At 63.2% G+C, this 161,621-nt stretch carries 124 protein-coding genes, 3 tRNA genes and 2 pseudogenes; 58 read left to right on the top strand and 71 right to left on the bottom strand.

Annotated elements, in window-relative coordinates; translation table 11 throughout:
- On the bottom strand, positions 1–318 hold a 318-nt coding region (locus KF708_15245), incomplete at its 3' end, for a helix-turn-helix domain-containing protein (protein MBX3414041.1).
- A 111-nt stretch (positions 319–429) separates the two neighbouring features.
- Between KF708_15245 and KF708_15240 the strand changes: the two genes are divergently transcribed.
- From KF708_15240 to KF708_15225, 4 genes and pseudogenes are all read left to right on the top strand, one after another.
- Positions 430–795, top strand: a complete 366-nt coding sequence (locus KF708_15240) for a hypothetical protein (GenBank protein MBX3414040.1) — start codon at positions 430–432, stop codon at positions 793–795.
- 909 nt (positions 796–1,704) lie between these two features.
- A tRNA-Phe gene (locus KF708_15235) sits at positions 1,705–1,795 on the top strand.
- A gap of 346 nt (positions 1,796–2,141) precedes the next feature.
- Positions 2,142–2,234, top strand: a tRNA-Pro gene (locus KF708_15230).
- A 120-nt stretch (positions 2,235–2,354) separates the two neighbouring features.
- Positions 2,355–2,441 (top strand): annotated as a pseudogene (locus KF708_15225) (HNH endonuclease).
- Between the two features lie 44 nt (positions 2,442–2,485).
- Here KF708_15225 and KF708_15220 read toward each other — a convergent pair.
- The 6 genes from KF708_15220 to KF708_15195 all read right to left on the bottom strand — a co-directional run bounded on the left by KF708_15220 (position 2,486) and on the right by KF708_15195 (position 7,039).
- On the bottom strand, positions 2,486–3,010 hold the full coding sequence (locus KF708_15220) for a VOC family protein (GenBank protein ID MBX3414039.1): 525 nt from the start codon (positions 3,008–3,010) through the stop codon (positions 2,486–2,488).
- 576 nt (positions 3,011–3,586) lie between these two features.
- Positions 3,587–4,456: a class I SAM-dependent methyltransferase gene (locus tag KF708_15215; protein ID MBX3414038.1), complete on the bottom strand. Its 870-nt coding sequence runs from the start codon at positions 4,454–4,456 to the stop codon at positions 3,587–3,589.
- Positions 4,440–4,562, bottom strand: a complete 123-nt coding sequence (locus tag KF708_15210) for a hypothetical protein (GenBank protein MBX3414037.1) — start codon at positions 4,560–4,562, stop codon at positions 4,440–4,442. Before KF708_15210 ends, KF708_15215 begins: the two co-directional genes overlap by 17 nt.
- A gap of 737 nt (positions 4,563–5,299) precedes the next feature.
- Complete coding sequence (locus tag KF708_15205) at positions 5,300–5,638, bottom strand: type II toxin-antitoxin system VapC family toxin (protein MBX3414036.1); 339 nt, start codon at positions 5,636–5,638, stop codon at positions 5,300–5,302.
- A 113-nt stretch (positions 5,639–5,751) separates the two neighbouring features.
- Positions 5,752–6,003 carry a type II toxin-antitoxin system prevent-host-death family antitoxin gene (locus KF708_15200; protein MBX3414035.1) on the bottom strand — a complete coding sequence of 84 codons (252 nt, stop codon included), beginning with the start codon at positions 6,001–6,003 and terminating at the stop codon, positions 5,752–5,754.
- A 46-nt stretch (positions 6,004–6,049) separates the two neighbouring features.
- Positions 6,050–7,039, bottom strand: coding sequence for a hypothetical protein (locus KF708_15195; protein ID MBX3414034.1), 990 nt, complete (start codon positions 7,037–7,039; stop codon positions 6,050–6,052).
- A 72-nt stretch (positions 7,040–7,111) separates the two neighbouring features.
- Between KF708_15195 and KF708_15190 the strand changes: the two genes are divergently transcribed.
- Positions 7,112–7,429 (top strand): hypothetical protein, encoded by a 318-nt coding sequence (locus tag KF708_15190; protein ID MBX3414033.1) that lies wholly within the window; start codon positions 7,112–7,114, stop codon positions 7,427–7,429.
- Here the strand turns inward: KF708_15190 and KF708_15185 are convergent.
- Positions 7,413–8,468 (bottom strand): protein kinase, encoded by a 1,056-nt coding sequence (locus KF708_15185; protein ID MBX3414032.1) that lies wholly within the window; start codon positions 8,466–8,468, stop codon positions 7,413–7,415. The two genes, KF708_15190 and KF708_15185, sit on opposite strands and share 17 nt — an antisense overlap.
- Before the next feature lie 227 nt (positions 8,469–8,695).
- Here KF708_15185 and KF708_15180 point away from each other — a divergent pair, with 227 nt between their 5' ends.
- The gene (locus KF708_15180; GenBank protein ID MBX3414031.1) at positions 8,696–8,938 is read left to right on the top strand and encodes a helix-turn-helix domain-containing protein; all 243 of its coding nucleotides are present in this window, start codon (positions 8,696–8,698) and stop codon (positions 8,936–8,938) included.
- Positions 8,939–9,053: 115 nt separating this feature from the next.
- Positions 9,054–9,299, top strand: a complete 246-nt coding sequence (locus tag KF708_15175) for a helix-turn-helix domain-containing protein (GenBank protein ID MBX3414030.1) — start codon at positions 9,054–9,056, stop codon at positions 9,297–9,299.
- 83 nt (positions 9,300–9,382) lie between these two features.
- Here the strand turns inward: KF708_15175 and KF708_15170 are convergent, their stop codons facing one another.
- Together KF708_15170 and KF708_15165 are read right to left on the bottom strand one after the other, a co-directional pair.
- Positions 9,383–10,462, bottom strand: coding sequence for a tyrosine-type recombinase/integrase (locus KF708_15170; protein MBX3414029.1), 1,080 nt, complete (start codon positions 10,460–10,462; stop codon positions 9,383–9,385).
- 167 nt (positions 10,463–10,629) lie between these two features.
- A tRNA-Arg gene (locus tag KF708_15165) sits at positions 10,630–10,703 on the bottom strand.
- 534 nt (positions 10,704–11,237) lie between these two features.
- Between KF708_15165 and KF708_15160 the strand changes: the two genes are divergently transcribed.
- Together KF708_15160 and KF708_15155 are read left to right on the top strand one after the other, a co-directional pair.
- Positions 11,238–12,098, top strand: coding sequence for a cytochrome c3 family protein (locus KF708_15160; GenBank protein ID MBX3414028.1), 861 nt, complete (start codon positions 11,238–11,240; stop codon positions 12,096–12,098).
- Positions 12,099–12,150: 52 nt separating this feature from the next.
- Positions 12,151–13,359 (top strand): DUF362 domain-containing protein, encoded by a 1,209-nt coding sequence (locus KF708_15155; protein MBX3414027.1) that lies wholly within the window; start codon positions 12,151–12,153, stop codon positions 13,357–13,359.
- Between the two features lie 91 nt (positions 13,360–13,450).
- Here KF708_15155 and hemL read toward each other — a convergent pair whose 3' ends face one another.
- The 5 genes from hemL to KF708_15130 form a co-directional block, all read right to left on the bottom strand.
- Entirely contained in the window at positions 13,451–14,737 is a 1,287-nt protein-coding gene (gene hemL, locus KF708_15150) for a glutamate-1-semialdehyde 2,1-aminomutase (GenBank protein ID MBX3414026.1), read from the bottom strand.
- A gap of 27 nt (positions 14,738–14,764) precedes the next feature.
- A complete protein-coding gene (gene hemB / locus KF708_15145; protein MBX3414025.1) occupies positions 14,765–15,736 on the bottom strand; it encodes a porphobilinogen synthase in 972 nt (323 codons plus the stop codon).
- A gap of 56 nt (positions 15,737–15,792) precedes the next feature.
- Positions 15,793–19,350 (bottom strand): pre-peptidase C-terminal domain-containing protein, encoded by a 3,558-nt coding sequence (locus KF708_15140; protein MBX3414024.1) that lies wholly within the window; start codon positions 19,348–19,350, stop codon positions 15,793–15,795.
- Between the two features lie 96 nt (positions 19,351–19,446).
- Positions 19,447–21,819, bottom strand: coding sequence for a DUF1549 domain-containing protein (locus KF708_15135; GenBank protein MBX3414023.1), 2,373 nt, complete (start codon positions 21,817–21,819; stop codon positions 19,447–19,449).
- Positions 21,820–22,160: 341 nt separating this feature from the next.
- A complete protein-coding gene (locus KF708_15130; protein MBX3414022.1) occupies positions 22,161–24,053 on the bottom strand; it encodes a protein kinase in 1,893 nt (630 codons plus the stop codon).
- A 221-nt stretch (positions 24,054–24,274) separates the two neighbouring features.
- Here KF708_15130 and KF708_15125 point away from each other — a divergent pair, with 221 nt between their 5' ends.
- The 7 genes from KF708_15125 (at position 24,275) to KF708_15095 (ending at position 35,850) form a co-directional block, all read left to right on the top strand.
- On the top strand, positions 24,275–25,801 hold the full coding sequence (locus KF708_15125; GenBank protein ID MBX3414021.1) for an MmgE/PrpD family protein: 1,527 nt from the start codon (positions 24,275–24,277) through the stop codon (positions 25,799–25,801).
- A 27-nt stretch (positions 25,802–25,828) separates the two neighbouring features.
- The gene (truB, locus tag KF708_15120; protein MBX3414020.1) at positions 25,829–26,710 is read left to right on the top strand and encodes a tRNA pseudouridine(55) synthase TruB; all 882 of its coding nucleotides are present in this window, start codon (positions 25,829–25,831) and stop codon (positions 26,708–26,710) included.
- A 566-nt stretch (positions 26,711–27,276) separates the two neighbouring features.
- The gene (locus KF708_15115; protein ID MBX3414019.1) at positions 27,277–30,228 is read left to right on the top strand and encodes a DNA translocase FtsK; all 2,952 of its coding nucleotides are present in this window, start codon (positions 27,277–27,279) and stop codon (positions 30,226–30,228) included.
- 214 nt (positions 30,229–30,442) lie between these two features.
- The gene (locus tag KF708_15110) at positions 30,443–31,867 is read left to right on the top strand and encodes a hypothetical protein (protein MBX3414018.1); all 1,425 of its coding nucleotides are present in this window, start codon (positions 30,443–30,445) and stop codon (positions 31,865–31,867) included.
- Positions 31,851–32,018 carry a hypothetical protein gene (locus tag KF708_15105; GenBank protein MBX3414017.1) on the top strand — a complete coding sequence of 56 codons (168 nt, stop codon included), beginning with the start codon at positions 31,851–31,853 and terminating at the stop codon, positions 32,016–32,018. Before KF708_15110 ends, KF708_15105 begins: the two co-directional genes overlap by 17 nt.
- Before the next feature lie 328 nt (positions 32,019–32,346).
- On the top strand, positions 32,347–33,990 hold the full coding sequence (locus KF708_15100) for a carboxylesterase family protein (GenBank protein ID MBX3414016.1): 1,644 nt from the start codon (positions 32,347–32,349) through the stop codon (positions 33,988–33,990).
- Between the two features lie 756 nt (positions 33,991–34,746).
- A complete protein-coding gene (locus KF708_15095; protein ID MBX3414015.1) occupies positions 34,747–35,850 on the top strand; it encodes an AAA family ATPase in 1,104 nt (367 codons plus the stop codon).
- Positions 35,851–36,301: 451 nt separating this feature from the next.
- Here KF708_15095 and KF708_15090 read toward each other — a convergent pair whose 3' ends face one another.
- The 4 genes from KF708_15090 to KF708_15075 all read right to left on the bottom strand — a co-directional run bounded on the left by KF708_15090 (position 36,302) and on the right by KF708_15075 (position 44,015).
- Complete coding sequence (locus tag KF708_15090; GenBank protein ID MBX3414014.1) at positions 36,302–37,822, bottom strand: Gfo/Idh/MocA family oxidoreductase; 1,521 nt, start codon at positions 37,820–37,822, stop codon at positions 36,302–36,304.
- A gap of 292 nt (positions 37,823–38,114) precedes the next feature.
- The gene (locus KF708_15085; GenBank protein MBX3414013.1) at positions 38,115–38,948 is read right to left on the bottom strand and encodes an aldo/keto reductase; all 834 of its coding nucleotides are present in this window, start codon (positions 38,946–38,948) and stop codon (positions 38,115–38,117) included.
- Between the two features lie 73 nt (positions 38,949–39,021).
- Entirely contained in the window at positions 39,022–40,476 is a 1,455-nt protein-coding gene (locus KF708_15080) for a DUF1501 domain-containing protein (GenBank protein ID MBX3414012.1), read from the bottom strand.
- A complete protein-coding gene (locus tag KF708_15075) occupies positions 40,473–44,015 on the bottom strand; it encodes a PSD1 domain-containing protein (protein ID MBX3414011.1) in 3,543 nt (1,180 codons plus the stop codon). The genes KF708_15080 and KF708_15075 overlap by 4 nt, the downstream gene beginning before the upstream one ends.
- 538 nt (positions 44,016–44,553) lie before the next feature.
- Here KF708_15075 and KF708_15070 point away from each other — a divergent pair.
- Positions 44,554–45,591, top strand: coding sequence for an exo-alpha-sialidase (locus KF708_15070; protein MBX3414010.1), 1,038 nt, complete (start codon positions 44,554–44,556; stop codon positions 45,589–45,591).
- A gap of 115 nt (positions 45,592–45,706) precedes the next feature.
- On the opposite strand, the gene KF708_15065 is transcribed toward KF708_15070, so the two are convergent.
- The 4 genes from KF708_15065 to KF708_15050 are packed head-to-tail and all read right to left on the bottom strand — an operon-like array spanning position 45,707 to position 49,348.
- Positions 45,707–46,573, bottom strand: a complete 867-nt coding sequence (locus KF708_15065; GenBank protein ID MBX3414009.1) for an ABC transporter permease subunit — start codon at positions 46,571–46,573, stop codon at positions 45,707–45,709.
- Positions 46,573–47,487, bottom strand: a complete 915-nt coding sequence (locus tag KF708_15060) for an ABC transporter ATP-binding protein (protein MBX3414008.1) — start codon at positions 47,485–47,487, stop codon at positions 46,573–46,575. Before KF708_15060 ends, KF708_15065 begins: the two co-directional genes overlap by 1 nt.
- Before the next feature lie 16 nt (positions 47,488–47,503).
- Entirely contained in the window at positions 47,504–48,388 is an 885-nt protein-coding gene (locus tag KF708_15055; GenBank protein ID MBX3414007.1) for a hypothetical protein, read from the bottom strand.
- A 9-nt stretch (positions 48,389–48,397) separates the two neighbouring features.
- Positions 48,398–49,348, bottom strand: a complete 951-nt coding sequence (locus tag KF708_15050) for an ABC transporter ATP-binding protein (GenBank protein MBX3414006.1) — start codon at positions 49,346–49,348, stop codon at positions 48,398–48,400.
- Between the two features lie 407 nt (positions 49,349–49,755).
- On the opposite strand from KF708_15050, the gene KF708_15045 reads away from it, so the two are divergent.
- Entirely contained in the window at positions 49,756–51,294 is a 1,539-nt protein-coding gene (locus KF708_15045) for a caspase family protein (GenBank protein MBX3414005.1), read from the top strand.
- 13 nt (positions 51,295–51,307) lie between these two features.
- Here KF708_15045 and KF708_15040 read toward each other — a convergent pair whose 3' ends face one another.
- Positions 51,308–51,976 carry an endonuclease III domain-containing protein gene (locus KF708_15040; GenBank protein ID MBX3414004.1) on the bottom strand — a complete coding sequence of 223 codons (669 nt, stop codon included), beginning with the start codon at positions 51,974–51,976 and terminating at the stop codon, positions 51,308–51,310.
- 216 nt (positions 51,977–52,192) lie between these two features.
- Here KF708_15040 and KF708_15035 point away from each other — a divergent pair, with 216 nt between their 5' ends.
- Complete coding sequence (locus KF708_15035; protein ID MBX3414003.1) at positions 52,193–52,732, top strand: DUF2617 family protein; 540 nt, start codon at positions 52,193–52,195, stop codon at positions 52,730–52,732.
- A gap of 39 nt (positions 52,733–52,771) precedes the next feature.
- Here the strand turns inward: KF708_15035 and KF708_15030 are convergent, their stop codons facing one another.
- From KF708_15030 to KF708_14990, 9 genes are all read right to left on the bottom strand, one after another.
- Complete coding sequence (locus KF708_15030; GenBank protein ID MBX3414002.1) at positions 52,772–53,572, bottom strand: alpha/beta fold hydrolase; 801 nt, start codon at positions 53,570–53,572, stop codon at positions 52,772–52,774.
- A 35-nt stretch (positions 53,573–53,607) separates the two neighbouring features.
- Positions 53,608–54,120 carry a DUF2752 domain-containing protein gene (locus tag KF708_15025; protein MBX3414001.1) on the bottom strand — a complete coding sequence of 171 codons (513 nt, stop codon included), beginning with the start codon at positions 54,118–54,120 and terminating at the stop codon, positions 53,608–53,610.
- A 44-nt stretch (positions 54,121–54,164) separates the two neighbouring features.
- Positions 54,165–56,018 carry a tetratricopeptide repeat protein gene (locus tag KF708_15020; protein MBX3414000.1) on the bottom strand — a complete coding sequence of 618 codons (1,854 nt, stop codon included), beginning with the start codon at positions 56,016–56,018 and terminating at the stop codon, positions 54,165–54,167.
- 113 nt (positions 56,019–56,131) lie between these two features.
- Positions 56,132–57,160, bottom strand: coding sequence for a glycosyltransferase family 2 protein (locus KF708_15015; protein MBX3413999.1), 1,029 nt, complete (start codon positions 57,158–57,160; stop codon positions 56,132–56,134).
- Positions 57,161–57,331: 171 nt separating this feature from the next.
- Positions 57,332–57,988, bottom strand: coding sequence for a TlpA family protein disulfide reductase (locus tag KF708_15010; protein ID MBX3413998.1), 657 nt, complete (start codon positions 57,986–57,988; stop codon positions 57,332–57,334).
- A 118-nt stretch (positions 57,989–58,106) separates the two neighbouring features.
- Positions 58,107–58,718, bottom strand: a complete 612-nt coding sequence (locus KF708_15005) for a thioredoxin family protein (protein MBX3413997.1) — start codon at positions 58,716–58,718, stop codon at positions 58,107–58,109.
- Between the two features lie 398 nt (positions 58,719–59,116).
- Entirely contained in the window at positions 59,117–62,287 is a 3,171-nt protein-coding gene (locus tag KF708_15000) for a choice-of-anchor D domain-containing protein (protein MBX3413996.1), read from the bottom strand.
- Positions 62,288–62,648: 361 nt separating this feature from the next.
- The gene (locus tag KF708_14995; GenBank protein MBX3413995.1) at positions 62,649–65,813 is read right to left on the bottom strand and encodes a penicillin acylase family protein; all 3,165 of its coding nucleotides are present in this window, start codon (positions 65,811–65,813) and stop codon (positions 62,649–62,651) included.
- Positions 65,814–65,933: 120 nt separating this feature from the next.
- Positions 65,934–66,902 (bottom strand): isochorismatase family protein, encoded by a 969-nt coding sequence (locus KF708_14990; GenBank protein MBX3413994.1) that lies wholly within the window; start codon positions 66,900–66,902, stop codon positions 65,934–65,936.
- 421 nt (positions 66,903–67,323) lie between these two features.
- Between KF708_14990 and KF708_14985 the strand changes: the two genes are divergently transcribed.
- Positions 67,324–68,202: an endonuclease/exonuclease/phosphatase family protein gene (locus KF708_14985; GenBank protein ID MBX3413993.1), complete on the top strand. Its 879-nt coding sequence runs from the start codon at positions 67,324–67,326 to the stop codon at positions 68,200–68,202.
- A gap of 89 nt (positions 68,203–68,291) precedes the next feature.
- On the opposite strand, the gene KF708_14980 is transcribed toward KF708_14985, so the two are convergent.
- Positions 68,292–68,867 carry a tRNA-(ms[2]io[6]A)-hydroxylase gene (locus KF708_14980; protein ID MBX3413992.1) on the bottom strand — a complete coding sequence of 192 codons (576 nt, stop codon included), beginning with the start codon at positions 68,865–68,867 and terminating at the stop codon, positions 68,292–68,294.
- 384 nt (positions 68,868–69,251) lie between these two features.
- Here KF708_14980 and KF708_14975 point away from each other — a divergent pair, with 384 nt between their 5' ends.
- The 5 genes from KF708_14975 to KF708_14955 all read left to right on the top strand — a co-directional run bounded on the left by KF708_14975 (position 69,252) and on the right by KF708_14955 (position 74,297).
- Positions 69,252–70,430: a fatty acid desaturase gene (locus KF708_14975; GenBank protein ID MBX3413991.1), complete on the top strand. Its 1,179-nt coding sequence runs from the start codon at positions 69,252–69,254 to the stop codon at positions 70,428–70,430.
- A 284-nt stretch (positions 70,431–70,714) separates the two neighbouring features.
- Positions 70,715–71,107: a nuclear transport factor 2 family protein gene (locus KF708_14970; GenBank protein ID MBX3413990.1), complete on the top strand. Its 393-nt coding sequence runs from the start codon at positions 70,715–70,717 to the stop codon at positions 71,105–71,107.
- Positions 71,108–71,225: 118 nt separating this feature from the next.
- Entirely contained in the window at positions 71,226–71,633 is a 408-nt protein-coding gene (locus tag KF708_14965) for a hypothetical protein (GenBank protein MBX3413989.1), read from the top strand.
- A gap of 199 nt (positions 71,634–71,832) precedes the next feature.
- Positions 71,833–72,687: a hypothetical protein gene (locus tag KF708_14960; GenBank protein ID MBX3413988.1), complete on the top strand. Its 855-nt coding sequence runs from the start codon at positions 71,833–71,835 to the stop codon at positions 72,685–72,687.
- 20 nt (positions 72,688–72,707) lie between these two features.
- Positions 72,708–74,297: a multicopper oxidase family protein gene (locus KF708_14955; protein MBX3413987.1), complete on the top strand. Its 1,590-nt coding sequence runs from the start codon at positions 72,708–72,710 to the stop codon at positions 74,295–74,297.
- 40 nt (positions 74,298–74,337) lie between these two features.
- On the opposite strand, the gene KF708_14950 is transcribed toward KF708_14955, so the two are convergent.
- The 8 genes from KF708_14950 to KF708_14915 form a co-directional block, all read right to left on the bottom strand.
- Positions 74,338–75,903 (bottom strand): MFS transporter, encoded by a 1,566-nt coding sequence (locus KF708_14950; protein ID MBX3413986.1) that lies wholly within the window; start codon positions 75,901–75,903, stop codon positions 74,338–74,340.
- On the bottom strand, positions 75,900–77,240 hold the full coding sequence (locus KF708_14945) for a biotin/lipoyl-binding protein (GenBank protein MBX3413985.1): 1,341 nt from the start codon (positions 77,238–77,240) through the stop codon (positions 75,900–75,902). Before KF708_14945 ends, KF708_14950 begins: the two co-directional genes overlap by 4 nt.
- Positions 77,237–78,898 (bottom strand): TolC family protein, encoded by a 1,662-nt coding sequence (locus tag KF708_14940; protein ID MBX3413984.1) that lies wholly within the window; start codon positions 78,896–78,898, stop codon positions 77,237–77,239. Before KF708_14940 ends, KF708_14945 begins: the two co-directional genes overlap by 4 nt.
- Before the next feature lie 406 nt (positions 78,899–79,304).
- Entirely contained in the window at positions 79,305–80,309 is a 1,005-nt protein-coding gene (locus KF708_14935; protein ID MBX3413983.1) for a trypsin-like peptidase domain-containing protein, read from the bottom strand.
- A gap of 195 nt (positions 80,310–80,504) precedes the next feature.
- Positions 80,505–80,951, bottom strand: coding sequence for a DoxX family membrane protein (locus KF708_14930; GenBank protein MBX3413982.1), 447 nt, complete (start codon positions 80,949–80,951; stop codon positions 80,505–80,507).
- Position 80,952: 1 nt separating this feature from the next.
- Entirely contained in the window at positions 80,953–81,720 is a 768-nt protein-coding gene (locus KF708_14925; GenBank protein MBX3413981.1) for a hypothetical protein, read from the bottom strand.
- Positions 81,721–81,797: 77 nt separating this feature from the next.
- Positions 81,798–82,793, bottom strand: a complete 996-nt coding sequence (locus tag KF708_14920; protein MBX3413980.1) for a hypothetical protein — start codon at positions 82,791–82,793, stop codon at positions 81,798–81,800.
- A gap of 112 nt (positions 82,794–82,905) precedes the next feature.
- On the bottom strand, positions 82,906–83,385 hold the full coding sequence (locus KF708_14915) for an SRPBCC family protein (GenBank protein MBX3413979.1): 480 nt from the start codon (positions 83,383–83,385) through the stop codon (positions 82,906–82,908).
- A 155-nt stretch (positions 83,386–83,540) separates the two neighbouring features.
- Between KF708_14915 and KF708_14910 the strand changes: the two genes are divergently transcribed.
- Positions 83,541–85,007, top strand: coding sequence for a PQQ-like beta-propeller repeat protein (locus KF708_14910; GenBank protein ID MBX3413978.1), 1,467 nt, complete (start codon positions 83,541–83,543; stop codon positions 85,005–85,007).
- Positions 85,008–85,245: 238 nt separating this feature from the next.
- Positions 85,246–86,418, top strand: a complete 1,173-nt coding sequence (locus tag KF708_14905; protein ID MBX3413977.1) for a hypothetical protein — start codon at positions 85,246–85,248, stop codon at positions 86,416–86,418.
- Between the two features lie 195 nt (positions 86,419–86,613).
- Here KF708_14905 and KF708_14900 read toward each other — a convergent pair whose 3' ends face one another.
- From KF708_14900 to KF708_14875, 6 genes and pseudogenes are all read right to left on the bottom strand, one after another.
- A complete protein-coding gene (locus tag KF708_14900; GenBank protein ID MBX3413976.1) occupies positions 86,614–87,312 on the bottom strand; it encodes a PRC-barrel domain-containing protein in 699 nt (232 codons plus the stop codon).
- A gap of 183 nt (positions 87,313–87,495) precedes the next feature.
- Positions 87,496–89,379, bottom strand: coding sequence for an MBL fold metallo-hydrolase (locus KF708_14895; GenBank protein MBX3413975.1), 1,884 nt, complete (start codon positions 89,377–89,379; stop codon positions 87,496–87,498).
- Positions 89,380–89,844: 465 nt separating this feature from the next.
- A complete protein-coding gene (locus tag KF708_14890) occupies positions 89,845–91,245 on the bottom strand; it encodes a cytochrome P450 (protein MBX3413974.1) in 1,401 nt (466 codons plus the stop codon).
- A gap of 828 nt (positions 91,246–92,073) precedes the next feature.
- Positions 92,074–92,157 (bottom strand): annotated as a pseudogene (locus KF708_14885) (sulfur globule protein CV1).
- A gap of 636 nt (positions 92,158–92,793) precedes the next feature.
- Entirely contained in the window at positions 92,794–93,252 is a 459-nt protein-coding gene (locus KF708_14880) for a hypothetical protein (protein ID MBX3413973.1), read from the bottom strand.
- 52 nt (positions 93,253–93,304) lie between these two features.
- Positions 93,305–93,700, bottom strand: coding sequence for a hypothetical protein (locus KF708_14875; protein ID MBX3413972.1), 396 nt, complete (start codon positions 93,698–93,700; stop codon positions 93,305–93,307).
- Positions 93,701–94,192: 492 nt separating this feature from the next.
- On the opposite strand from KF708_14875, the gene KF708_14870 reads away from it, so the two are divergent.
- The 3 genes from KF708_14870 (at position 94,193) to KF708_14860 (ending at position 97,596) form a co-directional block, all read left to right on the top strand.
- A complete protein-coding gene (locus KF708_14870) occupies positions 94,193–94,546 on the top strand; it encodes a DUF883 family protein (protein ID MBX3413971.1) in 354 nt (117 codons plus the stop codon).
- Between the two features lie 473 nt (positions 94,547–95,019).
- Entirely contained in the window at positions 95,020–95,391 is a 372-nt protein-coding gene (locus tag KF708_14865) for a hypothetical protein (GenBank protein MBX3413970.1), read from the top strand.
- 594 nt (positions 95,392–95,985) lie between these two features.
- A complete protein-coding gene (locus KF708_14860; protein ID MBX3413969.1) occupies positions 95,986–97,596 on the top strand; it encodes a response regulator in 1,611 nt (536 codons plus the stop codon).
- Positions 97,597–97,980: 384 nt separating this feature from the next.
- Here KF708_14860 and KF708_14855 read toward each other — a convergent pair whose 3' ends face one another.
- Together KF708_14855 and KF708_14850 are read right to left on the bottom strand one after the other, a co-directional pair.
- Complete coding sequence (locus KF708_14855; GenBank protein ID MBX3413968.1) at positions 97,981–98,493, bottom strand: ferritin-like domain-containing protein; 513 nt, start codon at positions 98,491–98,493, stop codon at positions 97,981–97,983.
- 129 nt (positions 98,494–98,622) lie between these two features.
- A complete protein-coding gene (locus KF708_14850) occupies positions 98,623–98,871 on the bottom strand; it encodes a hypothetical protein (GenBank protein MBX3413967.1) in 249 nt (82 codons plus the stop codon).
- Between the two features lie 351 nt (positions 98,872–99,222).
- On the opposite strand from KF708_14850, the gene KF708_14845 reads away from it, so the two are divergent.
- Together KF708_14845 and KF708_14840 are read left to right on the top strand one after the other, a co-directional pair.
- Entirely contained in the window at positions 99,223–101,118 is a 1,896-nt protein-coding gene (locus KF708_14845) for an AI-2E family transporter (GenBank protein MBX3413966.1), read from the top strand.
- A 117-nt stretch (positions 101,119–101,235) separates the two neighbouring features.
- The gene (locus tag KF708_14840; GenBank protein MBX3413965.1) at positions 101,236–101,439 is read left to right on the top strand and encodes a CsbD family protein; all 204 of its coding nucleotides are present in this window, start codon (positions 101,236–101,238) and stop codon (positions 101,437–101,439) included.
- A gap of 89 nt (positions 101,440–101,528) precedes the next feature.
- Here KF708_14840 and KF708_14835 read toward each other — a convergent pair whose 3' ends face one another.
- The gene (locus KF708_14835) at positions 101,529–101,888 is read right to left on the bottom strand and encodes a hypothetical protein (GenBank protein ID MBX3413964.1); all 360 of its coding nucleotides are present in this window, start codon (positions 101,886–101,888) and stop codon (positions 101,529–101,531) included.
- Between the two features lie 373 nt (positions 101,889–102,261).
- On the opposite strand from KF708_14835, the gene KF708_14830 reads away from it, so the two are divergent.
- From KF708_14830 to KF708_14810, 5 genes are all read left to right on the top strand, one after another.
- Complete coding sequence (locus tag KF708_14830; protein MBX3413963.1) at positions 102,262–102,906, top strand: hypothetical protein; 645 nt, start codon at positions 102,262–102,264, stop codon at positions 102,904–102,906.
- A 123-nt stretch (positions 102,907–103,029) separates the two neighbouring features.
- Positions 103,030–103,260, top strand: coding sequence for a hypothetical protein (locus tag KF708_14825; protein MBX3413962.1), 231 nt, complete (start codon positions 103,030–103,032; stop codon positions 103,258–103,260).
- A 74-nt stretch (positions 103,261–103,334) separates the two neighbouring features.
- Entirely contained in the window at positions 103,335–104,126 is a 792-nt protein-coding gene (locus KF708_14820; GenBank protein ID MBX3413961.1) for a hypothetical protein, read from the top strand.
- A gap of 396 nt (positions 104,127–104,522) precedes the next feature.
- Positions 104,523–107,975, top strand: a complete 3,453-nt coding sequence (locus tag KF708_14815) for an MASE1 domain-containing protein (GenBank protein ID MBX3413960.1) — start codon at positions 104,523–104,525, stop codon at positions 107,973–107,975.
- A gap of 221 nt (positions 107,976–108,196) precedes the next feature.
- Positions 108,197–109,918 carry an HAD family phosphatase gene (locus tag KF708_14810; protein ID MBX3413959.1) on the top strand — a complete coding sequence of 574 codons (1,722 nt, stop codon included), beginning with the start codon at positions 108,197–108,199 and terminating at the stop codon, positions 109,916–109,918.
- A 60-nt stretch (positions 109,919–109,978) separates the two neighbouring features.
- On the opposite strand, the gene KF708_14805 is transcribed toward KF708_14810, so the two are convergent.
- Entirely contained in the window at positions 109,979–111,535 is a 1,557-nt protein-coding gene (locus KF708_14805; protein ID MBX3413958.1) for an FAD-dependent oxidoreductase, read from the bottom strand.
- 229 nt (positions 111,536–111,764) lie between these two features.
- Entirely contained in the window at positions 111,765–112,160 is a 396-nt protein-coding gene (locus tag KF708_14800; protein ID MBX3413957.1) for a response regulator, read from the bottom strand.
- Between the two features lie 612 nt (positions 112,161–112,772).
- Here KF708_14800 and KF708_14795 point away from each other — a divergent pair.
- The 3 genes from KF708_14795 (at position 112,773) to KF708_14785 (ending at position 115,126) form a co-directional block, all read left to right on the top strand.
- Positions 112,773–114,269, top strand: coding sequence for a sigma-54-dependent Fis family transcriptional regulator (locus tag KF708_14795; GenBank protein MBX3413956.1), 1,497 nt, complete (start codon positions 112,773–112,775; stop codon positions 114,267–114,269).
- 37 nt (positions 114,270–114,306) lie between these two features.
- The gene (locus tag KF708_14790; protein ID MBX3413955.1) at positions 114,307–114,705 is read left to right on the top strand and encodes an Hpt domain-containing protein; all 399 of its coding nucleotides are present in this window, start codon (positions 114,307–114,309) and stop codon (positions 114,703–114,705) included.
- Positions 114,706–114,973: 268 nt separating this feature from the next.
- The gene (locus KF708_14785; GenBank protein MBX3413954.1) at positions 114,974–115,126 is read left to right on the top strand and encodes a DUF3309 domain-containing protein; all 153 of its coding nucleotides are present in this window, start codon (positions 114,974–114,976) and stop codon (positions 115,124–115,126) included.
- Between the two features lie 205 nt (positions 115,127–115,331).
- Here the strand turns inward: KF708_14785 and KF708_14780 are convergent, their stop codons facing one another.
- Together KF708_14780 and KF708_14775 are read right to left on the bottom strand one after the other, a co-directional pair.
- Positions 115,332–115,502 (bottom strand): DUF1328 domain-containing protein, encoded by a 171-nt coding sequence (locus KF708_14780; GenBank protein ID MBX3413953.1) that lies wholly within the window; start codon positions 115,500–115,502, stop codon positions 115,332–115,334.
- Positions 115,503–115,699: 197 nt separating this feature from the next.
- A complete protein-coding gene (locus KF708_14775) occupies positions 115,700–116,176 on the bottom strand; it encodes a hypothetical protein (protein ID MBX3413952.1) in 477 nt (158 codons plus the stop codon).
- A gap of 714 nt (positions 116,177–116,890) precedes the next feature.
- Between KF708_14775 and KF708_14770 the strand changes: the two genes are divergently transcribed.
- Positions 116,891–117,106, top strand: coding sequence for a hypothetical protein (locus KF708_14770; protein ID MBX3413951.1), 216 nt, complete (start codon positions 116,891–116,893; stop codon positions 117,104–117,106).
- A gap of 58 nt (positions 117,107–117,164) precedes the next feature.
- Complete coding sequence (locus tag KF708_14765) at positions 117,165–118,211, top strand: ROK family protein (protein MBX3413950.1); 1,047 nt, start codon at positions 117,165–117,167, stop codon at positions 118,209–118,211.
- Positions 118,212–118,376: 165 nt separating this feature from the next.
- Here the strand turns inward: KF708_14765 and KF708_14760 are convergent, their stop codons facing one another.
- Both KF708_14760 and KF708_14755 read right to left on the bottom strand, forming a co-directional pair.
- The gene (locus tag KF708_14760; GenBank protein ID MBX3413949.1) at positions 118,377–118,871 is read right to left on the bottom strand and encodes a GNAT family N-acetyltransferase; all 495 of its coding nucleotides are present in this window, start codon (positions 118,869–118,871) and stop codon (positions 118,377–118,379) included.
- A 13-nt stretch (positions 118,872–118,884) separates the two neighbouring features.
- Positions 118,885–119,535 (bottom strand): hypothetical protein, encoded by a 651-nt coding sequence (locus tag KF708_14755; GenBank protein ID MBX3413948.1) that lies wholly within the window; start codon positions 119,533–119,535, stop codon positions 118,885–118,887.
- 456 nt (positions 119,536–119,991) lie between these two features.
- On the opposite strand from KF708_14755, the gene KF708_14750 reads away from it, so the two are divergent.
- Both KF708_14750 and KF708_14745 read left to right on the top strand, forming a co-directional pair.
- On the top strand, positions 119,992–120,651 hold the full coding sequence (locus KF708_14750) for a carbonic anhydrase (protein MBX3413947.1): 660 nt from the start codon (positions 119,992–119,994) through the stop codon (positions 120,649–120,651).
- Positions 120,652–120,813: 162 nt separating this feature from the next.
- A complete protein-coding gene (locus KF708_14745; GenBank protein MBX3413946.1) occupies positions 120,814–122,280 on the top strand; it encodes an NADH:flavin oxidoreductase in 1,467 nt (488 codons plus the stop codon).
- Between the two features lie 19 nt (positions 122,281–122,299).
- Here the strand turns inward: KF708_14745 and KF708_14740 are convergent, their stop codons facing one another.
- On the bottom strand, positions 122,300–123,262 hold the full coding sequence (locus tag KF708_14740) for a fumarylacetoacetate hydrolase family protein (protein MBX3413945.1): 963 nt from the start codon (positions 123,260–123,262) through the stop codon (positions 122,300–122,302).
- 378 nt (positions 123,263–123,640) lie between these two features.
- On the opposite strand from KF708_14740, the gene KF708_14735 reads away from it, so the two are divergent.
- A complete protein-coding gene (locus tag KF708_14735) occupies positions 123,641–124,669 on the top strand; it encodes a methyltransferase (protein ID MBX3413944.1) in 1,029 nt (342 codons plus the stop codon).
- A gap of 94 nt (positions 124,670–124,763) precedes the next feature.
- Here KF708_14735 and KF708_14730 read toward each other — a convergent pair whose 3' ends face one another.
- Positions 124,764–125,975, bottom strand: a complete 1,212-nt coding sequence (locus KF708_14730) for a hypothetical protein (GenBank protein ID MBX3413943.1) — start codon at positions 125,973–125,975, stop codon at positions 124,764–124,766.
- 452 nt (positions 125,976–126,427) lie between these two features.
- On the opposite strand from KF708_14730, the gene KF708_14725 reads away from it, so the two are divergent.
- Complete coding sequence (locus KF708_14725) at positions 126,428–126,937, top strand: hypothetical protein (GenBank protein ID MBX3413942.1); 510 nt, start codon at positions 126,428–126,430, stop codon at positions 126,935–126,937.
- Between the two features lie 252 nt (positions 126,938–127,189).
- Positions 127,190–127,864 (top strand): DUF1080 domain-containing protein, encoded by a 675-nt coding sequence (locus KF708_14720; GenBank protein ID MBX3413941.1) that lies wholly within the window; start codon positions 127,190–127,192, stop codon positions 127,862–127,864.
- Positions 127,865–127,876: 12 nt separating this feature from the next.
- On the opposite strand, the gene KF708_14715 is transcribed toward KF708_14720, so the two are convergent.
- The 4 genes from KF708_14715 to KF708_14700 are packed head-to-tail and all read right to left on the bottom strand — an operon-like array spanning position 127,877 to position 131,980.
- Positions 127,877–129,382 carry a hypothetical protein gene (locus KF708_14715; protein ID MBX3413940.1) on the bottom strand — a complete coding sequence of 502 codons (1,506 nt, stop codon included), beginning with the start codon at positions 129,380–129,382 and terminating at the stop codon, positions 127,877–127,879.
- Positions 129,383–129,411: 29 nt separating this feature from the next.
- Positions 129,412–130,395: an MCE family protein gene (locus tag KF708_14710; GenBank protein MBX3413939.1), complete on the bottom strand. Its 984-nt coding sequence runs from the start codon at positions 130,393–130,395 to the stop codon at positions 129,412–129,414.
- A complete protein-coding gene (locus tag KF708_14705; GenBank protein ID MBX3413938.1) occupies positions 130,392–131,093 on the bottom strand; it encodes a hypothetical protein in 702 nt (233 codons plus the stop codon). Before KF708_14705 ends, KF708_14710 begins: the two co-directional genes overlap by 4 nt.
- Positions 131,093–131,980, bottom strand: a complete 888-nt coding sequence (locus KF708_14700) for an ABC transporter permease (GenBank protein ID MBX3413937.1) — start codon at positions 131,978–131,980, stop codon at positions 131,093–131,095. Before KF708_14700 ends, KF708_14705 begins: the two co-directional genes overlap by 1 nt.
- Positions 131,981–132,380: 400 nt before the next feature.
- Between KF708_14700 and KF708_14695 the strand changes: the two genes are divergently transcribed.
- The 3 genes from KF708_14695 to KF708_14685 all read left to right on the top strand — a co-directional run bounded on the left by KF708_14695 (position 132,381) and on the right by KF708_14685 (position 137,989).
- Complete coding sequence (locus tag KF708_14695; protein MBX3413936.1) at positions 132,381–133,505, top strand: mandelate racemase/muconate lactonizing enzyme family protein; 1,125 nt, start codon at positions 132,381–132,383, stop codon at positions 133,503–133,505.
- Positions 133,506–133,971: 466 nt separating this feature from the next.
- Entirely contained in the window at positions 133,972–136,533 is a 2,562-nt protein-coding gene (locus tag KF708_14690) for a PSD1 domain-containing protein (protein ID MBX3413935.1), read from the top strand.
- Positions 136,534–136,582: 49 nt separating this feature from the next.
- Positions 136,583–137,989 (top strand): DUF1501 domain-containing protein, encoded by a 1,407-nt coding sequence (locus KF708_14685; protein ID MBX3413934.1) that lies wholly within the window; start codon positions 136,583–136,585, stop codon positions 137,987–137,989.
- A 9-nt stretch (positions 137,990–137,998) separates the two neighbouring features.
- On the opposite strand, the gene KF708_14680 is transcribed toward KF708_14685, so the two are convergent.
- Positions 137,999–138,526, bottom strand: coding sequence for a hypothetical protein (locus KF708_14680; protein ID MBX3413933.1), 528 nt, complete (start codon positions 138,524–138,526; stop codon positions 137,999–138,001).
- Between the two features lie 182 nt (positions 138,527–138,708).
- Positions 138,709–139,719: a Gfo/Idh/MocA family oxidoreductase gene (locus tag KF708_14675; GenBank protein MBX3413932.1), complete on the bottom strand. Its 1,011-nt coding sequence runs from the start codon at positions 139,717–139,719 to the stop codon at positions 138,709–138,711.
- Between the two features lie 583 nt (positions 139,720–140,302).
- Between KF708_14675 and KF708_14670 the strand changes: the two genes are divergently transcribed.
- Positions 140,303–140,764 (top strand): thioredoxin family protein, encoded by a 462-nt coding sequence (locus KF708_14670; protein MBX3413931.1) that lies wholly within the window; start codon positions 140,303–140,305, stop codon positions 140,762–140,764.
- A 329-nt stretch (positions 140,765–141,093) separates the two neighbouring features.
- Here the strand turns inward: KF708_14670 and KF708_14665 are convergent, their stop codons facing one another.
- Positions 141,094–141,873, bottom strand: a complete 780-nt coding sequence (locus tag KF708_14665) for a methyltransferase domain-containing protein (GenBank protein ID MBX3413930.1) — start codon at positions 141,871–141,873, stop codon at positions 141,094–141,096.
- A gap of 306 nt (positions 141,874–142,179) precedes the next feature.
- On the opposite strand from KF708_14665, the gene KF708_14660 reads away from it, so the two are divergent.
- From KF708_14660 to KF708_14645, 4 genes are all read left to right on the top strand, one after another.
- On the top strand, positions 142,180–143,979 hold the full coding sequence (locus KF708_14660; GenBank protein MBX3413929.1) for a glycosyltransferase family 39 protein: 1,800 nt from the start codon (positions 142,180–142,182) through the stop codon (positions 143,977–143,979).
- 705 nt (positions 143,980–144,684) lie between these two features.
- Entirely contained in the window at positions 144,685–145,023 is a 339-nt protein-coding gene (locus tag KF708_14655) for a (2Fe-2S) ferredoxin domain-containing protein (GenBank protein ID MBX3413928.1), read from the top strand.
- 61 nt (positions 145,024–145,084) lie between these two features.
- Complete coding sequence (locus KF708_14650) at positions 145,085–145,438, top strand: hypothetical protein (GenBank protein ID MBX3413927.1); 354 nt, start codon at positions 145,085–145,087, stop codon at positions 145,436–145,438.
- 44 nt (positions 145,439–145,482) lie between these two features.
- Positions 145,483–147,087, top strand: a complete 1,605-nt coding sequence (locus KF708_14645) for an SLC13/DASS family transporter (protein MBX3413926.1) — start codon at positions 145,483–145,485, stop codon at positions 147,085–147,087.
- A gap of 18 nt (positions 147,088–147,105) precedes the next feature.
- On the opposite strand, the gene leuS is transcribed toward KF708_14645, so the two are convergent.
- Positions 147,106–149,967, bottom strand: a complete 2,862-nt coding sequence (leuS, locus tag KF708_14640) for a leucine--tRNA ligase (GenBank protein ID MBX3413925.1) — start codon at positions 149,965–149,967, stop codon at positions 147,106–147,108.
- Positions 149,968–150,175: 208 nt separating this feature from the next.
- Positions 150,176–151,222 (bottom strand): ketoacyl-ACP synthase III, encoded by a 1,047-nt coding sequence (locus tag KF708_14635; protein MBX3413924.1) that lies wholly within the window; start codon positions 151,220–151,222, stop codon positions 150,176–150,178.
- A gap of 353 nt (positions 151,223–151,575) precedes the next feature.
- On the opposite strand from KF708_14635, the gene KF708_14630 reads away from it, so the two are divergent.
- A complete protein-coding gene (locus KF708_14630; GenBank protein MBX3413923.1) occupies positions 151,576–152,427 on the top strand; it encodes a hypothetical protein in 852 nt (283 codons plus the stop codon).
- Between the two features lie 253 nt (positions 152,428–152,680).
- Positions 152,681–154,198, top strand: a complete 1,518-nt coding sequence (locus KF708_14625; protein ID MBX3413922.1) for an undecaprenyl/decaprenyl-phosphate alpha-N-acetylglucosaminyl 1-phosphate transferase — start codon at positions 152,681–152,683, stop codon at positions 154,196–154,198.
- Between the two features lie 20 nt (positions 154,199–154,218).
- Here KF708_14625 and KF708_14620 read toward each other — a convergent pair whose 3' ends face one another.
- The gene (locus tag KF708_14620; protein MBX3413921.1) at positions 154,219–157,008 is read right to left on the bottom strand and encodes a S8 family serine peptidase; all 2,790 of its coding nucleotides are present in this window, start codon (positions 157,006–157,008) and stop codon (positions 154,219–154,221) included.
- A 797-nt stretch (positions 157,009–157,805) separates the two neighbouring features.
- Between KF708_14620 and KF708_14615 the strand changes: the two genes are divergently transcribed.
- Positions 157,806–159,320: an oligosaccharide flippase family protein gene (locus KF708_14615; GenBank protein ID MBX3413920.1), complete on the top strand. Its 1,515-nt coding sequence runs from the start codon at positions 157,806–157,808 to the stop codon at positions 159,318–159,320.
- 8 nt (positions 159,321–159,328) lie between these two features.
- Here the strand turns inward: KF708_14615 and rfbA are convergent, their stop codons facing one another.
- Complete coding sequence (rfbA, locus tag KF708_14610; protein ID MBX3413919.1) at positions 159,329–160,234, bottom strand: glucose-1-phosphate thymidylyltransferase RfbA; 906 nt, start codon at positions 160,232–160,234, stop codon at positions 159,329–159,331.
- Positions 160,235–160,288: 54 nt separating this feature from the next.
- Positions 160,289–161,359 (bottom strand): dTDP-glucose 4,6-dehydratase, encoded by a 1,071-nt coding sequence (rfbB, locus tag KF708_14605; GenBank protein ID MBX3413918.1) that lies wholly within the window; start codon positions 161,357–161,359, stop codon positions 160,289–160,291.
- Between the last annotated feature and the right edge of the window lie 262 nt (positions 161,360–161,621).

Raw genomic sequence — 161,621 nt, 5'->3', positions numbered from 1 at the left:
AAGCCGCATCGCGATCACGCGCGCCTCTTGCTTGCCACTCAGAATTTTCTCGGTAGGTGGCTTCGCTCGCGGTTTGCCGTGCAGTGTTTGCTCGAAGCCCTCCGTCACGAATCGTTCACGCAGCTTCTCGACCGTGCGAGTGCGACTGTCGAAGGCCGCGGCAATCTGTTCGTCGGTCCAGGCCGGGCCGCCTACGTCGGCCTTCAACAACATCTGCGCCCGTCGAACCTTTTGGCTCGAACCATTAAGATGCTTGACAACTTCGCCCAGCGTTCGGCGTTCCTTCGCCGTCAGCCGCACAATATACTTCTTGTTCATGGGACACCTCCGTGTTGCCGGAAGTCTCCCAAGTTTCCCGATCTCCGCCAACCCGAACTTCTAGCCGTGACAAAGCACTAGTTACTGCCTTTGGTCAGACCGTAGGCAATCGTGTCGCGGTGGCGATGCGCCCCTCCCCGCTATTCGGCCTCCGTTAGTGCATGGTTCACTCGCCGAGGGTTTCGCCCACGCGGATTCACGAGCAATTCGCCGCCTCTCCCTAAGCACGGCACCATAAATTTGGAGGCGGTCACCGACGTTCCCAAGCCTTACAAGGTGTTTTGGCAAGTTGTAAACACTGGTGCGGAGGCACGAGCTGCGAATCAGCTGCGCGGCGACTTTTACGACAGCGATAAGAGCGGTAGACAGCGAGAAGAGGAGACGACCTATGCGGGGATGCACTGGGTTGAGTGCTTCGTCATCAAGGACGAAATCTGCGTTGCCCGCAGTGGAGAGTTTGTAGTCAACATCGCTTGACGTACAAGGCCAAGTGCCGAACGAGGCGATTCTGAGAGTAATTCGATGTAAACTGACTCACTCGCAAGTAACCGTCGTTCACAGTCCAAACGCTATCGGCAACGCAGGACCGCCTGCCTCGATGTGGATCCCAATTTTGGCAAACGGGCGCGACTTGAGCGCACAACATGGTTTGGACCGACACCCCGACGCAGCTAAAGTATTGATCAAGTTTGACTACGAGTCCGTCCGCAAAGTCAAGATTGAAGAGGCGCTTTGTTGACGATTGTCGAGGCATGCAAATTCGTCGTTAGGCCGTAGGCATTCGTAGCAATCGTCAGCATTCGCCCTCCACCGCCAAAATCGTTGCTCGCGTTCGTGAGGGGGCTGCGTGGGGCTTTCTCGCCGGATAAGGGGCCAATGTCATCGGCAAAGCCACAGGGGGTTCGGCCAACTCGCGCGACGCTGGTTGCCTCGTAGAATCACAATAGCTGTCCCCCTGCGTGAAAAGTCGCTCCCGCCCAGACGAATCTGGCCAATTGGCTGAAAAAAAGTCGATCTCCCCCTGAACCAAAAGTCAGCGGCTGGCGTCTAATCAGGACGGACGGCGGCGGACTCGCCGAACAAACCGAGACCTTGAAACCGCGACCCATGCGGAACTGGTAGTACCTTCCATGATCTTCTTACGACTGAGTTCGATCCAAGAACGCATAGGTGCGGGTTATTCCGCGCTGGCGGGTTCCACGTGCGCCCAGGGTCATTCCGGGCGACGAGGCAGCTTGCTCGCGGGGAATATGCCCACACTCAGACTGCGCTTGTGACACTCGGCCGCTACTACGCGATCCCCTCCAAGGCCTGGTGTCCGAGCGACATCGGGCCTTTTTTTGTTGGCTGATCGGGACACAAACGCAAACGCCAACAAGCATCGCTGGGTCGGTAGCTGAGACGCGGGCACCGACCGAAGGTAGGTCGGCGGTGGCCTGAAAAGCCGCAGACGAGGATTCGAGCGCCTCCCGACCCACTGCGCTCAGCGTGCGCGCTGACAAAAACACACATGGCTCGTTCGTCTATCGGCCTGAGGATACCGCCCTTTCAAGGCGGAGAGATGGGTTCGACTCCCAAGCGATACCGCCGGTTGTTGATCAAGGATCCATCGAAGGCCCACTTGCGGTGGTCGGTCGTGCGGCAGAACCCGGAGGCTTATGTGAGTGGCACCGTGCGTCACCCGGATCACAAAACGATCCGGTTGGACGATTGGCATCGCGTGTTCACAAACACGGAGAACCGGGCGCCTGCCATGCGGCACCTGGTGTTTATCGATTGATCGAGCGGGCCGTCGCTCACGTTGGGCGGCGGCCCGCAATATGGCGTCCGTGGTGTAGCGGTTTCTGCACGTCTGGCTCGGGCACCAACCGAAGGTTGGTCGCCAGAAGGTGACGGTTCAACTCCGTTCGGACACCCTGGTGCGGCAAAGCCGCACAGAGCAGGAGAGAAGAGACAGTAGAAAGTAGGACAACAGCAGTTCTCCTGCGGTCTACTCTCTACTTTCAACTCTCCGGAATTCAAAGAGGAACGAATCGATGGTAGCGAAGACGCTTGAGCGCCCGACGCTGGTGCTCAACCGCAACTGGCAGCCGGTGAACGTGGCCACCGTGGCCCGGGCGCTGGTGCTGGGTGCAAAGCAAAGGAGGCAATTACGTTAGGGTTTCTGTCAAGCGGTTGGTGCCTGTGGTCTTGACTGAGCTTCCCCAAGCAAGGCATTAAGGTCGAGTGACCGTGTGAACATCTCCAGACTTCCGTCCCCGCTTCTCGGCCATGTCTCTTGCGGGCGGTCCCAATAGAGTTCCACCCCGTTGCCATCCGGGTCGCGCAGGTACAGGGCCTCGCTCACTCCATGGTCGCTCGCTCCGTCCAGTGGAATCCCCGCGGCCAGCAATCGGCGAAGTGCATCGGCCAGCGCGGCCCGAGTCGGGTACAAGATCGCGAAGTGATAAAGCCCTGTCGTGCCGGCGGGAGGCGATGAGCCGCCAAGGCTCTCCCAGGTATTTAGCCCGATGTGGTGGTGGTATCCGCCCGCCGACAGAAATGCAGCTTGCTCACCGTAGCGTTGCGTGAGCTCAAAGCCGAGCACGCCATGGTAGAAGCCGATCGCCCGTTCCAGGTCCGCGACCTTGAGATGCACGTGCCCAATTCGCACCTGCGGGTGAATCCGATTGGAATCAGCGATCGTCATCATTGCGGGCCTCCTATCTGATCACGTCGAAAGTCATTACCGCCTGTCGGGCGAACCTACTCCAGCAGCGCTAAGAGATCATTCAAGCTCTCCGCCATCTTGGAGCATCTTCTCCCGTTCACTCGCCATCGGATCACCTGCGTCTAACTTCGCAGCCACGCCCACGAGCCTCATGCGGCCGAGGTCAGAGGCCCACCCTACGCCGGATCTCGGCCGCGATCACTTCGGAGGCAGGGGTGATATCGACCTGAAGGGTTCCCTCCAGGACCTCCAGCGCCTCGAACTGGTTCTGGAGCAGTTTTGGGTTCATGAAGTGCCCTTTGCGTTCCGCCAGACGGCAGCTGATCAGCTCCTCCGAGCCGTGCAAGAAGACATAGTGGACGCATTCGAGGTCGTGCCGTTCCAGATACTGCCGGCATTCGCAATCGGGTGATAGTCGTCTCCCTCGACGAAGTCCCAGCCCACCTTAGTGGCCAGCACTTGCCGACGGTCGTTTTTCCCGTGCCTGAAACGCCCATCAATACGAGGACCATGATTGCGAATCCTGTCAGAAACCGCTTTGCTCGGCCAACTTACTACTTACGCGAATGCAACTGCGATGTGCGTGGACATCGAAAAAGTCAACTTGTCCCCATCGCGGTAACGTTGCGAGACAGCTTCCGTTTCACCGGTGACCGCTTCCACAAGTGCGGAACGCGCCGCGGTATCCAATTGTGCAAACACCGGTATCGACGTCGCCGCCCCCAGCACCGTGAGTTGCACAAAACGCGCTGGCGACGGAAGGTGAATATTGAGCGACCGGGGAGTAACTTCCATTCGCTGAAAGCCTGCATCGCTCAGGAGCGCACGCAGCTCCTCGGCATCCCCCAAGGAAAAGGACAAAGCCACTTCAGAGGTAGCCGAACCCAGGTGCCGTGTCGTCGCTTCAAACAGCGCTTCGTAAACGGGATGACGCTGGAGGGCCTGCCACACACTCAGGACGACACGCCCACCATTGGTCAGTACCCGCCGCATCTCTCGTAAGGACGCGGCGCGGTCAGAAAAAAACTGCAATCCTTGCTGGCACAGCACGAGATCGAACGCGCCATCCGGCAGGGCGAGGGCGATTGCATTCCCTTCCCGCCACTCAATCGTCGCACCTACAGGTGCGGGGAGCGCACTCGCGACGGCCAGCATTTCCGGACTAATATCGAGCGCGACCACCTTCCCTCCCGCTCCAACCAGGGGCGCGACGTGCCGCGCCACGCTGCCTGTGCCGCACGCTACGTCCAGCGCATGCTCGCCAGGCCGCGGAGCGGCGTATTCGAGCAGCACGCGTGTCCAAGGATCAGAGATTGCGGGGCCAAGATACCTCTCATACGTTTCGGCTGCATTCGGACTCTGCTGATGACTCATGGGGTTCTTCTCTTTGACGATACCCGTCCTCATGTCTTTAAAGGCGAAGAACATACGTAGCGGCCGCATAGTCGTGATGCGAATGGCCGCGTTGTAGACCGACGAACTTCTTTCGGCAATGTTCGCTGCAAAAGTAGAACGTCTGCCCGTCGCGCTCGATAAAGGCCTCCTTGGATTTGAATTAGGGTCAGTCCTCATGGGGGCTGGCCAGCCATGGAGTTTAACCTTTTCCCGGCGGTGAGGGCCCCGTTGCCCGCCATTTCCCGAGACGCGGCCGGTGCTGATTCAATGTAAAGTAACTGCTCTACGGCCTTTGGCACTACGGGAAGGCGGGGTCGCACAAACTACTGTCCGTGGTATCGAGGGTGAACAAATCCCAAGTATTGCCGCCCGCAGGATGTGCGAGGAACGTTAGCATCGGCTGCCAAAGGACTGACTCAGAACAAAGTCGCGCTGTTACGGTCATTTCGCTTTGATCGTGCGAAGGACGGGCGTTGGTTAGCAGTGTTTACCCGCGGCATGCGCCCCCAGGCATCGTTTCCGCTACAGCTTGCACCGTCACCCCTGGACGAGCGATCGTGGTATCTGGTCGATCAACTGGTTGAGCTCACCGGAGCCAAGGGCGATTTGATTTGGTGGACCCGGTGCGTGCGACGCATGGGCCCGGGGCCAGTCGAGAGGGCGCTGGGACAGTATCGCGAGGCCCGGCAATCGCAACATGTCCGCAATCCAGCCGGTCTGATGACGAAGATTCTCAAGGATATCGCTGGGGAAATCGGCATCGCGCTAAAGAACGAAACTTGAGCTTGGCGGTCAGAATAGGCCGATGGCCAGGGGCGCAGGAGCAGCGTTTGAGGCGCGTTTCTGATCCGATCAGACGTGAGAGTAGAGCCGGGCTTAAGGCGTGTGATGTTTGATACCAAGCGCTTTCGCGGCCGCCTGAAGTTTGCCGTCGAGTGTGGCCAGCGGCAGCCCCTCGCATAGCGCCAATTCGAGGTAGGCCGCATCATAAGCCGAGAGTTGATGGTCGCGGGCGATGGCCATGACACCGGACCAGGCCGCCGTGACCGTTTGGTCTTCGAGCGTGATGGGAAGGCTTGCCAGGCGGGCCAAGAAGGCAGACGCCTGAGGCGCGGTGCTTCGGCCACGCCGCTCTCCTACGAGCAGTGTATTGGCCACTTCCAGCGCCCAGAGTGCCGGAACCATCGCAGCGGACTTGATGAGGCTGGCAGCCACGGCGTCGGCGTAGTCGCTCGACTCGTCGGCAAAGAATCAGGCAAAGACGACGGAGCAGTCGAGCACAAACCGCGAGGCCGGCGCCGCCGGCTTGGATCGCTTCGTCTTTGCCATTAGTATCGTCGCCCCTCTTCGATGAGCTGCCGCACCGACACGCCGCGGCCCAATTTCGGTCCCTGCTGGTCACGCTGGGCCAGCATGGCGCGCACCACGGCGGCCACATCCGTCTCCTGTTCCACCTCGGGCGGCACCAGCATGGCCACCGGCTTCCCCCGGCGGGTGATGACGATGCGATCCCCTTTGGCGACCCGCTCCAAGAGCTGCGTGAGGTGCGTTTTGGCTTCGAATGTTCCCACTTCGATCATTGGCGGTACCCTAAAACAAACCAGTTTACTTAACTAGTTTATCATGCTAGGAGACAAGGAGCAAGGGAAACTCTCCCGCGCAAGTCTCACGTCCCCGCCGCAGGTGAGGGGCGGGGGACGCTCGCCTCGCTTGTCCGCGGATGGATATCAGCGTGCAAGCGTCGGCGGGAAATAGGAAGCGGCCCCTTCCAGCTGATCCAGAGCCGGGAAGGGGCCCGGTAGAAACCGCAAGCCGGAGAGAGCCGGCAGCATGGAGGCACAACATGTCACACAACACATACAACGGATGGACAAATCGCGAACCTTCGTAGGTGCTACCAAAGATCACAATCCCGAACGGAGACTCGCCCCCCACCGACTGGGAGAGCAGTCGACAGTAGGCGGCGACGCGCGCTGCATGCTGAGGTTTGGGCAGTGGCGACCGGTCGCCCGCGGGGGTGAGCGCTTTGACGACGGGGATTCGTAGCGACCCTCGCGACAGCACGCGCCAGGGACGCCCCGCCAACTGTAGGGACTCGTCTTCCAACACCAACTCGTGGGCTTCGGATTCATAGCCGGCCCGTAAAAGTTCCCACCAATTGACCTTCTGCATTTGGTCGCTGTCGCGAACGGGCTCCCGCGCCTGCGCCGCGAGGGCCGCGCGACGCCGAGCTGCCAGCAGCAGCACGTTCGACAATCTCTGCGAGAACAGCACCGCTTGACGCAACAAGAGTAGAGCGATTGGCAGCAAGATCAACCGATACCCGCCCCACCACAGCAGACCGCCACCAATGATTGCTGCCAGCACTTGGAGGCCAAGTCGGCGAAAGCTGCGTAGCTGGTGATCGAGCGCCTCCTCAATGAGCGCCAGGCTGTAGTCCGGCAGGTAATCGAGGTTGAAACGTGGGGGCGGTAGATCCACTTCGTCCATCTGCTGATTCGCGTAGGCAATGGCTCCTGCGCGAGGGCAAAAGACGAACTCCGACAAGGTGTGGACCGTCAACCAGCCTCGTCGATCACCGAATCCGGGATACACCGGTGTCTCCAGACGATTCACAGAGACGGCTCCTGTTGTTAGTCCGCCTTCCCTTGAATGGTGCGTGAGAACCATTTCAAGTGGAGGCCTCGAATGGGACGAACACTGTTTGTCATCACGCCGCACATTGTGGCTACCGCGCGCGAATACCTGAATTTATCGAAGGCTGGTCAACTGACCGGCATTCACGTGGCCGAATGTTTTCCGGTGTCACCGGAGAGCATCCTCTCGATCTGGGATAACGCCCATTTTGAACTCATGCGGCGCGGCGACCACCGCGAATTTGAACTCACCTCGGTCACGGTCTTCAAGAACGGGCAGGCCGCCGCTCAGTATCACAAGCAAAGTGATCCTGGCAGCGACCTGCCGTTGTTCGCCGACCTCGATGATCCGCCTACTTCCACCCCTTGATCGCCGCGAGGACCGGTGCGATTTCACGGGGCCGCTCGCTCTTCGGCGCCCGCACGCAGGCCAGAATCACGTCACGTACCCCCGCGGGCACACGCACCTCTTTCAGCAGTTCTTCCTCACTCCCCGATTTCGGAAGTTGGCGGCCGAGCGCATGCACGGCAATCCGTCCCCAACTGTAGAGATCCGCGCGTTCGTCGATATCGCGCCCGGCGACCACTTCGGCTGCCCGATAGGGGTCTGGTTGCCAATAGCGGTTGGCGACCGTGCGGTTCGCGTCCAATAACTTGGCCAGCTCAAAGTCGGTCAACACGGGGGTCGCATCTTGCTCCCGCAGCAGAATGAACTGTGGCGACAATTCGCGACGGACGATGGACTGTCGATGCAGGGCAGCCAAGCCTTCGGCGATGCCCCGCAGCACACCGGGGACCAGTTTGGGAGCCAGCGTCCCCTCAGCCAGCGCGTGTTCCAGCGTCACTCCCTCGATCCATTGATCGATGACCCACCAGTTGCCGTCGGTCCGGTCAGGCAACGCCGTGAGGTTCACGGCAATGTTGGGATGCTGACCGATCCGCCCGCACACCTCTGGATGACGCGTGAGTTGATCGCGATACGTCTGGCGGTCTTGATCCGACAGTTGACCGAGGTCGTAGAGTTTTCCGCGGCCGAAACGCTCCGTCAGGTGGAGATGCGTCAGGCGATGAAGCCGCCATTGCAGCGTATTGGATGCAGTCTCCCACGGACCAATGATCTGCGTGACTTCCCAATCCCCCACGAGGCGGCCGCGGCCTTGGGCGCGGGCCTCACCATTCGTATCGAGCTCTTCTGGCGCGAGCAACTCCGTCGGATCCGCAATGTCAAAGAATTTGGCGATGCGAGCGACAGTCCCCATCATCACCCCGCTGCCGCGCATGACGCGCTGCAGTGTGCGGCGTGAAATCTTTAGCGCCTTGGCCAGCCCCTGCTCCGTCAGCCCTTTTTGCAGACGCAAACGCCGGAGCTTAGCGAGGTCCAGCCGATACAAGCGTTGCCCAGTCTTCATCAGAATCGCCCTTTCTGCACAAGGCGCCGGAAACGTCCGGCAAAGGTACCTCGTGGCGATCGGTCAACTCGCGTCCAATGGCGATTGATCACGCCGATCGACCACTCATGGTACTGAATGTCACCACTTGGCACGTGCCGCGGGATGCACTTTTGTGGCTACTTTGTGTCCACCCGCCGGCGGAGTTCAGGCTTTCGCGCCTCGCTCGCGGCACCTGGGAATTACCGATGACCGCCCCAAAACGCCCCACGACGGCGACTGGCAAGCCGGTTGCGGATGATCTGCCGCGCTTGATCACGGCCGACGAATTGGCCGCCATCTTGGGCATGTCCAAGCGGTCCGTCTGGCGATTGGTTGCGAACGGGGAGATCCCCGAACCGCTGCGAGTTGGCGGCAGCACACGTTGGCCACTCGACGAGATCGAAGCCTGGTTGGACGCCGGCTGTCCACCGTGCGAAGAGGCTGAGTAAGCGATGCGGTTCTGTAGTCGCAGACGGCGCACATCGGTAGGTCGGCTCAACCGACCGAGTATCCCAGAATGGACCTGGATACTTCGGGCTCTTTCTTCACCCGGCAGCACCTCCGATGTCAGCCGACATGAACCGCGAGCTCCTCACCATGAAGCAGGTCGCCGAGCAACTTGGTTGCTCGATGACGAACGTCTACACGCTCGTTAGTCGCGGCCTGCTCCCTGTCATTCGCGTTGGTCAATCCAAAGGCTATCGAGTCGACCGGCACGATCTCGCCGCCTTCCTGGACGAACGCAGGATGCAATACGAGACCGTGCCGCGACCCGTCCGACGTCCGCAACTCAAGCACATCAAGCTCTAGCCGGCGGCGCGCCGGGCCTGGTCGAGAAGGAATTTGGGATTGTGGGCCAGATGCTGATAGACCCTGGCCAGCGTCGAAGGATCTCAATGGCCCATCAAGATGGCCACGGTCAACGCATCCAGTCCCCGTTCCAGGGCGTGCGTGGCCCAGGAATGTCGCAGCGTGTAGAGCGAGCACTTGGGGGCCAGTGTGCAAGCAAACCGATAGCGCAGCTTCCGCCGTGCCTCCAATTCGAGTTCGCGGTCCGACTTCTGCACGACCTCACCCCGTTCGATTCGCTCGCGGGCCAACGACTTCGTGAACTCTCGCACCTCTTTATTGCTGAACTGGACATCCTGCGTTTTCAACAGCCGCAGGCCCATCTTGATCTGCAACCGCACGAAGGCGCAGTTGACCGATTCGGTGGTCCAAGGGTTGCCTCGCGAATTGCGAAACAGCTTTCCCTCGGGATAGAGCAACACCAGGCGCCGCGTAATCTCCAAGGCCCGGTCGGTGAGGTAGACAATCCGCGGGATGTTGCCTTTGGACTCCGCTTGCGGGAACACCCAGCGGCTGTTCGCCAGATCGACGTGCCGCGCTTCGACGCGCAACGATTCTTGCGGCCGGCAGCCCGACTCCCAGGTGGTGATCAGCAGGTCTCGCAGTTCCCGCACCGGGATCAGGCTGATCAATTCCTCAAACTGCTCCTGCGAGATAACGGTGTCCCGTTTGCCGGCCCGCGGCTGCTCCATATGCATGATGGGGCTGCGGTCGACATACCCTTGTTGCTCGGCCCAGCGCATGGCCCGCTTGATGCTGCGGCAGTAGTTGCGCCGCGTGCCCGAAGAAACGCCCTCTTCCCCATCGATCCAGAGTTGGACGTGGAACGGCCGCAGCTGTGCGGTGGTGAGCTTGGGGTAGGTCTCGGCAAAGGACTGCAACCGCTCGCGATACCACTCGTACGTGACGGGGGAGCGGTGCTTCGAGCACCAATCCAAAAAGGCATCGATCAACGCCACCACCGAATCGCTGCGCACCGCCCGCTTCTGAGGGCGTGCCATCAGCTCATGGAATGTGGTGAGGGCCGCTTTCTTGTCGGGCCCCAGATCGTGCCGCTTGCCGTCGATGGTGACGAACCACCTGCGGCGGGCCTTCCAAAACCAAGGTCGAGACGCGCGAGCCATGAGAAAACCTCCAAGCTTGAGACGGTAGGAAACCATCCCGCGCAAGCCTGCAGGTTTGCGTCGCGTCACCGAGCGGTTGCCGCCGCTCGGTGACGTCTCTTTCTCACCTTGCCCAGATTCTGTATCAGAATTCTGTACCTGGACAGGTCACGTTGTCGTAAGTCTAGTATCCCCGAGAGGATTCGAACCTCTAACCTTCGGCTCCGGAGGCCGACGCTCTATCCAATTGAGCTACGGGGACGTGATACGCGCTACTTTTCCCGCGGATGCGGGGGAATCTGCGGCCGTCGGTGGTCCCAAGCGGGCCGCAGGGCCCGAAACCCTAAAGATACCGCACTGTCGCCGTCTGTCTACGACCGGAAAACCGCGGTCGCCGCCGCCTTTTCTTGACGCGTGCGCGGCGCGTCACTAGTCTGGCGCTGTCGTAAACGTGCCTGACAGCAGCGGATGCGCTCAGCCGAGGTGCTCGCTCCGCTCGCCGAGGCAGGCATCGCTACGATGTCCGTGGGGGACACTGTTCGTCGGGCCAGGTTCGGCGTTTCGTCGCTCGAACCGAGAATTGCCAGTGGCGTTGGATCGCGTCGCCTGGTGGTTCGGGAAGCAACCTTACGATCCCAATCGTTTCTGTGTCCCCAGCAAGCTTGACCCCGCAATCGTACACAGGGGCGCTGCTTGCCACGCGATGCTCCAATCCCGGTGGGTTCTCCCGGGACCGCGACCATCGATGTGACCAGATCGAGCCAGCACGTCTTGCCAGCCTGGAAGTAGCTCCTTGATGAGTCTCGCGTCACGATTGTTCCCGATGGTCACGCGTCCGGCAAACCTGCTTCCGCTGCTGGCGCTAGTGTGCGGCCTGGCGTGGGCCGATTTTGCGTTGCGCGCCGCCGACCCAACCAAAGACAAAGGGAAGCCATCGCCCCCGTCCAGCGATGATGCCGCAGAGCTGACGTTGCCCGATTTCTGGCCCGAGGGGCACCCGCTCCCCCAGGTCAAATCAAACTGCGTGAAGTGCCACTTGAACGCCGGTCGCGAGTTGACGGTCCCGCTCGTACACTTTGCCCACAGCGTGCATGACCTGAACCAGATGTCGTGCCACGACTGCCACGGCGGCAACACGGTGGATGACGCGAAAGCGCACGAGGAGGATTTCGGCTTTATCGGCACGAAGTTGAGCGCTCACATCGCGCGTTGCGCGGAGTGCCACGAAGAGCAGGCCGACGTGCTGGCCGCCGGGCCTCATCATTGGGACTGGTCGAAGCGGATCAACATCGACTATCCCATGTGCTTCGACTGCCACGGCAATCACGACGTGGGTAACGCCGCGGCCGATTTCAAGCTGAAGGAAATCTGTCTCGACTGCCACGAGAATCTTGACCAGGATTATCCCCACGTTGCCTCGTTCGTGACGCAGAACGACGAACTGGCCGAAACGCTGGCGCAGGTCCGCGAGAAGCACGCACAGGCCGACGAGTTGTTGCCGGAAAAGTTCGCCGACGAGGTGGGCTCGCTACGCGAGGCCACGATGCGCGTGTTGCACGCGGCGCGCGAGTTGACGGCCGACGAGGCCCAGCAGTTGGGCGAACGAGCGGCCCAGACCCGCGAACGACTCGAAACCTGGCTCAAAAAGTCCAAGTAGTGTTGATGTTCGGTTCCGAAACCACGGCAGCTCCAACCTGGTGAGGCACGCCATGCACCCGAATCATTGCCCCAAGCGTCGTCGATTCCTGCAACAGGCGGGGGCACTTTCGCTCTCGGCCGGCGTGGGGGGCACTATTTTGCAGCGCGGCCGCCTGTGGGGAGATGAGCCGGCGGCCAAGCCCAAGCCCGTGCCCGCCGCCGACGTGGGAATCGCGCGTGGCTCGAACATGGAAGACGCGGTGCGTGCCGCCGTTCAATTGGCAGGGGGCATGGACTTCATCCAAGAAGGCCAGACCGTTCTGATCAAGCCGAACGTGACAGGGGCCGCCAAGAACCCCACCACCACGAGCCCCGAGGTGCTTTACGCGGTAATCAAGCTCGTGGCCGAACGAGGTCCCAAGCGGATCATCGTCGCCGACCGCAGCTTTTCGCCCTTGTTCGTGCGCGATCCCGAAATGGCCCTGACCGCGCCCAAGACGGTCGACGTGATGAAGCGCGCCGGACATCTCGACGCGGTGAATCAGGCGATCTCCGACGTGAAAGCGCCGGTCGTGGCCGTGGGGCTGGAAGATGCCGCCCAAGAGTTCGAGCTGCTCGGCCTGCCGAAGAATACCCCCCACTGGCGCAAGGTGCAGCCCGCGCTGGCCACGCACTGGCCGAACGGTTTCGAGTTGGCTGAACTGCTCTTTGCCGTCGACCATGTGATCAACGTGCCGGTCATCAAGACCCACTTCCAGGCCTGGTTCACCATGTCGATGAAAGCCTTCGTCGGCATGAGCCACCACCGCTCGCGCCGCGAGTTCCACGCCAGCCTGCACGGCGAAGGGAACAACGACCTGTTCGATCAGAAGAAGTCGGGCCGCCGGCGCCGACGCGGCGATGCCGGTCGCAAGGAAGAAATCGAAGAAGTGCAGCCCTTCGTCAATCGCATTTCGGAATTGAACCTGGGCATTCGCCCAGCGCTCAACATCCTCGACGGCACCCAGAGCTACGTCTTTGGCGGTCCGTCGCACGGTGACTCGGTCGAGCCGAAGCTGGTGGTCGCCAGCCGCGACCGCGTGGCGGCCGACGCCACCGGCGTGGCGGTGCTCAAGCGTTACGGCACCGAGGCCCGCTTGCAGAACCATTCGGTCTGGACCAATCCCTTCATCCGCCACGCCATCGAAATCGGGCTGGGCATCGACGGGCTCGACAAGCTGAACCTCAAGCACGCCGGCATGGACGACGACATCGAGCAATTCCGCGAGATGCTGGCATAGGCAGAGAAGCCAATCCGGCACAGCGAAACTACAGTAGAAAAGTGGCACAGGCCGCCAGCCTGTGCGGGCAAGCCGGACGGCTCACGGGGACCTAAGCCAGCGAAACCAACACTTCACTGGCCGCCTTTACGGTCGCGTCGATATCGGCCTCGCTGTGCGCCGTCGAGACGAACAGCGCTTCGAATTGACTGCAGGGCATGTAGACCCCCCGGTCGATCAGCCCCCAGAAGTAACGGGCAAACTTCTGGCGGTCGCTGCGGTCGGCCACGTCCCAATCGGTCACGCGATCGGGATTGAAGAAGAGGGTCATCATGCTGCCGACGCGCGCCAGCGTGTGGGGCAGGCCGGCTTGCTTCGCCGCAGCAACCAGCCCCGCGGCCAGCCCCGCGGAAAGCGTTTCCAATCGATCGTAGGGACGCTCGTCGCGCAAGATCTTGAGCGTGGCGATGCCGGCTGCCGTGGCCAACGGGTTACCGCTGAGCGTGCCGGCCTGGAAGACGCGACCGGCGGGGAGCACGTGGTCCATGATCTCGGCACGGCCGCCATAGGCGCCGACGGGCAATCCCCCTCCCACGATCTTGCCGAGCGTCGTGATGTCGGCCTCGATGCCGTACCGTTCTTGCGCACCGCCGTACGCCAAGCGGAAACCGGTCATCACTTCATCGAGAATGAGCAGGGCGCCCGCGCGACGGGTTTCTTCACGCAGGGCGGTCAGGAACTCGGGCGAGGGCTCGACGAGCCCCATGTTGCCCACTACCGGCTCGACGATCACCGCGGCCACGCGATCCTGGTGCTTCGTCAGCAGATCGGCGAGGCCCTGCGCGTCGTTGTAACGGGCCACGATCGTATCAGCCGCCGTGCCACGCGTCACACCGGGCGAATCGGGCACGCCGAGCGTCGCCGCCGAGCTGCCCGCCGCCACCAGCAGACTATCGACGTGGCCGTGGTAGTTGCCGGCGAATTTAATGATGGCGTCGCGCCCGGTGATGCCGCGCGCAAGGCGAATGGCACTCAATGTCGCTTCCGTGCCGGAGCTGACCAGGCGCACGCGATCGATCGATTTGAAGGCGCCGGCGATCAACTCGGCGAGTTCCGATTCGGCCTCGGTCGGCGCGCCGTAGCTGGTCCCACGATCGACCGCCGCGTGCAAGGCGGCAACCACGGCCGGATGCGCGTGGCCGAGAATCATCGGGCCCCACGAGCCGATGTAGTCGATGTAGCGGTTGCCATCGAGGTCATGCAGATAGGCCCCCGCGGCGTGATCGATGAACAGCGGAGCGCCGCCGACGGCCCCAAAGGCACGGGCCGGACTGTTGACTCCGCCGGGAATGAGAGACTTGGCGTGGGCGAAGGCCCGCTCGCTTCTTTCGCGTGACATGCAGCGTCTCGTGCGGCGGGCTGTGCCTTAGGCACCAAGCCAGCGCGCGACGTCCGGGGCCCAATAGGTGAGGATAATGCCGGCTCCCGCGCGTTTGACGGCGGTGAGCATTTCGAGCGCGACGGCTCGTTCGTCGAGCCAGCCACGTTCGGCGGCGGCCTTCACCATACTGTATTCGCCCGACACGTTGTAGGCCGCCAGGGGAACGCCGGGAAACGTTTCGCGCACACGGCGGATGATGTCGAGATAGGCCAGCGCCGGCTTGACCATGACGAGATCGGCCCCTTCGGCCAGGTCGAGCGCCACCTCGCGCAGGGCCTGCTCGGCGGCGGCCGCCGGATCCATCTGGTAACCGCGCCGGTCACCGAACTGCGGAGCACTTTCGGCCGCGTCACGGAAGGGGCCGTAGAAGGCGCTCGCATACTTGGCGGCGTAGCTCATGATCGGCAGATGCGTGTAGCCGGCGCCGTCGAGCGCCTGCCGAATCGCGCCCACCATGCCATCCATCATGCCGCTGGGAGCGACCAGATCGGCTCCCGCCCGAGCATGGCTCACGACCTGCCTGGCCAGCAACTCGAGCGTGGCATCGTTGTCGACGTCCATGCGCCCCGTCTTCTCGTTGATGATGCCGCAGTGTCCGTGATCGGTGTACTCGCAGCAGCAGACGTCGGTGATGACGAGCAGGTCGGGAGCGGCCTCTTTCGCCGCCTGGATGGCGCGCTGGATGATGCCCGCATCGGCAAAGGCGTCACTGCCGAGCGAATCTTTTTCGCTAGGAATGCCGAAGAGAATGATCCCGCCCAGCCCCAGCTTCGCGGCTTGCCGCGCTGCGACGGCCAACTCCGCGAGCGACAACTGCGACTGACCGGGCATCGAGGCAATGGGACGTCGGGCCTCGCTACCGGTGTGTACGAACAGCGGCAAAATCAGGTCCGTGGGCGAGAGGGTCGTCTCGCGCACCAGCGCACGCAGCGCAGAATGCTGCCGCAGGCGGCGCATCCGCGTGCCGGGAAAACCAGGAGCAAGTTCGCGAGGGTCGGACATCGAAGGATGGTCTATTTCTCGGCAGTCGCGTCGGCCTGGGCAACGGTGGCCGGCCGGCGTACGTGCAGCGTGATGGCAGGAGACGAGACACCACCGCCGTCGAGGGCAAGGGCGTGGAACGGGCGATCCGACTCCCCCACCCAGGGCCGCGCGGTGAGGGAAATCTGTCGCTCGCTCTGACCTTCGGGAATCAACACGCCGTTGAGACCGATGTTGTCCACGTACACGCCATGCGGCAGGTTGTTCACATTGAACTTTACGGCGCCGTCGAAGCCGTGCCGCTCGATTTTCAGCGTCGCGGTGACGTTCGACCCGGGGGCGATCGTCACCTCCGCCGGTTCGAGCACGACGCGCAATTTCTCCAGCGAAACCAACTTGAGCAGCCCGAGGCCCGTCAATTGCTTGACGACGGGGGAGCCGCCGATTTCCGCCGTGGCGGTGATCTGCGTCTTTTTCGCCACTTCTTCGGAAGGACTTTTCGCGTCGGCATCAGCCCAGACGACGGTGTGCGCCTCGAGATGTCCCGGCTCGATCACGATCGGCGTCGAGCAGTGGAACCCGGGAGGCAATCCTTCGATGTCGATGCGGATCGGGCCATCGAAGCCATCTGCCCGATCGGCCGTGAAGGTCACGCTCTTGCCGCAGCCGGCATTCACCGTCAGCTCGTTGCTCGACACGGCGACGCTGAAGTCGGGGCGCGGCTCGCGGATCGTGAGACGGTAGGCAAAGCGATCGCCGTTGCCGCCGCGGACGTCGCGCACGCGGACGAGATACTGCCCGTCGGCCGGCGCCGTGAACGTAAGCCGGCTGTCGCGGCCGAGCTTGCGCAGTCCGTCGTCATCGTTCGAGTAGTGCAGCGTGAAGACGGGCAGGCCATTGGGGACCAACGCCGTACCGGGCGCATGGGGAGAGACGATGTAGCACGCTTCGTGGACCGCGTGCGCCGTGGAGCTCGTATCGAAGTAGGCAATGCGCTGGCCACGACTGGTGTAGAAGTTGAAGCCCGAGTCGGGCCCCTGCGGCAGACGGAAGATCTTGCAGACCTCGCCGTCGAGGTACATCAACTCGTTGAGCTCCATCTCTTCCCAGTTATGCACTCGCACGTCGGCGATCTTCGAATCGATGCTGCGGAAGTCGATGTACGAATCGCGCGTCGCCTGCAACAACAGACGGGGCAGGGGCTGCCCCACGGCGTCGAGCACTTCGATCGCGGTATCGATCGGCGAGCCACGACCATCGCCATCGGTTTCGACGATCCAGGTCTGCCCGGCACGCGACTCGAACCGGAACAGATCGGCGTCGCTGGTTGGCGTGTCCGACCAGATGCGGCCACCCACGGTACAGGGGACATTCACTATCGTCGCCGTGTCTGGCTCGTCGTTCGGTTCGCTCTCGACCGATTCGGGCAACATTCCCACCAACACCTTGAGACCGCGACGGGCGCGATACTGTTGCGGGTCGAGGGGCACGCTGATTTCACCGTCGGCCTGGGCCGGCAGCGTCACGCGAGCCTCGGCCGGCAGGTTGTAGCCCGCGAGCTGCGCGGAGGACTCCTGGTTCGCCGCCACGCTGAGCGGAAAGACCCCGGTTACGTACGGAAAGGCGCCCACCGAGAGGCGATAGACATGCTCCTCCGAACCCGACTGCAGCAGGTCGGAAATGCGCACCGTGTACCGGCCGGCGACCGGCGGATCGAAGGCCACCAGTGGATCGCTCTCGCCGTCGAAGTCGTTGTTGCTGGCCACGACACGACCGGCGGCGTCGAACAACGTGAGGACGATGTTCGCCTTCGTCTTCAACGCGCGAGCATCGACGGCCAGCACCACGGTCTTGCCCGGCTCGGCCGCGAAGCTGAAATGATCGACGTCCCCTTGCGAGCCAAGCTTGCCCCACAGCGTGATGGGCAACGCAACTTCGGTGGCTTGAGCGAGCTCGCTGTTCGGCTCGGACTCGACCTGTTGCGCCAGGTCGTCGACTTCGAGCCGGAGCGACTTGCTCTGGCCGCCGGCGGTGATGGCGCGCACGTCGTACGTGCCACGCGAGAGCTCGGCCGAGGGAGCGATCTCGACGATGACCTCGTCGGGGCTCGAATTCTCGCTGGCAAGGAGCTTGACCTCGAACGCATGCTTGCCGAAGTCGAGCTTCTCGAGTCCCAGCAGGTTCTTGCCCACGAGCCGCACGCGCGTCGCGACGCCGCGCTGGAGGCCGCGCGGTTCGAGCTGGGCGAGCTCCGGCGCCGCGGGCGGAGCGTGCTTGCCGCTGGGGACATCGTAGTAAACGAGTTCGCCATCGAGGCGTCCCACAGCCAGCGTCTTGCCATCGGGCGAGAAGCCGAGTGCCGCCGACCAGTCGGATTGCGGTTCGAGCAAGAGCCGCTCGACGACCGACTCGGCATCCCAGATCTTGACGGTGCGATCTTCGGCGGTCGAGGCGAGCAGCTTACCATCGCGCGAGAAGGCCAGCTTGCCGATGGCTCCCTCGTGCGCGAATCGAGCATAGAGGAGCTTGTTCGTCCCTTCCGCCCGGCTCTCGCTCAGTTCCCACACGCGGATGCGATTGTCGCGGCCGGCGCCGACCAGGCGTTGCCCGTCAGGACTGAACGCGACCGTGTATTGATCTTCGAGCGGTTGGCCAAACGTATCCAGGCGGGCGCCGGTGGCGACCTCCCACAGTTTGACGGTGCGATCGGCGCTCGCGCTGGCCAGAAACTTGCCATCGGCACTGAACGCGAGATCGTACACAGCGCCGTTGTGTCCCGTGATCGTGCGGACTTCTGCCCCCGTGTTCGCCTCCCAGAGGATGATCGCCTGGTCGTAGCCGGCCGTGGCCAGCAGGGCGCCGTCGGGCGTGAGCACCGCACTGTAGAGACTGTCTTTATGCCCGCGCACTTCACGCAAAAGCGAACCGTCGGCCACGTTCCAGAGGCGGGCCTCGCCGAAGAGACCGGGCTCCCCGGCGGCCGAAATCAGCTTGCTACCGTCGGGCGAGAACGACACGGACATCACATTGCCCGCATGCCCCTCGAGACGGCGGACGAGGGCACGATTCTCGGGCGAGTACAAGCGAATCTCTCGAAAGCCGGCGACGGCCAACAGCTTGCCATCGGGAGAGTATGCGACAGCATGGATGGGGTGTCGCGGCGTGACGCGCGGCTCGATGTGCGGGATGACAAGCTTTGTAGGGTCGGGCGCGGCGCCGTCGGGGCCGGGCGCTCCGGCGGCGATCCAGCGCTCGAGCGTGGCAACCTCGTCGGCCGTGGGGGACTCGCTCCCTTCGGGGGGCATGGCCGGTTCCGCCTTGCCCGTCAGCACCAGGATCAACCGGCTGCGCTCGGGCTGTCCCGCCACCAACACGGCGCCATGCTCGCCGCCGGCCAACAGCTTGTCGTACCCGTCGAGGACGAGCTTGCCTTCGGCATCGTCCGCGTTATGGCAGCCGACGCAATACTTGGCGAGGATCGGCGCCACCGCGTTGTGAAAGCTGGGGGCCGCGGCCTCGGGTTGTTCATCGGCAACGGCGACGATGGCGCCATGCAGCGCGATGCTGAACCAGGCCGCGAAGGCGAGCATCCCACCGGCCCGGCGGGCGCGGGCCCGTCGCGAACCGCGGGGCAGGGGAGTGGCAACCGAGCAAGATATCATGACAAGAGCCGCAGCTTCCTGGCCTTAGTGATTGAACAAGAACTCTTTGCTGCTGAGGATCCCCCAGTAGAGATCCTCGATCGCCGCGCGACGCTCTTCGGCGGGCGTGGCGGCGAGCAGGTCGATAATCTGCTGTCGTTCTTCCGGCGCCGGCATACGCGACAAGGCCGACAGGTAGAGATCTTCCACGATCGCCGGATCGCCTGCCCCCGATTCGATCAGCTCGCCGATACGATTCTTCGCCACAACAAGCTTGCGATTGATGGCATCGCCGTTCGACATGTGCAGCACCTGCACCATGCTCGGGTCGGCCACTCGTTCGCACTCGCAGGTAATGACGCGCTCGGGACGGCCGAACGTCTTCAAGAAGTACGAGTCGACGCTCGAGTCGGGAAGCTGCAGCGCCCGCCAGCCCGCGGGATAGCCGGGAAACTCGGTCGGAGCGCCCGTGACCTGACTGAAGGCATCGATCATCACTTCGGCCATCATGCGGCGTGGATAGTAATGGGCGTAATGCTTCGTGTCGGCTTCGTTCCCGGATGTTGGTTCGCTCGCGCGTTGATAGGTGGCCGAGCGGAGTATCTCGCGCATCAGGGCCTTGAGATCGAACTGGTGCTCGACGAGATAGTCGGCCAAGGCCTCGTGCAACTCCGCATTGCTGGCGGGGTTGGTCAGCCGCAGATCGTCGACGTTCTCGACCAGCCCGCGGCCGAGGAAGTTCGCCCAAACGCGGTTCGTAATGGCACGGGCGAAATAGGGATTTCCGGGCGAAGTAACCCAATCGGCGACGACGTCGCGACGATCCGTCGTCCGTTCGAAGGGAATCGCTTCCCCGTCGAGGGGCCGGGGAGGTTGCGGCTTGCCGCGCAGCGGTTGAATCAACTCCCCCGTGGCGGCGGCAAACACGAACTGCTGGCCGGCAGCGGTACCGGTCTTGCGCCGCACGCGCGAGAAGAGATTCGCCATGCCGAAGTATTGGTCGTTCGTCCACTTCTCGAGCGGATGGTTGTGGCAGCGTGCGCAGCCGATGGAGAGCCCCAGGAAGGCGAGCGACGTGTTTTCGGCCAGCTCGAGCGGATCTTCGTGCAAGACGAAGAAGTTCGTGGCGCCGTTCTCCAGCGTGCTGCCGCTCGACGTGAGGAGCGCCGCGACGAGCTTGTCCCAGGGAGTATTGGCCGCCACCTGGTTGCGAATCCAGTTATAGTACGACCACATCGCCGGCGCGGGCAGCTTCTCGGAGTTCACGAGCAGTAGATCGCACCACTTGTAGGTCCAGTAATCGACAAACTCGGGACGCTCGAGCAGCAGATCGATCAGACGCTCGCGTTTGTCCGCCGAGCGATCAGCGACGAAGCGGCGCGTCTCTTCCACCGTGGGGAGCACGCCGATCGTGTCGAGGTACGCGCGGCGGATGAACGTGGCATCGTCCGCCGGCGGCGACGGCGGAAGTCGCAGGCTGCGCAGCTTTGCCAGCACCAGCTCATCGATAAAGTTGTGGAGCGGGGCCTGGGCAAAGATCTCGTCGTTCGCGGTCTGCGCATAGGGCACCGTAATCGTCGCGGCGACGACCTGGCTCAGGTACCAGGCCGTCACGGCCCCCTCGCCATGCCCCATGACGCGCACGAGTCCCTCTTCGTCGACTTCCGCCACCGTCTGATCGGTCGAAGTGAACTTCACCCAACGCGTGACATCTTCGACGTGACCGTCGTCGAAGTGCGCCAGCACGACTAATTGCTGCGTCGCTTGCGGACGAAGCACGGTCGTGGGGGGGAGAATCTCGAGCCGCTCGAGCCGCGGATCGGTCGCCTCGGGCGCTGGCGTGCCCGCGGCGATCCATTCGGCAATGACGCGGTACTCGAGCGAAGTGGTGTCGTAGCGGAATCCTCCCCCGTGCGGGATCGCGCCGCTCGGCTTCGTCAGGATCAAGCTGCGAGCGGGATCGGAAGGAATGATTCTTCGTCCGCGGGCCTGGCGCGTGAGGACTTGAAAATCTCCCTCGGGGTCGTAGCCGCGCAGCGAGATCTTGAAGCCCTTCTTGCCGGCTTGTGCCCCGTGGCAAGCCCCGCTGTTGCAGCCCGCCTTCGACAACACCGACTCGACGTGATTGCGAAAGCTCCAGGTGAAGGGGAGATCCATCGCCGCGACGCGCACCAGCGCGGTGGCGATCTGCTCGCCGAACCTGGCCGTGATCGTGGCCTCGCCATTGCCCACCGGCACAGCAGATCCATCCTCGATCACCACGACCGTCGGATTGCTCGACTCGAACTCGACCCCTTCGGTAATCTGTCCGGCGTCGAGTCCCCCCTCAATACGTTGGACGAGCAGTCGTTGGCGGGCCTCAGGACCGGTGAGCCCGATCTCGGCAGGCAGCAAGCGAATCGCCGCGGTGTCTGCCACCGGTCCATCCGCCATTACGTGTCGTGGCGCGGCAACCGTCCGAAGGAGAGCCAGCAGAACCAAAGGGACGAGGAAGGATCGAACGAAGGTTCTGGGCAGCGAGAGCGTCGCCATGCTTGGTTCCAAGCTCGGGGTCGTGGGTGGCGGGTCGAGCGCGGGTGCTTCCGACGGGCGCATCGATGCGAGACAGGTCGCCGGCGGGGGGCAACAATCGGCGACACGAGCCACTGCCCAAGTCCCGCCGATCACAAGGTTTAGTTATAGCAGGACCACGGCGCAGTTGCCACGAATTTAGCCCGCCATTGCAGCCCCCCTGACCACTGACCACTGACCACTGACCCCTACTCCCCCAACGCACTCCTCGCCTGGGCCACCAGGCTTGTGGCCCAGGGCTTATCGCCGTAGAGATCGACAATGCCCTGGCAGATCGCCCGGGAGAGTTGGGGGTTCGACTCGTTCACTTCCTGGGCATGCGCCAGGCGTTCGCGGATCGAAGCGATCTGTTCCGCCGTCCCTAATTCGGCCTGTCCCTTGAGACGCGCAAGCTGCCGCTTGGCCAGTTCGAGGCATTGGCGAACCGTTTCGTTGTCGGCGTTCTGGTCGCTGTAGACGGCGATGAGCGCCTCGAGCTTGACGATCGCCTTCTGAGGATCGGCCGGCGCGATACGAATGGCATCGATATAGGCCAATTCGATCGGCGAAAGGGTCTCGTTGCGATTGCCGCTGCGCGCGCGTCGGTCGAGCTTGCGTTCGGCCTGTTGCAGATTGATTTGAGTCTGATAGTCGCGCAGCTCTACCGCGCGGGGATCGTGCGAGTAGAGATTCAAGAACTCGCGCACCTCGTCCTCGACATCGAGCAGCGAGTCGGGACCACCATCATTGGCGGCCTCCGAAATACGCAGATAGAGCGAATCGGCCGAGGGGGGCTGCAGGAAATACCAGATGCCCACGGCCAACATGACGAGGGCTGCCACCAACACCCAGGTCTGCGCCGAGATGAGCGCACTGGGTTCATCTTCCTCTCGCTGCGACTCCTCGACTTCGTTCTCCGCCACTGCCGTGAAGCGACTGACGGCATGCGTCTTGCTCGCGGGCCGGGCCTCGGTCAGCCCCGCGGCGCCGGGCGTCAACTCGACGGCGGGCGCCAGCGAAAACGCCTCGACATCTTTCGTGGCGGCCGCCGATGTCGCGGCGAGTTGTGAAGGCCGCGGACGCGCAGGCTCCGGGGCCTGCGTGGCAAAGATCTCCGGCTGCTCGGTGGCGGGCGCCACTTCGGTGGCCGCAAGCGTCTCGGGCAACTCCACCGGCGCCGGCTTGGCCGTCGAGACCGCCGTGGCGACGTCGAAATCACTCGCCTCGTCGGCCATTTCGGCCGAGGGGGCAATGGTCTTTCCCGCCTCTTCGCGCTTTGCGAGCCCGAGCGCCGTGGCCTCGAGCCGCCGCGCGAGAATGGCCGCGTTGGCGATCCGCGTCTCGGGTTCTTTGGCCAGCAACTCCTGGACGATCTGCTCGAGTTCCTTTGGCACGTCGGGGGCGAAGCGACTGACCGGTTCGGGTTGTGCAAAACGCTGCAATTGCAGCATCTCGGGCAACGTGCGAGCCTCGAAAGGCGGCCGGCCGGCGAGCAACGCATAGAGCACGCCCCCCAGGCTGTAGAGATCCGAGCGTGGCGTCACGGGTCGGCCATCGGCCTGCTCGGGAGCCATGTACTCGGCCGTACCAATCACCCCCCCGACCGCGGTCAAGCGCGTGCTGCCAAACAGGCGCGCGATGCCGAAGTCGGAAAGCTTCGTCGTACCGTCGGCCGTGCGCAGGATGTTGGCGGGCTTGATATCGCGATGCACCACGCCTCGATCGTGCGCATGGCGCAGGGCCTTGGCCACGTCGGCGCCGACGGCCGTAACCGTCCGCCAATCGAAGCGTTTGCCGGCCCGGATTTGATCTTCGAGACTCGTCCCGTCGACCAGTTCCATCGCGTAAAAGAGTTGCCCTTCGTTTTCGCCGAAGCCGATCAGTCGCACGATGTTCGGATGGCGCAATTTGCGCAGCGTTTCGATCTCGCTTTCGAAGCGGGCACGAAATCCTTCATCCTGCGCCAGGATGGCCGAAAGAACCTTGACTGCCGCGGCCTGCCCCGATTCTTCGTCGATGGCCGCATAGACCGCCCCCATGCCGCCACGCCCCAATTGCCGGCCAATGCGGTACGGTCCCAGTTTTTCGAATCGCATCGTCACGACAGGGCTCACTTGGCCGCAGGCGCGGCCCAAAGGTAGTGGCCGCTCGCAAACTTCCGATTCTAACCACGAATTCGACCAAACGGGCAGCCCGGCGAGCGATTCTCTCGCCCAGCGGGGTCCTTGTCGCAAAGGCGTTCGGGATTGATAATCTTTGGCTTTCACGGCGCACCCCGCCCCTTGTCTTTTCACCCAGCACCGACGCCGGGAAACCATCACCGATGACCGCTCAATACGTCACCCTTGCTCGCCACGAAAACCAGGCCCTGGGACTCGGTCAGTACGCGCTCGACTTCATGAGCGGCCGACTTGGGGATCCGGACGAGTCGGTCTACCGCATGGTCGAGCGTTTCCACCTCGACAGCATCGCCTGTGCGGTCTCGGCCCTGGCCTGTGGCACGAACGCCCCCGTGGTGCTGCGGCGCGAAGCGCTCGAGTACCTGCCCACCGATGCCAAACAAGGTGTGCCACTGTTGGGCTCGCGCGATCGCGTGATGCCCGAGAAAGCGGTGCTGGCCAACAGTTCGGCGGCGCGCGAATGGGACTCGAACGGCACGAACTTCGGCTATAACCCCCAGCGAGGTCACACGCGTGGCGAGTTCGGGCACAACGACTTCTATCCCGTGGCGGTGGCGGCGGCGCAGCTTGCTGGGCTCGACGGCCAACAGACGCTCCGCGCGATGATCCTGCTCGACGAGATTCGTGGACGTCTGGCGGAAGTTTTCGCCCTGAAGAACTACAAGATCGATCACGTCGTGCATGGCGCGATCGCCTCGGCCGCCACCTATGGCGCCGTGCTTGGCGCGACCGCCCCCCAGATCGAATCGGCGATCGGCCAGGTCGTGGCGCACTATATTCCATTTCGCGCCATCCGCGCCGGCAAGCAACTCTCGGACTCGAAGGGGGCCTCGGCCGCGATCAGCACCGAAATGGCGATCGTCAGCATGCGGCGCGCGATGCGCGGCTTCCAGGGGCCCGCCGACATCTTCCGCAACCCCGAGGCGATCTTCTGCCTGTTTGAAAAGCCCACGGAACCGTACACCGCCCCGTTCGATTTAATCCTGGGGGCGAGCGGCGACGACTTCGCCATCATGGGCATGCACTTCAAGCTAGGGCTGTACGAGCACCAATCGGCCGGCGCCCTCCAGGGGCTGATCGATCTGCTGACCGAGAACCCCAAGATCTTTGCCGACAAGGACCGCCTGCGCGGCATTCGTATCACGACCTATCAGCCGGCGTTCGGCATCATCGGCGACCCGGCCAAGCGCGACCCGCGCACCCGCCAGAGCGCCGATCACTCGATGGTCTACATCATTGCCACGCTGCTGCGCAAGGCGTACGAATCGAAGCGCGCGGGCTGGACGGAATTGATGCTCGAACCGGCCGACTACAACGAAGCCGCGCTGTTCCACCCGCTGACGCGCGAGATCATGGCCAAGATCGAATTCCGCCACGGCGGCCAGGAATACGACGACCGCTATCCGGACGGCATTCCGACGACCATCGACGTCGATCACGCCGATCTGGGCAATGTCTCGAGCGGGTTAGTGATGTATCCCGAGGGGCACGCCCGGAACACGAGCGGCAATCTCGACCGCCTGCTCGAGCACAAGTTCCGCCTGTTGGCGGGGCTGGGAGTCGAGGACGTCGATGCCCTGTATGCCCGCTTCACGAACCTGGCGAAGAAGTCGGCCGGCGAGATCGCCGAACTGTTCGACTTCTCGATCTTGAAGCGCGCCGGCTTCTAGCACCGTGCCGACGAAGGGGAAGCTTGCGTGGAGTACTTCGGCTTCTTGAACATCGACAAGCCGGAGGGGCTGAGCTCGCGCCGTGCGGTCGATCGGGTGAAACGGCTCGTCAAGCCGGCCAAGGTGGGGCACGCCGGCACGCTCGATCCGATCGCGACGGGCGTGCTCGTCGTTGGCGTCGGGCATGCTACGCGGCTGGTCGAGTACGTGCAGCGGATGCCCAAGCGATATGTGGGCACGTTTCTGCTCGGGCGGCGCAGCGAGTCGGACGATATCGAATCGGAAGTCGAAGAGCTCGCCGCGCCGCCGGTGCCAGGCCTGGAGTCCTTGCAGCAGGCGGCGGCGCGATTCATCGGCACGATCGAGCAACGCCCGCCGATTTTTTCGGCCTTGAAGCTCGAGGGGAAGCGAGCCTATGAACTGGCGCGGCGCGGCAAACCGGTGGAGTTGGCCCCGCGACCGATCACCATTTATAAACTCGAGATCGTCGAGTACGAGTATCCCCGGCTGAAGCTCGCGCTCGAATGTAGCGGCGGTACCTACGTGCGCGCCGTGGGACGCGATCTGGCCGAGTCGCTCGGCACGGCGGCGGTGATGTCGGCGCTCGTGCGCACGGCGGTGGGAAACTTTACGCTCGAGCGGGCCATGCGACTCGAGGAACTCGACGAGCGCACGCTCGTCGAGCGAATGGCGCCCCCCGCCGAGGGACTGGCGGGGTTGGGGCGCATCGTGCTCGAAGATCACGAGGTGGCACTCGTCCTCGCCGGGCGCGAGATCGCACGCCCCTGCCTGGTGAAGGAGACGTCGGAGCTAGCGGCGCTCGATCGATCGGGACGATTGGTAGCGGTTTTGCGGCGCATTGATCCGCGACATTTACGAGCCGACCGGGCCTTTCACCCCACGACTTGAATCGCGCGGGTGCCGCTACAACCTGCCCCGTCGTTACAGAGGGATCGACGCGTCGAGCAGGACCTCTGTTCTTCGGCCGTCAAAACCTTCGCCAGGCACTTGTCAGTGCTAGACTTCCGACAGGAGAAGTTTTCGCAACAGCATCCTGCCGATTTTCCGCATCACGCCTTTCTTCCGCCTCGTGCCCACGAGGCAATCCGCGCCCAGGCCCGGACGCTCTGCTGGTGAAGTGTTCGATCGCCGACCGAAACATGGAAAGACTGCGCGGCCGTAGCGGCGCACCACGATCGACGTTGCCATGACGCACTTCGATCGGGCGAGGCGCCGGCGCGGTGGGGTCGGATTCCCTGCTGCGAACGGTCGCGTGCGACCCTACGCAAGGAGCACAACGGATCGAGCGAGACGGGCATGGACGCGCCCCTGGCTTCGCCTTTGGCCGTTCTGCTTGGACGTCAGGTAGCCGATCGAGCATGCGTTGCCGCACATGATGTGCCGACCACGCGTGATTCATCGCCCGCGCTATCCCGACGAACGGGCGAACACGACGCAGACCATTTAGACGCGCAATGCCTCAAGAACGCAGTCGTCAAGTCGACCTGTTTGCGCTCGCGCTGCTGGCGCTGACCATCTTTCTGGCGCTGGCGCTGTTGACCTACGATCCCGCCGATCCGCCGTCGGCGCTGGTCCATCCGCCGCACACCTCGGCCACGAACGCCTGCGGACACGTGGGCGCCTATGTCGCGCATGCGCTCTTCAGTCTGTTCGGGCTGGGCGCCTACTACTTGGTACTGTCGCTGGCCGTGGCCGATGCGACCCTGCTGGCTCGTGGCCAGGTGACCGAGCCGGTCTTGCGCACCATTGGCTGGTTTCTTTCGCTGGTGGGGTTGTCCACGCTGGCCGCCATGGCCCTCGAGGGATTCTCGCCCGGTCCGGTGATCGGCGCGGGAGGCTACCTGGGCGCGACGGGGCGCGGCGTGCTCGAACTGCACGTCGCCACGGTGGGAGCGTATATCCTGATGACCAGCGTGACCCTCGGTGGGTTGCTGCTGTGTACCGACTACGTGCTGCTGCGCATCTCGGGCTGGGTGTTGGGTAAGCCGGCCCAGCAGGTGGGACGCGGTCTCGCCAAGGTAGGACGCGTGCTCACGACCCGTGGCGGACCGAATGTCGCCATAAAGCGTTATGAGGATGACGACGTCGACGAAGAAGACGAGAGCGTCGAAGAAATGACCGTGCGCATCCGCGGCAAGCAGCAGGAGGTCCGCGAGGACGAGGAGGAAGAAGCTGCCCATGTGCCCGTCGCAACGGCCGCCCAGGACGACGCCGAGGAGGAAGAAGAGACCGAAGAAGAAGCCGCTACCGGCGGCCTGAAGAACCGTCTGGCCGACGCTCTGCGCATTCGCGGACCGAAAAAGAACGAGCGCGAGACCGTGATCGAGGAACTCGAGGCGGCCAGTCGCCGCGACGAGGAATTCGACTACGAACTCCCCTCGCTCGATCTGCTGCTCGAATCGGAAGAGTTTTCGTACGAAGAGCAGGAGAAAGAAGTCCGCCGCAAGGCCAAGATTCTGGAAAAGGCCTTTGCCAGCTTCGGCTTCCAGGTCAAGGTCGTCGAGATCGAGACGGGACCGGTGATCGCCCAGTTCGAGGTGGAACTGGAGTCGGGCCTGCGCCTCAGCAAGATCACCAGCCTGGCCGACGATCTGGCAATCGCCCTGCGCGTGCCCAGCGTGCGCGTCGTGGCGCCGATTCCAGGCAAGAACACCGTCGGCATCGAAGTGCCGAACAACGAGCGCCAGATCGTGCGCCTGCGCGAGGTAATGGAAGAGGCGAACGGCAAGGCCGCCAAGATGCGCATCCCGCTCTACCTGGGCAAGGACGTGTCGGGCAAGGCCATGGTGGTCGATCTGGCGACGCTGCCCCACTTGCTCATCGCCGGCCGCACGGGCACGGGCAAGAGCGTCTGCTTGAACTCGATCATCATGTCGATGGTGATGATGCGGCGTCCCGAAGACGTGCGCATGCTGCTCATCGATCCCAAGATGGTGGAACTGAGCTCCTACATGCGGTTGCCCCACCTGATGCACCCGGTAGTCACCGACATGAAGAAGGCCGAGGCGATCCTGGCCTGGGCCGTCGACAAGATGGAAGAGCGCTATGCGCTGCTTGCGCGGGCCGGCGTGCGCCACATCAGCAATTACAACCAGTTGGGCCGCGACGAGATCTACGAGCGTCTGCGCCCCGAGACCGAGGAACAGAAGGCCGAGATCCCCACGCATCTGCCCTACATCGTGATCGTGGCCGACGAAATGGCCGACCTCATGATGACGGCGGCAAAAGAAGTCGAGGCGCACATTATTCGCCTCGCGCAGAAGAGCCGCGCGGTCGGTATCCACCTGGTGCTCGCCACGCAAAAGCCCACCGTGGACGTCATCACGGGCCTCATCAAGTCGAACCTGCCCGCGCGCATTGCCTTCCAGGTGGCCAGCCGCACGGACAGCCGCGTGGTGCTCGACGAGATGGGCGCGGACAAGCTGCTGGGCAACGGCGACATGCTCTTCTTGTGGCCCGGCACGAGCACGCTCTTGCGCGGCCAGGGGGCCTACGTCGGCGACGACGAGATCAATCGAGTCGTCGACTTCGTCGGCACCGCCGAACCGCAGTTCGTACACGAGTTGGTCCATCTGCCGAGCAAAGACGCCGAACAGACAGAAGCCGGCAGCGGCGTTCGCCCCCATCGCGACGACATGTACGAAGCAGCGGTCGATATTATCATCCGCGAAGGGCGGGGCAGCGTCTCGCTGTTGCAGCGCTCGCTGGGCATCGGTTACGGCCGCGCCGCGCGGCTCGTCGACTTCATGGCCGAAGACGGGATCGTCGGCGATTACAACGGGTCGCAGGCGCGCGAAGTGCTCATCACACTCGAGCAGTGGGCCGCCATGTGCGGTGGCGATGGCGCCGCGGCCGGAGCAAGTCCTGGTCCTGCGCGCGCCGCCACGCCCCCCACGAAGCCGATCCCCAAGCTCCTCCCGTCCGTCCCCCGTTCCGGCGATGCGCCTCCCCGCACGAGTGGTGGCGATTCGAGCGGCAGCATGTCGGCCAGCGCGACCACCACCACGACCAAACGGCGCGGCCGCGTGGTGCTGGCGCCGAGCGAGGAGTACGACAGCGAGATCGACGAGGAAGAATCGCTCGAAGCCGAGGAGGAAATCGTCGAAGAGCGGGAGACCGACGAAGCGGACGAAACGCTCGTGGAGCCCCCTTTCGACGTTGACGAGGAAGAAGCCGAGTCGGACGAGCTTGAAGAAGAAGAAGAAGAAGAAGAAGAAGGCGACGAGGACGAAGTCGAAGAGGACGAAGAAGAGTCGGACGAGGAGACTGCCGCGGACGAGGACTGGGATCAGGAAGAACCTGACGAATGGTACGACGAGGCAGAAGCAGAAAACACCGAGGAGGGGGGCGGCCTCGACCGGGCGAATAAACGACCACCCCGGCCCCATTTCCGCCGCCGGGCGTAAATCAGCGGCTCCATCTCGCCCGATGCCACGACGAGCATCATAGCTCCCCTCGCTCCACGTGTTGGTTCTACGGGTCTGATCGTATCGCGATTCTTGTGCCATTCTTTCGCGCTTATGCTTGTAATGCGCCTCGCCGCGATTGATGATGAACCGCGACGTTGACGCGTCGAGCGTGTTTCACGCACCCCGTGCCTTCGACATGAGAGGAACAGCGATGAGTGCGGTCGCGGTTGCCGCTGATCCTGCGCCTCTCACCCACGTCGCCTCGGTCTTGCCGTTGCCGACGACTGCCTTCGAGCGCTACATGCTCACGGATGACCGCGCCAGTCATCCGATGACGTTTACCATTCGCCTGCGGTTTTCGGGCCTGGTGGACCGCAAGGTGTTGGATGGCGCCATCGACCGTGGCGTGCGGCGTCATCCGCTCTTGTGCGCCAATCTCGCGCACGACGAACAGGGCCAGCTCAATTGGATCGCGGCGCACGATCCCCGCCCGTACGTCGATTACGGCGACGCGACAACGCCGCTTCACTTCCCGGGCACGGAACGGATCGACCTGCGGACCAACACGGGACTGCGCATCTGGATCCGTAGTGGCGACGGGCACACCGAGATGCGATTTCAGTTCCATCATTCGTGCTGCGATGGAATCGGCGCCTATGCCGTGGTCGAAGACGTACTTTGCGCCTATCACTTGGCGACGTGTCCCGACGACTGCGAGTCCGGCTTTCACGACACCAGGCCAGAACGGCTGCGCGGGCGAACGAACTTCGGCCTGACGTGGTGGCGGCTCGTGTGGCGACTGCCGCAGGAAATTTGGGGAGCGGTCGCAGGATTGATTCTCTTTCTGATCATCAGGCCACAGCCGCTGGTTGCCCCTGAAGAGCCGACGGAAACCCCAGGCGACAGCCCACCGTTGCTTGACTACCCGGCACACACCTTCGACGTCGAAGAGTCGAACCAACTTCGCGATGTGGCGCGCGCCGCGCACGCCACGATGAATGATCTGCTGATGCGCGATTTGTTCGTCGCCATGCACGACTGGAACGCGCGCCTGGCGCCAGAAACCGAGGGAGCTCTGCTGCGGGTGATGGTGCCGATGAATTTGCGCCTGCCAGCCGACTCCACGATGCCGGCCGCCAATATCGTGGCCATGGTAAACATCGACCGCTGGTACCGCATGTACCGCAACCCGGCGCTACTGCTTCGCAGCATCGTCTGGGAAATGCGTTTCCTGCAGTACTTCCGCTTCGCGCTGGCCTTCATCCGCTGCATCACGTTTTTAGAGCGCATTCCCGGCGGGCTGAACTTCCTCACGCGTGCCAACCGTTGCTACGCCACCAGCGTGCTCAGCAATATGGGGCGCGTGCTGTTCCATGCAAAGCTGCCGTGGGTCGATGGAAAGCTACGGGCTGGCGGCCTGCTGCTGGAAGGAGTCGCTTCGGCGCCGCCTGTCCGCCCGCATGTGGCCACGAGCCTGACTTGCCTCTTCTACGGTGGTCGTCTCACGCTAGTACAGAACTACGACCGCCGCCACTTCACTCCCGAGGCGGCCAGCCAATTGCTGGCGGCCACGGTGCAGCAGCTCCAAGCGACCGCCGCCACGGCAGTTCGCGTGCCGGATGCTGCCGTGGTATGAAGCGACTCTTGCACGCCAGACGAAATTCGCCACCGAGTTCCGCCGCCTGCGCCGCGACGGATCGAAGATCGCCGATTATCAGTCGCTGTACATCCTGGAGAAATCGGCGGGCGAGTGGCGAGTCCGCGCCCGCTCGAGCTTCGCGCCGTGAATACGCCTCGTTGCAGAAATCGGTTGTCAGGACCGCTTGCTTTGTTCCAAGTTGTTGCATCTCATTTCACTACAATGGGGGAACGACCTGGTAACGAGTTGTTCGGCTTGAATCGTCCGACTTGCATCGAGCGCCAGTTTGGCCGATCATATCCTGCTTGCTGCTTTGTGATTTGTCTTGTCGCTGATCTCGCCGAATAACGGCACAACCAGTTACCGCGTCGAGTCATCATCCAAACTTCAGCGAGAACTTTATCGTGCGACGACTAACTTTCGCGCTCTGCTTAATAGCTTCTGCTTCGTTCATCACGCTGAACGTCCCAGGCTGGGTGTCCGCCAAAGATGAGCCCGCGGCTGCGACCAAGGGGAAGAAGCCGGCCGAAATTCGCGACCCGATTGCCGAGCCGCTCAAGCTCGACTCGGGCCCCGTCCGAGGCCTGGCCGTGGGTGAGGACAAGGACGTACACGTCTATCGGGGCATTCCCTACGCCGCGCCGCCGGTGGATGAGTTGCGTTGGAAAGCGCCGCAGCCGGTGCAACCCTGGAGCGAGGTGCGCGAGTGCTTCGAGTATGGGGCCTCGGCGCCGCAGAAAATCACCCCCATGCTGAGCATGTTTCCCGGCATGGCGCTCGCGCCGCCGCTGAGCGAAGACTGTCTGTTCCTCAACGTCTGGGCGCCGGCCAAGAAACCGGAGCAGCCGCTTCCCGTGATGGTCTGGATCCACGGCGGCGGATACACGATGGGCTCCTCCTCGCAACGACTCTACGACGCCGAGGATCTCGCCCGTCGCGGCGATGTGATCGTCGTGAGCATCAACTACCGCCTGGGCCCCCTCGGCTTCCTCGCCCATCCGGAACTGAGCGCCGAATCGGAATACAAAGTCTCGGGCAACTACGGCCTGCTCGACCAGATCGAAGCATTACGCTGGGTACAGCGAAACATCGCGGCCTTCGGCGGCGATCCGAACCGCGTGACGATCTTCGGCGAATCGGCCGGCGGCGGCAGCGTGTTCTCGCTGCTGGCGTCGCCGCTGGCGGAGGGACTGTTTCATCGCGCCATCGCCGAGAGCGGCCCGACGCTCAACTTCACCCACCTGAAGAAGTCGCACTATGGCTTCCAGTCGGCCGAAGAGGCTGGTGTCGAATTCGCCAAGAAGTGCGGCGCCCCCGAGGGAGCAGGGCAGATCGCGGCGCTGCGCAAGATGAATCCCGAGGACCTGGTCAAGGTCAGCCCCGCCCTCGACGACCAGCGCGAGTTCAACATCCGCAGCAACATGTTGCGGATGGCCCCGGTCGTCGATGGCTGGGTCATTCCCGATGATCCGATGCTCCTCTTCGCCGAAGGTCGCCAGAACGACGTGCCGGTCATCGTGGGAGCGAATCGCGATGAAGGGACGATGTTCACGCTGATGTCGAAGTTGCCGTTGGGCATGGAGGCGCTCGAGCAGTCGTTGACATCGAACTTTGGCGCCGTGCTGGGCCCCCAGATTCGCGAGCTCTATCCAGTGGCCGCCACGTCGGAGATTCGCACGGCCGTGGCCGACCTGGTGGGTGATATCGTGTTCGTCGCGCCGGCGCGCTTCGTGGCCCGGAGCGTGGCCAACGACAAGCAGCCGGTCTACCTCTATCACTTCGCGCACCCGGCCGCGGGCCCGACCGGAAAAATGCTCGGCGCGCACCATGGCGCGGAACTCCCCTACGCGCTCGACAACCTGGAGCTCACGCCCGGCCACACGGCGGTCGACAAGGCGATCCGCGACGCGATGGTCGGCTACTGGACGCAGTTCGCCGCCACGGGCAACCCGAATCGCGAAGGCCTGCCCGAGTGGCCCACCTACGATCCGGCCCAGGACAAGTGCCTGCAGATTGCCGAGAAGATCGAGGTGACGACAAACTACCGCAAGCCGAAGCTCGACTTGATCGACCAGTTCATGGACGCCTGGCGTGCCGAAGGGGCGGACGCCGGGAAGTAGCCTTTCTGCTCCCGTTGCAGTTCATCCACCGAATTTATTCATCCACAGATTTCGCAGATTGCTCAGATCTTTGTTCGCGAGGCGGGGCAATAACGGGTCAGCGGGGCAATAACGGGTCAGCGGGGCAATAACGGGGGCAATAACGGGTCAGAACTATTTGTTGCGGGGGTCGGCCGCGGGGGCGAATCGATCAGTGGGAATTAGTGCCGGTTAGTGTTCTTTACGAGTGTTCGACTCGGCAGAGTAGACAAAGCCAAAACCAAGGAACACTGATTTGCACTAATTCTTATTCATCACTCAAAAGGGGGCGGAACTGCTCTGTAGAAAACTCACGTACATCTGAGAATCATGACGTTGAGGGTGAGTGCTCGCAACATGATTTTGCTGCACGCTGCGGACCCGCAACGCGGATTCGAGGAGCCGTTTGAGCATGCTGTGGACGGTTTCGACCTGCCAGCGCTGCGAGTAGCGCGTCCGATGCAGTCGGCCTCGCATTTATCGTCGCCAGTAGTTGCTAGGTGGCTTACTGGTACGTCGACCGATGAGTGCCGGAATCAAGCTGCGCACCCCGCGCGTTTCACGGGCAAAGAGGTGGGTGTGCTCGGCATCGTAGCCCGTGCCATCAAGCGCCGTCAGCGACACTCGCTTCGGCAACCTTCCTTGGAGTTGCGCCAAGCGCACCATGGTAGTGAGCAGCTTCTGCGAGACAGAGCAGTTCTGACCCCTTCCTGATTTCTGATTTTCCAGACGTTCTCCATGATGCCGATCCGTTCACTTCAAGTGCGAGGTTACCGCTCAATCCAACGAGTGCAATTACGGCTTGGGCCAGTGAATGTGCTAGAGGGAGCAAACGGATGCGGCAAATCCAATCTGTACCGTTCGTTGTATCTCCTGGCAGCGGCCGCCGAAGGACGATTTGCTCGCACGCTGGCAAACGAGGGTGGCATGGCAAGTGCGCTTTGGGCCGGCGAACAAATCAAAGGGGTTTCAAAACGAATTACCATTGAAGTCGAATTCGATCAATGGTCGTACCACTTTGCCTGCGGCTTGCCAATGCCTAGTAAGTCGGCATTCCACCTCGATCCGCTGATTCGGAGCGAGGAATTATGGTTCCACGACGGCGATCGCAAGACGAGCGTCTTTCGACGCGAAAATGGCTCTGCACAGCTTCGCGACGAGACGGGGCGCGCCGTAAAGTTTCCTCTTGATTTATCCGATGCCGAATCGATCTTGTCGGAACTTCGAGAGCCGCATCGCTATCCGGAATTATCAGCCCTGCGAAGCGTGCTGCTGGGCTGGCGGTTTTATCACCAATTCCGGACTGACTTTGAATCGCCCTTGCGTCGTCCTCAAATCGGAGTGCAAACGCCTGTCCTGAGTCATGACGGGACGGACCTGGCAGCAGCGCTACAAACAATTCTTGAGATTGGCGAGGGCGACGTTCTTAATGCTGCGGTTTCCGATGCATTTCCCGGCGGCAGCGTCGAAATTGAATCATCTAACGGGGGCATGGAAATTGCCCTTGCAATGCCGGAATTTCGCCGTGCCTTTCGGGGTAGCGAGCTTTCCGATGGAACACTTAAGTATTTGTGCCTCGCTGCGGCTCTTCTGAGCCCCAGGCCTCCGGCTTTGCTCGCGATTAACGAGCCCGATGCCAATTTGCACCCGAAACTTTATGAACCGTTGGCGCGATTGATTTCACAAGCGGGAAGAAATTCGCAAGTCTGGATTACGACCCACTCACGGGCTTTGGCAACTCTGTTGCAGCGTTATGCTGCGGCTCAAGTTATCAGGCTCGAGAAACGGAATGGCGCAACCGTAATTGCAAGCGGCGAACTCGACGATGTCCAGAACGGCTGAGCCAGGGAAGAGGAAAGGGGCAGAACTTTTTTTGCAAGGTCGGCCGCGGGGACGGATCGTGTGGTCGAGGTTCAGCTTCTGGGACACGCGTTCGCCCCATTTCGCCGCTCGCGACGGAAGGCCGGTTCGATCGGCCCCCGCGACTTTCCCCACGCTGTGCAGCGCCGCTTGAACAGAACAGCGCAGCGATCCAAAAAAACGCCTCGCCGATCTTGTGACCGACGAGGCGTTTTTTTGTTTTCGTTCCGTAATTTTGCGAGCGTTTCGCGATTCTTGCTGCGTCAACGGTTGGATTTCGGGTGGCGGTCGGTGTGGTTTCAACACACTGTTGGGGGAGCGGGCAGTGCCACTCGAATCCGTCGGGTTTGTTTCCCCACACACAGGCTGGCAGCCTGTGCCACTTGATTGGCAGCAGGCATGTCGATGTCTGTGATTCGTCGCTCGGGGACTACTAGGTGAAGTATTCGCGGTCGGTGGTGATGCCGGGTTGCGGGATGGGGTATTTGCCTTCAGCGTCGGCTACCAACGGTGCGGCGCCGCCGATGGTTAGTTTGTCGACATCCGGGGCGAACTCGTGGTCGGAGCTCAGGATCTTGTCGTAGGTGATGATCTGGCCCGTGTGGGCGGCCATGCGTCCCATCGACGTGACGAGGCTGGCCTCGGCGCCGCGCTGGGCTTCGTTGTAGGGCGTGTCCGAACGGATCGCCGCCATCAGGTGATCCCACTCCAACTGGTAGGGGCTCGGCTCGGACTGGCCGTAGCGCCACACGATGTCCCCCTTCTTGATGCGCTGATCCTTGTAGATGCGGCAGCGGGCCGGCGCGTGCGACGAGGTCGAAATCACCGCGGCACCCTTGCTGCCGTGGGCGTAGCTGGCGAACTCCTGCGCACAGCCGGTCATCGTGCGTCCCTCGAGGAACATCTTCGAGCCGTCGTCGAACGTGTACTCGACCGCGTAGGTGTCGAAGTTCTGATCGACGTTATCGCCGCGGAAATGGCGTCCGCCCGAGGCCTTCGCCTCGACGGGCCAGGCCTCTTTCATCCAGCACGATTCGTCGATGTTGTGGATCAGGAAGTCGCTGAACGCGCCGCCGCTGGCCCAGAGGAAGGCGTGGAAGTTGCGAATCTGATATTCGAGCTCCGACTGCTCGGCCGGCTTCTGGCCCGCGAAGGCGAAACCGGTGGGACCCAATTGCCGGTAGGCACGCAACAGCACGATGTCGCCGATCTCTCCGTTCTGGATGCGATCGTGGAGCTCTTGTCGCGCGTTGCAGTGGCGGCACATCAGGCCCACGCCGACCTTGAGATTCTTTTCGACCGACTTCTTGGCCAGATCGATCATGCGGCGGGTGGTGGGACCGTCGACCGTGGTCGGCTTTTCCATGAAGACGTGCAGGTTCTTGTCGATGGCGTGGCCGAAGTGAACCCAACGGAAGGCGGGAGGCGTGGCAAAGATCACCACATCGCCCGGGTTCAGGCAGTCCATGGCGCGCTGGTAGCTGTCGAAGCCGATGAAACGGCGATCCTCGGGCACGTCGACCAGGTCGGGCTTCTCCTTGCTCAACTGCTCGTAGCTGTTGCTCAGCCGATCCTGGAAGACGTCGGCCATGGCCACGAGCTTGACGGGACCTTGTTGGGTCGAGAGGGCGTTCATCGCGGCGCCGGTGCCGCGACCGCCGCACCCGACCAGCGCGACCTGGATGGTGTTGTTTTCGGCGGCGTGTACCTTGGGCACCGCGAGGCCGGCCAACGTCGTGACGGCCGCCAACGTGCCGGAGGTCTTCAAAACATCGCGACGCGTGACGCTCGATTCGTGAGCCTTGGTCACTCGAATTCTCCTTGGTACCGATAGGGATGTTTTGTGCCAGGCAAGCCGCGCGCGGAGCGGACGGTGGCACAAGCGCTCGGGTGCGGTCGCGTGCCGAGCGGAGCGTAAGCTCTGGGTATGGTGTCTCCCCCACCAGCTAGGCATTGTCGCCGCTGGGCTGAAAAAGTGCAAGTTTTTGCCGGGGAAAGCTGTGGCGATCGTAAGGATTGCCCGTGTCTGGAGTCTTCGGCAAAGGAACGCTAATGGCCACTAATGAACACTAATAATCCGAAAGGGTTTCGCGTCAATCTGTGTCCAGCTGCGTAATCTGTGGATCACTTCCGTTTCTGACCGAGTGGGGGGGAACGCTAATCGGCACTAATCCACACTAATGACTGATTAGTGGGAATTAGTGCCGATTAGTGTTCTTTAGTTGAAGCGACACGCGAGCCGAGCTTTAGAGCATCTCGAGCGGTTGCGGGCCGGTGGGGGGCGGGAAGAGTTCGTCGAGCTCGGCTTGTTGTTCGGGGGAGAGGGGGAGTTCGAGGGCCGCGAGATTTTCGCGCAGGCGCTCGGGGTGGCTCGTTTTGGGAATGACCATGATGTCGTCGTGCGCGAGGAGCCAGGCGAGTGCTGCTTGCGTCGTGGTGAGTCCGTGTTTGTTGGCGAAGGTGGTGAGCTTTTTGTTCTTCGCGAGACGGCCTTGCTCGATGGGCGAGTAGGCCATCAGCGGCAGGCTATGCTCGCGCTGCCAGGGTAAGAGATCGCCTTCGATGCCGCGGCGTGTGAGATTGTAGAGCACCTGGTTCGTGGCCACCGTGGAGCCGCCGGCCAGCGACCACCACTCCTGCATGTCGGCGAGATCGAAGTTGCTGACGCCGAAGTAGCGAATCTTGCCCGACTGCTGCAGCTTGGTGAAAGCGTCTAACGTTTCGACCAAGGGGACGCTGCCGCGCCAGTGCAGCAGGTAGAGGTCGAGCCGATCGGTGCGCAGGCGTTGCAAACTTCGTTCGCAGGCGGCGATGGCCCCCTGGCGCGTGGCATTGTGAGGATAGACCTTGCTGACGAGAAAGGCCTCGTCGCGGCGATCGGCGATCGCCTCGGCGATGACTTCCTCGGCCCGGCCTTCGCCATACATCTCGGCCGTATCGATCAACGACGCCCCCAGCTCGAGCGCGAGCCGGAGCGTGGCGATTTCCTCGGCACGATCGGAGTCGCGATCGCCGACGCGCCAGGTTCCCAATCCCAAGGCCGGCACGTGCTCGCCGGAGGGAAGCGCCACGGTTTTCATCGCGTCGTACCTCAGAGTTCCATGCGGGGCCCGCTTCACCATCGCCTCGCGATGTGCCCCACCCACCCCAGCATTACGAGAGCAATTCGCGCACCACGCGGCCATGGACATCGGTGAGGCGGAAGTCGCGGCCGGCATGACGATAGGTCAGCCGCTCGTGATCGAGCCCCAATTGATGCAGAATCGTGGCCTGGAGATCGTGAATGTGGACGGGATTTTCGGCCACGTGGAAGCCGAGATCGTCGGTCATGCCATAGGTCATGCCGGGGCGAATGCCACCGCCGGCCAGCCACATCGAATAGGCCTGCGGATGATGATCGCGTCCGAGGCTGCGCCCCAACTGGCGATTGCTCTCGACCATCGGCGTGCGGCCGAATTCGCCTCCCCAGATGATGAGCGTCTCGTCGAGCAGCCCGCGCCGCTTGAGATCGGTCACGAGCGCCGCCGCGGCGCGATCGGTGGCGGCGCAATTGTTCTTGTGATTGCCGATGACGTCGCTGTGGGCGTCCCAGCCTTCGTTGTAGATGTTGATGAACCGCACGCCGCGCTCCACCATGCGCCGCGCCAGCAGGCAGGCCCGGGCGAAGGAGGGCTTGTCGGGATCGGCGCCGTACAACTCGAGCGTTTCGCGTCCTTCGCTCTTGAGATCCATGAGTTCGGGCGCGGACGATTGCAGGCGAAAAGCCATTTCGTAGGCGGCGATCCGCGTCGCAATCTCGGGATCGCCCACCTGCGACAGCCGGCGGCGATTCAACTCGCCCAGCAGATCGAAGGTATCGCGCGACATGCGTTCGTCGAAACCGTCGGGGCTCGACACGTTCAGAATCGGATCGCCCTGGTTGCGGAAGCGCACGCCGTTGTAGGTCGTGGGCAGAAAGCCGCTCGCCCAGTTGGCGCTGCCGCCGCTGATGCCCGAGCCGGTCGACATGACGACAAAGGCGGGCAGATCGCTCGTCTCGGCGCCGAGACCATACAGCACCCACGATCCGAGACTGGGGCGGCCCGGCTGGGCAAAGCCCGTGTTGAAAAAGATCTGTGCCGGAGCGTGATTGAACTGGTCCGTATGGACAGAGCGGACGAGACAGATATCGTCGACGACCTGCGCCAGGTGGGGCAAGGCCTCGGAGATCTCCGTCCCGCACTTGCCCTGTTTGGCAAACTTGAACTGCGGACCAAGGCAGGCCGCATCGGAGCGGATGAAGGCGTAACGCTGGCCGCCGATCACCTCGGGAGGGATGGGCTTACCTTCGTACTCGGCCAACTTCGGCTTGTAATCGAACAGGTCGAGCTGACTGGGGGCGCCCGCCATGAAAAGGTGAATCACCGCCTTCGCCTTGGGGACAAAATGGGGGGGGCGAGGCGCAAAGCCGATGCCGTCCATCGCCGGCGTGGCCGCCATCGCGTGCGAAGCGCCGCCGGTCAGCAGCGACGCGAGCGCCACCTTGCCGAGACCGACGCCGCACTCGCGCAGGAAATAACGCCGCGAAACGTGGGGCACTTGTGATGCGCGGGAAGGAAAGCTGCTCATGGCGTGCTGATCGCTTCGTCCAGGTTCATGACCGCGCGGGCCACCAGGGTCCACGCGGCGCGTTCGATGGTTTCGTCACTCGTCGCTTCTTTCTCGTCGGCGCCGACGATGCGGGCCGCGCTCACTTCGCCCGCCGCCAGGCGCGCTCGCTGATCGGTATAGTAAGCCACCAACAGATCCCGTTCCTCGTTCTGCGGCGGCCGCGTGAGATAGCGGCGGAAGAGCTCTTGCACCCGCTCGCCCGGTGTCGCCTGGTTACGGGCAGCCAGCTCGCGCCCCATGACCTGCGCTGACTCGACAAAGACCACATCGTTCAGCAGAGTCAGGGCCTGCAGGGGCGTATTCGACGACTCGCGGCGAGCGACGCAGGCCTCGCCGCTAGGCCCGTCGAACGTCAGCGACATGGCGAATGGCGCGGTGCGCTTCATGTAGGTATACAGTCCACGCCGGTAGCGATCTTCGCCTTCGCTGGTCTTCCACGCGAGTTGGCCATAGGCGCCTTCCGTCGTGACGCCTGCTGGCTGCGGCGGAAAGACGCTGGGACCAAACATCTTCGGCGAGAGCAGTCCCGCGACGCGCAGCGCCGTATCGCGCAATTGTTCGGCCTCGAGCCGGCGGCGCGGACCGCGCGCCAGCAGACGATTCTCGGGATCGCGAGCAAGAAGCGCGGGCAAGGCGCTCGCATCTTGCCGGTAGGTAGCACTGGTCACCATCAGACGATGGAGCGACTTCATCGACCAGCCACCGCGCACCAGTTCGATGGCGAGCCAATCGAGCAGCTCCGGGTGCGATGGCGGATCTCCTTGATGGCCGAAATCCTCGGTCGTGCGAACGAGCCCACGGCCAAAGAGCGCCGCCCATTGGCGATTCACCGTGACGCGCGCCGTGAGGGGATTGTCGGGGCCGACCAGCCACCGCGCCAACGACAAGCGATCGTGCGGTACATCGGCTGGTAGGGGCTCGAAGATGGCCGGCAACTCGGCCGATACGAGCTCGGTCGGTTGTTGGTATTCGCCACGATGGTGCAAATGGGTCGGACGTGGCTCGTCGGCCGGGCGCTCCGACATTACCAGTGTCGTCGCGTAAACGGGCAGTTGCTGGCGCAGGCGGTCGATCTCCCGTCGCGCAAGGGCCAATTCCGGCGCGGTGGCCGCGAATTCGGCCAGCAGACCGGCACGTGCTTCCGGGGTGCGCTCCGACTCCGGCTCGAGCAACGCCGCCTCGAGCGCCGCCGGCAGCGGATTCGCCTCGACCGGGCGCGAATCATCGGTGACCGAGATACGGAACCTGCCGATGCCAGCCGAATAATACTTCTCGCACAAGAGACTCACGTCGAGGGCCTTCGCCCCTTCGAGCGGTTGCGCCAACGTGAAAACCGCCGCCTGGGCGCGCCCTTGGCCGCCGTTGATCGACCAGCCACTCTGCTGATCGCCGTCGATGGCGGCCGCCGCGTTGAAACTGCCCGACGCGAACGTTTGCGTGGCACTGGCAATTTTCACCGGACTGCCGTCAGCCGTAATGCTGAACTCACTCAAGAAGAAGTCGCCGAACGGGCCTTCGTAATAGACGCGGCCCGGGCCGTTCTTCGGCAGACGCTCGTCCGTCAGTGTCTCGAGTCGCACGGCGGTGACGCGCGGCGGTAGGTCGACGAACGCCAGACGGTACATGTCGCTCTTGGTTTGATCGCCACTCGAGAAGACCGAATCATCCTCTTGCACGGTAAGCCGCGGCAGATTCGACGTCGCTTCGATCGGACGCAGCGTAGTCCAGCGCACCGCACGAGCCGATTGCGCGGCAAGCCAGGCCTGATACTTGGCCTCACGATGCTGGATGCGCCGCTCGGCCAACGTGGGGCCGTCTGGCTGATACTTGCCCACGCTGACGCGCAACCGCCCGATCAGGTGCTGCCCCCCGTAAAGTTGATCGAGTCGCAACGTCCAACGCGTGGGAGCATCCTCGGCCGGCAGCGGCTCGTCGAGCATCAAGCGGGCCGTCCGTGCGACATGCCAATCGCCGGGACCATCGATCGCCCAACCCGTCTTGCCATCGCCGTCGAGCATCTTCTCCGCCGGAAAGCCCCCCTGTGCGAAATCGACTTCGGCCCAAACAAGCGGGATCGATCGAGTAGCGCCGTTTTCTCCTTCGCTCGGCACGTTCAGGGCCACCTCGGAGAGGACGAAATTGCCGTTCTCGGCACGGCCGGGCCCACGATGCGGCAGGCTGTCGTCCGGCAAAACCTCGATCCGCAGCGCTGCCACCCGATCCAGCGGCGTCTCGAACGAGAGGGTGTAGACATCCTCGGCCGGGAGCTTGCCCGAGAATCGCATCGAACTGTCGTCGAGCAATTCGGCCGTGGCGCCGGACTTCGTCTTCATTTCGGTTGGGCGAACGTACGACCATTCGACCTCGCCCGCCGGTGGAAAGCGCTCGGGCAGGCTGGCCGTGAGCGTAGCGATCTCCCGTTCGATCTCGCGTCGTCGCGCGGCCTGTGCCTCGGTCGGCACATCGAGTTCCGGTTCGTAGGCGTTGTCGAGGAACGCCATCAGCCGGTAGTAATCCTTGTGCGTGATCGGATCGAACTTATGCGTGTGGCATTGCGCGCAACCGGTGGTGAGCCCCAACCAGACCGTACCGGTGGTCGCGACTCGATCGACCATCGCATGGAAACGAAACTCGAGCGGATCAATGCCCCCTTCCTCATTCAACATCGTGTTGCGATGAAAGCCGGTGGCGATGCGTTGCTCGAGAGTCGCATCGGGGAGCATGTCGCCGGCAAGCTGCTCGATGGTGAACTGGTCGAAGGGCATGTCGGCATTGAGCGCCTTGATGACCCAATCGCGATAAGGCCAGATCGAACGGGGCCGGTCCTTCTCGTAGCCGTTCGTATCGGCATAGCGCGCCAGGTCGAGCCAGAGTCGCGCCCAGCGTTCGCCGTAGTGGGGCGACGCCAGCAGGCGATCGACGAGCTTCTCGTAGGCGTCGGGGGACGAATCGAACACGAATGCGTCCGCCTCCTCGACCGTCGGAGGAAGTCCGATGAGATCGAGATACGCTCGTCGCACCAGCGTGTAACGGTCGGCCTCGGGCGAGGGCCTCAGCCCCTCGGCCTCGAGTCGTGCGAGCACGAACAGGTCGATGGGATTGCGTGGCCAGTTGGCGAGCTTGACCTGAGGGAGCGAGGGCTCGACCGGCGGCACGAAGGCCCAATGCGTCCGATAGATGGCCCCCTCGGCAATCCAGCGGCGCAAGACTTCCTTTTTCTCGTCCGACAGCGCCTTGTTCGCCGCGGGAGGGGGCATGAGCTCGCTGGCATCGTCCGAGACGATACGTCGGATCAGCTCACTCTCGTCGGGTGAACCGGGCACGATGGCCGGCTGACCCGAGGCGGTATCTTGGCCCGTGGCAGATTGACGCTCGTCGAGCCGCAGTCCCGATTCGCGCGTCGCGTCGTCGGGACCATGGCACTTGAAGCAATGGTTCGCCAGAATCGGCCGGACATCGCGGTTGTCGTCGAGCTCGGCCGCGCAAAGGGGCAACATGCCATGCATTCCCATCGCGGCAACGGCGACGAGCGCACACCACGTGTGCCGCAAATCGTGCGCAGTGAACGGCCATCGGCGAACATCACAATGCATGCACAACTCCTCGCAGGCCGAGATTCTGCTCGGGGGATATCGCGCCCCCTCGGCAGCCAGTCGGTGGGGCAACTTGGGCAGGAACCCTCAGTTTAACCACCCCTGCGGGGCCTGCCGAGTATTTGACCCACGGGCACCAGTCTCGACACTCTCGACGCCACGCGAGAAGGGAGAGATTTCTCGGCATTTTCGGCCAGCGAGTTGCAACTTCAGGTTGGCTCAGCTCGCGCCAGCCAGTACGATCGGATCGATGTAGCATCAGCGGGCGTCAAGAGGCCGAACGGGGCCGATTTCGCCCCCAAGTTGCCCGCGCTCCGGCGTGTTTGTCTCGTAGAATTTGAGCGAAAACCTCTCCACGAGCGGGAGCCGTGATATGCCAGGCAAGACGAGAAGACGAGTCACGGATGGGCGTCTGGGTGGACTAAGAGTCGTTTTGTTGTTGATGCTCGCCGTTCTGCTGGTAGCAGGGGGTACGAGCGTCGCGAACGAGATCGCGCCGAAGAGCCAGCCCGACGTCACGCTCTATCAGGGAAGCTATCCCGGTTGGCCCTGGATTGCGCGCACCCCCGCCGGCAAGCTGGTGGCCACTTTCCGTGAGGGAAACGAACACGGTTACTCCCCCAATGGACGCGTGCTGGTCGTCGAAAGTACCGACGAAGGAAAAACCTGGACGGCCCCCAAGGTGGTCGCCGACCAGAAAGACGTCGACGACCGCAACGCGGCCATCCTCGCGTTGTCGGACGACGACTGGTTGGTTTCTTACAACACCTACACGGCCGACCTCGTGTCGCGGCCTGTTATCGTCCGCACGCTGGACGGCGGCCGCACCTGGTCGGCGCCGCAAATGGTGGCCGATATCGATGCCCGCACGCGCAGCGCGGCGATCAAACTCTCGAGCGGCGAGTTGCTGCTGCCGATCTATCGCGCGCAGGGAAATGGTTCCCTCTGTGCGCGCTCGGAAGACAATGGCAAGACCTGGCAGATCGTGCCCTTGGCCGATTCCGACGGCTACGTCGGCGACGAGTGGAGCCTGGCCGAGGTCTCGCCAGGCCGGGTCGTCGGCATTCACCGCAACAATCATTCGACGCGCGACGGCTTCTTGTGGCGTACCGAGAGCGCGGACGCGGGCAAGACTTGGTCCTCTGCCGAACGCACGAACGTGCAATGCCAGCGCCATCCCGCGCCGGCCCAATTGTTCGTCGTCGATGGCAAGCCCATCTTGGCCTATGCCGACCGCCGTATGGTTTCGCTGTCGCTCGTCACGACGGATGATCCCAAACTGTTGAACTGGGATCTCGACCGACGCCTGACCGCCGTGCAGTACCTGCCTGACGGTTCCCCGATCAGCGATGCGGGCTATCCGTCCGTCGTCTCGCTCGGCAAGAACAAGCTCATGCTCATCGACTACGAGATCACCGAAGAGGAGCATCTCGTGACGGGCTATTTCGTCGAGCTGCCGCAGGACTGGCTGGGTCAATAGCCCCCTGTGCCTAGCAGGCCCGGCTCGTAGATCGCCAGCACGTCGCCGCGCGTCACCGCACGCGGATCAACGCGCCAGGTGCGTTTGATCGCCAACGCCTGTTCGGCGCGGGCGATCAAGTCAGATCGTGGTACTCGCGCCTCTGGAAGATCGCCAGCGCCAGCGCGAGGCTGCCCACGGCGATCCAGATCAGCGCATTCGCGCCGGTCGTTACCGAAACCGGTTCGAACCATTGCGGGTCGGGCAGATCGACCCCTTCTTCCAACCCCAGGTTGAACATGATCGAGCGGCCGTAGAAGTTCACGGCCAGACGCTTGATGATGCCCGGCATATTGCCCAGGAAGAATTCCATGAACAGCGCGTAGGTCAGCGCCGCGATCGTCGAATGGCGAAACGTGACGGCAAAGAGATGGAACAAGCTGATGTAGGCGATCGTCATAAAAAAGATCGCCGGCAGATACAGCTCGAAGGCGAGCTCACCGGCAGCGCCCGCCAGCCGGCAGTAGAGATAGAAGCTGCCGAGCACCATTCCCAACACCAGCGGCAGGGTGGCGGTCATTTTGGCCAAAAACACCAGCGAGCGCGGGATGGGGCGCACGAGCAGGAACAAGAGCGTGCGGTTCTCGCGATCGCCGCCGATGCTCGTGGTCGCGTAGGCCAGGGCGCAAATCGGCACGATGAACGCCGCGAAGATCAGGATGACAAACTCGTGGCTGAAGGCATTGATCGCGCGGGGCAGATAGGCGATCTGGTCGTACCGCCGGCGCAAAAGAAACAACGTGCAGCCGATCAGCGGAAACAGGACCATCAACGTGTTTGTCGACCAGAGCAACTGACGAAACGAGAGCATCGTCAACGTACCCCACGCGCGGATCAGCGCCAGCACGCGCAGCGGCTCGCGTGCGCCGGCCGCAGGCCCTGTGGCAAACGAACCGGACGACGCGGTCGAACCGGCGGCCAAGGCGGATTGGGATGCTTCCATCACTCTCGCTCCAGGTAACCGAACACCGCGTCAGCGCCCGCGTCGAGCGTTTCGAGCCGCTCGATCTCGATGCCTTGCTCGATGACGAGCGTGCCCACCACGCCGAAGAACTGTTGTGGATGCCGCGTGCGGACGGTGAGGGTCTCGAAGCGCACCTCGACCGAGTCGACCTCGGGAATCTCGACCAGTCGCGAGGCCAGCGCCCGCGAGTTGCCCCGCGTCACCAGTTGCACGGTGTAGGGCTGGTTCTCCAGCAGCCGGCGAATCTCGGCGATAGTGCCCGAGGCAATGATGCGGCCGCGAGCGATCATAATGATCGAGTCGGTCAATTGCTCGACCTCGGACAAGATGTGGCTCGAGACGAGCACGGTGCGTCCCCCTTCGGCCTGTCGTACGAGCAGCCGACTAAGATCGCGCCGCCCTCCCGGATCGATCCCGGTCATCGGCTCGTCGAGCAACAACACCTGGGGATCGTTCGCCAGGGCCTGGGCAAGTTTGATGCGCTGCCGCATGCCGTGGCTGCAACCGCCGAGATGGCGATCGGCACGATCGGTCATGGCGACGTCCTCGAGCGCCTGCTCCGTGCGACGGCGAGCCTCCTTCATGCTGTAGCCGTAAAGGCGCGTCATCGCCAGGATGAACTCGCGCCCCGTCATCTCCTCGTAGAAGCTGTTGATGTCGGGACTGAAGCCGAGATTGCGTTTGGCGCGGCTCGTCCAGGCGCGGTCATCGCCGATGCGCACCATGCCCTGGGTAGGGCGCAACTGCCCGCTGGCGAGCTTCATCATGGTCGACTTGCCGGCGCCGTTCGCCCCGAACAGGCCGGTAATGCCCGGGCCAATACGGCACGAGATGTCGTTGACCCCGATCACCGGGCCGTACAGTTTCGTGACGTGTTCGAAGGTGAGCCACATGGGGCGAATGATCCGCTCAAGTCACGATTTCGATGGCGCGCACGCGGCGTGCCAGGGCCACGAGTGCCAGGGTGCAGACCGAAACGAGGATCAAGAGTGCCCAAAGCGCCATGCTGTATTCGGTATCGTCGCGAAACGTGCCGAAGCACATCTTGCCCACGAGACGGATATCGCGCCAGGGATTGATCAGTTCCCAGTAGGGGCTGGCCGCGCGCAGGTAGCGCGACATGGACCCGAGCAGGACGAACAGGCTCGACCAGGTGATGGCGATCGGCGCCACGCTTTGCAAGTAGGCCGAGATCGTCACCAGCAGAATGCTCAGCACCGTACACATGATGGCGCCAAAGGCCAGCACCGCCAGCGGAATGCGCCAGTTCTCGCGCCAATAATCGGTCGAGGCCGTGAACGTGCCGAATTCAATGAACAGCAGCAGCGCCGGCAACGTGGTCATCATCGACACGATGACGCTCACGGCCAGCAACTTGCCCACGATGTAGTGCCGCCGATCGATCCGCCGCGAAAGGTAGAAGGGCAACGATTGAAAGCGAAAGTCGGCCCCCACGAGCAGACTGCCCGAAAAGGCCAACAACAGCATCACGACAATGCTCTGCCGTTGCATGAACTCGATATAGCCGTTCTCCTGGCTGTCACCTCCCCGGGTACGAAAGCCGATCACCTCCATCAGGCGATCCTGGGCCTCGACTGGAATGTCGAACTGAGCGATGGCATAGATCACCGACCAGTACAGGAGGAAGTTCAGCAACCCGAGCGCCAGAACGATCCAATACGACTTGCGACGAAACACCTGCAACAGCGCCACGCGCACGATCGCGATGCAGGCCCACCAGGGTGAGAGCAGCTTGCCGCGCCAGCCGTGATAATGTGCGACGTCGATTCCCATGCGGTCTTTCTAAGTCTGCTGCGGCGGCGCGGCGGCGGGCGTATGGTGATCGGTCATGCGGAAGAAAACGCCCTGCAGATCCTCTTCCTCTGGCTTGAGCTCGTTGATCGTGACGCCGACCGAGTGCGCAATCTCGAAAAAGCGATTCGTGGTCCAGCCGGGGGCGACCTCGACGTGGATTCTCGCCGGACCGTTCTGATTCACGACGACGCGCGCTCCTTCGCGTTCGAGCGCTGCGCGAAAGATCGCACCATCGCCGATCCAACCCAGCTCGTAGCGATTGCTGATCGTGCGTCGCAACTCGGCCATGCTGCCGGCGCGAACCACCGTGCCACGATCGAGCACCACCACTTGCTGACACAGACGCTCGACATCGCCCAACAGGTGGGTGCAGAGGATCACGCTCTTACCCGTCTCGGCGATGAGATCCTCGATCAACCGCAGCATCGAAACCCGCCCGGCCGGGTCGAGACCATTCGTCGGCTCGTCGAGCAGCAGCAACTCGGGGTCGTGTACCAGGGCCGCGGCCAACTTGAGTCGTTGCTGATTGCCGGCCGAGTATTCCTCGAGCCGCCGGTAGCGCAGCTCGCCCAGGCCGACGTAGTTCAACACTTCGTGGGCACGGCGACGGGCATCGCGATGCGGCATGCCGTAGAGATCCCCTGCGAGCGTCACGAACTCGACGCCGCGGAGCACCGGCACGACCGAGGCGGCCTCGGCCATGTAGCCGACACGGCCCCGCAGGGCGTTGCCCGTCGAGCGGATGTCGTACGTCAAGATGGTGCCGGTGCCGCTGTCGGGGCGGAGCAGCCCCAGCAGGATCTTGAGCAGCGTCGATTTGCCGGCGCCGTTGTTGCCCACCAGTCCGATCGTACCCGGCTCGAGCGCCAAGGTAACGTCGCGCAAGGCCTTGACGTGGCCAAAGCTGCGGCTGACATTTTTGAGATCGACAAGTCGCATGCCGCGCCGGGCAGGTGGGTTCGAGATGCCGCGCGCCGTTCGGCAGGAACGGCCAAGCTTCTCACGTCTGGGGATGGGCCTCTTCGTTACGCGCGACCCATTCTATCAACCAGGTCCCCGTACTGCCGAGGGGCCGAAACTTCCGGGCGATCCGCACGGTTTAACAGGTTGACTGCCGGTGGACAACGGCCCTCCGCACGGCCGCTGGCCCGCAACCGTTACCCAACCGACATGGCATCCCGTTTCACGGCGCCGAAGTCGGCAATCGTTGGCCTGAAGATTTGACCCCTGCCGGTGTGGCGGATAGCCTTCAGAGTGCGTCCCTCGCGGCGTTCCACCCACCGCATCCCCTCCTGCGGAATAACGCTATGCCCCACGCCTTGCGTTCGCGTCGTTCGGCGCCCTGGATGGTCCTTCTGTTGGGCGTCTTTCTCTCGCTCGCCTGTCTCGGCACCCCGAACTCGGCCCAGGCCGAAGACCACATTTTGACGATCGGCGGCGGCTATAGCCCCACCGGCAATCAGGTCTCGCTCGAGAAAAACGTCCTCTACTTCCGACGGATGCTCGAAGATCTCGGCCTGTCGGGCTTGCATCACGATGTCTTCTTCGCCGATGGCGATTCTCCTGGTCGGGATCTGCAATTCACCGATCCCGAGCACAACCTGCCCAAAGCCAACGAGTTGCTCGCCCGCCTGTTCGAGCAGACGAGCGAACTGGGCTACGAATATCGCAGCCACCAGGTAGCCGGCCTGCGCGGCGCCTCGACCCGCGACAATATCGAACGCTGGTTCGCCGAAAACGCGAACCACCTGCAGCCGGGAGACCGGCTGATCGTCTACTTCACGGGGCATGGCGGCAAGGGGAAGAAACCCGAAAATTCGCATCTGTACCTTTGGAATCAGGAACAGATTCCCGTCGAGGAATTCACGCGGCTGCTCGACAAACTGGCGCCAGACATTTCGGTGGTGTTGGTGATGGTGCAGTGCTACTCGGGCGGTTTTGCGAATTCGATCTTTAACTCGGGCGATTCCGCACATGGGTGCAGCGATGCTGAACGTTGCGGCTTCTTCGCCACGACGCAGGATCGCTCGGCGGCCGGCTGCACCCCCGATATCGACGAAGAAAACTACCAGGAATACAGCAGCCACTTCTGGGCCGCCTTGTCCGGGCGATCGCGCATCGGCGAGCCCGTCGAGCTGCCCGACTTCGATGGTGACGGGCGGATCTCGTTTGTCGAGGCTCATGCCCATGCCTTGCTCGCCTCGGATACGATCGATATCTCGGTGAAGACCTCGGACGCATTCTTGCGCGCCTACAGCAAGACGTCGGCCAAGGGGGTGGCGAATCTGCTCACCGTCGACTCGCCCTATGCGCAGCTACTGGCCGTGGCCTCCCCGGCCGATCGCGCCGTGCTCGAGGGGCTTTCGACCCAACTGCAAATCGAGGGAGAGAACCGCGCCGCGGCGGTTCGCGACTTGGCGGAAAAAATCGGCAAGCAGCGCAAGGAGATCAGCGGAAGCAAGGGAAAGTTGACCGGCTCGCTGCGGGGCGAGGCGCGCAAGATTCGAGCCACGCTGCTCGAGCGCTGGCCCGAGCTGGCCAATCGCTGGAACCCTGCCGTGCAACTTCTGCTCGAGCAGGAACCTGGCACGCTCGTGGCGGCCATTGAAGGTCACGCGCACTATTCCGAGTTCGCTCGCCTGCAAGGCGAGGTCGACCGCTTGTCGCAGCAGCATCTCGACCTCGAACGCCAGTGGGTCAAGTGCCAGCGATTCTTGCGTGTGGCGGAGAACGTCGCCTTGGCCAACAACCTGCCGCTGGTAGGGACGCCCGAGCAAGTGGCACGCTTCGAGCGGCTTATGCTGGCCGAAGGGGCTTCGTTGACGACCGCGATCGCCGAGTCGACGCCGACCGACAGCCTCGCGGATGAAACGGCCACGCCGTAGGCACCTTGTAGAGTCACCAGTCTGGCTCGAGCGGTCCCTGCTCGGGCAGCCAATCGTGCAGCGGGCACCCGTCGCAACGGGGCTCCTTGCGGCAGTAGTCTTTGCCCAGTTGCACGAACAGGGCGTGAAACTCGTTGAACGTGGCGGCGTCGCGCTCGAGCCCGCTCTCGAAGTGCTCCTTGAGCTGATGGTAGTCGGCCTCGAATTCGATCCAGCCGTGCCGTTTCATCACGCGATGCGTGTAGGCATCGATGACGAACGTCGGCAACCCGCCAGCGTAGAGCAGGATGGAATCGGCCGTCTCGGGTCCGATGCCGTTGACGCCGAGGAGTTCCTCGCGCAGATCCTCGAGCGGCATGGCGAACATGGCTTCGAGCGAGCCGTCGTACCGCTCGCGCACGAACTGGAGCAGCCGGTGCAGTCGCCCCGCCTTGAGGCGATAGTAACCGGCCGGTCGAATCAACTCGGCAAGTTCCTCGAGCGGCAGCTCGCCCAGCGAGTGCAAGTCGAGCAGATCGGCCTCGCGCAGATTCTCGATCGCGCGCTCGACATTTTTCCAGTTCGTATTCTGCGTCAGCACGGCGCCGACCATGACTTCGAGCGGCGTTTCGCCCGGCCACCAGGCCTGCGGACCATAGTGCGCAAGCAAGCGATCGAAAAGCGTGGCGAGCGTAACTTCCATCGAGCGTTTTCTCCTGTGCTTGTCGCGCCGGCCGAGTGCTAGCATCGTCCGTTTGAAACGCCGTCCCGCGGATTTGTCAAGCTGGAATTCTCGCCGCACACGCGCCGCGCGACAAAACACTCTTTGTGCGCCGCGCGCGCGGACTTATAATGCAAGCGTTCGACAACAAACAGCGCGCCTGTGGGCGCTTGATCGATATTACAAGGAACCGACGCAGTGCTCTCCGTTCGCCCGAAGGTCGCAGAACTGGTCTTTCAGTTGTATGGTCGAGCGCTTCATCCGGAACTCTTTCAATTTCACTCGACGCGCGTCGTCGAGCGTGGCGACTATGTCGCCAAGATCGACATCACGAACGCCGGTCACGTCGTGACCTGGCGTTGCCGGGGTCTGACGTTGACCGAGGTCTGTGCTTCGGCCCAGCATCCCCTGCCGCAGAAGCGCCGTTTGCTCTCGTACCGCTTGAAGGGGAGCCGCAACGACCGGCTCGAATGCCGCGGAGGCGCCTCGTACCAGGTCAACTTCGATCTCGAACCGGTCGAGCCCGAGGTCTTTTGGACCTTCCAGCAGGAACTGGCCCTCGACGGCCAGCGCAAGGGCATGCTGCACCAATTCGATTCGAGCGGCCGCATCGCCGTGGGGGCCTTGAGCTACGTCAACGTCGAGACACGCAATCGCAGCCTGCTCGTGCAAGCGTTTCACACCTTCCCGGACGACTACGCGATCGTGAAGAGCCAGTCGCTCTTCGAGGTCCGCTAAGCGTTCTCGCCGGACGGGCTCACGCGGAAGCGGAGTGAGCTATCCACTCAGCCGATCGAGGAAGCTGGCGATTGCGGGCGTGACGATGTCGGGACGTTCCATCGGGGCCATGTGGCCTGCCTCGGGTACGACGACCAGTTCCGCGCCATCGATCTTGTCGGCCATGCCCCGCATCTCGTCGAGCGTGGTGATGGTATCCTCCGCGCCGACGATGACGAGCGTCGGCACGCGGATCTGGGCGAGCCAGGGGGTCGCGTCAGGACGCTCGGCCATGCCCCGCAGCGCCGCCGCGATCGATTCTGGCTGCGCGCGGCCGATCATCCCTTTCGTTCGCTCGAGCAACACCGGCTGACGCTCGGCCGTGCCGCGCGCGAATAGCTTGGGCAACATGGCATCGCGGGCGGCCCCGTGTCCGGTGGCTATCACCGCCGCCGCCAGCTTGTGCCTCCCGGCCACGGCCTCTTCGCTGTCGGCGCTCGCCTTCGTATCGCACAAGATCAGCGCTCGCAGACGTTGGCCATGATGACGCCAGAATTGCCAGGCGACGTAACCCCCCATCGACAATCCGCACAAGACGACCGGCTCGGTCACCTTGAACTGATCGAGCAGCGTGGCCAGATCATCGGCAAATTGGCGCATCGTCACCGTGCCCGAACTGGGACCGCTCGCGCCAAAGCCACGCAAGTCGGGCGCGATCGTGCGGTAGCCGGCCGAGAGCTCGTCGATCTGGGCCTGCCACATCGAGTGATCGAGAGGAAAACCATGCACGAAGAGCACGGGCAAACCACGCCCTCGATCGTCGACCTCGATCTTCGCGCCGCCGATGTCGTAGGTCTTCATCGCTCACTCCTTCCCTCGTCTGCAGTCGGCCCCGGCTAAACCAACAGTCGCCCAATCCATTGTACGAAGAACGCCGGCACGAAAAGCCACGCCGCGACCACGAGCCAGCGTGGCGGCTGGTCTCCCTGGCCGCGGCGCAATCGCCAGATCTGCCACGCACGATACGGAATCTGAAACACGACTCCCAGGAACAACAGGCAACCGACGGGTTGAAAACTCCAGGCACGAGACAGTTCGCCATGCGCCATGGAGATGAAGCACCGCGTCAGGCCACAACCAGGACAGGGGAGCCCCGACACGGCGCGCCAATAACACAACTCGGGTAGCGGCGTGCCGACCACCGGCAGACAGACGGCATGCTCGCCTTGCACGCGCAGCACGAAAGACGCCACCAAGATGCTCGCGGCGGCGGCGAACAACAAGCCATGCCGCCAGACCGCGTCGCAAATCGATGGCGGCGCGAAGGGATTCCCGCACTCGACGAGTTGGGCCTGATAAGGCTCCGTGGTCGTAGTAGCGGAGGTCGGCGCGTCGCACGGCGAAGACATCGAACTGAATCTCCAGCGCGACGTGCGTCGCAGGAAGCACCGAGTTACGACTTGCCGCCCGACTCGCGTTTTTTGGCGAGTTCTTGCTGGAACTGCTTCAATTGACGATTCATCTGGCCCGAGTGCGGATCGAGCGAGACCGCCTGCAGTTGGGCGGCCACCGCCTTGTCGAGTTGCCCGAGGGCATAGTAGCAGCGAGCCAGGGTGTCGAGGTAACCCGACTCGTTCGGCGAAAGTTCGAGCGAACGGCGCGAGTATTCGAGCGCTTGCTGCTGCTTGCGACCGGTGTTGGCCCACAGCCAGGCGAGTTGATTGTAGTTCGTCGCGTTGTCGGGCTGATTCTGGATCAATTGCTCGTAGCTCGAGACCGTGTCTTCGATCATTTTCTCGGTCTTGCGCTGGCGTTCTTCGCCCGGCTTGGGCAAGCGGTGCAGCGCGATCAGGACATCGATATCTTGCGGATCCGATTCGATCGCCCGATCCAGATTCTCCGTCTCCTTGCCGAACTCGCCCAGCTCGTGGAAGTGCATGGCGTAGTAATAGTGCATGCGTCCGCCCATGCGTTTGCGGACGGTATCGAGCACGTTGCGCGACGAGACATCACCGCCGGCGGCTTGCATCCGTTCGGCAAACTTTTTGATCTGCTCCTCGAGCAATTGCGCGGCGGCCAGGTATTCGGCCCGATCGTAGATCAAGTCGGCCAGCAGGTAGCAGCCAAGCATGACGGTGCCGTTGTCGGCCTGCCCGGTCTCGATGACGTGGCGCAGCTCGGCCTCGGCCCAGCGGGGCTGACCGCGCTGGCGCAGCGTCTGTGCCGTCTGGAGATGGTCGGCCGGATCGGTCGCATTCAACGTGAGGGCCTGTTTTGCCAGGGCCTCGGCGTCCGCCTCGCGGCCTTCCAGGATCCGCGCATCGGCCAAGGCGTAGAGCAGCAACGGCTCTTCGTGGATGCGACCCGAGAAACGCCTGGCCAGATCATCGACGACGCTCCACGCCTTGCGTTCGACTAGCCAGGCCAGCAACTCGAGCAAGGGCTCCGTCTCGCCGCGCTCAAATTGCACGATGCGCCGCATCGCGTCGAGCACTTCCTCGTCGCGATCGAGCTCGTCGAGACGCTGAATCTGCTCGCGCAACAGGGCCACGAGAAACTCCGCGCGCGATTGATCGGGAAACTGCTCGAAGGTTGCCTGCTCGGCATCGACGATCCCGTTCCACTCGGCCAGATAGCGCTCTGGATTCTCGTGGGCGCGGGCATAGAGGCGCAGCCATGCGGCGGCCGGACGGGGGCTGCGCGCCAAAGTCTCGACGATCTTATCTCCCCGCGCCGCGCGGTCGGTACCCGCCGCCACCGGCTGCTTGATCAGCTCGACGGCCGCCCATTTCGAGAGGATCTCCGACTTCTCGTACCGCACTAGGCGGCACAACGGCGCTAGGCCTTCGTCGTTCGACAGTCTTGCCAGGCGGCGGACGCGATCGAGGCGGTCGGGCTCTTCGAGCGAATCGTAGCGGACGAGCAAGGTCTTGACCGCGGCGGGGTCGTCGTCCTGGACCCACTGCACCTGCATGAGGCGCACCAGATAGCGGGCCCGCGCGGCCACCTCGATATCGTCGTCCTGCTCCGCCGCGAGCAACGCATCGAAGGCGGCAAAGCCGAATTCCGCCAATCGGGTCTGCGCCTGTTCGCGCTCCGAAAAACTATCGCTGCCAAGCTGGCGAATCAGCGCGTCGATCGTCTCTAGCTGATGGTCGGGAGCGGTGCGGTCGTCGTCCGCGACCAGCGAGGCAGGCAAGAGCAGTAGCGCCGCCGCCATGGCGACCAACAGGCGGCATGCCCAGCGAAATGAAAAGCGAGCCATCTTCACGCCGAAACGCGGGGAGCGGACCGAACTGCGAAACATGTTCCAGCATATCGCCCGGCCGGGGGAGCCGGCAAGCAAACTCACCCGAGGCGGGCACAAGCGTGAGACGCCGAGCGTGTTGAAAGTAGATCCGCGCGCCAGAAAACACATCCTCAACCGGCGATGCGATCGAGGACCGGCCCCGCTACCCGAATGGCCGGTGCGTGAGACTCGCCTAGCAGATAGAGGGGACGCGCCTGCACCTCGATCAGGATACGGCCCACGTATTCACCTACCAGCCCCACGGTGAGCAGTTGCACGCCGGCGAGCAAGGTGAGCGCCGCGGCCAGCACGATCCAACCCGCCGCGCCCACGCTGGAAAAAAGCCCCACGAGCAAGGCCATCGCGAACAACGCCCCGGCCACCCCCGCGGTGATGCCGCCAGCGTAAGTGATCCACCGCAAGGGGAGGGTGCTGAAGCCACAAATGGCGTCGAGCGCCAGACCGAGCCGCTTGGTGAAGTTGTACTTCGTCTCGCCGGCGAGCCGTGCATCGCGATCGTAGTAGACGGCCGATTTGCGGAATCCGGTCCAGGCGATCATGCCGCGCACGAAGCGATTCCGCTCGGGCAAGCGCCGGAACGCCTCGACAACGGTGCGGTCCATCAGACGAAAATCGCCCGTGTCGACCGGCATATCGACCCGGGTCACACGGTTCAACAGCCGGTAGAACGCATGGCTCGTCGAGCGCGTCAGCCATGTCTCCCCCTGCCGCGAACGCCGCTGCGCATAGACCAGGTCGTATCCCTCGCGCCAGCGTTCGAGCAATTGGGCGATCAGCTCGGGCGGATCCTGCAGATCCGCATCGATGATCACGACGGTCTGGCCTTGCGCTTCGAGCAGTCCGCAGGTGCTGGCCGACTCGTGGCCGAAGTTGCGCGTGAACGAGTGGTAACCCACGTGAGGATCGATGAGTTGGAGCTGCCGCATGATCTCGAGCGATCGATCGCGGCTACCGTCGTTGACGAACAAGATCTCGTACGAGTCGTCCAGCGTGCTCAAGACCTCCGTCAAGCGGCGATGCAGCGCCGGCAGACACGCCTCTTCGTTAAAGACAGGGACCACCACCGAGACGAGCGGGCGCGACACGTCGCGACGACGGCGCTCGAGGGGCACTTTGCTGAGTACGACTGCGGATGACAATGCCCGAGGCCTCCTTGCCTGGCCATAACCTCAACCCACGAAGGGTCGACAGGGGGTGGAAGTCTATCGGGCACGTCGGCGCGGGGCAACGCCGGTAATCGTTGCGCCGTGGAGATCTAGACAAGCTGCGCAGAAACGAGAATCCGTCCGCCAGCAACCGCGCGGCCGGTCCTAGGGATTAGCGGCAGCAGGCTGATCGAGCTGTTCTTGCACGGCGGCCGCCACGTCTTCCGGCGTGACGCTTTTGGCGGTGGGATCGCCACTGACGAGCTCGCGGACGAGCTTCCCCTCGCGATCATAGATCTGGTAGTGGGGCAGGGCTCCGGTCTCGACGCCGAAGTCGTCGTACGACTGGTCTTCGGCCCCGTAGGCGCTGATCAGATTATCGAACTGGGCGTGCTGTCTGGTGAGAAACGCTTCGACTTCGGTCGAGGCCTCGGGATCGTCGAAGCTCACCGAGATCACGGCCAGCCCCTGCGGAGCTAGCTTCTCCGCCAACTCGACGGTATGGGGAAATCCCTTCACGCAGGGACCGCACCAGGTGGCCCAATAGTCGACGAGCACGACCTTGCCCCGATGGCTGGCGATGAGGCTGTCGAAATCTTCCTTGGTAGCCTTGGTGAGCTTAATGGCGGTCCCGACCTCGTCCGATTCGGTCGCGGCAGTTTCGCTCTCGACCGATTCCTCGGCGGAAGTCGCGGTCGCGCTGGCCGGGGGTGCTGCTGGTTCGCCGGCGGGGTTGGCTTCTTCCTTGGCACAACCGACCGCGATCAGAGGCACGACGGCCGCGAGCGTGGCAAGCGATCGCATCTTGCGTGTGACCGACATGGTGTTGGATTCCTGGCGAAGGACGGCGTGTAAAAAAGCGTCGCCGGCCCTGGCACGAGGGCCAGTCGGCCGGCGACGCAAAACTGACGGCGGAAATATAGACCGTACGAAGCGTGAACTATTCGTACTTGATTCCGCAGCCCTTGGCCTTGGTCTCGCTGACCGACGGCTTCGAGCCGGTGAGGATGGCGTCGAGGGCGTCGCGCACGTAGTGCTTGTTGGCGTTGGCCTCGTTCAGGGCATCGTTGTCGATGGCGCCGAGGTAGGCAATCTTGCGATCGCCGTCCAGCACGACGACGTCGGGGGTTACCGACGCACCATAATCGCGGGCAACCTTCTGCGTGGGATCATAGATGTAGGGGAAGTTGAAGCCCTTCGACTTCGAACGCTCCTTCATCGAGTCGAGTCGATCGCCATCGACGTTGTTCACGTTGATCGCCACGATCTGCACGCCCTTGTCCTTGTAGTCCTTCTGCAGCTCGACAATGCGATCCTCGCAGGCGACGGCGACGGGGCAGTTGTTGCAGGTGAAGACCAGCACGATGGCCTTCGCGTCCTTGAACGAATCGAGCCCATACTTGTCGTCATCCACGCCGATGATGTCGGCAAAGCTGGGGGCGGTGTCGCCGACGTTCAGCACCTTGTTGAACTTGCCGGCCTGGGCCGAGCCAGAAACCAAAGCCAGGGCGACGGCCGCCAAGGGCAACGCGAATCCTAATCTGCGCAACATGGGTCAACCTCTCCTGAAAAAAATGGGAAAGCGATACGAGCGTGATTCTCTCGACACGTACGAGCGCCGCAGGGTGGGCCAAAAAAAATCGGTGGGACGAGCGAACGCGCCTCCCAGCACATTCCATGTGCTCTCGATCGTTGGGGGCCCGTCTCGCCGATCGAGAGTCAGGCCTGGCGGGGAAGCGTGTCTCCCGGTGGGAGACACGCCAGCGCACCTAAGTCTGCCGCCGCCACGGGGGCTTGTCAACGAATAGCCCGCTGGCCGAAGCCTGCCCGGCTCAAGGGGGCGCAAACGAAGGCTCTGCCGTTATACGCAGGCCCGAAGAAGGTAGTTCGCAAGGTCGCGAAAAAAAGTTTTCCGACCTCGAGCGGCCGAGAAGTTCCGCGGAACGAAGGTTATTCCAAGGTGGGCAGCGGGAAGCCGAACGTATCGGTCTCGGTCTCCCCTTCGGCATGGTCGGTGAGCACGTCCTGCATCAAATTGTAGAGGAACCAGTCGATTTCGGCTCCACCCGTGAGCAGGTCCTCTGCCTCATCGTCGTAAACAGTGGTCCCCAAGGTGAAGTACGTGGCTCCGTTGGCACCACCGGGCGTGCCGGTGAGGTGCGCGACCCGGTCCTGGTAGCTATTGCCCGAGGTCCACTCGGCGTGGATGGCAATCAGGGCCGAAGTGCTGAGGCCGAACGTGACGACATCGGCGACGAGGAGGTCCTCGCCCCCTTCGCCTTGGAGCGTATCGGCGCCGGAACCTCCTAGAATGATATCTTGCCCCGTCCCGCCGGAGATCGAATCCTTGCCGTTCGAGCCGCTCAGGACATCGTTGCCCGCACCGCCGACGAGGGTATCGTTCGCCTCGGCGCCATCGCCCCCGGTGATGAGATCGTGGTCGTTGCCGCCGTCGATGAAATCGTGTCCGTGGTGACCGAACAGGAAATCGTTCCCATCCTCGCCATAGATGCGGTCGGCGCGTCCCTCGGCCCCATCGCTGCCATCCCCCAGGATCGTATCGTTGCCGCTGCCGCCGTGCAGGGTATCTTCGCCCCCTTCGAGCCCATCCCCTTCGATCAGATCGTTGCCGGGGCCACCGACGATCGAATCGTTCCCCTCGGCTCCATCCCCCTTCGCCCCTTGGAAATCGCCGCGCAGGATGTCGTCTCCCGCGCCGCCGAGCAAGGTATCGTGATGGCGTCCCCCTTCGAGCGTCGTGGGCAGGAGCAGCAGTTGGCTGGCATCGAGTCGGTCGTTGCCTCGATTGCCATAGCCCAAGACGCGTCCCGTCACGCCCGTGAAGATGGCCAGTTCGTTCGTGGCGTGCCCGCCGACCATCAACGTGCGCACCTCGACGGTCTGGAGCGCCGTTTCGCGAAATTCGACGACGTCATTGCCGTCCGAACCATACCACTCGATGTTGTCCCCTACCTGCTCGACGTGATAGACGTGAACCACGTACGTGCCGATTTCACTCGTGCCGCCGTCCTTGTCGGTGGCCTTGATCCTTACCTTGTGCGAGCCGGGCGTGTTGAAGGTGTGACTGATGGGCGTTCCCGTCGGTCCTGAGACGAACTCCTCGAACGCTCCGTCTCCTTGCCAGTCGATGGCAAAGTCGAAGTTCGCTGCCGCGTCGAACGAGCCGGGATCCAGGGCGATCAACGAAAAGTGCTGCAGGACCCCCGTGTGCGTCCAGCCCAAACCGGTCATGCCGGCGACGGGCGCCACGTTTTCGACCAATACGGTCGTCGTCGCATAGACCGTGCCCGCGGGACCGATGGCGCGCACGTTGACGGTAAACTCACCTTGCTCGGGCCGGGTGAAATTCACCGTCATGCCGGGAGTTTCGTAGCTGCCGTTGTTATCGAGGTCCCAATCATAGGAGGTGATGGTGCCGGTACCGACCGCCGTCAAAGCGATCGCCGCCCCTTCGCCCCCTGCGTAGGGCCCTCCGGCCGCGACCGTCGGCACTTCCACGACTTCGGCCGCGACCGTGATCTGGAACGTGGCGCCGCTGCCCCCGAGCGCGACCCCCACATCGGTCGAAAAAGTTAGCGTGGCCGATCTCGCGCCGGCCGGGCCATCGCCGGTGAATTCGAGAGAGAGATTGGCCAGCGACGCGGCATTCAGCACCATCCCGGGCGTGAAGCCGACGAGTTCGAAACTGGCCGCGTCGGGACCATCCAGCACGAACGAATGGAGCGTGAGATTCGTCAGCGCGCCTAGATCGCCGTCGGTGGTCGAATTCGTGATCGTGAACGGCAACGAGCCGTTTTCTCCCAACAGGACGTAGCCGAAGTCGAGCGTGGAAACACTGCCGAATACCGGACCGACACCCGTGCCCGACAGCGTCAACGGACGCGAACCGCTGTCGCTGGTCAGCGTGAGATTTTGCGAATCGGCGCCGCGGGCGTTCGGCGTGTAGGTAAAGCTGCTGGCCGCGGCATCACTGCCCAGCGTCGGATCGCGGAACAGCGGCAAGTACGATTGGTTGCCGCCGCTGAACTCGCCCGTGCCGGCCGGTATGAAGAGATCCTTGACCTTGGTATGGTCGGGCCCCGCGTTCGAGGCCGTCACGCCGAGCGTTGTGCTCGTCGTGCCCACGCGCACGTGGCCGAAGTCGAGCGTGGTCGTATTCGTCGTCAACGACGCCGGCTGGAACGCCGTGTCGAAGAAATTCAGATACATGTTCAGGGCCAGCAGATCATAGCCCTGCGTGTTCAAGTGGATCGGGTCGTTCGCGGCCATGCGCGAGGCCGGCGTGGGGAGCGCGGCATACAACTCGGGCGGATAGTTGCCCGCACCGGGGAAGTTGCCGAAGTAACCGCTGTAGCCCACCACGGTGTTGATGAGACCGAAGTTCCACACGTGATGGACGCGGCTGCTGTTGGCCCCCAGGCTCACCTTGCCCTGCTCGGCCGCCTTGAAACCGTCGTTCAGTTCCTGGTTCTGAGCCGCATCGAGGAAGACGTTGCCCGACTTGATGACCCCCAGATTGTTACCTGCTTGAAGGCCACCGCTCCCCATATCGAAGACGTTGATGTAGTCGTAGCCGGCGATCACCACCTGGATATCGGGACGGATGCTTAGAATGTGGTTGACCAGCGTGTCGACGTTCGCCGCGATATTGGCATAGACCGTCGGATTGTTGGGGTTCCCGCGATAGAAACCACCGCCGAGGGCGCCGAGCAGCATGTCATTGCCGCCAGAGCTGAGCCACACGACGTCGGCGTCGGGATGGGCGTTGATGCGCGCCGTGATGCCGTCGAGATCGGCCGCGTGCTGCGCGGCGGTTCCGCCCCCAAACGACTCGTTGTAGACGGGCACGCCGCCGAGAAACGAGTTCGACATCGTCGTCGCGCTGGGAGCGACCAGGTAGGCCCAACTGTCGCCGATCGTGATGATGCCGGCCAGCATGGAACGATCTTCGAGTGGGTCGATCCAGACGGCACGACGCGTCTCGGCCCGTCGGCGCGCTGCGCCCCGCGGCGACTTCTTGCGGCCGCGCCGAGCAAGGCGGCTCAAGCGGCCTAGAAGATTCGTGCGGCGTGGAGATTTCGAAGCACGTGCGTAGCGCATGGCAGGATCGATCGTCGGGCGCGCGGGCGAGGTGGCCTCGAAAGTCGCTGCTCCCCCGCGGCGCAAGCGACCTTCCGGGAAGTTGGCTTCGTGGCCGAACTTACCCGCTAGGATATTCAGACCGGGATACGAATTTGGAATGAATTCCAGGAGATTTTGTGGCGCGCTGGCGCTGGGCCAGCGTCTGGCGCACCAATTGGTAGCGGCAATTAACCTAACCGCCGGGACGATTTCGTCAGCCAGGCCAGCACTTGCGATGTGGCGCGATACCGGCCGAGCTTATTGCTGTCCACGCGGCCAATGAGCCACTGTGCGGAACGGTACTCTCACACATTCCGGGCTTCCGTTGGGCGCCCTAGGATCATGGGCTACGCGGAGCGGAATCGGGCGCCAGCACCCACACGCGCTGCTTCGCCTCGTCGGGCAAGCGGGCTGGATCACCCACCGCTCCCAGGGGCAGAAACTCACCCGCCGCCCACACCTTGATCTGGTCGTCGTACTGAGGACTGCTGGGATCCTCGTGCTGCCCGCCGGGGTATGCTCCCACACCACGAACCGGCGACGCCAGGTCGACGAGCATCCGCCACGACGCGCCGCCGCCGACCGGACCGATGTCGCCGCCGGGGTTCACCGTGAACGCCGTGCCGACGATCGGTCCGCCGTCGCGGGCCAGGCGTTCCTGTTCGGCCAGCGAGCGGACGCGCAGCGTATTCAGCTTGCCCCACTGCCAGGCCGCCACGTCATCGCCAAATTGCTGGCGCAGCGAATCGATCGCCGTGCGGAAAGAAGCCTTCGCGATCTCGTCCCGTCCCTCGCGCTCGGGCGTACGGCGATCGTCGAACCAGATCGAGTCTGGCTCTTCGCGCGTCAACTTTTCCAGCACCTCGAGCACGGGCTCGCGGCGATTGTCCCCCGTGAAGCCCCACGAACCGCCGGGCTGCACGATGCCGCGCGACTCCCATTCGTCGTTCCACACCGCCGAACGATAGTGATCGAACCAGCGCAGCCAGATGGCCGGCGCCAGCGACTCGCGATCGGCCACGTAATCCCAGCCGCGCAATTCGTCAACCGCGCGTTTGGATACGGCATCGGACGCGACCTCGCTCATGTCGAGTGAGTTCAGAAGGGAAGGTAAAAAGCACTCGGCCGCCTTGTCGTAGGCATCGGTCTGAATGGCCTGCATCTTCTCGAGCGTCAGATCGTCGGCCCCTTCGAGCAGCTCGTGAATGCGCCGCGTGCGGTAACTGGGGTCCCACATCCAGCCGAGGTAGTGCGGATAGTTGACCGAAGCGGGCCGGCCATTCGCGGAACCAAGAAAGTGCTCGCGCGGATTCACCGCCAGGGGTAGCTCGTCGCGCGGGATCATCTCGCCCCAGTCGTTCTCGCCCGAGGCGCCATCCATGGGGACGCGACCCGCGCCGTACTTCTTCAGCGGCAGGTCGCCACAGGGATGAATGGCGATATTGCCATCGACGTCGGAGTAGATGACGTTCATCGCCGGCGCGGAGAGCAGCTTGAGCGCGTCGAGGAATTCGCCCAGGTACTCCGCGCGATTCACCTTCCAGAGTGCCACCGACTCCGTGGTCGGCTGCAACCCCGTCCAGCACATGGTGATGGCCGTGCCCGTAGCGTCGTCGCGGCTGACGATGGGACCGTGAACCGTCGATTCGATCACCAGCTTGTGCGGCTCCTGGCCGCGGATGGGAATCTCTTCTACCCGTTGATGGACCGTCTTCCACTCGCCGCGGTGCTTGTATTTCTGCGGGTCGCTCTTGTCGAGCGTCTCGATAAAGTAGTCCACCGCATCGGCCTGCATGTTGGTCACGCCCCAAGTGATGCGGTCGTTGTGGCCGATGATGACCGTCGGTCCGCCGGGAAACGTCACGCCGGCGACATTCCGGCCCGCCACCGACACGTGACACGTATACCACAGCGACGGGAGGATGAAGCCCAGGTGGGGGTCGTTCGCCATGATGGGCTTGCCCGAGGCGGTCTTCGTGCCGTCGACCGCCCAGTTGTTGCTGCCGAAGCTGGGCGCCCGCAGCAGTGAACCCGCTGCCGCTAGATGACGTTCGGCCGCGCGGAAAAGATCGCTCGTGCCCGAGGGGACACGCAGCAGCTCGCGCGTGCTGGCCGATTCCTCATCGCCGCCTTTCGGCACATCGACGGTGGCGATTTCGTAGGGACGGTCCAGAGGCCACAATTCGGCGACCACCTCGGGGCCGAGCTTCTCGGACATCATGCCGAACCACAGATCGCTGTCCGTGCCCGACTGATCCCAGGCCATGTACTTCGAGAAGACGAGCGTATCGACGGGCGACCACGGGGCCGGCTCGTAGCCGAGCATCTTAAAATAGACCGGCAGGCCCTCTGTGCCGAGTTCCTGAATGCGCGCGTTGACGCCTGCGGCGTAGGCGTTCAATTCGGCCAGGAACTGCTCGGCGGCATCACGACCGACCTTCGCGGCGAGATCGGCGTCGCCCGCCTGCAACTGATCCAACGTGGCCTGCGACGTACGGCGCAGCCCGAGTTGCCGCATCATGATGTCGGAACCGAGCGCGCCGGGACCAAGGATCTCGGCCAAAGTGCCTGACGCGCGACGTCGGAGCACATCCATTTGCCACAGCCGATCGCTGGCATGCACGTATCCCAGGGCGCGCGCGGCATCGGTCCAGGATCGCGCATAAAGATGCGGAATGCCATGCGTGTCGAAATAAACGTCCGCACGCTCGCCGAGTCCCGCTAATGGACGCACTTCACCATTCGCGGGTTGCGGTAGGGCAGTGTGCTGGCGGGGTTGTAGCTCGTGCTGCGCTGCCCAATGAATACCGTTGGCCAGCAACTGCAAGAAGCCCCGGTGCCGGAAGTCGTGCGGGTGTCCCAGCGACGTATAGAACACGCGGCGACCATCGCGCTCGCGGGTCCAGGTGATCGGCTCGGTGTGGTCCGGGATGCTGCCGGTCATCAACACCAGGCAGTCTTCGGCCAGCCCCGTGTTGCGGTAGAGGCTGCCGTCGGAGACGAACGGCTTGAAACCTGCGAGCAAGGGGGAGTCCTGCACGCCATCGGCGATGTGCGTTTTCAGCTCGTTGCCGTAGTGTCCTTTGTAATTGCCACCGAGAATCTCGCGATCGAACTCCAAGTAGCTCTGAATCGCGTGGCTCGCCGTGCGAATGCCGACGATCGGCTTGTTGCCCTGGCAATACTTCTTGAAGCGTTCGAGTTGGTCGCCGGAAAGTTCGAGCCGGCGCGTGAAGAGGACCATCACGTCGCAATCATCGAGGGCCTCGAGCCCGGGCAGATCCTTCGTCGACGTGGCGAAGGCACGGCTGCACTCGACGTCGTAGTGGCGTTCGAGAAAGTCTTGCAGGATCGGCAGCGTCTCGTCCGACTTGTACTCTTCCGAACCCGACACGAGACAGACGCGCAGCGGCCGCGACTCGTCGGCCGCGTGGAGACTCGACGTCACGGCCAGCACGAAACAGGGCAGAAGCAACATCCAGATCGAACGAGCGCAGCGGGGCATGTCGCAAACTCCGACGAGGAAGGTCGATCGCCGCTCGAATCGAGCCGGCAAGTGGGACCATCATCGGCGTGCGCGAACGCTCGGGCAACCGCTTTTTTCGACGAAGCGGGCGTCGGTCGATCAGGGACCGGCGGTGCCCGGCACAACACGCGTCAGGCAGGCGCTGTCGATCGAAGGGCAAAGAAAGGTCTCGATGTGCTCGACGACCAACTCCGTGCCGCGCGTGTGGCTCACGAAGGGATAATCGCGAGGATCGTAGCTCGCGTCGGTCAGGTCACGGCACAAGACGACGTTGAAACCCAGGACGCGGAGTTGGCGAATGCCGAACGAGCGTCCCAGCACGCACATGTTCGTGTGAATGCCGAGAATGGCCACGTTCTTGATCCCTTCCTGCCGGAAATAATTGTACAACTCGCGCCCATCTTCGGTCACGACGTCGTAGCCCACCATGCGAATCGCCGCATGCTGGCGATAGTCGAATTCGACGAGCGCGTGGGGCTCGGGGTCATCGCAGCCGCCGTCGCTGTCGTCGATCGGCAAGGGGGGCTCAGTCACGTCGGCGCGGACCACGTCGGCGATCGCCACCGGGGGCTCGAACGCGGGGGCCTGCTTGATACGACGGCGGAAGGGGGTCGTCTCGTAATACGAGATGCCGCCGCTCGGCGCGTGGACGATGGTGACGCCGTGATCGCGCGCGGCGGAGAGCATGGCGTTGACTTTCGGCGCGAGGATCTCGATCCGCTCGGCCGAGGAGCGACAGCGGTGGTTGCTCCACAGATCGCACACGATGATGGCCGTCTCGGCCGCATTCCATTCCTGCTGATCGCGGACGACCACCGGCTGCGAACCGTGCTCGGGCAAGATCTCGCGGCGGCGCGTGTCGAGGCGCAGTACGCCCGGCACCAGCGGTCTTGGCGTTCCCCCCGCCGCCGGCTCTTTGGCCGCGCCCCGGTTCGATAGCGCGCAACAGCAGAGGTACGCCGCGAGCAAAGCGGCGAGCGACCAGCGCCACAGACAACTTGATACGGCAGGCATGCGCACGGCGGGGCAGGGGGGGAGCAGCAAGGGGGGCAGGGGGCGCGGCATCACGCGCCGCTCGTCTAGCGGAAAGCTACCTACGGTTTCGACCAGCGCGCTGCGGCATCCACGGAAAAACCACAACGACGCATCAAGACATCGCTATCTTGCCACGACCGCCAGGGCCCCAGCTTGCCGCTTTCGCCGATCCGTTAGGCCTTGTCCGGCGGATGACGACGCCACGGCAGCATGCTAGCATGGGCTGACTTAGCAGTCCGTTGAAAAACTCAACGGACTGCGACATCGCAGGGATGCGATGACAAAATAGCGACGTCAGTCGTTATTTTGCGAGCCGTGCGGAGCTTTGCTCCGCACTTGGCGAGGTTGAAAAAAGCCCACGAGGGCATTTTTCAACAGGCTGTTAGACCTGCCGCAAGCTGGTCCACTTGCCCGGCCGGCTTGCCCCACGCCCAGCAGATATCGAAAGGCCGTCATGCTGTTTCGTCCGCCCCTCTTTCGCGTCCTGTTCGCCCTCGCCCCGATCGGACTCTTGCTCGCAGGCTGGACCGCGGCGAGCGCCGCGGCCGAACCGGCCACGCTGACGGTGATGTCGTACAACTTGCGCTATGCGAGCCCCAAACCACCCAATTCGTGGCCCGAGCGACGTCCGGCCGCCAAGGCGATGCTCGAGAAGTTCGCCCCCGACCTGATCGGCACGCAGGAAGGTCTCTACGCGCAGCTCAAAGATCTCGAGGCCGATCTGCCCGGCTTCGATCAGATCGGCCTGGGACGCGAGGGGGGGAGCCGCGGCGAGTTCATGGCGATCTTCTACCGCACCGAGCGTTTCGAACCTCTTGAATACGATCACTTCTGGCTCTCCGACACGCCCGAGGTCATCGGCTCGGCGACCTGGGGCAATAGCGTGCGCCGCATGGTGACCTGGGTACGGTTTCTCGATCGTGGGACATCGCGAGAGTTCTACTTCGTCAATACGCACTTCGATCACATGTCGCAGAAGTCGCGCGAAAAGAGCGCCGAGCTACTGTTGGAGCGCCTCAAAAAGCTCGACGACAAGCTGCCGGTCATCGTCGTGGGAGATTTCAACGCCGTGGCTGAATCGAACAAGGCCTACGACACGCTCGTGGCCGACGGCTATCTGACCGACACGTGGAAAGTGGCCCAGGAAAAGGGGAAGCCGATCAGCACCTTCCACAACTACCGCGGTCCGCGCGAGGACGGTTCGCGTATCGATTGGATCCTGACCCGCGGTCCGGTCACGACGCTCTCGAGCGAAGTGGTCACCTTCGAGCTCAACGGCCAATACCCGAGCGATCACTTCCCGGTCATCGCGAAGCTGCGCTTCGACCAGTAACCGCGGCAACCGAGCAGGGCGTGGGGCACGCTTATGCCACGGCGTGCGAGCGCGCCGCGCAGGCGTTTGTCGAGGGATTTCGCACCTCGTTAGCTGTGCATGCGTGGGGCGGCTTCCCCTTCGGCCACGATCGACGCTTCGACGGCGGCCAACTCTTCCAGCCGTCGATGAACCTCTTCGTCGGGGGCGTAGGCCTTCGCCAGGCGAACGTAGGTGCTGTGATGCCGCGCTTCCGATTCGAACAGCGAGCCGTAGAAGGCCGCCAGTTCGGCGTCGGGCAGATGGTCGCGCAGCAGGACGAAACGTTCGCAGGAACGCGCTTCGATCAAGGAGGCGACCAGCAGGCGGTCGACCGCTTTTTCCGGCTCTTGCTTGCGGATCAATTCGTTCAGACGCCGGCCATAGCCGCTGGGCGCGAGGCGCCGAAAACGGATTCCCCGCTCGCCGAGCAGGTCAAGCACCAGGTGGAAATGGGCCAACTCTTCGTTGACGATCTCCGTCATCTCGCGCACGAGCTCGACGTTCTCCACATAGGCGAAGATGAGGTTCATCGCCGTGCCAGCGGCCTTCTTTTCGCAATGGGCATGGTCGAGCAGCAACTCCGGTAGATGTTCCGCCACCTGGGCGAGCCAGCGAGATGATGTGGTCGAGGCGAGACTGAGCATCGCGAGGCAACTCGATTCGAATCTGTGATATCTCGTGGGGAACAAGGTCGGCCGGGCACACCAATCTGCTGGCGTGGCGGTTGGAGCGCGACCACTCCGATCCCCCTGGTACTCGGCGAATTTTACCCCACTGTTGCCGTTTCTGCTGGGGTACTTTGGCAAGCTATTTCAGACGCCGTAAAGACTAACGATTACTCGAACTATTCCAGAGTGCTCGCTCGGGACGGGAGAGTCTGGCCGACGCCGTCGGCAAGCCTGCGTTTTGACTCAGGGTCGTCCAGGAGACGAATCGATCTAAGAGGATGGAACGGCACAAGTCGGCCGGGCCAAAAACCCCGAAAAAGCTTGCCCAACCGGTCGACTCCCGTCCCCGAGAATTCTAGGATGAAGACACACTTCTCGGCGGCCCCCGCCGCCGCGCAGGACTCCGTTTACATGTCGACGATCGAACGATCTCGTCCCAACCTTACGATCTCGGAAACGGATGTTCCACCCTGGCTGAAAGAAGCGAAGGCCGCGGTGCGCGATCTGGCCGTCCCCAAGGCGTGGATCTATTGGGCCGATCTGCTCGTCACCATCACCATCGGCTACGGCTGCGCGTCGGTCTTCCTCGACATGGCGGGCTTCTCGTGGATGCGGGCCCTGCTGTTCGGCGTGGCCGTGTTCGCCATCTTCCGTGCGTCGTCGTTCGTCCACGAGATCGTTCACCTCCGCAGTCGAAAACTCCGCTCCTTCCAGGTGGCGTGGGATTTGCTTTGCGGCATCCCGCTCCTGTTTCCTTCGTTCGCCTACGCGCACCATCTCGATCATCACCGCTGCGACAGCTACGGCACCGACTCGGACGGCGAGTACCTGCCGTTCGGGGTCGATCCACCGCGCTTGATCGGCTACTTCCTGTTGCTGACGCTGGTGTGGCCCTTCCTGGTGGTGTTCCGCTTCCTGTTCCTGACGCCGCTGTCGTTTCTCTACCCACCGTTCCGGCCCTGGCTGCTCGAACGATTCTCGTCGTTCGGCATCGTCAACTTCCGGCATCGACTGGTCCTTTCACCGCACACACCGCGGGCCTACTGGGCCTTTCTCGATATCGCCTGCTCGATCCGCGTCTGGGTGCCGATCGTGCTGGTTGGGCTGGGTGTCTTCGAATGGACCCGCGTGGCGCTGATGTTCCTGATCGCGGCGAGCGTGCTGTCGCTGAACTTCATTCGCGCCCTGTGCCTGCACCACTACCTGAGTGACGAAGGCCAGGTGAGCTACGTGGGGCAGTTGCAGGACTCGATCACGTTGCCCGACAACCCGTTGGTCACCGAGTTGTTCGTGCCGCTCGGACTGCGATTCCACGCCCTGCATCACATGTTTCCGCACTTGCCCTACCACGCCCTGGGACGTGCGCATCGCCGCTTGATGCGGGAGTTGCCTGCCGGTTCCGACTATCACCTGACGGTACGCTCCGGCATCGGCGCCGTGTTCTATCAATTCTGGAAGAACACCTGGCAAGAGCCGCGCAAGACTCGTCACGCCACCGGGCACAACCCGCACTTCGATGCCTCGCGGACCGCGAACTGACTTTGGTTCGTCGCGTCGTCACGGGAACTCTCTCGGATGCGGATCTTTGCTCGCGAGAGCAAAGGCTCTAGCAGTCCGTTGAAAAACTCAACGGACTGCGACATCGCAGGGATGCGATGACAAAATAGCAACGTAAGTCGTTATTTTGCGAGCCGTGCGGAGCTTTGCTCCGCACTTGGCGAGGTTGAAAAATGCCACGAAGGCTTTTTTCAACAGGCTGCTGGGTGCCTGGACGATCCGGTTATACTGTCGGCACGCCACGACTGGCTTACCGGAGCAAGTAGATGTCCGATCTTCCGGAACTCACGCGTCGCTACTTCGCCGCGCTCGAAGCGGGCGCCACCGGCGAGGCGCTGGCCCCCTTTTATGCCCCTGATGTCGTGCAGGAAGAGTTTCCCAACCGCCTGAACCCGCGCGGGGCGCGGCGCGATCTCGCGGCACTGCTCGCCAGCGCCGAGCGCGGTCAGCAGGTCATGGCCTCGCAACGATATGAAATCGTGAACCTCGTCGCCGCCGGAGAACGCGTGGCGGTCGAGTTTCGTTGGTCGGGCAAGCTCGCCATCTCGATCGGCCCGTTGCAGGCCGGCGACGAGCTGCGCGGCTACTTTGCCACCTTTCTGGCGTTTCGCGACGGGCGGATCATCGCGCAAACGAACTACGACTGTCTCGAATCGTGAACCGACCGAGGTGCGGATGACTGCCGAGCAACGCGTGGCGGCCCAAGCCGAAACCCAACAGATCCTGATCGATTCGCTGAGGGCGTGAAACCGCTGAAGACTTGAAAAGGGAACTCCGATGGGAGTCGCATTCTATCCGACTTTCGAGGATGGCAATCCCGATGGGTTGGCGGAGATCGCTGGAAAGCCACTTGCCCGCGCCGCCGATGTTCTGGCCAAAGTTGCCAAACGATGGAACGTACCCGATCTGTACCACTTCTACTCGATGGATCGGCATCAGATGATCGTGGAGCTACTCGACGGCGATCCCGACGACCCCGCTTCCTATGACGAATCAAAACTACTTCCCGAGCATTGGCATGAGCCTACGGCTGGACTTGCCACGGTTCGAGCTCTCCTGGAATACGTGCGGCACGATGGCAGCAGCATCGACGATCTTGTTCGCGAGGATCTAGAAACGTTCGAACGCTTGCTCCAAAGTGCCATCGATCGAGGGACACGCTGGCATTTGACGATCTACTCCTAGCGCGCGATGGCAGCAGTGGTCGATAGCACCGCGAATCATTGTTCAAGCGATTCCTTTCGCGGCACTCAACCACAAGTCTCTCGTCCTGGCGTCTCTGCCTAAACTCCCCCATCAGGCCGACCGATAAACTCGTTCGGGTGCGCACCCAAGGGCGGAAAATGCGCGCCCGCGCGAACGATTCGCCGGCACGAGGCACGAGATGCGAGCACGTCTAGCACTGCTATTGATGCTCACGCTGGCAGCCACAGGCTGCCGGACGCATCTCAGCCTGCGCGACAATACGTTGCAGACGACTGCCACGCTGGCGGATCTCAATTACCAGCAAGTGCTCGACAACCTGGCGCGGTTCGAGAGCAACCCGGCGGCGATGCCCTCGATTGCCATCGTGAATGCAGGCACCGTCAACGTGGCCGATCAGAAGGGCTTCCAAGGGAGCGCCACCTATGCCCCCACCTTGCAGGCGGCGCAGCAGATGGGGGCGGGGCTGCCGATCTTGAGCCTGCTCTTCAGCCCCAACACGTCGCGCAACATCACCGAGAACTGGTCGCTCGCACCGGTCACCGACATCGACAACCTGCGCCGCATTCGCTGTGCGTTTCAACTGGTCGTCATGCAGGGAGGACAAATCTCGGACTGCATTCCGTGCCGGAATCTGATCGAGCGGTTCTATCTCGGCGAGCAGGATCGGCTGGAGTGCATTCTTCCGCTGGGCTGGTATGGCGTGGGGTGCCAGGAAGAAGTGCCCTGCGACGCTTGCTATGTGGGCAATTGTGGTGATACGTTCGTCTGGGTTACGCCCGACGGCATGGATGGGTTATCCTTGTTCACCATGACCGTCATCGACCTGGCAACGGGCAAGCCGCATGCCCCCACGAAGAACGTCGTACGGACCTATAAGGCAGACGGCACGCTCGACTCGGTTCAGGTGACCACGACCGAGATCGACAACGAAACGCTCGAGCAAATGAAACAGGACGAAAACTTTACCGAGCGACCACGGCTGTATGTCGATCCACCTGCGGTAAACCCTGGCATGTTTTTCGTCCCTCGCTAGCGCGCCTACGGAGTAGCATCATGACACGTCCGACACGTAGGCCAGAGCCACAAGTGCCGATCCCGTCGCGGCGTCAATTTCTCCAGGCGACGGCACTCGCCACGACATCGGCGGTGCCGATGATTTCCATTCTCTCGGGCTGCGCGCCGAGCAAGACGCAGCCAGCAAGTGGCGAGGCCGGCGCTGCGACCGCGGCCTCGTACGCGCTGCGCGCGGGAAGCCGCAAGGCGTCGCCCGATGGACGTCCGCGCGAGATCAGTTGCTACAACGATCAGTATCCGGGGCCTGTGATTCGCGCCAAATTGGGCGAAACGCTGCGCGTGAAGGTCGTCAACGATCTGGCGGCGCCCACATCGGTGCATTGGCACGGAATGCACCAGCCGGGCACCTGGCAGATGGACGGCGTCGACGGCGTCTCGCGCCCGCCGATCGAAGCGGGAAGCGAATTCACCTATGAGTTCACGGCCACGCCCGCCGGCACGCACTGGTACCACTCGCACGTCGGCGTGCAGTATGGCGATGGGCTCTACGGCCCGCTGATCGTCGACGAAGAAACGCCCCCCGCGAAGTACGATCGCGAGGAGATCCTGCTCATCAACGACTGGTTCCTCGAATCGTGCGAAGAGTTGCTCGCCGGGCTCATCGCGGGAAGCGGCATGAAAATGGCCGGCAAGATGGAGAAGCCCGTCGCCACGGAGAACGAAGAAAAGCCTGCTGCCAACACGGAAGCTCCGTCGGACGGCGCCGTCGAAGAGAAGAAGATGCCTGCGATGGAAGGCATGGCCGCCGGCGCCGATCTTGGCGACGTGCCGTTCGAGTCCGCCTTGTTCAACGGACGCGGGCGTTTCAACGCCGCTTCGCAAGCGCCGCGGACCACGATCGAAGTGAAGCCGGGCGAGACCTTGCGACTGCGGCTCATCAATGCCTCGAGCACCTATGCGTTTCGCTTCCAGGTCGACGGGCACAAGCTCACGGCCTTTGCCACCGACGGCGCCCCGATGGCGCCGGTCGAAGTCGACAACCTCGTCATCAACATCGGCGAGCGCTACGACGTCTTGTTGAAGGCAGATCAGAGCGGAGCGCATTGGATCCGCGCGGCGACGCTGGCGGGCCAAGAGGGGCTCGCCGTGCTGCAATACCCGGGCGACTCGGCGGACGCGCTCGAACCGAGCCCGGCGAAGTTCGGCGAGATGATGCTCATGCCCCAGGCCATGCGTTCGCCCGAGTCCGTCACGCTGGCTGAAAATCCGCGCGAGTTCAAGCTGGAACTCGGCGGCAGCATGCAGCCCTACAGGTGGAATATCAACGGCGAGATGTATCCCCAGGCCGAGCCGATCAAGTTGGCGCAGGACGAGCACGTGCGGTTCGTGCTCGTGAACCCCACGAACATGGACCACCCCTTCCATTTGCACGGCCACTACTTCTACGTGCTCGGCGATCCGGCGGCGATGAATCTCGTCGATCCGCCGCAGAAAGACACCGTGAACGTACCGGCCAAGAGCTCGCTCGCCATCGAGTGGCAGGCGATCAATCCCGGCCACTGGTTCTTCCATTGCCACATCGAATGGCATCTCGCGACAGGCATGGCGCGCGTCATCGAGATTGCCTGACTTCGAACGGGCAATTCCAGGCTGTCGACTACGGCGACGATCATTCGTCGCGCATTGGCGCTGCCTGTCCAATCGGCACAACAAGCACGAAGAACAGGCCCACGCACGGCGCCAGCGCGAGCCAACGAAACGCATCTTGAAACGCATAGGCGTGCGCGTTCGCTTCGACCCACTTGCCAAGCATCGCGTCCGCCTGTTTGGTCGCCACGGTGTGCGGACTTCCCTGCGCGACCATGTGGGCAGTGCCATCGCGGAGCGCGTCTGCCACGATCGGCCGGTTATGGCGAATGTTCTGGCGCAGCCAGTCGAAGTTCTCGTCGGTGTGACGCGCGAGCAGCGTCACGAGCAGGGCGCCCACCACAAAGGCCGGCAGCGATCGGGCGATATTGAAAACGCCCGCCGTGTCGAGCGTCTGTTCGTTCGACATTCCCTCGAAGGTAGTCAGCAGGGCGGGCCCACAGACCAGTCCCGCCCCCACGCCCCACCCGGCCAGCAGCATGGCCTGCAGCGTCTTGGCCGTGTAGACGTCGACGGCGCCGAGTTGCCAGGTGGCCAGGGCCATGATCGCCAGCCCGGCGAACATGCGGAACCTTCGATTACGGTCGGTGCCGATGCGGACGCCCAAGAGCAGGGCGGCCATCATGGTGAAGAGCGCCGCCAGGATCACGAGTGCTCCCTGCCACCATTGGTAACCGCGCAGATTGATCATGTAGTTGGCCAGCAGTGAGAGGACTACGTACAGATTGATGCTGTAGGCCACCTTGATCCCCAGCCCCAGCCCAAAGCGGCGCATGGAAAGGGTGCGCAGATTGATGAGGGGCCGCGGGGCGGAAAATCCCCAGATGAAGAATGCCGCCCAGGCGGCCAGCGCCGCGACGAACCAGGGGGCAAAGAAACGCGAGCTGAACCAACCCCAATACTGCCCCATGTCGAGGACGACGTTGATCGTTACTACCGAGGCCGCGAGCAGGGCGACGCCGATCCAATCGAAACGAGCACCGCCGGTACCTTCCACCGTTTCGTAGGGCAAACAGCGCCAGGCCACGATCAGCAGCAGCGCCCCGAGGGGCGGATTCGCCAGGAAGATGAGTCGCCACGACAGTCCCTCCGTGGCCAGTCCCCCCAGCGACGCACCAAGAATCGAGGGCAGATAGATCGCCATGCCATAGATGGCCATGGCGAGTTCTTTATGAATGGGGAAGGCGCGCCAGATCAGGACCATCGCGCTGGCGATGGTGAGCCCCATGCCAAATCCCTGTGCGAAACGGCAAGGAGTCATCGCGACGACGTCCTGCGCCACGCCCGCCAGGCCCGACGCGGTGGAGAAGAGCATGAGCCCCGCCATGTAGGCCCGCTTCAAGCCCAGGCGCCGCCCACAAAAGCTGGTGAAAGCCATGCCCAGGGCGCCTCCTAACACATACGCGCCCATGATCCACTGCATGCGATAATGATCGCTGTCGAGGGCATCGACGACGTTCGCCATTGGCAAATCGAGGGCCGTCGACTGCATGAGCGCCAGCACCACGCCGGGCAACACTGCGACCATCACACGCCATTGGCTGACGAATGTGGCGAACAGATCGCGGGCGAGGCGGCTGTGCGTCATGGAGTCGGTTTGCCCAATTGCTCGATGCGAGCTTCTTCTTCGAGCGCGCGGCGAGCCCACTCGGGATCTCCCTCGCCATGCTCGATAGCCACGGTGACCGACAGCCCCGGCTTCAACAGATGCCAGCGCTCGTCGCGCTCGATGGCGATGCGCGTCGGCACGCGTTGCACGACGTAGGTGAACTCGCCCGAGGAGATATCGCGCGGAATGAGCGAAAAGTTCGCGCTGGTCGCCGAGCCGATCCACAACACGCGTCCGCGGAAGGGCCGATCGTAGGCATCGACGTGCAGGTCGGCAAAATTGCCTGGCGCTACGCCTTCGAGCAGCGTCTCCTCGAGTTGCACGGTCACATACAGCAGCTCGGGGTTGTACATGCTGAAGACGGGGTCGCCCGTGTGGGCATAATCGCCCAGATGACGCCACTTGCGGGCGATCACGCCGTTATAGGGGGCCGTGATGCGGGTGTAGCCCAGGTTGGTCTCGGCCAGCTCCAGCGCGCGGCGTGCCTCGACGACGGCCGTCTCACGTTCGGTGACTTCCTTGCGACGCGCTTCGATGGCGACATTGCCCAGCCTGGCCAGTTCGACGCCGGCCTGGGCCTCTTCGGCCACATGCCGCGCGGCCTGCAGCGCCTGTTCGGCGATGGCGACTTGCCGACGCTCGGCCTCGGCCTGACCGAGCCGGGCCTCGGCGGCGCGCAGCTCGGCCTGCGACGCGTGGAAGACTTTTGTCGCCTCCTGATAGCGCCGTTCGGAAACCGTCCCCTCTTGGAACAGCGCCGCGTAGCGATCGTAGTCTTCCTTGCCGAGCACGTACGCGGCGCGCGCCGCCTCGACGCCGCCGCCGGCCGCCACGACCCCATCGCTCGTGTTGCGCGTGACTCGGGCCAACTGTTCGACCGCCTCGGCCACGGCATTGCGCGCCGCCGCCAGCTTACGCTCGGCAATCACGATGCGCTGCGGCACTTCTTCGATGAGCAGGGTCAGGTCGACCTGGGCTTTTTCGAACGCCGCCACGGCCGAAGCGAGCCGCGCCTGATTCAATTGCACCTCGCGCTCGTAGGTCGACGGATCGATCCGCGCCAGTAGTTGTCCTTGCTTCACGACGTCCTGTTCCTGCACAAAGACTTCAACCACCGTGCCACTCACCTGCGGCGCCAGGTTAATCAAATGCGATTCGATGAAGGCATCCTTGGTAATCGAATGCGTGTAGCGATGCACGATCCAGGGGAACAGCGCCACCACCGCAACGAGCGCACAAGCCGACACGGCCAGCGATACCTTGTGCCGGCGCCAGATCGAAGCGATTCGCTCGCGGACGTTGTTGTTCGTATTCATGGGCTGGATGCAAATAGAGAGGCGGAGAGTCCCGGCGTATTCGGCAAACCCGTGGCGAACGCCAGCCGGGCAAGACTCGTCTGGTAGTCGTACAGGGCCGTGGCATAGTTCTGTTTGGCCCGAGTCATGGTCAGCACGGCATCCACGAGCTCCGTCGGCGTGGCGTCGCCATGCTCGAGCAGTCGCTGCACGACGCGCAGGTTCTCGCTGGCCTGCGCGACGGTCGTACGGCTCAGCTCGACGCGTTGTCGCGCGTCCTGAATGGCGAGATAGGCCAGATTCACCTCATAGGCAATGCGGTCGCAGATCTCGCGTCCCAGGGCGATTGCTCCGCGCATTTCGGCCTGGGCCGTGCGCAGTTTGCCGATGCGGCGGCCCCCTTCGAAGAGGGCCAGCTCGAGACTCACGCCGCCGATGGCAGACGTTTTGTCGTGCGGCAAGCCATCGGCATCCTGCTGCAAAGCCACCCCCCCGACGAGAATGCGCGGCATGAACTCCGCCTTTGCCACGCCGATGCCGTAGTTCGTGCCGCGGATCTCGTTGATCGCCACGCGAAACTCGTCGCGATTGTCGGCCGCCAATTGCAGGCAATCGGCCAACGGTAGGCGAAAGGCCGGCTCTTCCGTGCGATCCACCACGGTCGTCGGACAACTGACATTCGTGCCGATGGCCTGGTTGAGCGCGGCCACCGCGGCGCCGCGCTCGGTCTGTGCGCGGACGAGATTCAATTGCATCTCGGCCAACAACACGTCGGCCCGGAGCACGTCGTTGCGGATCATCGCGCCGCGGCGGAAGTAATTGCGGGCGTCGCGCAACGTCGAACTGGCCAGGGCGACCCCTTCTTCGGCAATCCGTGTATTGGCCTGCGCCTGCAAGACGGAGAAGTAGGCCTTGGTCACATCGAACGTGACGCTCTCGCGGGCGCGATCGAGCTGGAGCCTTGCGATCTCGACTGCGGTGCGCGCTTGACCCACGCGCCCGCTCGTGCGGCCAAAGTCGTACAAAATCCACTGCACGCCCAGCTCCGCGCGATCGAAACGGTCCGAGGCGCCGCTCGGCGCAAAGCCACCGACCTCGGTCGTCATCGTCGGCAGCACGAAGGGGTGCGAGCCAGGATCACCTTCGATGTGGCGCAGCGTGCCCATCGCCTCGGGAAAGAAATCGGCCATCGCCACCTCGCGACCTCCCTCGGCCGCGGCGATGCGTGCGCGCATCACGCCCAGACGCGGGCTGTACTGCGTGGCCAGGTCGATCGCCATCTCGAGCGTGAGTGGCCCGGCCGGCGCCGGCAACACCACGGGCTCGGATGCCGGAGCCGGCAGCAGATGCTCTGGAATCGCACTCGCTGTTGCACCGGAGAGTGGTCTACTTGCCGAAGCGGATGAATTCGGCTCTGGCAGTGGCGCTGTTGTCTGATTTGGTGCAGGAAGCGACGAGCCGCCGGGCGCAGAAGTCGCCTTGCCCGGGGGAATCGCCTCGGGTTTGGCGGCGTCTAGTTCATCGGCCAACAGCCGCGCGGGAGGCACCGTAATGCGGTTGTGGAGCGAGCTGTCGATGCCGGCGGGAATCTCGGCGCAGCCCGACACGCCCAGCGCGACAAGCAGCAAGCAAGCCGCGCTGGCAACGCGCGCAATGATGTGGCGCCCGCGTGTGGACATGCGAAAAACACCGCCGGAACTGGCAAGATGGGAGGCCTGCAAAGGCCGCGTGGCACACCGACCTCGGCGCGCAGTGCGACCCATTGTTGACCAGCGGCCGTATAGGTGAGTTTTGCCAGAGGGTCAAGAGAGACCGGAAGTTACAGCAACTCGAAAAGGGCCGGGTAGCAACGACGAAGTTGCGGGAACGACTCGCCAGGAAGTGGCCACGCCAGTCGCAACTTCGTCGGTGTTGCGCAGCAACAAGAGGACCCGTTCGACGTTGAAAATGTATAGCAGGCGAAAGCCAGCACCACACCTCTCGTCGCTGCGCGACACGGACGATTCTCCGCGTTCGTGGCTCAGCAAGAACTCGTCTGCTCCGGAGAATCGTCAGTGCCACCCACTACTGGATTGTCACCACGTACTATCGTAGGACCAGCGTCAATCGTCGTTCCTCTCGCACCACGGCGGCTTCGAGCTCGGCGTCGTGGCCGAGTTGCGAGAGAACGCGGTGGACATCGTCCACGCCCGTCGTGATGCGGCCGTTGATTTCGACGAGCAGGTCTCCGGCGCGGAGTCCCGAGCGTTCGGCAATGCTTCCTTCGGCGACTTCGACGACACCGACTGCTTGATCGGAAAGCAGATCGAACTGACGGATCAGATGCCGCGGCACGCTGACAGTAGACGCCACGATGCCAAGCTGCCGACGCCGCACCTGGCGGTGCGCCAGCAATTCGGTGGTGACCCATTGCACGGTGCTGCTGGGAATCGCGAAGCCGAGCCCCTGCGCGAAGGCGATGATCGCCGTGTTCACGCCCACGACGTGTCCGCGCGAATCGACCAGCGGCCCGCCCGAGTTGCCGGGATTGATCGGCGCGGCGTGCTGAATCACGTTCTCGATCAGCCGGCCCCCTTGCGAGCGCATGCTGCGTCCCACGGCGCTGACCACGCCGGTCGAGACGGTCGATTGCAGACCGAGGGGGCTTCCCATCGCAATCACCAGTTGCCCGACGCGCAACGACGCGGACTCGCCCAGGCTGGCATAGGGCAGATCGCGCGCGGCGAGCCGCAGCAACGCGAGATCGGTGGCCGGGTCGTCGCCGATCACGTCCGCATGAATGCGGTCGCCGTCGCTCGTTTCGGACGAAAGGCTCGACTGACCGCCCACGACGTGGCTGTTCGTCACGGCGTAGCCGTCGGGCGTGATAATGAAGCCGGAACCCAGTCCACCGCCGTTGCCGCGACCTCCCGTGACGGAGATGACGGCGGGGCTGACCGCCTCGACCACGCCGATCACCGCACGCGAATAGGCGTCGAGCAACTCGGCATCGTGAGACTCGGCACGAACGGGATCGCGATCGGGGCGTTGCGGCGTCGTCTCGCCCGCTCCACTCGAAAGAAACTGATGGTGCAGGATATGGTCGGACATGGTTCTCTCTCCGTTGCTTGTCTACGGCGCGAGCGGCGCTGGAACCCGCGCGCTGGACACCGGGATTGTACGGCGTGAGGAAAGCCACCTGTCTGCGCGGCAAAGGAGCATCGCTCTAAGCGATGCGCTCAACGAGAGATGGGCACATTTTGCCGCGGCGCGACAGTCTGCCACGCCGCGTGCGCGAACCGCGCGCTAGGCGGATGTGTCGTGGGTCGATCGACCGCCGACTCCAAGCTGCGTGATAAGCAGCGCCGCGCCGGTCATCGTGATCCCCTTCAGGAAAAACGAGGTCTGAATATCGGCCATGCGCTCGTCGGCCGCCTGCACGATGCCAGCCCCGTGAACGACGATCGTCACCGGCACGAGAAAGAGGACGATCAGCCAGCCCCCCAGGCGCGGCGCACGATTCAGCAAGATGAGAATGGCGCCGGCCAATTCGACCACTCCGGAGACAATGACCCAAAACTCGCGCAGCGGAATCGACTCGGGCATGATGGCCACGTAGAAGCCCATGCGCGTGAAATGGGTAATGCCCGAGAGGAAAAAAATGAGCGTGAAGCAGAGACGCCCCAGCAGGCCGATCGCCGGGTGCAGCAGATAGAGGTCCGGCTGGCGGAGGGGCAGGGGTGTGTCGTTCATCTCAGGGCTTCTTCGTAGCTTTGGTTCGTAGCTGGTAATGCACGCGGGCAATGTCCCCCATGTTCGAGCCTTCGGCGGCGGGACTCTTCGCCGCGGCTTCGATGTGGCACAGCGATTCAGCGTCCTTACCCAGGACTTCGTAGTACAGCCCCAGATAGAGGTCCGCATAGAATCTGGCGCGCGTGCCGGCGCCTTCCGCCGCCTTGCTCACGTCGGCGGGCGTGGCCTCGCCGGCGAAAAGCCGATGGATCTCGTGCATCGGGACGCGCGGATCCTCGGTGATAGGGATCAGATGCTCGCGCGCCTTGGCAACCGATCCGTCGGGCGCGCGGACGGCGCAGAGGAAGTGCCACACCGCGTTCTCCACATCCTGCGGATTCACCGTCTGGTGCAGCGCAAACTGGTCGACTCCCTTCTGGTACGCCTCGGCATAGTAGTAAGCGATGCCACGCTGCCAGTGCCCTGGCGCGAGCTCCGGCACCAATTCGATCTCGCGATCATAGTCGGTGATGGCCTCTTGGATCTTCGCCTCTCGAAAGCGCTCGCTCCCACGCAGGTGCAACAGATTGGCCGCGGCACGGCGGGCTCGGACAATATTCTCATCCCCCACGGGATCGAGTTCGAGGAGCGGGTCGAGCAACTCGAGCGCTCGGTCGAGATCGCCCGCGGTGGCTGCCTGCCGGGCAGCGGTGATTTTTTCGACCACGTCGTCGGCGTAGGCCGAGGAGGTGATGCCCAGCAGCAGGAACAAAAAGAGCCGAGAGTTCATCGTCTGGCGTCCCCGAATTCGTGGCTACTATTGCCGAACCACAGAGAACGGGGTGTTCCACCGACGCTAGGGGCCGGTCACCCCATCATTCCACCCGTCCGCAACGGTTGCCGCCGCTTGGCGCGATCGGCTTCTTGGCGCCAGCCCGCGGCATCTGCGTGGAAAAGATAAGGGACTTCGAGGACCTCCGCCAGCCGGCGCATGAGTCGTGCGCCGCCGGCAAAGTCTCCCGTCAGCAGAAGTGGAAGGCGCAGAACATTGTCTTCCTCGGGCGTCGCCAAGACGAGCAGACCCTGTACGGCCCAGGTGACCGTGCGCTCATTCGTACCAACGACGACTACTTTCCAGGGACAGATCTGGACGCCCTGGACTAGACTGCGAGGGATCTTGAGCTGACGACGATCCGATTTTCCCAGGAAGACCCATTGCAATCCGGCCAGTAGTTCTGTGTCGTCTTGTTGCGGTGGAATGGGAGCGTTCAATTCAAGGTCACCGCCACCGATGGGGATCGTGAGGCGGGAGAGCCGCTGATAGCCCGACCGCATGAGCAGTCCGATCACGAAGAACGCGGTGCCCCCCACCATGACGGTGATGAGAGTCGCCGCCAGAATGGAGACCGGCCAACCACCAACTTGCAGGCGGGAATGAAAGATCCAACTCCATGTACCGGCGCACAACAAGAGAAATCCGCCGCCGAAGCCGATCAGAAAATGTTTATCTTGCCGCCAATTCCGTTCGCTTGGAACGAAGTTCCACTGTCTTGCATCGGCGACAAGTTCGTGCGTCACGCGATGATGCACGATCGCCCCCTCAAACGCGACAGGCTCTTGGGGAATCTTGGGAAAGCACGACGCGTCCGCATGCCGCACGCGAGCCGGTGCGAGGAAAGCCCTGATCGACCAGGCGAGCAACGATCCGCCGACGACGGCAAAGGCTCCGATCGCGAGCAGGGCCAAGAGACCCGAGAACTCGCCGACGGGAAGCTGTCGGGCGACCACAAAGTAAGTCACCACGCCCACCCCGCAAAAGAGCGCCCCCAGCACGGCCAGCAGGCCGTGCGAAGGAGAATGCACCCGCGATTCTATGTCTTGCCAAGTCGATCTGCCTGCCACATACGACTCCTTCGGTCTGGCGAGGCATCGGCAGGGTAGGGGGCCGAACGGCCGTCGCCATCTCAAGTCTAGTTCAGCCTGAGTCGTTTGCTCGAGAGGACTCCGCGCGGGATTTTGCCCGTTCGAGCATCTGCCGAAACGCCGGCTTCATCTTCGAAGCAAAAATTCGCTCGACGAACCAGCCCAGGACAGGGATCGGCACCCGAAACGAGGTGCGCCAACGCACCCGGGTGCCCCCGGGCGCGGGCTCGAACACCATTTCGCCCCCTTCGTGCCGGAAGGGGAGCGGCTTGCCGCTTTTTCCTAAGATCTCCGTAATGCGGTACGAGTAACGGCGGGGGGGTTCGAAGGCCGTGATCTCCTCGCAGAAGCGCATGCCGTCGGCGGTGATCTCGCGCACGGCCCCCAGCCCGTTGCGGTCGGGCGAGCCTTCACGCGTCAGCCGGCAGACGCTGCCGCCGATGTCCCCCAGAAAGCTTTCGTGGTCGGAGATGAGGTGAAAAACCTTCTCGGGCGAGGCCGCGATCTCGATATCGGCTTGCAGATCGTACACGGTCGTAAGCTCGCAGTGGGGAGTGACATCTCGGCATGACGGTTGGCGTATCGGGATCGCCCTCGACACGCGTCTGGGGCGCAAGGATAATCGTTGCGAGCAGAAACGGTAGATCGCGACCGCGGCTTTCGCCAATTTTCGGAGGAGAGAAGAACATGTCGCTGGCCAGGTGGATCAGTCTTGCTTGCCTCGTCTTCTCCGTGGCCTCCGTAGCGCGAGGCGAAAACTGGCCGCAATTTCGCGGGCCCGCAGGGACTGGCATCCCCAGCGAATCGCGCTTGCCCACCACCTGGGCGCCGGACAAGAACATCGCCTGGCAGGTCGAAATCCCCGGCCAGGCCTGGTCGCAACCCGTGGTGTGGGGCGATCGAATCTTTATCACCACGGCGATTCCCGAGGAAGAGAAGGCCGATCTCACGGGTGGCCCGACCGTGGAGGATAAGCAAGAAGACGAATACAAGACGAAGGCGCCGGAATCCTCGTCCGAGACAGCCAAGCCTGACGAAGCCAAGCCCGACGAATCGAATCCGGCCGAGGGTGAAGATGAGCGGCCGCGTCGACGTCGCGGCGGTGGCGGGTTTGGTGGCGCATTGCCCGATCGCAGCTATCGCTGGAAGGTGATCTGTCTCGACGCCAACTCGGGCGAGGTCCAATGGGAGCAGCTCGCGCACGAAGGCAAGCCGACCATTCCGATTCATCGCACCAATACCTATGCCTCGGAAACGCCCGTGACCGATGGCGAACGCGTGTACGCCTATTTCGGCTCCGAAGGGCTGTACTGTTACGACCTGGCGGGGAACCTGCTCTGGAGCAAGAACCTGGGCAGCTACCCGATGATGCTGGGTTGGGGCACCGGAAGCTCGCCGGCCTTGGACGAGGGCCGTCTCTTCGTGCAGTGCGACAATGAGAAGGAGTCGTTCCTCGCGGCCTTCGACGCGAAGACGGGAGCGGAACTGTGGCGCGTGCCGCGCGAAGAAAAGTCGACCTGGGCCACTCCCTTCGTGTGGCACAACAAGGTACGTACCGAGCTCGTGGCGGCCGGATCGAAGAAGATGCGGGCCTATGATCCAGCGACGGGCAAGCTGCTATGGGAAACGACCAACGCGCGCGGTCGGTGCTCGGCCACGCCCGTGGCGACCGACGAGTTGCTCTACGTTGGCGTGGGTGGTGGACCGGGGGGGCTCGGCCCCTTGCTAGCGATTCGCGCCGGAGCGAAAGGAGACCTCACGCTCGAGAAGGATCAGACATCCGGAGAGTTCGTCGCCTGGATGGCGCAGCGTTCCGGACCGCCCATGGCGTCCCCCCTCGTCTATCAAGATTGCCTCTACATTCTCGACCAAGGAGGCGGCATCATCGCCTGTTACGACGCGCAAACCGGCCAGCAGCATTACCGCAAACGCATCGACGGGGCCAAAGGCTTCACCTCCTCGCCCTGGGGCTACGACGGCAAGATCTACTGTCTGGACGAAGAGGGCACAACGTTCGTCATCCCGGTCGGCCCCGAATTCGAGGTCGTTGCGACGAACAAGCTCGACGATCGTTTCTGGTCGTCGATGGCGGTCTCCGGCAATCACCTGCTGCTGCGCGGCGTGAACCGGCTGTACTGCATTGCGCCGGAGTGATGCGCGGAGGCGAACATCACGCCTGCCGACGGCAATGCCAGCATTGCTGGCAGCGATAGAATCCTCAAGACCGACAAGCTTTCTGCTAAGCATAAAGCTTACGGAATCCGATGACTCCCAGAGCGGGGACCTTGCGCGAATCGAGCGCAGGCTGCCTTTCTTCAACCCGCGTGAATTCTTCTGGCGTTTCGTCGCGGCATCTTCAAGACAGGGGGGGCCCTGGAATATGTGCCATCGCATGGCCTGCGCGCTCGTGGCGAGCGCGCTCTGTAGTGGATGGTTCTGGAACGGGGCGCGCGGACAGGATTTTTCCTACGCCACCCCAGCACCCTCTGAAGCCTGGAGCGAGCACGTCGCCTACCACGTCTCGGACGAAGCTCCGCCCGAAGTGGTATCCGCTCCGGATGACGCCTGGTCGGCGGCGGCCACCGACTATGGCAGCCCCCCCTGCGACTCGTGCCGTGGCTACGGCGGCGATTGCGCGTGCCGTGGCGATGCCTGCTACGAAGACGATTGCTGCGACTCCTGCTTCGACGAGTTTTTCTCGTGCGGCTATCCCAGCGGTCTCGCCGCCGGAGTGGAGGCGACCTATCTGAAGCCCGATTACAACGACTCCAACTTCTACCTGCCGGCGGAGTACGACCGCCAGGCCGCTCCGCGTATCTGGCTGCAGGGGCAAGGGCGCAGCGGCTGGGGTATTCGGTCGCGCTACTGGGACTTCGACGCGGATCAAACACGCGCCGGCTACCAGGACTTCGGCGACTCGATCGCCGCCGCGAACATCTTCGAGGAACTAGAGGCAACCGCCATCGATCTGGAACTGACGCGTGCCTTTCAATTTGCGGCACTCAAGGGCAGCTTCAGTCTTGGGGCGCGCTATGCGCGTTTACAGCATCACCTGACGCAACAACTTACAATCTTCGACCTGAGCGGCGGTGGCGGGGACGACGTCACGGCCATCTTCCAGCAAGGTAACAGCGGCCTGGAAGGCACTGGCATGACGGGCGCCATCGACTTGCGACGGACTCTGTTCGGTTCGCGCCTGGCGGCCATCTGCAACTTGCGCGGGTCCTATGTCTGGGGCCAGAATAAGCTCGGCATCGACGGTGCAGTCATCGAGGCGGTTCCCGTAGGACCGGGCGATCTCGATCTCAACGACTTCGAGCAGTTGAACCTGAAAAGCTCGCAGAACGACGGCATGTGGATCGGCGAGCTTCAGGCCGGTGGCGAGTGGAGCGTGCCGATCAGCTCCAACTATGGAGGCGGAAATGCCTTCGTGCGGGTCTTGTTCGAGGCCCAGTGGTGGCGGCTGCCCGGCGCCACGCTCGTGAGCGATCAGATCGACGTGACCACGTCCACACTCGTCCATGAGTTCATGGGCGTAACCGCCGCGGCGGGGATTACACGCTAGTGTCTAGCGTTTCCAGCGAAGCGACGAACTTCGTCGGGGTCGCACGGGCGGCGGCAAGAACGCCCCGATAAAAACCACCGCCTGGTGGACCGGACGACTTGCGTCGCCGCGGCCCACCAGGCCCACCATCCCACGGACTCCAGCGTTTTGGCGCGCCGGGCCGTCTGTTTTGGCAGTGGTTTGTGCTTCCTTACGTTACGAACGGGTCGACAGGATCTCGATGCTCGTGGCGATCGACTTGCCGTCACGTTCAGTCGTGGTGACGCGGATGCGGTCACCTTCGCGGAGCGTGTCGGCGGCGACGGTCTTGCCACCCGAAGTGAACTTCACCTCGTTGGCCAGCACGTGCGTGTGCGTCGATTCGCCAGCAGCGTCACGCATGACGAGCGTTTCGCCGTCCATGCGGACGAACGTGCCGTCGTGCGAGGCCCCGCCGTAATACTTCTCGATTTCCTGGGCCCAATTGGCGTTGGCAATGTCGGGCCAATGATCCTGGTTGAAACCAGGGGCACGTTCGAGCGTCTGCTTGTTCACGTCGAGCAGCATGTAGGTTTTGTCCTCGTCGAAACGCAGGGCGAACATGCGGAACGGTACCGCGAACAGCTTGTCGCCGACGCCCAGAAAGCCGCCGACGGACAAGGCGGCGTACTCGACCTTGCCATTCTCGATGTTGACGACCAGTTCGTTGATCTTCCCGACCTCTTCGCCGGCCTTGTTATAGACTTTCATCCCTTCGAGCGTGGACGTGCGGAACGAGCGCGTCGCCGCCACCGTGGGGCGTTCGGACGGTGCGTTCGACTTGCCTTCGTCGGCGGCCAGGCTGCCGGCAATTCCAACGACGGTAAACAGCGCCAGGCAACTGCCGGCCAGAGCCAGCTTCTTAGCGATCATCATGACAATCTCCTTCAAATCTTACGTGTGGTGGAATGGAACGTCGTGACATGAGTCTTTCTTTCCTGCGAAGCGTGTGAGTCTTTGTCGAGCAAGTCGCATACCAGAATGGAAAACGATGTTTTTTTGCGGTTTCGGGGGGAGTAAAACGCCCCGGCGCTGAGCGTCGCGAAACCGCGCTGACGACTAAGGAATCGGATTGGTCGGCGCGATCGAGGTCAGCTCACTCTGACTGGCGGTCGCACGTTCGTATTTGTTCGGGCAATCGAAGTACCTGGCGAATCGCCGCACCATTTGCAGGTTGCCCTTCACCTGGGCGCGGCCCGACATGATCTCGACCGTGGGGTTGGCCACGCCGAGGCACATCTTCCGCCAGGTCAGACCATCGGTCGTGATCGAAGCCTGCGCACGGGGCGTTCCTGGCAAGGGAGCGCCTTCCGCCACTTCCAGCACGCCATAACGCAGCGTCAGCACGAAGTTGCGCTGCTCGTCAGAGATGAGCACGTAATACGTCTCGTGAATATCCGCCGTTTCGTCGCTCTTCAGGCTCAGGGCCATGGCACGGAAGAAGGCCTCGAGCGGCACCTGTCGCAAGGTTTCGTCCGAAGGGCAGGGCCAGGGCTGGTTCTGCCAACCGCCGCTGCGCAGCTCGGTGGCCATGCTGGCCAAGTAGGTCTTCGCGTCGGTGGCTTGCGTCTTTTCCGCCAGGCCTTCGAGCGACGCGGCCAGCGACGTGTGTACCGCTTGTTCCGTGGCGACATCCTCCGCGGCGTCGTGATCGATGCCGGCGCGTTCGAGCTTCGACAACAGATGCACGGCCCAGGCCGCGTCCCCCTGCTCGCGGGCCTGGTTGGCCGCGGCCAGCACCACATCGGCCCCCCCCATCATTTCGATCTCGCGCTGGGCGGCGACACTCGGTGCGACCGGCTGCAACGACTCGGGACGTTCGTCGAACCATCCGACGTAGCTCGAGTACATCGTGCGGGCCGCCCATTCAACGCAACCGGTCACGGGGGCAAGATAGGGGCTCTCGACCAGGTGCGCCGGCAATTGCAGCTTGGCGGCGAACTCATCGACCGGCTCGCCGCGATTGATCGCTCGCAACGTCGCATCACGCAACCACTGAATCGTGTCGCGATGGATGGTCAACGCCTCCAGTACTTCAGCCGAGCCGGAAATCGGCAGGTGATGCGCCGAGATAAGGTGTTCCGGCGCCAGCGATCGCATACGATCGAGACTGGCAATCCAGCGATCGGCGTTGCGCTGGGGGCTGCCTCGCAGGCCACAAATCTTCGGAAAGGCGCTAACGAAGTTATCGCCAGCGATCAACGTTTTGGCCGCGGGAATCCACACGAAGAGATGATCGGGAGATTCGCCCGGGGCGGCGTAAAGCTGGAACTCGACGCCTCCCACCGTGAAGACCAACTCGTCGTCGAACGTCTGATTTGGCAAACGAATATTCGGAACCCCTTCGAGCTGCGAGATCTCGGGCATCCTTCCCCAAGCGGTCGCCGTGCGGTCTCCCTCGGGCAGCAACATGCCAAACTGGCGAATGCCTCGGCGCATCTCGGCCGATTGCAACAGGACGAACTGGCGCAAGAACTCTTCTTCCAGCGCCCGTGTGCCGTAAACTGGCACGTCGCGATTGGCCACCCACACGCCGGCGCCCCCCAGTTGCTCGATGCCGCCATGTGTGTAGACGATCGCCTTGACCTCACCCGGGGCGACCTCTTCCATCTGCTCGCAAATCAACGCGGCCTGCGGGCTGCACGAACCGGTATCGATCAGCACGTTCCCCTCCGGCGTGCGAACGAGAACGACGTTCGCCAGGTCGTAACCCACGGCTACGAACACCTCAGGCGTGACCGAGACGATCTGCGGTTCGCCCACGTGTTCAGCGAGAAAGGTATCGACCGAAACAACGGCTGCGGTATCGTCCGCCACGTCTATAGCGGCCGCTGCCGCTTCGTTCTGTGTTGTGGTTGCCTCGTCGGCGCCAACAGCTCCGCTCAACGTGCCAATCAACAGCAACGTCATCCACGAACTTCGCGACGTAAGGGTGGTAAGCATGGGTGCAACTCGCGATCGCCAATCGAGGGGTGGTGAGGGGGTTTGCTTTGTGTCTTTCGATTCCGCGTTTGTGACCAACTGTCTCACCGAGGGAAAAGGCAGATGCTGTGCCAGAAAAATGGCACTGCCGGCATGAGCCGCGCCCGCAAAGTCCGCAACTACGCAAATACAGCCGAGTTACTGGCGGCAAAAAAAAGCCGAAACGCGTCGCAGATGGGTGGCTGGCGCAAGGCCGTTACAGAGAGTGTGCTGGGCAAAATCGGATTGGTCGTTTACACACCGCCCCAAGTGGGGAGTTCGCATGCACTCGATGTCCGATTGCGCATGCGCGGTGTGAAGAATGGCGGAAGCCAAGTAAGAAACGCCCCAGAAGCCGACCCAGCTCGAGTACACCAGGCGGAGAAGTGCGAATATCGTGCGACGAACCCAGCGACGCCATTTCTGGGCGCCATGCGGCCGACTGATCTATTGCAAGGCACTCAGGTCGACAAAGTCGGCCAGGTTGCCCGCGGGAATTCGGGGCACGGCCCCTCGATCGCGGGCGTGCAGCCGCATTTTCACCTGGTGACCGGGAGCAAGCATCGTGGCCTTGACTTGCAGGTCGACCGATTGGTCGCTGCACAGTTCCGGCGCGAAGCGTTGCCAAATCATGGCCAGCACCGTTTTCAGAATGGCAGTGGCCCAGACGTTGCCGATGCACAGCCGCGGCCCCATGCCAAAGGGCATGTACGAATAGGGGACCGCCTGCGACGTCTTCCAGCGGTCGGGCCAGAACCGTTCCGGCTCGGCGAAGATCCGCTGCTGGCGATGCGACACCCATTGGCTGATCACCACCGTGCTGCCGACCGGCAACTGGAATGGCCCCAACTCCGTCGGTTGCATCACCACGCGCTGCAGATAGACCGAGGCGGGCAGGATGCGCATGCTTTCTTTGATGAACTGGTCGAGCAGCGGCACCGAATTGAGGGCCCCGAGCGAGAGGGGCCGATCGCCCGCGATCTGATCGATCTCGGGCAGGACTTCGGCCAGCAACTCGGGATGCAGGGCCGCCAGCGCCAACGTCCAGGTGAGCGTGTACGCGGTCGTCGACTGCGCGGCGCCGAAGAGGAGCGTGGCGTGTCCGATCAATTCGTCGTCGCTGAGCTCATGCCCCTCCTGACCTTGCATGCGCAAAAGCACAGAGAGGAAACTATCGTCGCGGTAGCCCCGTTCGCGGCGCGCGGCGATGAGCTGGCGCATCCGCGCTTCGACCTCTTCGGCCAGCGACAGCAGGTGGTCGTATTGCTGCGTGGCCCGGGGATGCCATCCCACGGCCGCCATGCCCAGGGCATGGCTGGCCTCCATGTACTGTTCGAGCAACTCGGCCATTTCGATGGCCATACCGTCATCATCGATGCCGAAGAGCAGCTTGCCGGTGATGGCCAGGAGCAGACGATTCATATCGGCCGCGAGATCGCGCACCTCGCCGGTCTGCCATTCGTCGAGCATTTGGCGCGCGGTATCGGCGAAGGCCGGCTGATACTCGGCCAGGGCAGGGCGTTGAAAGGGCACGCTCAGCACGCGGCGATGCTGCTTGTGCTGTTCGCCATTCATGCTGAGCAGACCGTGCGTCACGCGGCGCTGGGCGGAATTCTTCGGACCGCGCAACGGGCAAAAACAGGCATGAAACGTGTCGGTGTCGCACAACACTTGCTTGTTGGCAGCCGGGCCAAACGCGAAGTACAGCCGCGTTTCGTCATCCTGCCAGCAGACATAATCGCCATAAGTCCGCTCGAGCGCAAGCATCTCGCGGAGCGGACTTTCGGCCAGGTACGAGATCGGCGCCACATGTCGCGGCACTCCGGCTATGGCGTGAGCACGGATCACGCGAAGGCTCCCTCACACGATGGTTACGGACTATCCTCGTCCGGCGCCCCCGTGTCCGGGTGCGATGTCACCAAATCAACCGAGAGGCGTCTCGCTCTAAGGCGCCGGTTGCACGTCATTACTGGCAGGTGGCAGGGCAGGCGGGGGCGTGGGGAGTTCTTCGTTCGCGGTGCCCACGCGAGGCAGGTCGGCCGCAGGCGGGACACCAATCGTCGGCGGCTGACCACCGAACTCCTGGATTAACTTCGGCACGAGCTCGTCGCGACTTTCCAACTCGTACGCTTTTGCGAGATCTTTCAGCGCCGCTTCGCGATGCCCCAGGAAGCCGTACTGGAATCCCCGCACGAAAAGGGCGGCCGTCGAGTTGGGATTTTGCTGAATGAACTCGATCAAGCGGTTCATTTGCTCGATGTAATCGCGTCCTCGGTAATATTGCCCATAGTTTTCGATGACGTAGCCGAGCTCGGCCGGTTGCAACAGGTTTGCCGCTTGATGCACGAGCGCCGCGCTGGCTTCGTACTCTCCCACGGCAAACATCGTCTGCGAAGCGAACAGATAGAGCCGGCCATCGCGGGGCGATTCGACCAGGGCATGATTGGCAAGACGTGCCGCCTCTGCGTAATCTCCCGCGCGGAAGGCATCGCGTGCCGCTGGTTCGAATTCGTTCGCCGTCGCCGGTGCAGCCGTGGCCGAATCTGGATCGACTCGGCCGACCGTTACGCGCGGGGGCGAGTTGTAGTAACCGTAATAGGGGGTTCCGCCGTAGTACGAGAGTCCTGGTCCATAACCGTACCCGAAGCCCCCCACTCCGAAGGGCAGATAGGGCCAAGCGCCGAACCCGCCATACCCTCGATATCCATATCCGTAACGGCCATAGCCGTAGCCCGACCCAAAACCGGGACCGTATCCGTACCGCGAACCATAGCCATAGCGGGAGTAATTTCTACCGCCAGGGTATGCGTAATTGAATTCGCCGAAATTCGAGTAGTTTCGGCCGTGGTTTCCCGGATTGGAATAGGAATAGCGGCGTGCATCGCTGCCCCCCACACGGGCGCGAGATCCACCTCCGGGGTAACCGCCACGCCACGCTCCCCCCGGCGTACCGCGATATCCGCCCCCTGGTCCGCCGCTGTGCATGTGGCCTCCACGAGTGCCTCCTCCCTGATGTGCGGAACCGCCCGCATGCCCGCCACTGCCGTGACCGCCCCCTGGTCCACCACGCTGGGCGAGGACTGGACTTACCAAGCAGGCACTGCTCAACAGAATTGCCAGTGCGCCGATCCATGAAATCAAGGGTGTGCAAAGCATCGCTGATTGCTCCTCGTCGAGAACATGCCCTCCCTGGGGACGCCTGAACGACGTCCTGATTATCTACGAAGGCAATTCCCATGCCGTTCTACGCGCGGCACGCCGCGCGGATCGAAAGCTGGTCGACGTTCGGCAGCGAATCGTACTGGAACGTGCCGATGGTGAACTGATGCCGCGCATCGTTCGGCCCAGCGCAGCGTGGCGAGATGCTGCGCCGGGCCGTGGTTGGCGCGCTGAGCGCTAATCGGCTGCGCCGCGGTCGCGCAGCAGCGCCTCGTTGTGCCACAGCCTCAAGGCTTCTTCCTGCCGTCGAAAGGCAATGACCAGGGCAATGCCTTGCTCGCTGATGCGCCCGAGCACTTCGGCGGCCGGGGCTTCGTTGGGTTCCACTCGGGGCGCCACCTGGCAGAGTCGCCCCAAGGCCTGGCCGATGCGTTCCAACGCGGCCAGAAGCTCGTGATCGGTGTGGCGCATCTTTTCCACTTCGGTCGCCAGTTCGGGATCTTCTTGGAAGATCTGACCGAGTTCGCGGGAATGCTCTACTTCCACTCGCTCGCGCAGCGGTGGGGCGGCCGCCTGATACGCGCGCAGGGCATTCTCGACCCACCCGGGCAACTCGCCAGAAACCAGAGGGGTGAGCAAGACGCGTTCAAATTCATCGAGCACTTCTCGGTATTGATCGGTGTGTTGAGTAGCCATACATCGGTTCTCGCCTTGGTGAATGGGTGGTCGATTGTTCCATTCCGTCGCACTAGGTCTTGGAAGTGGTCCGCCGAGCGCGCGAACGCGATATCTGCGTCTTGGCACGCGGGCGAGATGTCATCGCGCCGTTGCGACGCGCGTGGGATCGCTCGCTCCCCCGGGCAGTGAACGCCGGCGGATCGCTCGCGGGAAACGATTCCTCGAGCGCCTCGTCGATGAGAGCCTCTTCTTCCAGGGAATACGCCGAGGGGGACTTCGGCTGCGGGTCGACGTCGTCGTCATCGGGACCATCGAAGCCACGATTTCGACGACGCCAGACGTCGTAGCAGTAGGCCAGGCCGCTGGCAACAACCACGCCCCCCACGACGAAGAACGTCGCCTCGGAGCGCAAAATCGCACTCAGACGTTCTCCCAGCGTGAGAGAACTTTTCGCCATTAGACGCATGGCAATCTCCTTCCGGTGAGTTTGCTGATTCGCTTGAAGTGCGTCTGCACTTTCTACGCACCAAAGAAGAGGAGCAAATCTCAGGCCGAGTCACCACTGCCCGGCGTAAGCTTCCCAAGAGCAGGATCTCTCATCTAGGGCAATGAGATTGACCGCGGTCGATGATCGTGCTGACGCGACGCCGAACAAACTGGTCGCCGCGCGGCCACCTATCTGGCAAACTCAGGTGGCAGGTTTTGTCGAACGGCCGGCGGGCGTTATCGCTCTTTCGAAACTGGCAGAAATCTCGCATCGAGAAGCGTCCCCCCCTTTCTGGATGGTCGGCAGGCAGCGTCTCCAGAAGGTGTCATTGCGGGCGATCGAAGATCATTCCTGCGGTGTGGCACACGCTGTGCATTGGCTACGAAGTATTGTCCCGGACAATGTGGAACAGTCCGCCCTAAGCACCGTTCGTCCTAAGCACCGTTTTTTGCTCGCACAGGAGGATTCGCGATGGCCAATCGAATTCCAGCCAAATCCAACAAGAATGAGCTTCGCCGTCGGGCCAAGGCCTTGCACGACGAAGTGGATACCACCGCCGCCACGGTAGGAGAGCACGCCAAGCAGGTCGGCCGCGAGCTGCGCAATGGCGTCGCGGGAGCCACCGAGCAGGCCAGCCGTGTTGCCGAAGAGAGCTACAAGCTCGCGCGCAATACCGCTGCCAGCTACGTCGAGCAAGGCCGGCAACGGGCGACCGATATGGAACAGAACGTCGAGAGCTACATCACCGAGCGTCCGCTCCGCAGCGTTGCCATTGCGGCAGGCATCGGCTTTATCGCCGGTCTGTGCTTGCTGCGCCGCTTCTAGCGTCTGGGCAGGGGCCACGCTCGAGTGCCCGTGAACGGCCACCGTATGGGAAGAAACCCCACCTGGCGAAAACCTCGCCAGGTGGGGCTGTTTCGCTTTGAGGCACGGCGAATTGTCGAGGTCGCCGTGCGTCCAGCAGACCGGTGGGGCGTTCGGGTTTGCGGCTCGCTGCCGCCTCACGACTCGTCTCGTGCGACTTCGACGAGCTTTCGCCCGAAGAGCAATCCGTCCTGTGCCGTTTTCTCGGTTGGCACAGCATCGAACCACCTTGAATCAAGGGTTTTTGATGCGACAGCACCGGTTGGCCGATGCGCACTCAACAAGAACCACACTCACGCATCTCGAATCCTTAAGCATCGCGCCGAATGCGGAAAACAGCCGTTTTACGTAGCGGCATGCGACTTGCATTCATCAATCGCGCGAACGTAGTGGGGCGAAGCCACACTGCACCTGAACAGCTCGAGGAGACATCCATGGCACGGCAATCGACCCCTCTGGCAACCGCACGACAATGGATCGCACGATTCTGGCGCGATGAGCAAGGGGCGATCGTGGCCTCGGAACTGCTGCTGATCGCGACGCTCCTGGTCATCGGACTGATCGCGGCCCTGGCGGCGATTCGCTCGGCGGTGGTCACCGAACTGGGAGACTTCGCGGCAAGCGTCGGCACGATGAATCAATCGTTCAGCGTGGGTGGAACGTCAAGCGCCGATGGCTCGTTCACGGCGGCCAGTGCCTTTGCCGATGCCGCAGACTCGGGCGACAGCGTCGGGCCCGATGGTCAGCAAGCGGGGGGCACGAGCGCCTGCATCATTGTCTGCAGCACCGTGGTCAACCCCGGCTAGACGCGATTCCTTCGCGACCGGCGCTGCGCTATGAGGAGGCTGTAGCACACTCCCTAGGACGCTACTCGAAGGCCGCCCCGCACCAAGGGACGGCCTTTTTTTACATCTGCCGAGCAGACGCCCCTGCGCAGGGAACCTCGGGTTGGAATCCTACACTTATTTTGACCGGTCGTTCGTTGACGTAGGATCGTGATCGCCCGCTTGGCGGAAGTTTTGAAGCTGCGCTTTTGGAGGTATTTTGGCCTCAATCCTCGGCAAATCAGCCCATCCTAACCCGAAGCGTGAGCGAGGGAATTCCTGCCAAGCACGTCGAGCAAAGTGCTCCCTCGCTCACGCTTCGGGCTACGAAAAGCGCCACTTCAAAAGGCGGAAGCCGGGCTGGCCGCCCAGAGACCAGTTCGAGTATCGCTTGGCCTTTCGCGCTGTTCAGGTACACTTGATCTGGTCTTGCGCCGTCCCTTCGAGTGAGGCCGATCTGATCGCTGGTCGCTCATCGCTCGCTCGAGTAAGAATCTGGGGCTTCCCTCGCCATGCGAGGTACGAGCCAGACGCGTTCGATTATGTTTCACGCCAACTCACCAGGCTACCCACGACATGGTCGCGGATCCCGATCTTTTGAGGTCCCAGCCCCATGCCGTCCTGGGGGCCATCTTGTTGCGCGACACGGCCTTGATCATGGATCAGTGGTCACAACGCATTCGAGACGAGTTTCCCGCGGCGCGCCGCTTACACGAAGAGGCGCTGCGCGACCACCTGCCCCAGATACTCCACGCGATCGCCGAACAGTTGGCTTCGACCGATGCCGATCATGTGCCCCATCGGGCGCCGGCCCGCCGACACGGCGAAACGCGATGGGACGACGGCTGGTCGATCTCGAACGTCGTACACGACTATCTGCTGTTGCGGCTGGTGATTCTCGATCACCTGCAGCAGACGCTCGCGCGCCCGCTGCAAATGATCGAGATCATGGCCGTGGGGCTCGTGCTCGACGAGACGATCTCCGCCAGCATCGAGGCCTACGAAGTCGGTCGCGAACAGTTCGTACACGGCATGGAGCAACAACGCACCAACGAACTTTCGGAGCGCGATCGGCGCAAAGACGAGTTTCTCGCCACGCTGGGGCATGAATTGCGAAATCCGCTCGCCGCGATCGCAGGCGCGCTCGAGATCTCGCGTCTGGCGACGCCCGCCGAACCACTTTTCACCGAAGCCCGCGACATACTCGATCGCCAGGTGCAACAACTGACGCGACTGGTGGACGATCTGCTCGACATTTCGCGCATCACGCGGGGACGCTTGGAGCTACGCCGCGCGCGGCTCGAAGCAGGACAGCTCACGACCCAGGTCGCACAGATGCTGCAACCGGTATTCGAGATGCGACGCCAGTCGCTACGGGTCGAGATCGCCGACCGACTGATCTGGCTCGACGCCGATCCAACTCGCTTGCAGCAGATCCTGACCAACGTGCTCGTCAACGCGAGCAAATACACGCCGCCGGGGGGTCATATCCAACTCCAGACCGATTGCGACGAGCAGGCCGCCCTATTTCGCGTGGCCGACGATGGACGCGGGATCGACGCTGATCTACTGCCGCGCGTCTTCGATCTCTACACGCATGGCGAGCGCCCCAAGCACACGCCCGATCTGGGACTGGGCATCGGCCTGGCGCTCGTACGACAGCTCGTCGATTTGCACGGCGGCAGCGTAATGGCTGAAAGCGACGGAGCCGGTCGGGGCGCCACGTTTACGATTCGCATCCCTTTGGCCCAGGAAGCCCAAGTGACGCCAGGGCAGGGGACCAACGGTACCGCAGTAGAATCCAACGGCACCTCGTGTCGGAGGGTATTGGTCGTCGAAGATCACGCCGACCTGGCACGTATGCTCTCGAGCCTGGTCGTGCGCTGCGGTCCGGAGGTGCGCGTCGCATCCGATGGTCCCACGGCGCTGGAAGCGGCCCGCGAGTTCCAACCCGACCTGGTGTTGCTCGATATCGGGTTGCCCGGCATGAGCGGCTACGACGTCGCCGCAGAGTTGCGCAAATTGCCGGGACTGCAATCGGCCGTACTGGTAGCCCTGACGGGCTACGGCCAGGAAGAAGATCGTCAGCGCACTCAAACAGCAGGCTTCAGCCGGCATTTGGTCAAGCCGATCGCCTTTGATGTCTTGCAGCAGGTTTTGCGCACGGTCTGCGACCAAAGATCGTAGCCGGCGAAGCCAACTGTCCAAGCGCCTCGTTCTCGAATGCAGTCCGCGCCGCGCGGCATTTCCGCCGGCGATCAAGTGCAACCGCGAATGAGAAAGAGCAGGAAGAGGATCGGCAGGGGCACACCCAAGAGCCACAGGATAATGTAGCCGACTTTGCCTTGACGGTTTTGATCTTCCGTTCGCATCGCATTGCCTTTCTTTTTCGGCCAGCGCGCGCAACGCCTTGAGCCCGAAGGCCGCCAGGCAAGGGCGCAGGCCGTGGGATGACAGACTTCCGTCGTGGTATTGCAACGCGCCCCAGCGGCTGGCGTGCGATGTCAGCGAGGAACATCGACGGACCGCCGCCAGGGCGCAGAAGTGCCGTCTTATCGTCGCCCTGGTCCGCTAGTCGCCCGCCGCTTCGACGGGCTCTTCGGCCTCGACGTTGATCGTTTCAGCGAGGGCGGTGAGCTTCTTATCGGTGGCCCCCTCCTCATCGAGAGTTTTCTGCAGGAGCTTCGCGGCGGCCGAATGGCCCAGCAGCTCGGCGTAGGTCCGCACCGTGCCGTAGCCGGCGATCTCATAGTGCTCCACGCGTTGGGCGGCGGCGATCAGCGCCGCGTCCTTGACGCTCGGAGGAGCGTCTACCTTGATTACCTCCGCCCCCTCCTCAACCAGTCCCTCCATGGCCTTGCATTTCTTGCCGCGGGGGCTGGCATCGAGATCTTCGAAAATCTTCTCGAGCCGTGTCACGTGTTCCTCGGTTTCGTCCAAGTGCGCCTCGAAGCCTTGTCGTAGTTGCCTCGAATCGGCGGCCTTGGCCATTTTGGGCAACGCCTTCAGCAGTTGCTTCTCGGCGCTGTACAGGTCTTTCAACTCCTCGATATATAGATCGTGCAATGTCTTTAGCGACGACATGGTGTGTTTCTCCTGGCGGCAAATAAGCGGTCGTGCGTACAAGAGGGGGTCCCATGTGGCGGCGCGGATCGAGTCCGCGCCGCCACATCCGCCTGCATTGAATCGTGGGCCGACGTGCGTGGGGTTGTGTTACGGCGTCGTGGGATCGCCGTCGGTGCGGGCATCGTCGATCGCCTGATCGAGCTCGCGCTGTTCCTCGCGAATCTCGGCGCCGGCCTCGATCTGCTCCTGGCGGACGTCACGCTGCTCTTCGGCGATGTTCTCGGCCGCGCGTTGCTGCGCTTCGCGCACGTCGCGGGCTTCGTCTTCGACCGACTTGGCGCAGCCCAGACAACCCAACATCGAGGCGGCAACGGTCATGAGCAAATACTTTCGCATGGCTTACTCCGATCTAAGTAGCTGGATGGTGGCGCCACCGGTGCGATTTGCACGACGCATGGCGGTTCTTGGAACAAGGGCTAAAGCAATCACCGTGCCAACGAGCCGTCGCTCGCAACCTGACCTCTTTTTTGGGGGGACGCGGTAGATGCGCGCTCAAAAACCTGTTCTGCCACGATTCGCGCTGGCTCGAAGGCGGCCAACGTTTTGTCCCACGTGGGGCGGGTGTACAGTACATGCGGCCGTGGCAAAGAATTTGCACTGCTCGCCGAGCAACCAACTCGGCAGCCCTGCATACGCGGACGTGCGTTCGGCCACCACCTCACCCGTAACGAAGGCGGATTCCTGTCCATGGTACGCATCGATTCCGGCACGAATTCTTCGCGCCTGCTGGTCCTGGCCGTGGTGATCTCGACGATTGGTGCCCTTTATTTCGCGCGGGGCGTCCTGATTCCCTTCGCCCTGGCCGGGTTCTTGAGCTTTGTACTCTCTCCCCTGGTCTGGCGGCTGGAACGTTGGCGCGTGCCGCGCGCGGTCGCCGTGGTGTTGGTCGTAACGTTCGCCGGCAGCATCGTGATGCTGATCGGTTACGCCATGGCGGGGCAGGTCTTCCAACTGACCCAGCAGTTGCCCCAATACAAGGAAAACCTGCGCGAAAAAGTCGAGGGCGTTCGCTCGACCACCGGCGGCACATTTTCGCGAATTACCAATTCGATCGGCGAGCTTGCGCGGGAGCTTTCGCACACCTCCAAACAAGTGCAAGACGCCAACCTGTCTGAATCGGCCGCGCCGGCGTCAGGCTCGGACGCCCAGAACTCACCGCGAGAGAACGCCCCCGTGCCGGTCAAAGTGGTCGAGGCCCCCATGAATTTCGTGGGCGTGCTGCAAGGCTCGGCCGCCGCGCTGCTCGGCTCGCTCGGCACTCTGGGGGTCGTCGTGGTGCTGACCGTCTTTATGCTGCTCGAACGGGAAGGGCTGCGCAATCGAGTTATCGCACTGGCCGGCGAAGGGCAACTCCACGTCGCCACGCAGACGATCGACGAGGCGACCAACCTCGTGAGCCGCTATCTGCGGATGCAACTGATTATCAACGTGACGTACGGCATCGCGGTCGGCCTAGGCCTGTGGGCGATCGGACTTCCCAACGCGGCCTTGTGGGGCTTCCTTGGCGCCGTCTTGCGGTTTCTCCCTTACGTGGGTCCCTGGGTGGCTGCGTTGATGCCACTGAGCGTGTCGCTGGCCGTCAGTCACGGCTGGACCACCGTGCTGCTGGTAGCAGCGCTCTTTGTCGTGCTCGAGCTCATCACCAACAACGTGCTCGAGCCCTGGCTGTATGGCTCGAGCACGGGTGTCTCGCCGCTGGGCATCATCACGTCGGCCTTTTTCTGGACCTGGCTCTGGGGCCCTATCGGGTTGATCCTGGCCACGCCGCTCACCGTCTGCCTGACGGTCGCTAGTCGCCACGTTCCGCAACTGCGATTCGTTCACATCCTGCTGAGCGATGAACCGGCGCTCCCCACGGAAGCCCGGGTTTACCAGCGTCTGCTGGCCGTCGACCAGGACGAGGCCCAACGCGTCATCGACGACTACCTCGCACAACACGATCTCGATCAACTCTACGAGGCCGCGCTGCTGCCGGCACTGGCGCAGGCCGAGCGCGATCATGCCGATGGCGTCCTCGACGATGCCCGGCGGCGATTCATGCTGGAGTTTGTCGAGGATCTGATCGACGATATCGGCAGCCGCACGGATGGCGCTGCCGTTGGCAGTCCAGCAGCCAATGCGGACGTGGACGAATCAGATGCGACCGCTTCGAAGCCACGGGTGCTGGTTGCGCCGGCCCATTCTCCGGGCGATATCGTCGCCGGCACGATGCTGACCCAACGGCTACACGCACGCGGGATTGCGGTCGCCAGCGCGTCGGTCGATACCCTGGCCAGCGAGATCGTCGAGCTGGTGGCGGTGGAACAGATCGCGCTGGTCGCCCTTGTGGCCGTCTCCCCCATCTCGGAGTTGCACGCAAAATACCTTACGAAACGGCTCCGCCGCCGGTTTCCTTACCTCAAGGTGATTATTGGCTTGTGGCACGGACGCGGCGATGGCGAGTATACGCAGTCGAGATTGAAGTCAGCCGGCGCCGATCACGTCGTAACGCATTTTGTCGAGATGCTCAATCTGGCCGAACGACTGGTGGAACACGCTCCGCCCGTACCGACGGGATCGACCGTGCAAGCCGAAGCCGTGTGATTGGCACGTGAGTTGCTTTTCCTCCGGGACGAAATCAGCGACGACGTCGTGCGCTGCGGAGAAGCGAGTCTCTCGCTACCCCGAAAGATGATCGTTACTCGTTCCAGGAGAGAAGCGATGAACTGGGATCAAATCGCCGGGAAGTGGACGCAGGTCAAGGGTCAGGTCAAAGAGAAGTGGGGTAAGCTCACCGACGACGACCTCGACGTCATCGCGGGCAAGCGCGATCAGCTCGCCGGCCGCATTCGCGAGCGCTACGGCATTCAAAAGGAAGCCGCGGAAGACCAGATCCGCGAGTTCGAGAAGAGTTGCAACTGTTAGCGGGCGTGGATTGCCCCACAGGCGATTCCCGTAAGCCGGTAAGTGGCGACCTCCAGCGCCACTCGCCGGCTCTTTCTATGAGTTCGCGCTCACTTCGACTTGCGGGCTCGCGCCTGGGGGCCGGCGACGAGCGTGCCCGATTTCTTCTTCGCGTTCGCCGCTCGCGTGCGAGCAGCTTTCTTGGCCGAGGCCGAACGCTGTTTGGCAGGCCCCCCCGCCACGATCGCGGCCCCCTTCCGGCCACCTTTTTTGGCGGCCTCCGTGTTGTCGGGCACGCCATGCCCCGATCCCCCTGGCTTATTGCCGCCGCCGCTCGATTTATTCACGGTGGCCCAGGCACGCCGCTCTGCCTCTTGCTTCCACACGCCGCGATCTGTGTAACCAGCTTCGATCTTTTCGGCCATTCGCTTCTGCTTATCGGTGTACTTCGATTTGTCTCCACGTGGCATGACAGACTCCTTCGAGAAGGGGGAAAGCAAAACGACGCCCTCCACGAAGTTCAAAAATCGTGCCAATGGTGCAGTTCTCGCCGGGCGCAGGTCTGGTGGTGACTCGACAACCCGACTGCACGTACCGCGACCAGCAGGTTGAACGCTCAACCAGAAGTGTTGCCCCAGCGCATGCGCGTTGTCCCAGACAGGAAGAGTCTCTTGAGCCATTTGTCACTCAAAAACACGAGTTTTCCCGAGATCCGCGCTATTGGCACAGGGTGTGCGACAGCAATTCCAACATGTGAGGCGGTCGTCCGTGTGACCGCGCGAGTGAAGCCGAGACACGGTCGAAAGCTCCGTTTCCAAAACACGTTTTAGGGAGGGTCGTGTGATGAAAAATTTCCTCTGGTTAGCCACGCTCGCGTCAGCATTGTATTGCTCGCGGGGGGTGGCTCAGGTGAGCGTGGACGTGCCTGGCGGCCCGTCGGTCGATGTCGGCGGTGGACAGGTGACGGTCGATCCCAATGCCAACGTCAACACGCCCGACGTACAGGTCGACACGCCGAACGCCGACGTCAACGTGCCTGACGCCAACGTCAACGTGGCGCCGAACGCCACGGTCGCGCCAAACGTCAACGTGAACCCGCCCGCCGCGAGCGGGAACGTACAGGCCGACGTGAATGCGGGCGTCAACGCCGACCGCGATCGCGCGGACAATCGCTGGCGCTATCGCTACCACAATGGTCGCTGGTGGTACTGGCAGCCCAATAACAGTTGGGTCTACTGGGGTGGCGATCGCTGGAACAACTACGTCGCTGGCCAACCGTTTTACGGTGGCCCGGCGCGCCGCTTCAATTACTACCGCGGCTACAATGACGGGTACTACGGCAACCGGTATTACGACGGGTACGACGGCTACTACGGCGATCGTTATTACGACGGTTACCGCGGCAACCGCCCGTACAATTACAACAACCGTGGCTACTATGGCCGCCCCGGGGTTAATGTCGGACCGGGCATCCGCTTCAACTTCTAGTTGAACCTCATCGATTGCCGCCGGCGTTCCCTCTTTCGTATACCACAAAAGAGGGCGTCGCGCGGCAACCCGGTCGTCCCGAGCACCTTTCGCGGTATCGTTTTCCCTTCTGGAGCAGTCACCATGCCGAAGCAACCGAGACCGAACGAACAAGATCGCGAACGTCAAGACCGTTCGAAAACTCGTAGCGGCGAACAGACGCAGGAAGAGAAGACCACGAATCGCCGCATGAAGACCCGTCAAGAAAAACGGGCTGAGCGTGAACGTGCCGATCAGTTACAACCGCGCCGACCAAACACGCTGAATCGCGAAGAAGTCCGCCGCGAGTCGAAGCACCACTTGGGACAAACCTAAGTAAAGCCACTTGCAAAAGAGTTGCCATGCAGGCCGAGACGAAGGTTCTGCTGGGTTCGGGAAAGGAGCATGTCATGCGTGCCTTGCTGAGCGGACGAGCGGGACTGGCCATTTCTGCCTACACAATCGGCTGGATGTTGGCCCCCGTGCTGGCCATCGGACAGGCGCCACGGCAAGAGCAAGACGCTGGCGTCACGGTGATCCAGTCGGCGCCGCCGGCCCCCTCCATCGCCGACGTTCAACTGGCTGCCTGGCTGATCGTCGACCACGAGAGCGAAATCTCCATTTGTCAGCATGCTCAAGGGCGGCTGCAAGACGAAACCGTCCGTCGCTTCCTGCAAATCGTCGTGCAAGATCACACGCGTTTGATCCAGAACCTGCGTCCTTTTTCGGGCACGATGCTGGGACAATGGAACCGCGCTGCTCGGTCCGACGCGCTCGGGGCACCATCGACTCGCCGCCCGGCGGCGAACGCGGTCGACGAGACGTCGCGATCGGTGCGTCCCTCGGCGGGGCAGTTTCCCCCCCTGCGAGAGCCCTCGGAACAGGGCATCAACAAGGATACCTTTCTCCTGCAAGTGAAGCGCGAGTTGGGGCAGCAGCGGGTTCTATCGACGCAGGCCATGTTCGACGCACGAGACCGCGATGAATTCGATCAATGCTTTCTCGGCGAACAGGTGGCCACGCATCGCGAGCTTCTCGACACCTTGACCGTGTGCCGCCAGCACGCGACAGGGCGCTTTGCCCTCGTGCTCGACGAAGCGATCGCCCAAACCAAGGCACACCTCGACCACGCCGAACAACTGGCAGACAAGCTCGACTCGACCGAGGTGACGGCGTTTCTGCCCCTCACCTTCGGCGAGTAAACGTACAGGTGCTAGGGCCATCGAGCGACTTCACATCAATCGGTTCTCCCCCAACCGCCGTCGCCGATTGCCCTGAGGGGGCCGCTGTGTTCCCCACACAGCGACCCCCTCCTCTCTTTTTTGCAGACCAACTCGCGACCTACTCGGGAATTCGTTCAACCGACCCTTTCCTTCGCTGCTCGAAAAGCCACTATGGAAACGCTGTGGGATCAAGCAGGCTGGTCGCTGCCGTCACTCGAGGCCGTGGTGGCCGTGATCATCTCGCTGCTGGCGCTGATCGTGCTCGGCAAAACAGACATGTCTAGCGGAGATAAAATGCAATAGGTCGCTGCTCGTCTTGCCTTCACGGCATTGGCCGCGCACCATGAAGGTGGCGGTTTGCCAGCGGAGACCTTCATGCGATCAGGCCTCATGGCCCGAGCGGGCACGATCCTTACCATAACTGCCGCCTATCTTCTGGCGGCCAAGCTGGGGTTGTCGCTCGCCTTTGCCACCGAGCAAGTCTCCGTCGTATGGCCCGCCTCTGGCCTGGCCCTGGCCGCCGTCATGCTCTGGGGGCGAAATGTCTGGCCCGGGATCGCGCTCGGCGCCTTTCTCGCCAATGCCACGGCGAACGAACCCCTCTGGGTAGCTACCTTGATCGCCTGCGGGAACACCGGCGAGGCCTTGCTCGGGGCATGGCTCCTCGAGCGCGTCGTCGATTTCCGTCGGAACTTGCGCCGCATCCAGGATGTCTTGGGACTGATCCTCCTCGCCGCTGGCGCCAGCACCATGTTCAGCGCTACGGTGGGGGTGACGAGTCTCTGTCTCGGCAATGTCCAACCCTGGTCTGATTGGAAGCACCTTTGGCAAACGTGGTGGTTGGGCGACGGGCTCGGGGTGCTGGTGATCGCTCCGGTGCTTCTCACTTGGAGCGAATGGCGTCGGCAGGGCAAAACGATCGAGTCGCTCTTCACGATCGAGTCGGTCGCCCTGGCCATCGGAGTCGCCACGGTCAGCAGCCTGGCCTTCTTCGGCACGGTGAACTCCGCGGAGCTCGAGTTCCAACTCAAGTACGCCATCTTCCCGCTGGTGATCTGGGCCGCACTCCGCTTTGGCCCGCGCGGATCGGCCTCGGCCGTGTTGCTCTCGTTGGCCATCAACCTGCTGGCAGCGGCGAGCGAAATGCAACGTCTGAGCGCCGCTCCGGTCGAAGAAGGGCTGATTCAACTGCAAATCTACATGGCGGTCGTCGCCACAACAGGTTTGCTCTTGGCCGCCGCGGCCTCCGAACGCGACGCGGAAATCAGCAGAGCCCAACTGGGGCAGGCCGTGACGACCGCGCTCACGACCACCGAATCGCCCGACCGGGCGGCGCAGCAACTGATCGCCACCGTCTGCGAGCATCTCGATTGGGACGTCGGCGCCGTGTGGACCCTCGATTCTGCCGGCACTTCGCTCCGCTCGGTCGGCGTGTGGCAGCGTGCCGATCGGTCCCACGATGAGTTTGCGCAGGCCACCCGCGCAATGACGTTCGCTCCAGGAGTCGGTTTGCCGGGGCGCGTCTGGTTGCGGCAGGAAGCGATCTGGATTGCGGACGTCACCCGCGACGACCATTTCCTCCGCGCGGCCGTCGCGGCACGTTGCGGCCTGCACGCGGCATGCACATTTCCCATCGTGTTGGGGACTCGCTTTCTGGGCGTGATTGAGTTCTTCCATCGGCAGATTCAGCCGTCCGATCCTGAACTGCTGGCCACGATGAGCGCCATCGGCGTGCAGGCGGGCTTGTTCATCGAGCGCTGGCGGACGCAAGAATCGCTGCGCCAGCGCGAGCACGAATTGACCGACTTTCTCGAGAGTGCGGCCCTGGGCATTCAATGGATCGATGCCGATGGCACGATCGTCTGGGCCAATCGTGCCCTGCTCGAAACGCTGGGCTACGAGCGAGGCGAGTTCATCGGACACAACATTCTCGAATTTCATTTCGATCGCACCGCTGCCCGCGACATCCTGGTACGCATGGTGCAGGGCGAGGCCGTGCTCGACTTCGAGACCCGTTTGCGTGCCAAGAACGGTTCGGCCCACGATGTGTTGATGAGCTCGAACGTCTACCGCGAAGGAGGCCGTTTCGCCTATACGCGTTGCTTCGTGCGCGACGTCACCGAAAACAAACGCGCCGAGCAAGCGACCCAATTCCTCGCCGACGCGGGCTCGTTGCTGGCCGCGCTCGACGATCCCGAGAGCACGCTACAGGAAATCGCGGCCCTGGCCGTGCCGACCTTCGCCGACTGGTGCGTTGTGCGGATGGTCGCGCCCGACGACAGCCTGCGCGTGGTGGCCATTCGCCATGTGGACGAAGCCAAGACCGAACTGGGAGCCCGCCTTTACGAGCGGTATCCTCCCCGTTGCGACTTGCCGTTCGGAGCTCCGCACATCGTGGCCACGGGCGCGTCGGAACTCGTCACGGAGCTGACTCCAGAGATGCTCCAGGCCACGGCCCAGAATGCCGAGCACCTGGAGATGCTCGTGCAACTGGCGCTCGTCTCGTATCTGGGCGTTCCGCTGCGCGTCCGCGGTCGCATCGTCGGGATCGTCATGTTCGGTACGGCCGAGTCGCGACGTCGCTTCGATGCGGCCGATCTGGCCGTCGCCGAGGAGATCGCACGGCGGGCATCCCTGGCACTCGAGAACGCGCAGTTGTACGCCGAAGTGCGATTGGCCGATCGCCGCAAGGACGAATTTCTCGCCGTGCTCGCGCACGAGCTCCGCAATCCCCTTGCGCCGATCTGCAGCGCGCTCGAAATCCTGAAATTACCGGACCTGGAAACGGCCTCGATCGACGAGGCCCACCAGCTTATCGACCGCCAGGTGCGCCACCTCGTGCGCCTGGTCGACGACCTGCTCGATCTCGCGCGCATCATGCAGGGCAAGATCGAGCTGCGCATGGAATGCATCGACCTCGTGGCCACCGTGCGCCGTGCCTTGGAGACCGCCGCGCCCACGGTACAAACCGGTCAGCATCAACTCGAGGTCTCGCTGCCCGACGAACCGATCTATGTCGATGCCGATCCCGTGCGGCTGGTGCAGGTCTTGTCGAACCTCATCAACAACGCCGCCAAGTACACCGAGCGCGGCGGAAGCATCGCCGTGCGGTGCGAGCTGGAAGGCCGACTCGGTGTCGTACGCGTGCGCGATACCGGCATCGGCATCGCCGGTCATTTGTTGGCGCCGATCTTCGAGCCCTTCTTCCAGGCCGATGAGGCGGTGCGCCGCGCCCAAGGCGGCATGGGCATGGGGCTCTCCCTCGCGCGGCGTCTCGCCGAATTGCACGGCGGTAGTATTCGCGCGATGAGTGCCGGCATCGGCAAGGGAAGCGAATTCATCGTGCGCCTGCCCGCCGTGCTAACCAAGAGCGTTTCATCCGACGAGCCACCCGGCGACGCCGATGCAAGCGAACACGACGCGACGATCGAGCGGCGGCGAACCATGGTCGTCGACGACAACGCCGACGTCGCGCAGAGCCTGGCCATGCTGCTGCGATTGACGGGACAACACGTACGGGTGGCGAACGATGGTCAGACAGCCCTCGAGCTTGCCCGGGCTGAAACGCCTGAGATCGTCTTTCTCGACCTGGGCATGCCCGAGATGGATGGCTTCGCCGTCGCCGGGGCCTTTCGCGCCGACCCCACGTTGCGACGTTGCGTGCTCGTCGCCCTGACAGGCTGGGGACAAGAGGAAGACCGTCGCAGAACGCGAGAGGCGGGCTTCGACCACCATCTCGTCAAGCCGGCATCCCTGGCCGATGTGCAGCGGATTCTGGCCGAATCGAACCCCAGGCAACCGGCGGGCGATGCCGCTACGACCTCGTAGCAGCCACTTCCCCAAAATCTGGCCGCTGGTAGTCCAATGCGACCGCGTAGCAGTCAAACTGCGCAATACCACCGCAGTCTACCTTGGACTGACAGCCATGTATCCAGTTTGATCGCTTCCTGAAAGGACGGCATTCGAGTTGCACGGAGTGACTGGATTTGCACCAGGTACAGTTAGCCTGGTCGATCGAACTCGAATTGTCGACATAAGAGGCGACGTCGATGCGTTACCTGGTTCTGGCCTGCGACTACGACGGCACCTTGGCGCTGCATGGCCGAGTCGACGACGCGACAATCGCGGCGCTCGAGCGTTGCCGTGCCTCGGGGCGCAAGCTGCTCATGGTGACAGGACGCCGTCTCGAAGAGCTGGCCACCGTCTTCGATCGCTTCGATCTCTTCGAGTGGATCGTGGCGGAGAACGGGGCCTTGCTCCATCATCCCGCCACGCGAAAATTACACCCTTTGGCCGAACGCCCCGGCGATACCTTCGCGGCGGCGCTGACCGACCGGGGAGTGGCGCCGATGGACGTGGGGCACGTCATTATCGCCACCTGGGAACCGCACGAGACCGTCGTGCTCGCGACCATTCGCGATCTCGGCCTCGAGCTGCAGGTGACTTTCAATAAGGGGGCGGTCATGGTACTGCCCCCCGGCGTGAACAAAGCCAGCGGACTGGCGGCCGCACTCGAGGAACTCGGCATCTCGCGACACAACGTAGTCGCCGTGGGAGACGCCGAGAACGATCACGCGCTGCTCGACGCCGCCGAGGTGGGGGTCGCCGTGGCCAACGCAGTGCCGATGCTGAAAGAACGCGCCGATCTCGTGACCGTGGGTGACCATGGCGGCGGCGTGGCCGAATTGATCGATCGACTCGTCGCCAGCGACCTGAGCGAGTTGTCTGCTCAGATCACGCGCCACCATTTGCCGCTGGGGAACCTGGTAGCGGACGGACAGGACTTCTTCTTGCCCGCCCAAGGAGTCAATGTCCTGCTGGCCGGTACCTCGGGAAGTGGCAAAACGCCCATCGCCGGCGCCTATGTCGAACAACTTACCCATCACGGCTATCAATTCTGCGCGATCGATCCCGAGGGGGATCTCATCTCGCTGCCCGGCGCCGTCGTTATCGGCAGCGTGCAGGGGGCGCCCGATCTGGAAGAAGTCGCCAAGCTGTGGCAGAAGCCAACCCAGAGCGTCGTGCTGAACCTGGCCGCCCTTTCGCATCACGAGCGGCCGGCGTGGTTTGCCGCGCTCGCGGCGCAGATCGCCGACAAACGGACGCGCGCCGGCCGGCCGCACGTACTGATCGTCTACGATGCGCATCTGGTATTGCCGTCGACGGCCAAGCTGGCAGATGCCGATTGGACCCACCGCACGAAGGGGTTGTTCCTCGTCACGGACGATGCGAAACTGCTCGGCGCCGAAGTGCTGAAGGAACTCGACTACGTCGTCGCGGTTGGCGAACGTGCCAACCGAATCATGCAAGCGGTAGCAGACGCCGCTAAGATCAAAGTGGAAGGCGTCGTCGCTCCCTTGGCACCGGGCGAGGCACTCATCTGGAACCGCGGCTTGGGCCAGGCCCCCTTCGTGACTCGCATGGCCCGGGCCAAGGTAGAGCGGTCGCGTCATCACCGCCTGGCCGTCGACGGCGAGCTACCGCCAGAGCGATCCTTCTTCTTCCGTGGTCCCGAGGGCAAGCTCAAGCTGCGCGCCGCAAACTTGAAGAGCTTCCTGGAACTGGCGTCGGGCATCGACGACGACACCTGGACGCATCATCTGCGCCAGGCGGACTACTCCACTTGGTTTCGCGATGTCCTGCACGACGAGGCGCTCGGCGAGGAGGTGGCGGCGATTGAGCAGCAATCGGAGCTCTCGCCGGCAGATAGCCGCGGCGCCATCGCGTCGCTGATCGAGGCCCGCTATACCTTGCCCGACGCGAAGGCATAACCGGCCGGTTTTCGGACCGTCGCCTCACCGTGAGTTTGCGCGGCCATCAGCCAAGCACCGTCAAGTCCCCGAGACGCGCCGGCGCGGCGTATGATCTCGGCACGCCTCGGCGTTGTCTTGCGACTGCGGCTCGAGATTCCTCGTGGCGGGTCCGGACATCACTTCGCCAGTCGCTTGGAAACGCGAGCCGTGACAGGGGCAGTCCCAGGTCCGCTCGCTGGCGTTCCAGTGGACGATGCAGCCCATGTGCGTGCAAATCGGAGAGAGGAGCGTCAGTTTGCCCTTGTCGTCGCGATGGGCAGCCATGCGCCGGCCGTCGCAGTTGACAATACGTCCTTCACCAGGCTGCACGTCGTCCACGGTCTGGGGCAGATTGCCCGGCAGACGGTCCTTCAGCATGTAGTAGGGATAGTCGAAATTCTCCTTCACGTACTCCCAGCCGGCCGAGAGGGTCTTTCGCTGCGGACTGAACAGCTCCTTCCAAGGGTTCGGAGTCCCGGTGATCGCATCGCGTGCCATCATGGCTCCCAACGTGCCGAAGGTCATCCCGTTCCCGGAAAAACCGGTGGCGACGAACTGGCGTTCAGCCGTCTCGCCGATGAAGGGAAGACGGTCGTAGGTTTCGATCACCTGGCCGGACCAGCGCGCGTAGGGCTGCGAGCGAGGCCACCAGGCCATCAAGGTTTGCTCCAACTGGCGAAATCGATCGAAGGGATCGCGGGCCTGGCCGGTCTTATGATCGTTGCCGCCGAAAATGGCGCGACAATCGTCCCCCAGCCGATCGATACGGAGGTAGTAGTACGGCTCCGAGGTATCCCAGAACAACGATTCACGCAGCGAGCTATAGGGCAGACGCGCGGCGATCGCGTAGGTCGAGTAGGGAGCGAGCTTCGATTGGAGCAGCGTCGCGCTGGCAAAACTGCTCTTGCCCGTCCAGGGCGTGTGGGTGGCGATTACCACGTGGCCGCACGAGATCTTGTGCCCGCCCGAGCGGACCCCCAACGGCTGGTCAACGACTTCCTCGGCCTGACTGTCCTCGAAGATGAAGCTGCCGTCGCCGTCGATGCGTTGCACGAGCGTGGCAAGATACTTGAGCGGATGGAACTTCGCCTGGTTGGCAAAGCCCACTCCTGGCCGCCGGACGATCGGCACGCTGTCGAGGTATTCGGCCTCGAAACCGAGTTCCCGCGCGAGCTGCGCGTCGGCCTGCAGGCTGGACCGTTCGTCGGTGACGCCGTGTAGTGCGCTGTGCAGGAACCCTGGCACCGACTGGAATTCGCACTCGATTTCTTCCTCCGCCACGATTCTTGCGATCTGCTCGAGGGCGGCCTGACCCGCGGCCCAGGCCGCTTGCGCGCCGGTACGGCCAAAGCTCTCGACTGCGGCCGTTAGGCGCAGATCGGTCACGTAGCTGAGATGCGCCGTGGTGAAACCGGTTTCCGCTCCGCCGCAACGACCTTTTTCCAGTACCGCCACGCGCAGACCAGACTGCTTCAACAGATAAGCCGTGGTGAGACCGGCAATGCCGCCGCCGACGATGACCACGTCGACCGCATGGTTGTCGGTGACGCGTGGAAACTGCGGCAGGCGTTCGTATTTCCAGAAGGGGGTATCCATCGCTGACTCCTCGTTCCGTGACGTGGCGGATGCTTGTGCTCCCAGAGGGATGGACTCAACCGCCTGACGCAGACACATAAAGCAATCGGTGTGCCGAGCGCGCGGCGCGACAAGACGAGGAAATGGCAGAAGCACATCGGTGTCCGCGCGCCGACCAGGCACGTCGCAGCGCACCCGAATTGGTCGTAACGCGCTCACGCCATCCGTAGCGCGCGAGGATCGATCCGCACTAGGTGGAGGCGTTCAAATCGCCTTCGCGCGCCTGGCCCAAACAGGTTTCGATGATCTGTCCGAGCTCGGTGAAATCGACCGGCTTCGCCAGCACGCGGGACATGCCTGCATCGACCGCCGAGTAGACCGTCTCGAGCCGGGCGTGCGCGGTCACAAAGACTCCCAGCAGATGAGGAGAGATGCGCCGCGCGGCTTGAAAGAACTCGATCCCATTCAACCCCGGCATCTGGTAGTCGAGCACGGCGAGCTCGAAGGGTTGTCCGCGCACCTTCTCCAGGGCGGCCACACCGTCGGGGGCGGTATCGACGTCGTAACCGAGCTCGCTCAGCTTTTTTGCCATCACGGCGCGAAGCTGCGGATCGTCATCAACGACTAGGATCTTCGTGGCTTCCACCTGGCAGGCTCCGCGCGCTACGATTCGGGAAACAGGAACGACCCATGCATCGAGTACCGATCCACACGGTCAACGATCAGAAAGGTTGCCAGTTAAAGAGCAATGATCGTGCCGACCGCCTAACTTTCCATATCCCACTTAAAGTGTGGAAGTTCAGGCCTTAAGTGCTTGTTCGGACTCACGAAGCGGACGCGCGCTTGGTTTTCAACAAACCACACTGGTCGCGCAGAAACCACTAAGGTGTTGCCGCTGTACAATGGCGTGCCGGGTGAGATGGAACCCGACTGGGCGATCAGAAGTCCTTTTGGCGGTTAAGAGTTATGCACATCGACGTCAATCGAAAGAATAGATTTCGGTCTGTGGCACGGATTCTGCGTCGGACGGACTTCTGTTTCGCTGTCTGGCGCGTCGGACAGCCATTATAACGGGAGCGGCCAACGGTTTGCGTCGAGCAAGCCAATTTGTCCTGCCGTGCTGACCACGAGCAAGCGGGTGCAAAACGAAATGTCTTCTACGAGTAGTTCGTTGGCAGAGCCGAGTGACCGGCTCAATCTGAGCAGCGATCAAGCCCCCCTGGCAGCTTCCTCGAATCCCCCACCTTTCCGCAGAACCATGTCCACGATTCTTGTGATCGATGACGACCCGGCGATGCAGCAGGTGTTCACCCGGCTCCTGAGCGACGAGCAGATCTCGGTGATGGTGGCCGAATCGACGAACCGCGGCCTGCAACTGCTCGAAGAGCAGCGGCCCGACGTCGTTTTGCTCGATATCATGTTGCCCGACGCCTCCGGACTCGACACGTTCAAGCATATTCGCGAGCGCGATCCCCATTTGCCGGTGATCTTCATCACCTCGGATCAGACGAGCGATACCGCCATCGAGGCGATGCGTTTGGGTGCCTTCGAGTATCTGACCAAGCCACTCAACTTTCCACGCGTGCGACAGATCATCGCCCAGGCGATCGAGATCCGCCGCTTGATGCGTGTGCCCGTCGCGATGGGGCCAGATGGCGAAGACGACGGTGAAACGAGCGATCTGCTCGTTGGCCGCTGTGCCGCCATGCAGGAAGTGTACAAGCAAATCGGCCGCGTCGCCTCGCAGAATCTCACGACGTTGATCTACGGCGAGAGCGGCACGGGCAAGGAATTGATCGCCCGGGCGATCTACCAGCATAGCTCGCGCGCCTCCGGACCGTTCCTGGCCGTCAACTGCGCGGCGATCCCCGAGCCCCTGCTCGAAAGCGAACTCTTCGGCCACGAAAAAGGGGGCTTCACCGGGGCCGACAGCCGCCGCATCGGCAAGTTCGAGCAATGCTCCGGAGGCACGTTGTTCCTCGACGAGATCGGCGACATGACGCCCCTCGTCCAGAGCAAAGTACTGCGCGTGCTGCAAGAACAGCAATTCGAGCGCGTCGGCGGCAACCAGACGATCACCACCGACGTGCGTATCCTGGCGGCGACGAATCGCGATCTCGAGGCCATGGTGACCGAGGGGACCTTCCGCGCCGACTTATACTACCGACTCACCGGATTCACGATCTCGCTTCCTCCGCTCCGCGATCGGGGGGACGACCTGATTCTGCTGACCAAACACCTGCTGCGCCGGCTAGGTCCGCAGCTCGGCAAGAACGTCACCGACATTGCGCCGCAGACGATCGAAATGCTCAAATCCTACGACTGGCCTGGCAACATTCGCGAATTGCAGAATGTGGTCAAGCAGGCGATTCTGCGTTCGACCGGTCCGGTGCTGCTGCCGCAGTTTCTCCCCCCTGAGGTGACCGCCAAGAAACGCACACAGACGGCGGCGCCGCAGGCCGCTGCCTCGAGCCCCCTCGAGACGTTCGTCGGAGAACGCTTGCAGGCCGGCTCGACGCGACTGTACGAAGAGGCCCTCGAGTTCCTCGAACGGCGTCTGTTGACTCAGGTGCTGCAACAGACGCACGGCAACCAGTCGCAGGCTGCCAAGATCCTGGGGATCACCCGCGGCAGCCTGCGCAACAAGATTCGCCGACTCGGCATCACGCTCGACTTCGTCGTCGGCGTCAGCAATGCCGAACCATCGACGAATCATCATCCACGCCCCGCCGAGACTTCACCGCCGGACGAATAAGTACCGTCGCGGGATGAAGACCTCGGATTACCAGAGCATGCAGCATAAAGGATCGGCGGTGATGGAAGGCTCTGGTGCTTCGAAGCAGGCTTGCAATCCCCAAGTGGCCATCGAGCGACTCGGTGGCGATGTCGAAATCTACAAAGATCTCTTATACGCCTTATTTCAGGGCGTCTCGGGACAATACGCGGCGCTCGAAACCGCCGTGCAAAACGACGATGCAGCCGCCATGCATTACAGCGCGCACGCCGTGAAAGGGCTGGCGGCTACCTGCGGCGCCGAACGCGTCGCCGAGTGCGCTCACGAGCTCGAGGATCTCGGACGCGCCCGGGTTACGACGGGGGCGCAGAAAGTCCTGTCCGACCTGCAGCACGCCATGCAGTCTGCGGAACAAGAGTTGGCGACCTATCTCGATCGTGGCGCGTCGTCTCGCTAGCGTCCCAATTTATTCCGCCACTTATTCCGCCATGTCTGTCTCGAGGGTGCCTTGGCGAACGCCGTTTGTGCTAAGGCCATATTGATTGTGGCTGCGCTCAACATGAAGGCGTCCGTGCCACTCAACCTTACGCCCCACGAGCAAGGCGATGCGAAACTCGTCGGTAAGATCGTTGGCATGCCACGTGCATGAGCAAGAGTACGACCAAGCGCCCTGCAGCGCGACGTTCGAGCTGCGACGCGCTCGAACTCCGACAAGGACAGAAACCATGGGAACGATCCTGCTCATCATTCTGGTGCTGCTGTTGCTGAGCGCCCTGCCAACCTGGCCCTATAGCCGTCGTTGGGGCTATTACCCGAGCGGCGGCTTGGGCCTCGTTTTAATCATCATTCTGGTGCTCGTTCTGCTCGGCGGCATTTAACGGCACTTGTCCGCCTCCTGCTCCGCAGTCAGGCTCAAGACGTGGCTGCGGAGCCGCTCGCTCGGCATCGCGTTTAGTCCACGGCAGCACCACCTCGCCACATTTCCATCTCCGTTCCTCTGGCGCATAGAAAAACCGCGTCGATTGGCTGGGGAGCCAGGCGACGCGGTTCGCGACCGTCGCTTTTTTGTCGGGCAACGTATCACTACGCTACCGGACCACGCATACGGCCACTAATCAGGCTCACGAGGAACAACACCAGGAACACCACGAACAGAATTCGCGCGATACCTGCTGCCGCGACGTAAATGCCGGTGAAACCAAACAAGCCCGCCACGAGGGCGACGACCAGGAATACCAGGGCCCAGTGCAACATGATGAAACTCCTTAGGACGGGTTAGGTGGTTCGCAGTCGTTACCGAATGTCTCAGCACGCGACGCGCGACCTTCACCCAGCGATTAATGCACGTGGCGTGCCAGTGGGTGAATTCCTCTGCTTCCAATAGGATTTCAATCCGTGGGCAGTCGCACCCACTGAGGGCCTGCTCACCAGCAGCCGTTGAAGCAGAATCGCTACCCCTCGGGCAGGGCGATCGGCTCGCTGCCGGCGGCGGCCAGAATCTCCTCGGCCTGACGCAGGTGCGCTTCGGGATGCTCGCTCATATCTTCGGCCGCCACGATGATCTTTCCCTCTTGCACGGCCTGGCTGTAGTAGTTGGCCAGTTCTTTTTCGATGCCGCGGGTCATCATGGCTCCAACCAGACCACCTAGGATTCCGCCCGTCCAGGTGGCGAGACCACTACTCGCGAGCACGAGCCCCGGGTCGCCTCCGCTGGCCAAAGTCCCCCCAAATGCGGCCAGGCCGCTCAGCGTCGCGCCGATCACGCCCCCCGTCGAGGCAAACAAGGGAGTAGAGCTGCCCGACGGGTGCTGATGTTCGAAGTTGCGCAGCGAGGAAACCTTCTCTTCGTCGGAACAAACCACGGTGATCTGATCTTCGGTGAAACCCGCCTGGAGCAATCCACGAATCGCGGTGTGAACGTTAGCCACCGAATCAAAGATCCCCACACGAATCGGACGAGGTAGTGTAGTGGACATAGGTAGCGCCTTTCCCGAAAAAGTGCGCGTCCCCCGATAGGTGTTACTCGCGATGACGCGCCTATGAACTGAATGGAACACCGCCTCTTCCAGAGAAGCAAAGCGAGTGCCGGTGTCGCAGAGGGGGGAAGCGAACGCGCCGCGGGGAGAGGACAACTTCGTACCGAGCCCGCTCGCGCGCCAGGCCTGATACTTGGCAAGTTCATGAAAAAAGACAGTTGCCCGCAGCGAAGACTCTGCGTAAACTTTCGGTGGAGCTGGCAAGGGTCGCAAGACCTTTGCTTCCTCTGGTCGCTGGTTCCTGCCCCGCCAGCGGCCTTTTTTATGCGCCGCTCCCGGCCGGCGCATTTGGCAGCAAGCGTAGCGCGTTACTTCGTCTACGCTACCGCTTCCTTCAGCAGATTCACTCCCTCTTCAGGACGTTCCGCGCGTTTGGCCTGAGCCTGCAACTCGCGCGTTTCGCTCGCGAGTCCTCCTTCGGCGAGTCTGCCCCGACATCGCGTGCGAGCCTCAACGCGCGCTGGCGCTGCGCGTACCGTGTCGAACACAGCGGAACAGGATTTGCTTTCCAACAAATCAGCGCGGCTCCGCGGACGTCACTGGCCAAGCCAGAGCGTCCCGCGTCGAGCCGGCCACCACCACTCCCCCCTCTGAAAGGTTCCTCCCATGCGACGCCTGCTCATCATCATCCTGCTGATCGCCGGAATGTTTTATTTGGGTTGGCTTTCCTTCCGAAATGACGACGGCACCTCGACGATTCAACTGAACAAGGACGAAGTGAAGGCCGACGCCGATAAGGCGATCGAAAAGACCAAAGAGGTCCTTCACGAGGGAGCCGACGCCGTCAAACAGGCGGTCGACTCCTCGAGCAGCACGCGCTAGGCCTCGTGGCTTCTCAGCGATCAGCCTGATTCGCCCAACACCACCGGAGCGACTTCACGTGCTACACAATCCTCTCGATTCCACGACCGGTATCGGCGATGTGACCGTGGCGGTGAATCCTCCCGCCGCGACTTCGCGTGCAAAGTCCAAGAAAAAGAAATCGGTAGCGAACGAAGCACGGCCGCCACGTAAAAAACGCAAAGGGGCCAAGCGGTCCGCTCGATCGGATCGCGACGAGGAAGAGGATGACTCCGACCAGGAGTCGATCGCCGTGAAGGGAGAGCAGAAAGAACGCGCATCGGCCGACAAGTCGGAATCCAAGGAGGCCGCCGCGGAGGATGACCAGAGCGAAGACAACGAGGACCATCTGGCGCCCCCTTCCAAGATCCTGGTACTCGATATTGGCGGCACCAAGCTGAAGGCGCTCGCCACGGGACACACCGAGCCGCGCAAGATGACCTCGGGCAAGCGACTCACGCCCGCCAAAATGGTGAAGGCCGTGCAAGAGTTGGCGGTCGGCTGGGAATACGAGGCCATCTCGATCGGCTTCCCAGGGCTCGTCGGAGAAAACGGACCGCGTTCCGAACCGGGCAACCTCGCGTCGGGCTGGGTCGGCTTCGATTTCACGGCGGCCTTCGGCATGCCGGTGCGCATCATCAACGATGCCTCGATGCAGGCGCTCGGCAGCTATGAAGGAGGACGCATGTTGTTTCTTGGCTTGGGCACCGGACTCGGTTCCGCGCTCATCGCCAACAACGTGCTCATCAATCTCGAACTGGGGCAACTTCCCTATCGCGACGAGCGCAACCTCGGCGAGACGCTGGGGCGTCGCGGCATGACGCAACTCGGCAAGAAGGATTGGCGCGCCGCCATTGCCGAGATCGTGCCGGCGCTGATGGGCGCCTTCGCCGCGGACTACGTCGTGCTAGGAGGGGGAAATTCCAAGGAAGTAAAGCTCCTGCCCCCCGGCGCGCGCATGGGGCACAACCTTACGGCATTTCGTGGCGGATTCCGCTTGTGGCACGTCGATGACGTGCGCACTCAGTGGGGCGACGTCTCGCTACCCGGCGCCTCAGCCGCCTCGGGAGAATGGCGTTTGGTCTAACGAGCATCAAACGGCACGTTCTTTTGCTTCTCGCATCGCAACCCATGCGCATCCATTTCGTTTGAAACGCTACCCAAAGTGCGTAAGCCGCTCCGGAGGGGTATTGATGCGTCACGGGGTCTACACGCGTAGACAGACAGCGCTGGTACGTCGACGACGGCCGGCTCAAGGCAAGAACTTGCGCAGGTGTATCACGCGGGACGATTCCTCGTAGCCCAGCGCGAGGTGCGAGCGGAAGCTGATTTCGTTCCCCAGCACCGCGTCTGAAGCCATCTCCCGGCAGCCATTCTCTTTCGCCCAATGTTCGGCGGCGTGTACCAGCGCGCGCCCCCAACCCTGGCGGCGCAGTTCTTCGTCGATGTACCAACCTTCGATGTAGCCGACGGGATGCGTTTCGCAATCTTCGGCGTAGGGACGCAACGACGCTTCGAGAAATCCCCCCAACCGCAACTTATCGCAAACGACCACCAAGACGACCAGCCCCGAGTCCTGGCCGACGACGCCGAGATAATTGCCCATCTCGACGAGGTGCTTTTCTTCCGACACCTGGGGCCAAAGTGCTTTTCGCATCCGCAGCCACTCGACACGATCCCCATGCTCCACGGTGCGCAGCCGTGGATAGGTCGTGGGGCTGGCAATCGGCGTGCTCGCGCGGGACATACGCCGCTCCGATTTACTTCATACGCTCGTAGGTCGATTTGCCGCTGTCGGGAAAAACGTCGGCGGCGCCACCACTGGCCAGAAACTTGGAGATCTTATCGGCACGGTCGGTGATGACCACGCGTTTGAGACGTCCCGCTTCGCGCTCGACGGTACCGCCGAGCTTACCCGCCTCGATCGCGGCGGCCGTCGCCTCGTTGTTCATGTCCCAAACGTCGAGTCGATTGCCGTCGAGCTGGTACTTCAGAAAGAAATAGCCCGTCGGCAGCCTGTGCGGCTTGCCGGGTTCAGGATCGGGAACGCAGGTCGCATAGCTCTGGCCCTCGATCTCGGTCACGAAGAAGCGGAAGCCAAAGGGCTTCGTCAGCCGGATGCTGCCCGGTTGCGTCGCCTGCGCGGCGCCGTTGTGTGTCACGAGCAAGAACTGCATCAACCCCGCCTCTGGCGGCTGCGCGGGATCGACCGAAGTATCGACGCCAGCCCCGATATGAACATAACTCACGTCCCCCGAGGCGTTCGACATCGTCCACAGGCCGTACAACTCGGGCACCTGCGGCGAGGTGTCTGGATCGGAAAGCGCATGTTTCGACTCGACGCAAGCGGCCGTCGTCAGCAGGCAGAGAGCCAAGAGAGATGCGAACCAAAGTTTGTGCTTCGTGATCATGGCAGGTGCTCCCCTCGAGGGTGACGGATTTCGTTCACGTACAAACAACGGCATTTTTCCCAACCGCAGGCTGGCAGTCGCAGTCGGCAGTTCATTCCCAATACAGAAGGCTCGCTCTCCCTAGAATTATAACGCGCCGCCGAGGTGAACTGTGAAACATGCTTCCGCGGATTGGCCTGCCATGACCGGCCCCAGCACTGCCCGGCCCGCCCCGTCCTCCGCAGCCCTCAACCGACGAAAGGGCTGCTCGAAACGCCGAACTCCCCCTTCACGGATGCCCGGAAGGATTGCTCCTCGCTAAGGCGCTCCACGACACTCGTCCACTCATAGGAATTTTCTATCGATACAACATCAGAGTTCTATTTGTTCAGCATGGACGAGACTCCGATGATGACCGTGAGAGAAAAAAGTGCCAATGCGTCACGACCGAGACGTAGTCCGCCTAGGGAGCAATGAATGCAAAAGCTGATCACCGGACTCCACCAATTCCAGCAAAATGTCTTTGGCGAGCATCGCGATTTGTTCGAGCGTCTGGCGGCTGGTCAGCAACCCGAGGCCCTCTTCATCACCTGCTCCGATTCGCGCATCAATCCGAATCTGATCACCCAGACCGAACCGGGCGAACTGTTCATTCTGCGAAATGCGGGCAACCTCATCCCCCCCTATGGCGCGCCCGGCGGCGGCGAGGCCGCCACGATCGAGTTCGCGATCAAGGGACTCGGCATCCGCGATATCATCGTTTGCGGGCATTCGCACTGTGGCGCGATGAAGGCCCTCATCCAGCCCGAGCTGTTGACCGAAATGCCGACGCTCACCGAATGGCTGCGTCACGCCGAGGCCACCCGGCAAATCGTCCGCGAGAAGTACGCGGACCGAACGGGACGTGCCAAACTCATGACCACGATCGAAGAAAACGTGCTCGTGCAGTTGGAAAACCTGCGCACTCATCCGGCCGTTGCCGCGCGACTGGCTCAGGGCACGCTCAACCTGCACGGTTGGGTCTATAAGCTCGAGACGGGCGAGGTGTTCTACTACGACAGCGAGTCCGGCCAGTTCCTGCCGCTGGGCGCCGAAGGCGTCACCGAGCCGCAGAACGCCTCCAGTCTCGCGATTTAGGCCCGACGCGCCTCGGGCCGCAACCGGTCGTCCTGGCTTGTGGATCCGGCGCTCGTCGTCCGGCTGAACGCGCCGAGGGAGCCTCTCGTGCTTGCTTTGCTCCCCGGCCATCGGCTAGCCTCTGCGTGACCCTGCCTTGTCACCGCAGTCAGGACCCGAGCCTTGGCCGAGTATCCCAAAGTCGCGCAATTGAAGAGCGTGGCCGCGCTGCGCGCGCGGCTCGCCGAGCTGGGCCAGGACCTGCCGATCGACGAGTCGATCCTGCGGGCCAGTGAAGACTCGCCCCTGGCACAGCCATTGACGATCGGCACGATGCACGTCGGAAATCGTTGGTGCATCCATCCCATGGAAGGCTGGGATGCCAATCTCGACGGCACGCCGTCCCCCCTGACACTGCGCCGCTGGCGTCACTTCGGGCGCAGCGGCGCCAAGCTCATCTGGGGTGGAGAGGCCGCCGCCGTGCAGCACGATGGTCGCGCCAATCCGAATCAAACGCTCGCCACGCCCGAAAATCGTGCCGGTCTCGCGCAATTGCTGGCGACGCTCACCGAGGAACATCACGCTCGCTTCGGCACGACCGACGATCTGCTGGTCGGCCTGCAGCTCACGCACTCGGGCCGCTTTTGCCGTCCCACCGGAGCGCGCCTCGAACCGCGCATCGCCTACCATCATCCGCTGCTCGACGCGAAGTTCGGCATCGATCCCGCGGACGACCGTGTGGTGTGGACCGATGACGAGCTCGAGCGATTGATCGATCGCTATGTCGCCGCGGCGGGTCTCGCGCACGACGTTGGCTTTCGCTTCGTCGACGTCAAGGCGTGTCACGGCTATCTGCTGCACGAGTTCTTGAGCGCCCGCACCAGGCCAGGACGCTTCGGCGGAGATCTGGCCGGTCGCACGCGCGTGCTGATGACGATCATCGAGCGTGTGCGGCTGGAGTACCCCGGCCTCATGGTCGGGGTGCGGCTGAGCGCGTTCGACACCGTGCCCTACGTGACCAGCCGCGAAGTGGGCCGGCCGATGGAGTACGGGTCCTACTTGCCGTACCACTACGGCTTCGGCTGCCGTGCCGACGATCCGCGTGAGCTCGACCTGACCGAGCCGCTCGAGCTGCTCCGCCGCCTGCAACAAGCGGGCGTGGTCGCGGTGAACGTTTCGTGCGGCAGTCCCTACTACAATCCCCACGTGCAGCGGCCGGCGATCTTTCCGCCCAGCGATGGTTATCAGCCCCCCGAAGATCCGCTGGTGGGGGTCTGCCGACAAATCCACGCCACGCGTGCCCTCAAGCAAGCGCTCCCCGATCTGCCCCTGGTCGGCACCGGCTATTCCTACCTGCAAGACTATCTGCCCCACGTCGCCCAGGGGGTCGTGCGGGCAGGCTGGGTCGATGCCGTCGGATTAGGCCGCATGGTGCTGTCGTATCCCGATCTGCCCGCCGCATCGCTCGCCGAAGGGCTTCTCGCGCGGAAGCTCGTCTGCCGCACCTTTAGCGATTGCACCACGGCGCCGCGCAACGCACTACCCTCGGGGTGCTACCCGCTCGATGCGTATTACAAGGCCTTGCCCGAGGCCGACCAGCTCGCCGCGGCCAAACAGCGAATCAAAGCCACCGGTCCGACCGGCCATTAGGCAGGCCGGCATGTGGTAGTTAGCTCTCTCCCACGACGGGAGATTCGAGCGTGCCGATGCCCTCGATCGAGGCATAGAGCGTGTCGCCCGGCTTGAGGAATGTCCCCTTGGCGCTACCGACGCCCGCGGGCGTGCCGGTCGAGATGATGTCGCCCGGCTCGAGCGTAACGATGCTCGAGATGAACTCGACGACCTGCGCCACGCTGAAGATCTGTTGCGCGGTCGAGGCGTCCTGCTTCAAATCATCGTTCACGCGCAGCTTCAGCTCGAGCTTTTGCGGATCGGGAAGATCGGCCGCCGACGTGATGCACGGGCCGCAAGGGCAGAAGCTGTCGTGCCACTTGCCGTGCAGCCAGTCGAAGAACTTGTCCTTTTCGCGCTCGACGCGATGCGGATTCGGCCGGAATTTTCGATTCGAGATATCGTTGACCACGGTGTAACCCGACACGTAATCGAGCGCCTGGTCGGCCGAGACCCCTTTGGCCTGGCGACCGATCACGACGGCGAGCTCCAACTCCCAATCGATCGCATAGGGAGAGACGCTCGGAATCAGCACGGGCTTGCCCGGGTCGGTCAGCGTGGTGCTGGGCGGCTTCATGAAGACGTAGGGGAACGTGGTCTCCCGTTCGGTGGCCTTGCCACCTCCTTCTTGAATGTGCTCGTTGTAATTGCCGGCCAGCAGGAAGAGCTTGTTCGGCCGGGGAATCGGCACGAGCAGTTGCACGTCGGCCGTGGCGAGCTTGGCCGGAGCGGGTAGATTGCCTTCGCTCCGTGCCACCCAATCGGCCAACTTGCGAACGGCGGCGTGCGCCGTGCCGTCGGGGGGCAACAGGGCAAGCAGGTCATCCCCCGCCGGCAGCGAAAGTTCCTCATGCGTGGCATCGGTGTAGGCCTTGGCGCCGGCGGCCAGTGGTACCAGGTACTTCTCGTTGTACAACGCCGCTTGCGCCGTGCCACCTTGCGTAAATCGACAGACTCGCATGAGCTTCAACCCTCGCCTTGCGCTCGACTTTCCCTGGAGAACCTGTGCCCAACAGCGTATCGCCTCAGAACGTCCTCTCGCAAGAGACTGGCAACGTAGGAATTCCAACCGCAGCAAGCCAGAGACTACCACCCGGGCCTGATTCCCCCGCCACCATCTTTGCGTGCCTGCGCCTTTACGCTAAAACCCTGTTGCCTTGAAGCACTCTAGCAATCCGTTGAAAAACTCAACGGACTGCGACATCGCAGGGATGCGATGACAAAATAGCGACGTCAGTCGTTATTTTGCGAGCCGTGTGGAGCTTTGCTCCGCACTTGGCGAGGTTGAAAAAAGCCACGAGGGCATTTTTCAACAGGCTGCTAGAGCGAAGGAACTCGCGTGATCGCTCCCACCACCGATGCCGGCCAGGCCCCGCGCCAATTGATGAAGCTTGTCACCGGCGGCTGGGTCGCGCAGACGATCTCGGTCGCGGCCAGGCTGGGCCTTGCCGATTTGCTGGCCGAAGGGCCCCGTTCGGCAAGCGAGCTGGCAGCGGAAACCAATGCGCATCCGCGTTCGCTCTACCGCCTGCTGCGCGCGCTGGCGGTCGTTGGCGTCTTCGAGGAATTGTCCGACGAGCAGTTTCAGCTCACGCCGTTGGCAGAGTTGCTGCGCACCGACGCGTCCCACTCGCTACGTTATGCCGCCATCATGCTCGGCGAGAACCATCACTACGGCGCCTGGGGCAATCTCCTGGGCGCGGTGCAAAGTGGAGGCATCGCCTTCAACGAGACCTTCGGCGTGCCGGTGTTCGACTACTTCCAGGCCCATCCGGAAGCGGCCGACGTCTTCAATCGCGCCATGACGGAACTGTCGAGCAATGTCCACGTGGCCGTCGTCGATGCCTACGATTTCACGCCGTTCGAAACGATCGTCGACATCGGCGGAGGGCACGGCGCCTTGTTGAGCGCCATCCTGCGAGCCAACCCCAAGCTACGGGGCGTCCTGTTCGATCAACCCGACGTCGTCGCCGGGGCCGAACCTCACCTCGAGGCGCGCGGCGTGGCCGAGCGTTGCCACACGGCTCCGGGCGATTTCTTCCAGTCCGTGCCCGCGGGGGGAGACGCCTACCTGCTGGCGACGGTGATTCACGACTGGACGGACGAGCAGAGCGTGCAAATCCTGCGCAACGTGCGTCGCGCGATACGCCCCAACGGCCGGCTCCTGCTCGTCGAGCAAGTCTTGCAAGGGCCGAATGCCGATGACTTCGGCAAGTTCGCCGATCTGAACATGCTGGTGATGACCGGCGGCGGCGAACGGACCGAGGCCGAGTTCCGCGAATTGTACGCCCGCGCAGGCTTCGAGTTGCTGCGCATCGTCCCAACCCGTTCGTCGAGTGCCGTGATCGAAGGGGCGCCGGTCGATTAGGCGCACTCCGCGCACAAGTTGCTCAACCGAACAGAAACGCCCGCCGAAGACTCGGCGGGCGTTCGTGTTTCACCCCTCGTTCAGCCCGCATTGCTTAAAAACGCAGTCTGCTCGACGAATTATCCTCTCGGATAGGGCTGCCTTCGACTTCCGGTCCTTTCGGCAGACCGGCGACCGACTCCTCGCCGTGTTGGCCGTCGCCGTAGTCGGCCGCCTTGGCGACCTTGCCGTTTTCCTGCCACCAGAACCAGCGGCCTTGCTGATGCCCGGCCAGGAAGTCCCCCTGCGACGACTTCTGACCGTTCTGATGCCACCAGCTCCAGCGGCCATGTTGCTTGCCATCCTTGTAGAAGCCTTCGAGCGACTTCTGACCGTTCTGGTACCACCAGGTGAACTTGCCCGACTCGATGTCGTTTACGAATTCACCTTCGAGCTGTACCTGCCCATTGGCATACCAACTGGTCCAGGGGCCGTGGCGCTGATCCTTGCCGGTGGCCTTATAGGCGGCCAGCTTGGCCCGCCACCAGTCGTCCGGAGTTTCGACCACGTGCTGGGCATGCAGATACATGCCCTCGGTCTTCTTCCGGTCGCCTTCGTAGTAGGCCACCTTCGGCGCCAGACGACGACCTTGTTGAAACGTATCTTTCACGACGATCGTGGCATCGGGGCGCCATTCGGTCCAGGCCCCCTCGACCAGCCCGTGGTCGTATTGAATCTCGCGCATCATCTGGCCACTGGCAAACCACCAGGTCTGCTTGCCGTGGCGCAGGCCATCGGTGAATTCGAAGTGGCAGATTTTGCGCTGCTTGGCGTCGAAGATCGTCCAGGCGCCGTGCAGCTTGCCCTGGTGGAAGTTCGCCTGCGAGACGAACGGCCCTTCATACTGGTTGAAAGGAGCCTGGCCAAACAACTCGGCCTCGCCCGCACGATACCAGCGGTTCCAGACCCCTTCGCGCTGACCGTTGGTATATTCACCCTCGGCCAGCAGCGTTCCCTTCTCGTCCCACATCTTCCAGGGACCGTGGTTCAGATAGTTGCCGTCTTTGTCCTGCGCGACGCGGCGTTCGATCTTCACCGCGCCAGAAGGAAAGCGTTCTTGAATCAGTTCCGAGGTGGCCTCGTTCACCTCGACCTCGGCCACTTCGTCACCGCTCTCGGTGGCCTCGGCCACGGGCAATTGCTCCGCGGTAAGGTCCGCAGGCAGCACAGCCGGCTCGTCGGCCCACGCACCCAGCGGCAACGTCAGTGCCGACGTGCATGTCCCCAACATCAGCAGTTTGCGAATCCAAGCGGTATCGCGGGCCATGATCACTGCACTCCTTTGCGAACCCAACTCTTCCCTGTTGCACGCCGTCTCTGTTTCAACGGCAATCATGCTCCAGCCGGTATACGTGGTACACGGCTAGAGTTCTCTTCGTCCAGCAAAGGCCGGAAATCGAATACGGGGCCCCCACGCGGCAGCGTCGACGCTACCGGCCGAATTTCGCAGATTTGTGCAAGTCGCCAGAAAATGGGGGCTCTGCAAAAAATTTATCGATCCAGGATTCGACGTGAGACTGGTGTCACTCTCGCCGCTTGGAAAGCTGCGCAGTTTAGTCCATCCCTGCCGGCCGGATTGGGAAAGCCCGCCATTTCGGAGTGTCGACGAACTCCCTGTAACAGATGCCCACACGTTGCGCCTCGCACCTTATCGCCAGTAGCGTCCTATACGAGTTGGAACGCCTACCAAAACCACTTTTTTCGGGGAGCAATCGACCGATGGGCCTCCAAGAAAACCTTGCCGCCGCCAAACAGGCCATCGCCTACGTGGCCTCGAAGATGGACATCGGGGCGTCGAACCAGATCGACATGTACCGCGTCTGGGCCCTGGACGAAAAGTCCCTCTTCACGATGAAGAATCAATGCGTCGGCCAGGTACGATCGCAGGTCACTGCCTCCGACTGGCCGGGCATCCTCTCGCAAGCGACAACGGCCGCCGAACGACTCGGCTGCGGCAATTGCGGCGAGCAATCGGCGATCGCCTTCAAGTTCCTCGAGCGCATGGGCATTCGGCCGATCGAGTTCTGCCAGCGAAGTCTCGATGGACATCAGTTTGTCATGATCGGCCGCAGCCCAAAAGCCACCGTCGATAACATCTCGACCTGGGGAACCGATGCCGTCATTTGCGATCCCTGGGATCGGATGCAGGCTTATCCGGCAGCGCAGATCCAGGTGAAACAATTCGGCACGGGCAAAAAGGACGCCTACGCCCTCCACTGGCTTGACTAACCTGGCGGTATGTTCCGACTGCCCCCAGAAGCTGCCGCAGGTTTGACATCCCGCGCCGCTCGGCCAGCCTGGCAATCGGAGTCGTAAGGCATTGCCGGAACGGCCATTTCACGACGACCGGCCGACTGCCTGTCGCAATCGCGTACCTGGGCTGGCTATAATCGGACTCCTCAGTGCGGCTTTCGCTGCTTGCTCTCCCGAAGCAGGGGCAAACGGCGCCGCACCTTACTATGCCACCAGGAGCCCACGCCCATGCTCGCTCGACACGCCTCGTTCTCCGCGCTCGCCTTGATTCTCGCCGCCAGTTCGCTGGCAACCTCTTCGAGCCTGGCCGCCGATAAAGTAAAGCTCTTCAACGGCAAGGATCTCTCGGGCTGGAAGACGTTCATCGACCCCAGCAAGAAGAACGTGAAGCCCGAGGACATCTGGTCGATTGAGGATGGCGTCATCAAGTGCAAGGGAAAGCCGGTTGGCTACCTGCTGAGCGAGGATGAATACGACAACTACATCCTCCGCTTCGAGTGGCGCTGGCCCGACGCCGACGGCATGGGGGGCAACAGCGGCTGCTTCGTCCACGTCGTGGGCGAAGACAAGATCTGGCCCAAGGGGGTCGAGGCCCAATTGATGGCCGATCACGCCGGCGATTTCTGGCTCGTCGACGGTGCGCAGCTCACGATCGACGCCGACCGGCAGGACAAGGGAACTCCGCGTCATTACTACCGCACCAAAGACGGCGTCGAAAAGCCGCGCGGCGAATGGAATCAGTACGAGATCACCTGCGACGGCGATAAGATCACGCTGGTCATCAATGGCCAGGAAGTGAACGTGGGTACGAACTCGGAGTTGACCAAGGGCCGCATCCTGTTGCAGTCGGAAGGGGCCCCGATCGAATTCCGCAACATCGAGCTCGAGCCACTCAAGAAGTAGCTCGTTCGACCGCTAATTCTGCTGCGTCGGCTGGGCAGCCGGCGGCGGAACACGCCGCTGGCTCCAGCTTCGCAGGGCATTCAGCGTCTCGTCGGTCATCGGCCGCGTACGTACGAATGTTTGCCGCTGCGCACGCGGTGCCGCGGCGCCGGCTGGTGGAGTCGCGGCGTCGGGCGCGGGCACTGCCGGCGCGGCGCCGGCCGGAGGCATGACGGAGCTGTCGGGTGGCGCGCCCAGCGACGGGGGCGGCACGGGCGGAGCACCAGGTTCAAGCGGCGGCCCGCTACCAGGAACGGTCGGCGGGGCATTCGACGGAATCGCCGGTGGGGCAGGGGGCGTGGCCGGCGCCGTGCCGTTCTTCTTCGACTGCTTCGCTACAGCTTCTTGCACCGCGCGATCGACCAGGTTGAACAAGAAAGCCAACCGAGCCTGCACGTCGAGATCTTCGACCGACACGGCCAGCACCAGCGAACGGTCGATCATCGCCAGCGACGCGAGCCACTCATCGCGGGCATAGAGCATGCGCGCGCAGCGATAATACCGCTCGGAAGCGAGCAGCAACTCGCCCGCCGCTTCGTAGGCCTCGCCCGCGGCGCCGGTGGCCGAAGGAATCTCGCGATACAATTTCGCGCGGCGCAGCCAGTAGGCCTCGGCATCGAGCCGCCGCGCTCCTTCGCCCGGGCGACCTTCGAGAATCAGAATGCGGCCTTCGATGCGCGCTATCTGGGCGCGCGTGGCCACGTCCAAGTCGTGCCCGAGACGCTCGCGCGCCAGGGCCAACTCGCCACGCGCGAGCGCCAAGTCATACTGATCGCAGGCCAATTCCGCTTTCAGCAGGTGGACGGCGGCCTTCGTGCGATCGGGATCGAGGCAAGGAGATTCAGGCTCTTCATCCGGACAGCCGCGACAGGTCTTGTCCTCTTTTTTCTTCTTGCGCTTGTGGGCCTTCCACCACGATTCGTCCTCGTAACAGGCCGACGAGCACTCGATCGGACATTCGTCGTACGAGGCGTGTACGACGCCACACCCCAGCGGACATTTTTCGCCGTCGCACAAGCCGCGTTTTTCGTCGCAAGGTGCAGTTCGCTCCGCCATCTGCACCGCCATCACGGCATCGGCCACGGCCCCCTGGCTGCGTGCGATCTTGGCCTCGAGGAGCCAGGCCGCCGATTGCGACTGCCCGGCCCGGCGCAGCTCGGCCCGTGCCTCGCGCAGACAATCGCGAGCCTCGTTGTCGAAGCCGACCGCCGCCAGCACCGCGGCCACGTTGTAGGCGTTGTGCCCGATCTCGAGGGGATCGTCGATCGCCCACGATCGCTTCAGCGCCAGCGTATAGTACGCAATCGCTTCGCGGTCCGACCCCTCGGCGTACGCCGCCTGGCCGTCCTTGGCCGCCCGCGCAATGTATGGGTCGGGCTTGTAAGTCGGCTTCGAGCTCTTACAGCCCACGATCGCCAGCAGCGCAACGACGCACGCCAGCCAGACAGCCGTGGGCCGGCTGCGGCGAGGTGCCTCCATTCGTCGTGGCCACCGTCCGTGGTCTTGCATTAGGGCCAAGGACCTCCGGGAGAGACGCGCGCCGGCGGAATCATCGACGAAGGATGGGGCTTCTCGAGGTAGCGGCGGATAAGCCAGTTCTGCTTCATGCCGTCGATGACTTCCTGGGCGCCGTCGAGATCGGCGCGGAACTTATCGACCGTGCCCGGCAGCGATTCCGTTTCGGCCCGCAGGGCGCTCATCACGTCCTGGCTGGTGGAAAGCAACTGCTGGGCCTGGTTGGCCAAGGGCTCCAGCTTCGGCGTCACCTGCTGGACGTCCGTCAGGGCGCTCTGCAATTGCACGTTCGACTGCCGCACCTCTTCGTTGGTCACGCGAATGTCGCGGGCCATGGACTCGTACTGGTCGGCCAGCGGCGACAGGCGAGGCGAAAACTCCTTCACGTCGCGCAAGATGTCCTGCAATTGCGCGTTCGAGTCGTCGAGCTTCGCCGAGGTGTCTTCCAGCTTCGTGAATCCGCTGCTGATCGACTCCTGCGCCATGCGAATCGAATCGCGGGCATCGACGAACATCTGCGTGATCTTGGCCATATCGTCCGTCGGACCGGGCTCGCTGATGATCGCCAGTGGAGTGCTGGGCGTGGCCACGATGTCGTGATTGGGACCGCGGGTGATCTCGAGATACGCCTCCCCCGCGCCGGCCAGACGCCGTCGGATACGAATCTGCGAATCGACGAAGATCTGGTTCCTCCACGCCTGATTGATCGAGAGCGTGACTTGCAGATTCTCGCCATCGGGTGCGTACGAAATGCTGCTGATCTCGCCGATCGAGCGGCCCAGCACGATGATCGGCGTGCCGCGTTGCAGACCGTCGAGTTGCGACTCGGGCAGGTAGGCCACGAGATCGTGTCGGCCCATGAACCAGCTCTGCGTGCGCGCCACGAAGAACACGCCCAGCAAGACCAACAGCACGACCAGCAACAGGAACGTGCCGACGAGCTGGTTCACATAGCGGAGCTTGTACGGTTTGTTCATGCGGCCTCCGCCTCGACCAGTTCCATGCGCGAGCCATGAACCTGGTATCGTTTCAGTTCGCGTGTGTTGAACTCAGCGTTCCAGACACGATCTTCGGCCGTGAGCCACACGACGGCGGCGTCCCCTCGTCGGGCCGATTCGACCGCGGCGATGAGGGGAGCCAGCGATTCGGGGGGGGCGTCGCGCAACGGAGTTTCGAGCAAAACGAGCCGCGGCCGGCCGAGAAACGCACGCACCCATTCGGCACGGCGCAGCTCGGACCGCGGCACGAGCTCGGGTCGCCCACGCGGCACGCGCGGCAGGCCGAACGAGCGTGCCAGCGCGTCGGCTTCGGACTCGATTTCCGGCGTGCTGCGGCGCGTATGGTGCTCCTCGCGCAGGCGGACGTTCTCGAGCACGTTCAAGTTGCTTACCCACCCCCATTCGCCAAAGACGCGTCCGATCTGTCCGCGGCAGCGCGACAATTGATTGGCGTCGAGTTCCGTCCAGACATGCCCCTGGAAACGCACGCTCCCCTCGAGGGGCGCGACAAGCCCCTGGGCGGCCGACGCCAGGGGCAGCAACTCGCGCCCCAATTCGACGCGCACGAGCGCCAAGGCGCCGGGGGCGAGGCGCAGCTCGACCTCGGTCAGCCCTTGCAACCGCGTATTCGGCGCGGGCAGCGTGGCGGAGCGGAATTCGAGAATCGGGGCGACCATCAGATGACCTGGAAGATGAGGAGACGTCCGTAGATTAACAACGACAGCACGGCCGACACCATGAACACCGTGGTCAGCGAACGCACCGCCCCCCGACCCGCGGCCTGTGGCACCTCGGTGGTCGCGCCGCGCACGCTCAGTCCTTCGATCGAGGCGATGGCGCCAGTGAACAGGCCGGCCACCAGCGTTTTAGGCAAAAAGAAGATCAGTTCCTCGGCGGCCACCGCGCGGAAAAAGCTGCCGAAGAAGGCCGCCGGCCCCCCCGTAATGGCACCGATCAAGGCCCCCACGACGTAGCCACTCACGAAACAGACCGCCACGAAGATCACCGACAGACAGAAGACCGATAGGCTGACCCCCAGCACGCGCGGCATCACCAGGTACTTCAGCGGATCGAGCCCCTGCGAGTCGAGCACGTCGACCTCGCCCGAGAGCTTCATCGTGGCCAGCTCCGTGCTGATCGCCGTCGCGCTGCGCACGATGACGATGAAATTCGCCAGCAAGGGAGCCAGTTCGCGCACGATCACCTTGAGCAGCAGCGGGCCCGGCAGGTCGGTATCGCCTACCGAACGGATCCACAGTTCGGTCTGCACGACGACGACGACCCCCACCGCCGCGGCGATGCGCATGGTGAACCCCACCGCATCGACCCCCGTGAACAGGATCTGCCGCGCCATCACCTGCCGCACGGTGCGCGGCCAGGAACTGGGTCGCAACCCCAGCAGCACCGCCATGGCAATCACCGACAGCACGTACGTCGCCGCGCGCCAGGCCGTCAACGCCCCTTCACCCACCCCCTCAACGGCGCGGATCATGGCGGAGAGCACCGACAAGATGCGCTGCCAAACGTTCCGCAACACGGGCAAGACCGAGAGACGCGTCGTCATGGAGTAAGAGAACCGTGGAAGATCGATTGGAACGAAGTCGGGGCGCACCACCGCTACGCACGGAGGATCCCATAACTTCGTTCGACAAGGCATCATCCCGAGAACACTCAAGCCCGCTGCGCGCGATACGACCGTTACAGATTCGCTGCCCGCGGAACGGTTCGTAGGGGTGAGTTAAACTGTGCGGGCTCCGCTCGCGCCGCAGCCGGGGCCTAGCAGCCCGGGGAAGAATGCCCTCGTGGCATTCTTCTCCCTCGCCAGGCTCGCACAGGCCGAGGAATACTTCCCCGACCTGCTAGGCAGGGCAGGGTCGGTCTGCGACCATGACGCCCGTCCGCGGCCGTCTTGCTCCGCGGACGGAAATCCTCGCCACCCCGCCAACTCGACGCCTTCCTCTGCCATGAAGATCACTCAAGTCGTTTGCCAGATTCTCCGCGTCGGCTCGACCGCCGCCAAGACCGCCAGCACGCAGGACGCCGTCCTCGTTCGCGTGCGCACCGACAACGGCCTCGAGGGGATCGGCGAGGCCGATTCTTCTCCCGAGGTGGTCAAGGCGATCATCGATGCCCCCTTCAGCCACAACATTGCCTGTGGGCTACGCGAGGTGGTGCTCGGCGAGAACCCGCTCGAGACCGAACGACTGTGGCAGAAGATGTATCGCCGGTCGATGTACTTCGGCCGGACGTCGGTCACGGTCTCGGCCATGGCCGCCGTCGACATGGCGTTGTGGGATTTGAAGGGCAAGCATTTCGGCGAACCGATCCATCGGCTGTTGGGGGGCAAGCAGCACGAGCGGTTTCCCGCCTACGCCTCGATACTCTTCGGCCGCGACGGCCGAGAGACCGCCGACATCGCCCGCCGCTGGGTCGAGACCGGTTACCGCGCCGTCAAGCTCGGCTGGGAACCGATGGGCACCAGCGAGAAGGTCGATCTCGACCTGGTCGAAGGGGCACGGCGTGGTTTGGGAGATGCGACGCTGTTGATCGATGCCGGGTGCGTGTGGGATGCGCGCACCGCGCTCCGCCGCGCGCAGGCCTTTGCCGAGTATCAAATCGAATGGCTGGAAGAACCCCTGCGCGAAGATGATATCGAAGGTTACGTCTGGCTACGCGATCGCTCGCCGGTGCCGATCGCCTCGGGCGAAGGAGAATGTGGCCGCGAGGCCTTCCGTCCGTTGATCGATCGCCGTGCGCTCGACGTCTATCAAGTCGATCTCTCGCGTTGCGGATTTACCGATGCCGCCTACATCAAGAACCGTGTCGAGGAGATCGGCGCCCGGCTGTGCAACCACTGCTACACCAGCCCGGTGACGGTCGCGGCCAGCCTGCATTGGCTCGCCACCTGCCGCGACGCCTTTCTGTTCGAGGACTGCGTCGAGGATCTTCCGCTACGGCACGAACTGACGCACGAAAAGCTGCAGGCCGATCACGGCTGGATCACCGTGCCCGACCGGCCGGGCTTGGGCGTCACGCTCGACGAGGACTTCGTCCGCCGTCACCTCGTGGCCGAATCGGGAATATCGTAGCGCCGGCGCACCCCACTTCCCGCTGCCAAGCAAGTGGCACAGGCTGTCAGCCTGTGTGTGGGGAAGCGAGCCCGGAAGCACAGGCCGGCGGCCTGTTCAACCTCTCCCTCGCCATCGCCGGGTGCCACTGGCTTTGCCAGTGCTTCTTGGTATCGGGTCTAATATTCCTCTCGCGGCCGGCGATTTAGTTTGATCTCTTACTTCGATGCTGCAAGAAATCACCGGCTCGTTCAGGCCAAGATTGACATGAGCTCCACTCAATCTGCACTGGCATAGCCAGTGCCACCCCGGGCCATCGCCTGCAAATGGCTTTCACAAAGAAATAGTTCACGCCTTGGCAGCGGCTCCTATAATGGCGGGACTATCCCGCCGAACGATCGCGACGAGAAATCCCCCCGTGCGTTGCGCTTTCATCATCCATCGAATCGCCTTTGCGGCAGCCATTGCCACCGTTGCGTGCTGGGCCTTGGCAACCACACAGGGCAGCGAGAACGATCCCGCGCCTGCCAACGACACGCCGGCATTCGATGGCGCCGTTGCAGCCTTGCTCCGCGAGCGCTGTGTCGAGTGCCACAACCACCGCAAGCGATCGGGGAAGCTGAACCTCGAAACGCCCCTTGGCCTCGCGCTCGGCGGAGAAAATGGCGACGCCGTCGTGGCGAGTGACGTCGACGCCAGCCTGCTCTGGCATCGCGTGGCCGACGACGAGATGCCTCCGGAGAAGCCACTCTCGGAGGATGAAAAGTCGCTGCTCCGAAGCTGGATCGCCGACGGCGCGGTAGGTTTGCCGGCTGAAGTGGATCGCCGCCCCGGGGCCGATCACTGGGCCTTTCACCCCCCCGTGCGACCAGTGGTCCCCACGGTAGCGGCCGCCGAGCGCGTCCGTACGCCGGTCGATGCTTTTGTCTTCCAAGCCCTGGAAGATCGCGGCCTGACGCTCGCGCCCGAGGCGGATCGCGCGACGCTGATCCGCCGAGTCTCGTTCACGCTCACGGGCCTGCCCCCCAGCGCGACGGAAATCGCGGCCTTTCTCGCCGATGCCGCTCCCGACGCGTACGAACGCATGGTCGAGCGCTATCTCGCGTCGCCGCGCTACGGCGAGCGCTGGGGCAAGCTCTGGCTCGATGCGGCGGGCTATGCCGACTCGAACGGCTATTTCAACGCGGACACCGACCGGCCGCTGGCCTACCGCTATCGCGATTATGTGATTCGCAGCTTCAACGACGACAAGCCCTTCGATCGTTTTCTGACGGAGCAGATCGCCGGCGACGAGCTCGTGGGCTACGCGCCCGGTGGCGACATCACGCCAGAGATGATCGAACCGCTCACGGCCACGCACTTTTTGCGAAACGCACCGGACGGCACCGACTCGAGCGATGGCAACGACGACGAGCGCCGCCTCGACCGCTTTACGGTCCTGGAGGGTACGGTGCAGATTCTCGGCTCGTCGCTCCTGGGGCTGACGTTGCAGTGCGCCCGCTGCCACGATCACAAGTTCGAGCCGGTGGCCACGGCAGAGTATTATTCGTTGCAGGCGATTCTTTGGCCGGCGTACTGCCCCGACGAATGGCTCATGCCCCGGCAGCGCAACGTGGCGATTGGCACCGTGGCCGAACGCGAGGCCCATGCCGCCGCGGTTGCCGCGGCGGATCGTCGCGTCGAGGAATTGAAAACGACGCTGGCTCAAGCGGCCGAACCCCTGCGCGCGCAGCTCGTGAATGAGCGTCTCGCCACGCTCGATTCGGATCTCGGCCAGCAATTGCGCGCCGCCCTCGACACGGCCGAAGGAGAGCGGTCGAAGGAGATGAAGAATCTCCTCAAGCAGCATGCCGACGCGATCGAGGTGACCGACGAAGCACTGGTCGAGCGTTTCGCCCAGCACAAGGCGCTGGCCGAGAAGACCGCGGCCGAGATCGCCGAAGCCGAGGCTGCCCGCCCCGCGCCGCTCGAAGAACTGTCGATCTTGACCGACGTGGCCCCCCACGCGGGACCGCATCATGTCCTCGAACGGGGCAACTACTGCGCCCTGGGAGACGAAGCATCGCCTGGCGTTCTGGCCGCCCTCTCGCTGGGGGGAACGTCGTACGAGGTTTTACGGCAGGAAGCAACGACCGCGAGCGGACCAGGCACCAAACGCCGAACCGCGCTGGCACGCTGGCTGACCTCGCCCGAGCAGCCCACCGTGGCCCGCATTACCGTCAATCGAATCTGGCAGGATCATTTCGGCACGGGCATGGTCGCCACGCCCGACAATCTCGGATATACCGGCGCCGAACCCGTGCATCCCGAGCTACTCGACTGGCTGGCCTGCGAATTCCGCGAGCACGGCTGGAGCATCAAGCACCTGCACCGTTTGATCGTGACGTCGTCGATGTTTCGCCAACAGGGTGCGCTGGCTGATGTCGCGGCGACCAGCGGCGAGCGGGAGGCGATGAATGAAGATCCTCTCCGTGCGACCGCCCCTTGGCTGTTCAGCTTTCCCTTGCGCCGTCTCGATGCGGAACAGGTGCGCGATGCCATGCTGGCCGTCTCGGGCGATCTCGACAGTACGATGTTCGGGCCCTACGTACCGACGGAGCGCGGCGGCGACGGACAAGTGGCCGTGGCCGAAGAGAAGCCGGGGGCCCATCGCCGTTCGCTCTACTTGCAGCAACGCCGTACCCAGGTACTGAGCCTGCTCGACGTGTTCGATGCTCCATCGCTGGTCACCAACTGCGTGCGCCGTTCCTCGTCGACCATTCCGCTACAGTCGCTCAGCCTATTGAACTCGGAATTCATCGTTGCGCGGGCCAAGGCCTTTGCCGCGCGCACGGCGCAGGACGCCGGCCCAACCGACGAGGCCCGCGTGCAGCATGCCTTTGTACTGGCGTTGGGGCGAGGACCGCACGACGAAGAACGCACGTCGGCCCTGGCGTTTCTGGCATCGCAGCCCCCACGGTATGACGATGTTGAAGACGCGCGCGCCAGGGCCTGGATCGACTTCTGCCAGATGCTGCTCGCCAGCAACGCGTTCTTGTACGTGGAATGAGTCCGGTAGCTGACGAAGCAAGCGGTTCGAGACCGCCGGGAGATCACGCATGACGACTCGCTCGATCGGCCAGGAACTGACGCGCCGCGCGTTTCTCGGGAACTACGCCGGTTCGCTCGGAGGGCTGGCGCTGGCCGATCTCTTGATGCGCGGTCCGTCGCTGGCGTCCGAGTCTCCAGCGGCGGCACGCCCCGAGCCGCGCGCCAAGAACGTGATCTGCCTGTTCCAGCATGGCGGGCCGAGCCAGATGGATCTCTTCGATCCCAAGCCGGAGCTGACGAAGCGCCACGGCGAGCCGTACCCGGGCGAACTCGAAGTTCACTTCCACGAGAAACGCGGCAACATTCTGGCCTCCCCCTTCCAGTTCGAGCCGCGCGGCAAGTCGGGAATCGAATTGTCGGAGATCCTGCCCCACACCGCGGGCATCGTCGATGACCTCACGCTCATTCGCTCGATGAGCACCTATTCGGTCGATCACGAAGCCGCGCTGCGGTTGATCCACGGCGGCAAGCTGCAGCCGGGGCGTCCTACCTTAGGTTCTTGGGTCGTCTATGCCCTGGGAGCCGAAAGCGACAATCTGCCTGCCTACGTCGTGCTCACCGATCCGGGTGGACTGCCGATCGACGGAGTGCGCAACTGGAGCTCCGGCTGGCTGCCAGCCGTCTATCAAGGGACGCCTTTCCGCGCGGGGGGCAGTCCGGTATTGAATCTCGAAACTCCCGCCGGCATCACGGCCGGCGCCCGCTTGGGGCAGTTGGAGTTTCTCAACCAGATGAATCGACTGCACCAGGTGCGGCATCTGGCCAACTCCGAACTCGAAGCCCGCATCTCCAATTTCGAGATGGCGGCCCGCATGCAGACCTCGGTGCCAGAGATTCTCGACCTCTCGACCGAGACGGAAGAGACGCAACGCATGTACGGGCTCGACGATCCCGCCACCGAAGAGTATGGCCGCCGCTGCCTGCTCGCGCGGCGCCTGATCGAGAAGGGGGTTCGTTTCGTCCAACTCTTTCTCAACGGCCAGCCGTGGGACACCCACAGCCGCAACTCAGAGTCGCTCAAGGGGCTATGCCAGCGAACCGATAAGCCGAGCGCGGCGTTGGTGACCGATCTCAAGCGCCGCGGCTTGCTCGACTCGACGATCGTTCTCTGGACCGGCGAGTTCGGGCGACTCCCCGTCTCGCAAGACAAGGATGGACGCGACCACAATCGGCACGCCTTCTCGCTGTGGCTGGCCGGCGGCGGTTTCAAGGCGGGCTACGCGCACGGCGCCACCGACGAGTTCGGCTACCAATCGGTCGAAGATGTCGTCACGATCCACGACCTGCACGCCACGCTCTTCGACGCGCTGGGGCTCGACCACCTGCGGCTCACCTATCCGCACGAAGGCCGCGACGACAGCCTGACCGACTTCGTGGTCAGCAAAGCCCGCATCGTCCGCGAACTATTGGCGTGATGTCACCACTCATCGCGTGCGCGTGATGACAATGTCATCCTCGGTGCCGAACGTGCGATCGGGACCGGCGCTGTGGACCTCGAACGTCTTATCGTCGGGTCGGGCGTAACGGATCACGTTGATCCACGAATCTTGTCGTCCCAACATCGCCGCGTCGCCGGCGGCCTGCGATGGGGCATCCCCATTGGTCGGGCGTGCGGCATCGAGTTGATCGGCCACACCGCGCATCAGGAGCCAGGTGTCTTGCGACGCACGATCGGCAATCGCTCTGTTGGCCCGAGCGCCAAAGCCGACTTCGCGCACTGCCGGCGGGATGACGCGCGGCAACGTGTAGACGATGAGCAGCACCGTCCCCACCAGTCCGAGCACAACGCCGGCCAGGGCCATCCCCCGGGGGCGCCGCGACATGCCGGCGATGCTCGCCGCCAGTCCGAGCGGGCTCAAGATGCCCAGCGTGAAGAGCCCGACGACAGAAATCGTGAGACCGACGATGCCCCACATGTTGCGCTCGTCGATCACGCGCGGTACGGTCGCCACAACGATTCCCCCCGCAAGAAAGATGCTCGCGCGCCCCTCGAAATTCGATCCTACTCGCCGCGCACCGCCAACGCCAATAGTTTTTCTGGGCGCGGAAGATCCTCGCAGGTCGGGTACGCGCGTACCTGACAATCGATCGAGTTGGCTACATCGAATCGCTATCAGATGCAGGGGCACCCGACCTACGGTTCAACGTTGCAACGGGCGCCGGTGGCGTAGCTTTCGCGCGCCTTGGTCACGATCAACAGCGCCCGATAGGCGTCTTCGAGGCTGGCCGTGTTCCGCACCAGGCTCGTGACCTGCCGATGAAACTGCACGAGCAGTTGTTCGCCGACGGGGCGCTCGCTTTCGAGGGACTCGAAGTGGCGTCCCGCCTTATCGAACCAGATCAGCGTCGAGGGGAGATCGATAAACGCGATGCCGTGCTCGCACGCCACCTGCAGGGCGGCCGGGGGACGAAAGCTGACCGCCTCGGTCCAGGCCGCCGGGACATAGCGACCGCAACTGATCTGGGCGGTGACATGAAAGCCGCGGCCCTCGCGGTCGGGAAAGTCGAGACTCATCATCTGATAGTCTTCGTCTTCGCCGCTGAGATGCGCCTTGTGCATCACTCCCGTCACCGATTCCGGCTCGTGACCGACGACATAGCGGCACCAGTCGACCAACTGCACGAGCACGCTGAGCGACGGCGGCTGGCTGTTCTTGCGGGTCGCGGCGTGCATCTCGGCCGGCTCGCGGCGGTGGCAGAACAACAGTCGCGGCGCGCCGAGTCGCGTGGCGATCAGCTCTTTCAATCGCAACGTCGCGGGAGACTGCCGGCAAGGAAACTCCGAGACGAAAGCAATGCCCGCCTTCTCGACACGCTGCTTCAATTGCCGCGCACCGTCGGGATCGAGATCCAACTCGCACGCGCAGTAGACCGCCTTGCCGGCGTCGGCCGCCGCCAGAATCGGCAGCAGGCCATACCACTGGCGGTCGAGAATCAACACGGCGTCGATATCCTCGCGCCGCGCCAACGCGCGGTAACCGTCGACCGCCGCGGCGCCGAATTCGGCCGCCGCGTGCTGAGCCCGCACGGCCACCTCTTCATAGACGGCACGGACCTCGAAGCGATCGCTCAGTGCCCGCAGGGCAGGGCGGTGTCGCGTCTCCCAAGCGCTGCCAAGTCCGACCAGGCCGACGCGAAGCTTCATTTATCGTGGGCGGGAGAAAAGTGGAGTTCGGACGCGGGGTCTGCGAGCGGCTGGCGCCCCTTGCCTGGGGCAGATCGCAGTTTCACTCCCTTGCGCTTCGCCGGAAGTATAACAGGCCTCTCCCCTGGGACTCAATCACAGGGCGTTAGAAAGCTTTGTTCCCAGCAATACTTGTGACGATCGAACGTGCGTGGGCGGTCAGTGGTCAGTGGGCCGATATGTTGCATGCACGTGCGACAGCAGAAAATCTTCTGCGATCATTAGAGTTTGTGCATTCGCTACAAGGGCTGCATTTTTCCCTTGCTATCAATGACTGCATGGGTAGACTGTGGGCTCCGTCTTTGGGAAATTGACGAGGACCTACGAACGGAGACGTAACCGCAGGACGGCCCGCCTGTCGGGGCCCTGCCTTCGAAATGCCCCCACTCCCACACCCGGGGGCTTCGCCGTACCTGCCGGCCCGCGCCTGGGCCAGTCTCTCAGCCCCCAGACTGATCGAAGTCATCACCACCCCCGTGGTTCGCGCTCCGCGCCGAGCGGTCCGCCGAACGTCAACGTGTCTACTGCCCTAAGGAGAGCCGAAGTGACCGCTTTGACCCTAGCCGTTGTGATGCAGGTATCGCTCGCCGCGCCTACGGACGCCCATGCGATGCGCGGTGCCCAAACCTATGCAGCGGCTTATCAGCAGTCGAAGGAGGAGGGACAACCGTTGCTAGTGCTCGTGGGCGCCGACTGGTGCCCCGCTTGTCAACAGATGAAGCAATCGGTCATGCCACGGGCCGCCCAGCAAGGCGTGCTCGATCGCGTGGCCTTCGCCCAGGTCAACACCGACCACGAGCCGACCATTGCTCGCCAAATCATGCGCGGCGGGTCGATTCCTCAATTGGTCCTGTACCGCAAGACGTCCGACGGCTGGCAATTGAGCCGCCGCTGGGTCGGCGCCCAGAGTGTCGAGACCATTCGCAGCGCCGTCGACGGCGCCCTCGCCGCTCAGGAAGAAGGCAAGTCCAACACGCAATTGACCCAGACCGCCAGCGGCAACTAAACGGTTGAGATTCGCATCAGCCGCTTCGTTGCCTGACACACCGGGCACTTGAACATACGCTTCTCGACAATTAAGCGGTTGAGATTCGCGTCAGCCGCTTCGTTCGGCTGGCGATGCTTGGCGTCTATGTTGAATTCAGAGCAGCCGATGGTTCACGCCATCGGCTGCTTTTTTGTGGCAGCGAGGCGCGGAGGCACCGATCCCGGTCGCGTTACGCAACATGCGCTGCCGCGCATGGATGGCCCTTGATGGCCCAGGCGGCATTCCTGCCTTCGAGCCACTCGGCAACCGTGGCACGACGACAGACCTCTCGGCCGGCGCTACGCCGGCTATGCCGAACGACGTCGAGACGAGGTGGCTCGTGAGAACGTTGCACGCTTGGGACGGCAGATCAGATAGATCTCCGAATTGCAGGCCAGGGGCAGTCTGGGCAGAGGACTGCCCACCATCTCGACGACGTCGAAGTGACGTTCCAGCACGTGGGCAAGCCTGCGGTGATCGAACCCCAGATGATGCGGATAATACGGCAACCCCGGTCCGATCTTGGTACGTAGCCGACGACGCGTGGGGCGACCGATCATGGCCCGCACGATCTCTCGCGGCTGGGCGTCGAACGCGCCCCAGCGGCGCGTCAGGCGAAACAGCCCTTTCGCGGCCGCCGCGAGATACAACTCGTTCGGTACCCCCAGCACGATCGTCGCCTCGGGGGTGGCCAATTCGGCAAACTTCCCGAGCACCTGGTGCATCGTTCGCCGTGGCAGGTGCTCGAGCACTTCCAGGCAGTAGATCGTATCGAACCGACGACGTGGCAAATCGGCGAGATCGCCGACCAATTCCACATTCGGCACGTCGGCCAGCCGTGCAACCGCCTGTGTGCGAAGCCGCGCTGCTGGCTCGTAACAAACGATCGTGGCAGCAGGCGCCCGCTCGGCCATCCATTGAGCAAAGCAGCCGTCCCCCCCGCCACAATCGAGGATCCGACTCGCCGCGCGATCGTCGAGGCCGGGCAACCATCGTAGCGCGTCGTGCAAGCGTCGCCGTTGCAGCAACCGCTTGATCGGATTCGGATCTTCGAGCGTAAGCCGCGCGTAGTTCAACGTGGCACTCAACTGGCAATCGCGCCAGCGTTTGCTGCTGGCATGCTCCCCTGCGGCGCGCGGCACAATGTAGCACTAGCGGCGTTTTGGCACAGTAGGGATTCTGGCTCCGCACGCCATTCGTGGCGAAATCGCTCGGGACCATGCCCCAGGTGCTAGCACGCGCTGCAACTTGAACGCGGATTGGCCTTTGTGCAATTCCGAGCCCGTTCTATCATGCTCCGCCCGACGGAGAACGCCTGGGGGGGAGTGCCCGCGATCCCGTCGCGGGCGGCAGTTCGCCCGGCTGGTGGCGCAGTGCGTACGCGGACGACACGGATGTCTTTGGCGACGAACTTGTTTACGATTCCGCCCACGGATGCCCCGTTCGGCCAGCTCCGCGCGCCGAGCGAACCACTGGAGCGGCGCCGCTGGGCGCTCATGATCGGTGGCCTTTTGCTGCTCTGGTTTATTCCCCGCGCGCTGCTGGCACTCAAGCTGAAGACGATCTCGCCCGACAGCGTCTTCTTCATGAACATGGCCGATTCGCTGGCGCTGGGCGACCGCACGGGCGTACTGGCCACCTACGACTTCAATCTGTTTCCCATCTCGTTGATGTGGCTGCACCAATGGTGTGCCGCGCCCGAGATCGCCGACCGTTGGTACTGTGTGCTATTGTCGACGGTGCTCGTGGTGCCCCTCTTCGCTGTCGTGCGGCGGCTGTTCGACACGAATATCGCCCTGCTGACCTCGATCTTCTGCGGCGTTCACCCCAAGCTGATCATTCAAAGCCCCGAGATCCTGCGCGAGCCGCTCTTTTGGTGCCTGTTTCTCACGGCGCTCTATCTCCTGATCCGGGCCTTTACCGAGTTGCGCGTGTGGCAGTTCCTGGGGGCTGGCCTGGTCATGACCTTCGCCCTGCACACGCGATTCGAAGGCTGGTTTCTGTTGATCCCCTTCGCCTGGTGGCTGCTCGCCGTGGGCTGGCGCGATCCCGCGGCGCGCACGCGGCTGGCCCGGGGCGCTGTGATCTTTCTGGCCGCGAACCCGTTGTTCCTGCTGTTCTTGAACGTGACCTGGCTACACGACCAGCCCCACTGGGAACTGGGAAACTTCCGGCGTCTGCACTACGTCGAGCGGTGGATGGAATCGCTCATCGGGATCGAGCACGAGACCGATGCCCCGCCCGCGCCCCCCGCCCCTGCCGCGAAGGTCTTGGTGCAATTGGGCGATGAAGCAAAGCCCAAGAGCACGCGTCGCGTGCTGCCGGTCGAAGCCGTAACGGGGCTGGTGGCTTCGCCCGTGCCGGCGCCGATCCCCCCCTGGCAGCCCGACGACACGCCGCAGCCCCTCACCACGCAGCAGACGATCTGGCCCTTTGTGCGCGCCATGGAGCGCGGCATCGGCCCGGTGTTCCTGCTGTTGATGGCCGTTGCCGGCTGGCATTGGCGCCGTCTGTCCCTCCGACCTGGCATCGGCGCGCTCAGCCTCATCGGCCTCACGAATATGGCCGCCGTGTGGATTCACCTCTGGTTCGGACGCGAATCGAGTAGCCGCTACGCGCTGCTCGTGCTGCTGTTGTGGTCCCCCTGGGCGGCGCTCGGTTTCAACCTGGTGGCCGGCTGGATCGACACGCAACTAACGCAGTTGCTCCGCCGACGCCTGCCGTGGCACGCGGGAGTCGTCGTGCTGATCGTGTTGGGCCTGGCCCACTGCGCCTACCCGCTCTCGAAGGGAGACACCCACCGCCGCGCCGTGGCCGATCTGGGACGCTGGATCGCAAACCACTACGGTGCGCAGCGTACGATCATCGGCCCCAGCGAGATGCACTCGTTGATGCCCTATTACACGCGCGGACGATACTCGTCTCCCTGGCCCGCGCTCAGCGCGCATGATTATGTGGCGTTCCTGGTACAGCAACGTGCCGAGTTCGTCATCCTGACGAAGCACCCCATCGACGACGCCTGGTACGCCTCGGTGAAACAGGCCGAGTCGAGTCTCGGCTACGACGACATCACCGACGAGCTCCCCCCCGAGGTGCGCGGGCGTTTCGTACTGCTGCGCTCGCACCATCTGAATGAAACGGTCCGCCAGGCCCAGGTGCCCAAGCACCCTTACTCCGCTCCGCGCAGCCAATGATCCTAGGGCGCCCAACGGAAGCCCGGAAAACGTGGTAGCATCATTCCTGAACGAGGCTCTTTAGCCGCGCGGACAGCAATAAGTTTATTTCGCCCCTGCAGGGCTTCTGAACAGGCTTGCTCGCCGTCTCGGGCCCCCAGGTCGATGGTTTTTTGAAGTCGCGCTTTTCGTGAAATCCCAACGCGAAGCGTGAGTTTTGAAGTGGCGCGATTCGATCCGGATCTGGCGACGCGCGAAAATCCACAGCCAGCGCGGTGGCCGAAAATCGACGGCGCAACAAGCCGCACACCCGTGTACAGTGGTAGGTTAGGTACCCTGTACCTGACACTTGTTCGACTCGGCCACATCGAACGTCTTCGCCCTCGCGTGGTGGTGCGCGAACCAACGCTTCCTACCAGGCCACCAATACCCGCTTGAGAAGCACGATCACCCAGCCTGGCCCTCGATACGCAAGTGCCCACCACCGCACCGCTTGCAACGAATCCGCTGTTTCTGGGGCGACCGAGTGGTGCGCATGGTGCGCACACCAACGCATTTCACTCGAAAATCGCAACTTCAAAAGCCGATGGCCTGGACTGCCCCAGTTTGCCTCTGTGGGGCTTCCGACCGTCGTTGCCCCCCGCCGCGTCGGATCGTTCAACTGCTAAAATTAAAATGCACGCCCGGAAACGACGGACAAGAAATCCGCGCAGGAGCATCGCGCGCATGCCGAAATTCACCTGTCACCTCTTCGTCTGCTGCAACCGCCGCGAACCGGGGCACAGCCGCGGCTGCTGCGATCCCGAAGGAAGCGAAGAGCTGCGGAACCGTTTCAAGAGCGAACTGAAGAAGCGTGGGCTCGGGCCCCTCGTGCGCGCAAACTCGGCCGGCTGTCTCGACCAGTGCGAACAGGGGCCCGTGCTGGTGATCTACCCGCAGGAGATCTGGTACGGCGGCGTGCAGCTCGAGGACGTGAGCCGCATCATTGAAGAAACCGTGATCGGCGGCCGCGTGATCGAGGAACTGCGCATTCCGGATGAGAAGTTGAATACGAAGGGGAAGTAAGCTTTGCAGAGATCGATCTCCAGAGCCCGAACAACCACCAAGCCTTAGCCTCTTCAGCCAGATGGGTGATCTTCTTGTCTATCTCGTCGCGCTAGCCGCGCCGTTGGCATTCACGTTTCTGGCGTGGCGGCTTAAGCGCGGCTACGACGCTCGCACCGGTCGGTGGAGGTGGCCTTGGCTGGTGGCTGGCAATCTGTGCGTGCTGCTGGCACTGCTCGGCGCGATGTTCGTTCTGGCCGAGAGCTACTATCGCTACTGGTACGACACGACCGATAATTTCGTCGTCGCGTGGACCTCGCGGCGTTGGGAGCAGCGTCATTTTCGCGTGAACGAGCGCGCCAATGAACTGGCCGCCGAGACGATCGGCAAGTTCCTCGACGAACACATCGACGGCCCCTGCCCCTTGGCGAAGTAGGATCCTGCGTTCACTGAATGCCGCGGTCGTCGGAGAATTGCATCTTGGACGCTGACGAATTCGCCGGACCGTCTTGGATCTCGCGCCTCGGCCTTTTCGCCGGGCCGGGGCTGGCGCTTGCGCTGTGGGCTGCTCCTCATGTGGGCGAAACTGGCGCCCGTTGGGTGATCGATTCCTCGCGGCCTGAGTTGAACTCGATGGCCGCCGTCATGGCGCTCATGGCCATCTGGTGGCTTTCTGAAGCGATTCCCAGCGCCGCCACGGGGCTGGTGCCGCTGGCGCTCTTTCCGGCCTTGGGCATCCTCTCGCCTGTCGATACCGCGGCCTGCTACGGCAATACGCTCTTGTTTCTCTTCTTGGGCGGCTTCTTCATCGCGCTGGCGCTCGAGCAGAGCGGGCTGCACCGGCGCGTGGCACTGACCATTATCTCGGCCGCCGGAGACAGCCCGCGGCAGCTCGTGCTGGGCTTCATGCTCGCCACGGCGGCTCTGTCGATGTGGATCTCGAACACGGCGACCACGATGATGATGTTGCCGATCGCCACGAGCCTGCTGGGGCATGCGGCCCAGCAAGGGGGCGACCCCGTTCGGCAACATCGCTTCGCCAGCGCGCTGCTGCTGGGGGTGGCCTATGCCGCCAGCATCGGCGGCTTCGCCACGCTCATCGGCACGCCGACGAATCTGGCCTTCAAAGAACTGTACAACTCGCTGTTCGATGGCCGTGCGCCGGAGATCACCTTCGGTGGCTGGATGCTACTGGCGACGCCGCTGTCGTTTGCCATTCTGATTTGTGCTTGGATTCTGTTGGTGCGAGTTTCTTTTCGCCTCAGCAACGAACCGTTCTGGGGCAGCCACGACACGATCGCCGAAGCCCGTCGCCAGCTTGGTCCCATGCGTCCGGCCGAATGGCAGATGGCCGTCATCTTCTCGGCCACGTCGCTGCTGTGGATCTTTCGCGAGCCGGTCGCCGGCTGGGGCTGGGCGGCACTGTTGGGGCTCGATTCGCAAAGTGGCGCGAAGTTTGCCGTCGACGACACCACCGTGGCCATGTCGATGGCACTCTTGTGCTTCCTGTTGCCCGGTCATGGGTTGCGAGGCCGGCCGCTGCTGAACTGGCAGATCGCCTCGCGCACGCCGTGGGGCATCTTGCTGTTATTCGGCGGCGGACTGGCCCTGGCCGAGGGACTGCAATCGACTGGTCTCGATCAACTGCTCGGCGAACGCTTCGGCGCGGGCCTGAAAGGGGCTTCGCCGCTGATGGTCGTCTTTTCGGTGGCGGCGGGCATGACGCTGCTCACCGAGCTGACGGGCAATATCACCTGCGTGAACATGAGCATGCCCATTCTGGCGCCGCTCGCGGTCACGATCGGTTGCGACCCACGACTGCTGATGATTCCCGCGGCCATCGCGGCGAGCTTCGGCTTCATGCTGCCCGTGGGCACGCCGCCGAACGCGATTGCCTACTCGACCGGCAAGATCGACGGCCGCGAGATGGCCCGGGCAGGATTCTTGATCGACGCAGCGAGCGTCGTGCTGCTCGTCCTCTTCCTCTACGGATTAGGAATGCCGGCGATGGGACTGGAATGGAACGGCCTGCCCGACTGGGCAAAGCCCCCCGAAACGAGCAGCACGCCCGTCCCCGCACCTTAACTGGCATTCGCCACGCGGCTATTTGGTAACAAAATTCACCAACCGCCCCGGCACGACAATCGTCTTGACGACCGTCTGTCCGGCGAGCAACTCGGCCGTGCGAGCATCGGCACGCGCGGCCGCTTCGAGATCGGCGGCGCTCGTGTCGATCGGCACGACGACGCGGCTGCGGATTTTTCCCTTGATCTGGATCGGCACTTCGACCGAATCCTCCTTCACCGCCGCGGGATCGAACACGGGCCACGGCTCGTAGGCCAGCGTCTTCTCGTGCCCCAGCAGTTGCCACAACTCCTCGGCCAGGTGGGGCGCGAACGGAGCGAGGAGCAGCACGAGTGTTTCCATCGCCACGTACGGGCGGACGTCCTCCTTCGTGAAGAAGTTCGTCGCTTCCATCATCTTGGCAATTGCCGTATTGAAGGCGAGGTTCTCGACATCGGCCGTCACGCCTTCGATCGTGCGGTGCAGCACGCGGTTCTGCTCGGGCGTGGGATCGACCTGCTTCACCGAGGCGTTCAGTTCCATCGTCTCGCTGCGATCGTTGACGATCATGCGCCAGACGCGATCGAGGAAACCGCGCACGCCGTTGACGCCCGTCATGCTCCAGGGCTTCGTCGCCTCGAGCGGGCCCATGAACATCTCGTACAGTCGCAACGAATCGGCGCCATAGTCGGCCACCACAGTATCAGGGTTCACCACGTTGCCACGGCTCTTCGACATCTTGTAGGCGCGGCTGTCGACGCGGACTCCAGCCTCTCCTTTTATTACGAATGCATCGCCTTGCTTTTCCACCAATTCGATCGGCACCTTAACACTTGTTGCAACCTCAGCGCTGCCCCGTATTTTCAAAGCACCATCTGCAGACACCTGAATTTCATCAGCACCGACCCAACTGCCGTCGGCGCGCTGGTATCCGGTCATCTCCATTTCGCCCAGGATCATGCCCTGATTGACCAGTTTCTGGAACGGCTCGATCGTGGTGACGACTCCCCGATCGTAGAGCACCTTGTGCCAGAAGCGCGCGTACAACAGATGGAGCACGGCGTGTTCCGCTCCGCCGACATACAAGTCGACCGGCATCCAGGCCTGCTCGATGGCCGGATCGATCAGCGCCTGGTCATTCTTCGGGTCGAGATAGCGGAGGTAATACCAGCACGAGCCGGCCCACTGCGGCATGCTGTTCGTTTCGCGCTTGTAGCGCACGCCGTCGATCACCGGATAGAGCCACGCTTCGGGTGCTTTCTCCAGCGGCGGCTCCGGCGTGCCGTGCGATTCGTATTTCTCCAAGTCGGGAAGCAGCACGGGCAGTTCCTCGGCCGGCACCGTGCGCACGAATCCCGTCGGTTGGCCCGCGGCATCCAACTCGTGCAGGATGGGGAACGGCTCGCCCCAGAAATGCTGCCGGCTGAAGAGCCAGTCGCGCAGCTTGTAGTTCACGGCGCTGCGCCCCAGGCCGCGTTGCGCCAGGTCGTCGGCCACGCGCTGCTTGAAGGTCTGCGTATCGAGCCCGTCGTACGCGCCGGAATTGATCGCCTTGCCCACGGAAGTGAAGGCTTCGCAACCGGCCAGAACGGCGTCGCGCGTCTTGGCGTCGACGGCATCTCCGGGGTCGACTACCGCGCGGATCGGCAGCTTGAACTTGTCGGCAAACTCGAAGTCGCGACTGTCGTGCGCCGGCACGGCCATGATCGCGCCGGTGCCGTAGCCCATGAGGACGTAATCCGCCACCCAGATCGGCACGAGCGCCCCATTCACGGGATTGATGGCATGGCCGCCGGTGAACACCCCCGTCTTGTCCTTGGCGAGATCCGTGCGGTCGAGATCGCTCTTGCGCGCGGCCTGCTCGCAGTAGGCCTCGACGGCCGGACGTTGCGCGTCGGTCGTAACACGCGCCACGTAGGGATGCTCGGGCGCGACGACCATGTACGTCGCGCCGAAGAGCGTGTCGGGGCGCGTCGTGTAGATGCGCAGCACGCGCTCGTCGGCCTTGCGCGGGAAGCCCGACTTGGCGCGGACGTCTGCCCAAGCGTCGAAGGTCTGCCTGGCTTGCGCGGGTTCGGTCCCCTCGGCGAGCAGAAAATCTACTTCGGCGCCGGTGCTGCGACCGATCCAGTTGCGTTGCAGGGCACGGACCCCCTCGGGCCAGTCGAGGCCGTCGAGATCGCGTTCCAGTCGATCGGCATACGCGGTGATGCGCAGCATCCACTGTCGCAACGGCAACCGCACCACTGGATGGCCGCCCCGTTCGCTCACGCCGCCGATCACTTCTTCGTTCGCCAGCACGGTACCAAGCGCGGGACACCAGTTCACCGGCGCTTCGAGCTGATAGGCCAGGCGATGTTCATCCTGGTAGCGACGCACGGCCACGGCCCCTGCGCTTTTCACCTCGGCGGGAATCGGCAACTCGGCAAGCGGCCGTCCCCGCTCGGCATCGGCATCGAACCAGGTATCGAACAGGATGAGAAAGATCCACTGCGTCCAGCGGAAGTAATCGACGTCGGTGGTGGCCAGCTCGCGATCCCAGTCGTAGCTGAAACCGAGCATCTTCAACTGCCGGCGAAAGTTCCCGATGTTCCGCTCGGTGGTGATGCGCGGTGGCGTGCCCGTCTTCTTGGCATGCTGTTCGGCGGGCAAACCGAAAGCGTCCCAACCCATCGGGTGCATCACCGTGCGGCCGCGCATGCGTTGGAAGCGGCAGACGATGTCGGTTGCCGTATACCCCTCGGGGTGCCCTACGTGCAGACCATCGCCGCTGGGGTAGGGGAACATGTCGAGCACGTACAACTTCTCGCCCCGCGGCATGCGCGGCGTGGCGAACGTGCGATGAGCTTCCCAGTATTTCTGCCACTTGGGCTCGACGACGGCGGGGTTGTAGCGGGGCATTGCGGATGCGGGAAAGAGGACTTGGATGGTGGAACGACGAAAGGACAATCAGGGCAGGGGGGCAGTTCGCCCCGTAACGTTCGGAGAGCAATCGAGGCTTCGACGGGTTGCTTCCGCGCCGGCGACGAACGCCGATTTTAGGGATAGAATGCCCGGGGAAGAACCCCCGGCGGGCAATCTCCCCAGCGGAACGCACGGCCCCGTCACCTTAGAAATTGTAAGGAGCCAGGTTCCTGGCCGCGATGGCACGATCGCCGCGCCAGGTCTCCGTGCATAGGCAGCCGGCCCAGGAATAACCCACGCCGAAGCCGATCAAGATCGAGCGTTTACCCGGTGTCAGCAGCCCGTCGGCCCGAAGCTGCTGGATCACGATGGGCACGGTCGACGAAACCGTGTTGCCGTACTGATCGAGCACGATCGGCAGCCGCTCGGGCTCGATCCCTATCCGCTGGCGAAGCTGCTCGAGCATCAACCGGGTGGCCTGGTGCATGATAAAGAAGTCGACGTCGCTTCCTTGCCTGTGTGAGAGCTCGAGCACTCGCTCGACCATGGCCGGAATGGTCTCGAGCGTGATGGCGATCAGATTCACGCCGTCCATATAGAGCGAGCTGTCCCAGCGTTGCCGGCCGCGCGGCTTGATCGCCTGCTCCGTGGGGCGTGCACCACCCCGATTGACGATCAACATGTCGGCGCCGCGCCCGTCGGTGCCAAAGCAGAATCCCTCAAGGCTCGGCTCATCCGCCGCCTCGATCAGAGTAGCCGCCGCGCCGTCGCTAAAAATGGTGCGCAGCGAGCGATCGTCGGGCGTGATGTAGCGGCTGTAGGTTTCGGCCGTGACGAGCAACACGCGCCGGGCCGCCCCGGAGCGGATCAGCCCGTCGGCCAGCGACAGCCCATAGACGAATCCCGAGCAGCCCAGGTTGAAATCGAGCGCGCCGCAGTGGGTAGGCAGACCGAGCCGATCCTGCATCAGGCAGGCGGTCGTCGGCAGGGGATAGTCGGGGGTCTGCGTGCAGAGCAGCAGAAAGTCGATGGTCGAACGATCGATGTCGTAATCGGCAAACAACTTTTCGGCCGCCGCCACGCCGAGATCCGAGGCGCACTCGCCCGGCGCCGCGATGTGACGCTTGCGGATGCCCACCTTCTCGTAGATCAGGTCGACATCCCAGCGGGGATTCTCGGCCTTCAGTTGTTCATTGGTCTCCACGGCCACGGGCAAATGCACGGCAATGGGACCGACCGCTGCGTACTTCACCGCGCTCGTTCCTCTCGGAGTTTCCCCTCAGACCTCTGATTCCGTACTCACGGCGACCGCGCCAAGGGGCTATTCCGCCGGACGCAAATCGCCTTCGACGCCGGCATGCCCCCCCCTGGCCGGGCAACATAAAGCGAGGTGAGTTGCGGGCGAAGCTACCACACCGACACCAGCTTGGGCAATCGCAACGGGCAACCCACGCAAGGCAAAGCAGACGCCAGGCTGCACGAACGCCGCCGCGGCGGGAGACAAACCTGTCTTGGATCAAGGTTTGCGATGCGGCTATACTCCGCCCCGCCCCGTGGCAGCTCGCGCCGATTCCCCCAGCGGATGAGGCGAAAACGAGCGGTCCTGTGTTACACCCCGCTTCGAATCGCGGCCTCTCCCACCTGTTCGAGGTCCTGCCCTTGCTCGCCCCCCGAATCCGACGCCATCCCTTGCTCTGGGCGACCTGTGTGATCGCCGGGTGGGCCGTTGCGCCGGTCGCGGCACAAGAAGGAGAGCCCTGGGTCGACGGATTCTATGCCCCGCCCTATGCCTGCCGGGCGAATTTCCCACTCGCTGGCCAGGAAAAGCTCTTCGCCGAGCTGCGGCAGCTCCAACTCGACGTGGTGGAGCGACTCAAGGTCCCCCCGGCGCCAGAACCGGTCGAGCTCTACCTGTTTCGCGATAAGACCACCTATCGCGATTACCTGGCACAACGCTTTCCGGACGTTCCCTTTCGCAAGGCGTTATACGTCAAAGGCGCCGGCCCGGGGATGGTCTACGCGTATGTGAACGGCGAGTTCGAGATCGACGTGCGGCACGAATCGACGCACGCCTTGCTGCACGCCGCCTTGCCGATGGTGCCCCTCTGGCTCGATGAGGGACTCGCCGAGTACTTCGAAGTTCCACCGGCCGATCGGGCGAGCGCCAATCCGCATTTCTCGCCTACGTGGTGGGCGGCGCGATTCGGCAGCGTGCCCAAGCTCACCACGCTCGAGGTGATGCAGGATCTGGGAGAAATGGGACGCGCCGAATATCGCCATGCCTGGGCCTGGGTTCATTTCATGTTGCACGGCCCTCCCGAAGCGCAGCAGGAACTGATCCGCTACCTCTACGACCTGCGGCAGGGGAATCCCACGCTGCTGCTCAGCGAACGCCTCGCAGCGCGCATTCCCGACCTCAACCAGTGCTTTTGCGACCACTTCTTGAAATGGAAGTAGCCATTTCCTTCGGCCGCTACGCGGGAAAGCGCTGTTGCTAGCATCGCGCGCTGGCTGGTGATCGAGACGTTCCTCGACCCGATGGATCTCGAGAAGTGATGTTGCCGCGGCGCGTGTCGTTTGGTACTAACCCGCCACTTCTCTCGACCGGACGACGAGGCAACTTCCGTGCCAGCCTGCTGGTGCGCGGAGTTCTCGGCAGTCGGCCCGCACGTCGGCGACGCAACTCGCCTGGAAGGAACCGGGGGCTGGTTTGACAGACGAAATCGCGAGCTTTCCGATGTGGCTCAGCTTTGTTACGGCCCTGGCTGCCTCGCTGCTGCTGACGCCTTTTGCGCGCCATCTGGCACTGCGGATGGGCGCCGTCGACAAACCCGACGGCAAACGCAAGCTGCACAAGGCCCCGGTCCCCCTGTTGGGCGGCGTGGCTGTCTTCTGTGCGCTGATCATTGGCGTGGTCGTTGCGAATCTCTCCCAGTCTCCCGATCATCCCGAGATGGCGCGGCTGTCGCTCGTCGTCGTGCTCGCCTCCGGATTCGTCTGTGCCCTGGGATGCGTCGACGATTGCTACGACCTGGGCGCGCGATTCAAGCTCATGTTGCAGATTGTCGCCGTCTTGCCCGTGGTACTGGCGGGCTGCACGGTGGATCGAATTGTCGCTTTCGGACACCCCTTCGACCTGGGCTGGTGGGGCGTGCCGTTGACGGTCTTCTGGCTCGTGGGCTGTATCAATGCCCTGAATCTGCTCGACGGCATGGATGGGCTGGCGTCGGTCGTCGGCCTGGCGACCTGCGCCATGACGGCCATCATCGCCTCGATGACCGGCCATCCTCACGTGGCGCTCGTCGCGCTGGTGTTGTCAGGAGCACTGGCTGGCTTTCTCGTCTACAACCTGCCGCCGGCAAGCATCTATCTGGGCGACTCCGGCAGCATGGTCATCGGTCTGGCCGTGGGGATCCTCAGTGTGCAAGGCGCGCTGAAGACCTCGGCCACACTATCGATCACGGCGCCCGCGCTCGTGATGAGCATTCCGATGCTCGACGCGGCGCTCGCCGTAGTGCGTCGCAAGCTGAGCGGACTGCCGTTTCACACGGCCGACCGCGGACACATCCATCATCGCCTGCTCGATCGAGGGCTGAGCACCTGGCAGGCCCTGTGCATTATCGGCGCGTTGTGCCTGACGACCGGCGCCGCGGCCACTGCCGCCACGATGCTGCGCAACGATACGCTGGCCTGGGCCACGGCGCTCAGTCTCGTCGTCCTGCTCGTCTGGACTCGTCTCTTCGGCCACTACGAATTGTCTCTGGTGAAACTCTCTCTGGCCTCGGTGCTCGATTCGCTCGTTCACCTGCTGACCGGCTCGGCCCATTCGGCCCGCCGCGCTTCGCTCGATCGGCTATCGTGCATGGCCTTCGACGAGGCGTGGAACCGCCTGGTAAAAGAGGCCTCGCTCTGGCAGGCTCGCTCGATCGAGCTCACGATCCATGCCGAGGGTGAAACGACGGGGCGACAAGTCTGGTCGGACAAGGCCCGCGCCAACTACGACAAGGGCGAATGGACGTTGGCCATGAGCTTTGGGGAGCGGGCCACGCGGGGCTGCGAGCTGCGAGTCTCGGGCCCCGATGCCGGCATTCCCGAACCGCTCTACCTGATGCGTCTCGCGCGCGTCATGCGCATTTATGGCCAGCATTGGCTCGCCAATCCCGAGGGCGTGCCGAGCGTCCAGCTCAAGCTGGTGGGTCCGTCCGACCGTCGTAAAGAAGCGGCCTGATCGGTCGAGCCTGTCGTCGCTCAGACCCAGTTTCCGCTCTGGTGGAACAGGTAGTCCACCGAGCTCAGATAGAGGTAGTTCGTGCCTCCCTGCGTCGCGTTGGCCCAGACCTCGTCGAGCCCGTGCGCCAGGATCGAATAGTTCACACCGGTCAGCCGCGCCTCGCTGCCGCTGCCGTAGAAGCTGTCGTTCCAGACCGAGTCGTGGAACGTGGCGACGTCGTTCCCGGTGGTCAGGAAGATCTCGACCTCTTCGAAATCGCGCACCGCGATATCGTGTGCGGCCCCTTGCAGGCGCACGTCGATGGGCCAGGCCGTGATCGTATCGTTGCCGGCCGAATCGTTGAGCACCGCACGGTCTACGCCCCCGCTGGCAAAGGCGCGCACCGTGTCAAAGCCGCGCACCGCGTTGTCGTGTCCCGTGCCTTGCAGGCGGGTATCGATGGGCCAGCTCGTCAGCGTGTCGTTGCCGGCCGAATCGTAGAGGAACGCGCGATCGAACCCGGTCGAGGCGAGACCCCGCACCGCATCGAACTTGCGCACGACGACCTCGTAGCCGATGCCGTACATGCGTGTGGCATCGGGCGTCGAGATGTACGTGTCGTCGCCCGCCGAATCGTAGAGCAAGGCCACGTCGACACCCGTCGAGCCGAGGATCTGCAACTGCTCGAAATTGAGGATGCGATTCTCGTAGCCCGGCCCGTAGATGCGCGTATCGCCGGGGGTCGACACGACCGTGTCATTATTCGGCGTGTCGTAGACGACGCCGCGATCCCACCCCCCGCGTCCATCGATCGTGACGAACTCGAAGCCGGTCGCTTGGGCGTTGAAACCATTGCCCGAAAGCTCGCCGCCTCCGAAACGCAATTCGGCGCTTTCGGCGCCCGCCGTGCCGCGCAACACGACCGTATCGATGCCGGCGCCGCCGCGGAAGTCGAAGCGGCGGAAGTTCGCGCTGTTGAAGCTGTAGCTCACCCCGTTGACGACCACCTCGTGCATCGAGCCGGCCGAAAACTCCACGACGTCGTTCGTGGCCGCGCCAAACACGTACACCGTGCCGTCGTTCTGCGCCACGAGATTCGTCACGCGCAGATTGACGTTCGCGTTCGTGCCGATCACCTCGAGATAGAACGTGTCGCCGGCCCGCGCGAAGCAGTCGATGCGTTCGAAATTGCCCGTACCCTGACTCGAGCCGACCAGCGTGCCGCTCGAGTTGTAGAGCCGCAGGTCGATATTCCCGGCGGTCGAGAGGAAGCTCGCATCGACGGTCAAGAACCGATCGCGGGCAGCCGTGAAGCTGAAGAAGTTGTTGCCCTGGCCGATACTCTGTCCGGCAAACTGGCTGGCCTCGATGGTCCCCAAGTTGACGGCGTTCATGCCGACCAGGGTCATGCTGGCCGTGTAGTGTCCGACTCCTCCTGTCGTGCCGAGCCCGATCGTGTAGCTCTGGCCGGCGACGACATCGAACGTGAACGTGCCCGCCGTCGCATCGTAGGTGCCCCCCCCACCGACGAGCTCGACGCTCGTCTGCATGTAGTGCGTGACGTCGATGTCGATCGTCAAGCGGCCGGTTTGTCCCGCGGTGAAACGGAAGTAGTCCCGATCGTCGCGGCGGCCAATGGTGCCCGAGAAGGAGCCATTCTGCAGCAGACTGCCCAGGTTCTGCGCCGTGCCGGCGGTCGAGCCGACATCATCGCCGGGCATCAACGAGTCGATCGCACGGTCGAGATTCAAGCGTAGGTAGTTCTGATTCGTGGCAGAGTCGAAGATCGTGTCGGCCGTGTTCCGCATCCAGGAGTAAATCTCGTCCTGGCTGACCGATAGATTTCCGCCGAAGGCAAAGGCCTCGCGGATCAAGACGCTGGCGGCGGCGACGTACGGCGCGGCCATGCTCGTGCCCGACATGCGGGCAAAATCGTCTGGTTGGCCATTCAGATTACCCACGTAGTCGGGCACGGTGCTCATGACCGAGCGTCCCGGCGCCACGATGACACGATTGTTGCGCTGGCTGAAGTAGCTGAGCGCGCCGTTGTCATCGGCCGACGCCACGGGCACGACGTTGCTGCTCGAGCCGGGGTAACTCAAGCCCGGCGCGTTGTAGCTCGTGAAGGCGTTGCCTGCCGCCACGGAGATAAAGATGCCGTCGGCCCGCAGTAGTGCGAACTCGTCCTCGAGCATTGCCCACGAAGGCGTCGAATTGTCGTTGGCCGTCGAGCCGAGCGAGAGATTGACCGTGGTGATCGGGTTCTCGAACGAGTTGCGGTTCTGATGCACCCAGCGGAGGGCGCTTTCGACCCAACTGAAGTAGCCTGCGCCTTGATCGTTGAACACGCGGAGTCCGACGAGATCGACGCCCGGGGCCACGCCGGGATAGAGACTGCTCGAACTGCCGATGATGCCGGCCACGTGGGTGCCGTGGCCGCCGGCCGGTCCATCGTCGTAGGGATTCGCATCGTTTTCGGCGAAATCCCAGCCCCCCACCACTCGGTAGTTCGCGCCGTAGCCGCCGCCGAGCGCCGTGTGATCGTAGGCGATGCCGCTATCGATGACGACCACCGTCTGACCGGTGCCCATCAACCCGTAGTCGTTGCGCACCTGAGAGAGACCGGTCCAGGAGTTGCCGTTGGCGACAAACTGCTCCAGCTCTCCCTGGATGAAGTGCTGGAGCTCGCCCTGGCCGGTCGAATTCTCGACGAAGGCGTCGATGCGAAAATCGCCCACGGGCTGCACAGAAAAAGCCAGACGTTCTTCGAACGTTTCCAGCTTCAGTGCGCGCGGAGCGCGGTATCCCCGATGTTGTGAATCTTGCATGCCTACCTCGCGCTCGGCGCTCTCGACGCGATCGCCGCGCGGCGCCGGCACGCGACGACGAGCTCGCGCTCGTGCGCACGCACCGCTCTTCGCCTGGGGCAAGCGGATCGTGTCGGACCGTAGGCCGTCGGGGGAGCTTCGGCCGTGAAGTGCTAAATGCGATCGTCCTGGATATCGAACAACCGACGACCCGAACGGGCCGTGCGATAAGTGTTGTGAGTTTCAACTCGTCGCTCGCGCGGGCGCCGCAGCTTTGTCTGCTGCTTTGCCCGTGAACGTCGTCGATTGCTCGCGCGAAGAAGTGTGTGGCGCGAGCAACCAACGCAGTTGAAGGCTCGTTACTGGAACCCTAGGTCAGACCGGGCACGTGGGAAGTGCTTTTCACGGTGGGTAACGCGCGTGCTAGCACGACAGGCAGCGATGTTGCCCGGAGGCAACACGCCTGAGGTGATCGAGCTTCACCGCTCGTCGTGGGCGAACGGCACGCGCAGCAGCGCGGCAACAATGTGGCGTTTTGGCAGCAAGATCCGCCGCCGGAATGCGGCCTCTCACGGTCCGTAGCCGTCAGTGGCCAAGCTCCTTTTACGGAGGCCACGGCCAGGGCGTTCGTCGCGCGCCGCAAGATTCCCTAGCGCGTCGTGGCTCCCACGACAGTGAAGGGCAGGGCTAGTGCCTCGACGTCGGCGAAACACTAGCAGTAGTGCCGCCAGCATGCCGCTGCTGGCGGCTGATCTTGACTCCGGACGTCGCTTCGAGCAAAGTCCTCGCCGCCTCGCCGCACGACAAAGACACCACCCATGATGCCATTCGAAACGCCAGCGCCGACGAGCGACGCGCCGCGCCGCTTCGCACATCGAGTTCTCGATGCCGCAGCCTGGATCTCCGGTTCGCGCATGGTGGGCTTAAGTGTGCAGGCCACCATCATCGTCGCACTGGCGCGGCTGCTCACACCAGCCGAGTTCGGCAGCTATGCCGTCGCCATGGCCTTGACGACGTTCGCCGCTCTCGTGGGACAACTCGGGCTAGCTCCCGCGATCGTCCGTGCGCCAGCCATCGCACGCGGACAAGTCGCCGGGGCATTCTGGCTGCTCGTGCTCACCGGCGTGTTGTGCGTGGCAAGTCTGCACATCATCGCCTGGCTGGGCTTCAAGGGCGAAAGTGCCTCGATCGTGCGCTGGTGCGCCTGCGGCGTGCTGCTGCAGAACCTGGCTACGGTGCCGATCGCCGAATTGCAGCGCGCCCTGCGCTTTCGCGATTACGTCGTGACGGAGCTCGTCGCGCAGATCGTGGGGTCGGGCCTGGTATCGATCGTGGCCGCCTGTCTGGGCTGGGGTGTCTGGTCGCTCGTCCTGGGTGGCCTGGTACGCGAGACGATCATCGCGCTCGGGTCGCTCGCGCTCGCACGCACGGCCTGCCTCTCGCGCATCGACTTCGCCGGCACGGCGTCGCTGGCCCGTTTCGGCGTGGCGCTGCTGTGTGTGCGACTCGGCGCCACGATCGCGCAAACGGGTCCTCAACTGGTCGTCGGTCGCGTGCTGGGCGCGCAGGCGCTCGGGTTATTCACGCGGGCCTTCTTCACGGTCCATCGACTTGAGCTGGCCGCCGTGAGCGGTTTACAAAACCTGTTGCTTGCGGCCTTCTCCAGCGGCGGGCCAAGCGATGCCCGCTTGCGTGCCGGTCTGCTGCGTTCCACGCGATTGCTGACGGCAATCGTGCTGCCGCTGTTCGCCATGCTGGCCGTGGCGGCCGACGATCTCGTCTCGGTCGTGTTGGGACCGCAATGGCGCGAGGCAGCCCCGCTCATTGCCATCGCCTGCGTGTTGGGGGCCAGCAGTGCCCTGGCCACCGTCGCCGACGCCGTGCTCAAGTCGGCAGGCAAATGGCGCATACTCGTCGGATTACAGAGCACTTCGGCCATGGGCGTTGTGGGGGCCGCCTGGCTGGGAACGAAGTGGGGTACCACCGGTAGCGTGCTCGCCGTGACAGCCAGCGGCGCCGGCGCGAACCTTTGCCTCGTCGGCATCACGCTCGTGATCTTTGGCGTACGAGTACGCGATTACCTGCGCGTGCTCGCGCCGTCCGTGGCGTTCTCGGTGGCGCTCGTAGCGGCACACGAATGCCTGGCATCCGTGATACCTGGCTCGCTCGACCATGCCGTGCTACGGCTGGCGATCTTCACGGCGCTCGGCGGCGTCGTTGCCCTCGGGGGATTCACCTGGCTGCGCAAGCATTACGCCGGTCGCGTGGCCGGAGACTATGGCCTGCTCGCCGAATGGTACCGGGGGCACCGCCGGCGGATGACCGGCAATTGACGTCGCGGCTACTCGTTGTGCAAACCGGGACGTTCGAGCAGATCGAACAGGTATTCGCCGTACGCATTCTTCTTCAAGGACTCGGCCAGCGCCGCAAGTTGCGTCGCATTGATGAAGCCCTTGAGGTAGGCGATCTCTTCGATGCAGGCGATCTTCAATCCCTGCCGTAGTTCGATCGCTTCGATGAAATTGGCCGCCTGCAACAGCGACTCGGGCGTGCCCGTGTCGAGCCAGGCGAAGCCGCGCGTGAACTTCTCGACGTGCAACTGCCCGCGGCGCAGGTACTCGGCATTCACGTCGGTGATTTCGAGCTCGCCGCGAGCCGAGGGCTTGAGATTCCTGGCGATCTCGATCACCTGGTTGTCGTAGAAGTACAACCCCGGCACGGCGTAGTTCGACTTGGGCTGCTGCGGCTTTTCGGCCAGCGAGATGGCCTTGCCATTCGCGTCGAACTCGACGACGCCGTAGCGTTCGGGATCCTTGACCGCGTAGGCAAAGACCGTGGCGCCGACTTCGCGCGAGGCCGCGCTGGCCAGCATCATCTGGAAGCCCTGACCGTAAAAGAGATTGTCGCCGAGCACCAGCGCGCAATGGTCCTGGCCGACGAACTCACGTCCGATGACGAACGCCTGCGCGAGTCCTTCCGGTTTTGGCTGCACGGCGTAGTGGATCTCTAACCCCACCTGGCTGCCATCGCCCAGTAGGCGTTGAAAGCCGCCGATATCTTCGGGCGTCGAGATCAGCAGGATGTCTCGAATGCCCGCCAACATCAGCGTGGAGAGCGGGTAGTAGATCATCGGCTTGTCGTACACCGGCAGCATCTGCTTGCTGACGGCGCGCGTGATGGGGTGCAGACGCGTGCCCGCCCCCCCAGCCAGGATGATCCCCTTCTTACAACGGTTCGGTTCGCTCATGGTCGCTGGGCAAGCTCTCGCGGCTGGTAGGGCAGGGGGCCGAAAGGTAAAAGCTTACCGAGCGGGCGCGGACAGACCAAGCCGCTCGCGCTGGTACTTGCCGCTGGCGACACGTTCGACCCAGGTCGTATTCTCCAAATACCAGCGCACGGTCAATTCCAGGCCCGACTCGAAATCCCGGGCCGGCTGCCAGCCCAACTCCCGGGCGATCTTGCCGGCGTCAATCGCATAGCGGCGGTCGTGCCCCGGTCGATCGGCCACTTTCTTGATCAGCGACCTGGTCGGCGAATGGGGCAGGCCGGGCACCAGCCGGTCGATCAGATCGCAGATCGCGTGAACGATCTCGATGTTCTTCCGCTCGCAATTGCCACCGATGTTGTATTCCGAGCCGGGCTGGGCCTTGGCCAGCACCGTGCGGATCGCCTGGCAGTGATCTTCGACGAACAGCCAGTCGCGCACGTTCAAACCGTCGCCATAGACGGGCAAGTGCTTGCCCTCCTTGGCATTCAGGATCATGAGCGGGATGAGCTTCTCGGGAAACTGATACGGCCCGTAATTGTTCGAGCAGTTCGTGATCAGCACCGGCAGGCCGTAGGTGTGGTGATAGGCCCGCACGAAGTGATCGGATGCAGCCTTGGAGGCTGAGTAGGGAGAATTCGGCGCGTAAGGCGTTTCCTCGGTGAAAAAGCCCGTCGCGCCGAGCGAGCCGTACACCTCGTCGGTCGAAACGTGGAGAAAGCGGAAATCCTCCTTCTCCTTCGCTGGCAACTCTTTCCAGTAGGCCCGGGCAGCCTCGAGCATCTGGAAGGTGCCTACGACGTTCGTCTGCACGAAGGCGCCCGGACCGTCGATCGAGCGATCGACGTGCGACTCGGCGGCAAAATTGACGATCGCCTGGGGTCGATGCGTCTCGAGCAGGGCCAGCGCGCCATCACGATCGCAGATATCGCCCTGCACGAATGTGTGACGAGGATCGCCGAGCACCGGCTCGATTGAGTCCAGATTGCCCGCGTACGTCAGTTTATCCAAATTGACAATCCGGACGTCTTCTTCCTCGGCCAGGGTCTGCCGCACAAAGCAGCTTCCGATGAATCCGGCGCCGCCGGTGACCAGCAAGGTACGCATGGATAGGGGTCTCACAATCCGTGAATTCGGCGGCCGGCATCCGTTTGCCGGGCATGCATCGCGCTTGGCAGCCGGAGTTTGCCAGCTTCGCGCCAGAACTGCAAGTTCTCTGCCGGGACGTGGCGGTTCGTGCCCGCGAATCGTCGAAGCTCGCTATGGCGACGATTCGGCACTGCGACGATCACCAAACCTGCGTTGCGGGGGGTGGCAAGGTTCTGTTTCGCCTCGTTTTTAGGGGTTCAACCGAGAATCGGCTCGCCGC

This window comes from Pirellulales bacterium (assembly GCA_019636335.1).
In the GTDB taxonomy this organism is placed as follows: domain Bacteria; phylum Planctomycetota; class Planctomycetia; order Pirellulales; family JAEUIK01; genus JAHBXR01.
Note: the sequence above shows the minus strand (reverse complement) of the source record. Positions and strands in the feature narration are given on the sequence as shown.

Excerpts from the sequence above, each read along its gene's own strand:
- KF708_15075 (MBX3414011.1), bottom strand. The coding sequence starts at position 44,015 with ATGTTGCCCCTTTGCGCGGCCGAGCTCGACGACAACCGCGATGTCCGG.
- KF708_15020 (MBX3414000.1), bottom strand. The coding sequence starts at position 56,018 with ATGTTTCGCAGTTCGGTCCGCTCCCCGCGTTTCGGCGTGAAGATGGCT.
- KF708_14755 (MBX3413948.1), bottom strand. The coding sequence starts at position 119,535 with ATGATCACGAAGCACAAACTTTGGTTCGCATCTCTCTTGGCTCTCTGC.
- KF708_15215 (MBX3414038.1), bottom strand. The coding sequence starts at position 4,456 with ATGTTCTTCGCCTTTAAAGACATGAGGACGGGTATCGTCAAAGAGAAG.
- KF708_14965 (MBX3413989.1), top strand. The coding sequence starts at position 71,226 with ATGGGAGTCGCATTCTATCCGACTTTCGAGGATGGCAATCCCGATGGG.
- KF708_14995 (MBX3413995.1), bottom strand. The coding sequence starts at position 65,813 with ATGCCCCGCTGCGCTCGTTCGATCTGGATGTTGCTTCTGCCCTGTTTC.
- KF708_14810 (MBX3413959.1), top strand. The coding sequence starts at position 108,197 with ATGCGTTACCTGGTTCTGGCCTGCGACTACGACGGCACCTTGGCGCTG.
- KF708_15070 (MBX3414010.1), top strand. The coding sequence starts at position 44,554 with ATGCTCGCCGTTCTGCTGGTAGCAGGGGGTACGAGCGTCGCGAACGAG.
- KF708_14620 (MBX3413921.1), bottom strand. The coding sequence starts at position 157,008 with ATGCAAGATTCACAACATCGGGGATACCGCGCTCCGCGCGCACTGAAG.
- KF708_14850 (MBX3413967.1), bottom strand. The coding sequence starts at position 98,871 with ATGCGAAAGTATTTGCTCATGACCGTTGCCGCCTCGATGTTGGGTTGT.
- KF708_14985 (MBX3413993.1), top strand. The coding sequence starts at position 67,324 with ATGCTGTTTCGTCCGCCCCTCTTTCGCGTCCTGTTCGCCCTCGCCCCG.
- KF708_15050 (MBX3414006.1), bottom strand. The coding sequence starts at position 49,348 with ATGCGACTTGTCGATCTCAAAAATGTCAGCCGCAGCTTTGGCCACGTC.
- KF708_15200 (MBX3414035.1), bottom strand. The coding sequence starts at position 6,003 with ATGATCGAAGTGGGAACATTCGAAGCCAAAACGCACCTCACGCAGCTC.
- KF708_14730 (MBX3413943.1), bottom strand. The coding sequence starts at position 125,975 with ATGGCCCGCGATACCGCTTGGATTCGCAAACTGCTGATGTTGGGGACA.
- KF708_14955 (MBX3413987.1), top strand. The coding sequence starts at position 72,708 with ATGACACGTCCGACACGTAGGCCAGAGCCACAAGTGCCGATCCCGTCG.
- KF708_14695 (MBX3413936.1), top strand. The coding sequence starts at position 132,381 with ATGAAGATCACTCAAGTCGTTTGCCAGATTCTCCGCGTCGGCTCGACC.
- KF708_14720 (MBX3413941.1), top strand. The coding sequence starts at position 127,190 with ATGCTCGCTCGACACGCCTCGTTCTCCGCGCTCGCCTTGATTCTCGCC.
- KF708_15185 (MBX3414032.1), bottom strand. The coding sequence starts at position 8,468 with ATGAAGACTGGGCAACGCTTGTATCGGCTGGACCTCGCTAAGCTCCGG.
- KF708_14795 (MBX3413956.1), top strand. The coding sequence starts at position 112,773 with ATGTCCACGATTCTTGTGATCGATGACGACCCGGCGATGCAGCAGGTG.
- KF708_15055 (MBX3414007.1), bottom strand. The coding sequence starts at position 48,388 with ATGGGAATCGACGTCGCACATTATCACGGCTGGCGCGGCAAGCTGCTC.
- KF708_15060 (MBX3414008.1), bottom strand. The coding sequence starts at position 47,487 with ATGTGGCTCACCTTCGAACACGTCACGAAACTGTACGGCCCGGTGATC.
- KF708_14875 (MBX3413972.1), bottom strand. The coding sequence starts at position 93,700 with ATGCGTCTAATGGCGAAAAGTTCTCTCACGCTGGGAGAACGTCTGAGT.
- KF708_14660 (MBX3413929.1), top strand. The coding sequence starts at position 142,180 with ATGTCTTTGGCGACGAACTTGTTTACGATTCCGCCCACGGATGCCCCG.
- KF708_14855 (MBX3413968.1), bottom strand. The coding sequence starts at position 98,493 with ATGTCGTCGCTAAAGACATTGCACGATCTATATATCGAGGAGTTGAAA.
- KF708_14780 (MBX3413953.1), bottom strand. The coding sequence starts at position 115,502 with ATGTTGCACTGGGCCCTGGTATTCCTGGTCGTCGCCCTCGTGGCGGGC.
- KF708_14910 (MBX3413978.1), top strand. The coding sequence starts at position 83,541 with ATGTCGCTGGCCAGGTGGATCAGTCTTGCTTGCCTCGTCTTCTCCGTG.
- KF708_14785 (MBX3413954.1), top strand. The coding sequence starts at position 114,974 with ATGGGAACGATCCTGCTCATCATTCTGGTGCTGCTGTTGCTGAGCGCC.
- hemB (MBX3414025.1), bottom strand. The coding sequence starts at position 15,736 with ATGCGCCGCCTGCGGCAGCATTCTGCGCTGCGTGCGCTGGTGCGCGAG.
- KF708_15000 (MBX3413996.1), bottom strand. The coding sequence starts at position 62,287 with ATGCGCTACGCACGTGCTTCGAAATCTCCACGCCGCACGAATCTTCTA.
- KF708_15080 (MBX3414012.1), bottom strand. The coding sequence starts at position 40,476 with ATGAGCAGCTTTCCTTCCCGCGCATCACAAGTGCCCCACGTTTCGCGG.
- KF708_14845 (MBX3413966.1), top strand. The coding sequence starts at position 99,223 with ATGGTACGCATCGATTCCGGCACGAATTCTTCGCGCCTGCTGGTCCTG.
- KF708_14685 (MBX3413934.1), top strand. The coding sequence starts at position 136,583 with ATGACGACTCGCTCGATCGGCCAGGAACTGACGCGCCGCGCGTTTCTC.
- KF708_14825 (MBX3413962.1), top strand. The coding sequence starts at position 103,030 with ATGCCGAAGCAACCGAGACCGAACGAACAAGATCGCGAACGTCAAGAC.
- KF708_15090 (MBX3414014.1), bottom strand. The coding sequence starts at position 37,822 with ATGCCTAGCTGGTGGGGGAGACACCATACCCAGAGCTTACGCTCCGCT.
- KF708_15040 (MBX3414004.1), bottom strand. The coding sequence starts at position 51,976 with ATGGAAGTTACGCTCGCCACGCTTTTCGATCGCTTGCTTGCGCACTAT.
- KF708_15095 (MBX3414015.1), top strand. The coding sequence starts at position 34,747 with ATGATGCCGATCCGTTCACTTCAAGTGCGAGGTTACCGCTCAATCCAA.
- KF708_14970 (MBX3413990.1), top strand. The coding sequence starts at position 70,715 with ATGTCCGATCTTCCGGAACTCACGCGTCGCTACTTCGCCGCGCTCGAA.
- KF708_15170 (MBX3414029.1), bottom strand. The coding sequence starts at position 10,462 with ATGGCTCGCGCGTCTCGACCTTGGTTTTGGAAGGCCCGCCGCAGGTGG.
- KF708_14655 (MBX3413928.1), top strand. The coding sequence starts at position 144,685 with ATGCCGAAATTCACCTGTCACCTCTTCGTCTGCTGCAACCGCCGCGAA.
- KF708_15085 (MBX3414013.1), bottom strand. The coding sequence starts at position 38,948 with ATGAAAACCGTGGCGCTTCCCTCCGGCGAGCACGTGCCGGCCTTGGGA.
- KF708_14930 (MBX3413982.1), bottom strand. The coding sequence starts at position 80,951 with ATGAACGACACACCCCTGCCCCTCCGCCAGCCGGACCTCTATCTGCTG.
- KF708_14805 (MBX3413958.1), bottom strand. The coding sequence starts at position 111,535 with ATGGATACCCCCTTCTGGAAATACGAACGCCTGCCGCAGTTTCCACGC.
- KF708_14750 (MBX3413947.1), top strand. The coding sequence starts at position 119,992 with ATGCAAAAGCTGATCACCGGACTCCACCAATTCCAGCAAAATGTCTTT.
- KF708_14700 (MBX3413937.1), bottom strand. The coding sequence starts at position 131,980 with ATGACGACGCGTCTCTCGGTCTTGCCCGTGTTGCGGAACGTTTGGCAG.
- KF708_14880 (MBX3413973.1), bottom strand. The coding sequence starts at position 93,252 with ATGGCTACTCAACACACCGATCAATACCGAGAAGTGCTCGATGAATTT.
- KF708_14925 (MBX3413981.1), bottom strand. The coding sequence starts at position 81,720 with ATGAACTCTCGGCTCTTTTTGTTCCTGCTGCTGGGCATCACCTCCTCG.
- KF708_14895 (MBX3413975.1), bottom strand. The coding sequence starts at position 89,379 with ATGCTTACCACCCTTACGTCGCGAAGTTCGTGGATGACGTTGCTGTTG.
- KF708_14725 (MBX3413942.1), top strand. The coding sequence starts at position 126,428 with ATGGGCCTCCAAGAAAACCTTGCCGCCGCCAAACAGGCCATCGCCTAC.
- KF708_15065 (MBX3414009.1), bottom strand. The coding sequence starts at position 46,573 with ATGGAAGCATCCCAATCCGCCTTGGCCGCCGGTTCGACCGCGTCGTCC.
- KF708_14940 (MBX3413984.1), bottom strand. The coding sequence starts at position 78,898 with ATGTCCACACGCGGGCGCCACATCATTGCGCGCGTTGCCAGCGCGGCT.
- KF708_15005 (MBX3413997.1), bottom strand. The coding sequence starts at position 58,718 with ATGTTGCGCAGATTAGGATTCGCGTTGCCCTTGGCGGCCGTCGCCCTG.
- KF708_15110 (MBX3414018.1), top strand. The coding sequence starts at position 30,443 with ATGAGTGCGGTCGCGGTTGCCGCTGATCCTGCGCCTCTCACCCACGTC.
- KF708_15220 (MBX3414039.1), bottom strand. The coding sequence starts at position 3,010 with ATGATGACGATCGCTGATTCCAATCGGATTCACCCGCAGGTGCGAATT.
- KF708_14815 (MBX3413960.1), top strand. The coding sequence starts at position 104,523 with ATGCGATCAGGCCTCATGGCCCGAGCGGGCACGATCCTTACCATAACT.
- KF708_14760 (MBX3413949.1), bottom strand. The coding sequence starts at position 118,871 with ATGTCCCGCGCGAGCACGCCGATTGCCAGCCCCACGACCTATCCACGG.
- KF708_14980 (MBX3413992.1), bottom strand. The coding sequence starts at position 68,867 with ATGCTCAGTCTCGCCTCGACCACATCATCTCGCTGGCTCGCCCAGGTG.
- KF708_14675 (MBX3413932.1), bottom strand. The coding sequence starts at position 139,719 with ATGAAGCTTCGCGTCGGCCTGGTCGGACTTGGCAGCGCTTGGGAGACG.
- rfbB (MBX3413918.1), bottom strand. The coding sequence starts at position 161,359 with ATGCGTACCTTGCTGGTCACCGGCGGCGCCGGATTCATCGGAAGCTGC.
- KF708_14905 (MBX3413977.1), top strand. The coding sequence starts at position 85,246 with ATGGCCTGCGCGCTCGTGGCGAGCGCGCTCTGTAGTGGATGGTTCTGG.
- KF708_14865 (MBX3413970.1), top strand. The coding sequence starts at position 95,020 with ATGGCACGGCAATCGACCCCTCTGGCAACCGCACGACAATGGATCGCA.
- KF708_15125 (MBX3414021.1), top strand. The coding sequence starts at position 24,275 with ATGACCGCTCAATACGTCACCCTTGCTCGCCACGAAAACCAGGCCCTG.
- hemL (MBX3414026.1), bottom strand. The coding sequence starts at position 14,737 with ATGTCACGCGAAAGAAGCGAGCGGGCCTTCGCCCACGCCAAGTCTCTC.
- KF708_15025 (MBX3414001.1), bottom strand. The coding sequence starts at position 54,120 with ATGTCTTCGCCGTGCGACGCGCCGACCTCCGCTACTACGACCACGGAG.
- KF708_14615 (MBX3413920.1), top strand. The coding sequence starts at position 157,806 with ATGATGCCATTCGAAACGCCAGCGCCGACGAGCGACGCGCCGCGCCGC.
- KF708_14740 (MBX3413945.1), bottom strand. The coding sequence starts at position 123,262 with ATGCGAGTCTGTCGATTTACGCAAGGTGGCACGGCGCAAGCGGCGTTG.
- KF708_15140 (MBX3414024.1), bottom strand. The coding sequence starts at position 19,350 with ATGCTCGCCTTCGCGGCCTGGTTCAGCATCGCGCTGCATGGCGCCATC.
- KF708_15180 (MBX3414031.1), top strand. The coding sequence starts at position 8,696 with ATGACCGCCCCAAAACGCCCCACGACGGCGACTGGCAAGCCGGTTGCG.
- KF708_14770 (MBX3413951.1), top strand. The coding sequence starts at position 116,891 with ATGCGACGCCTGCTCATCATCATCCTGCTGATCGCCGGAATGTTTTAT.
- KF708_15190 (MBX3414033.1), top strand. The coding sequence starts at position 7,112 with ATGGGACGAACACTGTTTGTCATCACGCCGCACATTGTGGCTACCGCG.
- KF708_14975 (MBX3413991.1), top strand. The coding sequence starts at position 69,252 with ATGAAGACACACTTCTCGGCGGCCCCCGCCGCCGCGCAGGACTCCGTT.
- KF708_14870 (MBX3413971.1), top strand. The coding sequence starts at position 94,193 with ATGGCCAATCGAATTCCAGCCAAATCCAACAAGAATGAGCTTCGCCGT.
- KF708_15010 (MBX3413998.1), bottom strand. The coding sequence starts at position 57,988 with ATGTCGGTCACACGCAAGATGCGATCGCTTGCCACGCTCGCGGCCGTC.
- KF708_14650 (MBX3413927.1), top strand. The coding sequence starts at position 145,085 with ATGGGTGATCTTCTTGTCTATCTCGTCGCGCTAGCCGCGCCGTTGGCA.
- KF708_14950 (MBX3413986.1), bottom strand. The coding sequence starts at position 75,903 with ATGACGCACAGCCGCCTCGCCCGCGATCTGTTCGCCACATTCGTCAGC.
- KF708_14830 (MBX3413963.1), top strand. The coding sequence starts at position 102,262 with ATGAAAAATTTCCTCTGGTTAGCCACGCTCGCGTCAGCATTGTATTGC.
- KF708_14860 (MBX3413969.1), top strand. The coding sequence starts at position 95,986 with ATGGTCGCGGATCCCGATCTTTTGAGGTCCCAGCCCCATGCCGTCCTG.
- leuS (MBX3413925.1), bottom strand. The coding sequence starts at position 149,967 with ATGCCCCGCTACAACCCCGCCGTCGTCGAGCCCAAGTGGCAGAAATAC.
- KF708_14945 (MBX3413985.1), bottom strand. The coding sequence starts at position 77,240 with ATGAATACGAACAACAACGTCCGCGAGCGAATCGCTTCGATCTGGCGC.
- KF708_15160 (MBX3414028.1), top strand. The coding sequence starts at position 11,238 with ATGAGTCTCGCGTCACGATTGTTCCCGATGGTCACGCGTCCGGCAAAC.
- KF708_14820 (MBX3413961.1), top strand. The coding sequence starts at position 103,335 with ATGCGTGCCTTGCTGAGCGGACGAGCGGGACTGGCCATTTCTGCCTAC.
- KF708_15030 (MBX3414002.1), bottom strand. The coding sequence starts at position 53,572 with ATGAAGACCTACGACATCGGCGGCGCGAAGATCGAGGTCGACGATCGA.
- KF708_14840 (MBX3413965.1), top strand. The coding sequence starts at position 101,236 with ATGAACTGGGATCAAATCGCCGGGAAGTGGACGCAGGTCAAGGGTCAG.
- KF708_14900 (MBX3413976.1), bottom strand. The coding sequence starts at position 87,312 with ATGATGATCGCTAAGAAGCTGGCTCTGGCCGGCAGTTGCCTGGCGCTG.
- KF708_14710 (MBX3413939.1), bottom strand. The coding sequence starts at position 130,395 with ATGAACAAACCGTACAAGCTCCGCTATGTGAACCAGCTCGTCGGCACG.
- KF708_15115 (MBX3414019.1), top strand. The coding sequence starts at position 27,277 with ATGCCTCAAGAACGCAGTCGTCAAGTCGACCTGTTTGCGCTCGCGCTG.
- KF708_15155 (MBX3414027.1), top strand. The coding sequence starts at position 12,151 with ATGCACCCGAATCATTGCCCCAAGCGTCGTCGATTCCTGCAACAGGCG.
- KF708_14835 (MBX3413964.1), bottom strand. The coding sequence starts at position 101,888 with ATGCCACGTGGAGACAAATCGAAGTACACCGATAAGCAGAAGCGAATG.
- rfbA (MBX3413919.1), bottom strand. The coding sequence starts at position 160,234 with ATGAGCGAACCGAACCGTTGTAAGAAGGGGATCATCCTGGCTGGGGGG.
- KF708_15045 (MBX3414005.1), top strand. The coding sequence starts at position 49,756 with ATGGTCCTTCTGTTGGGCGTCTTTCTCTCGCTCGCCTGTCTCGGCACC.
- KF708_14715 (MBX3413940.1), bottom strand. The coding sequence starts at position 129,382 with ATGGAGGCACCTCGCCGCAGCCGGCCCACGGCTGTCTGGCTGGCGTGC.
- KF708_14935 (MBX3413983.1), bottom strand. The coding sequence starts at position 80,309 with ATGTCCGACCATATCCTGCACCATCAGTTTCTTTCGAGTGGAGCGGGC.
- KF708_15175 (MBX3414030.1), top strand. The coding sequence starts at position 9,054 with ATGTCAGCCGACATGAACCGCGAGCTCCTCACCATGAAGCAGGTCGCC.
- KF708_14705 (MBX3413938.1), bottom strand. The coding sequence starts at position 131,093 with ATGGTCGCCCCGATTCTCGAATTCCGCTCCGCCACGCTGCCCGCGCCG.
- KF708_14960 (MBX3413988.1), top strand. The coding sequence starts at position 71,833 with ATGCGAGCACGTCTAGCACTGCTATTGATGCTCACGCTGGCAGCCACA.
- KF708_15105 (MBX3414017.1), top strand. The coding sequence starts at position 31,851 with ATGCTGCCGTGGTATGAAGCGACTCTTGCACGCCAGACGAAATTCGCC.
- KF708_14790 (MBX3413955.1), top strand. The coding sequence starts at position 114,307 with ATGCAGCATAAAGGATCGGCGGTGATGGAAGGCTCTGGTGCTTCGAAG.